Below are 230,686 nucleotides of genomic sequence, written 5' to 3'. Positions count from 1 at the left end.
GCGTGGCTATGCAAGCTTTGACTATGAGTTGTCTGAATACCGTCCATCTAAATTGGTTAAGATGGACATTCTCCTCAATGGGGATACTGTCGATGCCCTCAGCTTTATCGTCCACAAGGACTTTGCCTATGAACGTGGTAAGTTGATTGTTGAGAAGCTCAAGAAAATTATCCCTCGTCAACAGTTTGAAGTGCCCATCCAAGCAGCTATCGGTCATAAGATCGTGGCCCGTACGGATATCAAAGCCCTTCGTAAGAATGTTTTGGCCAAGTGTTATGGTGGGGACGTCTCACGGAAACGCAAGCTTCTTGAAAAACAAAAGGCTGGTAAGAAGCGGATGAAAGCGATCGGTTCGGTAGAAGTACCGCAGGAAGCCTTTTTATCTGTATTATCAATGGATGAAGAGTAATAGTTTTGCTATTTTCTTGATTCATTCTACAAAATGATGACTCATTTTTTTGAGGCGCTTTAACGATTCTACTTTAAAAATGCTAGTCTACTTTGTGAGATAGATCGCTCGATCTATCTTTTTTTACTCTCTCTGTGGTATAATGCTTTTATCAAACTAGAGATTAGAAAGTAGTTTATGACTCAAGAAATTGACCTTGAAAAATACCATCAGTTAGCTCTGCAAAAGCAAAAAGAGCACCGCAAGGTATTGGCAACTCTGAAGAAAAAGCCACCAAAAAATTTAGATAAAATCTCTCAAGAAATCCATGATGAAGTTTTCCAAGAAATCGATTGTACAGCTTGTGCCAACTGCTGTAAGACCCTAGGACCAGATTTTAAGGAAGCGGATATCACCCGCATCGCTAAGTATTTCAAAATGAAGCTTCCAGCCTTTGAGGCTGAATTTCTTCAAGTTGATGAAGATGGGGACAAGGTTTTCAAATCCATGCCTTGCCCCTTCCTTGGTGGCGATAATCTCTGCTCGATCTACGATGTTCGGCCAAAAGCTTGTCGGGAATTCCCACACACCGACCGCAAGAAGATATACCAGATCAACCATCTGACCATCAAGAACACCTTGACTTGCCCAGCAGCTTATTTATTCGTAGAAAAATTAAAGGATCGTTTGTAAATATGTATAGATTTTTACTCTTTGACCTAGACCACACCTTGTTAGATTTTGACACAGCGGAGGAAGTAGCCTTAACGCAATTTCTCAAGGACCAGGGGGTTCAGGATATTCAAGCCTTTAAGGATTATTACAAGCCTATGAATCAAGGTCTCTGGAAGAAGTTGGAACAAAAAGAGATCAGCAAGAAAGACTTGATTAACAGCCGGTTTGCGATCGCCTTTGCCCATTTTGGAAGACAAGTAGATGGTAAAGAAATGGCTTTGCGCTACCAGGATTATATTAGCCAACAGGGACAGAGCTTCTTAGGAGCAGAAGACATGCTGGAGGAGTTGGTAGAAAGGGGCTATCAACTCTATGGGGCTACCAACGGCGTTACTGCTATTCAGCAAGGGCGCTTAAAGAAATCTGCCATTACCCCATATTTCAAAGAAATCTTCATCTCTGAACAATTAGGAACTCAGAAACCAGAAGTGGCCTTTTATGAAACGATTGGCAACTTGATCCCAGAATTTACCAAGGAACAAGCTCTCATGATTGGGGATTCCTTGACGGCGGATATCGCTGGGGGTAATGCTGCAGGGATTGATACCGTCTGGTATAATCCGAATCATAAAGAGAATACCAGCCTAGCCGTGCCGACTTATGAAGTTTCTGACTATCAAGAGTTACTAGCTATCCTTAAGTAAAGATTTATTTCAAACTAGCTGTCAAGCTAGTTTTTTGGTATTATGGAGGAATGAATATATTAAAATCAATAAGGGTTAGGATCAAGAAATGGGTCGGCTACCTGGTTTGTGCATTTTTCACAGTGGTCGCTCTCTTGATTTGTTTTCTCTTTTATCTTACTAATCAAGAAGAAAAAGAAATCCAACAGCAAATTTTTGGCTTTTATCAGGAAGCGGGATTTAAAGGAGACCTAAGTTTTAAACCAGCAAAACTCCATGGGATGTCGACCAAATATGCCTATAGCTATCAAGAAAGGGTTGAGGGAAAGACGGTCCAGTTTGACTTTCCCGATGCGACTCATCTATCAAAAGAAGAAACTGGAAAAAACTATGATACGGCAGAAGAACTAGCTCAACGCTCCAAAAGTTGGCTAGTAGCTCCTTTTTTTGAGACTGCATTCGCTGAATCCCAAGGTTTTCAAAAACTGACTCAAGAAATAAAAGATCAGTTTCGTAAACAGAGCTTAGAGGTAAGCAAGGTTCGTCTCCAGTTACCAATTCAAAATCCAGACTTCGAAGCCCAACTGGAAAAAGACTTACAGGCTGCTGAAAAAGCTGGAGAAACAGTTCTTCGAGGGATTCTGACTTTGGATTATGCTAACTACCGTCAAATCAAGGGATTCTCCTTTACCATTACAGTGACCACGCTTCCCAAAGAGTTTTCAGGCACACACCTAGATGTATCCGGTCTTCCTTCTGGAAACTATGTGATTGAATCCGATGCTAACAAGGCTGCATCCTATAGCTTTAAGATCGATTAAAAAATTTTAACGAGTGTCAAGTTTTTTTCTTGACAGGTCTTTAAAATGTGTTATAATAGATCATGTGCTAAATAGCTTGTCTATTTCACCGAAAATTAAAATATAGAAAAGAGACTTATAAAAATGGCAGTTAAAATTCGTTTGACTCGTATGGGTTCTAAGAAAAAACCTTACTACCGTATCAACGTAGCAGATTCACGTTCACCACGTGATGGACGTTTCATCGAAACAGTTGGAACTTACAATCCACTTGTTGAAGAAAACCAAGTAACTTTGAAAGAAGATCGCGTTCTTGCATGGTTAGCTGAAGGAGCTCAACCTTCAGATACAGTTCGCAACATCCTTTCAAAAGAAGGTGTATTGAAGAAATTCCACGATTCTAAATTCTCAAAATAATCATAAAGTAGGTTGATGTATGGATACGATTGAAAATCTTATTATTGCAATTGTGAAACCCTTGATTTCACAACCGGATGCCTTAACCATCAAGATCGAAGATACTCCTGAATTCTTGGAGTACCACCTTGACCTTGATCCTAGCGATGTTGGTCGAGTGATCGGTCGGAAAGGTCGCACCATTTCTGCGATAAGAACGATTGTCTACTCTGTCCCAACTGAAGATAAAAAAGTAAGAATCGTTATTGACGAAAAATAAGAAAAGCGGGACAAGGTCTCGCTTTTTTTGCAAGGAGAAGGAATGAGAGATTTAACAGTTAGACAACTAGAGGAATACTTACTTGATCATTACCAACAATCTAGAACAGAAGAAGGACTTTTTATCAAACTAGTAGAAGAAGTTGGAGAAGTCGCTGAGGTTTTAAATGGACGTTCAGGTAGAAAAGAAGGTGTCCAAGATTCAAACGAGGAATTGGCAAAGGAGTTGGCAGATATCATTCACTACACAGTGGCAATTGCAGCTATCAACCATATCGACCTAACGAAGATCATTTTTGAAAAAGACAAGAAGGCAGCCATCAAGTATCAGCATGAACAAGATTTGGAAGGCTTTTTAGCAAAAAAGAGCATTTGAGAAAATCTCTTGAACGTGATAAAATAAAACCTAAGAATGTTAAGTGAATTGTTGTTTAGAAAGAGTTATTTTGATATGAAGCGATTTGAAGTAACTACAAAGATTGGTTGTCTCTCTGTTACTTATAAAAAGAGAAATAAAGTACTAGTTTGTTTAAATGGTGCTGGTTTGATACCAAGTTATGAAAATTTCCTACCAATACTTGAAAAACTTCCTTCCTCAATAGGTTACTTAACGATTGATTTTCCGAATACAGGTAGGAGTCCGATTCATAGTCAAACAGGATTTACTTTGGATAATCTTGTTGAAGCGGTATTCGAAATCCTGAAAGGGTTGGAAATTTCTGATTACATACTTTGTGTTCATAGTTTAAGTGGTGTTTTGGCTTTAAAGTTAATGAGTAAACCAATTAAGTGTCAAGCTTTGATAGCAATTGAACCAACAACAAAAAATATAATGTTTGCTGATTTTTCAAAAAATCCTTATCCAGAAATGGAAGAGCAAATGAGGATGATTGAAGAATGTGGTCCGGAAAATTATTTTAAGGGACTAACTCAAGCAACATTTGAACCTGAAACTGATAGACTGATTTGGGAATTGATGGAAGAAAAGGGCTTAGAATTGGAAAAGCAAGTTCCTGGATTTCAGATATCTGTAACTATTACCGCTGAAGATTTTGATAGTTTGTCCTTAGCAGATAATATTCCTGTTTTCGTATTTTGTCAGGCGTACAGAGAAAAAGAGTACAGAGATTCAGAATATTGTAATTCTAATACAAAACTCATTTTAGGTGGAAACCACCACTATCTACAGTGGTCAGAATCGGAAAAAATTGCAGCTCTTATTAGAGAACTGTAGAGATAAATTAATTAAAAGAGGAATGTAAAGAATAAAATGAATTATTTTAACGTTGGGAAAATTGTCAATACCCAAGGCTTGCAAGGAGAGATGCGGGTCCTGTCTGTGACAGACTTTGCGGAAGAGCGTTTTAAAAAAGGAGCTGAATTGGCCCTCTTTGATGAGAAGGATCAGTTCGTTCAAACAGTGACCATTGCTAGTCATCGCAAGCACAAGAACTTTGATATCATCAAGTTTAAGGATATGTACCATATCAATGCCATCGAAAAATTCAAGGGCTTTAGCCTCAAGGTTGCGGAAGAAGACTTGACGGATTTGGATGAGGGCGAGTTTTATTACCATGAGATCATCGGCCTTGATGTTTACGAAAATGACCAACTAATCGGCCAGATCAAGGAAATCCTGCAACCAGGTGCCAATGACGTCTGGGTGGTCAAACGTAAAGGCAAACGTGACCTTCTCTTGCCTTATATCCCACCAGTTGTGCTCAATATCGATATTCCGGGAAACCGGGTAGATGTGGATATCTTAGAAGGGTTAGACGATGAAGATTGATATTTTAACCCTCTTTCCAGAGATGTTTTCGCCTTTGGAGCACTCGATTGTCGGCAAAGCGCGTGAGAAAGGCCTATTAGAGATCAACTACCATAATTTCCGTGAAAATGCGGAGAAGGCGCGCCATGTGGACGATGAACCCTATGGTGGGGGGCAAGGTATGCTCTTACGTGCTCAGCCCATTTTCGATGCCTTTGATGCCATTGAGAAAAAGAATCCGCGCGTGATCTTACTGGACCCTGCTGGTCGGACTTTTAACCAAGCCTATGCAGAAGAGTTGGCTCAGGAAGAAGAATTGATCTTTATCTGCGGCCACTATGAGGGCTACGATGAGCGGATCAAGACCTTGGTGACAGATGAGATTTCTCTTGGCGATTATGTCCTGACGGGCGGTGAGCTAGCGGCCATGACCATGATTGATGCGACGGTGCGCTTGATTCCAGAGGTGATCGGAAAAGAGTCCAGTCACCAGGATGACAGTTTTTCGTCTGGGCTTCTAGAATATCCTCAATACACCCGGCCTTATGAATTCAGAGGGATGACGGTTCCCGATGTCCTCATGAGCGGTCACCATGAAAATATCCGTCAATGGCGTCTCTATCAGAGTTTGAAAAAGACTTTGGAGCGTCGCCCTGATCTGCTAGAAAACTATGAATTGACAGCAGAAGAAGAGAAGATGTTGGAACAAATTAAACAAGAAGACTAACAGCCTGTGCTGTTTTTCTTTTGCCCTAAAATTTTATTAAAAAATCTCTTTCAACCTACTAGTTATTAGTACCAAAATGTGGTATGCTAAGGGGAGATAAACTTCAAGAAAAAAGATCAGGTTTTGGGGGTGAGTTTCATTGGGAAAGAAGTTAGGAAAATCGGTTTTTACGACAGGAGTTGCGGCGACAACGGTACTGTCTGGAATGTTTCATCATAAGGCTAGTGCGGAAGAGGTCAAGCAAAATGAAAATGCTGAAACCAATAGCACTGAGGTAGTTGAGAAACCTATTACAGTCGATGAATTGAAGCAAATTACGGCTCAAAAAGGTCAAGTAGTCAAAGATGTCCACTACCAGGAGCAAAAAGTGATTGACGCTCAGATGGATGTCAGGGCAGCCGGTCAAGAGCTAGAAGAAAAGAAAGAAGAAGTGACGGAGGCGGAAAACCTCATCGCAACGACTTCAGATGCACAAGTTCAAAATGCAGAAAATGGGGTTAAGGTAGCCCAAGCTTATGTCACCATCGAAGAAAATAAGGTTCGAGAAGCAGAACTTGCACATGATCAAGTCTTAGAGGCCGTTCGTCAGCAGGAAAATCAAGTCACCGCTCAGGAATCTTTGGTCGATGTGGCAGAGAATGAGTTAAAGCAAGCCAAGATGCCGATTTCTAATGATGAGAACGTCCTGGCCCAGGCCTTGGTGGAGCAAAGTCAAGTCGAGCAAAGTATTCGAGAATCTCAATATTATCTGGCAACCTTGCAAGAGAGTCAGCAGAATGGGTCTGACACAGTGGCTCAAATTGAGAGTGACATCCAACTCGCCCAAACGCGACTCACAGATTTGAAGGCCGTCATTGCGACAAAAGAAGCGGAGTTGGCAGCCTTAGAGCAAGCAGCGGCTAATAGTCCAGTTCAATTGAGCCAAGCGACTTACGAAGGCTACTTGCAACACTTAGCAGACAATGGCAATGAAGCTGCAGCAAGTGCCTTAGCCCTCTATAAACGTGGGCGGGAAGAAGATGGCATTACAGTGGGAGACTCTGGTTCACTCCAAGCCAATTTGCGGGCTCTTGAAATCGCAGATGCTATCAATGCATATCGTCGCAACGCAGGTCTTGCTGAATTAGAGCTGGATCTCTATTCCCTCCCTGCTAGCCAAGTGCAGCTGGAATACTTTAAAAAGGCCAACTGGCATATGTTTAAGTATTTGCCAAACGAAAACATCGCTTATGGCTTCTCGCCTGCTGGTGCAGTTGACTTTTGGTACAATGAAAAAACGGCTTACCAAGAGGTAGCAGCTCAATACGGTCTGCCAACAGATGAAACACAGATTGATGCCAATGACATCTATATGAAGATCGGAGCTGAAGCCTTTGCTAAGGTTGGTCATTACCTGCAAATGATGGACAACAAAGCCACTGCTTTATCAGTCGCTTATGATCCGAGCAAGGCTATGTCAGAAGCGGCTTTCATACACAGCCCAGTCACCTCAGCTGTATCAACAAGTGCTCTTGCTTACCAGTTGCGCCAGGGAGCTGGTGCTACGACGACGAGAGCAGATGTCAAAGCTAAATCCGATGAAGTAGCCAATCTTAAATTGGACAAGGCCAATCTAGAATCCCAAATCATCATCTTGCAAGGGAAGTTAGAGGATACCCGCCATTCCAATTCGAATGTGGAAGTCGAAGTGGCCAATGTACAAAAGGCCATCCAAAATTACAAACTTCTTCTTCTTAGCAGGGACCATGCGGTCGAAAAAGCGAAAGCTACACTGGAAGTATCTCGAGGTCGGATTGAGTCGACCATTTATCCGAAAGAAGTCGCTCTTCAAAAAGCGCAAGACCTGTTAGCAGCTGCGCGTGAGAAATTGAATCTTTTGAAAGCAGAAGAAGCAGAAAAAGCGCAAATTGTTGAGGAAGCTCACGAGGGCTTAAAGGCAGCTCAAGAGCGTCTAGTTGCTGCGGAAAAACGTCTTTCTGACGTCCAAAATGCTCCAGACTTATTGGTGAAAGCCCAGTCTGTTTTGGCAGCTGCGGTGGCTAATCTTGAGCATAAAAAGGATAAATTAGAAGCAGAATTCAACACCCTTCAATCCTATCAAGGTATGGTTGAACACTTGAATTCTCAATATGAAGATTTGGCGTCACGTATGGATCCAGCTATTTTAGAAGCAGCAGATATGCCGATGGATATCCGATCAAGCAATCCAACAACCTTCTCAGATAGACCTGCAGTTCTTCCAACTCACACTAATAGTCCGCAAGTGCAAGCACCAAAAGCTAGTCCAGCTCCAAAACAAGAAGCCAAAGTAGAAGAAATCAAACCCAAAAAAGAAAACAGTCAAGCCGTAGCAGGATCGGATTCATCCAAATATGCAGCAGCAACAACAGGTGTAGTCGTTGGGCTACTTGCCGGATTGTTTGGTTTCAAGAAAAAGAAACAATCTTCAAATAATGATTAAGACATACTGAGAATAGAGTGGATGCTTAGACACTTTATTACTTAAAATCTTCAAAGAAAATTTATGAGGGTGGGAAAAGAACTCTTTTAACAAAATGAGTTTTTTCCGGCTCTTTTTTTGTATACTTTTGGAATGATTGAAAGAAAATGACAGAAAATGATAAAAAAGTGTTGACATTTTTTGGAGATAGAGTATAATAGTCTTTGTAATCGATTGCAAAAGGAGGAGAAATGCTTAAGTCTGAACGAAAACAATTCATCCTCGAGAAGGTATTGAAGGAAAAATTTGTTTCCTTAGAAACCCTTGTACAAGAGCTGGGGACGTCTGAATCAACTGTTCGACGTGACTTGGATGATCTAGAAGCTGAAAGCAAACTTCGCCGGGTTCACGGCGGTGCGGAAAGCCTGCATTTTCTTCAAGAGGAAGAAAGCAATAAAGAAAAATCTATCAAAAACATTCAAACCAAGTCAAAGATCGCTGTAAAAGCGGCGGAGTTGATTAAAGATCATGATGTGATCTTTATCGATGCCGGGACGACCAATGAACTTTTGGTACAAGAAATTGTCAATCCAACGGTAACTGTGGTGACCAACTCGATTCACCATGCGACCAAGTTGGTCGAGCGAAATGTTCCAACGGTCATCATCGGTGGGAAGGTAAAATCTTCTACAGATGCTAGTATCGGAGGGATTGCGCTCAATCAGATCGGTCAGTTGAATTTTGACAAGGCCTTTCTTGGAATGAATGGAATCGATGATGAATTTTACAGCACTCCGGACCTGGAAGAAGGATCTGTCAAGCGTGCGATTATCGAAAATGCAAAAAAAACCTATATCCTAGCGGATGATTCGAAAATTGGGGTGACATCCTTTGTCAAAGTGGCTCCTATCAAGCGAGCCATGATTATCACCAATCAATGTGAACCGCAACGATTAAAGGTTTTAAAAGAAAAAACGGAGGTTATAGAGGTTTGATTTATACAGTAACACTGAATCCAGCCATTGACTATATTGTCCGTCTCGATCATGTAGAGACAGGGGCGGTCAATCGGATGGCTTCGGAAGATAAATTTGCCGGTGGTAAGGGAATCAATGTCAGTCGTGTCTTGAAGCGACTCGATATCGAGAACACAGCCACTGGGTTTATCGGTGGTTTCACTGGACGCTTCATCGAAGAGGTTCTTACTAGCGAAGCCATTTCAACCAACTTTGTGACAGTGGACCAAGATACACGGATCAATGTCAAGATCAAGGCCGATGAGGAAACAGAAATCAATGGAAACGGCCCAGAAGTGACGGAAGCTCAGTTGCAAGAATTGCTTAGCATCCTATCCAGCTTAACAACCGATGATGTGGTGGTCTTTGCTGGCTCTGCCCCATCTTCACTTGGAAATGCTGTTTACAAAGAATTGATCGCAGCAACTCGTGCGACAGGTGCACAAGTCGTTTGCGACTTTGAAGGGCAAACTTTGATTGATTCCTTGGAATTCAATCCCCAATTGGTCAAACCAAACAACCACGAGTTGGGAGATATTTTTGGCGTGACCTTGACGGAATTGCCAGAAATCGAACGCTATGCCAAAGAAATTTTGGCCAAAGGAGCACAAAACGTCATTATTTCCATGGCGGGTGATGGTGCTCTCCTTGTCAGTCCAAGCGGCACTTACTTCGCAAAACCAATCAAAGGGCAAGTGAAGAATTCTGTTGGGGCTGGGGATTCCATGGTAGCAGGCTTCACAGGGAAGCTCGCAACGACGGGAGATGTTATCGAAGCCTTCAAATGGGGAGTGGCATGCGGAACAGCAACCACCTTCTCAGATGACTTGGCGACAGCTGATTATATAAAAGAAACTTATGAAAAAGTAGAGGTAGAAAAACTATGAAAATTCAAGACGTTTTAAATAAAAACGTGATGTTGTTTGACCTTCAAGCAACAGATAAAGAGGGCGTGATCAATGAGATGATTCAATCGCTCGTTGACAATGGTGTGGTGACAGATTTTGAAACTTTCAAAGCTGGGATCATGAACCGTGAGGCGCAAACATCTACTGGTTTGGGTGACGGAATTGCCATGCCACACAGTAAAAACGAAGCAGTCAAAGAAGCAACGGTTTTGTTTGCAAAATCAAACAAGGGTGTTGACTATGCTTCACTTGATGGCCAACCAACAGACTTGTTCTTCATGATCGCAGCTCCAGAAGGAGCAAACGACACTCACTTGGCAGCCCTTGCTGAATTGTCTAAGTACTTGATGAAACCAGGATTTGCGGACAAACTTCGCCAAGCAAGCACTCCTGATCAAGTGATCGCAGCCTTTGATGCATAAGAGCAAGAAGCTGCCGCTGAAGAAGCGAAAAAAGCAGAAGCAGTCAAAGAAGCAGCTTCATCTGACAAGCCTCTCATCGTTGCCGTTACAGCATGTACAACTGGTATCGCTCACACTTACATGGCAGAAGAAGCCCTCATCAAAAAAGGTGAAGAAATGGGTGTTACGGTCCGCGTTGAAACAAACGGGGCATCTGGTGTCGGCAACCGCTTGACAGCTGAAGAAATCGCCAAAGCTGAAGGGGTGATCATTGCGGCAGATAAGGCAGTTGAAACAGCTCGTTTCGATGGCAAAAAATTGATCTCTAAACCAGTTGCAGCTGGTATCCGTCAAACCGAAGAATTGATCCAAACCATCTTGGATGGCAAAGCAGATGTCTTCCACGCAGAAAATGCAGCAGAAGCTAGCGCTAGCCAAGAAAAATTGAGCTTGGGTGGAGCCTTCTACAAACACTTGATGAGTGGGGTTTCTCAAATGCTTCCATTCGTTATCGGTGGTGGTATCTTGATTGCCCTTGCCTTCTTGATCGACCAAATTCTTGGGGTGCCTCAAGATCAATTGTCTCAACTTGGTTCATATCATGAATTAGCAGCTCAATTTAAAACAATCGGTGGTGCAGCCTTTGGCTTCATGCTTCCTGTACTTGCAGGTTACATCGGATTCTCCATCGCTGAAAAACCTGGTTTTGTAGCAGGTTTCGTTGCTGGATCCATTGCTAGCTCAGGTTCAGCATTTGGTAACATCGCTTTTGGTGCTGCTAAAGGTGAATTACCAGCAGCCGTATCATCTGGTTTCCTTGGAGCTTTGGTAGGTGGTTTCCTTGCAGGTGGAGTCGTTCTCTTCCTTCGCAAAGCCCTTGCAGGTCTTCCACGCTCACTCGATGGTATCCGCTCGATCCTTCTCTTGCCTTTACTTGGTGTTGGTTTGACAGGATTCTTGATGTTCCTCATCAACATCCCAATGTCAGCGATCAATACCTCTTTGAACAACTTCTTGACTAGCTTGTCAGGTAGCTCGGCAGTTCTTCTTGGTCTTCTTGTTGGTGGTATGATGGCTGTCGATATGGGTGGGCCAGTCAACAAAGCAGCTTATGTATTTGGTACAAGTACGTTGACAGCTTCAGCCCTTACTAGTGGTGGTTCAACTGTTATGGCGGCCGTTATGGCAGCTGGTATGGTTCCTCCATTGGCAGTATTCGTGGCAACTGTCTTGTTCAAAGACAAATTTACTGAAGAAGAACGCAACTCAGGTTTGACAAACATTATCATGGGTCTTTCCTTCATCACAGAAGGTGCCATTCCATTCGGTGCAGCTGACCCGGCTCGTGCCATCCCAAGCTTCATCGCAGGTTCAGCATTGACAGGTGCCCTTGTTGGTCTTGCAGGATTGAAACTGATGGCTCCTCACGGAGGAATCTTCGTTATCGCCCTTACATCAAATCCGCTTCTTTACATCTTGTTTGTATTGATCGGTGCAGTCGTAAGTGGTATCTTGTTCGGATTGCTTCGCAAACCTAAAAACTAAATATGATTAAAAGGTTGGGAAAGCCCAACCTTTTTTACTGCGCAAAAACACCAACTAGTGATGAAGTTGCGAATCTCTATAGATTTCGATATGATAGTAGAAAGCAATTTTTATTGGAGGAATAATGAGAAAATGAAGAAAGTTCTCATTTTGGGAATAACAGTAATTGCCTTATCAGGACTAGCAATCATCAGTTCTCAATATCCAAACTTATTTTCTACTAATAGCCATACAACAAAGAAATCGGGTCGTAAGGAACAACAGTTAGAAGATGTAAAGAAGCACGGGAAAGAAATCGAAGATTTTGTAAAATCGTTAAGTCCTAAAGTTGAATCTGTCCAGATTGCTTGGGATGAAACGCAATGGGATGAGATAGGAAATGGTACGCCACAAGGAGGTGGCGAAATTGTTATGGTCTATGGAGGATTTAATCATATCCAAAATTCAAGTTGGAGTGTTTTGGTCTATTTAAAAGACGGTAGGAACGGTGATACAGATTCTGTTGAAGGAATTGGTAGCGGTAGTCCACTTCGTGTAGAAGGAAAACTTTTTGACGAGTAGACTCTAAAAGCTTTAACAATTTATTAGATTTATAATAGAGATGAATAAAATATGAAAAAGAAATTAATCATTGCTGGTTCGTTAGTTCTAGCCATTGTAGTTACAATTTTTAGTGTATCGACCTATCAACACCACCAGCAACAAGAAAAAGCCAAACAAGAACGTGAGAAATATGAAAAATACGACTACTATACTGGTAAATGGGAAATCGATTCTTATAAATTTTTGGAGGATGGTGAGGGTGTTGCAGTTCATTGGAAGTCACTGACTCCTGAAGAAGATAAGATATTTGCTAAGTACCATCCAGATGAAGAAGAAAATTTATTAGGAGCTCATGGAGCATCTAATAAGCGTTATATAGTTCGTACCTATTTCCACAATTCAACCTATAGATGGACACAAAAGTTACCTAAAGAGGACCCAGATGTATATTTTGCTCTATCTATTTATCGAATTAGAAATCAAAAGTTAGAAGGAAGTCAGGTAGATCTCTATAAGTTGGTGGAAGACTATAATTCGAATTATGTCCCAGAAAATACAGGTGGTATTGAAGAAATTAATGGTAAAGATTATTTACCGATAAAAGTATATAAATTAGATTCGAGGAATTCAGGGACTAGACAACTTTGGCTAAATCTCGAAACGAAGAAAATTGAGTGGGAGGATTCAAAAGAACAAAGAGAACCTGAAACACCTTCTGTTGATTTAGGCCAATTAAAAATTACTCTAAAAAAAACTACGGAAGTATTAAGAACCACTAACATATACGATGACTTATATCAGAATCAACTAACATTCTTCCCTAATAATTTAAAGGGAAGTGTTCTAGAAAAATCTGATCCAAAAGCTTACCAATTACTCCGTAAAAAGAATTCACAATTATATATTCTGCTTGATGCTAAATTGAATTATGATAGAGTCTATGGTAATGTTCAACAGTTTATTGATTTATATCAACTCTTTGTTCCAGCTAATACAAATCTTTATGAAGGTATTACAATTCCGGCAGAAATGAATAAAGATGGACAGGTCCATCAAATAAATACTAAAGAAGAGTTTGAAGCTTATTATGATGTGGAAAAGGACAATGAGCTAACCAAGCAACGTAGGGTGTTAGTGGAGCAAAACTAGTTATTTTCTTTTCTAACATAAATATCATCTAGTAATGAAGTTGCAATCTATTCTTATTTCGATACAATTATTATAACTTTTCCTTTTCAAGGAGGACGGATCGTGAAAAAAGGGAAACTGGTCATTCTTTTAGCTATTGCCTCTGTAATAGCAGGAGGTGTGATTATCGCTAGTCAAAAACAAGATATCTTTTCAAATGGTACTCAACAGAACAAACACCATAGTCCCAAAGAGAAGCAACTGGCTTATTTAAAGGATCACGAAAAGGATATGGCTGATTTTGTAAAATCTTTGAGTCCTAAAGTTGATAGTGTTCAGTTTAATTGGGATAGTATGGAAGTTGGTGAAATAGGAAACGGAACTCCTCAAGGTGGCGGGTATATGTTAACATTGGACGGTAGAATCAATAATAATAAGGATACTAAATTTACATTAGGGATTCCTCTAAAACGAGATTCTAATGAAGTTCCTGAGGAACTGGTTATTTATGAAATGCAACCCATAAGAATTTTAAGAGATGGTGGGTGGTTTTTATATGACTAATCGTCATTCAAAAGCCTTTATCTTGTTTTTTCGAGCATGAAAAAAGGATAATAAGCCAAACAAGCTAATAATTGATCAGAATTCGTTATCCTCTGTCTAAAGAATGGTCTGGCTTCCCCGGCTTTTTCTTCTTGTACCAACGAAAAAATCACCTCATTCGACATTGGTATCTTGCTCCGAATTATGATATAATAAGCCTATCGCATATTTTTAGGAGAATAAAAATGGATATTCAACGTGAAAAAGAATTTGTCAGCCAATACCACTATGACGCTCGTAATTTTGAGTGGGAAAAAGAAAATGGCATTCCCGAAACAAAAGTAGATGTAAACTTTCAATTAATCAATCGTGATCAACAACAAAACACAACGTCTTTGATTGTGATTTTGAGCTACATGATTGTATTTGACGGCTTTGTGATCAGTGGAACCATCACTCAAATTAACCACTTGTTTGGTCGTTATGTCAATGAACCAAGCGAATTCAGCAAAGACGAAGTGGAAGAATTGGCTCGTCCTTGCTTGGATATGCTCAACCGTTTGACTTATGAAGTTACAGAAATTGCCCTCGATTTACCGGGTATTAATTTGGAGTTTTAATCAATGAAATTAGCAGTGATTACGGATTCGTCTGCCTATTTACCGCAGCACCTTCTCCATCACGACGACTTATTTATTTTAGACATTCCGATCTATATCGATGGAGAATCCTATGTGGAAGGGAAGAATCTGACACACGACGAGTTCTACCAAAAGATGGCTGCGTCTAAGGAATTACCAAAGACTAGCCAACCGAGTGTGGCAGCGTTAGAAGAACTCTTATCTGGTTTGACAGCTAAAGGTTATACGCATGCTCTTGGTCTCTTCTTGTCATCAGGCATTTCTGGATTCTACCAAAATATCCAATATTTGAAGGACGAATTTGAAGGCTTGACCGTCGAATTTCCTGACTCAAAAATCACTAGCGCTCCATTAGGAATGATGGTAGAAGATTGCTTGAAATGGGCTGGTGAAGGTCGTTTGTTTGATGAGATTGTGGCCAATGTCCAACACCAGATTGATGGGACCACTGCCTATATTATGGTCGATGATTTGAATCACTTGGTCAAGGGGGGACGCCTGTCAAATGGCGCTGCCATCATTGGTAATCTCTTGAGTATCAAGCCGATCCTTCACTTTAATGACCAAGGTGTCATCGAAGTTTTTGAAAAAGTCCGTACGGAAAAGAAAGCCATGAAACGCTTGGTGGAAATCGTTGATGAAGGACTCACCGGAGGGCATTACCAAGTCTTTATCATCCATGCTAATGTACCTGAAAAATCCGAAGCGCTTCGTCAGATGTTGGTGGCTGAAGGGGTAGAGGGAGAAATTCCTTTTGCCACCTTTGGAGGCGTGATTGGGACGCACTTAGGTGACCATAGCTTAGCAGTTGGGTATATCCCTATCGTTTAAGGAGAATTCTATGTCAATTAAAGTCATTATCGCAGGTTTCAAGGGAAGAATGGGACAAGCAGCCTACCAGATGGTTTCTGAAGATCCTGAGCTAGAATTAGCTGGCTTGATCGATCCATTCACAGATGAGACTGACGTCGCAGGAGTCCCTGTCTTTAACCGCAAAGAAGATGTCGTGGGTCTTGAAGCAGATGTTTGGGTGGACTTTACCATGCCAAAAGTCGCTTATGAAAATACTCGCTTTGCAATTGAAAATGGCTTTGCGCTTGTTGTAGGGACAACTGGCTTTACACCTGAGCAGATTCAGGAATTGACAGACCTTTCGCGTGAAAAGGAATTGGGTGGCTTGATTGCTCCGAACTTTGCTATTGGAGCTGTGCTCTTGATGCAATTTGCAGCGCAAGCTGCCAAGTATTTCCCAAATGTGGAAATCATCGAATTGCACCATGATAAGAAGAAAGATGCACCTAGTGGAACAGCGATTAAGACAGCTGAGCTGATCTCTGAGAAGCGCGAGAAAATCCAGCAAGGTGCAGCAGACGAAGAAGAGTTGATGTCTGGAGCAAGAGGGGCAGATTTTGAAGGGATGCGCATCCATTCGGTTCGATTGCCTGGCCTAGTGGCTCACCAAGAGGTGATTTTTGGTAGCCAAGGCGAAGGCTTGACTCTCCGTCATGATTCCTATGATCGTGGTTCCTTCATGACAGGAGTAAATCTAGGGATTAAAGAAGTTATCAAGCGTCATGAGCTTGTATATGGTTTGGAACACTTACTATGAGATTAAAAAAGATGCCTTCTGAGTTTCAGGAGGCTTTACCAATATTAGAGAAGATTAAAGCAGCTGGGTTTGAGGCCTATTTTGTGGGAGGATCTGTCCGAGATGCTCTCTTGGATCGTCCGATTCACGATGTCGATATCGCTTCCTCCTCTTATCCAGAGGAAACAAAGGCGATTTTTGATCGAACAGTAGATATCGGTATCGAACACGGGACCGTCTTGGTTCTTGAAAATGGTCAAGAATATGAAATTACGACCTTCCGGACGGAGGATGTCTATGTTGATTATCGCCGACCAAGCTCCGTGTCTTTTGTCCGCTCACTAGAAGAAGACCTGAAGCGCCGCGATTTTACCGTCAATGCCTTTGCCTTAAATGAAAAAGGAGAGATTGTTGACCTCTTTCAGGGGTTAGAAGATTTAGAAAACAAGGTCCTTCGGGCCGTTGGACTTCCTCATGAACGGTTTAACGAAGATGCGCTCCGTATCATGCGAGGCTTTCGTTTTCAGGCCAGTCTTGGCTTTGAATTAGAAGCAGCAACCTTTGATGCTATGAAGGAGTGTGCTCCTTTGCTAGAGAAAATCTCTGTTGAGCGCACTTTCATTGAGTTTGATAAGCTCTTACTTTCTCCATATTGGAGACAAGGCTTGGAGGCCATGCTTTCAAGCAAAGCCTATCACTATCTACCAGAAATGAAGGATCGCAAAGAAGCACTTGAGCGTTTGTTTGACATAGAGCTTGAATTTACCTTTTCAACTTCTGAGCAAGCTTGGGCTGCTCTGGTTTTAGCACTAGACATCCAAGATATTCCAAAATTCTTTAAGAAATGGAAGACCTCAAGAGACTTTGCCAAGACGGTAGAGCAGATCGTGGAGATTCTTAAGCTTAGAGAAAAAGGAAGTCTAGACAAGCGTGCCTGCTACAAGTATGAGAAGCGTTTGTTGCTAGTGGCTGAAGAGCTTCGGGAAGTGTATGCCTTGAGTGTAGATTATCTGGCCATCGAGCGTGTCTATGATAGCTTGACCATTCATGATAAGCATGAGGTTGTGGTTAATGGCGGTATGTTGATCAAAGAATATGGCTTCCAACCTGGTCCAGCCTTAGGTGAGGTTTTGACAAAGATCGAATATGCCATTGTCGATGGGGAACTGGCCAATGAAAAAGAAGCCATCATTGCCTATATCCAGCAAGCAAAAAAGGAGGAAAAATGAGCGATTTTATTGTCGATAAATTAACCAAATCTGTCGGAGATAAGACCGTCTTTCGTGAGATTTCCTTTATCATTCATGACTTGGATCGGATCGGACTGATCGGGGTCAATGGAACCGGAAAAACTACTCTGTTAGATGTATTGTCAGGTCGCTCTGGCTTTGATGGAGATGTGAGTCCTTTTTCTGCCAAGAGTGATTATACGATTGGTTACTTGACGCAAGAGCCAGACTTTGATGATCAAAAGACTATTTTGGATACAGTATTGTCCAGTGATCTGCGTGAAATGCAGCTGATTCGCGACTATGAATTCTTGATGGCGGATTACCGAGAAGAGAACCAAGCACGTCTTGAAAAGGTGATGGCGGAGATGGATTCGCTCAATGCTTGGGAAATCGAGAGTCAGGTCAAGACAGTCCTTTCAAAGCTTGGGATTGAAGACTTGAATGCAAAAGTTGGGGATCTATCTGGAGGCTTGCGTCGACGGGTACAGCTGGCACAAGTTTTGCTGTCTCACCACGACCTGCTCTTGTTAGATGAGCCGACCAACCACCTAGATATTGATACCATCGAATGGCTGACCAATTTCTTGAAGAATTCTAAGAAAACCGTGCTCTTCATTACCCACGATCGCTATTTCTTGGATAATATTTCAACACGGATCTTTGAGTTGGATCGAGCTAGTTTGATTGAGTATCAAGGGAATTACCAGGATTATGTCCGCTTAAAGGCTGAGCAAGATGAGCGTGATGCAGCCCTTCTTCATAAGAAGCAGCAACTCTATAAGCAGGAGTTGACCTGGATGCGAAGACAACCCCAGGCGCGTGCGACCAAGCAACAGGCTCGAATCAATCGTTTCCATGATCTCAAACAAGACTTGTCTGGTCAAAGCAACCATACGGATTTAGAGATGAACTTTGAGACCAGCCGGATCGGAAAGAAAGTCATCGAGTTTAAAGATGTGAGTTTTGCTTTTGAAAACAAGACGATTTTACAGGACTTTAACCTCTTAGTCCAAAATAAGGACCGCATCGGGATCGTCGGGGATAATGGTGTCGGTAAATCGACCCTACTCAATCTGATCGCTGAGCGACTCCAGCCTCAGTCAGGGCAAGTGATTATTGGGGAAACTGTGCGGGTGGCTTATTTCTCTCAACAGATCGATGGTTTGGATGAGAGCAAGCGCGTGATTAATTTCTTACAAGAGGTTGCGGAGGAAGTCAAGACGACAGTCGGAACAACTTCGATCGCTGATCTCTTGGAGCAGTTTCTCTTCCCACGCTCTATGCATGGAACCTTGATCGAAAAACTCTCCGGTGGGGAGAAGAAGCGCCTCTTTCTTTTAAAACTCTTGATTGAAAAACCCAATGTGCTTCTCCTCGATGAGCCGACCAATGACTTGGATATCGCAACCTTGACGGTTTTAGAAAACTTCCTTCAAAACTTTGGTGGTCCAGTTATTACCGTTAGTCACGACCGTTATTTCCTAGATAAGGTCGCAAGCAAGATCCTGGCTTTTGAAAATGGAGGCATTCGTGAGTTTTTTGGCAATTATACGGATTATTTAGATGAAAAAGCCTTTGAAGCAGCCCAGGTAACGGCTAGTCAAAAGATTGAAAAAGAGAAACCTGTCAAGCCAAAAGAAGAGAAGAAGCGCATGAGCTACATGGAGAAGCAAGAGTGGGCAAGTATTGAGGCAGATATCGAAGCAATTGAAAATCGAATTGCAGAGATTGAAGTGGAGATGAATGAAAACGGCTCTGACTTTGGCAAGTTGTCAGCCCTTCAAAAAGAACTGGATCAGGAAAACGAGCGTCTACTTGAAAAGTATGATCGTTATGATTACCTAAGTGAACTTAGATGAATAAGGAGGCCCTATGAATCAATTGAATCGCATATCTCTTGGAATTTCAGCTACTATGTTTACCATTATTGGTATTGTCTTGTTTATCAATCCCATTGAGCACATCGGCTCTTTTAGCTGGTTGATCTCCTGTGGCTTCTTTTTAATCTCTTTTTCACGTTTTTCACGCTATTACCGATTGCGTCAGTCAGGTATTATCAAGCAGCAACAGCTCTTTCACAGTATGGTTGCCTTGGTGTTCGCAGTTTACTTGCTACTATATGGCTACAAGACCTTACCAATTGTCTTCCCAGTCACCTTAGGGATTTGGCTGATCTATCGCTCCGTTTTAAATTTCAGAAAAGCTAACTTCTATTCCAAGAAGATTGAAGAGCTTTCCAAGCGCTATATTTTCTTTGCCTTGGTGCAGCTCTTTATCGGCTTGTTCTTAATTGTCAGTCCATTATCAATCAGTGTCATTCTCCTGAATATTATTGGTTTGATTTTCCTGCTTCTAGGACTTCAATCCTTTAGCCTCTTACTAAAAAGTTAAGAAAAGTTACGTGCAAACCTTTGCATTTATCTAAAAGTCTGATATAATAGAACTGTAAGTGTTTACAAGTTTGAAAGGAGTTACAGATGTCTAAAAAAATTATTGGGATTGACCTTGGAGGAACTTCCATCAAGTTTGCCATTCTTACCTTGGATGGAGAAGTTCAAGAAAAATGGTCTATTAAAACAAATATCTTGGATGAAGGCAGCCATATCGTAGATGATATGATCGAATCAATCGCGCATCGTTTAAAGATGCTCGAGCTTGATGCTTCTGAGTTCCAAGGAATTGGAATGGGTTCACCTGGTGTCGTTGACCGTGAAAAAGGTACAGTTATCGGTGCCTACAACTTGAACTGGAAGACGCTTCAACCAGTTAAAGAAAAGATCGAAAGTGCCCTTCATATTCCATTCTTCATTGATAACGATGCCAACGTTGCTGCTTTGGGTGAACGTTGGAAAGGAGCTGGTGAAAACCAACCTGATGTTGTCTTCATGACACTTGGTACAGGTGTTGGCGGTGGTATCGTCGCTGAAGGTCGTCTCTTGCACGGTGTGCGTGGAGCTGCTGGGGAACTTGGTCACATCACGGTTGACTTTGATGATCCAATCCAATGTACCTGTGGTAAAAAAGGCTGTCTTGAAACGGTTGCATCAGCAACAGGGATCGTCAACCTCACACGTCGTTATGCAGACGAGTACGAAGGAGACTCTCAATTGAAAGTCTTGATCGACAATGGTGAAGAAGTGACAGCTAAAACGGTCTTTGATCTAGCAAAAGAGGGTGACGCTCTTGCTTTGATCGTTTATAAGAACTTCTCACGTTACCTTGGACTTGCTGCAGCCAATATTGGTTCAACCTTGAACCCATCTAAGATCGTTATCGGTGGTGGGGTATCTGCTGCTGGAGACTTCCTCTTGGATGGCGTGCGCAAGGTCTTTGAAGAAAACTCATTCCCACAAGTACGTGAATCTACTCAATTGGCGCTTGCTACTTTGGGAAATGACGCCGGTGTCATTGGTGCCGCATCTCTAGTATTACAATAAGATTAAAAGGAGATTTGCCTCTCCTTTTTTCTTTGTCCTGTGATATAATGTAGGCAATAGTAGATTAAAGGAGGAGATATGACAAAAGCAGATACGATTTTTAAAGAGTATATTCGGAAAATCATGGAAGAAGGTGTTTGGTCTGAACAGGCCCGACCTAAATACAAGGATGGTAGAACTGCCAACTCCAAATACATCACGGGTGCCTTTATGGAGTTTGATCTTGCAAAAGGCGAGTTTCCCATTACGACCCTTCGTCCTATCGCTATTAAATCAGCTATCAAAGAGATGCTCTGGATTTACCAAGACCAGTCCAATCGTTTAGATGTCTTAGAAGAAAAGTACAATGTCCATTATTGGAATGACTGGGAAGTAGGGGATAGTCGTACCATCGGTCAGCGCTATGGTGCGGTGGTCAAAAAGCATGACATTACCAATAAAATCCTCAAACAATTAGAAGCCAATCCCTGGAATCGCCGCAATATTATCTCGCTTTGGGATTATGATGCCTTTGAAGAGACAGAAGGTCTTCTGCCATGTGCTTTTCAAACCATGTTTGACGTGAGGCGCGTGGAAGGAGAAATCTATCTAGATGCGACCTTAACCCAACGTTCGAATGATATGTTGGTGGCCCACCATATCAACGCAATGCAGTATGTAGCGCTACAGATGATGATTGCCAAACACTTTGGCTGGAAGGTCGGAAAATTCTTTTACTTTATTAATAATCTTCATATTTATGATAATCAATTTGAACAGGCAGAAGAATTGCTCCGTCGCGAGCCTTCTGATTGTCAACCGCACCTGGTCTTGAATGTGCCAGATGGAACCAATTTCTTTGACATCAAACCAGAAGATTTTGAACTGGTCGATTACGATCCAGTGAAGCCACAATTGAAGTTCGATCTTGCCATTTAGTAATAAATCAAGGTTTTTTGATGCCTTGATCAATTGGTAAAATCCTTTTAGAATTAAAACAATTTTAGCTAAAAATTTTTACTCATTTTTGAGTCAAAATGTTTTGAAAATCGTTCGGTTTTTGTTAAAATAGATAAGGTTTGTAAAAACTAAACAATTTTAAAAAGAATGTTAATTTATAGATAAATATGGAGGTCCATTAGATGGGGAAAGACTTATTTAATGATCGTATTAGCAGATTCTCAATTCGTAAATTGAATGTGGGTGTTTGCTCAGTACTTTTGGGGACACTTGTCATGGTTGGTACAGCAGCAAGTGCAGCCGCAGAAGAAAAGACAGATACGACAAGTGAAAATGTAGCAACAGTTGCAACAGCGTCAGAAGCGTCCGCAACTTCAACAGCTACAGCAACTTCAGCAACATCAACAGCTGCAACGACATCTACTTATGATGCAAACGCAGCAATCACTGCACCAGAGACTTCAACTGCTGCAGCAACATCAACAGCACCTGCTTCAACTAGTGAAGCAAGTAGCACAAGCACAGCAGCTTCAGCAACATCAACTGCTACAGCTACATCAACCGCTGCAACACCAAAATTAGAAGCAACTACGCCAGAAAATAATGCTGCACCTGCTTCAACATCTGCAGATAAAAAAGAAGCACCAACTCTTTCAGCTGGACAAGGTGTAACAGCAAACAATACTGTAACAACGGAAGAGACAGCCCAAACTTCTGGTAAAAAACGTAATCGCCGTGCATTGGGTGATGCCAATGATCCAAACTTGATTGGGGATGATGTTGAAGATGCAACTTCAACTCCAAAAGTTGAAAAACCTGGCTTTACAACAGATCTTGATGCCAAATCTATGGCTAGCCAGATTACTTGGTTGGACTTTGGAGATGTAGCTAACTGGACAGGAACTACTACAGTATTAGTTCCTAAAAGTGAAGTTAAACCAACTGAGAACTTAGAAGAAAAATTGGCTCTTCAAGTTGGGTCTACCTATACCAAGGAAATCATGCCTGGTTATGTAGTTACTGTAAAAGTCAAATCCTTGAAACCTTTCCAAGCGACTGAAATCTATAAGAAACGGATGGAAAATCAAGGGGCTACAGAAGCTGAAAAAGCAACCTATGATCCAAATGCAAAAAATGGTTATGTAAGTGGAGTCACTTCAAATGCTGCTAAGCAAGCTTTTAACAATGGTGAAGAAGCCAAAATCGTCGCTGATGCCCAAAATAATTGGACTGAAATCAGATTTGAGAATATTGATACTAAAACCAAGAAGACTACCATAAGTTCAGCTTTGAATGGTGGAAATATTGGAGTTCAGTTTGAAATCTCTGCAACCTTCCGTGGCAAGACAGTTAAGCCAGCTATTGTTATGGCTGATGGGGAGTCTGCTAACCCAGGTGAATTAGTTATGTTTACTACCAATGGAGAAGGTTGGCAGCATATTGGAGAATGGAAAAAGTTTACCAGACCAAAAACTTCTGTAACTTATGAACCACAAGATACTGAAAATCTTTTTGGACCTAATCCTAAATTTAATAATACCAACTTAAACCAACTTCGTAGATCTACTGAAGTTGGACCAGAAAAGAAACCAGTAGCTTGGAAATACTTTGGAAATCCTGACAAAGTTACCGGTGGTTTAGGAACCGGTATCTTTGGACCAAACATTTCTGAAGGAAATAGAACGGTTCCAATCGTAATGACGCGCGGAGCATCTGAAGTGGGACTTTACATCGCTTCAGGTGGTAAACAGTCTGCTATGCTAGGATTCTTCCCACTTGATGAAGGGGATGCTCCTGAGTCATACGGTAAGGCAGTTCATACCATTGCAACTGTAGATGGCGTTACTGGAGCTAAAGTAAATCAACCGTATCTTGGTAACGTGAGTCCTGATATGGATGAGAATACGACTCTCGACTGGTTCGGTGATGATAAGGCAACTACGGCCGATGAAGGAATTAACCAATTGCTTCCGGATAACCTCAAAGGGACAACCAATGAGATGATCAAGATGGACCGTACACGCCCAGGAAACTACAAGCTGTCAGTTCAAGCCCATTTGGATGGAGCTTCAGAAGCACATATCTATGGCTGGGTAGACTTTAACCAAAATGGTAAATTCGATGAGGATGAACGCTCAAATCTCGCTACAATCACACAAGATGGCACTGTTGAGTTGACCTTTGCAAACAGCAAGACTTACGTCGACCCAAGCGTTAAAGAGTTAGGTGCTCGTGTTCGTATCGCTAAGAAAGCGAACGAGATTGAAAACCCAACGGGTATGGCTTTCTCAGGGGAAGTGGAAGACTTCAAGACTCAAATCACCCACCCACCAAAAGGGGAATTTAAGGAAACTTCTGGTCTTCAAGGGGCGAAGCAAACTGCAACTGTAACTTTTACAGCACGTGGAGAACACAAGTATGAGCTTAATTCTAGTGCCGTTATTGACGAAACGGTAGAACCATACATCGTTGATAGAGATGGCAACCGAGCAACTCTTGATGCGGATGGTTACTATGTCGTTCCAGGACAAGGTAAGTACAAGATTACTGCTAACGGTAAGGACGTAGACGTTGAATTTATCCCAGAAGATAACTTCCTTGGAACAGCTGATGGTATCTCAATTCGTCGTTCAGATAACAACGGTTACGATACTGGTTGGTCAACAAAATTCCCAGATCAAGAACCAAACATTAATGGTCAGTTGAATACCATGGATGGTCAATACGTTCCAACAGTCACTCCAATTGAAATCGAAGGAGTTGACAAAACTTCAACTGATGTTCAAGGTGCGACTCAAAAAGAAACTCCGACCTTTAACACAACTGCTACTAACGCAAATGGAGACAAGATTGCAATCACTCCAAGCGCAGACTATCCTGCTAAGTTGGTAGACCCAGCTACAGGTCTTACTACGGATGCGTCATCTGTAACAGTAGCTGGAGAAGGAACATACACCATTAATCCTTCAACTGGAGAAGTAACCTTCACTCCAGAACCAAGCTTTACTGGTACAGCTAAAGGTGTGGAAGTTACATTGTCAGCGCCAGTTGGACGTAATAAAGACGGTAAGGTTCAAAAGGAGTACGTTAAGACAGCTACAGCTAAGTACACACCAACTGTCACACCAATCACAGTGACTCCTACAGACAAGGTTTCTGAGGATATCCAAAACGTTCCACAAACTCAAACTCCTACATTTGAATTAAGCAACGACAAGACTGCGAAAATCACAAGCAAGAAATTGGTGGATCCAGCAACTGGTCAACCAACTGATGAAACAACAGTGACAGTAGCAGGTGAAGGTAGCTATACTATCGACCCAACGACTGGAGCAGTAACATTTACGCCAGAAAAAGACTTTGTTGGTACTGCAAAAGGAGTAACTGTTCAGGCAACTGCTACTATTACAAATGCTAATGGTAAGACTGCAACCATTACTTCAGATGCGACCTACACACCAACTGTTGTGCCAGCAGTTCCAACTGCAAACCCTGCAACTTCAAAAGATATCCAAGGTGCAACACAAACAGGGACACCAACTTTTGCAGGAACAACTGTTCAAGTAAATGGTGAAGATAAAGCTATTACCATTAAAGACAATAGCTACACATTGCTAGATAAAGATGGTAACGAAGTTTCAACGACACCAGCTTATGCGGCAGACGGTACAACCGTGATCGGTAACTTCACAATCGACCCAGCAACTGGTCAAGTAACTTTCACACCGACTGATAAATCATACACTGGTGCAGTCACACCAGCCAAGGTTCAAGCTGAAAGCTCAAACGGTATCAAGGTGGATACAACTTACACACCAGAAATCGTTCCAGTAACCCCAACTGCAAAATCAGTTGAAACAAAAGATATCCAAGGTGCTACTCAAACAGGTAAACCTGAATTCAAGGGTGGAACTGTAACGGTTGATGGCGTTGAGAAGACTGTTGAAATCAACGAAGATGTTCCAGCGACATTTGACGATGGATCAACAACTAAGACCGTTGAAGGTGTTGGTACTTACACAGTAGCAGCAGACGGTACTGTTACATTTGTACCAGAAAAATCATTTGTCGGAACTGCACCAGCTGTAACAGTGGTTCGTGAAGATAAGAACGGAACCAAAGCTTCTGCAACTTATACACCAACTGTGACTCCAGTAACTCCAACTGCAACACCAGTTGAAACTACAGATATCCAAGGTGCTACTCAAAAAGGTAAGCCTGAATTCAAGGGTGGAACTGTAACGGTTGATGGCGTTGAGAAAACAGTAGAAATCAATGAAGATGTTCCAGCAACATTTGATGATGGCTCAACTACCAAGACTGTCGACGGCGTTGGTACTTACACAGTAGCAGCAGACGGAACTGTAACCTTTGTCCCTGAGAAATCATTCACAGGTAAAGCACCAGCCGTAACCGTTGTTCGTGAAGATAAGAACGGAACCAAAGCTTCTGCAACCTACACACCAACTGTAACTCCTGTCACACCGACAGCGACACCAGCTGAAACAACTGATATCCAAGGTGCTACACAAACTGGTAAGCCTGTATTTACTGAAGGCGACAGCCGTGTGCCAATGAACGATGATGTTCCAGCAACATTTGATGATGGTTCAACAACTAAGAAAGTTGACGGAGTTGGTACATACACAGTAGCAGCAGACGGAACGGTAACCTTTGTACCTGAGAAATCATTTACTGGAACTGCTCCAGCGGTAACAGTTGTTCGTGAAGACATGAACGGAACAAAAGCTTCCGCGACTTACACACCAACTGTAACTCCAGTAACACCGACAGCTCAACCAGCTGAAACAACTGGTAAGCAAGGTCAAACTCAAACAGGTAAGCCTGAATTTACTGAAGGCAACAGCCGTGTGCCAATGAACGATGACGTTCCAGCAACCTTCGATGATGGCTCAACGACTAAGACAGTTGATGGCGTTGGTACTTACACAGTAGCAGCAGACGGTACTGTAACCTTTGTTCCTGAGAAATCATTCACAGGTAAAGCACCAGCCGTAACGGTTGTTCGTGAAGATAAGAACGGAACCAAAGCTTCTGCAACTTACACACCAACCGTAACTCCAGTAACTCCAACAGCAACACCAGCTGAATCTACTGGACCTCAAGGTTTGGTTCAAACTGGAACTGTAACCTTTACTGAAGGTGATGAAGTAGCTCCAATTAACAAGGATTCGATTACTCTTCTTGATGAAAATGGTCAACCAGCAGCTTCTGTAGTTGCTAAGTCACCAGAAGGTAAAGAAATTGGTACTTTCACAGTTGATAAAGACACAGGTGTTGTGACCTTCACACCAACGGATAAATCATACTCAGGTGATGTTGTCCCAGTTAAGGTTCAAGCAGCTGATACAAATGGAACTACAGTTGAAACAACTTATACACCGAAGATTACTCCGGTTGTTCCAACTTCTGAAGATGCTACATCGACAGATATCCAAGGTCAAACACAATCTGGTAAACCAACCTTCACAGAAGGTAATCCAAATGTTCCAATTGATGAAGATACTCCAGCTACCTTCGAAGATGGTTCAACCACTAAAACAGTAGATGGCGAAGGAACTTACACAGTTTCTCCAGATGGAACTGTAACCTTCGTACCAGAAAAATCATTCACTGGAACTGCTTCAGGCGTAACAGTAAAACGCGTGGATAAGAACGGTACTGAAATCACAGCGAAGTACACACCAACTGTGACACCAGTAACACCAACTGCAACACCAGCTGAATCAACAGATATCCAAGGTGCGACTCAAACTGGTAAACCTGAATTCACTGAAGGCGACAGCCGTGTGCCAATGAACGATGATGTTCCAGCAACATTTGATGATGGCTCAACGACTAAGACTGTAGACGGTGTTGGTACTTACACAGTAGCAGCAGATGGAACAGTAACCTTCGTACCAGAAAAATCATTCGTCGGAACTGCACCAGCTGTAACAGTGGTTCGTGAAGATAAGAACGGAACAAAAGCTTCTGCGACTTATACACCAACCGTAACACCAGTAACTCCAACTGCAGAAGATACAACATCTACTGACAAACAAGGTCAAACGCAAACAGGTACACCAACCTTCACACCAGGTAATCCAAATGTTCCAATGGATGATGATACACCTGCAACCTTTGAAGATGGATCAACAACCAAGACGATTCCAGGTGAAGGAACTTACACTGTTGCTCCAGACGGAACCGTAACATTTGTTCCAGAAAAATCATTCACTGGAGAAGGTACAGGCGTAACCGTTAAACGTGTCGATAAGAACGGTACACCAGTTACTGCTAAGTACACACCAACTGTGACTCCAGTAACTCCAACAGCAACACCAGCTGAATCTACTGGACCTCAAGGTGTGGTTCAAACTGGAACTGTGACCTTCACCGAAGGTGACCCAGTTGCACCAATCGATAAGGATACCATTACTCTTCTTGATGAAAATGGTCAGCCAGCAGAATCTGTAGTTGCTAAATCACCAGAAGGTAAAGAAATTGGTACTTTCACAGTTGATAAAGAAACAGGCCTTGTAACCTTCACACCAACTGATAAATCTTACTCAGGTGATGTGGTTCCAGTTAAGGTTCAAGGTAAAGATACAAATGGAACAGTTGCTGAAACAACTTACACACCGAAAATCACTCCAGTTGTCCCAACTGCTGAACCTGCAACATCGACAGATATCCAAGGTAAAACACAAACAGGTACACCAAGCTTCACACCTGGTAACCCTGCAATCCCAATGGATGATGATGTGCCAGCAACCTTTGAAGATGGTTCAACTACGAAGACCATTCCAGGAGAAGGAACTTACACAGTTGCTCCAGACGGAACAGTAACCTTCGTACCAGAAAAATCATTCACAGGAACAGGTACAGGCGTAACAGTGAAACGTGTTGATAAGAACGGTACTCCAGTTACTGCAACTTACACACCAACTGTAACACCAGTAACCCCAACTGCTGAGCCAGCAACTTCAACTGACAAGCAAGGTCAAACCCAAACAGGTAAACCAACCTTCACAGCAGGTCATGAAAATGTTCCTATGAACGACCAAGTTCCTGCAACCTTTGAAGATGGTTCAACTACCAAAGAAGTTCTTGGTGTTGGTATCTACACAGTAGCAGCTGATGGTACTGTAACCTTCACACCAGACCCACGCTTTGTTGGGGAAGCACCAGCAGTTACAGTGGTTCGTGAAGATATGAACGGAACAAAAGCTTCTGCAACTTACACACCAACTGTAACTCCAATTACTCCAACAGCAAAACCAGCTACATCAGAAGCTCCTCAAGGAATTGTTCAAACAGGCAAACCAACCTTCACTGAAGGGGATCCAATTGCTCCAATGAACCCTTCAACCTTGAAACTTTACGATGATTCTGGTAACCCTACTGATCAATTGAATGCCTTCTCACCTGCAGGAGATATCATCGGTATCTTCACAGTAGATAAAGAGAAAGGTGAAGTTATCTTCACTCCAACTAACAAAGCTTACTCAGGCGAAGTTCTTCCTGTAGGCGTTTCAATGGACGATGCAAATGGTACCACTGCACGTACAACTTACACACCTAAGATTACTCCAGTCGTACCAACAACAGAACCAGCTACATCAACTGATATTCAAGGTGCTACTCAAACAGGTAAACCAAGCTTCACAGAAGGAAATCCTGCAGTACCAATGGACAATGATGTACCTGCAACATTTGTTGATGGTTCAACTACTAAGGTTGTTCCAGGTGAAGGTACTTACACAGTTGCTCCAGATGGAACAGTAACCTTCGTACCAGAGAAATCATTTGTAGGAACTGCAACAGGTATCGTGGTGCAACGCCAAGATAAGAATGGTACAGTTGTGAAAGCTATGTACACACCAACAGTTACACCAGTAACACCAACCGCTACTCCAGCAGTATCTACTGATGTACAAGGTGCAACTCAAACAGGTAAACCAAGCTTCACAGAAGGTGACAGCCGTGTGCCAATGAATGATGAAGTTCCAGCAACATTTGATGATGGATCAACTACGAAGACAGTTGAAGGAGTTGGTACTTACACAGTGGCACCAGATGGAACAGTAACTTTCGTACCAGAGAAATCATTCGTAGGAACTGCACCAGCAGTGACAGTTGTCCGCGAAGATAAGAACGGAACAAAAGCATCTGCTACATACACACCAACTGTAACTCCTGTGACTCCAACAGCTGAACCTGCAACATCTACAGACATCCAAGGTCAAACCCAAACAGGTAAGCCAACCTTCACACCTGGTAACCCAAGTGTGCCAATGGATGATGATGTACCAGCAACCTTTGAAGATGGATCAACAACTAAAGTTATTCCAGGAGAAGGAACTTACACTGTTTCTCCAGATGGTACAGTAACCTTTGTTCCAGAAAAATCATTTACAGGAACTGGTACAGGCGTAACCGTGAAACGTGTTGATAAGAACGGTACACCAATTACCACTACTTACACACCAACTGTAACACCAGTTACACCAACTGCAGAACCAGCTACTTCAATTGGTAAGAAGGGTGCCACTCAAACAGGCAAACCAACCTTCACAGAAGGCGATAACCGTGTACCAATGAATGACGGAGTTCCAGCAACCTTTGAAGATGGTTCAACAACTAAGACTATTCCAGGAGTTGGTACTTACACAGTAGCACCAGACGGAACAGTAACCTTCAAACCAGAACCTGAATTTACTGGAACTGCACCAGCAGTAACAGTAGTTCGTGAAGATGTGAATGGAACAAAAGCTTCTGCAACTTACACACCAACTGTTCTTCCAATCACTAAATTTGTTGATAAAGAAGGTAAGGAAATCCCAGGATATCCTACAGTTGATGGAGAAGAACCAAAAGCTGAAATTCCAGGTTACCGCTTTGTGAAAACGAAGAAATTGCCTAATGGTGATACTGAACACGTCTATGAAAAAGTTACAACTTCATACGTAGACGAAAATGGGGATCCTATCCCAGGTAACCCTACAGAAGATGGGGAACAACCGAAGAAAGAAATCCCAGGTTATGACTTCGTGAAGACTGTTGTAGATAAAGATGGAAATACTCAACATATCTACAAGAAGACTGTGACACCAACTCCAACGCCGGATCCAACTCCGACACCAGAGCCACAACCACAGCCTACTCCACAGCCGCAACCTACACCACAACCACAGCCTACTCCACAACCAAAACCAGAAGAGCCAACGATTCCTATCGTTCCAGAAACGAAAGAAGAAGTGAAGTATATCGATCCACAAAATCCTACTGCACAACTTCCAAATACAGGAACAAAAGAATCTTCATCTGCTGGTCTTGCAATCTTTAGTGCTTTAGCAGGTCTCTCATTATTCGGATTTGCAAAACGCAAAAAAGAAGACTAAGCTAAATTGTGGCTAAGAAAAACCGCGAAATCCTCGCGGTTTTTTCTGTTTATATTTAAAAAATATCTTCTAAACAAGATAGTTGAAATCAGTCTTTTATAAGAAAATTTGATAAAATAGAAGTATCAGTGTAAAGGATGAGAGAATGAAAAAGATTATTGGTATCTGGGCTCAGACTGAAAATGGCATCATTGGAAAAGACCAAGTGATGCCATGGCATCTGCCAGCAGAGCTTCAGCATTTCAAAGAAACAACCATGGGGCAAGCGATTCTCATGGGAAGAGTGACCTTTGATGGAATGAAAAAGCGGGTTTTACCGGGGCGGACCAGCATTATCTTAACCCAAGATCAGGCTTATGATCCTGAAAATGACGCTGTTCTTGTTATGCACAGCAAAGAAGAAGTTTTAGACTGGTATCGAAACCAGGACAAGAATCTTTATATTATTGGGGGGAGTCAGATTTTAAGGCTATTTTCTGATCAGTTAGAAGAGTTGATCCAGACCATGATTCATGCAACTATTGATGGAGACGCACTGGCACCAAAATTTGAAGAGAGTCACTATGAAAGAGTCCGTCAAGTTCCCCATTTAAAAGATGAGAAAAATCCATACGATTTCACGGTCAACTATTACAAGAGAAAGGATTTAGACTAATGGAGCGAAGTGTCTTTGGTTTTTTTACAGCTGTCCTATGTGTCATCTGTTTGATTTGCGCCTTACAAACCTTTCGTAAAAAACGGTTTGGCCTCGCTATTTTATTCTTACTAAATGCTTTTACCAATCTTGTGAATTCCATTCACGCCTTTTACATGACCTTATTTTAAACTAAATAGAAACAGAAAATGACAGAAAGAGGAAATACATGCCAACGAATCAAAACAATGATATGATGGTTTATTGCTCATTTTGCGGAAAGAGTCAAGATGAAGTCCAAAAAATCATTGCAGGAAACAATGCGTTTATCTGTAATGAATGTGTAGAGTTAGCTCAAGAAATCATCCGGGAGGAGCTTGCTGAAGAAGTCCTTGCTGACCTTAGTGAAGTTCCAAAACCAATCGAATTGCTCAATATCTTGAACCACTATGTCATCGGTCAAGATCGTGCAAAACGTGCCCTTGCTGTAGCGGTATACAACCACTACAAACGCATTAACTTCCACGATACGCGCGAAGACGAGACAGATGTTGAATTGCAAAAATCAAACATCCTCATGATTGGACCTACTGGTTCAGGTAAGACTTTCTTGGCCCAAACCTTAGCACGTAGCTTGAATGTCCCATTTGCTATTGCTGATGCAACAGCCTTGACAGAAGCCGGTTATGTTGGTGAAGACGTTGAAAATATTCTCTTAAAACTTCTTCAAGCAGCTGACTTCAACATAGAGCGTGCAGAACGAGGCATCATCTACGTCGATGAAATTGATAAGATCGCTAAGAAAAGTGAAAATGTCTCTATCACACGTGACGTCTCTGGTGAAGGAGTGCAACAAGCTCTCTTGAAGATCATCGAAGGAACTGTCGCTAGTGTACCACCTCAAGGGGGACGCAAACACCCTCAACAAGAGATGATTCAAGTGGATACCAGGAACATCCTCTTTATCGTAGGTGGGGCTTTTGATGGGATCGAAGAAATTGTTAAGCAACGTCTCGGTGAAAAAGTCATCGGTTTCGGTAAGAATAACAAAGCCATCGATGAATCCAGCTCTTACATGCAAGAAATTGTTGCAGAAGATATTCAAAAATTCGGTATTATCCCAGAATTGATTGGTCGTCTTCCAGTCTTTGCAGCTCTTGAACAATTGACAGTTGAGGATCTTGTCCGTATCTTGAAAGAGCCACGCAATGCCTTGGTAAAACAATACCAAACCTTGCTTTCTTATGACAATGTTGAATTGGAATTCGATGATGAAGCCCTTCAAGAGATTGCGAATAAAGCTATCGAAAGAAAAACAGGAGCTCGTGGACTTCGTTCAATTATCGAAGAAACGATGATGGATGTCATGTTTGAAATTCCAAGTCAAGAAGATGTAAAACTTGTCCGAATCACAAAAGAAGCTGTTGACGGAACAGAAAAACCAGTTCTTGAAACAGCATAGAAAGATTTAATATGGAAATAAACACACATAATGCGGATATTCTCTTAAGCGCTGCGAATAAGAGTCATTATCCTCAAGATGAGATTCCAGAAGTTGCACTTGCCGGTCGCTCAAATGTCGGCAAGTCTTCTTTTATCAATACTCTCTTAAATCGAAAGAATCTTGCTAGAACCTCTGGTAAACCAGGTAAAACTCAGTTGTTAAACTTCTTCAATATCGATGATAAATTACGCTTAGTGGATGTACCTGGTTATGGCTATGCACGTGTCTCTAAAAAAGAGCGGGAGAAGTGGGGACGCATGATTGAAGAATACCTGACCAGCCGTGAAAATCTAAAAGCCGTTGTCAGTCTGGTTGATTTTCGTCATGAACCTTCTGTAGATGATATTCAGATGTATGAATTCTTAAAATACTATGAAATCCCTGTAATCTTGGTAGCAACCAAAGCAGATAAAATTCCACGCGGAAAATGGAACAAGCATGAATCTATTATCAAGAAAAAATTAGAGTTTGATCCATCTGATGACTTTATCATCTTTTCTTCTGTAACGAAGGAAGGTTTAGAGAAGTCTTGGGATGCTATCCTAGAAAACGCCTTTTACGAAATAAAATGAAATGACATGAAAATGTCATTTTTGTTTTGGATTTATCTCGCAATTGTAATACAAGTGTAATAAAAATATCTTGTTTTCTTTCTTTTATATGGTATAATTTCTATAAAGATAAAAGATGATAAAAATTTATTGGAGATAAATTGAATTATGAAAAGAAAAATACGGAATAAAACGAAAATATTTGGGGTACTTGTTTCAGTTCTAGCAGTTGGAACATTTGCAGCTGCTATGAGCGAGCATGTAACTTCCGTTGGAGCGAATGATGGTACTTACCAGGGTTATTCTGATCCTAACGAAGCCTTTATTTCACAAATTGGAGAGTCTGCTCGTCAGCTTGGACAAGAAAATGACCTTTATGCTTCTGTTATGATTGCGCAAGCCCTTTTAGAAAGTGGGGCAGGACAGTCTGGTCTTTCTTCATACCCACATTACAACCTTTTTGGTATTAAAGGTAGTTATGCAGGTCAATCCGCTGTTATGCAAACCTGGGAAGATGACGGCGCTGGAAATGCTTATACCATTAATGACGCCTTCCGTTCATATCCATCCTACTATGAATCTTTACAAGACTATGTAGCTGTTTTGAAACAAGGGCATTTTGCAGGAGCATGGAAAAGCAATACATCTAGTTATCAAGATGCAACAGCAGCTTTGACGGGTGTTTATGCCACAGATACAAGCTACTATGCAAAATTAAACAATATCATTGAAACCTATAATTTGACTCAATATGATTCTCCAAACGTTCAAGGTGGTATTACAGGTACAGTTTATAATCCTTATCGCCAACAGTTCACTTCTCAAGAAATCCTCAATTTGGATATCGCGTGGGCTAACCGTTTGTACTAATGTAAAAGAAAAGCAGGCAGGTGCCTGTTTTTTTATTTTTTTGGTTACATTGATTTAAATCGAATATTTTTTTGCTACTTTTTTCCTGAAAGCCTTTTCAGAATTTTTTATCTATGATATAATGAATTAGTTCACAAAACTAAAATTTTTAATCAAGGAGATTCAGATGGGAGAATCAAATTTTGTTCTTAAGGTAGAAGCAGCATGTCAGAAGAAGGAAGAACTGTACACAGCTTCTAAAGCTCGTTATGCAGTTCGCTCCATGTTTGCGGGTGCATTTCTGACAATGAGTACTGCAGTAGGGATTGTTGGGGCAGATCTTCTCAATACCTTTTTGCCAGGTTCTGGTCGTTTCTTGTTTCCATTTATTTTTGCTTGGGGATTGGTTTATTTACTTTTCTTAAATAGTGAGTTAACGACTTCCAATATGATGTACCTTACTGCTGGTGTTTATTTAAAGAAGATTAATTGGAAGAAAGCTTTAGAGATTCTACTTTATTGTACATTCTTTAACTTAGTCGGTGCTTTGTTTCTGGCTTTCCTATTTGGACAGACAAGTGCATTTGCAAACCTAAATCCAAAAGGGTTCCTTGGATCGGTTGTTGAGATGAAGCTTCAACGTTCGAATCAATTGGTTTTCTTCGAGGGAGTTATTGCAAACATCTTCGTTAACGTAGCGATTTTGTCCTACCTTTTCTTTAAAGAGGAAACAGCAAAAGTTCTTTTGGCTTTGTCAGCAATTTATATGTTTGTATTTCTTACAAATGAACACATTGCGGCAAACTTTGCTTCTTTCTCACTAGCTACTTTTAATTCCATATCTAAAGATTTGCCTCACTTAGAGTTCTTCAATGTTCTTCGTCATTATGCTGTTACCTTTGTTGGTAACTGGGTAGGAGGAGGAGTGATCATGGGCTTGGCCTATGCATGGCTCAATCGTACAAAGACTATCTATAAGGATTAAAAAAATTTAAAAAAGTTTGCAAAAATACTTGCATTCTTTTTTTTTATGTGATAAACTAATTAACGGTTTGAAAAAACTGCCTAAGACAGTAGGGGAGCTCGACTCATAAAAATCCTACCGAGGACAAAACGTATCAATGAAAAGAAGCGTATTGTACTTTCGTGTCTAGGTTTGGGCGCGTTTTTCTTTTGGAAAAATTCCCCAAGCAAAATAATTACGGAGGTGAACACACTAATGAGTGAAGCAATTATTGCTAAAAAAGCGGAACTAGTTGACGTAGTAGCCGAAAAGATGAAAGCTGCTGCATCAATCGTCGTTGTAGATTCTCGCGGTTTGACAGTTGAGCAAGATACAGTTCTCCGTCGCAACCTTCGCGAAAGCGAAGTTGAGTTTAAAGTTATTAAAAACTCAATCTTGCGTCGTGCAGCTGAAAAAGCTGGACTTGAAGATCTTGCATCTGTGTTTGTTGGACCATCTGCTGTAGCATTTTCTAACGAAGATGTTATTGCACCAGCGAAAATCTTGAACGATTTTTCTAAAACTGCTGACGCACTTGAAATCAAGGGTGGTGCAATCGAAGGCGCTGTCGCATCAAAAGAAGAGATCCTTGCTCTTGCAACTCTTCCAAACCGCGAAGGACTTCTTTCTATGCTCCTTTCTGTACTTCAAGCGCCAGTGCGCAACGTTGCTCTTGCAGTCAAAGCGGTTGCAGACAACAAAGAAGACGCAGCTTAATTCTAAGCTACGCAGCGTAGCCTAGCTACAAAAAACAAAAACATAAAATATAAAAACTTATTTGGAGGAAATAACAATGGCATTGAACATTGAAAACATTATTGCTGAAATTAAAGAAGCTTCAATCCTTGAATTGAACGACCTTGTAAAAGCTATCGAAGAAGAATTTGGTGTAACTGCAGCTGCTCCTGTAGCTGTTGCTGCAGCTGGTGCTGCTGACGCTGGTGCTGCTAAAGATTCATTCGATATCGAATTGACATCTGCAGGCGACAAGAAAGTCGGCGTTATCAAAGTTGTACGTGAAATCACAGGTCTTGGTCTTAAAGAAGCTAAAGAACTTGTTGATGGAGCACCTGGCGTTATCAAAGAAGGTGTTGCTACAGCTGAAGCTGAAGAAATCAAAGCTAAATTGGAAGAAGCTGGAGCTTCAGTTACTCTTAAATAATAGAGTAACGCAAATTGAATGCGAAAGCCTAGTATATTAAGGTTAAGAATTGCTTAAGGTGATTTAAATCTTAAAGAGGGGAGTTATTCCCCACCAAATCCCCGCCAAGTTAGATCTTGGCGGGGATTTTTTTCTACAACAAAATAGACTATATAATCCCTTTGTTAGTTTTACCTTATGCAGAAAGCATGGTGATGTTTTAAACTAAATCCAATCATCGCCTTCAACTGGTGCATATGCCCACCACACCCAAGCTAAACCAAGATCAGTAGCTTGAATAATACTATTTCGCATAGTAATTAAATTATGATAAAGTGCAAAATCAATGTATTCATTTAACTGATTTCTTTTATCAGCATAGCCTTCTTCAATTAATTTTGAGATTGATTCAGGTGAACTAACGTATTCTAAAAAGCTAGTGAAGTAGGTATCTGTTATTAATTTTTCACGAATTTCAAAATTTGAACCTTTGAATTCTCTTTGTAACTGATTTTTAATTGACATCTTTTTCTCCTTTAAATTTATACCATGTCTGTAAAATGTGTTAAAACTATTAGCCATACAACAACCCATATTTTAAGTATGCCATAAAAACGTCGAAAAACTGTTTTTTTCCGTTTTTTTTTCTTCATTTTTTAGTCGAAAATGAAATACTTTAAAGAATATAGTTGGTCACTGTAACGGATAGACGCCAGTGGGAAAGATGGAAGACCGAGACAGCCATCAAGGCTAAACGATTATATTTTGTAGGCAGGGCTGAATTTAAGGCTTTTTTATAGTTTGATCCACGAATTTTATAAGGTTCATCTCTTAGTTCATTAATGAAGTTTTTCTTTTGTTTTTCAAATTTCTTTAATGATTTATCCCTTAAATTTTGGTGACCAACCTCCCAACGTTCTATTAAAAAATTTTTTAAATTCACCTTGAAATTTGGATTATCTTGGAGTTTCTTCAAGTAGAAGTAATAACACTCTCTTGCATGTTGAGCTCGCATCCCATGTAGATTGATTAGATTATTCATTTCCACATCTGTAAAGATATAATCATCCTCTTGTTTATTTTTAAAAGTATCGAGGACTACTGGAACATCTTGAGGAAGAATAAGTTGAGGTTGAAATTTTCCTCCCTTCCCACGCTGAACTAAAACATAGTAATTTCCATTATTATCTTTTCGAATATCTTTTCCTTTTAATTTTTTTAATTCGGATCTACGAATCCCAACTGCCCTCTGAAAATTAACCAGCCGAGAGAAGCGAGAGTCTGTTTCTTGATGTTTACCTTGTGAGTTTTTTGATTTTACACGACCTCGGATAATTTTGTCACTTGAACGCTTGTCTTTTCTAATTCTATTCATATTGATATCAACTGCTTTGCAGATAGGTGCTAAATAAGTATGAATTGTAGCAACAGAGTATTGCTTTGGATCATCATTTAGATCTAGTTGATATAGTTGAATCGCTTCTTCAGTAATATCTGATTTTTTCCTAATGTTGTGTTCTTTAGCCCACTTTGTGAAGCGAGTAATTGCTCTTTTATAGCTTGTCCTCGTTCGATTGTTTGTGATATTTTTTGAAGCTGCAATAAATAAATCGTGCTTGAGGGAATTTCTTTTTCTTGGCATTATACATTCCTTTCTATCTAAAATAGTACATATTATTGTTAAACTGCCTCCCACCCTTTTTTTAAAAGCTGGGTATGCTTTTGATTCTTCCCATCGAGGCTAACTCTTGAAGTTTAATGTTTTCGATAGATTTTCAGTACTCACCGTGATCTATGTTTGGAAGGATCATAAAGATGTCATTGCTTGTTCGAGCTAATAAAACTTTTCTATTTTACTTTTTTTATTACATTATTTTTTTACTTTGCTAAACTAGTTATTTTTTTAGTTTTTACTTTTATTTTTACCTTTTTTATTTTACCTTAAACACGTTTTTCTTTACTTTTTTATCTACTAAATGGTTATTCTTTACTTCATGTTATTCAGTAGAGAATAACCATTTAGATTTTCTTTCTTTTTTTCTTAGTTTTTTCCTTTGCAATGACTAGCATATGAGAAATAAGTATGTTAACCGTGTCCGGTAACAAACTTTCTCCCATATGACTAATGGCTCTACTTATTCAATTCAATTTAATTTATAATAATAGTATGCCATATTTTTATAAAAATAAAGATAGAAGAAAAACATCGTTATTTTAGGAGTGGAAATGTTGTTTTTATTTTTACAAAAAAATGGCATAATAATAGTATAGATAAAAAAAGGCAGTGGTGAACTGTCTTTTTTTGTTCCTTAAAAAAAGGGGGTAGCAGATGCTCAAGAACAATCGTTTAATAATAATATTAAAGAGAGTAAGGCCACCGTGAAAATTCACGAATGAAAAATATTTTTTAATAATAATCGGAGGAAAACAAAATGAAAACGTATAAAAACCATGTGATTAATTTAACCCAACAATATCTTACAGAGTTAATTAATCACAATGAAGAAGTCAATATTAGAATGTTTTATTCAACATTTGAAGAGGATCAGTATATCTCAATCTTGAATGAGCAGGATCAAGAAGTGTCTTTCAATTTTGTAAATGATAGCATTGAAATTGAATTGATTGATCCATTGTGTGAGAAAATTTTGATTACATTTGATACTGTAGAACAGACAGCCAAAGTTCATCAAGTAATTAAATTTCTCTTAGATTTGTTTTTTAAATTCAATTGGCATGAATCAGTTGCAGCGTTATCAGTTGCAGATTTCTGGGAATTGATCAAGAATTACGAGAAAGATAACCTTGATATGACATTTGGTTACCCAAGAATCGTAGGCTCTAATAGCTAATAGCAATATTTTTATGCACAAAAAGAGTGGGAAAGGAATCGTTATTATACTTATCCTTTTCCACTCTTTTTATTTTGTCTCGTTAATAATTGTGTTAATAGCTGAAATGACTTTATTTTGTTTGTATTCTGGTAAAGATTTGATAGTGTCGATAAGCTGTGCTAAGTCAGTACTTTCTTCTTTAAGTGTTAAATCAAAAAAAGTTTGTAGATCAACATTTAAAGCTTCTATAATTTTTTCAAGCGTACTAATTTTTATATTGGGCTCTAAATTTTCTAACTTATACGCGTAATTGGTGCCAAGATCTGCTTTTTCTTCTAATTGCTCCTGAGTCATCCCTGACTGAATCCGCAAAATCCGTATTCTTTTGCTTATATACTTTTGTAATTCTGACATTGCTCACCTCGTAAGACTATTCTACAGTCTTAGAAGGTTAGATTCTAGTTCTTAAAAGGTTGGATACAACTTTACAAAGTTGCTAAAATATAGTATAATTCGGGTGTTTATAATTAAATAGTGATAATTTGCTCAATACTCTATCATAAAGGTGGGAATTATGAAAAAGAAAACGATCAAAGCAACTGTATCTGCTATATCAATAGCTACGGCTTTTGCGGGAATTTCTGTTGTACAAGCGGATGAAGTAACTGCAACTCAGCCAAATGAGTCAACATTAAGTGTTGAATCGAAAACTCCTTCGTCTACAAATATAAAACAAGTAGACGGAGTATTTGTCCATAATGGGGTTGCAACCGTAACGAAAACGCCAACTTCTGAAGTTGTAGAAGAAGCAAGAACAATCAAGGAAGAAACGAATCAATCGGTTTCAAATCAAGAAAGTGCATTAGTAAACGCTAAAGCTTCGGAAGCAACCGCTGCATCAAAAGTTTCCGAGGCAAATATTGACTTAAAGAATGCTGAGGCAAATAAAGAATCAGCTACGCCTGAAAAAATTGAAAAAACGAAGAATGAAATATCAGAAGTAAAAGCTGATATTGAGAAAAAGGAAACATCACAAAAAGATGCATCTGATAAAGTTCTAGAAGCTGAGAAAGAACGTAATCAGCAATCAGATGTTATTAAAAAAGATCAAGATAAAATTTCAGATCAAGAAAAGAAAATTTCGACAGCTGAGGAAGCAGTAGCAACTGCCCAAAAAAATCTTGATGGTACTGGAGCATCGGAAATCATTGCTGAAAGAGACAAAGCAAAAAGTGATGTAGCTGAAAAAGAATCAGCAGAAGAAGCAGCGAAAAAGGCTTTGGAAAATGCTATTAATGAAGACAAAAATAAAGCTGAAGAACTCAGTAAAGCTTCTGCTGATGAAAAAACGCAACTTAGTGCTAGTCAAGTATCTGCTAAACAATTAGCAGATGCTAAAAAGGTTGCAGAAGAAGCAGCAAATGCATTAGTGAAGGCTCAAAAAGAGAAAGAAACTGCCCAGAAAGTTTTAGATGGTACTGGCGTTGAAGAAATAGTAGCAGAACGTGATGCGGCTAAGAAAAATTTAGATGCTAAAGCAGCAACTGAAAATACAGCGAAACAAGAACTCGATCGTGCTAAAGAAGCGGATAATAAAAAAGCGACCGCACTAAAAAATGCAAAATCAGTTGAAGCGGATCAAATAAAGAAAAGTCAAGAAACTGCAGCAAACTTGTCATCTGCTGGAGAAAAACAAAAACAAGCACAAGAGAATCTAAAGAAAGCTCAAGAAAATAAGGTTTCAGCTCAAAGTAATCTTGATGCTTCTGAATCACAACTTTCCCAGACAATTGCAAATCGTGATAGCAAAGCAAATGATTTAGCAAATAAACAAAATAGTAAGATTCGTGCAGAAGCAGAGCTCAAAACAGCTAAAGAAAATGATGCTAAGAAAGCTTCAGAAATTTCAACTTTAACTACTCAGAAAAACCAAGAAGAGGCAAAAGTAAATGAAACTTCAAATGAGCTAGCGAGTGCTACATCAGCAGCTCAGAAAGCAAAAGAGAATAAAGAGAAGGCTGATCAAGCGGTTGAAACGCTCAATAAACAAATTGCAGTAATTAAAAATCTCACTATTCCTCAATTGCCTCAAGATGTCATTGATGCTTACAAGGCTTATCTTGCCGATAATTCAGATGCAAATAAAAATGCATTAAACGATGTTATTCAAAAATGGTTCACAGGTAGTAAGTATGATTTTGGTACTCCAGAGACGGTATATTCTCCTGAACACCAAAATATTGTTATCAAAGGTTGGCCAAATAAGGATATTGTTTTGCCTATCGATGACTCAGAAGTCGATTTGGATAATCTCACAGATAAACAGATTGAAGCTTTGAGTCAATATTATGTGCTTCTCGCAAACAATCTGCAAGACCAAGTCTGGGGAAGCCATGATTTTATAGTTACTAAAGAATCTGTTCAAGGGATTAAAAATATTGCAAAAGCTTACGCTGATGAAAATAAACCATATAGTTCAGGACACAGTGATTCAGCTCTGGCGAAAGACGGCCTTGAGTCAATTGCATGGGCTGGAGAAAATATGAGCTTCAACAACACTTTGCTCGGATATGGAGGGTACTATTCAGAAGCTAAAGAAACTCGTAAAGCTACAATGTCTCAATTATATCGTGAAGTGTATGATGCAGTGATTAGCTTTATTACAAACGATGTTCATGCTTACTTCGGTCACATGAAACTCATGATTGGTGAAAAAGCCCCTACAAAAACTTGTGCTGTCGGGGCCGCAAATAGCTTTACCGCCAATGGCGTTGGGCGCATGCACTTTATTAAATTTAAAGGTCAAGATGCTCATCTTGAATACGTTAAAGATGAACAAACTGGAGAATATCATTTTGTAAATGTTGATGATTACTATGATAAAGGAATTGCCAAACCTCTAGCTACTCCATTTGATACTTCAAGAATGGAAGATGAATTAACAGCTGCTAAAGCTAAGCAGACTGCAGCAAATACAGCAAATGATTCTGCACAGAATCGTTTGGAAAAGGCTAAATCAGAAAATGATTTAAGTACAAAAGCTCTCAAAGAAACGACAGCAAAATTAGATGCACTGAAAGCTACTCCTGACCAAACACCTGCAGCTACTAGTAAATTGGAAACCGCTACACAAAATTATAATGAAGCACAAACCCAATTTAATAAGGCTCAAGATGCACTTGATCAATTAAATGCTGATATTCAAAGCAAGCGCCAAGCTTTAGCAAATGCAAAAGATAATTTAGAGCAGGCTACAATAGCAGAAGTAAAAGCTAAATCTGATCTTGAAAAAGCAAAAGTAGAAAATCAAAATGCAAATCAAAATCTGAAACAAACTCAAAAACTAGTAGCAGAATTGATGTCAGTTCCTGATCAAACTCCAGGTGCAGAGAAGAAATACGACACTGCGAAACAACAAAAAGAAGAAGCTGAAACAAGATATATCAAAGCTCAAACAGCTCTGGATAACTTAAATGCTGACCTTCAAGTTAAGCAAAAAGCATTAGAAACTGCAAAAGAGGAGCTTGAAAAAGCAAAAGTAGCAGATAAGACAGCAAGAAACAATTTAGATGAAGTCACAAAAATTCATGAAAAACATTTGGCGGCATTAAATACTACTAGTCAAACGATTGCAAGATTAAACTCAATCTCAGAAAAGACACCTCTTGCACAAAAGAATCTAGATGAAGCTTCTCAACAATTGATTGCTGCCAAAACTCGTTATGCAAAAGCACAATCAGCAGTTGAAAATCTAAATGCAGACATTCAAACGAAACAAAAAGTTTTAGCAGATGCGCGTGCAGAATTGGATAAAGAACTTAAAGTTCTTTCAGATCTTAAAGCTGAAAAAGCCAAGGATGAAGCAGAACTCAGAAACCGTCAGAATAAGGTTGAAGAGTTAAAAGCTAAAGAAAGTCAAATTAAGGATGAAATTTCTAAATTTAAGACTAACTTAGTTGCTTTAGAAACACTTTTGGATCATCTTGAAAATGCTGATGCGTATTTGATGAAAGTAAAAGAAGCTTATGACAATGCAGTTGAAGAGCATCGTTTTGCACTTGAGAATGTAGAAAGAGAGGAAGCTAAACTTAAATCACTTCTACAAGATCAATTGGATGCAACTGCACAATATGAAGCTGTTAGAGAAGTATATTTAAATACTCGTACAAGACAAAACGAAGTCTTTAACGATAAAGTAGATCACAAGATGATTTCTCTGAATCCTGCGTTAGAAAAGAGTATACCAGAAAATACTTCTAACGAACGAGTATATAGCTATGCTGGAAATCAAGCTAAATATGCTGCAAATAGAGCCTTGCCTAATACAGGTTCAATTGAGAATTGGTTAGTGTTTGCAATGGGAATTGTTCTTTGTAGTTTTGGTATTTCAGTATCGCGGAAACAGCGTGATTAATAAAAGTTAGTTAAGTATTTCCTATTGTAGAGATGAATAAAAGTTTATTATTCAAAATTTGATTTTTACTAATGATGTTAGTGAAACTAGATATATGAAAAAAATAATAAATATCTTTAGATATTTATAGGAGGAAAAATAATGAAAAAAATTATTGCTTTAGTTATTTTAGTACTTGCGGTTGCAGCTGGGATATTCTTTTTCTTGAATCAAAATTCAGGACCAGAGAAGCAAATTATTGGTACTTGGTATGATAGTAAACACGATTCAACTATCGTTTTCAATAGCGATAAAACTCTAGAAGTAACAAATAATAAAGACGAATCTAGAGATGGAACTTGGAAAATCGCTGGGAAATACGTCAAATTAAAGGTTTCTAGTGCAGCGAGTGCTAAAGCTGAATTACCTGGAAAAGATGAAAAAGAAGTAAAATATTTAAAGATTCAATTTAATTCAATTGAAACTGTTAACAGTGATTTTCGTGTAGCAGACGGAACTTTTGAAAAACAGTAATATAATTGAGTATCTATCTTAAATATAGTTAAAAGATAAATAATAAAAGGATTTAGAATTAATGTTATTGTTAACATGGTTCTAAGTCTTTTTATTGTTTTTAATAAGCTTAATGGATCGAAAAATAGCAATAGTGTTAAAAGGGTAAATGTAGTAGTAAACAAAATCTTTCACTATTAAGTTTGTAAGTCATACTTGAATTTTGAAATTTTTAGTGGAAAATTAATAATAATAAGACAATTTCCTTCGTTTGACAAATGGAACTCAAACTATTTTTCATCAAATACCTTGATATACTTAACAAATAGTAGAAAAGGACTCAGTCCTGTAAAATACAGAACTAAATCCTTTGGATAGCCTATTTGCCTAACTTTTTTTGGTCAGTACAATCTGGTTGCTAGGGCTTTATTATGCTATATCTTACTAGGGATGATGATCTTTTTCAGGATAGCTCATAATATGTGTAAATATTTCTTTATATTTATATTTCAGATATTTTTCGTGTAGAATGAACAAAGCTACGTAAACAATCATAAAAACAATAGATAAATACAGCATATCAAATGTACTATGTCCAAAATAAGTTGCGGACTCATAAGATCCAATAGCTCCTAAGACCAACCAAGGAATATACTTGTAATACTTAGTTACCATAACACAGTCCCTCCTTTAATTAAACTAATGAGAATATCTAAAACTAAAAGTCATACCTGTACTTGTAGGATTATAATGATCTAAGATCATCAAAGTGCTAAATTCTCAAACCAACTTCTACCACCAATAAACGTGGAAGTTAATTTGTCAAAACAATGCTATTAAAAAATATAAGGGAAAACTTTTTTGTTAAATAAGGTTATCGTTACTATTAACCAAATATAGTTTTTAGCCAATCAACTATAAGTGGTCTAAGTAATGGGATTAAGAATAGACCTACAATGATACCTAAAATAAATATTAGAGACATTTTTTTGAAGCTTCTTTTGTTCATCTATGGACACATCCCTTCAATGAATGGAATCCCCACCATCGCCAACTATCTAACAAATTGAAAAGTGGGAGCAATGATATACAGAATAAATAGTGATTTTTTCACGTTTTCTACATCTTTCTTTAATATATATGATATACTAAACATATATCGAAATGTAAAAATGTCACATATATACACATAATTAGAGGTGGAACTGTTATGCGTTGGGATTACGGTACGATCTATAAAAAAATACGGAAATCAAAACATATTAGTCAAGAGGAAGTTTGCGCTGTAGTTTTACTAAATCTCTACGACTATAGATTAAAAATGTATACACTTCTATACAAATAGTAGAAAAGGACTCAGTCCTGTGCAATACAGAACTAAATCCTTTGGATAAATTATTAATCTAACTATTTGGGTGCACTTAACTTTCGGGATGTTTTGTCAGGAAATGAATATGTAACGTAATGAAAATCTGTGCTATTACCCTATTCTTCATTGACTAATTTTTAGGCTTACCACTTGATCAGCTTGTTTCCAAATGGTTGGATTATGTGTTGCAATAATGATCAGACGTTCCTTATTTTTTAATGTTAGGAGTAAGTCCATAATCTCCTGTGAGGTCTCAGGATCAAGAGCGGCAGTTAATTCATCTGCCAAAATTAGAGGAGGATCTTTTAAAATGATCTTTGCCAAGGCTACACGTTGTGCTTCTCCTCCAGAAAGCTCATATACTTTTTGATCTAGTTGAATATAAGATAGTCCTACTCTATCTAATACTTCTTCTTTAGTCTCTCTCTTTTTTTGTTTGTCTAATTTATGACCAATTAATCCCAAATCTAAATTTTCTGAAACAGTTTTATTATCGATTAGTCCAAAATTCTGGAAGAGATAACCGAGTTCATTTCTGAAATAGTTTGTTGGTTTAATCTTTCGTAAATCTTTTCCTTTATATTGAATACTTCCCTGATCATAAGGTTCTAGCTTGGCTACCATATTTAGTAAGGTTGTTTTGCCACAACCACTATTTCCGATAAGAGCATAGACTTTACCTGCATCAAAATTTAAGTTCAAATCACTAAATACCGTCCGGTCCCCAAAGGTTTTTGTTAGTTGATGGATTTTAATCATTTCTATGCTCCTTTCAATATAATACTAGCCATCCTATCTTCCTTACGAGAACGATGCATTAGTATTAAAATAGAATTCAAACCAAAGACGCAAGAGGTTAGAAAGACTACCCAAAGTTTATTTGTTAGCAAAAGACCAATAGCCCCTCCCAAAATGAAGATAACTATTTGCCAGATAAAAAATTTCTGGTGTAACTCAAAAAAATTTAATCCTGATATTTTCTTAATAAGAATAGTTTTACGAAATTCTTCAAAGTAGAGGATTGTCATTGTATTAAAGAGTAGAATTGAGGTAGCAATACCGAGAAAACCACCAGCAATGATTGTCAATATTTCAACTTGAATGTTGTGACTCATACCACGATAAACATAATAGGCAAGATCATACTGACTGATATATTTCTTTATTCCACCTTGTTCAACTAGTTTTTTAGTGGCATCCAAACCTTTAAAATACAGATAATCAGATGGATAAGTGAAGAAATCATTTCGATTTTTTCCAAAAGAGCTTGGTTTAAGGACAATAAGTATAGGATCACTTAGAAATTGTTGATATGAGATTGGTGTAGAATTATATACGAAACGCTTCTTATTGTTTGAAATATAGAAAATACGAGCTTTCATAGCCTGTTGAATTTTATTTCCCTTATCGTTTCGAATCGCTAGGAAATCTTCATAAATTTGACGCAATTTATCTTCTTGATCTTTTAATTTTTCAGGCAATAGTAGTCCAAATTCTCCTTCTCCAAGGCTATTAATGCTCTTCTTATCTTCTTCATTTAATTCTACATTCTGAATATCTAGATAATTAGGAGTCACATATAAGCTATTAGCATACGGATTGTAGTCATTTATCGACATTTTTCCCATTAAGGGATGTGAAGACAGACCTTTTAGATCGAATGATGCAAGTGGATGCTGAACAAGCATTCCTCCATTCTGAATGCCAGTTTCTATGAAGTTTTTCCATTGTTCTTCCAACATTTTTCTACTATCCTGATTTCTAGCCTCTGCCCCAAACTCCCTATTTGTTGAAAGCAATACCCAATCTTTTTGATTTGACCATGCTGTATCTCCAGCCTGATGCAATTGCCAAATAGTTGAATAGATACTTGTTCTATGAATGGTAAGTACTATTAAAAGAAAAGCAACCAATTGCCCCAAGTAAAGAATACCCATAATCTGTTTCAAAGGTAACTTTCCTTTGAGTAAAGAAACCAAATGTACCGCTTTAATACTTAAAACATAAAGAAAGCTAAAGAGTATAGAAAGGAACAAAAGTAACAAATTATAAGTTATGCTAGCTGAAAAAATAACTGGAACAGAAAATGGTGTGATATGGAGTAGACTTACACCACAGATTCCAAGAAAAACCCCTGTAATTATCCCTAAAAGTAAATCTCCACAATCACTAATAATTGAGTTTCCAAAAATCTGAGTTAGGTGCAATCCAGAAATATATCGAATCCCAACTGTTCGCATTTCCTTGGTTTTTTGAATAACCATTAAGGCTATAAAAGTTAGTAGAAAAATGACCAAAACGAGTAATTGACTACCATTTCCCATATACGTAAATAAGCTAAGAAGAATATTTGGATATGAAACAAATGTTTGTGTGAAACCCAATGATTGAAGTTCATGATTTAATCTATCTAGAGTGAGATTTCCAGATAAAATATAATAATTGGCCAATAAGCCACTATTGTAAAAATCTTCTTCACTAGCTTTAACAAGGCCATTTGGGATATGGCCAGATCCATATATTGCATAGGAAAAATGAACCTTACCTTTATCATCTATTTTTTCAATTTGTTCACCAATCACACTGTCTGTTTCATTTGCTAATTGATCTAAACTGTATTTTACCTGATCTTTTGATACCTCTTTGTTCTGGGAAAGAATAGCAATAGCTGGAAAACTATTGTGAATAACCACATATGAGGTTGAAAAACAAATCCAAAGTAGAAAACTTGTTATAAAGATATTTGAAAGGATGACAAAGAAGCGCTTCATACTTTACTCACTTTCTAAAATTTTCATGAATAGTAATATAATCTTTTCTATGAGCTATGAATTTTTTTTAAATCCGTAATTAAAATATACTGTTTCACCAAAATTTCTATTTATAAAAGCTCTTGAGGTCTGATGAGAAGGAGCGTAAGCATATGATGATTTACTATCTCTTGCACGAGTTACGCTTGACCAGTGATATTTGTAATCATGGTAATAATTTGAAAATGCACCCCAGTTATTTGGATCGTGAAAGCATTAATACAAAAAATAAATAGTGATTTTCTTTTGCATATCTGCACCTCCTTCTTCTATATATATGATATACTAAACACATAACGAAGTGTAAAAATGTAACATTTATACACATAATTAGAGGTGAAGTTGTTATGCGTTGGGATTACGGTACAATCTATAAAAAAATACGGAAATCAAAACATATTAGTCAAGAGGAAGTTTGCCAGGATTACACTTCAAGAGCGCACTTGTCGCGTATTGAATCGAACCAAGTAGTGCCTAGTTTTGAGTTGATGGAGCATCTTCTAAAGCAAGTTGGCCTAGATTTCGAAGAATTTCGATATATATGTCATTCTTACCACCATTCCGATAGGGAAGAAATTATCTTATTGGCAGAAGATAACAATGCCTACCAATCAAATGATAAATTATTGGAACTGAAGAATAAGAGTGTAGCTTATTTAAAAAAATATCCTAATGATATTCCTGTATCAAATATACTAAAGAGAGTAGAGGTCATTCTTTGTTTACGAGAATCTGGTCCAAATGAAAAGGTAAGAATAATGGCAACGGAAGCTTGGAACGAAATTAAAAATCAGGATGTCTGGTATCATAGTGACCTCAAATTAATTGTCGTTATTTTATTTACACTTCCACTAGAAACAGTGATTTCTATCTGTGATGAAGTGATAGATAGGCTCAATGATTACTTTGATTATACAGAGATTCTTCCCACCAAGTATAAATTACTCTCAAATTTAGCCAGTATTTTTCTATGGAATGGTTTGATGGAGAAATGTACGAGTATCAGTTATCTATTGTTAGATACGGCAAAAAAAAGTAAGCGATATGATTTTCTAGGAAATGCTAAAGTGACACTTGGAATTTGTTTAACGGATAAAAAGTTGGTCGATGAAGGATTACAGCTACTCGAATTAACGGATGAAAAAACACTGTTGGAAGCATGTCAGTCCGATGTGAATCGCTTTTTCAAGAAATGAGTTTCTAAATGGATTTAGTCATAAAACGGTTTGAAGATATAATCGACATATTGTTGTATCCATGCTCAATGGTTATTGGGTAAGGGATGGCAACCTACACATTATCCCGTTAGATCAGCTAGTTAAGCAATATTTGAAAAAATGATCATTTAATTTAACAAATAATAATTTTGAATTGCACCTCAAATGTTAGAGTTCATCTAATATTTGAGGTGTTTTTAATATGAAATACAATTATTTTCAATTATCAAATAAAGAGATTTCCGTTCATGAGACTTTGATAGCATAGTTTGAACCAATAAATACTGAGGAAAATATTTTGAGTTCATTTATCTAAGTATAAAATGTGTATATAAGAGACAATTTGACATTTGCTTTTTTATTTTGTGTATTATTATTCTAGAAAGAAAAAAATAGATTTCAATTTTAAAATCGTTCGTTATCTTTTTATTGTAGATAAATAGGTAATGAAGTAATGCTTAAGTCAGGAGGTATAGGCTGATGAAGAAAAAAGATCTTGTCAAACAAAAATTTTTAACTTTTATCATCCTTGGTATTATCATTCTCTTATCAGCCTGCACTCTTGTAGGACCACAAAAAAAATCTCCTTCCGGTAGTACCAATGTGTCTAGGAAAATAGGATTCGAGGAAAGAAAGGCAGAAGATCTATTAAAAAATTCTATTTCTATCCCTTATCCAGATGGGAAAATCTTTACACCTACCGCACTGTCAAATGATGGGATTGCTTATGGCGAGGCTGTTGACCAAGGACATGAAGATCAGAATTATCTTGCCAGTATGAATTTACATACCCAGGAATTTCAAAAGATAAAAGATGTTGAAAAGACATCCAATCTGACTCATGTAGCTGTTAGCTATGTAGATCATGATATTGTTGTTTTTGAAGAGTATGATCAACTCAATCAGACAGGGATCTACTATCTTTGGAAGATAAAAGACAAATCTTTAACGACACTGATCGATAGGAGACCTATTGGAACGGTTCCAGTTACTCAAGTAGCTCGATCCAACCAGAAACTCTTTATAAATTATGAAGTAGGCGATAGCCTATATCAAATTGAAGAATTTGACCTTGAAACAGGGACTCATCAGACGATTGAATCAGAAAATAGCGGTTTTCCGACTGTCTTTAAAGATCACTTGTATTATGTACAAATTGATAATATAGCTTTAACTACAAAAATTGTAGCCTACTCCTTAAATGATGGGCAGAAAAAAGTTATAGATCAAACAAAGGATGATCAACGCTATTATGTCGATTTATTGACGAACGGGCACAATCTTCTATACTTGGTTGCAAATAATAAAGATGCTTCGTTTACCTTCGAAAATAAAAACCATAAAAAGATATTTTCTACTTCACAGGCAGAAACCTCCATATATCGCAATATTTATCTCACATATATGGGAGAAAGAAGAAGTGAGGAGCGCGTTAAATCTCAATATTATTTGTGGGATTTGAGGCATCGGATTCATTATTTATATGATCATGGCCCCATTTTACTATCGGATAAAGGGATTCTATGGATTCAATTCAAAAAGAAAGATAGTGAGATTCCAAAAGGTGAAATCTATCGAAATGAAAACTCCGTAATGCGCTATCAAGAATGGTAGAAAGGAGAAAAATCATGAGAAAAGTTCATTTATTTCTTGTATTTTTAGCTTTGCTTGGTTTGTCTGGCTGTACAGCGACACAAAAAGAAAGCCAAACAAGTCCTTCCAGCTCTCGTAAGGTCACATCCTCTTCATCAACAACAGTTACTGTAAAAACAAAGGAGCGTACAGAACCTAATCCACCAATGCCAGCAGAAGTAGCAGAGCGATTAAAAATTAAGGAAGGCAATACGGAAGCCGGTGGTCAGGAAACTTTGCCATCTTCAACCAAGGAACAAGCTTCAATGCCAGAGAACACGCAACCTTCTCAATCGCTCAAGCAAGAATCTTCTAGCAAAGTGAATCAAGTGATCCGAAAACTATTGCCTATTCCTCTAAAACTTCAAGAAGAATGGTATTTCTGTGCTCCGGCGACAGTCCATATGATGCTGGCTAGTCGAGGGGTTAGCGTCTCTCAACATCAATTAGCTAAGGAAATGGGGACTTATAATCCCTATGGGACTCATAATCGAGATGCGATTCGCGTCTTGAATCAGAATCTATTTGGCTATCCAGAACCAAGTGGAAACCAAGCAGGTTATCGACTAGCTACTGTAACAGACGCTCGTCCAGATTCTGAAGATATCCGAATCTTTAAAGAACGCGTGCGCAAAGATATTGATGATGGCTATCCTCTCTATTACACCTTCAATGTGGCACAAATCTATCCTGGAAAAAGTGGGGAACATAATGTGATTGGAGTAGGCTATGAATTGACAGCAGATGGCAAGGACATCGCAGCAATCTATTATCTAGACCCCGATACACATGTACAGGATCCAACCTATGGAGGCTTGAAGAAACTGACACCAGAGGAGTTATTAGCAGCCATGGTTACATGCGGTGAGAAAAATTATGCTTGGTGAGAAAGTGAGTCGTGAAATGGATAGGAGGGATAACCTATGAAACGCTCTTATCTTTTTGGGATTTTATTTCTATTCTTCCTTTTGCTTTCTTGTTCTAAGGTCCAAACACCAATGTTTCAAGTTGATCCAGAATCGAATCTTTACTTGGTCACCTCAAAAAGTATTCAATCATATACTAAGAAAGAGAATAAGCTCGAGTTACATCGAGTAGAAAAAATTGATGTAGCAACGTATGTTAATCTCTGGTTTTCGTGTTTAAACAGTGGTGATAAGATGATCGTAACTGAAGGTGATGATTTTGCACCAATAGATCATCAAAATATCATTTCAATTGATTTTTCCAAAGGCGAGATAAGGAAAAATCATACTAAGAATTATGCAATGATGGGATCAGGTATCTCTTCTAATTACTTTTATACTGCTCAAACAGATGCAAACTCAGGAATATTAACAGTCTTTTCTCTTAATGGAAAGCAAGTTTTTCAGAAAAAATTTAACCAAATGACAGCAATTTCGAGTCAGATTGTTGCAAATAATTCTAACGTATATGCTGAGATTGCTTATCAAGATCCAAAACGAAATCGTCCAGAAGGCGTGTTGGATTCAGATTTAATAGTACTAAATGAAAAAGAGCATTGGAAAGAAAAAGATAGAATTCGATTAACTTCAGATGGTAAAAAGGTTGAAATGTTAGAAGGCTTGGCAATTGTCAAAGATAGGGCATTCGTAAGTATCTCTGCAATTCGTGATACAGATACTTTTGAGAAGGTGGCAGGAAACCAATTGTTGTCAATCAATTTGCACACTGGAGAAAGGAAATTATTTACCTTACCCAATCCTTATCCTAATATGCTTTATCCAAGTCCAGATAATCATTACCTTGTCGTCAAGCACGAGGTAGAAGGAAAGAATATTTTATCTGTTCTTGATTTACAAAATGAAACTATAAAAGCGATTGTGTTGGATGACAATTCAGGTGAAACACCAGAGGAAATAAATTCTTTTACAATTTCAAATGAAAATATGTTGTATCTAGCTACTGATCAACATTTATTACAATATAGTCTCAAGGATGCTAAGTTGATTGAGAAACAGAAATTAAAATTGGGAAAAGATGATTTTCCAATCGGATTAAGAATCGTAGAAAAAGACTTAGGGTCAAATTAATAATAAAGGCTCATTGTCAACTGTAGTGGCTTGATAAAAAGTTACAATCTGGAGATGACTAAATTGGTTCTCTCCTTTATATAAGAAGTAAGTTAGCATACGTTAGTCAGGATCCCTATGTATTTGAAGGGACACTGAGAGATAATTTAACTTTGGGAAATTCAATGATTGTAGATGAAGAAATCAATAGGATTTGTATCGAATTTGGTTTATTTGAACTTACATCAGAGGGAAATGGGCTAAGGCTATTTCTTCTAGAAAATGGATAGAACTTATCTGGTGGTCAAAAACAAAAAGTTGGATTAGCTAGAGCTATACTAAGTAATCCTGAAATTTTATTATTAGATGAGGCGACAAGTAGTTTTGATAAATAATCCGAGAAAAAAGTTTTTGAATATTTAAATTCAATTAAAAAAACATGATAATAATAAGTATTTTTCATGAAGATAGCTTCATGAAATTTGTAGATAGATTTATTGTTATGGATAAAGGAAGAATCATTTATGATGGATTTCCCTTAGATAAGTAAATAAATAGTATGTTTGAATATAAACGTTGTTAACTAGAAGGGAAGACAAAATGGCACTATTACAAATTATTGGTCTAAATAAATCGTATAACAAAAAGAAAGTAATTGAAGATTTGTCATTTGAGTTGCAGAGTGGCGAAATAATGGGCCTCATCGGACAAAATGGTTCTGGGAAAACTACAATATTCAAGACGATTTTAGGTTTAGTAAAAAAAGAATCTGGTGAAATTAAAATCAATGGGAAACTAATTGAAGGGAACTCAAAGGGCTATTTGAATACTATCGGTACGATTATTGAATACCCTACATTTTATGAATCTTTAACAGCTAGACAGAATTTAATGCTTATTTCCAGTCTTTATGATGAAGTAAACTTATCAAAAGAAGATTTTTTAAACTATCTGCATTTAGTAGGTTTAGACAATAGTGTGGATTGTAAAGTATCTAGTTTTTCATTAGGTATGAAACAACGTTTGGGGCTTGCTCAAGCCTTAATCCATCAGCCAACTATCTTATTATTAGATGAACCATTCAATGGGTTAGATCCCATAGGAATGAAAGAGTTTAGAGACTTGCTCATTGAATTGTCTAAAAAAGGAGTTGGGATTGTAATTTCGAGTCATTCATTGGAAGAATTAAGTAAGTTAGTAGATACAGTTACAATTATCAATCAAGGGAAAGTAATTTTCCAAGGGAAAAAGACAGAATTTTTATCACTTGGATCTATAAAGAACGTTTGGTTGTTGAAAACTGATAACATAGAACTTACAAAGTCTATCTTAAATAACTTAAACATTGTTTTTACTGAAAGAATAGAGCAACTTGAGTTATCTTTAGATATAGAATCAATGAAAGAGGTAAAGGAGAAATTACTCACAGAGTTATTACGTCAGGATATCTCCATCATAAATTTTTCTGAGAAACAAAATAATTTTGAAGATATTTTTATCAAAATGCAGAGAGATATGGAGGTTTGATATGCTTAAATTAATAAAGATTGAGTTGTTCAAATTATTTGCTGGGAAAAAGATTTTCTATGTTTTTGGAGGGTTTGTTTGTGTCATTTCTCTATTGATACTGTATCTAAGAATGGTTGCACCAGAATCTTCATTTGGAAATGTTTTTAAAACCTCCAGCGATACATTTTCGATATTTGCTTTGATAGTAGGAGTTATAGTAGCATTAGTACCGTTTTATCAAGAAATTCAGCAAAAAACAATTAAATCATTGTTAGTCACACCGGTTAAACGAGTAGAAATTTTATTTTCGAAATTGTTAGCATCTATTTTTGCCTCATTCTTAATTTTAGTTGTTTTATGTCTAACATCTTTTATAGCGACAACATTACTATTTGGATTTTTTAAAGTTGGAGCTTACTCTTCATCTACAGATAATATGCTTACTTTTACGGCCGGATTCATTCAAATTATTACAACGTTTTTTACAACTATTTTTTATAGTACTACAATTATTTGTTTATTTTTGATAACAAATTCTTTATCTAGTACCCTAGTTGGAGTTGTTTTGTTAAGAGGTTTAGGAGAACTGATTTCAAGAAGTTTATTAGACAAAAATAACTTATTATTATCTTTTAGCCCATTAGGAGTATTGAATATTTTAAACCCTGTTTCAAGGAATATTTCGATAATTAGCTACACCATTCAACTACTTTTAACTGTTATTTATTCAATAGTAATTTTTTACATTGACACTAAACTATTTGAAAACAAAGAATTCTAAATCTATAAAAAGTACAAAACAGTAACAATTCAAATGGTGTGAACTTTTTGGTGAAATCTAGCTCAATTCGTTTATTTTTAGGGTAAAATTCACACCATTCAAATGAAATTTATTCAAATTAGATGAAATTCTGTTTTCTGTAAATGTGGGAAAACATTGATTTCAAGCAGATATTGAAACTTATTCAAATAAAAGTGTTTCCAACCCTTTCTTGTGATGCAAATTTGTTGATTCTTGATGAGCCGACAAATTTCTTGGATTTAATGGCGTTAGAAGCTTTAGAAGAGTTTTTAAATAGTTATGAGGGTGCTTTTATACTTATATCACATGATGGTTACTTGTTAGAGAGAGTACACTCTAATAAAATTTTAGAAATAAGGGATATGCAGCTTAATATTATTGAGAACAAAAATTAAAAACTATTTAACTTAACAATTACATAAGCTCCGAAGACTTAATTTAAGATTCTTTAGGTCTTGATATCATTAGAAATCTTGATTTTAAAGGCTTTAGAGTTCAAAAAATTAACGATATTCAATAATATTACATTATATTGGACAGTAAATGGACAGTGACAGAGTGTTTGAAGGAGAGTAAAAGAGGCTTAAATGCCTCTTTTTTATATGTTTGTGGACTAGAAGTAGATAGAATATATAGATAATATGTAACAGTTACACAACTTATTTTACATTACCTGACTTTACGAATGATATAAAAAAGACCCTTAAAATAATTGATTTTAAAAAGATAGTTTTCGTTAGGTTAATTTATTTGCACGTCAAACACTATAAAAAGAGAGTGGGACAGAAATCGGTAATTCGTTAGAATTCGATTTCATCGTCCCACCTCCGCACAGTTGAGTAGGGCTGTAAAAGCTGATGAAATCAGCGTAGTAGAGCCCACTCAACCACTACGTATTGCTGACAATCCAAAGACAATTGAGAGGCTAGGACTTTTGTCCCAGCCTCTTTTTATAAGAGAGTGAAATTATCCAACTCCTATAACTATGATTCCTCCAAGTATTACTAAAGATAAGTAAAAAAATAATTTTTTATTCATAATAGCAACCTCTTTTCTTTTTCTCCTATGATATAATGTTATTCAAGATATTGTAATAAATTCCCTTATACACAATTTAAGAGGTACTTTAAATGAAATACGGAAAAATTTTTAAAAAATTTAGAGAATCAAGAGGACTGTCACTAAAAGATGTTTCTAAATGTGGAGTATCAAGTTCTCACCTGTCAAGGTTTGAGCATGAAGAAGCTGACTTAACTATTACAAAATTCATTTTAGCACTTGAAGCAATTAATATGCCAATTGAAGAATTTATATACGCAGCGCGCGATTTTCATAGAGATGACTTTAATGAATTGTTAGAGAAAATTCGTTTATTAGTAGCAAAGCGAGATATCGTTGGTATGGAAAATTTACTGATTAGTTTGTTGGAAAATAAAAAGAAGAAAGGCCCTTTTTATGAGCTAAATACGATTTTGGTTAAGATTCGTTTACAGGACTTATCAGGAAAGATCTATGTGACAGATCAAGATATTAGTTTTATCAGTGAGTACTTATTTTCTGTAGAATACTGGGGGTGTTATGAATTGTTGTTGTTTATGAATACATTAGATGTTTTAAATCATGAAACTATGATGGTTTTATCAAAAGAAATGTGCCATCGCTCTGAATTTTATAGAGATATTCCAAATAATCGTCGTTTACTATCGACCATGTTGTTAAATGCCTATATAACATGTATTGAACGAAACGAGCTAATAGATGCTCTTTATTTTGAAAAACAACTAAAATTTTGTAACTTCTCAGAAACTGAAATTTATGAAAAACTAGTGTTTCATTATGCGAAAAATTTGTACGATTTAAAGAAAACTCATAATCAATATGCTTTAATTGAGATGAGAAAATGTATCGCAACAATGAAATTAGTAAATAGTCAACAGTTAGCATGTACGTTTGAACATCATTTAGAACAAGTGTTGAACGATTTAGAATAAATTGTGTATAAGGGAATTTTTTATAGCGCTCCTAAAATGGTAATATGATATCTATATAAAACATAGGAGGTGAAAATAATGGAAGAACTACAAGTTATTAACCTTGAAGATCTTTTAGAGTTTGATCAAGGTTATGTTGTTAATAATAACTGTGGACCAAGTCATTCTTGTGGTGGCGGTCGATAGTTTCTTCCGAGGTGGGGAAAAATTTCCCCATCTCTGTTTTCATTAATGAGGATTGCTATGATTAAAAAAATTGATACTGATTTTGGTACATATTATTTTGATTCCATTTCTTTTACTTTGTCTTCTTCACCTGAATATAAAAATACGTCTAATACTTTGGATAATCTTGATGATGGAATCTTGAAGAAAGTTGTAATAAATATTTCAAATAGCTGTAATCTATCGTGTTCGTACTGTTATGCTGATGGTGGAAACTATGGCATGGACAATCGAGTAATGGATTTTGATACTGCTGATAAGATAATTCAGGAAATTGTAAGTAAGGGAATAAAACAAATTAATCGATTAATACTTTTTGGAGGAGAGCCTTTTTTAAATATTGAGTTGTTTGTATATTTTATTGAGAAATTATCTAAATTTTTAAATATATTAAAAGTTGAGACTGTTACTAATGGTACTGTTTTGAATCATCGAGTAAAGCATATGTTAAATAAATTTCATCCATTTTTAACAATTAGTTTAGATGGACCAGAGGTTGTTCATGATAGGTTAAGGGGAAAAGGAAGTCACAGAAAGACTCTGAGATTCATTAAGTATTTAAAAAGTATTGATTATGATAATTACGAAATTGCATCAACGTATACTCGTATTCATCAAAAAAATGGTATTAGTAGAGAAGCTATTTTCAAATATTTTACTGAGATGGATGTTCATTTTAATGTTAATGATGTCTTCAGTAAAAATAAAGTACTTATTGTTAAAGAAATGGAAAAAAGTTTATCGGAAAGAAAAACTTTTATAGATACATCTATTCAGAATGTAATTGATTGTAATGAGAAAGCATTTATTAGCCCAATCTTATACGATGTTTTAATATCTATGATTTACAAGAGTACAAACCATACTTTCTGCGATGATATTGATCCTTCCAATACAATTACTTTTGACGTAGATGGAAGTAAGAAGTTGTGCTTTAGATTCTGGGGGAGTCATAATAGTCCAAATGTTGAAACATTTAATAATAAGGATAATTTTTCTAAGTGTAAAGATTGCTGGTGTAGAGGTATGTGTATAGAATGTGTTGCCAATGTAATTGATGGTTATTCCACTGTCATTAACGAGAATGGAGAATTCATAGAATGCCACAAGCCAGAACTTATGGAATACTGCATACAACAAATTATATACCTTTCTAGAGATAAAGAGCGACTATCTAAGTTGGTAAATAATTTCAGGAGGTTTATACGTTATGCTTAGATCTTATGTAACCAAGAAGCACTTATTCTTCTATTTTGTGGCGATTATGATTACTTGGCTGGAGGCTATCATTACACCAGCTTTGATTCAGTATATTGTCTCTAGTTTTACCAATCACCAGTTGCATTTGCTATGGCAAGTCTTGGTTTGGGGGATTATTGGAAATTTGATTCTCTTGCTGGGTTTGGCGGGGAAACGTTATTACTATGCACGAGTACTGACAGACTTCAAGTTGGGTATTAAGAAGGATATCTTTCAGACTTTCTTATATAGTCGTCGGATTGCGGATGAGGAAGTTTTGTCAGACTTGGAAAATGATGTAAAACAGCTAGAAGATAATTATATTGAGTCGACTGTTATTATCATTTCTTCTTTGGGATTTACAACCGTCTCTATCTGTTATGCTCTTTGGACTAATTTTTATCTTGGCTTGCTCTTTATCGTTTTTTATTCGATACCTACTCTTTGTAGTGGAATTGGCTCTAAACGTTTGGATGAAATTACGAAGGAGAAGTCCCTAGCGAACCAAGTCTATGTCTCTCAAGCAACCAATATGATCGCAGGTGCTCGTTCCATACGGTATTATCGGGGACAAAGTTTGTTTTTCAAATTGTTTTCTAAAGATTTGCATAAGACTCTAAAGGAAGAAATCGCCTATGAGAAGCAACGGACAATAAATAGTCTCTTTATCAATGGAATTGATGCTTTTTGCTCGGTCGCGCCTATTGTCATTGGTGGTTTCATGACCTATTATAACTACCTATCTGCAGCCAGCTTTGTAGGGATTTACCTAGTATCGTATAATATTGGCTATCAATTTCAGGAGTTGTCTTATTTTATCAATACTAGAAAATCAGCTAAGTCTCTCTGTGATAAATATCAAAAATTGCTGGGAGTGGGCTTTGAAATGCCTTCTGTTCTCGAAGGTTCTGTCTTTCCTATCCAGTTAAAGCAAGTAAGTGTAGTGCGTGATGGTCAAGAAATTCTAGCCCCTTGTGACCTAACTATTGAGGAAGGCGAAAAGATTGCTATTATCGGAGAAAGTGGGTCTGGGAAAACCACCTTACTGAACCTAATTTATGGTGAAATTAAGCCCAGTCATGGTCGGATTCGCTACCATGGGCAAGAGCTAACCTCGGATGAACTTTATCAGGCAGGAGCCTACATTCTCCAGTCTAGTCATATCTTTGATGGTTTGAGCCTAGAGGAAAATATTGCTTTGGGACAAGAACTGGATTCCGTAAAGATGGATGAAATCCTGCGACAAACTGGTTTGAAAGCTCTTCAAAGCAAAACCCCTAGTAACCAGACTCTGTCGGGCGGTGAGAAGCAGCGGTTAGAAATTGCACGTGCTCTCTATCACAATCGCCAATTTATCCTAGCTGATGAAGTCAAAGCCAATCTGGACCTTAAAAATCAAGAGAAAATCAGTCAACTTCTCTTCTCGCTCCCTCAAACACTCGTAGAAGTGATTCATCACTATAGTGAAGAGGACTTGAAGCGCTATGATAAGGTGATAAAACTGGAGAAATAGGTGGAGGTATAGGTTTCAGAAAGGAGTGGCAAGTTCTCTCTTTTTTGTAGGTTGGATAATAAAAACTCTGTCTAAAAATATCAGTACAATAACATCAAACTAGGGATGTAGCTAGTGAAAGTCCTACAGTAAGGAGTTGAAATATGAAATTCCATGAATTTGGGGATAAGAATTTACCTCTTGAGCAAGTCTGGGCAGAGATTCGGAAGCGAGGGTTCAAGAACAAGATGTTTAAAACTCTCAATGAAGTCATTGATAAGTTGCAAGAAGTGATTAGGAGCTTGCATTGGACAGTACTATTGTTCATAGAAGTTGGATTAGTTTTTGATTTTAGGTGAGTATGAATAATTGAAAAATAAAAGTCATAATGTTATAATTTGTGATATAAAGATAAATATTACATAGAATAGAGGTGGCCATATGGGGAAACTATTGGCGAGCCGAATGCGTAGTCGGAGAAAAGAACTGAATTTGTCTCAGGTTGAATTGGCTGCTGGTATCTGTGAACAGGCCCAAATCAGTAAAATTGAGCGAGATGCAGACTATAGTCCTGGCTCAGACTTAATATATGCCCTTGCAAAAAAGCTAAATGTATCAATGGACTACTTTTTTGACGAGGATATCCATGTCGAATCGGAGTTTTTGACTCAATTTCGTGCTGTATCTAAGAAATTCTTAGACTTACGAGATTATGATTCACTAAAATATATCTATGAGTTAGAAGCTGCGAAGACAGTAAAACTCCCTCTCTCCGATCAGTTATACCTTCAGTGGATAGAGGCTATTGTGTTGTTTAACCATGACCTTAAACAGAATGAAGCGATCAAAAAATTAGAAGCTATTTTGTCAAAATATAGCGAATATGATTGGGAATATTTGAATATCTCAAATAGTTTATTACACTTTTACTTTCAGACGGATGAACTCTCAAAATTTGAAGAAGTCTATAATCGCATGACCAATCTTTTTAAGAGTGTTAAGGTTCGGACAATTGATGAACTTGAAATTCTGATTAAATGTCGGTATAACTTTTGTCGGTATCTATGGTTAAACCAGCAAACAGAGAGAGCGATAAGTGAGACTTTTGAAACGATTGGTATTTGTCTCAAAAATAATAGTTTCTACTGTTTAGCTAATCTTTACTGTTTACTTGGGAATGTTAGTGAAGGTTTTGCCCATAAAGATGCCGTTAAACAGTACTTTGTAACAGCGCAGCGTGCATACCTGCTAGAGGGAAATGATAAGATGGCTTTAGACCTTGAGCGTTTTATCAATGAAACATTCCCAGCATAATTGTTATAGACAACTCAGTCTTTACTGTGTTGTTTTTTATATGCATTTATTATAACATCTCTCATGAAACGAGTTATTTCTACGGTTAAAATAAACATATTCATAATAAAAAAATAAAATAAAAAAATCTTTATAAATACAATTGACAAATAATTTTCTGCGTGATAGAATACAATCAAGGAATATGAAAGGGGTTGCAAGATATGAAGAAAGCAACTAAAAAGTTTGTTGTCGCAGTTTTATTAGCGGGTTTATTAGTTATTGTTGGTAAACCATCGATAAATCCCGCTCCCGCCCCTTTAGGCTTTGATCCTGGAGAATTATATTCTGTAAAATTTTAAAATATGAATTGTAAAATTTTATGAATAAGCTGGTAGTATTACCAGTTCAAAGAAAGGATAGTTGCCAATGTACTAAGTTGTCATAAGTTACTAAAAAAGAGTTGTAATTGTTAGTTTTAGTCAAAAATGAAATGGAGACTATGTTATGAAGAAAAGAATTAAGAAGATTATTTCAACATCGTTACTTGCTCTTACCCTAGCTGGTGCAGGTGGTTCAATCGCTTCTGCCGCAACAGTTTATTATAAAGGTTCTGCCGTTTATTGGAACTATGGTCGTACAGTAGGACTTTGGAGTTACTCACACGTTCAATCTGGTGTGTATGAACACGCAGCAAGTGCTAACGGAGGTTTCTCAGGTTGGAAACGGCCAGGAATTGAAGCACGTGCATCTAGATATATTGGAAGTGGTACAGCACAATGTTACTGGAATTGTAGGTAAGCGCCTATGACATACAAAAACATGTTATTAGGTAAAATGAAGTACTTAATCCTGTTTTTGATTGCCATTCAGAGCGTACTACTTGCTCTGATGGCAATTTTTTTTACAGGTGTTCAGTATGAGGAGGCATGGCAAAGTTATAACCGTAATTCTAGGACAGTTACAGTTTATCTTCAAAGATTATCTGAAGAACAGTCGCAAAGTGTATACCAATACTTTTTGGAACAAAGTGACTTGTCTATTTGGACGAAACGTACTACAAATAGTAGTAGGGATGGTTCAATAAATAGAATATATTTAGATGTTCTTGGCAATCCTGAAGGTTTTTCAGATTTTACAAACGGTGGTAAAATAATTTTATCACGCCAACAAATTTCAGATTTATTATCCCATAGTGACAATAACTTGACTATTGGACTTGATAAGGGAACTGATAATATGCTCTATGAATTACCGAGCTTGTTATTTACAACCCCTGTTGTTATTAATCGGTTAGACCATATTTTTCAAGAAACAAATACAATAAACGGGATATATCATATCAATGGTCTTCAGGACAACCTCTCAAGAGAAACGTTTTTATCAAATCTCTCATCCATTACTGGGATTTCTGTTGAAGACTTGATTAGAGAGAGTTTTGGCAGTAATACTGTTGAGGGAATTGTGCCAATCGTTTTAGCTGCTAGTATTGCAGTAAATGCTATGGTTCTTCTTGTTCTTTTCCTAATATGTGTTTTACAATCCTTTAAACATTTTGGGACATTGATACTACTTGGATGGGATAGGAAGGAGTTGTGGTCTGCCCTCTTCAAGGATTCTCTTCTGTTTTCTATTTATATTGCACCTGTTTCCGCACTAGCAACTTGGTTTTTGTCAGGTTGGGCTAGTTTTGGATTATCATCATTTGTGTTAGTCTTTGCGGGTACAAGTCTTTCAATCTTGTTACTATTGCTAACATTAATTATTCCAAGTATTGTTGTTTATTTGGTTTCTCCATTAGCTGCAATTCATAAACGGTTACCAATGAAACCATTAATGGCAACCAGTTTGTTATTCTATACTTTAGTAGCTGGTTTATTAATAGCAGTTAGTCATTCCTTAGATGCGCCAATGAATCAGTTCATTGATAATGTCAAAGTAGCTAGGGAGTGGAAAAGTGTCGAAAATATGTATGTTATTTCGGATTTTGTAGAAGGGGATGATATAGGAACCTACTCTGGTAATACAAATTCATTAGAAAGCAGCATGTATCACTTTTACCAACGAATTTCAGAGATTCCAGGTGTTTATATTGCTCAGGGAGAATATCTCGGGCAAGAATACCTTGATACAATCTATGGTACGTATCAAAATGTTCCTAAAAAACCATTTTGGTATTTAACCTATTCTTATAATTACTTATCTGAACTAGGAGTTGAGTTAAGTAATGAAGAATTATCCGAAATACGTAATGGTGCCAGATTGTACCTTATTCCTGATACTCTAGGTTCAGCGGATGTTGAAACCATGAAGGCTTATTTACAAGAAGTTGTTCGAGTAAAACCAGGGGATATAGGGACTAAGTTTACAGAAAATCCAAGATTTTTATTTAGAACCTATCAGCCATCTAAGTCCATTTTTACTTGGTCAAGATCAATCGATCGAGGTGTAACTAGTGAAGAACCTGTTATTTTTGTAGCAGCTCCTGAAAACTTGTACTTCATGGAATCAGCAAACCTATCTGTGAGTGGATATGACGGAATTTTGAAAGTTCGTGATAAGGAAACAATGAATCAGGTAAAATCAATTTTAGAAAATGAGTTCCCTGATTTATCAGACAATGCACTGAAATTTACAACGGTTAAGAATTATATCAATGGACTTCAGAAAGATCTCGGCTATACTTTCTACCTATTTGGAAGTATCATTGCTATTATTGTCTTTACTATGATGGCTATCTTTTGGAGTTTTGTCTTGATTTATCGCTTGCTTTTCGAAGAAAAACTGTATGTACAATACTTCATGGGCTTTTCTCCTTGGAAGAGGTATAGCGGTGTTCTTTCTCTTGTCGTTGGTGTTTCTGCGATAGAACTACTTGTTTCTATCTTACTAGGTTCTAAGTTGGGAATAGTTTTAACACTAGTTACATTTGCTTTCCAATTATTACTTCTTTACTTCAATCTATTCCGTAAAGAAGTAGAAAGTCTCATACAATCGTTTAAGGGGTGATTTAATGTCTATGATTTCCGTACAAAATGTGTCAAAAAAATTTGGGTCACGTGAGATTTTAAAAGACTTAAGTTTTGATGTTGAGGAAAATGAATTTGTAGCTTTAGTAGGGCCATCTGGTTCTGGAAAATCTACGTTACTTAATATGATTGGCCTTTTGGATAATATTGATAGTGGTAAGATTTTAATCAACGGGAAGATCTTACCAAAAGTGAATTCGCGTTCTGCGGTTAACTATCGAAAGAATGTTATCAACTATCTATTTCAATCAAATGCACTCATCTCTACATCCAGTGTAAAAGATAATCTCATGCTTGCTATGAACTTTACTAATTTCTCTAAGGAAGAGAAGGAGAAAAAGATTAAAGAAACCTTGCGGTTTGTTGGTTTGGAAAATAGACTAGATAGCAAGGTCAATGAATTATCTGGAGGTGAGCAGCAGAGAATCGCCATCGTGAGAGCTATTCTAAAACCAGGTGATATCATCTTGGCAGATGAACCAACAGGTTCATTGGATCCTGATATGGCTCAAAAATCATTTGACTTAATTCGGTCGTTGAGAGATCAGTTTGGAAAAACAATTCTAATCGTCACACATAATTTAGACCATGCGAAACAATGTGATCGAATTGTCTCGTTGAAATCAGCTTTTGTAAATTAGTCTACTCACTTACAACTGAGATAATCATTTTAGTCTATAGAACAATGAAGGAAGTGGAAGTTTAAGGATGAAAAATTTTGAATACTATATGACACAACCGCCAAGTTTGTACAATCATCTAGAGTTATAAACTTATCTAGTGGTTGAAAATCATATTGATGACATCCTTTGTCTGCATATAATTTTCAACAATAAATTAGAAGATATGGTTGTTTTACATCCATTTCAAAAGAAAACTGTCCCTATCCCACATTGTTTTAAAGGCGAGACTGTGACAGTCTTAGATGACGATGAGGTTACGTGGCATTTGTTAGAATTTCAAGATTTTAGAACTTGTTTGACTCAGTGATTCAGCATGGAGTTCACTAAAATATAAGAAAAAGAATTTTATCAGGAAAAGTATTCTACTATATGTATAGTGGAAAATCGTAAAAAAGCAAAGACGAAGTAATTACCTCGTCTTTGCTTTTTTAGTATAATGAACACCTTCATGTCAATGAAGTCAATATCGGATGGCAGCCCTTTGGAGTAATCAAAAATGCCCAAATTAATTAAAACTTGCGCATCTTATTAATTTTACAAATTGGGTATTACTACTTTATGTCACCCTTTTTCAAATATATTATACAAAAAAATGAAAAGGTTTACAAGAAATTGACGGTTATAGGAATAATTCTCATCACTTTGAACATTAAAAAGGAGAGAACCGATTTAGTCCTCTCCAGATTGTAACTTTATATCAACCCACTACAGTTGACAATGAGCCAAGGATCAGTCGATATCATCTCTATGGGGCAAGCAAGGCAAGTACAGACACAACAGGGAATCCCTTTGTCTATAACGGCAAAGCCCGTGACGATACTGGACTTGACTATTCAGGATAGGGTTACCTCTATGAAGGTAGCCCTATTTTTTTGACTGTGAATGAATCGAAGCAATGGGATTACACAGAGTTAGAATTTCTTTTTGCTTTGACTGAGATACATGAGTATAGATTTGTGTGACTGAGATAGAACTATGTCCAAGAATTTGTTGAATGTATCGAATATCTACATCACTATCTAGAAGCATTGTTGCGAAACTATGTCTAAACATATGGGGGGTAATAGGTGTAGTTAAGTTATGTTGTTTAATAAGGGTATTTAGAATTAAACGTACACTTTGCTCTGACAATGGTTTGAAAGAATATTTTCCAGAGAATAGGTAGTTACTGGGTTGAAAACAGTAGTTATTTATATATGTTTCTAGTAAGCTAAATGTTATTTGATCTCCTAAAAATAGGATACGTTCTTTCTTACCTTTTCCCATAATATGGAGAGTCCTATTTGAAAGATTAATATTTTTAAGATGAATATGACAAAGTTCGGAAATCCTAATACCAGTTGAAAGCAATAGGGAAATGATTAGCAAATTTCTTTCAGCTTTTTGTTTTTGATATTTAGTTTTTGAATAGGTAATTTTCTGTTCTAGATGTAAAAAAATACTTTTCAAAATATCATAAGGAATCGTTTTAGGTAATATTTTTTCCGTTCTAAATTGATAACGTAATTGATTAAAAGGATTCTCATCAACTAAATTATGATATTTTAAGTAGCTGTAAAACACCTTCAAACTAGCAATTTTGCGACGTAATGTATTAGATTTAATATTGGATTTCGTCAAATGTTCAACATAGGTTTCCACACTGCTGTAATTTGAATTGTAAAATTGCAAAAGATCATTTTTGTAAGCTCGAATCGTATGTGAACTCAAGCGTCTATGGGTTTTGCAGTAGTCTAAGAAAGTAGAAATATGTTTATAATCCATGAATAACTCCTTTATCAATAATCATGCTATTATATACTTATTTGAATGCTTTGTATAGTGATAATAAATAGTTATCGCTAGGAGAAGGAGAATTTGCATATGAATGAAGTCTACGTAAATCGAAAAATTACTCCGGAAGACCTTCTAAATAATGTAGATAAGAGAATTATTTTACTCCAGTCTGATGATGAGAGCGGACTAAGTTACTTTTTAAAATATACAACCGAGTTTTTTAATAGCCAGGAATTAACAAGTTTTTATATTAGTGGTAGTGAAAATATTGCAAAACAAATTTTCAGACAGATTTTTAATGCTATCACTATTGAAGAAGTTGAGAAAAAAATATCAAAGTATCCTAAACGAGAAGTTATTTTGACGATACTCAAGACAATGGTATATCCACTTGATTGCATCCCTTTTATTCCCAATATAGGTTCTACAATTGTAAATATTATTGATTGTATTGATAGTACACTTAGCGTAGATGCGATACATTATGAAGACTATAAGCTCGAACGAGCTCTTATTGAATACCTAAATAAGATTAATCCAAGAGTTGCTCTTATCATAGAAGAATTAGATGAGAGAAATATTGATTTCCTAAAAATACTTATACAGCATAAAGTTGACTTAATAGTCGCGGTACCAAATAAAGACAAAAATGAAGTTATTAAGTTCCTTTCAAAATCTGAAATTACTAATCCATATACGTGGAAACAGAAATTTTTACGCCCAGATAATCAAGAAACATACCATTTTTTCGAGAGCTATCAAGCCGAATTAGATGAAAAGAGTTTGTCTAAAATATCAGCTTCAAATTTTAGCATACATGCTATTATGTCATGCATAAAGAAATATGATTTCGAGCGTGAATTGACTATCTTTGAACAAATCGTTTTAGGTTCTCTAACACAATTAAGGTGTCCCTTGTCATTAAAATTCTTAGATAAAGTTTATCGGACTTATCTCCAAAAAACATTAACTCTAAATGAAGAGAACTCTGACGTTTCGGAATTAATTCGTAAACTATCACAGGATGGATTTATAGAATATTTAGATTCAGGGAGGATAATTTTAGCTAATACCGGTTTTTCCTATACACAAAACAAAATTGAAGAAACATTGCTTATAAATACGCTTGTTGATGTAATCTCCGAAACAGAAGAGTTATCTGTAGAACTTTGTAAATATGGAATTAGTTATACCAATAAGCAATTATCAAAGAAAAAATATTTTCTATTAGGTCTCCTAAAACTTCAGAGAGATGAAATAGATACTGATTATTTGTTACAATTAGTTTCTTGTGAATTAGATAATTTAACTGAGCTCTTAACAATTGGTCGACTACTGTATAATCGTTTCTATTTCAATGAAGTTTTTCACCTACTTCAAAAATATCCGCAATATAGTAATGAAAGAAGTTATCTGCTACTACAAGCTTTAGTCAAAGAGCGATTGCGGTCGTCAGACCACCTTGACCTTTTACAACATCTATTAGAGACTTCAGTAGACAAAGATGAGCAATGCTTAGTATTGTCAAACTTATTCGTTGCTTATATTAACAGGAATAATTCCACTGGGTATCGAGAAATACTTAATGGAACAGGAAAATTTTTCTATAAAAACTTTGTCGGTTCTAAATATTATCCTTACTTATTACGAAATATTGCATTTTATCTTCCTTTTGAAGAGGGGATGATAGCCTATAAGAATATTTTAGAGATTTTCAAAGGAACAGACGATATTAATTATAATCGAACATTATCGAATTATATTTGCTTCTTAATGAAATTTAGTACAATAGAAAATGCTAGAGAAGAGTTGCAAAATTTAGAAACTGAAATACAGCAAATACTATTGCTAAAGGATAGTAGATATGAATATTTATATAATAACTTTTCCTTATATTTAATGAATTTTACAAATCAAAATCCTACACTATACTTCAATATGATATCAGAAGATGAAACTGGTTCGGAGACTCCCTTTATTTACTCTAGGATCAATCTAACACTCTACTTAGCTAAAGTTTCATCTTTAGAAGCAAATAAATTATTTTCTCAAGTTAAATCTCTGGTAGATAATTCTCCTGTTTATCAAACCAAGCGATTTTTTGAGATTAATCAACTTCTCTACTTCTATATGAACGATGTAGATATTTCTGAATATCTGGATACTCTAGATACAAGTCCATTTAGAAACGATGATCATTATGTTGAGGAGCTAGCCTTTCACTATTTACAAAAAATTGAGGATGGTCAAAAATATACTGATTCGGACTGGAAAAAATTATTTTGCCCAGGTTATCTTTTTTATAGATATTATGATGTAAAACTGTTGTTTCCTGAAAAATTATGCTATTAAATAAAGATAACCAGTTTACAACCAAATCAACTGTGGGGGTAAACTGGTATTTTTTTACTTTATTGGATGTTTTACTCGTTCTATACCAATTTGTAATAGAGTGAGAATAATATCTTCATAAGTCTCAAAACCACTGTTTAAGAAGCTTAGCACAGAGCCACTATGAATACCAAGGTTCATCATAGTATTTACTTCTAAAAAGTATGGTTTTCTATCTGTCCCTATAATAAAGTCTATTCTTCCATAGTCAGATGGTTGCATACTTTGGAAATATTTCATTGATAAAGTAAACAATTCCTTGTTTAATTCTTCATCCTTACTTATTTCTGTTTTCAGACCTGCTTCAGTTCTTCGTTTTTGACTTGTACTGATAATGTTTCCTTTTTTATCTGAAGTTGAAAAATGCGGAGTTCCTATAATAATTTCACCATTGACCCCCTTAATGAATGGAACACCATACAATCTTCCATCAATAAATTCTTCAACAATTATTTCAGTTTGCTTGAGATAAAATTCTTTCTCTTTTTCTTTAACTTCTTTCCATGTTTCACAATAGCATGATTCATCAATACCTTCTGAACCACTACCAAATCGTGGTTTTATGAAATAAGGGCCAGAAAATGGTGGATGTTCTACCAATGGAAACTCTATGTTACCAATTTGCCAATTTGCAGTATTTATTCCCAAATGCTCAGCCAGATTTTTTGATAAATTCTTGTCTTCTACCAAAGCTCTGACATTAGGTGCTGCTCCAATATATGGTATTTTTAAATATTCACACAATGATTGTACAAAAATCTCTGAATTTCTGAATCCAATCCTATTGTAAAATGACCATACCAAATCAATTTCTTCATAGTTTTTAATTAGATAGTCAACATTATTTGATGTGATTATCTTATGGCCTGTTTTGGATAATACTTCATAAATCTTATGATGGTAAGTTTCAGCATAGAAAACTTCCATATCATTCTGTGGTTCGATATAAAAATCATGATTAGGTGCAAATTGGGCTAAGAATAGAATTTTCATACAATGTTCTCCTAGCGATAACTATTTATTATCACTAGTATACCATAGATTCATATCTCCAATATGTTTTCGATTGTAGTTTTTTTACTTTTTTATATTCTTAAAGACTTTTTGAACAGCCTCATAGTACTTTTTCTTCAATAACTAAATATGTGGTATTCTATCCATTAGCAACAACGCACCAAAAATGGTGCGTTCATCTTTTTTGTGCTATAATAGAAATAAATAAAAGGAGGGCTCTCATGATCGGAGAAAATATTAAAGCGTTACGTAAAACACATGATCTAACCCAGCCTGAGTTCGCAAAGATTGTTGGTATCTCTCGAAATAGCTTGAGTCGTTATGAAAATGGAACAAGTTCAGTTTCGACAGAATTAATAGACCGTATCTGCCAGAAATTTAATGTTTCCTATATCGATATCGTAGGAGAGGAAAAGCTGCTCACACCAGTAGAAGATTATCAGTTAACTCTGAAAATTGAAGTGATTAAAGAACGAGGGGCGAATATCTTAGCACAACTTTATCGTTTTCAAGATGAACAAGGAATTGCATTTGATGATACTTCTAATCCTTGGGTTCTAATGAGCGATGATTTGTCTGATTTGCTGAACACGAGGATTTATCTTGTTGCAAGTTTTGAGGATATAGAGCGGTTTAATGGCTATTTGGATGGCATTGAACGTATGCTAGAACAAGCTACTCATCTGGTGGTGGCTTAATGAAACTAGAAGAATTTAGTCAAGGTGATTTTGAACGAGCCTCCAAACGACTCGTTCGTTCTTTAACTCGTGGTAAAACAACTTCGTCTCAGCCCAAGGCTATCTTGCTAGGTGGACAGAGTGGTGCTGGGAAAACAACGATTCATCGTGTGAAACAAAGGGAATTTCAAGGGAATCTCATTATCATTGATGGAGATAGTTATCGCTCTTTTCATCCGAACTACCTTGGCCTACAGGAAAAGTATGGAAAAGATAGTGTGGATTATACTAAAGTATTTGCGGGTCGGATGGTTGAATATCTCGTAGATGAATTGAGTAAACAAGGTTATCATTTGTTAATCGAGGGCACCTTGAGAACAACAGAAGTTCCTCGAAAAACGGCACAATTATTGACAACTAGAGGTTACCAAGTCTCACTAGCACTGATTGCGACCAAGCCTGAATTGTCCTATCTCAGCACTTTGATACGTTATGAAGAGCTCTATGCTATAAATCCTAGTCAAGCCAGAGCAACTCCTAAAGCACACCATGATGGAATTGTAGAACATTTGGTTGATAATTTACGGGAGTTGGAAAAGGATCAGCTTTTTAGACAAATTCAAATTTATCAAAGAGATCAATCGTGCGTTTATAATTCGCAAGTAGATCAAATTTCAGCAGCAGAAGTTTTACAAGAATGCCTCTTCGGAAAATGGAGTAAGGTAGAGGAGGAGATGTTGAAGATAGGGCAGGAACGGTTGAGGGAGTTAAGTATGAGAACTCCAAAATAGGAGAGAATTTTTATGTATTTAAAAAGTTTATCAATAAAAAATTATAGAAAATATGGCGAAGAGGTTCAGGTAATTAACTTCGCTCATAGCAAATGGCCAGAAATTCCAGGAGATGAAGATGAAACAGAGAAAATAAATATAACAGAAGAGTATATATCAAAAAGTTCGTCATTAATTGTAGGTAAAAATAATTCTGGTAAAAGTACAATTGTTAAATTATTGAATACACTACAAAATAGTAAATCAGGCAGCCGTAGTGTTTTTAAACATACCGATTTTAATTTAAAAATATTATCAGATTGGTATCATGAAAATATTGACAATAAATCTGAAGAAGAGATAAAAAGTATTGATAGATCTCATTTTCCTAAACTAGAGTTTCGGTTGATATTAGGAATTGATGATGGAAATGATTTGATTTCAAGTTTCGAAGATATATTAGTTGTAAGTGGTATAAAAACAGTAGAAACTCAAGAGAATCAAGAGATCGCTGAAGTGACTATCGATGTTAAGTATGAAGTTGCGGATGAAGTGGCTTTTTTAGAAGATCTGGTTAAAATTAAGACTAGCCATTTTAATGATAGTCAACAGTACGATGAACCATATAAAAAAGAACTTCAATATCGACAATTTTTAGCTTTATTTAGCAGTAATTACTTTGTATTAAATTTTTACCCTATAGGAAGAGAGGAGCCAGCTAAAGAGTTTTCTCTATCCTCATTGTTAAAGGTGGATACAATAGAAGCGAATACGGTTAAAAATGACAAGACACTTTCGCAAGCTTACAATAGAATAGTTTCAACTTATATAAAAAATAATGATATTGAAGAGATTAATAGTTTGGTTGGTGGTATTAATTATCAAGTAAAGGGGATGGTTGATGCCAATATAAAGGATATTCTTCAAAGTGCCGTGTCTAGTATTGAATCAACTAAGAATCTAAAGATGAATTTACATCCAGATGTAAATTTAGAGAAAATTTTTGCAAATAGCATTATTTATGAGTACCAAGAGGGAAATAACAACATACCTGAGAGCCAGTTTGGCATGGGGTATACAAATTTGATGGTAATTATCGCAAAAATTGTTGATTATATTGAGCTATACAGTGAGAAAGATATTAATGGTTCAGTAAATATTCTTTGTATTGAAGAACCAGAGTCATTTATGCATCCACAGATGCAAGAATTATTTATAAAAAATATTTCAAAAGCAATTGCGACATTACTAGGTAAAAAACAACAACTAGATACCTTTCAAATTATCATCACAACTCACTCAACCCATATTTTAAACAGTAAGATTCAATCAGGAAACACTCTAAATAATATTAGTTATCTAGGTCAAGCAGGTACAAATAATATTATAAAAAACATAAGTGATGACGCAATAGTATCTGGTAGAGATATTGACAAAAAAGCTTATGAATATATCAAGAAATACTTAAGGCTAGAGGTATCAGATGTTTTCTTTGCTGATGCAGTCATTCTAGTTGAGGGTGTTTCAGAAGAAAACTATTTAAGATATGAAATTGATAAACATCCAATATTGAAAAATCATCATATTAAAGTTTATAGAATTGATGGAGCTTATGCTCACCAGTTTATTAGTTTATTAGATTTGTTAGAAATCAAAACGGTTATTTTTACAGATTTGGATTTAAAAAGATCTGAAGATGAAAAGAAAGTTGATATAAAAGATAATGATGAACCTGATGTGATTCCACAAAACATATCAGATTTAGAAAAATTTGCAACTGCGGTAAGCTCTTTGAGTACGAACGGTACTCTGCAATATTTTATAAAAAAGGAGCTAAAAGATGAAGAAGCTAAATATGGTGAGATTAATAACAAGATAATCGAAAAGCTTAATAACAATGAAGAATTAATTATTGATTACAATAACATCACTCTGTTCTCTCAAGGTAAAATAAATGAGTACTATGCTACTAGCTTTGAGGAAGCAATTGTTTTAACGAATGCTAAAAACAGTGAAGGTAGCCATAAAAATAAACAATCACTTATTAAACTTCTACAATTTGTTCATCCAAAGAAGAAATATTTTAGAGATATTGATGAATCTTCAGAAATAGCAGATAAGTCTTATATGTATCAAGCTAAATTATCTGATGGGAAATCAAAGTTTTCTACTGGAATTGTATATTTATCTGTAACCGATGATGACTTTAACCTTAAACAACCTAAGTATATTGAATCAGGTTTGAAATTACTTTGTGATTATTTTGAGGAGTAAATAATGATATATACAATTAATCCAGAAAATAAACAATTAGAGTTAGATATTCAGCAAAAAATTAATGATTGTTTAGATAATTTTGAGAGCTTTTGTTTCGACGCTGGTGCTGGTGCAGGGAAAACCTATGCATTACAAAAATCAATTGAACATATTTTGAAGATGGAGGGAGAAAATTTAAAATTACGGAATCAAAAAATCTTATGTATCACATACACTAATGCCGCAAAAGATGAGATTCTTAGTCGGCTTGGTAAAAATTCTGCTATACTGGTCTCTACAATCCATGAATTTTTATGGGAATTTATTTCTATTCAGCAAGAGTTACTGACTATAGAACATAGGAATAAAATAATTGATGAACTTGATACTATTGATCATAAAATAAATGAAAATTCTCTTTCTAATAGTGTTAATCTGGTTGATTTCCAGAATATGATTAATGATGACAAATTTATGAAAATTTTCTACAATACACCTAGTAGTCCAGCAAAAGATTTCAAAGAGAAGATTATAGGCTATAATAAAAACTTTAAATCATATTTAAGTAATGTTAATAAGTTTAGCAGTTTAGTTAAGGATATTAATAAAAAGTATAAACTTGAAATATCATTAAAGAAAATTGAAGACAAAGAATCTAAAAAAATCATTTATAATCCAGTTCAAAACCGTGATAAACTTGAAAATTATGTCATTAGTCATGATACATTATTACTTTATTGTAAAAATATAATTACTAATCAAGATATATTAAAGAGATTATTTTCAGATAGATATCCATATATCTTAATTGATGAGTACCAAGATACAGATGAAAAAGTTGTTGCTATTATTGATAGTATAAGGGAATATTCAAATTCTAGGAAAAAGTTAGTAGTAGGTTTTTTTGGTGATTCCTTACAAAATATTTATGGTTCAGGTATAGGTGTCCTGCCAAATAAAGAAAAATATAAGAGTATTGAAAAAGTTTTTAATCGCCGTTCATCTAAGCAAATAGTAGAGTTAATTGAAAAAATTAGGAATGACGATTTTGGTCAGCAGTCCATATATACTGATTTTGATAATGGATCTTATAATTTTTATATCTCAGGTGATGATTTTAATATAGATACTTTTTTACAGGAAAATCACCTGATTAATAAAACGGCTTGTCTTCTTATGAAAAATGATGATATTTCCAAAGCAAGAGGATTTGATGAAATATTATCAGTGTTGAAAAAGTTCCCTCGATTTAGTGGTGCGAACTTTGATAATGTGTCTAATGAATTTTTGCAGAAAAATTTACAGCATATGGGATGGTTTTTGAGAGAGATTTTAACTTTCATAGACTTTATTCAAAGGGCAGGGGATGATAATTCAACTGTCAGGGAGATTGTCCAGTTCGCAATTCCGTATAAATCAACACTAACATTTGCAGAGATGAAACAATTTATCAATAGTTTGAGAGACCTTAATTTATCAACATTGAAAATTGATAAATGTATTGATGAAATTGCTAATATCCAGGAACCAATCTCAGGTAATGATATTCTAAAAAAAATATTCTTGATAGATGATACCACTGAGAACATTTTGTTGAATATAAAGAATCGCGCTTATGATTATTTTTACTATTCTCAAGATTCGGAGGAATCAGAAAGAGAAATGACAGTTGTTGATGAATTTTTTAATCTAGATATTTCTCAATTTATCAAGTGGTATAATTATATTTTTGATGATTTAAAAAATGAAGGAATTAGCTATTACACATTGCATGGTTCAAAGGGGCTAGAATTTGATAATGTAGTTGTTGTACTACAAGATAAATTTGCAAAAAAAGAAAATTATTGTAAGTATTTTTTTGAAAAATATAATACTTCAATTGATTCTGATCCACAATTTCAAGAAGTTCGCAATCTTTTATATGTTGCTTTTTCAAGAGCCAAGAAAAATCTTTATGTAATTTATAAAAATAATACTCCAGAAAATTTATTAGCGAATATAAAGGATATTTTTCAAGAAATTCACAATTTAAATTCATATTAGACATATATTTATGAAGTTTTACTCTTTCATTTTTTGTAATTAGAAAATTTATGTTGGACTATACTTGTAAAGTAATTCTAGTTGATTCCTAGATACCATTATATTATAAAACTGATTTTGAAAAAATATAAATACAAAATTTACAAAACAATAACAAAAATGGTGTGAACTTTTTGGTAAAATCTAGCTCAATTCGTGTATTTTTAGGGTAAAATTCACACCATTCAAATGAAATATATTCAAATTAGATGAAATTGTTCTTTCTGAAAACGTGGGAAAACATTGATTTTAAGCGGATATTGAAACTTATTCAAATAAAAGTGTTTCCAACCAGGTCTTAAGAAAGCTCGTAAAGCTTCACAATTCTCAAAACGTTAATAAATAAGCTAATACTAACTTATATAGACATTCAAGATGACTTTCTTGAATGTCATTTTTATTTTAATATACTTTAGTTAAATCTAAAATTGTGTTATTTTATATTTGATGTAGATTAGTTATTATATGTCAGTTCTATTTTCGGGACCTAAATATCCCAAAAGTGATTACTTAATATGTAAAAGTGAGTTATAATTTATATATCGAACTGAAAGGGAATTGCGATGTGGAAAAAGCAAATTGAAAATCCAACAATTATTAAGAGACAAAAGCATGATAAAATGAAAAATCTTAAGGAATATACTATTTCGTTAAAATTTTATATTTAGAAGGGTTTGGAGAAAGATGAAATTTATAAATGGGATGAAGGATTTATCACAAGCGATAGTAGACAAAACGGTTGATGTGAGTCAAAAAAGTTTTAAGTGGGTTAAAGATAATCGTGTAGAAATTATAGAATATGCAGCTATTACTATCTTAAAAAGTGTTGTTTAAGTTTTAAATGAAGATAGGAATAGGAAAGAAATATATGAGAATGAGTATGATTATAATGAGAGTTTTGAATCTAATATAAATGAGTCAAGCTATATAAGTACTATAAATGATGAGCAGGTTGTGTTGAAGGAACCACAAATTAAAAATAATAAAAATTATCCTCAAAACAGAAAATCTCCAGACTGTCATTTTTGCCATAGTAAAAATGGTAAAATCTTCGTTCGAGGAGGAACGGATGAACAAAAGCAGCAATTTAGAGAGATGCATCGATTTGTAGGACAATATGTTTGTACTGAATGTGGAAACGACTTTGATGAAGATGATATTGATTGGGAATTTAGCGATCCAGAAACTGGTTTCTATTATTGTAATTTCTGCAGTAATTCACTTGAGCAGGCTGGAATTGATGCAATGGATCCCGATGGTTTTGGATACGATGATTATGGAAATTGGGATTCTGACCGTTTAGGGTTATAACCTGTCTAAGGTTATTAGAAAAAATTAATAAAAATTTTTTTAATTTGCTCAAAAAAATTTTAATCCTATATGGAAGATCTTATAATGTGTATTAAAATCCTTAAAATATCACTATTTCCGCTATTTTAAAGGGCACTTTGTAAAGTGTCCTTTTTAAATTTTAGTAGAAAATTGAGCAATTTTTGGTAGAAAAAGCGACTTTTTTTGATTTTTCTTTTTTTTACTTTCATCAAAAAATGGCAGACTATTAGTATGGAAAGAAAAAAATTTATTGAGAGCAAGAGAGTTGTTAGCAAACAAGCCAAGCTAACAGCTCTTTTTTTGTGCCCTCAATAATCTTTTCAAATAAATAAAAAAAGAGGTTATATAATGCCTGTTGATAAAAACAAGAAAATCGAGAAGATTTTAAATACACCGACTTTGAATTTGCTACCTTCTGTTAATTTGAAAACAGATGACAAAGTAAGGGATCGAATCACTAATCGAACATCGATTCATTTAGGGCCTGGTACGATTCATATTGAAAATTTTGATGCTAACAAAGATTATTTCAAACTCCGAGTTTTGAAGATGTTAGATTTATTAATTTTGCTTGTAGGGAAGAAGAACCAATATAGACTAAGTGAAGAAGAGGCTGTTAATTGCTTGGTTGAATTTTCAATTAAACAGTATGCAGAACTGATGGGGAAAAATAATCTAAAAAGTACTTCAACGAAGAAAAATGTACGTCGTATCATTGAAGAGGCATTAAGTTTGCTAAACGATCTTTCTATTAGTACCGCAGAAAAGAGAAAATCGGAAATCAAAGAATTCAAAGATATGAAACTGATTGAGGAATTCAAATGCAAAAAAGGAGTTTATACAGTTCAATTGACTGAAAAATTCGTTAGATATTTAATTACTTCTTATGTGACAAATTTCCCTCTCAGACTTTTTAAAATTGATGAACGTAGTAAAAATGTTTATTCTATCGCAAAGAAACTAGTCTATCATCAAAGTCTCAATAATAATAGAAAGAAAAAAATTCATGAAGTCATATCAGTTGAAGCTCTGTTAAATGTATGTCCTAAAATTCCAGCAATAGAAGAAGTTAGATTGAAAAAAGGTGGTTGGCGTTCAAGAATTGAGGAGAGCTTAACTAATTCACTTGATAAACTAGCCGATGATAAAATCCTAGTTTGTTGGGAATACTGTAATCCAAATTGTGAACCTTTATCAAAAAAACAGATAAAGATGGATTCTTTTTTTGATTTTCAAAAATATAGGGTTCATTTTAAGGTTTCAGGGATTTAAATTCACTGATTTATTGATTTGCTTCGATTAAATCAGGATTTATGGATAGGGTATGTTGAATTAGAATTGGGGGTATGTTGAATTAGAATAGGGGGTATGTTGATTTTGTAAAAAAAATTTTCACCCTTGGTATAACTGATATTTTAGCATCTCTGATTTTCAATACTAATAATATTAATAAGCAGCATATGCCTTCAATTTTCGTATTGAAGGCAATGCTATAATTTTTCCTGTAAAGAAAAAAATCCGGATTTTATTTTTTTACAGGAAATGAAAAAAGGAGTACAAATATGTTTGAAGAAGAAAAATCTTATTTGAAAGCATTCATTGAACAAATCTCTGAACAAAGTCGTAAAGGTGGTAAGGGAGCATATATTTGCCCTCTTTGCCACAGTGGTGAAGGAAGAAACAGAACTGGTGCTTTTCACATTTACGATGAAATCCAGTGGAAATGTTTCTCTTGCGATAGAGGTGGAGATATCTTTGATCTTATCGGCTATGTAGAAGGACTTGTTAAATTTAAGGATCAATTGAAGCGTGTCAGAGAGTTGTTTAATCTATCAACTGAATGTGATGGATTCAATTACCAGAAGAGTGAATATTTGAATTCCAATGCTGTTTTTCCTTTAAAGGAAGAAGAGAAAAAAGATAATTATTCAAGCTTTTATAATGAGGCAACAAAGCATCTTTGTGAAACTGACTATTTTCTTAAACGAGGGTTGAGTTTTTCAACAGTCCAACGGTTTAAAGTTGGCTACGTAAAAAAATGGAAGCATCCCAAGGTGACTAATCCAAATGTCCCTGAAACACCAAGATTAATTATCCCTTTAAGCGGTAGTTGTTATTTTGCTCGTGATACAAGAGATATTGTACCCGAACCTCAATTGAACTATATTAAGCAGAAGGTGGGAGGGAGCGATATTTTTAATAAAAGCGAACTCTTCAAAAAATCTACGGATCCCATTTTTATTGTAGAAGGCGAAATAGATGCCATGAGCATAATTGAAGTTGGTGGAAAGGCAGTAGCACTTGGCAGTATTGGAAATATAAATAAATTAATTAATCTTGTTTCTGATCTTAAAATTGATCGTACATTCATTCTCTCATTGGACCAAGACGAAAAGGGGAGAGAGGCTGAACTAAAATTAGCAGAGCAATTTAGAAATAAGAAAATTAAATTTATTTCTTTCAAATTAACTATTGATGATGTAAAAGATCCTAACGATATGTTAGTGAAAAATAAAGGAGTATTTAACAAAATGGTAGAATATGCAATCAATCAAACAAAAAGTGAAAAAGAGCGGTATCTTGAATATTCAACAGCTAATCATCTTCCGAAGTTTTTTAATGATATTACGAATGGTTCAAATACTTCATGTGTTAAAACAAATTTTGAAGGTTTAGATGATCTATTGGAAGGTGGTCTTTACGAAGGCTTGTATTGTGTTGGTGCAATTTCCTCCCTTGGAAAGACAACATTTGTAACTCAGATTGCTGATCAAATTGCAGCACAGGGAACAGATGTTTTGATTTTTAGTATTGAAATGTCGAGATGGGAAATAATTAGTAAAAGTCTTAGTCGTCACACTGTTATCGAATCTATTGCCTCTAATAGTGATATCAGAAATGCAAAAACAGCACGAGGAATTACTGAGGGAAGTAGATATGCAGGTTACAGCACCCCAGAGATTGATTTGATTAAAAAAGCTGGAGAAAATTACTCTCAATACTGCAAAAATATTTACATTGTCGAAGGTACTGGACCTATTGGTGTGGAGCTAATTCGGAAAACTGTTGAAAATCATCTCAAATATACTGGAAAAGTACCTGTCGTTATTATTGATTACTTACAGATTCTATACCCGGTGAATGAACGATTAACTGAAAAACAAAACACAGATAGATCGGTAATAGAATTGAAAAGGATTAGCCGAGACTTTAAAACACCAGTAATTGCTATTTCTTCTTTTAATAGAGAAAACTACAAATCTGTTGTAAGTATGCAGTCTTTCAAGGAGAGCGGAGCAATCGAGTATTCTAGCGATGTTTTGATTGGACTACAACTTAAGGGGACTGGACCAGCAAATTTTGATGTTAATGAAGCTAAGTCGAGAAATCCTAGAGAAATTGAGCTAGTGGTTTTAAAAAATCGTAATGGAAGAACTGGCATTAAGATGGAATTTGACTATTATGCGATGTACAATTATTTTAAAGAAAAGTAGTATAAGGCTTTTGGTTAATGATCTAATTTGTTGAATTACTCTAAGCCTTATCAAAAGATGGAAATCTCTGTAATTAAGAATTAGAAGGAAGAGATAATGCAAACAATAAATCATACAGAATTAATGAAATTAGGTTTTCCTGAACATACGGCACGGGATATTATAAGACAAGCCAAGTTAATTGCTGTCCGACAATTTGAAGAATCTAGAGCTTTATCAAATAATATGGTAGAATTAAGTAAATCACCTTTTGACAATTCTCGTCTTAATTTAGCTCCTACTTATATTGTAGAAGAATTACTCGGTTTTAAGTTGCTTTCTGAAAGAAAGGAACAAAATGAGTAAAAAATATAAATGCGTAAGTCGAAATAAGAAAGGAAAAATTTACTATGAGGTTGAATTCAGTGTAGATCCATCTACGGGTGACCGAAAGAGGTTTAGGGTTAAATCTTATAAAGATCAATTCGGGATTGATTTTAAAACAGAAAAGCAAGCCTTTGACGAAGTCTGTAGGATAAGAACTGAATACAATGCTAAAATAGCTAGTGCTAGTACAAAAAGACCACAATTAGATATTCCATTTTCAAAATTTATGGAAGATGTCTATTTGCCTTATTATAAGAAAACTGTTCAGCCCGTAACCTATCAAACTGCTTATCCTCAGTATAAGACTTTTATTGAAGTTTTTGCTGACAAGAAATTGTCTGAAATCAATGTTCGGGAATGTGAAGATTTTAGATTATCTTTAATGGAAGACTACTCTCCAAACTACGCAAAAGGACTTTGGTGTAAACTGAAGAAGTGTTTAAATTATGCAGAACGCTTGGAATACATCGAGAATAATCCTTGTCGAAAGTTAGACAATCCTAAAGGAGAAAAATCGAAAACTGAATTTTGGACTGTGGAGGAACTTGATAAGGTATTAAAAACTTTTGATCAGACAGTTTATGAAGAGAGGCAGTTTTATACGGCTATCTGGCTTTATTTTATGACGGGGATGCGAGTCTCTGAGGGTCTTAGTTTAAAGTGGTCAGACATAGATCTTAAAAATAAGGTTATTCATATTCAGTCTACCCTTGAATATCAAGGGAATGGGAAATACGTTCGAAAAGAGCAGACAAAAACTAGGGCAGGCATGCGTTTCTTAGAAATAGATGACGAAACTGTTAAAGTGTTGCAAAATTGGAGAACTGTACAAGTGTATAATAGAGAAGATAATTTTGTATTAGCACGGTTTAACTCTCCCATGAACAAATCTACCTTAAATCGAATGTTAAAAAGGCATGCACTAGCGGCTAAGGTTCCGGTTATTACTGGGAAAGGTCTACGTCATAGTCATGATTCATTTATGATAAACGTTCTAAAAAAAGATGTTTTGTATGTCTCGGCTCGTTCAGGAAGAACGGACAAAGCTACAACTCTAAACACCTATTCTCATTTCTATGATAGACAAGTTGTCTCTGGTGGTGCTGAGATAACAGAGGTTTTAGGAGAGCTGGGATTAACTGCAAATCCCGCCACAATCCCGCCAAGTAAAGAAACCAAGTAAAAAATAGCTGTGTGAGAACAACTAAAGCAACGACGCTTCAGTTACTCTTAAATAATCGAGTTTCCAATCAAAATGAAAACCGAGGTTTAGGCCTCGATTTTTTTGTCGTTGAAAATAATGATGATAGAATGTGAATAGATTGCTTTTATAAAGCTAACATGTGTAGCTCTCTTTATTTTCTCTCAACCCTACTAAATAGTGCAGTTTTAATGATGTTACAATCATTTTACATTTACTTTATTCCCTTGAGATGTTTCTGATTTGTTGCTATAATGGCTATAAATCATATCATGAAGGAGAAGATGATGAAAAATTTTAAACGTCTTTTGTTAGCTGTTGTAGCTGTCTTTGCAGCCGTCCTTTTGGTAGCTTGTGGCGCTAAAAGCGATAATGGGACATATGTGTTTGAGCCTACTAAGGATGAAATCAAAGATATTATGCCAAGTGAATTTCAATCTTTGATAGGTGATAATTACTCATTCACTATTTCGATTACAATCAATGATAAGAAAGGTGAGATGAAAGTAGACACGAATGCAGGTGGTCAAAATGTTAATCAAGTGATTGAGTTGGAAGTAGACCAAAAAGCTAAAACACTTGTCTCAGAAAATGAGTATGGAAAAGCGGAAATTACTTATCAAGTTTCAGGAAATGTGTTAACGATTAAGGATGTGAAGAATTCTTTGATGGGTGACACAGACATGTTTAATAACTACATGAAAATTGCTAAGTTCAAAAAAGTTAAATAAGCAATCAGGGCGGGATTTAAATTCCGCCTTATTCTATTTCTTTGTTGATACAAGAAATATTACAAGAATATGACATTTATAAACTTTCATTGCGGTGGATTGGAAATGTTGCTATAATAGGGATATTCTAACTAGAAAGGAGAAGTTATGAAAAACTTTAAACGCATTCTTTTAGCTTTTGTTGCCGTTTTTGCAGCAGTTCTTTTAGTCGCTTGTAGTAGCAAGAGTGATAATGGGACTTATGTCTATAAACCTGCAAAATCTGAAGTGAAGGAAATTCTTGGAGAACAAGGGGTAACAGACTCATCTGTAGAAGCCTTGCTTGATCAAGTTAAATTAGAAGTTTCTGTTACTATCAAAGATAAAAAAGGTAGCATTAGCATCAAAGGTGAAGCTTTGGGGAATAAGATGGACCAATCTTATGAAGTAAAAGTAGACCAAAAAGCTAAAACATTCCAAGCTAAAACAGGTGAAGGTGAAAAGATTAAATATAAGGTTTCAGGCGACGTATTTACCTTTGATTTATCTGATCAAGATAGCTCAGATAGTGCAGCTACTTTAGAAATGTTCAAAAACGCTAAATTTAAACGCACTAAATAAAGCAAGTAAAGAGCAGGGAGAACCTGTTCTTTTCCTTTACTTTTGGGTAGGGTTTGGTATAATGAATGTGACTACAGATGGGATTGGGGCAGGATTAAATTTTGCTTAAAATTTATTCGGCCTCGCTCCCTCTTTTCTGTGTGCTTAGGGATATAATTTATGAAAAAGGAGAGTTGCCTATGCTTTATATTTGGTCTTACTTGAAAAAGTATCCCAAGTGGCTAGCCCTGAATTTATTTTCAGCGGTTCTTTTTGTCGTTGTCAATTTGGGATTGCCAACGATCCTAGCTCGGATGATTGACGAAGGAATTAATCCGCGTGATGTAGATCGGCTGTATTTCTGGGGTTGGATCATGTTTGTGATCATCTTGCTAGGGATCTTGGGACGGATTGTCTTGTCATATGCAGTAGGAAAGCTGACTACTACCATGGTACGGGACATGCGCAATGATCTCTATGCAAAACTACAGGAGTATTCCCATCGCGAGTATGAACAGATCGGGGTCTCATCCTTAGTCACTCGGATCACCTCGGATGCATTTGTCTTGATGCAATTTACCGATTCTATGTTGAAGATGGGGGTTATTACACCCTTGATGATGGCTTCAAGTATCCTCTTGATTCTGACAACCAGCCCTTCTCTAGCGTGGATTGTAGCCGTATCGGTTCCCTTCCTTGCGGTCGTTGTATGGTATGTGGCGGTGAATACACGTCCCCTTTCTGAGAAGCAACAAAAGACCTTGGACCGGCTGAATCAGTTTGCTCGGGAGAATTTAACTGGACTTCGAGTGATTCGTGCCTTTGCTCGGGAGGATTTCCAGGAAGATAAATTTGCGGCTGAAAATGACGTCTACGCAGAAAACTCAAATAAGCTCTTTAAATTAACCGGTTTAACAGAACCTCTATTTGTACAGATCATTATTGCTATGATTGTGGCGATTGTATGGTTTGCTTTGGATCCTCTTCATGATGGCAGTTTGAAAATTGGGGATCTGGTTGCTTTTATCGAGTATAGTTTCCACGCGCTTCTGTCCTTCCTTTTCCTAGCCAATCTCTTTACCATGTATCCTCGTACAGCGGTTTCTAGCCGTCGTCTCAAGGAAGTCATGGATATGCCCATTTCGATTGATCCCAATGAAAATGGTGTGACAGAAACAGCAACACATGGCTATTTGGAATTCGACAATGTGACCTTTGCCTATCCAGGTGAGACAGAGAGTCCGGTTCTGCACAATATTTCCTTTAAAGCGAAACCAGGTGAAACTATTGCCTTTATCGGTTCGACCGGTTCAGGGAAGTCTTCACTTGTGCAATTGATTCCGCGATTCTACGATGTCACTCTTGGTAAGATTTTGGTTGACGGTGTGGATGTACGTGATTACAATCTCAAGGCCCTTCGTCAAAAGATTGGCTTTATTCCACAAAAGGCTCTGCTCTTTACAGGGACCATCGCAGAAAATCTTCGCTACGGAAAAGAAGATGCATCTGTGCAAGAGTTGGAAAAAGCAGCTGATATCTCTCAAGCTAAAGAATTTATAGATAGTCGGGAGGATCGTTTCGACACGCATTTAGCAGAAGGCGGAAGTAACCTATCAGGAGGGCAAAAACAACGCTTGTCCATTGCCCGTGCTGTCGTTAAACATCCGGATGTCTTTATCTTTGATGATTCCTTCTCTGCTTTGGACTACAAGACGGATGCCACCTTGCGCAAGCGTTTGAAAGAAGTGACAGGAGATGCAACAGTCTTGATCGTTGCCCAACGCGTGGGCACCATCATGGATGCAGATCAAATTATTGTTTTGGATCAAGGTGAAATCGTGGGCCGAGGAAGACACGAAGAGTTGATGGAAAGCAATGAAATCTATCGCGAAATTGCTAATTCCCAGCTAAATAGTAGCCCATCCCTCACGGAAGAATAGAAAGGAGAAGCAAATGAAACAAGAACAAAATAGTTTCAGTCGACTATGGACCTATTTGAAAGCTTATCGATTTGAAGTTTGCTTGTCCATTTTTCTAAAAATCATTAGTGTTATCATGAGTGTCGTAGAACCTTTTGTTTTAGGGCTTGCCATTACAGAATTGACTCAAAATCTCTTGGAAATGGCTAATGGAGTACCTGGAGCTAGTCTGAATGCTACTTATATTGCGATCATTATGACGCTGTATTTGATTCGTGGAGTCTTTTACGAATTAGGTTCTTATTATTCCAACTATTTCATGACCAATGCTGTTCAAAAAACAATTCAGGATATGCGAAATGACTTATCTCATAAAATCAATCGGATTCCTGTGTCGTATTTTGACCGTCATCAGTTCGGGGACCTCCTGGGGCGTTTTACTAGCGACGTCGAAACAGTCTCCAATGCCCTGCAGCAATCCTTTTTGCAGATTGTTAATGCCGTCTTTACCCTGCTCTTTGTCATTGGTATGGTGCTCTATTTGAACCTTCAACTGGGCTTGGTGGTGATTCTATCAATTCCAATTACCTACTTGAGTGCCCGTTATATTATGAAGAAATCACAGCCTTACTTCAAGCAGCAAGCAGATGTTCTAGGAGCTATGAACGGTTTTGTCCAAGAGAATTTGACAGGCTTTAACGTCCTTAAGCTCTATGTACGAGAAGAATCTTCACAAGAAGAATTTCATGCGATTACCCAGCATTTGCAAAAGGTTGGATTCAAGGCTAATTTCATTTCAGGTTTGATGATGCCGGTCTTGAATGGAATATCCGATTTGACCTACTTGGTGGTCGCTTTGATGGGAGGTGTGCAAGTATTGGCTGGCCGCTTGACGGTCGGAAATATGCAGGCTTTCGTTCAATATGTCTGGCAGATCAATCAACCCATCCAAAATTTAACCCAGTTAGCTGGTCAGTTACAAAGTGCCAAATCTTCGCTGGATCGGATTTTCCAAGTCATGGATGAACCGGATGAAGAAGAGGTCACAGAGGCTCTTAGTGAAGATTTGACCGGTCAAGTGAGCTTTAAAAATGTGGATTTCCAATATGTAGCAGACAAACCTTTGATTCGTGATTTCAATTTAGAGGTCAAACCGGGTGAAATGGTGGCCATTGTTGGACCAACCGGTGCTGGAAAAACAACCCTCATTAATTTGCTGATGCGCTTTTACGATGTGACAGCGGGCTCCATCACAGTGGACGGTCATGACATTCGGCATATATCCCGTCAGGATTACCGCAAACAATTCGGGATGGTACTTCAAGATGCTTGGTTGTATGAAGGGACCATCAAGGAAAACCTTCGTTTTGGGAATCTGGAGGCCACGGATGAAGAAATTGTAGAAGCTGCCAAGGCAGCCAATGTTGATCACTTTATCCGGACCCTGCCTGGTGGTTACAACATGGAAATGAACCAGGAGTCTAGTAATATTTCTCTAGGACAAAAGCAACTCTTAACCATTGCGCGTGCGCTTCTTGCTGATCCAAAGATCTTGATTTTGGATGAAGCAACGTCTTCCGTTGATACGCGTTTAGAGCTCTTGATTCAAAAAGCCATGAAGAACTTAATGAAGGGACGGACCAGTTTTGTCATCGCCCATCGCTTGTCGACCATTCAAGAAGCGGATAAAATCCTTGTCCTCAAAGATGGCCAAATCATTGAGCAAGGGAATCACCAATCCTTGTTGGCAGACAAAGGGTTCTATTACGAATTGTATAACAGTCAGTTTTCCAACAATGAAAGCTAGGAATGACTGTTTGTTGAAGAGGTTCTGGGACAAAAGTCCTAGCCTCTTTTTGATGTTGGATTGTCGTGCAAGACGCAGTGGTTGAGTGGGCTCTACTACGCTGATTTCATCAACTTATACAGCCCTACTCAACTGTGCGGAGGTGGGACGACGAAATCGAATTCTAACAAATTACCGATTTCTGTCCCACTCTCTCTTTTCTACATTATGAAATAGTATGATTTCATTTTGTATGGTCCGCCATTGACAGTGAGGACGCTAATCTGTATACTAAGGGTATTCTAAAAAGGAGAGCCTCATGATCATTCGTCCCGTTCAGCTAGCTGATGCAGCGGCCATTCGAGCTATTTACCAACCTTATGTGACAGAGACTGCTATCACCTTTGAGGTCGATGTGCCAACTGTCCCAGAATTTGAAAGACGAATCACGAAAACGCTAGCTCAATACCCTTATTTAGCTGCAGAAGTCGGTGGAAAAGTTCTAGGTTATGCCTATGCCTCTAGCTATTATGCACGCGCTGCCTACGATTGGACCACTGAATTATCTATTTATGTAGCTAAAGAAGCGCGAGGACAAGGGCTTGGATCGGCCCTTTATGATGCCCTAGAAGAGGAGTTACAGGCACGAGGCTATTTACGCTTTTTGGCTTGTATTGCAGTCCCGAACGAGGCCAGCATTGCTATGCATGAAAAGCGGGGCTATATTCAAGTGGCGCATTTCCCAAGAATTGGCTATAAATTTGATCAATGGCATGATATTGTCTGGATGCAAAAAACCATCGATGGGCCTGTAAATACCCTGAAAGAAGTAGAAGAGAAAAGATAGGTGTTAGATACTCTTTATAGATGCAAGGTGCTAGCTTCTTGACAGCTTGTGGACGTTCATGGTAAACTAAGTTTATGCGATGAGTCGATTGGCTCTTAGGAGCCTTTTGCGCTGAGGAGGTCTACATTCAATTGTAACGCAGGAGCGGACCTTGAACAGTTGTGTGAACCGGCTGTTCTCATCGAAAGATGCCTCGAATCCCTAACCATTTGGTTGGGGATTTTTTGTTTTTCTAAGCTTATTTTTCCCCCACAGAAATATAGTTGCTTCCTGGATTTTTCAATGATATAATGAGGTATATGTGAGGCAGTTAGAAAGTTCATTGGTGCTTGAAAGGAGATGATTCGGATGGTTGAACAAAAGAATCCAACTAGCAAGTGGTCCCAGGAAAGATTCCAACGAATCAATGAGTTGGAAGGTTCAAAACAATTTCAGGATAAACTCCTATTAATGAAGGAGCAGATGACCAGTAATCTTCAGTGGAAGACGGCTACGATGGTAGGGATGCTTCTAGCGATGTTCTCCTTCGCCCTATTCAAGTTAAAGGCTATCATTCCGATCTTGTTAGGGATTGTTTTCTATTATTGGCCCCAATATATGAAAAGGAAGACCCTCTTTGGGGATAGAATTCGCACGAATGATGAGATTTATATCAATGAATTTCTTTGTCCAATTTTGAAGGAAGTCTTTCCAGAAGCGGACTTAACACGAACAGCGACCTACTCGATGGATGCCTTAAAAGTTTTTAGTCCACGTTCTTCGAAATTTCAACTCTTTAATCAGCTGCTTTTTCATGATGAAAAAAATCTAACGGTGACCAACCTGTATGCCTATCATATAGAGACCAGGATTGAGAGAGATTCTAATGGGCATATCGAAACTGTCGAAAAAGAAGTGGAGGATTTCGCTGGTCAGATCTTCTCTTTAAAATCTCCAATTTCATTTCCAGGACACTTGAGAGTTATACCGACTAAGAAATCTTTCTTTTTAAAAAGAGAAGTCAAAGGTGCCTATCCGGGTGCTGGACCTAATGAAGTTCAGATTGAAACAGAAGATATCCAAAACAATGAAAACTACAATATCTATTGTACAGATGAACTGGCTGCTCGAAAATTTCTAAAACCCAAGATCCTAGAATGGTTTGATCAGCAAATATCAAAAAATGCCATGTGTGTGTATTTCGTTCAAGATACACTCTATATATCCTTATATACGAGTCGCTATCTTTTCCCAACGCCAGGAAACAAAGAAGCAATCGAACGTCTTTCGATTGCTGAAGAGTATCAAAAACTTTGTAAGGAAATCGACCTCGTCGATGAATTAACCAATATATTTAAAGGAGAATAACTATGTCAGCTTTAATAATTGCCATTGTCGTTTTTGCTCTTGTAGTTGTTATGTGGTTTATCGGAGAAAGCAATCGCTTGAACCGTTATCAGGTCATGATTGAAGAAGCAAAGAGAACGGTGGATATCACTCTTGTCAAACGCTACGATACCATTTCTGAAATGTTGAAGGCGGCTAAGGCCTACGCCAAACATGAGGAAAAGGTCTTCACGGAATTGGTAGCCCTTCGTCAAGGTGCGTCCATCCAAGAATCCAACCAAGTCATTGCCAATCAAAACGATGTTTTGGCACAAATCCGAGCGGTAGGTGAGAATTATCCTGAGCTCTTGTCTTCAAACCAATTCTTGGCCTTGCAAAAAGAAATTGCTGACGAAAATGAAGATCTGGCAGCCTCTAAAAGGATTGTCAATAGCAATATTAGCCAAATCAACCAATCTATCGTAACTTTCCCAACTTCAGTCGTTGCTGGAATCAAAGGAATGCAACAGGTGCCATTTTTAATGGAGGATACACAAGGAAAGAAGGACTTGAGTGATTTGGATTATGAAATCCATTAAGCTTGGATAAATCATTGATTTTGTTCAGAAAAAAACCGATTTAAGATCGGTTTTTTTGTCTCTTCAAATACAAATAAGTCTTTTCATTTACTGGGAAAAATAGTATAATAGTTGAAATTCATAAATTTTTAGAAAATTTTGAAAGAGGATTTACTATGGGATACACAGTTGCTGTTGTCGGTGCTACAGGTGCCGTTGGTGCTCAAATGATCAAAATGTTGGAAGAATCGTCTCTTCCAATCGATAAGATTCGCTACCTTGCGTCTGCACGTTCTGCAGGGAAAGTTTTGTCATTCAAAGGTCAAGAAGTAACGATTGAAGAAACGACAGAAGATGCTTTTGAAGGAGTTGATATTGCTCTCTTCTCAGCGGGTGGATCTACTTCAGCTAAGTATGCACCCTATGCTGTTAAAGCAGGCGCAGTAGTAGTTGATAACACATCTTTCTTCCGCCAAAATCCGGATGTTCCTTTGGTTGTGCCTGAGGTAAATGCTCATGCTCTTGATGCTCACAACGGGATTATCGCCTGCCCTAACTGTTCAACGATTCAAATGATGGTAGCTTTAGAGCCAGTTCGTCAAAAATGGGGCTTGGACCGGATTATTGTATCCACTTACCAAGCTGTTTCAGGTGCAGGGATGGGAGCTATTCTTGAAACCAAACGCGAGTTGAAAGAAGTGTTGGATGATGGTGTAGATCCTCGTGATGTCAAGGCAGAGATCTTGCCATCAGGTGGCGATAAGAAACACTATCCAATTGCTTTTAACGCTCTTCCACAAATCGACGTCTTCACTGACAATGACTACACTTACGAAGAAATGAAGATGACCAATGAAACCAAGAAAATCATGGAAGATGATAGCATCGCCGTTTCTGCAACTTGTGTGCGTATCCCCGTCTTGTCAGCTCACTCAGAGTCTGTCTACATCGAGACCAAGGAAGTAGCTCCAATCGAAGAAGTGAAAGCGGCCATTGCTGCCTTTCCTGGTGCTGTCTTGGAAGATGATGTTGCTCATCAAGTATACCCACAAGCGATTAACGCTGTCGGTTCTCGCGATACCTTTGTTGGTCGTATCCGTAAAGACTTGGATGCTGAAAAAGGGATCCATATGTGGGTGGTTTCTGATAACCTTCTTAAAGGAGCTGCTTGGAACTCAGTTCAAATTGCAGAAACCCTTCATGAACGTGGACTCGTGCGCCCAACAGCTGAGTTGAAGTTTGAGTTGAAATAATTCTATAACTGAATAATATGTAATGGGGACAGCTATCAACTTTTGATGCTGTCCCTCTTCCCTATGATTGATTCGAGAAGGAGCATCAATGTCTTATCAAGATTTAAAAGATTGTAAAATGATTACCGCCTTTATCACCCCCTTTCATGAAGATGGTTCGATAAACTTCGAGGCCATTCCTCCACTCATCGAACATCTTTTGGCTCATCACACAGATGGGATTCTTTTAGCTGGTACCACAGCAGAAAGCCCTACTCTAACTCACGATGAAGAATTAGAACTTTTTGCTGCGGTGCAAAAGGTAGTCAATGGACGGGTGCCTTTGATTGCTGGTGTTGGGACCAATGAGACCCGAGATTCCATTGAGTTTGTAAAGGAAGTAGATCAGTTTGGTGGCTTTGCTGCTGGTTTGGCCATTGTTCCATACTACAACAAACCTTCTCAAGAAGGTATGTACCAGCATTTTAAGGCTATTGCGGACGCTTCTAACTTGCCAATTATTATCTATAACATTCCAGGGCGCGTGGTGGTCGAAATGACACCAGAAACCATGCTCCGCTTGGCCGAACATCCAAACATCATCGGGGTCAAAGAATGTACGACTCTTGCCAATATGGCTTATTTAATCGAGCACAAGCCAGATGAGTTTCTCATCTATACAGGGGAAGACGGGGATGCTTTCCACGCTATGAACCTTGGAGCAGACGGTGTGATTTCAGTAGCATCTCATACTAATGGGGATGAAATGCACGAAATGTTCCAAGCCATTGAGAATAATGATATTAAAAAGGCAGCGGCTATCCAGCGCCAATTTATCCCTAAAGTCAATGCTCTCTTCTCTTATCCAAGCCCAGCTCCTGTTAAAGCAGTCTTGAACTATATGGGCTTTGAAGCAGGTCCGACCCGTCTGCCATTGGTGCCAGCACCCGCTGAGGAAGCTAAGCGCATTATCAAAGTAGTAGTGGATGGGGATTACCATGCCAGCAAAGAGATCATTACGGGAGTTCTTCGTCCGGATTATTAAAAAAATGTCGTGAGGAATGTATGTCAGAGTTAGAGAAAACAGAGCTAGAAAAAACGGATTCAGAAAAATCAGAACTAGAAAAATTTAAAGAAGGTCATAGCCTTGAAAAGTTAGACGGTGTGATGATCTATGATAAACCGACGATAAAAACAGGTGAAAAAGCCGGCTGTATTGGTGCACTCTTACTTTTACTGGGATTTGGAACAGGGATCATACTGTTCCTAGCTCATTTAGTGTTTGACTTTGATTCCAAGTTACTCAATTTACTCTGGGAATCGATCGCTGCTTTAGGATTCGTTTTTAGTTTAGCAGGAGCTTTTCAAATCGGTCTTCTTACGGTTCACCGCTACTCACGAGAAGCCGATAAGAATAAACTTTTTGAAATCGATAGCGCCTACAATCTCTACAATGTTCTCTATAAACCCTCTAAAATAGTCCTCTTGCAATATGATAGTAAAGAAGATCAGCTGATTGCTGTCAATGCTGGTGGTGAACTACTAGTGGAACTCCTTAGAAAAGTAGAGATGGAGAAGTTATCTCTGAAGAAGATTTTGAAGACCTTCCGTTTGGATCATGTTGCCGAACATACTTGGAGATTGAGCTACAGCTATAAAAAAGAAGATGTGGTCATGGAGAAGAGTGATCGTTAAAAATCTGATATCGTCAGAGGATAAGGATTTCTTAAAAGAGCTTTGATTCTTAGCAAAAAAGTTATATAATAAAGTAGTAGGACTCCATTTCTTTGATACAAGAAATGGAGCATTCATGAAAAACGAATGGATAAAGGAGACTCTTATGGAAGTCATTAAACGTAGTGGAGAAGTGGTTGAATTCAACCCAGATAAGATTTACCAAGCTATTTTGAAAGCTGCGCAAGTTGTCTATGTTTTGACAGATGATTTGCGACAAAACTTAGCACAAGTGACTAAGAAAGTTGCTATGGATTTGGATGAAGCCCAAGTAGAACGCGCAACCATCAGTATGATCCAATCATTAGTGGAACAACGTTTGCTGGGAGCAGGTTATATTACCATTGCAGAACACTACATTTCTTATCGCTTGCAACGAGATTTGGAACGAAGTGGCTATGGTGACCATATTGCCGTGCATTTGCATTTTGAGCAAATTCGCTAGAATATAAAAATGAAGTTACCTAGATAGCTTCATTTTTTGTATTCTCGTTTAAGGCTGAGAATTCAAGAAAACATGGTATAATAGAGAAGATTGAACTGGAAAGGAATGGAGATTATGGCAACTATTCAATGGTTTCCTGGACACATGTCCAAAGCTAGAAGACAAGTACAAGAAAATTTAAAATTCGTGGATTTTGTGACGGTTCTGGTAGATGCTCGATTGCCCCTATCAAGCCAAAATCCCATGTTAACAAAAATTGTTGGTGACAAACCTAAATTAATGATTTTGAACAAGGTAGACCTGGCAGATCCTGTGGCAACAAAAGAATGGCAGGACTATTTTGAATCGCAAGGCATCAAAACCTTGGCGATCAACTCCAAAGAGCAGTCGACGGTTAAGAAGGTCACAGATGCTGCTAAGAGCTTGATGGCCGATAAAATTGCTCGTCAAAAGGAACGTGGGATTCAGATTGAAACCCTTCGGACCATGATTATTGGGATTCCAAATGCTGGGAAGTCCACTCTTATGAACCGCTTAGCAGGGAAAAAGATTGCAGTCGTTGGTAATAAACCAGGGGTGACCAAGGGACAACAATGGTTGAAAACCAATAAAGACCTTGAAATCTTGGATACTCCTGGGATTCTCTGGCCCAAATTTGAAGATGAAGAAGTGGCCTTAAAGCTCGCCTTAACAGGCGCTATCAAGGATCAGTTGCTTCCAATGGATGAAGTGACCATCTTTGGCCTTAACTATTTTAAAGAGCACTATCCAGCAGTTTTACAAGAGCGTTTTAAACAAATGGACCTGGAGCAAGAAGCTCCTGAAATTATTATGGAGATGACTCAGAAAATGGGATTTCGCGAGGATTACGACCGTTTTTACCAACTCTTTGTCAAAGATGTCCGCGATGGGAAATTGGGCCGGTATACGCTGGATCGTGTAGGGGAAATTGATGGCAACCATTAAGGAAATTAAAGAACAATTAACAAACATCCAGCAGTTAGATGACCCTTTATTGGCTGAATTGGAACAGGATAGCCGATCTGGTGTTGTCCAAGCGGTCGCAAAGCGAAAAAGAGAAATCCAAAAACGTTTAGATGAAGAAGAGCGCTTGGAAGGAATGCTGGCCTATGAAAAAGAATGCTATGCACGTGGAATTGAGCTTATTGCAGGAGTGGATGAAGTGGGACGTGGCCCATTAGCGGGACCAGTTGTTGCAGCTGCTGTGATTTTACCCAAAGGCTCTAAGATTCCAGGACTCAACGATAGTAAAAAGATTCCGAAATCCAAACACAAGGAAATCTATGAGGCTGTGCTCCAAGAAGCTATTGCGATCGGCATCGGCGTCAAGGACAATCAGGTGATTGACCAGGTCAATATCTATGAAGCTACGAAACTAGCCATGATGGAGGCTATTGGTCAGCTAGATCCTCAACCCCAGCATCTTTTGATTGATGCCATGAAGTTGGATCTTTCTATTCCTCAAACTAGTATCATCAAAGGAGATGCTAATTCCTTATCCATTGCTGCTGCTTCTATCGTAGCTAAGGTGACTCGGGATCAGATGATGGAGGACTTGGATCAGTTATATCCAGGCTATGATTTTGCACAGAACGCTGGCTATGGGACAGCTAACCACCTTGCTGGTCTGCACAAGCTGGGAGTGACGCCTATCCATCGGCGTTCTTTTGAACCGGTTAAATCGATGTGTGAGGACTAGGCTATGCTATTTACCATCGATATCGGAGGGACCTTTATAAAGTATGGTCTAATGGACGTGGACTATCACTTGGTTCATACAGACAAGATCCCGACGCCACCTACAATTGAGGAGTTTTGGCAAGGATTAGAAGGAATTGTTGATCTTGTTCGGGAACAAATCGACGGGATCGCCATTTCATGTCCTGGTGAAATCCAAAAGACACTTGGCTTTGTCTTTCGAGGTGGACTCATCCCTTATTTGCGCAACATTCCTTTGGCTAGTAAGCTGAAGCAAACCTTTGATTTACCAGTCACAGTGATAAATGATGGTGATGCGGCAGGTCTAGCAGAAGCAAGGCTTGGCAATCTAAAAGATTGTCCGTGCGGTGCAATCTTGGTCTTAGGGACAGGAGTTGGACTTGCTCTTCTTTCTAATGGTGATTTATTGAGAGGATGGCAACTGACAGAATACATTCGGTCTATTGATAAGACAGAAAGAACACTAGAAAATCGTCGTTTTCATCGAGAACTCTTCTTGCAAGGCATTTCTAATCTTTTGGAAAACACTGGTTCAGCTGTTCAATTTGTTGAGAAAGCTAGTCAACTATTGAACCTAGAAGAGGCAGACGGTATAGCTGTTTTCAAGGCTCTTGATCAAGGAGGCAAAGAGGAGCTGAAAACCTTGTTTCAGGCCTATTGCTATGATATTGCTATTCTGATTTTTAATCTTCAATCTTTGTTGCGACTTGAGAAGGTGACCATTGGAGGTGGCATTAGTAGCCAACCGCTACTGATCGATGAAATCAATCACCAATACCATGACCTGCTCTCTCAAAAAGGCCATAAACAATTTGAGGCTTTGCCCATTCAAGCAGCTCGCTTCCATAATGAAAGCAACTTGATTGGTGCCGCATCTTACTTTTATTCTTCTACACATCAAAAAAAGTTCTAGAAATAGAACTTTTTTTCTTTTCTTTTTCGAATAGATAATTAAGAGGAAGTGGAAGGTGACCATGGAGAAATTTGAAATTTTTAAATTAAAAGTAGCTGGCTTATCAAATGAGCAAGTCTTGAGAGTCTTGCATTACTGTAGAAATGATGAACCCTTACCAGGCTTAGAAGAGATAGCAAGGATAGCTGGCTCTCGCAGTATCATTCATTTTGTAGACAAATACCGGCAACTAGATGACGATCGATTACACAAAGACTTTGAACGATTCCCATCTTTATCCATTTTTGATCCTGAATACCCTGAGGAATTACTACAGATCTACAATCCTCCTGTACTCCTTTTTTACCAAGGGGATTTGGAGCTATTAACCAAACCGAAGATTGCAGTCGTTGGAGCTCGGGAGACCACGCGAGAAGGGGTGCGATCTGTAGAGAAAATTATTAAGGAACTTAGGAATGAACTGGTCATCGTCAGTGGACTAGCAAAAGGGATTGATGCGACAGCGCATTATGCCAGCATTCGCAATGGTGGAAAGACCATCGGAGTCATAGGAACAGGACTGGATGTTTTTTATCCGAAAAGCAATCAGAAATTACAGACCTACATGGGAGAACACCATCTTGTCTTGAGCGAGTATGGACCAGGACAGGCTCCTTTGAAGTTTCATTTTCCTGAGAGAAATCGCATCATTGCGGGACTCTGTCAAGCCGTGATTGTGGTAGAAGCAAGACTCCGTTCAGGAAGTTTAATTACCTGTGAGCGGGCCATGGAGGAAGGACGAGATGTTTTTGCTATTCCAGGAAATATTTTAGATGGAAAATCTGCAGGTTGCCATCACTTGATTCAAGAAGGTGCAAAGCTTGTCACATCAGGCCAGGACATCCTGGATGAATTGAAATGCGAATTGTGATTTTCCTATAGGAGAAGTTCCTAGTTGACATCTTTCTTAAAATGTATTAAACTCAATGAGATTTATACAATACAGAGGGATAAAACGTGGTAACAAAAAAGAAAAGCAGTACAACCAAGAAAAATTTGGTGATTGTGGAGTCTCCTGCCAAGGCGAAAACAATCGAGAAATACCTTGGTCGTAACTATAAAGTCATGGCCAGTGTTGGTCATATTCGGGACCTGAAAAAATCAACCATGTCGATTGACTTCGACAATAACTATGAACCGGAATACATCAATATTCGCGGTAAAGGCCCCTTGATCAATGATTTGAAAAAAGAAGCTAAAAAAGCCAAACAAGTCTTTCTCGCAAGTGACCCGGACCGAGAAGGAGAAGCTATTTCTTGGCATTTAGCGCATATTTTGAACTTAGATGCCAAAGAAAAGAACCGAGTAGTTTTTAATGAAATCACTAAGGATGCGGTCAAAAATGCTTTCAAAGAACCGCGCCAAATCGATACGGACCTGGTTGATGCCCAGCAAGCACGTCGGGTTTTGGACCGGATTGTAGGGTACTCGATCTCTCCTATTCTTTGGAAAAAGGTTAAAAAAGGTCTTTCTGCGGGGCGCGTGCAATCTGTTGCCCTCAAATTAATCATTGATCGTGAAAATGAAATTAATGATTTCAAGCCGGAAGAATACTGGACCATCGATGGCGTCTTCAAAAAAGGAACCAAGCAATTCCAGGCTAGTTTCTATGGGATTGATGGCAAGAAGATGAAGCTCAACACCAATGAAGAGGTGAAAGCTGTTCTTGAACGCTTAGATGGCAAAGATTTTACCGTTGAAAAGGTGGAAAAGAAAGAGCGTCGTCGAAATGCGCCACTTCCATATACAACTTCTTCCATGCAGATGGATGCTGCCAATAAGATCAACTTCCGTACGAGGAAGACCATGATGGTAGCGCAGCAGTTGTATGAAGGAATTAATATTGGTTCTGGTGTTCAAGGTTTGATTACATACATGCGTACAGACTCCACACGGATTAGCCCCGTTGCACAAAATGAAGCAGCCGGCTTTATCGTAGATCGCTTTGGAGAAAAGTATTCCAAGCATGGTAGTCGGGTCAAGAATGCTTCCGGTGCCCAAGATGCCCACGAAGCTATTCGTCCTTCTAGCGTCCACAATACGCCTGAGAAAATTGCCAAGTACCTGGACAAGGATCAGCTCAAGCTCTATACCTTGATCTGGAACCGTTTTGTCGCCAGCCAGATGACTGCAGCTGTCTTTGATACCATGAATGTTCGGTTAGGTCAAAATGGGGTCCAATATACAGCGAATGGGAGTCAGGTAAAGTTTGACGGTTATTTGGCGATTTATAATGATTCAGACAAAAACAAGATGCTGCCGGATATGGTAGAAGGTGATATGGTCAAGCAGGTCAATAGCAAGCCTGAGCAACACTTTACCCAACCACCGGCTCGTTATTCTGAAGCGACCTTGATTAAGACGCTGGAGGAAAATGGAGTAGGTCGTCCTTCAACCTATGCACCGACCATTGAGACCATTCAAAAACGCTATTATGTGAAGCTGGTAGCCAAACGCTTTGAACCAACGGAATTAGGGGAGATCGTTAATAAACTGATTGTTGAATTTTTCCCAGATATTGTCAATGTGACCTTCACAGCGGAGATGGAAGGGAAACTGGATGATGTCGAAGTTGGGAAAGAGCAGTGGCAAAAGGTCATCGATTCCTTCTACCAACCATTTAAAAAAGAAGTAGCCAAGGCTGAAGAAGAGATGGAAAAAATCCAAATCAAAGACGAACCAGCTGGTTTTGACTGTGAGGTTTGTGGAAGTCCAATGGTCATTAAATTAGGACGTTTTGGTAAGTTCTATGCTTGTAGCAACTTCCCAGATTGTCGTCATACCCAAGCGATTGTCAAAGAAATTGGGGTGGAATGTCCAGACTGTCACCAGGGACAGATCATCGAGCGTAAAACAAAACGGAACCGTATTTTCTATGGCTGTAATCGCTACCCAGACTGTGAATTCACTTCTTGGGACAAGCCAATCGGCCGTGACTGTCCAAAATGTGGTCACTACTTAGTTGAGAAAAAAGTTCGTGGTGGTGGGAAGCAAGTCGTATGTAGCAATGGGGACTACGAAGAAGAAAAAGTAAAGTAAGTTTTTAGAATGATTCGATGTCTGTTATAACGGAAATTTTTATAAATGTCTGTTATAATAGACATTTTTGTTTTTTTTCGTTATAATAGACACAAGGAGGTGGGCTTATGTATCTTGCTTTGATTGCAGATGTCATTGATTCCAAAATGGTTCAAGAACGTCTTGACCTGCAAAAACAGGTAGAAAAAACGCTTCAAAAGATGAACGAATTATTTGGAGATTACCTGGCATCCCGTTTTACTTTGACCTTGGGAGATGAGTTTCAGGCGCTTTTAGAAGTGAATGCTCCGGTTTTTCAAATCATCGATACCTTGCGTTCAGAACTAAACCCGACACAACTTCGTTTCGGCATTGGCCTCGGGGAGATTGTAACGGATATCGATCCCCTGCAAAGTATTGGAGCAGATGGTCCAGCCTATTGGAATGCTCGTGCAGCTATTAATCTGGTCCATCAGAAAAATGATTATGGTAACACCCAGATTTATTTTTTGAGTAGTAATGACAGCCAGGACTCAGTGGTGAACGCCCTCATCGCTTCTGGAGAGGCTATTCGTTCAAGTTGGAGAGACAGTCAGGAAGAAATCCTGCTTGATCTTTTAAAGAGATCTGTCTATAGCGAAACCTTTAGCCAGCAGGACTTGGCCCAATCACTGGCCATCAACCCAAGTGCTCTGTCCAAACGTTTAAAGAGTAGTAGTATTCGCGTTTATTTACGGGGACGAGTAGCAGCACTAGCTTGTATTCATAGCTTAGAGAAAGGAGAGGCCTATGAGCGGATTGTCTAGTATCGTAACGAATCCATACTTGATCCTCTTGTTGATTTGTCATTTGTTATCGGATTATTATTTTCAAAGTCAGAAGATGGCGGATCGCAAGGATCAGGAGAAGAAGGTTCTCGGCCTTCATATTCTGTATGTAGCTCTTCCTCTGTTTGTCGTTTCCCTCTGTCATATGGACCTATGGTGGATTTGCTTGATCATTTTGCTGACTCATGCGGGAATAGATTATGGTAAGCCCTGGCTTCAAAAAAAGTTAAAACTGAAAACTTCCTGGACCTTTGCGCTGGATCAAGTCTTGCATATCGGTATCATTACTTGTCTAGTCCTTTTAGGAGCGAAGAATGGTTCAACCTATCTGCCTATGGACAGTTTAAACCTGATTTTTTATGTTCTCCTAGTTGGGAAACCAAGCAATATTGCCTTTAAAATTCTCTTTGCCAAGTATCAACCAACCAGTAAGAAGAAAATGGATACTATCACTGGGGCTGGTTCTATGATTGGCTTTTTAGAGCGTTTGGTGATTGGGGCCTGTCTCGTCTATGGACAATTTGCTTCGATCGGCCTAGTCTTTACAGCTAAGTCCATCGCTCGCTACAATAAAATTTCAGAGGATCCAGCCTTTGCGGAGTATTATTTGATTGGGTCCTTATTCAGTATCCTCTCTGCCCTATTAGCAGCCTGGTTGTGTTTATAAGGAAAAAAATAACAGACTTAAGCCTAGACAGGAAGGATCAGCCTTCCTGTCTTTTTACTTAGCTTTTTGGTATAATAGACCGAGTATCAATTTAGAAAGATTTGTGGGTGTCTAACAGTCCAGTGGGGTGTTTTGATACCCAAAGAGGTATTAGTGTCATGTCTCAATCTTACATCAATGTTATCGGTGCAGGCCTTGCTGGCTCGGAAGCGGCTTATCAGATTGCCCAACAGGGAATTCCGGTCAAGCTCTATGAAATGCGTGGGGTCAAATCTACTCCGCAACACAAAACAGACAATTTTGCTGAGTTAGTCTGTTCCAACTCTCTTCGTGGGGATTCGTTAACCAATGCTGTCGGGCTCCTCAAAGAAGAAATGCGTCGCTTGGGTTCGGTCATTCTTGAAGCAGCAGAAGTGACTCGTGTACCTGCCGGTGGAGCACTTGCTGTGGACCGGGAAGGCTTTGCTAGCCGAGTGACGGAAAAGGTGTCCCAACACCCGCTCATTGAAGTCATTCGCGATGAAATTACAGAATTGCCGACAGATGCGATCACAGTGGTCGCAACAGGACCCCTAACTAGCGATGCCTTGGCGGAAAAGATCCACGCGCTCAATGGTGGAGATGGCTTCTATTTCTACGATGCAGCAGCTCCAATCATCGATGTCAATACCGTCGATATGAGTAAGGTTTATCTTAAGTCTCGCTATGACAAGGGAGAAGCAGCCTATCTCAACTGCCCCATGACCAAACAGGAATTTATGGATTTCCATGAGGCTTTGGTCCATGCAGAAGAAGCCCCGCTTAACTCTTTTGAAAAAGAAAAGTATTTCGAAGGTTGTATGCCAATTGAAGTCATGGCTAAACGAGGCATCAAAACCATGCTTTATGGTCCTATGAAACCAGTTGGACTTGAGTATCCGGATGACTACAAAGGGCCTCGTGATGGGGAGTTTAAGACGCCTTACGCAGTAGTCCAGCTTCGCCAAGACAATGCGGCAGGAAGTCTCTACAATATCGTCGGTTTCCAAACGCATCTCAAGTGGGGCGAACAAAAACGGGTCTTCCAAATGATTCCAGGTATAGAAAATGCGGAGTTTGTGAGATACGGAGTCATGCACCGCAATTCTTACATGGATTCTCCAAATCTGCTTGAACAAACCTACCGTTCGAAGAAACAAGCCAACCTCTTCTTTGCAGGTCAAATGACAGGGGTAGAAGGCTATGTCGAGTCGGCAGCTTCAGGGTTGGTGGCTGGGATTAATGCAGCTCGTCTCTTTAAAGGAGAAGAAGCACTTGTGTTCCCTGAAACAACTGCTATCGGAAGTTTAGCCCACTATATCACCCATGCTGACAGCAAACATTTCCAACCCATGAATGTCAACTTTGGAATTATAAAAGAGCTGGAAGGCCCACGCATTCGGGATAAAAAGGAACGTTATGAGAAAATTGCCGAACGTTCCTTGCAAGATTTGGCTAAGTTTATGGAAAAATAGTGTATGAAGTGAAAAAGTTTGGAGAAAATCCAGACTTTTTCTTCTAAAAATGGTATAATGGATAAAATTTAGAATATAGAGAGTTTTCTGACAATGAACAAATCCTATTTTTATTTAGATATGAAGACACACGAGTTGAAAGTGCCTTATACCGGAAAACTCCGTCGTGTGCGAGTCTTATTACCTAAGAATTATGAAACAGATACTGACAGACGCTACCCCGTAGTTTATTTCCACGATGGGCAAAATGTCTTCTATAGCAAGGAAGCCTATGTAGGTCACTCTTGGAAGGTCATTCCAGCCATTAAGCGGAATCCCGATATTAGTCGGATGATTGTTGTTGCGATTGATAATGATGGCTTACAGCGTATGAACGAATACTCTGCCTGGAAGTATAAGGAGTCCAATATTCCCGGAATGCAATTTGGTGGCAAGGGCGTTGAGTACGGAGAGTTCGTTATGGAAGTGGTCAAACCTTTCATTGATCAAGAATATCGAACGCTTGCTGATCGAGAACATACAGCCATGATTGGCTCGTCGCTTGGTGGAAATATTACCCAATTTTTGGGCTTGGAATACCAAGATCAAATCGGTTGTCTGGGAGTCTTCTCCTCTGCCAACTGGTTGCACCAAGAGGCTTTTGACCGTTATATCGAGCGTAAAAAATTATATGCAGATCAACGCATTTACATCTATGTGGGGACTGAAGAGGCGGATGATACAGATAAAACGCTGATGGCAGGGAATATCAAGCAAGCCTATATTGACTCATCTCTTCGTTACTATCATGATGTCATTCAACAAGGAGTAGCTTTAGAAAATATCGCCATTCGGATTCAATCTGGGGCTATCCACCATGAAGAAGCCTGGGCAGAGCATTTACCGGAATGTCTTCGTTTCTTAGCAGAGAAGTGGGACTAGAAGCTTTTAAATTTTTATCATAAAGAAAGAGGGAACCTATGAATATTGAACATCTAAGCCACTGGAGTGGCCAACTTAACCGCGAAATGTATTTAAACCGTTATGGACATGCAGGGATTCCTGTAGTGGTCTTCGCTTCATCAGGTGGAAGCCATAACGAATACTATGACTTTGGTATGATTGATGCCTGTGCTCAGTTTATCGAAGAAGGACGGGTTCAATTCTTCACCCTTTCAAGTGTGGACAGTGAAAGCTGGCTTTGTGATTGGAAAAACCCACACGACCGTGCAGAAATGCATCGTGCCTATGAACGCTACGTGATTGAAGAAGCCATTCCTTTTATTAAGCACAAAACGGGTTGGTTTGACCCAATGATGACAACCGGTTGCTCTATGGGAGCCTACCATGCCCTCAATTTCTTCTTGCAACATCCAGATGTTTTCAACAAAGTTGTAGCTTTGAGTGGTGTTTACGATGCTCGTTTCTTTGTTGGTGAGTTTGGTGGGGATGAAGCAATTTACCAAAACTCTCCATCTGATTACATTTGGCATCAAAATGATGGCTGGTTTATCGACCGTTACCGTCAGGCGGAAATTGTCGTTTGTACTGGTCTTGGAGCTTGGGAACAAGATGGTCTACCATCTTTCTACAAACTGAAAGAAGCCTTTGACCACAAAAATATCCCTGCTTGGTTTGCTGAATGGGGACACGATGTAGCCCATGATTGGGACTGGTGGCGCAAGCAAATGCCATATTTCTTAGGACAAATGTATCTATAAGTCAAAAAGGGAGGAGACTTCTATGAATTATCTTGTTATTTCACCTTATTATCCACAAAATTTCCAACAATTCACCATTGAACTAGCTAACAAAGGAATCACTGTCTTGGGGATTGGTCAAGAGCCGTACGAACAGTTAGATGAGCCTTTGCGCAAAAGTTTGACAGAGTATTTCCGTGTAGAAAATATGGAAGACTTAGATGAAGTGAAGCGTGCAACAGCCTTTCTGTTCTATAAACACGGCCCAATCGATCGCATCGAGTCTCATAATGAATACTGGTTGGAATTGGATGCGGCACTTCGTGAGCAATTTAATGTCTTTGGGGCCAAACCTAAAGATTTGAAGAAAACCAAGTTTAAATCAGAAATGAAAAAACTCTTCAAGAAAGCAGGAGTTCCTGTCGTTCCTGGTGCTGTGGTAAAAGCAGAAAAAGATATCGACAAGGCTGTGAAGAAGATTGGGTTGCCATTGATTGCCAAGCCTGATAATGGAGTAGGTGCAGCAGCGACCTTTAAACTTGAAACACCAGAAGATGTCGACCATTTTAAAGCTGAATGGGATGGACATACGGAGTACTTCTTTGAGAAATTCGTCACTTCTAGCGAGATTTGTACCTTCGATGGTCTGGTCGATCGCGATGGTAACATTGTCTTCTCAACTACTTTTGACTATGCCTATACGCCACTTGACTTAATGCTCTACAAAATGGACAATTCTTATTATGTTCTCAAAGAGATGGATCCAAAATTGCGTCAGTATGGGGAAGCGATTGTTAAAGCCTTTGGCATGAAGGAACGTTTCTTCCACATTGAGTTCTTCCGTGATGGGGATGACTATATTGCGATCGAGTACAATAATCGTCCAGCAGGTGGCTTTACGATCGATGTCTACAATTATGCTCATTCCATCGACTTGTACCGAGGCTACGCGGCCCTTGTAGCCGGAGAACCTTTCCCAACTTCTGAATTTGAGACTCTTTATTGCTTGGCGACTTCTCGCCGTGACAATGCAGCCTATGTCCTTTCAGAGGAAGAAGTGTTGGCCAAATACCAGCATCAATTCCGAGTGAAAAAAGACATGCCTGCAGCCTTTGCGGAACTTCAAGGGGACTACCTCTACATGTTAACAACGCCAAGTCGTGAAGAGTTAGAACAAATGATTCATGATTTTGGCCAACGCGCTGAATAAAATCTTACCGATAGGTGTTCTCCTATCGGTTTTTTATTGCAAAATTAGTAAGGGCAGTTCAATATTTAAGTTTGTGAATCTTTTATATAATAGTTCATAAAACCATTTCTATCAGTATGTTAGGCGCTTTAGTTTGTGAAGAGAAATGAGCATTTATTTTGACAGTGTTTTCATAGTGAGATAGAATAAAATAGTATGAATAAATGCTAAGAAAGGCGAAATAATGGCAACATTAGACAAAAGTCTCTTATTGGAAATGTTCCGTAAAATGGAAGAAATCCGTCGCATGGACTTAAAAATTGCACAGTTAGTAAAAAAAGGAAAAGTGCCAGGGATGACGCACTTTTCTGTTGGGGAAGAAGCGGCTAACGTTGGAGCGATGCTGGCTTTAAATGATGACGATTTGCTGACATCTAACCACCGTGGACATGGACAAGCCATCGCTAAAGGAATCGATTTGAATGGCATGATGGCTGAAATCCTTGGCAAGTATACTGGTACTTGTAAAGGGAAGGGAGGCTCTATGCATATCGCTGACCTTGATGCTGGTAACCTCGGTGCCAACGGGATCGTCGGTGGTGGTATGGGGATTGCCGTAGGTGCAGCCCTTACTCAACAAACGCATAAGACTGGTAAGATTGTTGTCTGCTTCTTTGGTGATGGGGCAACCAACGAAGGTGTCTTCCATGAAGCGGTCAATATGGCTTCGATCTGGAATCTTCCAGTTATTTTCTACTGTATCAATAATGGTTATGGAATCTCTGCTGACATTAAGAAAATGACCAATGTCCAGCATATCCATGAGCGTAGTGCTGCTTACGGCATTCCAGGAATGTTTATTCCTGATGGTAACAACGTCATTGATGTCTATGAAGGATTCCAAAAAGCTGTTGAACACGTTCGCTCTGGTAAAGGTCCTGTCTTGATTGAAAGTGTTACCTATCGTTGGCTTGGTCACTCTTCATCTGATCCTGGTAAATACCGCACCCGTGAAGAAGTCGAAGAGTGGAAGAAGAAAGATCCAATCGAAAATCTTCGCAAGTATCTCCTTGAAAATGAGATTGCGAGCGCAGAAGAATTGGATCAGATCCAAGAAGAAGTGAAAGAAGCAGTGGAAGCTTCAGTGAAATTTGCGGAAGAAAGCCCATTCCCTCCACTCGAATCAGCTTTCGAAGATATTTACGCAGACTAAGGGGGAGTAGAGAATTATGGAAACTAAATTAATGTCTTTCCGCGATACCATTATCCTTGCTATGTCTGAGGAAATGCGTCGCGACGAAAACGTATTGTTGATGGGGGAAGATGTCGGAGTTTTTGGTGGAGACTTCGGAACTTCCGTAGGGATGCTAGAGGAATTCGGTCCAGAACGTGTTCGTGACTGTCCAATTTCGGAGGCTGCTATCTCAGGTGCAGCAGCTGGTGCAGCCATGACCGGACTTCGTCCAATCGTTGATATGACCTTCATGGATTTCTCAGTGATTGCCATGGATGCTATCGTCAACCAAGCTGCGAAGACGCGCTACATGTTTGGTGGAAAAGGGCAAGTGCCGATGACCGTTCGCTGTGCTGCTGGTAACGGAGTTGGATCTGCAGCTCAACACTCCCAATCTTTGGAATCATGGTTCACCCATATTCCTGGTTTGAAAGTTGTTGCTCCAGGAACTCCAGCGGATATGAAAGGACTTCTCAAGTCTTCTATCCGTGATAACAACCCCGTTATCATTCTTGAATACAAATCAGAATTCAACCAAAAAGGGGAAGTGCCTGTTGATCCCGACTATACCATTCCACTTGGTGTCGGAGAAATCAAACGCGAAGGAACTGACGTCACTGTCGTAACCTACGGGAAAATGCTTCGTCGCGTGATGCAAGCTGCTGAAGAATTGGCAGAAGAAGGCATCTCAGTAGAAGTAGTAGATCCACGGACCTTGGTTCCACTCGATAAAGAGATCATCATTAACTCTGTCAAGAAAACAGGAAAAGTAGTCCTTGTCAATGATGCCCATAAAACAAGTGGCTATATCAGTGAAATTTCAGCTATCATTTCTGAATCAGAAGCATTTGATTATCTGGATGCACCCATCCGTCGTTGTGCGGGGGAAGATGTGCCAATGCCTTACGCACAAAACCTTGAAAATGCAATGATTCCAACAGTTGAAAGCATCAAAGATGCCATTCGGAAAACGTATAATAAAGAATAATACATAACATAAATTATGTAACAATTATTAAATTAGACGAGGAAACTTTGTATCTATCGATGCAAAGTTCTCTGCGTCCTTGATATCTTAGATTAGAGCACGGGCTAAAAGCTCGGAAAAAAGATAAATCTCCTTGACTTCATCGAAGTCTGCGTAGATTTCCTATTTTCGGTCGCTTTTAAACGCCCTTTGCATCATATAATTGAACTCGGGCTAAAGTCTGTGTGAAAAAGATAAACTTTCCTAGAAACTAAAGTTTCTTCGTCAAGTTTCCTATTTTCGCTTTGACTTTTAACGCCCTTAGTATCTTATAATTGAATCCGGACGGAGGCCTGTGAAAAAAAGATAGATTTCCTTGTGTTCATCGAACACATCGTCAATCTCCTATTTTTTCTTTGTCCTCTACGTCCTTGATATCTTAGTATAGAATAGGAGAGGTCATGGCTGATGATAAGCTAAGAGCGACTCCTGCGGCTAGAAAATTAGCGGATGATCTTGGGATCAACCTCTATGATGTTTCTGGTTCAGGCGCAAACGGTCGTGTCCACAAAGAAGACGTGGAAACATATAAAGACACAAATGTGGTTCGCATTTCACCACTTGCAAAACGAATTGCTTTAGAACACAATATTGCTTGGCAAGAGATTCAAGGAACTGGTCATCGTGGTAAGATCATGAAGAAGGACGTCCTTGCTTTCCTTCCTGAAAATATTGAGAATGAGACCATTAAGTCACCTGCTCAAATTGAGAAGGTAGAAGAGGCTCCTGATAATGTAACACCTTATGGTGAAATCGAGCGAATTCCGATGACACCAATGCGTAAGGTGATTGCTCAACGGATGGTGGAATCTTATTTGACAGCACCAACCTTTACATTGAACTATGACGTCGATATGTCTCAAATGTTGGCCCTTCGTAAGAAGGTATTGGATCCAATCATGGAAGCCACTGGCAAGAAAGTCACTGTTACGGATCTGCTTTCTCTAGCAGTGGTTAAGACCTTGATGAAACATCCATACATCAATGCGTCATTGACGGAAGATGGCAAAACCATCATCACTCACAACTATGTCAACTTGGCTATGGCGGTTGGGATGGACAATGGACTGATGACACCGGTTGTCTATAACGCAGAAAAGATGAGTTTATCAGAGTTGGTGGTAGCCTTCAAGGACGTTATCGGACGTACCTTGGACGGTAAATTAGCACCAAGCGAATTGCAAAATTCAACCTTTACTATCAGTAACTTGGGGATGTTTGGTGTTCAATCTTTTGGACCGATTATCAACCAACCAAACTCTGCCATTCTTGGGGTTAGCGCAACTGTTGAAAAACCAGTTGTAGTTAATGGCGAAATCGTCATTCGTCCAATCATGAGCTTGGGCTTGACCATTGACCACCGCGTTGTCGATGGTATGGCTGGTGCCAAATTCATGAAAGACTTGAAAGCCTTGATTGAAGACCCGATTTCAATGTTGGTCTAATCAACGAGAGAGAATAGAAACAAGAAAAAGAGGGAAATAAAATGGCCTTAGAAGTAATTATGCCAAAAGCCGGCGTAGATATGACCGAAGGACAAATCGTTCAGTGGAATAAAAAAGTCGGCGAATTTGTAAAAGAAGGAGAAATTCTCCTTGAAATCATGACAGATAAAGTCAGCATGGAATTGGAAGCTGAAGAAGATGGCTACTTGATTGCTATCTTAAAAGGGGACGGCGAGACTGTTCCTGTAACAGAAGTGATTGGTTACCTTGGTGAAGAAGGGGAGAACATCCCAACAGCTGGAGCAGCTACTCCAGAAGCAAGTCCAGCGCCAGCTGCAGCAAGTGCTTCAAATGATGACAATAAGAGCGATGATGCTTATGATATCGTTGTTATTGGTGGTGGACCTGCTGGTTATGTTTCTGCCATTAAAGCAGCTCAATTAGGTGGTAAGGTTGCTCTTGTTGAGAAATCTGAACTTGGTGGAACATGTTTGAACCGCGGATGTATCCCAACTAAGACTTACCTACATAATGCTGAAATCATTGAAAATATCGGTCATGCGGCAAACCGTGGGATCATCATTGACAATCCTAGCTTCACAGTGGATATGGACAAGGTTCTTGAAACTAAGAACAAGGTCGTAAATACTTTGGTTGGTGGTGTTGCAGGACTTCTTCGTAGCTACGGAGTTGATGTTCATAAGGGGATTGGTACCATTACGAAGGATAAGAATGTCTTGGTCAATGGTTCTGAATTACTTGAAACTAAGAAAATCATCCTTGCTGGCGGTTCAAAAGTCAGCAAGATTAACGTTCCTGGCATGGAATCGTCCCTTGTGATGACTAGTGATGACATCTTGGATATGAATGAAGTTCCAGAAAGCCTTGTGATCATTGGTGGTGGGGTTGTCGGTATCGAACTTGGTCAAGCCTTCATGACCTTTGGTTCTATGGTTACGGTCATCGAAATGATGGACCGGATCGTACCAGCCATGGATGCAGAAGTATCTAAGAACCTTCGTTTGATCCTTGAGCGCAAGGGTATGACGATCTTGACAGATACTAAACTGCAAGAAATCATTGAAGAAGATGGCAAACTCCGTATCAAGGTTGAAGGAAAAGACGATATCATTGCAAACAAAGCTCTTCTTTCAATCGGTCGTGTTCCAGATCTTGAAGGAATTGGAGAAGTTGAATTTGAATTAGACCGTGGTCGTATCAAGGTCAATGAATACATGGAAACGTCTGTTCCAGGTATCTATGCGCCAGGTGATATCAATGGTACGAAGATGTTGGCCCACGCTGCCTTCCGTATGGGTGAAGTTGCTGCTGAAAATGCCCTTAAAGGAAATCACCATGTTGCTAAATTGAACTTGACTCCTGCAGCTATTTACACACTTCCTGAAGTTGCGGCTGTTGGTTTGACAGAGGAACAAGCTCGTGAGAAATATGATGTCCAAATTGGTAAATTTAATTTTGCCGCAAACGGACGTGCCATTGCATCAGATGCGGCTCAAGGATTTGTTAAAGTCATTGCTGACAAGAAATATGGTGAAGTTCTTGGGGTTCACATCATTGGTCCAGCAGCTGCTGAATTGATCAACGAAGCTTCTACTATCATTGAGATGGAAATCACTGTAGAAGAAATGCTCAAGACCATCCATGGGCACCCAACCTTCTCAGAAGTGATGTACGAAGCTTTTGCGGATGTACTTGGAATGGCCATCCATTCACCTAAGAAAAAATAAAAATAGATAGACTAGACTGGAATTATTTTCCAGTCTCTATCGTATTAGGAGGTATCTTATGAAATACATTGTCAATCATTCAAACGACACTGCTTTTAATATTGCTTTAGAGGAATATGCTTTTAAACACCTTTTGGACGAGGATCAAATCTTCCTTCTTTGGATTAACAAACCATCTATCATTGTAGGTCGTCACCAAAATACCATCGAGGAAATTAACCGTGACTATGTTCGTGAAAATGGAATTGAAGTAGTCCGTCGAATCAGTGGTGGTGGAGCTGTTTACCATGATTTGAACAACCTAAACTATACAATCATTTCAAAAGAAGATGAAAACAAGGCCTTTGACTTCAAGAGCTTTTCAACTCCAGTGATCAACACCTTGGCTGAACTTGGTGTTAAAGCTGAATTTACAGGCCGTAACGACTTAGAAATCGACGGTAAGAAATTTTGTGGGAATGCCCAAGCCTACATCAATGGTCGGATCATGCACCATGGCTGCCTTCTCTTTGACGTTGATTTGTCATTCCTTGCCAATGCTCTCAAGGTATCTAAAGATAAGTTTGAGTCCAAAGGGGTTAAATCCGTCCGTGCTCGAGTAACTAATATTATCGATGAGCTGCCAGAAAAGATCTCTGTTGAAGAATTCCGTGACCTGCTTTTGGACTACATGAAAAAAGAATATCCTGAGATGACAGAATATGTCTTCTCAGATGAAGAATTGGCGGAGATCAACCGTATCAAGGAAACCAAGTTTGGTACCTGGGATTGGAACTATGGGAAGTCCCCTGAATACAATGTCCGTCGTGGCACTAAATTCCCTAGCGGTAAGGTGGAAATCTTCGCGAATGTTATTGAATCCAAAATCCAAGACATCAAGATTTATGGAGACTTCTTTGGTATCGAAGACGTAGCAGCAGTAGAAGATGTCCTTCGTGGTGTCAAATACGAACGCGAAGACGTTCTTAAAGCCCTACAAACCATTAACCTAGGCCGTTACTTCGCAGGAATCACTGCAGAAGAAATTGCCGAAGCAGTTGTTGAATAAAGTGAAAGATATCCATTTAACATGGATATCTTTTATCTTAAACTTGATATTCAAAAATAATGAGAGTAAAATATAGAGGAAATCTGAACAAAAAAGAGGATCATATTCGATGATGAAAATTCCAGTTGAAAATCTTGGTCTATTTGAACAGTTAGATCGTATAGTAGTGGCTTTTTTTAGCAAGCAACAATCTTCCAGTCCATATGATTTGAATATCAGTATTACACAAGAACACCTTGACCAGAAAAAGCAAGAGCTAGAACCATTAGGCTATCAAGCTGTCCAACTACCATTAGGAATGGCTTTAGATAATATCATCCAGCAACCTCATTATAAAAATTTAATCCTTGGTGGACTTGCTCCCGACGAAATTATCGTCAGCAAAGAAGAATTAATGCCTTTGAAAGATATTGTAGATAGTTTTTGTATTATGTACGCTGCAGCGAATAACAGACTGGAAAATAGTAGGGCTTATGAATTAATGAAAGATAAGACGGTTTATTTTATTGGTAAACTATTTACAGATATTCCAAAAGCCGGTGATGAAATTGCGTATTTAGGAATTGACCGAATAGCGAGCGATGGTACACCATATGAAGCAGTTAAATGCTTTCTAACGGAAGAGAGTGCAGAGAAGTTCAATGGTGAAAAAAGACCTGTCACTCCTGCAAACTTGGCCTATCTAAAATCATTCTGGGGAAAACCAGTCATTATTGAGCAACACCGTAATTATTGGATCGAATTTTTATAGAAAGAATAAAAGAGCGTAAGATTCGATAAAAAATCCTACGCTCTTTTTCTAACGCTAAAATATTACATAATTTATATTATGTATCTCATAAACTATCCAAGGCATTTTTCTGTTCGTCATTAACGATATGCGTATACAAGTCCGTTACCTGTGTGCTAGCGTGTCCTAGCTGATGACTGACTAAAACTTGGGATTTGGTTGCATCATAGAGACGAGTTGCTAATGTATGGCGTAGTTTGTGGGGAGTTACGCGGACTTTAAAGTCTTCTGAATACTTGGCCACCATCTTTTCAACACTAGAAGCATCAATCCGGTTTGGAACCCCTCGATACAAGGTTAAGAAGAGGGCTGTATCGGTCTTCTCTGTCTTATAACGTTTGTCTCGAATAGCGAGATATTGCTCTAAATAAGGCTTAGCAAAGGCAGCGACATTAACCGAGTCTCGTTTTCCACCTTTTCGAGTGACGTCAATCACCATCATCTTAAGATTGAGGTCTCGAAGATCAAGGTTAACTGCTTCGGAGAGACGAACACCAGAAGCGAGAAGGAGTGCAATGATGGCTAAATCACGCTCTTTATTCTTATTAAAGGAAGATAAGGCGCGATTTGAGAGTGTCTGAGGGTATTCCTGATCGATATAGTTGAGAAAACCTTCTGTCTCATCCCCTAAAAAGAGCTTTTGTTTGATATTTTCAGCTCGAGCAGCCAAGGTTTCTTTCTTTTTCTTGGTCGCAACCTTCTTCATGACATTACGGTAGAAATAAGGTTCCCCTTGCTCGTTTTCAACTTCCTCAGTCAAATACTTATAAAGGCTAGAAAGTGCCGAAAGGGTACGGTTAATGGTTGTTTGAGAAACCCCGTTTTTCGTCGTATTGGCATTGAGCAGAGGACGTTCACGCAAGTAAAGAATGAAGGATTCCATGTCTTTCTTGGTCATGTGCTCCAGAACGTCTAAGGGAATATTGGCCATGGTGTCAGCATCCGATATACCAGATTCCAAGACCCAGGTGAAAAATCGATCGTATTCCTTTAAGTATTCGTATAAGGTCGTAAAACTATATGGAACGGCTAGTTTTGATTGGTAATATTCTAAGACGTACCAAGGCATGACTTGTTTGAGTTTATCGATACGTTCTAATAAGATCTCGCGTTTCATGTTTTTCTCCAAATCTTTCTATACTAGTAGTATAGCATAGCCAGATATATTTTTCAAGAAAATTATAGTTTTTCGGAAAGATGTTATAGAGGATCTCATCTTTAACTGGAAAAAATTTTTCTCGAAATAATGTACTTTATTCCCGTGAAAACTAAATCTTTCGCATACTAAAATTCTGTACACTATCTACTTGAAAACTAAAAATACAATCTTTTAAAATAATGTACTTTATAAAAATCTATGATAAAAAACAAGTTCAAATTTGAACCTGTTTTTTAAATTTTCCTATAAGGAACAAAATGTTCTCTTTTTCGTCTACGCCCTTTACAAAATATGCATGGCTCGATAGATCGTTTTACATTTGCAATCTTATCTACAATAGCCATTCTATAACGATGCTCTGGATTATTCTTACAAATCCACCAAAATCTTAATTGCGTATTATTTGGGATTCTTTCTGGATCCCCTAGAATAAGATTGTTAAGATAGTCCCACTCGTTCATCAAATCTTCAAATGAGATATTATCTTGTCTTTCTTTTAATTCTGCACAAAATGGACACATTTCTTTAAGATCTTTTGTCTCGGAATTTAAATACTTATTTAATATAATGCTGAAGCGCTCATGAAATTCGAAGTTACATTCTTTGCAGCGCCATAAATAAAACCTTTTTTCAGTTAATAATGGAACAAAACTATCTATTGAGACTTTATTATTTGGTGCCCACAATTTTGCTAGTTCAGGGTACAAATAATCAAATGTATTATACCCATTCAGAGGCTTATCGTTGTTACAGAAAGGACAACACTGAGAAACTTCTCTTCGAATTGGGATAGAACATAAATATGTCCCATGACACTTTGAACAATCCCACCAATATTTTTTCGTTTCTATTGTTGTCTGAGATAAATGAATAGGAATTTTATTTTTATCGCTCCATTCTTTGATGAGTTTTGGTTCTTTAAGGAAAATATTATTTTTAAATACCTCAGTCCTCCAGTCACATTGATTGGGACATGTTTGAAAGTTTTGATTTTCTAAATCGGTTCGACTGATCATTTCGGCTGGGCTACATTGAAAGTTGATTTTACAACAAGGACAAACCCAACTAACTACATTATTTGACTTAAACCAATATTCGGAAAAATCCCTTTCATTACTGAGGTCCCAAAATTCCCTCAAATAGGGATGTGTTTCATTTAGTGTATTAAAATCCTGAAGTTTTTCTCTATTTGAACAAAATGGACAAGACCTATCTGTTTTTTCAAATAGTGAGCATGAATACTCTCCGTGACAATTCGTACATTCCCATAACACATGAACATTAGATAATACATCAACTTGATTAGGTGTATTATTGTTCCTTTTAGACCACTCCTTGAGCATGGAAGAATTTAAAAAAGATAGAGGAGAAACATCAAAATCTTTATCCAATAACTCTTCAAATGAAGAATGACACTCCAAACAGTAATGACCACTTCTTTTAATTCGGTTCAATAATCTATCAATAGATAATTCAAATTTGCAATGACACTTATCACATTCCCAATGGATAGGTACTGTTATATTGTAACTCAGCTTCAGTTCGTTAAATTTAAATTTGTTTAAATGTTCGCTATAGATTTTAGCTAAATTTGGATAAATTGATTTGTAATCGCAATGATAGGAAGTTTCATTGCAGCCAAAATGAAATAAATCCCCACTTGTTAGTTGAAATAACCTCTTATTTGTCGCAGAATCTTTCCAACTTAATTGACACGTCGGACATTTAAAATTGAATTTTCTTTTACTATTGAACGGCAAGGTAAGAAGTTTCTCATCTAATTCTTCATCTCGCTCAATGCTGTAGTTTATATAATTTCTGAAATCGGGATAAACCTGAAGGACGCTCTCATTTTCATCAATGGAACGTTCACCTAATCCACAATGGGGGCAACACCTAAGATATTCATAACTGTCAAGCTGCACATCAATGATTTTCGCTTCCCAATGGTGTTGACAATAAGGGCAAGACCAATAGGCATATTTTAAACTATTTGACGATAATTTTTTGGGGTCAAGAACATTTCGTTTTTGATCCCAGTACATGTAAATAGCTGGATTATCTTTAACTTTCTTGTTCATTTCTTTCCTCATTTATAATTAGTTTTGCTGTCTAGTAAGTTTTTAATAGAAACCACTTTAGTTGATTTTTGAGGATTTTCTTGTTCAATAAGACCACCAGAATGAAAATCTATTTCTGAATCAGCGGTGATGATATTGTCTGCTAGGAAATCCTCACTGATAACCTTTTGAGAATATTTTAACAATCCTTCTTCTTTTAAAAGCTCATTCGCAATTTCTGGATAGACACTTGTTTTGATTATTTGTAATAGTTTTTGATTCTCATCACTTAACTCATTTTCTCTTTGTAGCTTCTGTTTTAAATCTTCATTAGTTGACTGTAGTTCAGAATTTAAACTACGTAACTTATCTGCTTCTTGTTTATAGCTGGCCGCAATGTTTGCTATTTTCTTGTAGTATTGGCTAATTTCCACCAATGCTCTTTTCATAGCACCTGGAGCACGATTTTTTGCCATAAAATTGTCAGGATCTATGGTCTTATAAGTAATTACAGCTTCATAATTTTCATCTTGGTATTTAATTTCACTTTCTTTTAAAAAATCCCTGAATCTTTTATTACGTCTAATGGTTGTATCCGCAACATTTTGATAGCCATTATTCCTAACATAGTCACCAAACCGAGGGATTTTTACCAAGCTTAAATCACAGGAACACTGGGAAATTAAATACTGTTCAAACAAATGAATCAATTCATCATCAGAAATTGATTTCTTTCTAGCCATTAGACTTATTCTCCTCTAAAGATAGTTGTTTAGCATTTAAGTAATCTTGATAGGTATTGCTAACTGTTTTTAATTTCAACAAAGCTTCTCCAATATCTTCAATATGACCTTTCCCTTGCCTAACTTTTCTAATCGCTTCATCTACAACCATAGCTTTTTCATCAACTGACTTTTTAAATGTTTTATCCATTGAAAAATAATCTTTACCTGCTTTACGGTAAAAAGGGCAGCTCGTACAAGCACCTAGTTCTGCATGCTCACTAATAACTTTCAGACAATCTGAATAATCACCTTTCGCAAAGCGGGGTGAGTAACACCGTCCTTTATTTTCTAAAGTGATGTATTGTCCTTGTGCTGTATAAAATGGCTGTCTCTTACTTATGGTGTAATTCGTATTCTTACTCGTTAGTTTACGATACATTTGATAACTACGACATTCAATAAATTGGCTTAAATTTGAAAAATAGTGAGATGAAGTTGTCACATCTTCATGACCAGCTAAAAGCATAGCTGTAACAGGACTAGCCCCTTCTGCAATTAAATTGATCATTGCAATGTGTCTCGTATCCCCAATATGAATCAAATTAATCTCGTTTTCATCTAATCTAGCTGGAAAACTAAAATAATTAACTTGATAACCGTATTTTTGAGAAATAATCTCATTAAAAAAATACCTCAAAATAGTATTGAGATTAGTGTAAGTTAAAAATCGGTTATTAACACCTGTTCGACGACCCCAACGGTTATAATGAGGATCAGTCACAAATAATGTATCTAATTTAGTAGAATTATTATTTTCCGTAAGTTTGAGGTAAGTCTTTATTTCAGAAGCTAATGAATTAGTAATTTCATAAGTATTCAAAGTATAATCTTCAGAAATTTTATGTGCAACAAGTCGATCCCTTCCTTTGATTATATTTCTCCTTAATGTAAGAAAATATTTTCCATCTTTCTCGGTTAAACAGTTTCTTTGTATTAAAAGAAATTCTCTTGGCCTTAAAGGTAAAATTGCTGTAATCTGCCACCAGAGATACAATGGATAATAAAATAGACGTTCTTTCTTAGATAATGTTTGAGACCAATAATCATTTAAAATGTCATTAAAAGTAAAATAGGATTGAAATTGCGCTAATTGTCTTTGCTGTTTTGACCTCTGCTTTTTTTGAAGGTTGATAGTTAATTTATTATCTAATTGCTCCAATAGTTGATTTAGTTGACTATCATCTGAACAGGGAAGATTTGAGAAAAAGTCAATACATAAACCAGGAAATTTTACAGAAATATTTTCTAAATCTAAAAACGTATCTTTGGTTGTATTTTTAATAATTTGTTTAATATCCATTAGAAATAGCTGTAAAGTTTTTAAAACATGTTGTTTCATTGAGAAAACAATAAAACTTTTTAAGTAATTGATAAATTCCTTATAAGACAACTGAAAAAATGATTGATAAAATCTCCTATATTGAAATTCAGAAATGTTAAAAAACAGGCTAATATTGGCATATTCATTTGTAGTTTCCCATTTCTTATGATCAAAATCGTAACTTAGAATAATTCCTTTATCAAAATAGTCATCGAAAACTTCTTTTGCTCGCAGAACACAATCACGGTCAAAAGTTTCAAAATAATTTTCAATTTTAAAAAGTTTAGCTTGATTGTTCAATTTATTAACTCCTTTATTATTTCTTCGTAATCATGTAACACGTCATCTCCATATTGCTCGCATAAAGCTTGCAACATTTCAGTTAAACAAGGTTTTATTTGTTCTTCTAAAATACTCCGAATTTTACCTTTTTCTAAATCAGTTCGAACTCTAGAGTATTGTTTGTTCAAACGATTGAATTCTCCTACTAATAACAATAAAGTAGATTTCGTTTGTAATTCATAATGACAACCGATGCAATGTTGCCTATCGTCATATGGACAAATCTTTCCAAGCGCAGATAAAAGACACATGCTTTCACCTTGTTTTGAGAAGGCTTCACCGTTTCCTATACGATGACAAATAGTAAGAAGTTGATTAGGCTCTGCTTCTTCTTCTACCAAAATCTTTAATGCCTTTTGCGATTTCACTTCTGCCTGAATGCTTAAAGCCAATGTTTTTTCAATCTCATTTGGTGTCAAATCTAACTGTTTAATCATCTGAGTCTGTTGACTAGGACTTAATTCTTTATACTTTCCTCTAGTTACAATCGTCAGGATCATTGATGGAATCATAGATAAAACACCTCGTTCAAATAGTTCTCTCGCAACCATTTCTGGTTTAAGCTGGCTTAGTTGGGCATCTTTTAGGTACGTTGTTGTAGTTTGTGCAAATTCATCGAATGAACCTTTATGGCTACGGGCTAATGCGGCTAAAAAATAGCCTTTAATATTTAACTCAGATTTTTCTTGCAAAACATCATCTGCTAACATGGCAACAGTTTGAAGATAGGATTTATTTGCAGATCTAGAACTAAAATTCCTTTCAAGAAATAAGTCTCCAATTTCTTTCCCCATATATCGATTAATTCGTTTATATTCTTTTATTTGTCGAATTAAAGGTTCATCATTATTATCTTTATTCAACTGATAATGAGCTTCACAGATAGCCAACAACGTTCCAATCAATACCTGACAACTCTCAGGGACCTGAAATTTAATCTGACTAATATTTTTAGTTCGCTTTGTTTTGTTTGGAGTAATATTTAAATAAGTTAAACGAGTTGTAATACTTAAAAGAGTTCTTCTTGCCTCACTGCTACTCCAATTACCACTTCTAACTGATTTTAGAACTTCTTTCGGTGTTCTAGGAAGTTGTGGATGTCCAAGTTGTTCTAAATCTGTTCCACGTAGCGCACATATAAAATGAAGTGCTAGAAATAGCCAGGTATCTGCGTAGTCTTTTGAGATTGCTGCTTTATAAAGCATATCTTCTTTTCTAATGTAATTGTCATTAAAAAGAAAATACAGTAATTCTAAATATTCGTCTAACTCATAAGCGTTAGTCTCCTGTTCTAATGTGTATCGAGGTGTAAATTCATATCTTTTGTGATAGTTACATCTCATTTTATTCATTAACCACTTTAAAAAATCAATAAAAACTTCGCCTTTTTGCTTTTCAAGTGCATATACTGCTTCTTCAACCAACAATTCAATCTCATTATCATTACAGAGAAATAAATCTCTTTTAAGATAAAAAGCAAGAAAATCTTGAACATAAAACATGTTTTCCTTAGATAAGTTGCTATCTTCTGAGTATTGCTGAAAATATTTGTAAGTTAATGGGAATTTTTGTTTAAATATAGGCTGAATTCCTGCTAAACCAGTTGGTCCAAGAAGATAATTGGTTATTTTTTCTATTAATAATTGAGCATCTTTATCTGAGATAGAATAGTTATCCAAATCAATCTCAATATTAAACCAATTGTTATCAACTAAAAACTTACTAATTTTGCCTTTATACTGTATATCGTTTTTTCCGAGTTCACTTAACAGATTTTCGATCAAAGATTTAATTGAATAAGTCATACATTACCTTTCTAACTTATCACCAAAAAGTTCATTTGCTCGCCAATTCATATAGTCAAAAACACCATTATTAACTTGACCATATTGTTTTGCGATTTCTCCTTTGTTTTGTAGATAAACCCAAGCACTCTCAGGCGATTTATCACCTCTTGCTGACATAAGCTCACTTATTTCAGAAACCCCAGATAATACTAACTGTGTCGTGTACCAGTGTCTGAAAATATGTGGGGAAATATTATGCTCCTGCAAAAGCTGCCCAAAAAAGACAACCTCTGCATCATCAGATTTTAAGAAGATTGGGATCATTTCGTCGCGAATAATCTTACGAAATCGTTGATAGTATACATCGTATGATAATGCTTTTCCTCGTCTGTTAAGATTTAAAGGTCCATAATCCTTCTCATACTTCTTACCTTCCAGATAAGTCATATAGTCATTATAAGTGTCTAAAAAGACCTCCAGAAAGATATAAGGTACTGCTTGAAGTCTTTCCTTTTTAATCCGTCCAGTTGGCTTTAAATCGCTTCGGAGAGGTATTTCTTTTCGTAGATCGATCTCAATCTTAAATACTTGCCCATCACTTTGGTGAAACAAAATACCTGGCCCTAGAGGACTATCTTCACGTCTTACATTGCATGCTTCTGATGGTCTTAAGCCAACAAAGGCTCCCAAGGCCACAACCATGAGTAGATCTTTATGATAGTGTGCTATGTGAGAAAATAACATCTCAAAAGCACTATTTGGCATATCACGAAAAATAGCTTTCTCAGTGTTGCTATCATTTACGTATATTTCAAAATTTGGTTCTTTACGCTTTATAACCCGTCCTCTACTATTCGTAAAAGTTGTCGTAGAATACAATTCTTCTGCTTTTAACTTAGCCTTTCCCTCTCGCTCACTTAAATAAAGAGTTAAGAAGTCAAGAACTGCATTTACGCATTTTTCAACGGTGCTTTTCTTTCTTTTTTCTCTATCTCCTGGTAACTGAGATAATCCATAAAGCGTAAAAAATTCTCTAACCATTTCAAGTGTAAGTTGATCTATACTTTTAAGTCCAGAAGTACCAAATATAAAATTTAGAAACTTAACAACGTAAGAAAAGCGTTTATTCCCATCATCTGAAATAGACTTGATTCTTGAAGTAGATTTAACATAACGATGAAAATCAGTAAATTGTAAGTTGCCGTCATCGTGCTTCAGAACGATAAATTGCTTTGTCACGATGTTGTTATCACCTAAAACTAGTGAATGTTTATATACAACAAATCTCATGTTATCTCCTTGTTTAATATGACTGAAGGTTCTGACTGGGTTTTAGGATGTCAATACACAAAAAAACGATCAAATCAGTACCATTTTCCTTTGTGCTCTAAACTGCATAAAGGGAATATCGATGAGTACTTTCATTGATCGTTATTATTATTTGAATTAATTCAATAACAAAAGTAACTTCATCTAAGTAATAAGAGCAATTAATTAGCTCAGCAACAACGATAACCACAGCAACTCCTTCTAAACAATGAAAGGAATATCCGCCGTGGCTATCTATTTACTTTTTTTCTTTTACTTTTGTAAGTTACTTTTGTTATTTTTACTTTTTCTGTATTATATCATATTTTGATTAAATTGTCATCTGAGATAGTGATTTTAAAAAAACTGGAAATTTTTTTAATTGTATATTTTGACAATAAAAAACATTTTTATATCAATTTAATGATTTTAGAGCGTTTTTAGCTTATTTGATTTTAAAGTTGTCGTCTATTCCTCAGGATTACTTGAAGAACAGGAAAAATTCGACAACAAAGTAGTCGATCTATTCAGTTATAAAACCTATGAAGGTCTTTCTGCTGGAACTGGCCACTCCTACTTTGGAGATGTAGATTATACTCTTACTTATTCAACTGAGAATATCCCTCATGATTTCTCCTCATGTGCTGAGAGCTTTCTTCTATACTAATAGACGAAAGGGTGTGAAAATGATTTTTAAATGATACTGTGGAACGGAACAGTAGCCCTAGTATTGACTACTGTCGTTTCTATTCATATTGGCTATTCTAGGACTGAGATGAAAAAATCTATAAATGCTCAGAATAAAATTGAACCCGCAAATCTCCCCAAAACAATGGTGAGTCATGTACTTGTATTATTCCGAAAAAATACACCTCTGGTGCAGTGAGACAAATTGGTGTATCTTATAGTGGCTTCGTAGATGAAAGCTATACTCTACTATCACTCTTTGATGATGTAGAACAAATTGAAAAAGATAATAGACTTCAGACAGCTATTGATGTTGTCAGAGAACAGTTTGGTTTTTTAGCCATACAAAAAGGAACCGTCCTAACTGAAGGTTCCAGAAATATTGAACGCAGTAAACTTATCGGTGGTCATTCCGCGGGTGGATTGGAGGGATTAAAATGAAACAAGAAAAAAATACAGTACAATTTTCAGAAATCCGTAGCAAAGGATGTAATGATATTGAAATGCTTGAAAGATTTTTACATGGAATCGTTGAAACAGCAACTTCAAAACTTCGTCAGAGAAAACTCAAAACAACTGAAATATCGATACGACTAGTACATGCTAAATCTGAAAACCGATTACCATTGGAATTTACATTTAGCATTAAGCCAACAAGCTCATCTGTGATAATCTATACTGAGGTAATCAATCGCTTTAAAGAATGTTACACAGGTGGGGGAATTCAAGGTTTTACGATTCAATTTGATAAAAAAACCCTTGCCTCTGCATAGAAAGGATTTGATATGATTGACCGTTCATATTTACCATTTCAATCAGCAAGAGAGTACCAGGATACAAAGATGCAAAAATGGATGGGCTTTTTCCTATCTGAACATGCATCAGCACTCTCTGATGATACAAACAAAGTAACGTACATGTCTGACTTATCACTAGAGAAGAAATTATTACTCCTCAGTCAAGTATACGCCGGGCAGCTACGCACACGCATTCAAGTGATTGAAAAAAACAAGCGTGTTTCCTACACTGGAACAATACCAAGTCTGACCAAAGATTTCATTTTGATAAAAACTACAACAGGTCACATCAATTTGAAATTAAAAGACATTATTAGTATTGAACTTGTCGAGGAGGTGCTCTATGAATCAGCTTGAGTTTCAGCGTAATCACCTACAAATGGACTATTATAGCGAGAGCTACCAAGATTTTGAACGTGACTTCTACCGCTACTCTAACATGAATATTCCATTGACCTTCCTAACTGATGATATCCTAAAAACAATGGCGACTTCACGTAAGAATTACTTTGTCCTCAATAAGGAAAAGTCCAGAGATAACCGCGATCACTTCTTCATATTTGAAGTAAGTACCGTAGATGAGAATCCGCTAATCTATCATTATACATATAAGAAAACTACAATATATTTAGCAGAAAAATAGGAGCAGTTCAATTGACTGTTCCTATTTTTAATATTCATAAAATCTAAAGTCTTTATACTCTTTAACAATGGAGTCGCCAACCAGAACAGACTATACTGACCAGCGACTACCTTAAATTTAATGTTTCAGATTTATTTTCTTATCTCTAATTTCATAAACTACATCTGCTACATTTTCGAGTAATCGTTTATCGTGGGTGATAAACACGATAGTTCCGGTGTACTCCTTCATTAGTATTTCCAAAGCCTCTAAACTTGGTATGTCAAGGAAGTTACTGGGTTCATCCATTATTAGGATGTTATATCTACCCATGAGCATTTTAGCAAGCAACAATTTTATAATTTCTCCACCGCTTAAAACAGATAAACTTTTTCCAATATCGTTCTGTTTGAACCCCATAGATGCTAGCACTGAACGAATTTCTGATATATTGTAGTCACAATCCTTCTGCATAAACTCCATAACATTCTGATTACTGTTGTACTTGTAACCATTCTGTGCAAAGTAACCTATTTTTGCCTTAGGCGAAATAGAAATTCCTTCTTCATGGTTTAAGATCATTTGGATTAAAGTTGTTTTTCCGATTCCATTACCACCAGTTAACGCCACTTTTGCTCCTAACGGAATTTGAAAAGATGCATTTTCAAACAGAGCCTTATCCCCAAATACTTTATTAATTTCTGCACCGACTATAGGGTATGGATTATGGAGCTCCAATGCTTTACTTTGACTGAAACGAATTCTGCGAATGCCTTCCGGAGCTTCTACTTTTCCTAAGGCCGCAATCCTGTGCTCTAGGGTTTTAGCAGCATTATACATCTTTTTTTCCTTACTTCCTATTGATTTTTGATGAGCTAAACGCCCTCCGTCTTCAGTACTTTTTTTCTTTGAAGAACCTTTTGCCTTCTGTTCTATTTTACGAGCCTGTTTTCGCTTTTCCTCCGCAGCCCTTTCCAATCGGGCACGTTCCGCAATAAATTGTTCGTATTCTGCAGCTTGGCTCTTACGTTCTTCCTCTTTCTGACGAAGATAATCAGAATAGTTTCCCCAATACTCAGTGATTTTGCCATCTTTCAGTTCCCATATTTTATCTACTATTTCATCAAGAAAATAGCGGTCATGGCTAATAACTAACAGTGCACCTGTAAAATATTTTAGCTGTCCTATTAGAAAATCAATTCCTTCACGGTCTAAATGGCTCGTAGGTTCATCCGCTAAAATACCATGAACCTGTGCCGATAAGGCCTGTGCTATTTTAAGCCTTGTTTCTTCACCACCGCTCATAGTCTGTATATTTAATTGCTCAACACCTAGCTTGCCTACAAGTGCAAAATCTTTTTCCTCCTGCAGAGTTACTTCGTCCAACTGGGGAATATAGGCAAGTTCACCCAGACGATTCATTTTACATCCTGGGGGAGTTAATTCTCCTAAAAGTACCCTGAGTAAAGTGCTTTTTCCAGCACCATTTGCTCCTACTAAACCAATACGGTCATAATCATATACTTCTAATTCATTTATATCTAAAACATCGCGTCCTTTGAATTCCACACGAATGTCTTTTGCTTTTAATATTAATTCCATAACATTTCCTCCTGTCTATAATCGCATGCTTTCATTTGCTTGTATGCAGGGAAAACCCTGCGATTTTAGCAGGAAGAGTTACATGAAAATAAGATACATAAATATTCCTCCAATATTGTTTATTTTAAATCTAATTTTCTAACCTCAGTTATCATTTGGCAAACTATAGCAATGCCAATAATTAAAATACCTGATAGTAAAAACCAATGATTTACACCGATTTTATCAGCAAAGAATCCAGAAAGAATTAACCCAATTGGCATAGCAAGTGACATGATACTTCCGATCAAAGAAAATACACGTCCTAAATATTCAGGCTTAATTTTCTCCTGAAAAAGAGCTGTTTGCACACCGCTATAAAATGGCACCGAAAGCCCCATTATTGCACAGCAAACTACGAATATTACAAATCCATTTGGAGGAAGTATTCCCGAAACGGCTAAACTGGTCCCCATTATAAAAAATGAACTTGTTATTAGTAATACATGCTTTTCGAAGCCCCCTAATCTTCCTAATAATAAGCCTCCTGCTAGCATCCCAAATGCAAAGGAAATTTCCGTAATAGAAATATGCACAGGCGTTCCATTAAAGTGTTCCATGCTTATTAAAGGAAATAGTGCATTGATTGGCATATAAACAAAAGTATATAGTGTTCCTAAGAGTAATAAGGCAAACAATCCTTTGTTTTGTCTCAGAACCACAACTCCTTCTTTCATCTCCCTTATGAAATTTGGTTCTAAACTTTGCACTTGATTACCCAGCTTAGGTATACGTACAATTGCTACCGTAATAGATGCAATCACAGCACCCAATACGTCGATGGCAATAATAGCATTTAAATCCCAAACGGAGTATAAGAGTGCTGCAACTGCCGGACTAACAATATAGCTTATAGACTGCAAAGACTGACTATAGCCTGCGCATTTCGTTAGCTGTTCTTCTGGTACTAAAAGTGGTGTAACCGCATTGAGTGCTGGGGTATGAAAAGCTGTTCCAATGCTACGGATAAACAATACTATCATAATCATCCAGACAGGTAGCTCCATACAGAATGCAACAATAGCAAGCACTGCACCAGCTGCTGCGATAATTAAATCGGCACCAATCATTATCTTCTTCCTATCATGACGATCCACTAGCACACCAATGGCAGGTCCCAAAATCGCATAGGGTAAAAAACCTACTAATGAAGCCATAGACAAGACCATCGCAGATCCTGTTTTTTCTGTAAGGTAAAAAATAATCGCCATTTGCAGGATGGCACTAGTGATTAATGATACTGCTTGCCCTGCCCATATTGCATAAAATTTTCGTTTCCAATTGTTGTATTTTTCCATTTATATTATCTCCTGCATATTATTTTGCTTGAATTTCTATTTTGAATAGCATTCTAGGCAATAAAAAATGCAGGCCAAACCCCACAATGTGGCTTTTGGTCTGCATACATACAATTTGGAAACATTCATATTAAAGACATAGTTAAATAAAGGTATAGTTAAATAACCAATATCCTCACCGTAACTAATGAATGCTCAATATCGTATAAATAAGCACAACAAAAAAGCCTATCATCGGGTATAGATTCTGCTTTTTTTATTGCCAGCTTATCTTAAACGCATTGAGGCTGTCATAGTTTCGGTTCCTCCTACATCTTTGTTTATATCAATTTATAGTATAACACAACAAGATGATATGTTCAATATAAAAGTTATGGAATGAGACTCATACTTCCAATTCGATGCCAGATTTAAAGGATATGACGAAGTTTTCTTCATAGACTGTAACGCTCTGGATTATCTTCCTTAGTAGCAAGCGATTAGCTTTCACAAAATCTTCTGTTTGTAGTTTTAAAAATTCATCAGGATTTTCTAACTCAACCTCAAAATATTTCATTTTACATTCCCTCATTTCATTTATTGATAAATTGAGTTTGCAAAAAAGAGTGGACAATTTTTGTCTACTCTTAACCTTTAAAATAGTTTTTTTTAATCGATTTGAAGTTGCCTAAATTATTACTTATTCGGTAAAATGAAGTATTGCTTTCAACAGATTTCCTTCAACTACACTTCATTTGATTCAAACAAGGTGGGTACATTTCTATTCCCACAAACTCCTTGTCAATGGAAACAAACACGTACCCACAGGGTAAATGGAAATAGAAACTGATAATTTCTAGCTATCACTTCTACTCATTCCAAAAATTTTCTCACTCTGATACTTACCCACCATAAAGCAAAAAGCCTTGCAATCAAGGCTTTCATTATCCCTTTCGTTCAAAGGTTTCTAAGCTTTTACGAGCAGAGCGACACACTCAGCGGTTCGCTATCTCCGTTCTGTCTGCGTGCTAGCACTTGTCAATCACGGACAGCTATCGCATGGGCGGAAGTAAATGCTAATCTTCGTCGTTTTACTCCTTGACTAGCAAACTTACCGCCTCAACATGTGGTGCTAGCAAGCTTATATATTATAGAACGAAAAGGATAGAGTGTTTTATAAAATTATACTATAAAATGAAAGAGAATTACACACTCAACTCAAACAACTTATAAAACTCACCTCTCCTATCCATCAAATCACTGAAAGAACCATCTTCAACAATAACGCCATCTTTCATAAAGAGAATTCTATCGTATTTTTTCAAAATGTTCTCATTCAACTTGTGGGTTACTACAAGTGCAGTCAAATTTTGAATATCCAAGATTGAACTTTCAATTTCAGTAGTTACTTGATTATCCAAAGATGAAGTAGCCTCATCCAATAATAAGATTGGTGTTTTTCGAATCAAGGCACGCGCAATACTAACTCTTTGTTTTTGTCCGCCAGATAGATTTGAGCCATTCTCTCCACATAAAGTTTGTAGACCAGATTCATTTTCTAAAACATAACTTTCTAAACCCGACTGCTGTACAGCTTGCTTTATTTCCTCATCAGTGAAGGATTGATTAAGAGTAATATTTGCTCTTAAAGTATCATCAAAGATATAAACGTCTTGTTGAACAATTGTCATTAAGTTATAAAGGCTCTCTACTGAAATAGCTTGCAAATCTATATTATCAATGGAGATGTGCCCACTTGTTACATCGTAAAAACGCAGTAATAGATTGAGCAAAGTTGATTTCCCACTCCCTGACATTCCAACAATTGCAATTTTTTCTCCTTTTTGAATCTTCAAAGATAAATGGTTAAAAATTTTTTCTTTAGTATTAGGGTAAGAAAAGTCTATATTTGAAAAAGAAATAACATCATCGAAATATTCTTTTGTTTCACCAGTCTGAAGCTCAGTTACATCTTTTACCTCAAATGCATCTAGTGTTGCCTGACCTTCACGAAATTTACTTATTCCCATTCCAACTTCATTCAGTGGCATTACTACAAAATTGACCAGTTGAACAATAGCTGTTACACTCCCAATTGTGGTAGAGCTATTAAATACGAGATACATCCCTCCACCAAAGGCTACCAAAAAAACAATCATCCCTGAAAGCTGTGAAATAACATTAGCTAAAACGTCAAATTTCCCTTTTATAAAATTTATTTCATCAAATTTTTCACTTTCATGACTATAATCCTCACAGATAGCCTCTTTCACATTAAAACTTTTAATAACAAGAAATCCTGCTAAAATATCTTTAACCTTAGCTAAATACTTCTGATCGGCAACCATAGCTCTATTTTGTAAAGAGGCTGATTTTTGTCCAATAAATCCTGAAATCATCATCGGAATGATGCTAGCAATGATAACTAATAAGGTCAAAAACCAATTACCTATAAACATAGTTAGAAGTGAAAAAATCATTAAGGAAAGGTTTTTTGAAATATTAAAATACTGGTATAGATAATCTTGCTCAATTTTCTTCATATTTTCGGTTAATACGGAAATAAATTTCCCTGATTTTTCTTTAGAAAAGTCTCTATAATCCCTATCTAAAATAGATTGGAACACCTTGTTTTTGTATCTTGACATGATTTGCCTAACAAGTTTATTTCTCAATCGAAGAGATATAAAGTTGAGTGCTGCATAGATGAAAATAACAGTAGCTCCTACTAGTACCGCTTGAGTTAAGGCTTCTTTATTTTGGGACATGCCACTATCAATAATACCTTTAATAGAATAAGCAAAAGCAATATTAGTTAAAGGGACCAGTATATTAAATATCATGAAAGCATAAAAAGCCTTCTGATGGTTCTTTATCAATTGTTTCATCCTTAATCTACCTCATAATTCTTAATTTCATTTAGAAAATGTGACATAAAATATTCTTCTAAGTCAATATTCTCTCTCCTAATCTCTTTCATAGAAACCTGTTCTACAATTTCTCCATTTTTGATAAAGCCAATTTTATCTGCTATCTGTGAAATTTCCGATAATATATGACTCGATATTAGAATAGTAATTCCATGCTCCTTAGAAAGCGACAACAAAAGATTTCGAATTTCTTGAATCCCTATTGGATCTAAACCATTGATTGGCTCATCTAAAATTAACAATTTAGGTTTTGTTAGAAAGGCACGAGCTAAACCAAGCCTTTGCCTCATTCCTAACGAAAAATCTTTTACTTTTTTAGTCGTATTTTTTAAGCCGACCATTCTTAAGGCTTTTTTTATATCTGATTCAATAATATTTTTCCCCATATATTGAGCGTGAATTTCCAAAATTTCTTTTGCAGTGCAATTATCATAAAAAATTGGTGATTCAATAATACTTCCAATCTGACTTAGGATTTCTTCTCTGTGTTCTTGTAGATTTTTCCCAAAAATTTCAATACTACCTGATGTAATTGTTGATAAGGTTAACATACATTTCATTAACGTTGTTTTTCCAGCACCGTTCGGTCCTAAAAAACCATAGATTTCTCCTTCAGCAATTTGAAGGTTGATACCACTTAAAATTTCTTCTTTATCAATTGTTTTAAAAACTTCTTTTATTTCAACAATATTTCTCATTTCTATCTCTCTTTCTATATCCAGCTTTAAATGAAAGAATTTTTCTCCTGGAGCATAAATACCAACTTATACAGCCTCTTTTTTTATAGAAATCATCAAGGAATTATCACATTCCTTCAATTAAATTCAGCTATGCTACTTGATACTATTATCTTGTCTTGAAATATTATAAATTGAAAATGAAGTAATCATTAAACTTATGAAACTTGCAAATATCAAAAAGAATAAGTTATCAGCAATATTATTAGATAAACTTCCTGGACTGGCATTCGAAAGTAATGCTGCTAAACCAAGTCCTGTAAGCATTGTTATAGCTGTTGAATGCTTAATCATACCTAAAACAAATGGTAATAACCCTATTAGTACTGTTCCAAACGTAATTCCAGCTAAGTTAATTAATTGATTAGCTACAGGGATACAACTAGATTCAGTTACAACAGCCATGAATCTAATGAATATTTGAATAACTAAATGTGCAGAAAAATGGGCAATAAATGATATTAGGATGACTAAAAGAATTTTTCCCCATAGTAACTTTATTTTAGAAATAGGGTAAGAAAACAACTGAAAAATTGTTCTTCGTTTAAATTCATCAATGATAATCGTAGATAATAAATAAGATTCGAAAATCAAAAATGCTGCTTTTGTAAATAAAGATGAAAACAATGAAGCTACAATTGCCCAGCCTTCCCATTTACCAGTAACTCTAATAACATTAGAATCCTGACCAGCGAATTCTCCTAGTTTATTGTCAGTACCTAAACCCATAATAATGATTGCTGTAATGCCTAACACTATAAAAATAGTACACAACCAGGCTAAAAATAATTTAGGTTTAGAAATTTTATTTAATTCAATTTTAATAAGCGATAACATAGATTCTTTCCTCCAAAGTGTAAATAAAGAGTAAACTATTCAAACTAATCTCAACAAATATTTAAAAATTAGCTTATTTTTCAGACAATTACACCATACATACTATCGGTATGGCTACACTGAAAAATAAACATACCTACGGTATGTATAGTGGATTTTTAATAACACACTTTAAGTGTGTTATTTTTAAATTATAAATTATGTAATATAGTTTATTCAATTGATAATACATAAATAGAAATTAGTATTAACAAGAATGTCATGCGACTACTTATTTACTATTTTTTTAAGTGATCAAATAAGTTGAAAATCACCTCCATCATTTCATCAGAAATTAACTGTACCCCTAGACCTTCAAAAGTAAGTTTAATGAAATTCATTTTGCGCTTTAATTCTACTAATGAAAAAACGGAAATTTGAAAACCAATCCAAATATTTAGAGTTAAAACAATTAAATCTGCTAGCTCTTCTGGATATTCTGTTTTAATAGACCCATCTTCAACTCCTTCGTAAACTTTTTCTCTAATTTCGGGTAAAAAATCAGAAAATAGACCTAGATACTGCTCTCCTAACAAACGTGGACTTCTAAGCATGATTGAGGCAGAGTAAACGAGCCTTTGGTGTTCAAAATTAGAGAAAGAGTCCATCAAAGAATTTTGTATCTTTTCTAACCCAGTATTTCCTCTCCAATTATAATTTAAAATTTCTTGATTATTTTCGCTAATGATTGTTTGCAGTATATCGTATTTAGACTCAAAATGATGATAGATAACACCTTTTGTTAATCCACCTAACCCATCTATGATATCTTGTATTGACGTATTATCAAATCCTTTTTCTAAAAATAAATTTTTAGAGACCTCTAGTATTTTTTGTCTAGTTTCATGTGAGTTTCTATTTCTTGCCATTCCAGTCCCTTTCTATCATACCAATGGTATGTAATTCTATTGTAGTGGAAGTAACTAATAATGTCAAGTTCTTTATTGGAATATGAAAAACCTTTATAATAAAGGCTTTTCATTATTACTTCGCTACAAGGTTTCTAAGCTTTTACCAGCAAAGATACACACTCAACATGGGTTTTAGAGGACTAAATGGAGTCTGAATTGCCTGATAGAGATGTAGTATTGATTAAGCCATCAACAAAAAATGTACAAAACAAAAATAAAGTACACTACTTAATGAGTGCACTTTATTCTTCTAATTCAGTTTTATCAATGGTTTAGCTCTAGTTAAATCAATTGTACATAAACTTTTAGTTTTTTTTTGGAACAAAAATATCCTAAAGTCTACCCTATCAAAGTGAAAACTGGAAATTTATTAAACCTGAATTTTAGTGAGAATATACTTTACTAAAATCATATAGTTAAAGTCTGACAAGGAATTTGCCAGACTTTTTGTCATCAGTGTTCTTTAATATAATTCATCCCTGATTGATTCAACAAACTCCGTGTAAAAGCGCTGAATGGATTGCTTAACATAATCAGATTGGCGGTCATCAGTCCCATCTAACAATCTCTGATAGCTATCCAAAGATTCTACATCCTTGAGTTGACTTCAAAGGTGTGCCTAATACACCGGCTTCTCAAAGTCACTAAGAAATCCTTTTAGCGATTCTTTTTGCATTCCTTGGTAAATATTTTTATCTAACCGAATACCAAGAGTGTTTAACTCAGTTGATAGGTTGTCGTAAAGTTCTTGTAAGTCCATAATGTACTCTTTGTAAATAAATTTCATGCGGGAATAGAGATATCCATTTGGACATTTGGGAGAATATCTCTGAAATTATTGCTGTCTGTTAATTAAATACTTGCAATATTTTATAGTTTTGGTATAATATAGTTAACTCATCGACCAAGTTGTTGAAGGAGATTGCGATTACGTCCCTAATCATAGGGACGTTTTCTGTTTTTCTCAGTTAGTTTTATATTTATCGTATTCTTTCAGTTTCTTTCGAAGTACATTATCATAGTGTATGTAAAATGCTGTTATCAATAAATAGTAACTAGGTCTTTCTTCAAGTACAATAAAATAGCGATCTACTGGATCTAATAAAAATATTCTATTAGATTTTTTATACGGTCGTTCATATATTAAGAAACAATCTTGTTTGCAAATCTTGTTATGATCCGTTTCTATTGCAGGTCTTAACCAACATAATCTTTCGCTCCTTCTTAAATCAGGTTCTCGTTCTTCTGAATCTATATCAAAATTTTTACAGGTAAGATGAAAATAACTATCTTCTTTACCTTCAAAATACGGATACGACTTTAACTCGACAAATTTCCCTCTAAAAGTTATCTTGAAGTTGAACAATTGCTCTAAAAATACATTCTCATATAAAAAATCATCATAAAGAGCATAGTCACCATTAAATTGATCAAGTGTTATCTTCGGAGGAAGGATAGGACAAAAATCTGTTACGTTACTGCTCATCACTTAACTCCATTTTAAAAATATTGAATTTTATTGCGTTATACTTTGTATTCGTTGTTAACTCATGCTTAGCTCTATTAGAGATTAAATTACTTAGCCTGATTCTAGCTAAACTACTTTCAAAGCTCCTATTTTTATAAGCTACTGCCCCTATCAATAGGTCAGCTAATTGCATTATTGAGTTTTCATGAGAGCGAATTTGTTGAATATTTTTGATATGTTTGGGTGACTGCTTCCAGTTTTCAAGAATATTCTTTAACTTGTTAACTTTTAAAATACTATTTGTGTCTTTTATATCTATAAAAACGTTAACATCATCCTCAAAGAGAAATTTTCTTACTAAATAAAAGTACTGCTTATAGTAAAAATCATCGTGGGTTTGATTATATTTCTTATGGTTTAATTTATTTTTGTCTATTATAACTACTCTAAAATTAAGATGCTCATTATCAAAAAAATAATTTACAAGATCTTCATAAAAGGTAATTTTAGAATTTGAAACTTTCCTCCACTTTATTTCAGAACGTGAAGAAATACCGTGTTTTCTTTTTATTTCTTTTATCTCCTTATAGACAATATTCCTTACATAGTCTGGACAAGAAATCCCTCCTATTAACATTACACTCTCACCATCATTTTCCAAATGACAAGACTCATCACAATATAAGTTGAGCATCTTAATAACTCCTAATTTTTGTAGTAATAATTCTATTATACCACGAACCCCCAGTAAAACTAAGACTTACAAAGGATTATTCTTCAAGAATTAGTATGTATTTTTAAGAACAATAATCTAAAATAGATTGGAGAACAGACATCTTACTTCGGTGTCTGTTTTTCTATACCTAAAAATGTACTTTTGCTCTTCATCAACTTCACCAAACTTTCTTCTAAAATATACATTAAAAAATCTCCTAATGGACTACAATATAGATACCACGATGAACGTTATTCTAGCTTTTTCAATTTTACATAATAAAATAAAGTACATTTTTCAAATAGTCTACATTACTCCTTAAACTCAGTTGTATCAAGGGTTTATCCACTGTCTCGGGAAAAGTACAAAATTTTTTAGTTTTAACATGTAGTAATTTTCAATGAAAACTTTATGTATACAAATAAAAAAAACAATATATTGTGTTTTGCTGAGTCTTTAATAAAAATAATTTTAATTTTTTGTACTTTTTTATTCTATCAAATATCTATCTTAGACTTAAATTTTTTTCATTATTCCATAATTTGGGTTCATCAGGAAAAATATAGTCATGTGTTTTAAAATATTGCTCTCTTACCACATCAATCCACTTATTTAGCATTTTTGCAGCTATTATAGAATCACCAGATGGATATACCATCAAAAGCAACCCCGTAAGTTGCGCTATTGTTATAGCAGAGTGTTCACCAGGTATTGTTAGTCCATAATCAGTATGCCCTACACTTATTTTCTCTTCCCCGTCCATTAGACCTAATCGATTAAATGTGCCTTGTGATGATGCATGTGTGACTTCATTAGAGATTCGATATGGTTGTTGCCATAATTCTGATGGGAAATTGGATTTTTTTCTGATATCGTCAAAACTTATATATCTCTTTTTAGGACTAAATTCACCACAAGCTCTTGCCCATTCATAACGATCTTCTGTATTATGTGATGAAATATAAGCTTCAGCAACTTCCTCTCCATATTCTGAAATAAACGACGCAATAATATTTAATTCGTAAAGTGAACGCCATCTAGAATACGCACCATCAGCAAATCCATTTTTCATTAAAGTGATTATCTCTAAAAATTGTTGTAGACCTCTTCCGTGTATGTATTTTAAGGCTGTGTATTTATGAATAGATTTTTCTCTCTCCTTGTTATCAATTTTATTTACATAATCAGAATAATCTTTTACAGATTCAAGAACCATCATATACATGGTCTCAGATGTAGCAAACGCATTAGACCACTTTTGCTCTATTCTTGCAATTATTTCTGTTTCCTCTCCTCTAAACAGTAACGTATTCTCATGCATTATCATCTTAGCATCTCTTACCATTTGATTTGAAGTGTCATTAATCATTTCTAGATATAATCCTGAAAAATCAGCCTTTTCATATTTTTCATAAAATTTATCAATTTCAGATTGATTTTTTAATTCTTTTACATGTTCTACGAGAATTTCTTTTAGTGTATCTTTAAAAAACTGTCCAAATTTATCGGCCATTATAGCTCCTACCTTTTTAATAGTTTATACATAGTATTTATTGCAATAATCTTCTAGTCTAAAAGAAAATAAATTAGAAAATCTTGTATTTTACGTTTAGAAATAGCGCATCATCTATCATTAATTATACCATCAACAAAATAAAAATCTATATCTTGTGTTAAGTAGGAACATAAATAAGTTTTAAAAAAATGTACAATTGAACCACCACTTCTTCTGCACTTATTAGAGTAAAAAATGTACAAAATAATCCCTTAAATCAGATGATGTTATGAACTAGAAAACATACAAAATACCACTCCAGAATAATGTACAAAATAAAAATAAAGTACACTTTTTAAAGAATGTACTTTATGCTTCTAATTCAGTTGTATCAATGGTTTAGCTCTAGTTAAGTCAATTGTACATAAACTTTTAGTTTTTATAGGACTGTTTTAGTTTTCTTTCTATACTGTATACTTTTTTAACAAAACAATCAGCAAATCTCACGGATCTACTGATTGTTTTTCTTCTGGATCTTATTTTACTACATATTGAAATGGAATCTTGCTACCACAGAGCCAATTATAGATTCGATCATTGACATGAACGTTCATAGCTTCGTGTGCATATTCTAGCATGATTAAATGCTCTTTTGGACCTTCTAATCGATTATAAATGGCAAACTGTGTCTCAAGATAACAAACATTATCATCTAGCCCGGTAATCATGTGAACCTGTCCTTTAATGCGGTGGGCAAAATTTTTTACATCAATATAGGCTAATGTCTCCATGATTTGGTCTTCTGTTTCATGGAATGGATCATGGAATTTGAAATAACGGAAAAGCTCGTCATAGGCCTCGCTGGTGTTCCCAATCTCTAATACACGTCTTAAATCCGATAAGAATGGATAAATGGCTACCGTTCGTTGGATTCGGGGATTCAATTCGGCAGCAACCAGGGCCAAGGCACCACCTTGAGAGGCTCCATAGCTAGCGAGTTTGCTGTCGTCAACTTGAGGAAAGCTAGCTACAATTTCAATTAACTGGTAAAGATCTAAGTAGACATCCTTATAAAATAGCTCATCTGGACCTTCCACAGCTCCGCGGATAATCTGTCCTTTTACAGTATTTCCAAGTGGTGATCGATCTCCGTCTGTTGAATAACCTGATTGACCTCTTACGTCCATAGACACAACTCCATAGCCAGCTACTGTATAAGCCAGCATGTCTGTCCAATCCCAACAACGGCCCATATAACCATGAAAATGAAAAATAACTGGAACCTTTTGATCTGTTTTTGGAAAAACAATTCGCGCATAAACAAGACCATCTCGTGTCCCTTTAAAGGTTAATTCATAACAAACAACATTTGGAATGCTGAAATCTCGTTCTTCAAGCTTGTATTTAGGCAGTTCAGTAATCTTTGCTAAGGCTTGATTCCAAAAGGTATCAAAGTCTGCGGGAACCTCATCCCGTCCCTTGTAATCTTTCATTGTTTCTAATAATTTGGGATTTTTCATAAAATCCTCCTTAAGTATGTGTAATGCTACCAAAAATGTACTATATTTACTTAAGGATTGCAAGAGATAAACAAAAATTACATAACCGAAATTATGTAATTTGCTTATAGATTCAAAAATAGACTTAATTGTTTCACTAGATCTGGATTAGTGGGTAAAGCCGAATGATGAGCCTTGCGTCCTTTTAAATTTACTTCTGTATAGGCTTGTTTCTCAAAAATCGATTGTGCTGCTTGAGCACTAGAAAGAGGGACGATCCCGTCTGATTTCCCAGCAAAGCTACCAACAAAGTTAAGGATCTCTACTTCTTTTCCTAGGCGGTGCTTCCATGTCTGAAAATCGTCATACATCTCTTGATTGAATCGGTAAGGACTCCCAATAATAGCGAGCTTCCTTACGGTCAGTTTTTTCTTTTCTAAAAAGCCACTTTCCAATAAACCAGTCAAAACTAGACCACCATTGGAGTGCCCGACTGCCTTGAAGTCTGTAAAATAATAGTGATCAAGAAGATAGGTAAGAGCGATCTTAAGGGATTCGATTTGGTGCTTGATATTGCTGTAACCGTCTCGATTGTTCTCAAAGCCGATCACAATCATTGGATTCGGCTCTTTTGTATTCAGTCTTCCCTCCATCTCTATAGAATCATCTTTATTGACTTTTATTTTTAAGAGACTCTGTTTTTTTCTGGAAAAGCGATGGAGCATGCGGATGGTTCCGTTGAATCGCTGGATGCTAGCAGAACTCCCAGGTACAAAGATAATCGGTCTGATCGGTGGTTTCTTCGACCCTTTTGGGAATTCAAAGGGCTTGCTGTGCGAAGAAAAGAGTCTTCCAAAGAAACGAATGAGTTGTTGAAATAGTTTTTTTAACATGTTTCCTCTAGTAGTAGTTTCTAAAAGAACCCAGAACAGTGTGTTCCAGGCCCTTATTAGAAAGAATTATTTCCGTTTTTTCTTATTTTTGCGCATTTGTTTGGCCATCTTGTTCATCGCCCGTTTCATCATGAATTCGCCGGCTTTTCCTTTGAGACCACCACCGAACATTTGGCTCATATCAGGCATTCCAGCGCCTCCGCCAAGAGCTGATAAGTCAGGCATCCCCCCTTGTCCCATCATGCCTTCGAGGGCAGACATATCAGGCATGCCACCAGGCATATTCTTCGGCATATTATTTGGATTAAGCCCCATTTGTTTCATCATCTTGTTCATATCGCCAGAGAGGACACCTTGCATCATCTGTTTGGCTTGGTTAAAGTCCTTGATGAATTTGTTCACCTCGACAAAGCTGTTTCCTGAACCAGCAGCAATCCGACGACGACGGCTAGGGTTCAACAAATCTGGATTTTCGCGTTCAGCTGGGGTCATGGATGATACAATGGCGCGTTTCCGAGCAATTTCTCGTTCATCGACCTTAAGGTTTTTCATGGCTGGATTGTTGGCCATTCCTGGAAGCATCTTGAGCAGATCTTCCATTGGTCCCATGTTTTGAACTTGGTCTAACTGGTCGATAAAGTCATTGAAGTCAAAGGTATTTTCCCGCATCTTTTCAGCGAGTTCAATGGAGCGTTTCTCATCGTATTCTTGAGAAGCCTTCTCGATCAGCGTCAGCATATCCCCCATACCGAGGATCCGACCAGACATACGATCTGGGTGGAAGGTTTCAATATCGGTGATTTTTTCACCAGTACCAGTGAACTTGATTGGCTTCCCAGTAATCTGACGGACAGAAAGGGCCGCACCACCACGGGTATCCCCATCGATCTTGGTCAAGATGACCCCGGTCACTTCGAGTTGTTCGTTAAACTCACGCGCCACATTGGCTGCTTCTTGACCGATCATGGCATCCACAACCAAGAGGATTTCATTTGGCTCAGCAAGGGCTTTGACATCGCGCAACTCACCCATGAGTTTTTCATCGATTTGCAAACGACCAGCAGTATCGATCAAGACATAGTCATTGTGGTTGACTCTTGCCTGTTCCAAACCTTGACGAACGATCTCTACTGCAGGGACTTCTGTTCCCAATGAGAAGACAGGAACATTAATCTGTTGACCAAGCGTCTTCAACTGGTCGATGGCAGCTGGACGATAGATATCAGCCGCAATCATCAAAGGACGTGCATTTTCTTCCTTGACCAATTTGTTAGCCAATTTCCCAGCAAAGGTTGTTTTACCAGCCCCTTGAAGACCGACCATCATGATAATGGTTGGGATCTTTGGAGATTTGATAATGTCTGCTGTCTCAGAACCCAAAATGGCTGTCAATTCTTCATCGACAATCTTCACGATTTGTTGGGCAGGGTTCAGGGTTTCAATGACTTCATGCCCTACGGCCCGCTCGCGGACACGTTTGATAAAGTCTTTTACAACAGGAAGGGCAACGTCGGCCTCTAAGAGGGCTAGACGAATTTCTTTGGTTGCCTCTTGGACATCCGCTTCAGAGATTTTCCCTTTCTTACGAAGATTTTTAAAGACGTTCTGTAAACGTTCGGTTAAACTTTCAAATGCCATACTACTTCTCCTATTACAGGTATTTTAATCTTGTTTATTCTCGGTTATCAATGCTAGATAAGACAGCGATCTGCTCTTGCAGATAAGCATCATCAGGATACTTGTCTGAGATCTGGTCGAAAATCTGGCTGCGTACAATGTAGTCCGAGTACATGTGCAACTTCATCTCATAATCCTCTAGAATCTTCTCCGTCCGCTTGATATTATCATAAACAGCTTGACGACTGACACCGAACTCTTCCGCAATCTCAGCCAAGCTGTAGTCATCTGCATAATAGAGCTCGATATAGTTCATCTGCTTGTCTGTCAAGAGCGCTGCGTAAAACTCAAAGAGCGCATTCATTCGGTTGGTTTTCTCAATTTCCATACCTTTCATTATATCAAAAAAGCCCGCTAAAGACTAGCGGGACTTCATGCTTTTTGAGCTTGAAATAAGAGGATCTATCATTAGAGTTTTAGTGCTAACATATTGACTGTCATCCCTGCCGCAGTTCCCATCAAGAAGATGGTATCTCCCTCCTTCACATAGCCATGATCAAGCGCATAGGCTAAACCGAAAGGCACGGCTACCGAAACCATATTGCCATAATCGCTGACAATATTGAGATACTTGTCTTTTCCAACTCCCAATTTGTCCATGACGAGTGGCAAGGCCCGGCTAGCTTGATGGGGAATAATATAATCTACAGCATCTTTAGAAATGCCTGATTTCTCTTGGAATTCTTGGAACATTTCTGGAATAACACGAGCAGAAAGTAAGAGAATTTTCTTCCCTTTCATGTCAAACATGAAATCAGTCTTGGTTGATTCAGAGTACAATTTCGGATGATAAGCTGTCAAACTACCCCGAATTTCAGTATCATGTGCTCCCTCAGACCAGGTACGTTGCATGCTAGCAATGATTCCTTTGTCTTGGCTTGTTGCTTCAAAAATAAAGGCAGCTGCTCCATCGCTAAATAATTCAAAACTCTCTTTTTGTTTAGGATTAAGGCCAAGACTCCCTACTTCACTGGATACAATGAGAACCCGTTGGTATTCACCACCTTCAATCAGATAGGAAATGGTGCTTAAGGCTGATACAAAACTAGTACAGGTGGTATTAATATCCATGGCTGGAATCGTCAGTCCCTTGGCAACGCGCTCATGGATCAAAGCAGCCGTACAAGGAATAGGCTGAACGCCAACCGCACTAGCCGAAACCAGGCAGTCGATATCTATCATTTCAAGCCCTGCATGTTTTAAAGCAGCTTTAATTGCACGCGCTGCTAGATCAATCTGTGTTTCTTCTCCTTCTTTCACGCGGTAACGAGTCTGGTCTTTGAAGTTCACTGTATGAGCTGGAAGCGCTGTTCCATAGCCTTTGATTTGTAGATGTCTTTTTACTGTAGTCATAGGATTCTCCTTTTATTGAAGTCGTTGAACACGTTTTAATTTACGTGTTGGGTCCCATTGGTAATCGATAAATTGAATACTTGGGAGGATGAATTGTTTTTGTTGAGCCAAGAGTTCAAATTGGGCAAAGATTGCTTTCTCAATAAAGTCGGAACGATGACTCAAGGCGATGGTAATAGATCCATCTGTCAGCTGAGTCACTTGATAGTCCTGAATATTTTCAACGAATAAAATGCACCGGCGAATAAAATCTGGATAGATGATTTGGCTGTTTCCATCAACTTTTTTGAAATAGAAGATATCGTCCGATCGTCCTTCGATTTTCGCGATTTGTGTAAAAACGGATCCACAAGGACAGGGAGACTTTTCTTCTACTAAAATATCATTGAGTCGGTAGCGATAGATGGGTTGACTCGTTCGTTTAAAATCAGTAATAATCGGATAAAAGCGGCTATCATCCAGATACTCTTTTTCGACATACAAAATATCTTCGTTGAGGTGAAGATTACCTTCTGAACAAGTACAAGCTAAAAACCCTTCTGTCGCTTGGTAGACCTGATCGACCTTTTCTAGTTGAAAGGCTCTGGCGATTGACTGAGCATCTCTATCCTCTAGGATCTCTGCGACAGAGACAACCTTGACAGGGTGAAGAGCAAGTTGCTGATTAGTGACATAGTTAGCTAACTCAATCAAGGTGGAAGCTGGCGCCACTACAATGGTTGGCTGATAGTTTTTGAGACGCTCTAAATGCTCCTTACTATCCTTGAAGATATCAAAATACTCTAATCGAATAAGGGACGAATTAATGGTTTGATAGAGTTCGTTATCAGCACGTAAGAAAAAAGCAATGCGATGACCAAACAGGTTTCCTTTTGGCAACATCTTAGCTAAGATTGCTGCAGCCCACATACTTCTTTCTTTTTCTGTGGTGACAAAGACCCCTCGGTGACCGGAGGTTCCAGAGGACAAGCCTACTGCTACTTCTCCATTCATTTCGGTAAAATCTCGTGTTTGTTCCCCACGTATGGCCATCTCTAATGCCTGATCTCGATCCACGCCCAGGGTATTAAGTTCATTGAAATGCGTCATCATGAAATTCTTATCCATAGTCCCAAATGATTCAGGAGAATGGGTTTGAAAATAGGGAGAGTGAGAAGTGATAAAAGCATGGTAACGAGACAATTGCTTTTTTTGGTACTTTTCTAAGGTTTCCTTTGAACGGAATCGATGGCACCATCTCGTTTCAATAAAGGTTTTCAGAAAGACTGTTTTTTTCATTTAAAATCCTTTCAATCCGTTCTTGCGGGTCGTGGCTGACCACAACTTGAATGCCCTCTTGTAATAATTTCTCTAGCAAATCCGCTCCCTGGAGATAGGCCTTCTTATTGTCCTGTACAAAGGAAGGAATGAGACGCATTTTTCGTGTGTAAGGCAAGAGATCCACTCCCCAGCATAGATCTGCACCTATATAGAGTTTTAGCTCATCCATATACAGACACCCCTGCCCTCTTGCATGCCCATCGATAGATGATACGAGAATACTCCCATCACCAAATAGGTCCGCAGTCGGGCGGTAAGGGAAAGCAGGATGCCTTTGATCTGCTTTGAGACAAGTCACACGATCTTTGAAATCAGCTGGAAGAAACTCTTTAAAAATCAGATCTTTGAATTTCGGCTTCTGGTACACTTCATAGACTTCCTGAGTGACAAAGAAATGAGCATTTGGAAAAAGTGCTGCTCCGCCGAGATGATCAGGGTGCAAATGCGAAAGAAACACATAGGAAATGGCTGCTGGATCAATTCCACGCTCTTGCAATAAGTAGTCAATCTGGTCTTCCTTTTTCATCTGCATAGGCGTTGCTAGACGGTACCAGAAATACCGTGCTTTTTTCTTGATCTCATAATGATAGCCAGTATCGTACAAAATATATCCTTTTTCACGATGATGAATCAAAAAGACACCTGCTGGAAACTGCAATTTTTCGTTTTGAATCCCTTTAAATAAGAGTCCAGAATGACTGCTACAAAAACCTGCTGGAAAATAATCAATGTGCTCGATCATGTTGGACATACTTGTCAATCCCTTCTTCAATGGTCATTTTTGGATAGTAGCCAAGTTCTGTTTGGGCCTTTTGAATATCGAGAGTTTGGCTATAGCGAAGGAGATAAAAAGTGTAGCGAGTCAAGGGGGGTTCAGCTTTCAGATGAAATAATCGATACACCCCTTCAAGGCTAAAAGCTACACCTGCTACTAGTCCTGCTGGAATGTTCCGATAGCGGATAGGTTCTCCTAACCCTTTTAGTGTTGTTTCAATCAAATACTTAAAGGTCTTTGGTTCTCCATTAGTAATATTATAAACCTGCCCGTGTGCTTCTTTTGCTTCCAAAGCCAAACGAATGGCTAGAGCGACATTTTCCACACAGGTCATATCCATGAGCTGTTCTCCCCCTCGAATCAACGGAATCCCAATTTTTCGACTGAGACGTAAAACCCGAGGTAAGATGCTGGTATCTCCCACACCAAATAATCCTCTTGGACGTAAGATGATACTTGGCACATCTGGATAGTCAGAAAATAGTTTTTCAGAAGCTAGCTTACTACGGATGTAATTATTGAGGTGGTTTTCTTTTGGAGCATCACTTTCTTTAATGTCTAATTGGTCTTTTCCAGCTGCATAAATACTGGGAGAAGACACATAAACCAAGTGTTTTACCGCAAATTCGCGACACAAGTGAAGGACATTTTGGGTGCCGACTACATTTGCCTGATAGAAAGCTTTCCAAGGTCCCCAAGCAGTGGATAGGGCCCCTGCATGAACAACAGCATCAATTTCCTGAAAAGCTTGTCTTAGTTCCTCTATTGAGCTCAAATCCCCTTTTACAAATTTGACTCGCTCACTTTCCAGAGCCTTCCCAACTTTTTCGTTTCGGCCAAAGGCTACAATGGAATAGTCGTGATCCAATAACTCCTCAATCACATATTTTCCAAGGAAGCCAGTCGCGCCTGTTACAAGAATTTTCATAGTTTCCCATCCGTTCCACGTCTTAATAATCGTTGAATTTCAAACTCTAAGGTATCCAACGGTTTGTAGGTTTTTGATAGTTTGTTTAGTCTCGCCAACTCTTCCCAAGATTCTTTTTCTAAAAGGGCGTTAAAACCTGCTTGAATTTCTTCGGTGCGATTTCGATGAGCTTGAAAAGCAATCCCTGCTTCTACTCCTCGGATGGCATAGTCAAATTGGTCATAATCATGTGGCAAGATCAAGGCTGGTTTCTTAAATTCGATGCACTGATAAAAGATTCCAGCCCCTCCATGGTGAATCACATAGTCCATTTGTGGTATGTATTCTTTGTAAGGGAGATAAGTTACGAGAGTCACATTTGAAGCCACTTCTTCTTCAGAAAATTCTTTTGCTCCATCTCCTAGGGTGACAAAGAAGTGGCATTCTGGATGCTCTTTGGCTAACTGCTTGGTTTGCTGGAGCAAATTTTCTTTTGCCCACGGCAACTGAGTCCCACAAGTCACGAGAACCTTCTTTTTGTCTTCATAAGGGCTGAGATCCAAAGGATAATCTTCTGATTTTTCAAGAGAAGTCCCCAAAGGACCAAGCCAAGCATATTGATGAGGGAAATGTGTTTTCAACTCCAGCTCCATCATCCCAATTCCAAAGATCGCATAAGGAGAATAGATCGTCTCCACTCCATTTTGATTGTATACCTTAAAATTGTAGCGTTTTAAGCGATTACGTAGGAGGAATGCTCCACAGTATTTCGCCACGCGCGTGAGTTTTCGACAGAATCGCTGGATTCTCTCTTCCTTTTTGGAACGAGCAAGGCCCATTCCTCCAAAGAAACAAGGAGGTCCATAAGGAGTTTCGATTGCAAATTGGGTTGCCATGGTGGTAATCCAAGGGATTTCCAACTGTTCTGCCACAAAGCCAGCTGATAGAGTGATAAAATCAGCAATGACAATATCTGGACGATTGACACGCCACTCCTCTAACAATTGATCCGATACATGATTAATCAAATCGAGACTCTTGGACAATTGACGATAAGCTGAAAATAGATTGTGTTTTTTATCGTTATTAGCCGCACGTTCAAACTCTTCTACTTTGTCCTCTAGAATCGGAACGACCGTGAAGCCGAGACTTTCTGTGACCGCTTTTTTCTGAGGACCTGTGAAAACCCGGATTTCCATGCTTGGATCATCCAATAAGGGTTTGACGAGATTTAAAGTTGGGTACAGATGCCCACTCAAGGGAACAGCTACCACATCAATTTTAATTTTTTTCATTTTTTCCTGCCTTATATCTTTTTTTAGATCTAAAACTAGCTTCTATCTATTAATTCGTAAAAAAAATCAAAAATTGAAGAAAAAATAAAATTTTTTTAAATTTTTTTTAAATCTTTTATTTTGACCATACTATCACTATTTAGAAAGAACGAGTTCTCACTAAAAAAGCTCCCAAATGCCCGGAGAATCTGCGTCGGACATTTGAAGAGTTTTCTATTTCTGTTCATTGTTCGCTTAATTGTTTTCCAAATAAAATTCGAAACGTTCGCCGACATACTGACTTTTTACATACTCAAAAGCCGTCCCATCTTCAAAATAGGAAACCTGTGTCAGACCTAAAATAGCCTGCCCTTTTGAAATCTGTAAGTAGTTCGCAATCTTATCTTTGGCCAATCGCGCATAGATGGTCTGGTGCGACTTTCCAATCTTATAACCATGACGCTCCAAAGTTTGGAAGAAATGGCTAGTAACCTCTTCGCGATTGAAATTCTTTATAAATTTCTCTGGAATAGAGGCCACTTCATAAACAACAGGGATCCCATCCGCATACCGGACCCGCTCCATCCGAATGATGGTGTCTGTCTTATCGATGCCTAATTTATCCACTTCTTGGAGGCTAGGAATGGTTTTACGATAAGAAATCACTTGACTAGAAGGTTCCTTACCTTGCGATTTCATAATCTCAGTAAAACTGGTTGTGCCTCGCATTTTTTCTTGGACGCGCGTGCTAGTGATAAAGGTACCACTTCCTACCCGTCTTTCAAGTACTCCTTCTTCGACCAGAAGGGTAATGGCCTGACGAAGAGTCATCCGACTCACCTGGAATTTTTCAGCTAGATCACGTTCACTGGGAAGCCGTTCTCCAATTTTCCATATTTTTTGATCAATCTCAGATTTAATCTGATCATGAATTTGAATGTAAGCTGGAATCATAACATTGCTCTTTCTCTGTGTTACCTCTATTGTAGCGTAAAATTCCTAATTCTTCAATCAGAGATTGGTAAAGACAAGGCATTTGTGTTAGAATAGAGGAAAGTAAATTTCTATAAGAAGGGGATAAGATGACAAACCTATCAACTGATTTGCATGATGTTGAAAAGATCATCGTGCTTGACTACGGTAGCCAGTACAATCAGCTTATTTCACGTCGAATTCGTGAAATTGGTGTCTTCTCAGAGTTGAAGAGCCATAAGATTTCTGCTGATGAAGTTCGTGCAATTAATCCAGTTGGGATCGTTCTTTCAGGCGGACCAAACTCTGTATACGAGGAAGGGTCTTTTGATATCGATCCTGAAATTTTCGAACTTGGTATTCCAATCCTTGGAATCTGTTACGGGATGCAATTGTTGACCCATAAATTGGGCGGGAAGGTTGTTCCAGCAGGTGATGCTGGTAACCGCGAATATGGTCAATCTGAACTTAGCTTGACAGAAACTTCTGCTCTTTTTGCGGACACACCAGACAAACAATTGGTCTTGATGAGCCACGGAGATGCTGTTACAGAAATTCCTGCTGACTTTATCCGTACTGGTACTTCTGCTGACTGTCCATTTGCATCGATTGAAAATCCTGATAAAAAAATCTACGGAATCCAATTCCACCCTGAGGTTCGTCACTCTGTTCACGGCTATGATATCCTTCGTAACTTTGCATTGAATATCTGTGGTGCAAAAGGTGACTGGACTATGGATAACTTCATCGAGATGCAAATCAAACAAATCCGCGAAAAAGTTGGAGACAAACGTGTACTCCTCGGACTTTCTGGAGGTGTTGACTCTTCTGTAGTTGGTGTTCTTCTCCAAAAAGCCATCGGCGATCAATTGATTTGTATCTTTGTAGACCACGGTCTTCTTCGTAAAGGGGAAGCTGACCAAGTCATGGATATGCTTGGTGGTAAGTTTGGTTTGAACATTGTCAAAGCGGACGCTGCCAAACGTTTCTTGGATAAATTAGCTGGTGTGTCTGATCCAGAACAAAAACGCAAGATCATTGGGAACGAGTTTGTCTATGTCTTTGACGACGAAGCAAGCAAACTTAAAGATGTGAAATTCCTTGCTCAAGGAACTCTTTATACTGACGTGATTGAGTCTGGTACGGATACTGCTCAAACCATCAAATCTCACCACAACGTGGGTGGTCTTCCAGAAGATATGCAGTTTGAACTGATCGAGCCGCTCAACACTCTTTACAAGGATGAAGTTCGTGCTCTTGGAACTGAACTTGGTATGCCAGACCACATCGTATGGCGCCAACCATTCCCAGGTCCAGGACTTGCCATCCGTGTCATGGGAGAAATCACTGAAGAAAAACTTGAAACTGTTCGTGAATCAGACGCTATCCTCCGTGAAGAAATCGCCAAAGCTGGTCTTGACCGCGATATCTGGCAATACTTCACTGTTAACACAGGCGTTCGTTCTGTAGGTGTTATGGGTGACGGCCGTACTTACGACTATACCATTGCCATCCGTGCTATCACTTCTATCGATGGAATGACCGCTGACTTTGCGAAGATTCCATGGGAAGTTCTCCAAAAAATCTCAGTCCGTATCGTAAACGAAGTTGACCACGTTAACCGTATTGTCTACGATATCACAAGTAAACCACCTGCAACTGTTGAGTGGGAATGATTTATAAACATGATTTGAAGTGAAATGGTTGTTTTAACAGTACTTTAGGTTATTATAAAAGGTTAAAAATCAATCAAAATTGATTGGTTCCCCACCAAAATCCCCACCAGAAATTAATCTGATGGGGATTTTTAGTATATTATAGTTTCTTCTACTATAAGAGATTTATTCTTTTATGTATACACAACTTTCCTAATATTACCCAAATTAATAATCATCAACCCAAGTCTGACCATCCTTAAGTATAAATCCATTCTCTTCTGCAGTTCGAATTTTTTCTGGAGATGCACTTTGTCCCTTAGGCAAATTTCGAATATGTTTACTACGATGAATATCGCGATGTTCTTCTAAATTTGTATCAGATAATACATCATTTTCAATATCATTTGATTTATTATCTAAAATTTCAGATTCATAATTTAGTTCATCATAGTCACTATCAAATTCATCGCTCGTATTAGCAGTTGAAGATGAAGATGCTTGCAATACTTCTCCAATTGTAACTGCTGCAATAATTATTTCCTCCGGATGCTCAGCTATCCATTTCAAAACACTTTTACCAGCTTTTTTAGTCAAGTCTAATCCCATACCGATTCTGAGTTTTACTCTATCTATAAACTTAGGCGATGTTAATTGCTTAACACTACTGGATTTTTGATAACTATTCTGAATTTCATCTTTGAGTTTATTTTCACTATGAACATTAACTTTACTACTATCATCAATAACTTCTTTAGAAGTCAGAATTTCCCTAGTTTCAGTTGAAAATACTTCCCATGAATTTGTTGACTGATTACTAAATTCTCTACTATAGAGTTTCGATTTTATCTCATTTACATTAACATCTTTAATTGTTTGTGATATTTCCATGCTAGGAAGAGTGTCAAATGCTACAAACTTCAGATAGTCAGCAATCACACGATTAATATCATTCCCGTTCCAAGATGAAGTTACTGGACGTTTATTTGGATATAGTTGATATAATTCTTCAAGTTCAGCATGTTGTCTCTTTGTTAGCTGATTTAGTCCATTCTCTGTAGTAAGTATACCATCAATATCAACCATGGGAATTTCGTATCTATTATTAACAATTTTCTTCCACTGGTTAAATACATAGCTACTACCGCCACTTTTTACATCGGGTCCAGGAATTGCCTTAAAGCCATTACCAGTATTAATAATATGAAGTAAGTCCGCTTTTGATGATGGATCGGGATTTGTAATTGTCATCATAACTGCACCTTTATTCTTGAGTGCATTGTACTCAGCACAGACTAACCACTCAGAAATGATGCCCCTGAATAAACTTAAATCATTTTTTCCATTTCTCTCTCTGAGTAACGACAAACCTTTTGAGAGACTTTGAGGAGTTCTGATCAGATTATCAATAGTCTCATCAGAATAATTCTTAGTTGCATATTGTTTTATAGCAATCTTTATACAATCAATATATATATCTGGTATCGTATACTCTGAAGATAAAAGCTTAATTAATTTATCACGTTTGTTGGTAGTTAATTCCATAATTTTCCCTAGTATTCAATATATATCTTATTCGATAATGAAAAGTTTTGCTTCACACTTCTATTTAATGGGTGTATTGGCTGCCCCCACTTTGTTAATGGTGCAAAAGAATATACTCGAATATCATTTTCCTTAAAAGCTGATAGAAGTAACTTTTTACCTCGTTGTAGAGATGGGTGCCCCAGATTTCCCCAAGCACCCCAAACCTCATTAATACCATGTTCAAGTAAAAAATTAATTATCAACTTAACATTTTCTGTTGCGAGTTCCAAATTAAACTCATCTAACTCAGAGGCATTAGTTGCTCTTTCTGGATAGATATTTGCCACAATCCAGCCATCACATTCTAACTTCTGACTAGCACCAATAATTCGATTAATCGTCCTATCGCTATACTCTTCATTAGCAGCCGAAGGATTCATACAAATGGCAACCAGAGGTCTTTTTCCTAATCTACCCAATAAGAATCTATGATACTTATTATAATACTGTGGAATACATAAATTGGGCGCCTCACCAACAGGATAACTTGGTCTGACTTTTGTAACTTTTTGATTCATAAATATCACCTCATGTTATGCTACAAATGCGCTTACATATAATGCCAAAAAAGGAAGGCACAATAATCGTGATCTTTTTTATGGAGATTATGTAAAAGCAAAAATCATTTAGGAGTGACGATAGTATATATACCTAAAATAGAGATACACTATTTTAGTGAATCTTGGGTCTTTCTCGAGTAAATATAGTTGCTAAGGTATTAGCATAAAGTTCAGGCGTGAAATCTTGATTTTGAACCTTCTCCAGTAATTGTACAAAATATTCCTTCTCAGTACCCTTTGTAGTAGAAATCAGATCTAACAAAAATCTATTTAATTCACCAGCTGAGTTTTCTGTGCTGTAGGATTCATAAAATTTTTGATAAAATTTATCGTATTCCTCGTTTTTTTTGAGTAAGTTCACTTCCTCTTGCTTATCTAACAGTTGTTGATAAGAGACATTAAGATCAAGCCAATCTTTTTCAAACTGTTCAAGTAATTTGTCTGAGACTTTTTTTCTATTATAATATAGTTTTATCAAAGGGATAATATCAATCCATATCTGATCAATAAAAACTTTTACAATCTTGTCTTTAAGGATAAGTAAAGGTTTATCATCACATGTATGAACACGATATCCATCTGTCTGTAATTTATCTATCATGTCTTCAATATGAGTTTCTGATGTATTGACTATATATTGTTTCAGCCATTGTGGCATATTAGGATCTTGGATATGCCAAGATGCGCTCAAATATTTACAATCATTTCTTCTAGTTTCATCTTTTTCTAGACGACCTGGTACTCGTGTGCTAGAAATGGTATATTTTTCAACGATATCTCCTTTTTGATAATATTCATTGTGAAAGCGTTCGTATTTATTGGGTCTATGAATTTTTGTTCTATAAATTAATTCCATTACTATTCCTTTATTATTTAAAAGCTTGGTTGGAAATCATTACGCATACCATTGGATATAAAGTAATAATAACAATTTATTAAATTATTATTATCGAGGAATGCATTTTTGAATAGTATTAAATACTAAAGCAGTAAATAACCTTATTCTCATATCGTTTTCAACTGAGCTAAATATTTTTATCATTTATCTAAATTTTCTTCTTAAAACTGTTAAACGATTAATTCTGAAAGTTCCATGTACCAAAAATCAAAAGATTCATTAATATATAACAATACGTTGAATAATTTAAGAAATTCCTTCTTTGAAATTTCACTCTCCCAACGACCGTGACTAATCATGTGTCTATTGACACTATTAGATTTAAAACAGGGTGTAAATTTAAAAAAGTTCTCTAACCAATTCATTAACCCTGTATCGTAAAGACTATTGCTGATAAGAGCATCTTGAATCTTTTGATCTAAATCTTTCACTGCACTACTTCCAACTTTAATATTGCTTCTTTTATTGCTTTCGAATGTTTGAGCACTTGTCCTCTCATTAAATCTGTTGATAGCACCATCAATAGCAATTGTTGCTAGCGTATATGCTGAATAATAATTTTCACTTTGGTACGAAGCAAGTAATGATTTTATTAACGGTTGTGAATACCAGTTTGAATTTTCTATGTCAGATACTTTTTCTACATTTTCAAGATAATCTTCCAACTGTTCATACCATTCTTTTTCTAAGCTTTCTAAATTATCTGGAATTAAGTCATACAGTAAATCCTTATTCTGAAAATAAATTACCCAACCTTCGCTTGCAAAAAATAATATGTTTTCATTAATCTTTTCAAACTCTTCTTCTGAATAATAAGGCTGATGTAATTTAATAGATTCGCTTAATTTTGAAAGCATATCAAGATATGACTTTTCAAAGTTTGCGACAATATTATTGGCAGCCTCTTGCACCGCTTTGAAGCAATCAATCTGTTTTGCATGTATTTCTGCATATACTTTTGTAATATCTTCTATTTCACCGTTTTTTACTGCCTCAATATATTTTAACGTTGGAGAATTTAATATTACATGTCTAACTGCTTTAACAGTTGATAATTGTGTAGCTGCTAAGCCAGCTTCTATTCGTGCAAGATCACCTAAAGACATTATTGGAATTGATAGTCTAGCAAAATTACCAATTGTCATTTTGAGTCCATTTTCACTAATAGGGATCTGTTTATTTGACTCTTTTTTCATACAATCATCCAAATATAGTAAATAGATATTTTAGTCGCTTTACCTTATTTATATCCTTCATACTTATAATCTTATAGTTATTATATCATTAATTAATGATATTTTTGAGGTAAATATCACTAGTTTTTCATTATAAAGTAAAATAAAAGACAGAGTAAAGTTATTGAAATCCGGAGTAGACGTTTAGTTTCTAACTTTTAGATCTCAATACAATACTTGCCTTTTTATTGAACTACTTATCATGAACAAAGTGCAAATTATCAAAATAATTTTATAGTCAGTTGAATAAGAACCTATATTATCCCAAAAATAAACTATTCTTGATTCATTACTAAATTTTCAATACTTTTGGAATTTCCAACTAGTACTGCAATTTCATTATTTATATAATTTATCAGTTTTTTAAAAGTCACCTGCTTTACAATCTTTTTATAGTCATATATGTCCAATGACTCATTATTTTCATATTTGTTCCACTTATTTCGTCTTTTGAGAGATGTTGTTAAAAGATCATTATCTTTTAGCGTGAAAAGTAATTGACTATCTTTCAAATCTTCACAAATTTTAATTAGCTCCTTATTAGTTTTTCCTATATTCTTTTTAATATTTAATTTATGGCGATATTGTGTTCCTTGAATTTGGATATCAAAACTAAGATATTCATTTATCTCATAATTGTAACCGAAATAAAATTCTCCACGAATCCTACCAAAATAGCTGGTACCAACTTTATTTTTATACTTAATTTTGTTTGACATTTTTTCATAACGAATTTTATCTACCAAATCAACTAATCCAATATCTTTTAAACGTTCTCTCACAGATGTGTCTAAATAATACTTTTCTAATTCCATATCTAGTTCGGTTGCTTTTAATAGTTCAGATACAGCTGAAATATATCTTACATAATCCTTAAGAAATTCCTTAAAGAGTATATCATCAGTCTTTTTTGTTATTTCTAAGTAATATTGACTTAGTTCATCATAGTTTTTCCAGCACCATTTCTCTGGTAAGATACCTTTTTCAGGCTCTGTTAGAGATAGAAGGATATAGTACATATTACTCTCATCAGTTGTGTATTTTTCCAATTGATTTCGGTTAGGCAATGATTTGAATTTATTTTCTATAATTACTGTTATAGTTTGATTTTCGTTTGAAAGTTTAATAGTTAAGTCTTTGTGTTTACTCTCCCTTTCAACATAAATGATATGATATGTTTTATAATTTTCAATTACTCCTTCCAGTAACGAAAATGGTTCACCTTTATACTTTTCAAGTACTCTTGCAAGTAAATTGCTATGGTATAGTTCCATATTGCTCAATGATAGTTTATGATTTAATGTATTGTTAATTGTATTTATAAGAGATTCCATAATATTTTTCCTCACACTTTATTATATCAGCAAATATTAAGAAAAGATATTCTAAAACAATTCAAATAAAAATTTAACAATTAGTACTTATACTATAGCTCTTAAAACTAAAGAATACAGTTATACCAGAATAATTAGCTATAAAGAGATAAAATTCCAGTTAAACAGGTTGATTTTAAGATTTAATATGACCGATTAGTTTATTTTTTCTACCAAATAGTTTTGACATGACATTTTATTTTCATATTGTAATAAAATTTAATCATGAATAATTTAAAAAAAGAAAATATTGAGAAATGCATTTGGCATATACAACGACATTATGATAAGCTTCTAAATTCTGAAGACGATGAATTTAGAGAATACGAAATTTTTCATATACAAGCTAGCATTGAATGTTTAATTCGTGTTTTAAACAATGAAAAGCCCTATCCAAATTTAGATAGGGATGAAGTATTTTAAATATGTCCAAACTGATCTAACTGTTGAGACTTTATAATTTATTACTCAACAATCGTATAATCACCACTATTTAACAAGTTTAAAACCTTTTTAACAAATGGAACTGAAAGTAAGTCTTCAATTTTTCTACCATAAGTTTTAAAATTCTCATCGATTTCAACTATACTAAGGCCTAAGTTGTTTGCTTCTGCTTCACTGGTTGGTTTATGAAAGCTAAATCCACCGATCTCATAATATAAGAAATAAAGATTATTTTCAATCTGATAATCAAAAAAGTGAATTTTTGTACATCGTTCGTAGTCAAAGTAATTACTTTTCCAAATGATATCATCTTCTTTTTCAACTAAGATTTTTTGATAATCTTCTTCATAACTGTAAACACGTTTCGTATTTTTCACAAATTGTTTATGAATAACAGTTGGAGCAAATGGCTTTAATAATTCCTCTTTCATCCCGTAGTACTCAAGCTTCTTTGCTATCGCATTGTCAATGTTATCTTGTAAATGCGGATGGTACGGTGATTTTCTATATTCTCTAACTTTATCACGATAATTTTTTGCTCGTTTATTAACGGAATAAATACATTCAGCAATCATTTCAGTAGTTAGTTGCTTCTTTTTCAACAAATCAGAATATAATTTGGGAGTTTTCATATTTTTTAAGCTTTCTAAAATTTAAGTAAACATTAACTAGATTCACATTTGTTCAGTTATATTCGTATTAAAAAATACTTCCTTAATTTATAACGTTATTATACCATATTTATTTTTATTTTATGCTACTAAATATTAATTAAATCTGCTGTTCTTTCTGTAAATATAAAAATAAAGCCTCACAAGAAAGCTTCCATTATGAAGTTTCTTGCGGGGCTTCTTTTTTTACAAAGTTTCCTCTCTATATTATAAATCTAATCACAAAGATCCATAAGAAGTATAGACTAACGTTTAATATTACTTCTTTTAATAATTATCAAGAGAAAAATTAAAACAACAGAAAGCATTACAATAATGAAGAAAGGAAATTCTATTTTATTTCCATTCGTTTTTATGTTATTAATAGTTTCTTTTCCAGCTGCTTTATTTTCACTTTCTTTGCTACTTTTCGGTTTTATTGAATCATTTTTTTCACTATCACTATCTTTCTTAATGTCTTTATCATTATCGTTTTTACTACTTTGACTAGAACCTAGCATTCCAGTCTGAGATCCTATTGCTTCTTGATAGTATTGATTCATTTCATCTTGGCTAAAATTTCCTTTAAGGAAACTACCGTCTTTTCTTTGAAAATCAACTAATCCATAATATGCTGATAAAAATTTTTCATCCCCCTCCATAACAACAAAGCAAGGTATTTCTTCCTTTGAGGGATTTTTGGTGACCCTTTTTACCATATAAGTAGCTTTTTGTTTTGTCGTGGCTCTAGGACTTAAATTTTCAATATATGTTCTTATTCTATACTCACCCACTGGAACACTTGTTTCTTGCATCCAATTATTTTCAGGATTAATATTTAATGTTTTAACAACTTCTTCGGTATCTGCTTTTACTACAAGAACGACTACTTCTAACTTATAACCTTCTTGGGCAATCCCTTGTACAACAAGAGGTCCTGTTTCTTCTGCGTACACATTAGATATCTGAAATGAAAAAAATAATCCTAAAATCGTTATTACTATCTTCAATAATTTTTTCATAATATTAATCCTTATTTATTCCGAATTCTTCATATTTTGAATCAAGATATCGATTTCTTTTATCTCGGTTATTAACTCTGAAAACGGATCATCTATAGTATTTTTTTTACTTTCATAATAAGCATTCCCTAATGTCAAAATTAATTTTTCACGTTTTTTATTCTCTTTATACAGTTGAGTATTTGTTTGAATTGATTGAGTTAATTCCTTTGTTTTCTTTCCAGCTTTAGAACTAACTTCAAAAAATTTTTCTGAGATATCAGATAAAAAGGATTTTTGAAGATTATTACTGTTAATTTTTGAGCCACAGGAAACACAGTATTCACTTGTTTTGAAGTTTTTGGTACCACATTTAGCACAAAAGTTATATTCTTCCCTGACCTCACTAATGTGTGGTGGAACATATTCTTCCCTGACCTCACTATTGTGTGGTGGAACATATTCTTCACCGTGACTATTATTGTTTGGTGATACATAATCTCCATCAGGGGTAATATTTTCTGAAGTTTCTATTTTTACTTCAACTTCTTCATTCATCTTTTCATCAGGTTCTTCGATACTATTAACGATATCTTCTGAAATAGGAGTCGTTTCAGCATTTATATTTTCAACTTCAAACTCATTATTTTTCTTTGCAGTAAAAAATTCTACTGGACTTGGTTTGCGTTTAAATTTTTCTTCAAATTGAGATAGCCATTCTTCTTTATTCATAATCTCACACCCCTGTATATCTTACATGATAATTATTTTGTAAAATACTAATACGTTTATCTTTAGACGGATATCCTAACTCGCAATATCCTTTAGCCAAAGATCCATCTTCCTCAGATACAGTATCGATATAATAACAATGAATTTCCCCAAATCCAATCGCAGCCATATACTGGTCTGAAAGATATGCGTCACGTTTTACAATTGATTTTACAAACATGTAAAAGAAACTAATTAATGCAACTATTAATATTATCGAACCATAAAACAGGATAGCTCCTTCTTTTGTTTCAGAACTACCTGACCAAAATGAGTTTCTGCTGTCTCCATAATTTTTTTTAAAGCCTCCAAATAGTGTTGTTATTAATAAGATTAGTAAGACAATAATTAAAATGATATTTGAACCAACTACCACAGGTAAAAGATTTGGAGCCATATTATGGATTCGATGGAGCTCAAACATAATTTTTGGTTCTAAAAAATATGGATTTTCCAGTAAGCTATCAGTAACGATAATTTTGTTCATACCTATTGCGTAGGCAGCAGGAACATCATTATGAATCATGCGGATTTCAATATTATCTGGTAAGTTTAAACCTTTTTGACGCGCCTTTTGAATAATCTCATTGACAGGTTGTTGAACTTTTTCTTGATAATCACTTCTATCTATCCTCTTCGCTCCAACAATCCAACAAACTAAGGATTGACCGGCATTTGATAATAAAAATTCTGTAAATAATAAAGCTATTAGTCCAACAATTCCCTCACCATAGTATGTTTCCAAAAATATTGCAATCGTGAAATATATTATAATCCCCCATCTTTGTGTATCAAAACAATATTTTAAATAGTTAAGAACATTGAATCTTTTTATGATAGAGTGAATTATATTTTGATCTTTCTGTTCTAAATATTTCCCACAACCACTATATTGCTTAGTATTTCCCAAATTCTTTGCACCACATGAGTTACAAAATTTAAAATTTTGATCATTTTGTATTTCCGCAACATTTTGTGAAACGTATTCGTTCAATTCTACTTGTGGCTGAACCTGAGGCCTAGCATTGCTTTCACTGTCCTTAACTTTAGAAATGGCCGATAAATCTGATACTATTATTTCTCCTGATTGAATACCAGCTTGAATCTCTTCTTCTGTTGGTACACGGTCGTTAATCTCTTTAAATATTTCAATCCATTGCTCTTTATCCATCATATACTCCTATGTTCATTATTAAAGTAAAAGGCTGAGGGAGATCACCTTAAAAGGTTCTATTTCCTCCAGCCTATAAATCTATTTATAGATTACTCTTAATTTTACTCACCTTTTTTACGCAATTTTATTCCAGATAGTCCCATAAGCATCGCTCCTAGGCCAAGTAATACTAATCCACTTTGAGAACCAGTATTTGGTAACGAACGTTGAGGGTTATATCCGGTTACTGAACCTCGATAGTTATTGTGATCAGATTGAGAAGCAACCTTATTTTTAAGATCAAAAATTTTATGATCTTCATTTTTGATTCCAATTGATTTAGTTTCACTTGATAACTTAGCATATTGCGTCAGTTGTTTGTGAGCGTTTTGGTAAGCAAGCTCTACAGCTTCATATTGTGCAGTTGCATCCAATTGATCTTGTAGAAGTGTTTTAAGTTTAGCTTCCTCTCTTGCTACATTATCAAGTGCTAAACGATGCTCTTCAACTGCATTGTCATATGCATCTTTTGCTTTCTTCAAATATGCATCAGCATTTTCAAGACAATCCAAAAGTGTTTCTAAAGTGACTAACTTAGTCTTTAATTTAGAAATTTCATCCTTAATTTGATTTTCTTTAGGTTTTAACTCTTCAACTTTATTCTGACGGTTTCTGAGTTCTGCTTCGTCCCTGGCTTTTTCAGCTTTCAGATCTGAAAGAACTTTAAGTTCTTTATCCAATTCTGCACGCGCATCTGCTAAAACTTTTTGTTTTGTTTGAATATCTGCATTTAGATTTTCAACTGCTGATTGTGCTTTTGCATAACGAGTCTTGGCAGCAACCAATTGTTGAGAAGCCTCATCTAAATTCTTTTGTGCAAGAGGTGTCTTATCTGAGATTGAGTTTAATCTAGCAATCGTTTGACGTGTAGCATTTAAGGCTGCCAAATGTTTTTCATGAATTTTAGTTACTTCATCTAAATTGTTTCTTGCAGTCTTATCTGTTGCTTTTGCTTTCTCAAGCTCCTCTTTTGCAGTTTCTAATGCTTTTTGCTTAACTTGAAGGTCTGCATTTAAATTATCAAGAGCTGTTTGAGCTTTGATATATCTTGTTTCAGCTTCTTCTTTTAGTTGTTTTGCATTGTCGTATTTCTTCTGTGCATCTGGAGTTTGATCAGGAACTGACATTAATTCTGCTACTAGTTTTTGAGTTTGTTTCAGATTTTGATTTGCATTTTGATTTTCTACTTTTGCTTTTTCAAGATCAGATTTAGCTTTTACTTCTGCTGTTGTGGCCTGGTCTAAATTATCTTTTGCATTTGCTAAAGCTTGACGCTTGCTTTGAATATCAGCATTTAATTGATCGAGTACTTCTTGAGCCTTATTAAATTGGATTTGTGCTTCATTATAATTTTGTGTAGCGATTTCCAATTTAGTAGTAGCTGCAGGTGTTTGGTCAGGAGTAGCTTTCCAAGCATCTAATTTTGCTGTCAATTCTTTGAGAGCTTTTGTACTTGAATCATTTTCTGATTTAGCTTTTTCCAAACGATTCTGTGCAGAATTATTTGCTGTATTTGCTGCAGTCTGTTTAGCTTTAGCAGCTGTTAATTCATCTTCCATTTTTGAAGTATCAAATGGAGTAGCTAAAGGTTTAGCAATTCCTTTATCATAGTAGTCATCAACGCTTACTGAATGATATTCTCCAGTTTGTTCATCTTTAACATATTCAAGATGAGCATCCTGACCTCTAAATTCAATAAAGTGCATACGGCCAACACCACTAGCGGTAAAGCTGTTTGCAGCGCCTACAGCACGAGTTTTTGTAGGAGCTTTTTCCCCAATCATGAGCTTCATGTGACCAAAGTAAGCATGAACATCATTTGTGATGAAGCTAATAACAGAATCATATACTTCACGATATAATTGGGACATTGTGGCTTTGCGGGTTTCTTTTGCTTTTGAATAATAAGCACCAAATCCAAGCAAAGTATTATTAAAGTTCAGGTTTTCGCCAGCCCATGCAATTGAATCTAATCCATCCTGCTTCAAGGCTGTCACACTATGACTAGTGCTATATGGTTTATTTTCATCAGCATAAGCTTTTGCAATGTTTTTGACACCCTGAACTGATTCTTCAGTGACGATATAATGATGGCTACCCCAAACTTGGTCTTGTAGATTGTTTGAAATTAGTGCATAGTATTGGCTTAAAGCTTCAATTTGTTTATTGGTTAGGTTATCCAAATCAACTTCTGAATCGTCAATAGGTAAAACAATATCCTTGTTAGACCAACCCTTGATAACAACATTTTGGTGTTCAGGAGAATATTCCGTTTCTGCAGTACCAAAATCATATTTACTACCTGCGAACCATTTTTGAATAACGTCGTTTAAGGCATTTTTATTTGCGTCTGAGTCATCAGCAAGATAAGCCTTGTAGGCATCAATGACATCCTGAGGCAATTGAGGAATAGTGAGATTTTTAATTGCTGATATTTGTTTATTGAGCGTTTCAACCGCTTGATCAGCCTTCTCTTTATTCTCTTTTGCTTCCTGAGCTGCTGATGTTGCACTCGCTAGCTCATTTGAAGTTTCATTTACTTTAGCCTCTTCTTGGTTTTTCTTAGTAGTTAAAGCTGAAATTTCCGAAGCTTTCTTAGCATCATTTTCTTTAGCTGTTTTGAGATCTTCTTCCGCACTAATCTTACTATTTTGTTTATTTGCTAAATCATTTGCTTTGCTATCACGATTTGCGATTGTTTGGGCAAGTTGTGATTCAGAAGCATCAAGATTACTTTGTGCTGAAACCTTATTTTCTTGAGCTTTCTTTAGATTCTCTTGTGCTTGTTTTTGTTTTTCTTCAGCAGATGACAAGTTTGCTGCCGTTTCTTGACTTTTCTTTATTTGATCCGCTTCAACAGACTTTGCATTTTTTAGTGCAGTAGCTTTTTTATCATCCGTTTCTTTAGCACGATCAAGTTTTTGTTTCGCTGTATTTTCAGTTGCTGCTTTAGCATCTAAATTTTCCTTAGCAGTATCACGTTCTGCTACAATTTCCTCAACGCCAGTACCGTCTAAAACCTTCTGAGCAGTTTCTTTCTCTTTTTGAGCCTTCACTAATGCATTTGCTGCTTCTTCTGCAACCTTTTTAGCATCTGCTAATTGTTTAGCAGAAACTTGACTAGCACCAAGTTGCGTTTTTTCATCAGCAGAAGCTTTACTGAGTTCTTCGGCTTTATTTTTGTCTTCGTTAATGGCATTTTCCAAAGCCTTTTTCGCTGCTGATTCTGCTGATTCTTTTTCAGCAACATCACTTTTTGCTTTGTCTCTTTCAGCAATGATTTCCGATGCTCCAGTGCCATCAAGATTTTTTTGTGCAGTTGCTACTGCTTCCTCAGCTGTCGAAACTTTCTTTTCTTGCTCTGAAATTTTATCTTGATCTTTTTTAATAACCGCTGATTGCTGGTTACGTTCTTTCTCAGCTTCTAGAACTTTTTCAGATGCATCTTTTTGTGATGTTTCCTTTTTCTCAATGTCAGCTTTTACTTCTGATATTTCATTCTTGGTTTTTTCAATTTTTTCAGGCGTAGCTGATTCTTTATTTGCTTCAGCATTCTTTAAGTCAACATTTGCCTCGGAAACTTTTGATGCAGCGGTTGCTTCCGAAGCCTTAGCGTTTACTAATGCACTATCTTGATTTGAAACCGATTGATCCGCTTCTTCCTTGATCGCTCTTGCTTCTTCTACAACTTCAGAAGTTGGCGTTTTCGTTACGGTTGCAATTCCATTATGGACAAATACCCCGTCTACTTGTTTTATATTTGTAGACGAAGGAGACGTCGATTCAACACTTAATGTTGACTCATTTGGCTGAGTTGCAGTTACTTCATCCGCTTGTACAATAGAAATTCCCGCAAAAGCTGTAGCTATTGAAACAGCGGAGACAGTTGCTTTGATCGTTTTCTTTTTCATAATTCCCACCTTTATGATAGAGTATTGAGCAAATTATCACTATATAATATAATTATAAACACCCGAATTATACTATATTTTAGCAACTTTGTAAAGTTGTAACCAACCTTTTGAGAACTAGAACCTAACCTTATAAGGCTGTAAAATAGTCTTAAGAGGTGAGCAATGTCAGATTTACAAAAGTATATAAGCAAACGAATACGGATTCTGCGGATTCAGTCAGGGATGACTCAGGAACAATTAGAAGAAAAAGCAGATCTTGGTACCAATTATGCCTATAAGCTGGAAAATTTAGAGCCCAATATAAAAATTAGTACGCTTGAGAAAATTATAGAAGCTTTAAATGTTGATCTACAAACTTTTTTTGATTTAACACTTAAAGAAGAAAGTACTGACTTAGCACAGCTTATCGACACTATCAAATCTTTACCAGAGTACAAACAAAATAAAGTCATTTCAGCTATTAACACAATTATTAACGAGACAAAATAAAAAGAGTGGAAAAGGATAAGTATAATAACGATTCCTTTTACACTCTTTTTGTGCATAAAAATATTGCTATTAGCTATTGGAGCCTACGATTCTTGGGTAACCAAATGTCATATCGAGGTTATCTTCCTCGTAATTCTTGATCAATTCCCAGAAATCTACAACTGATAACTCTGCAACTGATTCATGCCAATTGAATCTAAAAAACAAATCTAAGAGAAATTTAATTACTTGATGAACTTTGGCTGTCTGTTCTACAGTATCAAATGTAATCAAAATTTTCTCACACAATGGATCAATCAATTCAATTTCAATGCTATCATTTACAAAATTGAAAGACACTTCTTGATCCTGCTCATTCAAGATTGAGATATACTGATCCTCTTCAAATGTTGAATAAATCATTCTAATATTGACTTCTTCATTGTGATTAATTAACTCTGTAAGATATTGTTGAGTTAAAGAAATCACATGGTTTTTATACGTTTTCATTTTGTTTTCCTCCAAATATTTTTTTAAAATAAGATTTTTCATTCGTGAATTTTCACGGTGGCCTTACTCTCTTTAATATTATTATTAAACGATTGTTCTTGAGCATCTGCTACCTCCTTTATCGAAAAACAAAAAAAGACAGTTCACCACTGCCTTTCTTTGTTTTTTATCTATACTATTATTATGCCATTTTTCTATAAAAATAAAGATAGATTTTTCAAAAAAGGTACTGACTCCAAAAGTTTAATTTTTACCACCTAGTTTGTGAGGGACGGGATCATTCCTTTCAATCAACTTATATTTCGTTGAATTGATTTCAATTAATTGTTATACAAGAATTTTAAAAAATTTTGGCTTCGCTAAAATCATTTTTGTCAATATTATTAACTAAATCTATACTAAACTGAAATATAATTTCAGAAATAAGTGATAGAATGTCAGCATTGACATCAGGAATTAAAAATGTAGAGTCAACATGTTGACCGTGTAAAAGTTTATTCCTTCTATATTGAGCATAAACAGCAATCAGTTGTAGATAATTAATTTTGCAAGACTCATTCTTTTTTTTATACCTTTTATTAAAATTATCTAAAACAGAATTATAATTATCAGTAACTAGATAATAACTTTCCAGTACTCTCTTAATTAACTCTAGAACATTTATGTTAGTATATTTAAAATCTTGATCACAAATTCTACCATTCAACTGATGCTTTTCGACATTTTCACTTATAAGCCATACAATAATTAGTTTGTATAATTCATCAGTGTTATTTACAAAAAAAGCTTCTGATAAAGAAATTGAATTTGTTAAACTTGACTCAATATTTTTCAATCGCAGCAAAGATACTATGGCAACTTTGTCGACCGTATTGTCATCCCCTTTTTGTCTTAGTTTATTGTGAAAGGTGTAGTAAAAAGTATACATGGTATTAAAAGAACGATACGCATTGTAAAAATCTTTATTTTCAGTATATAATACTTGCGAATGAAGAACTCTATAAATTACATCAGAAACTTCCTTATTACTAATCATCTTAAACAAATATTCAATATTTTCATCAATCACAAAACTATCTGGAAGTGGTGTCCCAAATTCTTGAACAAACGGAATAGCAATTTCACCTTTGATATCATCACTAATTACTATTGATTTAATTTCTATTGGCTGTTTATAAAAATTATAGACATAAAATAGTGATGATACAATACATCTTTTAAAGTTGCTTTTTTTTGTTTTCCAACAATTATTTAAATCAATTGATTTGGTCCGTTTACACTCGATTGAAATTTTATTTCTTTCGAATTTCACATCATCAGCATATATTTGCTCTTTTGTCTCACCATTTTCTTTATAAACTCGCTTGTAATATTCAAATTTAATATTTTTATTAAGTTCTTTATCATTAACATTTTTTACATTGTATTCAATAACTATGCTTAATTTCATAATATTTCTTCTTTCATAAAATAAGTGATTTGGTTAATCGATTTTTATTTAAACTTCATCTTCACTTCCTGCATCCAACTTGGAAGGACTTTGTTTAGCTCCATATTAAGTTTGAGTTTACTTCCAGAAAATCCACTGGTTGCCTTAGTCGCATCAAGTGTTTTTACGATATCTTCCCTGAAAGGAATTTCATCTGGTTTTTTCAAGTCATAAGCTTTCAGCGATTTAGTAAGTAATAGACTATCTAATCCCCACTCTGTCGCAAATTCTTCGACAAGTTTCAGTTGTCTATTTTCCTGCCATGCATTAAAGGCTGTGTAAACATCCGTATCTGCGGATAAATGTTCTGATTTTAATTCTTCATCAAGAAAGGTTTTAAGAGACTTGGCTAATTCATTCTCCCCTAATTTACTGAGCTCTTGAATCTCTTCAAATATCAAATTCCAGTTATTATCATTGATAACCAATACACCATTCTTATTCGATGTTTTTTTATCAATCAATGTAAAGATGCTCTGCGCATCAATAACTTGCGTTCCTTGAAGTTTTGAGCGCCCTACAATATTGTCAATGTCCGGACCTGTTGAACCACTTTGTCCTTTTTCTTTAGGAAATAAATTTTTATAAGCTCCTAGATACACTAATAATGTATGTTCAGTCATCCCGAATGCTTTATCATCCCAAGAATACTCATAATATTGTTTTATTTTCCCTAAATGGATTGCCGCTTCTTTGAATGCTTTTTTGAAGAGATTTTTTCTTTCAGCATCATTTTGAATAGTTCCCCAATTTTCAGGATCTTCTAACTCTTTTTTTAGACAGGCGAACTTATCAGCTAATTCTATTACCGCATCAGAATACTTTTTGACTAGCACTCTACTATTTTTTCCACCACTTCCATATAAACGAAGGGCTTCATTCACTCGAGATTCTGTTATTCTCGGATATTTGAAATTGATAATCGTGCCGAACTCTTTAGAGAAACCAAATATACGGTTAGTACGAGAATAGGCTTGAATCAAGTTTTGAAGTTCTAATCTTCTATCTACGTAAAGTGTATTTAGACGTTTCGCGTCGTATCCAGTTAGTAATTGGTCTGCAACGATTAAGATATCGATGTTCTTAGGATTTCGACCTCTACCTCCACGCTTAGCACGAGCAGTGATATCTTCAAAATAAGCTTTTTCACCACGAATTTTATCGCCAACTAGGAACTTAATGCCAGTGATTTTAGCATAATCTTCAAACATTTCCTCTATAACCCCATTAACGACATTATCAGTATCATTTTCATTACCAAAACTAAACGTCATAACGACATTAGGTTTAGAATCACCTTCCTGGAATCTTTCTGCTATTTGCTTTTTAAATTCGTGATAATAATTGATAACACGGTCTTTATATGCAACCGTTAGAATCGAATTAAATTCTCCCTGTTGAGATTGCGAATCCCATCCCGAAAGGATTTCTTCTACAACTCTTGGTATATGATACTTATCCTGATAAAATAATAGTCCCTCTGTAACAGCGCTCTTTTCTACTTCCAATTCCGTCCATTGTCGTACTTGCCGTTCAACATCTCTTTGTAGCTCATTAGGATTTCTTTCGACTAAAATATCAATCAGTTGTTCGCGGAGGTCCTCATAACTTTTAAACTCACCCGTATTGATATAGTCGACATGAAAGCCTAAGACATTCCCATCTGCTATCGCTTCATCAATTGTATATTGGTGCAATAGTGGGCCAAACAGTTTTTCAGTTGTATTAATGACCTCACTACGTTCATTAATCTTGCCCTTAACCTTATTTTCATCAAACAAAGGGGTTCCGGTAAAACCAAAGAACAAACTATTTTTAAAGAAATAATCTTTAATCTGTCCCATCATGTCGCCCATTGTTGTCCGATGAGCTTCATCGATAATAAATACAATTTTCTTATCAGATAAACTATAATCTTGAGCATCAAGAAGATCTCTTACTAAGTTACTCAATTTAAAAGTGGTAGTAACTACAATTCCACTCTTTGCAGCCATAATTTGTTTTCTCAACTGATAAGTGCTACTAGTATCATCAACCTCTACAGATTCATAAACAGAATAAGCTTTAAAGGCTTTTGACGTTTGCTCATCTAAGTCTCGTCTATCAAGTAAGAATACTACTTTATCAAAGTCTGTTCTAGTAGCTAAAAACTGAGCAGTTTTAAAGCTGGTAATTGTTTTTCCTGAACCTGTAGTATGCCATACAAACCCACCATGTGGTGTTTTGCCCGGATTGTCCCAACCAAAGACTGCTTTCTCAATAGCTTGTAATGCATAAACCTGATACGGACGCATTAACATATGGCGTCTGTTCTCTTTGTTATCAGGATCTTCATCAATAATCAAATAGTCTCCCACCATTTGGTGAGCCATCGGTACCATAAGAAAATGCTTAATTACTTCCCTATAATCCGTTAGGACACGTTGACCCAAGTTTTCACCGTTTTCTTTATCTTTTTGTGTCACCGACCAATGAAAGACGAATGCATCATTAAAATCATTAATGGATTTTGGAGTTGCGAAATAACGAGTTTCAATTTCTGTCGTTACTACCATCATTTGAGAAAAAGCCATGAAGTTATTGGTATACTCTCCTTTTTTATAGTAGCGTATGAATTGGCCGAAAGCCTCGTCTAAATCCTTATCGCTTCGCTTTTGCTCAATATTAATCAAAGGAAGGCCATTTATCAACAGGACAATATCAAAACGGCTTCCGTTAGGTGTTGATACTTCACGAGCAACTTGATAACTTGAGTCCCCACCACTTACTTGAGCTTTTTTCAAAATAGTTAGAGTAATTTGTTTTCTAGTAATATTGGGATGTGCATCACGATAAATACCAGCAATCTTCCCAGTTGATCCTTCAATAGATAAGATCTTAGCAGCTTCATAGCTGTTGGAGATTTGATTGACTTTGGACATAACTTGCTCAAACTCACTATCCGTTAATGCAACTCCTTCTAGGACATCAGCATTAATACGATTGAGTTCACTTCTCCAGTTATCAATCAAATCTTGAACAGTCACTTTATGAATATTACCATTCAGTTTATCTGGAGCTTGCCATCTGAACTTGGTTAATTCTTTGACAAATTCATCCTGAAAATGTCTCTCAGAGGCGTCTTTGTTGATACGACCCATAGGGTTTCCTTTCTAGAATGACTTCCTATATCCTTAGACAAAGAGTTCATTTAAGTATGCTTTTTTCAAATCTTTTAGTTTATTGAGTTTTTGTTGTTGGAGGGAAATTTGTTTCTCAACTTTCATCAAGAATGCTCCAATCATTCTCTGTTCTGAAATTTCAGGGGCAGTCAAAGGTAAATTCATCATAATTTCAGCATTTAACTTTGCACGTCCTCCACCAACTAGATAAGGTTCCATCTGTATTTGTTTAATAGCGAATAATAAAAATTTATTATCTATCAAATTATTTTTCCCTTGTATAACGTGAGCGTGATTATTCACCCAAACTTTCCCATTTACGTATTGAACAGGATAATCATTCAAGTCATTTGCTCCATCTTCAGCCAGTAAAACAAATTCTCCATCGTGTGTAAAACCCTCAACATAATCTTGAATTCCATTGGCCCCGTAGTAAGGAATATTACCTGCTATACGATCTTTAGAGGCAACTGGAATACGTAGATTATCAAATTTCTCTACAACTTCTCCCAACTTCTTCTCTTCCCATTCCCCTTCAAAACCAGGGAAACGCCGTTTTGGTACTCGTTCTCCTTCTGCTGGGAAGAGTTCAGCAAGATAAGCTTTTTTAAGATTTTTCAGTTTGTCAAGTTTATGCTGATAGAGGGTGATAAGAAAATCGATAGAATAAAAGAACTTTCCAATACAATCCTGTTCAAATTCGGAAGGAATTTTGAAATCCATTTTCGAGAACATTGCACCAGTTATCTGATTAATGGTAGCGCCCATATTTTTCTCTATCTCTTTTTCAAATTTAGGCGTATCTAATAATGCGTTTACAAATGAAGAATGATCAGAATGCATACCTGACATAAACGCTCCAATAACTGTATTTGGCATTTCTTCTTTAACCATAGCATGTTTACCAATTAAAGAACGAGATCCATTTCTTACAACAACAATAATATCACCTAATCTAACGTTTTCAGATGTTACTTTATCTGGTACAACATAAACATTATCGGCATTTATTATTTCTCCATTTTGAATATTTGATGATCGTAAAACTAAAGTTCCAGTCTTATGTACGTCATTAGGAGAGTAGGTTAAACCGTTATACAATTCTATAAAATCAGTTAATCTTTTCTCTTCCCACTCACCCTCTAATTCAACCCCTTTAAATCGTCTCTTCGGCACATGTTTATTATTTGTCATTATAACACCACCAATTCACTCATCATTGCTTCTAGTTCTTTCTCTAGTATAGCAATCTCACCATCTAGACTATCCAAAGTTTCAGAATAACGTTTATTGAGTTCTTCTAGGACTGCAATCTCAGCTTTGAGAGGTGATTTAACTAGTTCCTCAACTTTTTCAATCACAGAACCAAACCATTTTTTGTAAAGGAGTTGATCTACTTCTTCATCTGTCAATTGTAGGATTCGTTCTGCAATTAGTCCTTTCAATTCAAGTTCTTTAGATTTAATTTCTTTATTAACTGCTGACTTTTCTTTAGTTAAGTCATCTACTTTCTTGAGAAGTTCATACTCAAGAGATCCTTTTGCAGCTTCCTTCAAGCTGGCTTTTACTAGTTTGTTCTCAAAGCTGTCTTGCGCTTCACCTTCTTCGTTCTTTTTAAGAGAATCAAAGAGAGCATTGTATTTATCGCTATCTTCTATTTTTGCATCTTCGACTAACTCACTCAACTCGCCATCAATTTCAGAAATACGTGACTTAAGTGTATCAATGGTAGCCAACTCTTCACTATAAAGTTCACTAGCAATTAGTTCATTAGGAATAATAACCCCATTCCAGCCATCCTGAACTTTTTCCTTGTTCTTACCTTTCGTTACCATATTGGGTTCACGAGTACGACCAGCTTCATAGAAACCTAATTGATCGATAAACTCTATATCATGACCTAGGTATTTAGTCCAAATCTCTGCAATAATTTGATATCCATCATAGATATCCAACCGTGGAAATTCTGATAATCGAGTTTTTATCGCACTCAACATCGCCTCTTTTAATTGACGAGGTGTCAAATCAAGATTTAATTGGTGCAATTTCACCCAGTATTCGTCTAAATACTCTTGGATAGAAGTTACTACTCGGACTGTTTCTTCTTTTACTGTTTTACTGTTTAGAACAGCTTCTGAAAACTCCTCAATTGGCTGAATTAATTCAAAATAGCCTAGGCGTTTTTCAGAAATTTCTTTCTCAAGTATTTCTGGTACTGCTTGATGAAGTGCAGACAAACTCTTGATGTTAGCTTCAGGAATACCACCGTATAAATGTGCATCTACATCATGAGGGACTTCTTCATCAATCGTAGTTACGTATCGAGGGATATTCATGTTGAACTCATTTTGAATCAACTCTTGACGGCTAGCCAAATGGCTATATCCTTTTTCTTCGATACGATTTTGATAAACATCTACGATTTTAGCGATGTCTTTTTCTTGGAGAGCATTTTGTTTCCCGACTTTGATAAAGTTACGAGAAGCATCAATGAAAAGAACAGGTTCATTTAATTCACGGTTCTTCTTTAGGATAATGATACAAACTGGGATGCCTGTATTCGTAAAGAGATTACTTGGCAAACCAATAACTGCATCAATTTGGTTTTTCTCTAATAAACGTTTCCGGATTTCACCTTCTGCAGAACCACGGAAAAGCACTCCGTGTGGTAAAACAATGGCCATAGTTCCTGTAGTAGACAAGTGATATAGCCCATGAAGGAGGAAGGCAAAATCTCCTTTTGAATCTGGAGGAAGGACACCTGCGATTTCAAAACGTGGGTCACTTGGTTTCAGTCCAGCACGATTCCAATTCTTTATAGAGTATGGAGGGTTCATAACGACTGCATCAAACTGTACCCCTTCGTTTGGACGTTCCGGATCTTCTGGCCAATCTTGCCCCAGCGTATCCCCATTTTTGATGCTCATTTTCTCTGGACGAACTCCATGAAGTAAGAGATTCATACGAGTCAAGTTGTAAGTCGCTGTATTCTTTTCTTGTCCGTAGTAATTGAGACTTTTCTGTTTTTCTTCTGATAAGTGTTTTTTAACCGTTAATAAAAGAGAACCTGAACCTACTGTCGGGTCATAAATAGAAGTAATATTCTCGTTTATAGCAACGATTTGAGCCATGACTTCACTTACTTGGTGTGGCGTGTAGAATTCCCCAGCCTTCTTACCAGATTCCATGGCAAACTGGCCAATGAGATATTCATAAGCATCACCCAGTACATCACCATTTTGTAGGGCTACCATATCCAAATCTTCAAACAATCGGATTAATGCTTGAATATTTTTATTACGCTCATTTAAATTACTTCCTAGAGCTGTATCAGTTAAATCAAGCGTTGAACTTGAAAAAAGACCTTTGAAATCATCTGAATCATTAGTAACAGCAATGCTACGTTCGAATTGGTTAAGGCTATCAGTTACTTTCTGGACTTCAAAATTCCCGGCATTCATGTCTTGGACCCATGTTTGATAAAGATGTTCAGGACGAACAAAATATCCCAAGATGTCCTGAATCATTTTTTCAAGTTCAGTCCCATATTCTTGATGAGCATTTTTATATTCTTCAAACCAATCATCTTCTTTTGAAATACCAGCGGTTGTCGCAAATGTTTTCAGAGTCTGGTCACTCAAAAATTTATAAAACATAAGGCCCAACATGTAGTCTTTATACCGACTAGCATCCATGGACCCACGTAATTCATTTGCACCATTCCATAAACGTGCTTTAATTTCTTCTGATGTAATCATTTAACTCCCCTTTTTACGTCATTCAAATAATTATAAACTGTTAAAATAACTATTAGCTGAAACCGCAATCATTGGCTTTATAATAGGCCAAATTTAAAATATATTATCTTTAAAATTATATCATAAAATAAGGAATTATGTCTGATATGGTCGTTATGTTTTATTGTATAAACTTAACTTTGATGTACAAAAAAAGTAAACAATAGTCCACTTTTTAATAATTAACTTTAAAATCGATAAGATAATTTGCGATAGAATGATTCTACTACTACACACTTATCTTATCTACATTCTCATGGGATAATTTTTATTCTGCTGAAGTAATTATTAATCTCAAATTACTATAGTTAGTAAATCACAACTTCTTTACTTCTTTAAAATTAGTAAAACTTATTGATAATTTCATTAAAATTATGTTGAGCTTTTTTGTGACAATGTTTTAGCAACTCGACACGATGTTCATTTTCTACAGATAAAAGCATAGAAATCAATCTCTCATATCCAATATCAGTTTTAAGTGTAATTAAAGATGTGATTACATTAGAAAATTCTGCAGGAGTAAGATCTCTTAAATATAGCGCGACGTATTTTCCTCCAGTTGAAAACAATGAAACATAGACAATACTATTTTCTTTTTGTCTAAACGTCATTCCCCCTTCAGATTCCTTAATTTCAAAATCATACACCGTTTTTTTCGGGATACAAATAAATGAGTTTTCAAACTTCCTCCGATAATGAAAAAAAGTCTTACAAAGAATAATAAAATATAATTCGAACATACTAGTTACCTCCAAAATTTTTTTAAATTTATGTTCATCAAATAGTATGCCATTTTTTTCAAATCATAAAAATAAAAGATTATAAAAAACGAAAGAGGTATTCTTTTACTTTTAGAATTTTTTGTACTTATACCTCTCTCTCATTCTCCATTTTTTGTAATTTTGATTTTTCAGTGTGTTTAGCGTTGACAGAAACGTATGTGAAAGTCACGCTAAACACACAGTCCCAAATAAAACCGTATAACACAAAAGAGAAAGAAAATTTGTTTTTTATAATGATCAATTTATGGCATACTATAGATATCTAAAGATTGATTAAGTAGAGACGTAACTAATTAGCTACGTTTTTTTTAATATTTAAAAGGAGGTAGCTATCGTGTAAACAGCAGGTTTAAGCTGAGTTAAGAAAGAACCAATTTTTGTATTTCACTAACTAAAAAAAATGTATAGATAATAAAAGTAATGTCAATAGCAGTAAAAAAATGTATAGATAATAAAAGTAATGTCAATAGCAGTAAAAAAATTTTTGATCATAACAAAGTAAAGTATAAGAGTATAAGAGTATAAGAACGAAAGTAAATAACAAAAGTCAAAAAAATCAAATACAAAAAAACTAGCTTATCTCAGTCGCTAAATTTAAAGCATTTAAACCTGAAAAAGAGTAAAAAGAAAAAAACAACAGATTTTTATCTGTAAGGTGGAACTCTACATCTTATTTGAATTGAGTCAACTTGTCATGTTGTAAAATGGCTTGGTTAACTTCTTAGCCATCAATTAAGAAGCGCCCTTAGCAAAGGGAAGATACTAATCAGTGAATACAAGCTTTATGTCACTGCACTACTTCAACTTGAATTAAAAGACCTTAAGATTCTTGTTAAGATTTTCTTTAAACGTACATTATCTTCTATAGAAAGGAAAGAACTATGTCAAAGAAGAAACGAAGTCGTTCTGAACGACGAAAAGCTAGAGAGAAAGCCGAGAAAGAACAAATGGATTCTCTAACTACTTTCGAAGGCCGTAAACAATTCGTCCAATCAAAAGGTTTAACTAATCTAGTCACGCGCTTCAAGAAGGGTAAAGGTATCAAGCGAAATGAATCCAAAAAAACAGGAGAGGATATTCATTTAATTCATACCGATCGAACGCTCCATAACTATGCTGGTTCCTGGAGCAGATTCGCTTACTTTGTTGCTGCAACAGCTACTGCCGAAGAGTTAGAAGCTCTTGAAAAATCTAAGAATGTAGATGGATGGATTGACTTAGTAAATCAATACTTAGAACATTGTAAAAAAACTGGGCTTTCTGCACCAACCCAGTCAACCTATAAAGCAGCATTGGCAAAAGTTTTAGGCGTGTCTTCTACTGCTTTTATTGCTACAGATATTCGATATCGAGCTAACAAAAGGAATAATCGCTTAAAATCTAATGACGACAGAATGTCTGAAGAAACGAATAATCGTTGGTTTTCAATCGTATCTGCCACTGGGCTACGAAAAAATGAATTAAAGGCAATTACAGGTGATTCTCTACACCAACGTGAAGATGGTCGATACTATCTTAAAATCATTGGTAAAAAGCATAAAACAAAAGGAGCTAGAGATCGTTGGGTTCCGATTATCACACGAGACAAAGAAGAATTAGAGAGGCTTGTTGAGGAGTTTAAGCTAGCTGGTAAAAAGCGTGTGTTTCAAGTTCCAACTGCTTTAAAGCCACATAAATATCGAGCAGAATATGCAAAACGACTTTATCTTCTTGTCGCAAGAGATCTCAAAGATATCAAGAATAAAAAAGAAAAAATTTTTCTAAGAGGAGAATTAAGGGGAGTCGTCCTGGATCGAAAGGCCTGCTTAATTGTATCTCGTGCTCTCGGACATAATAGACCAGAAGAGTTTCAAAAATCATATGCATATAAATTGATTGCACAAGCAAGTTAATTAACTGTTTCTGACGTATAGAATGAAATAGATAGTATTATGTAGAAAAAAGTCAAATTAAGCTTATTTGATGTTTTTTTCGAAAAAACATAAGCCAGGAATCAAAATGAGAGCTTTTTTTTCTTTTTTTTCAAGAAATTTTGCGTTTTTATGGCATACTTTATACGAATGGATTGATTTATTCAAAAAAATCAAAAAGAAAGGGGGCTTTCAAAAGTCGTATGCATATAAATTGATTGAATAGGCAAGTTGATTAACTGTTTCTTACGTATAAGTATTATGTAGAAAAAAGCCAAATTAAGCTTATTTGATGTCTTTTTCGAAAAAAACAAAAGTCAGGAATCCAAAAATGAGATTTTTTTCTCCCATTTTTCAATTAATTTTGAGTTTTTATTGCATACTTTATACGAATAGATTGATTTATTCAAAAAAATCAAAAAAGTGTCTTTCAAAAGAAAGACGGAAAGGAAAACAAATGCTTAATACAAAGAAATCTAAGAAAAGATTTTTATCTGAAGGTGAATTAGAGCTGCAAAAGCTGAGGGAAAAAGAAAAATTACAACGGATGCTAAATAACGAAAATGTAATTCGATCGTGTTTTTCCGAGATCCCTTGTTTTTGGGGATTTGACAATTGTGTCGTATCAATTACTGATCCTACAATAATAATTGATGACGAAGCACTTGTTAAGCTATTTTATCGTGAAACTGCATCGTTAGAATTTAATCCTAATAATTCTTTAAATAAAATTACCATTCAATCTGAAGATATTGGGAAAGTAATTATTAGTTTAAAAGAACTGGGATATGTGAAAAAATATGCTGTCATCCAACTTAACAGTCCCAATATTAATTTTGAGACCACTAATATTGAAGGTATTAGGGGTAGATTAGAAAATGTGCTAAAGAAGTTGAAAGATGATTATAATATTGAAATTATTTATGATTTGAATAATGTTATCTTTAAAAAAATTGAATTAGCTTTTACAGTTGCTTTCGATCAACTACCATCTCTCCAAACGCGACAATTATTATTCAAATCACTTGCAAGAGGTAGACAAGCTGATTTAAAAAAACATCGAACCAGTAGAAATAAAAATGATTTTTCAATTTTAACCGCAACAATTTGTAATGCCGAAAAACATACATTTTATAATAAGATTGAAAAAGCAAAAAAGAAAAAGAAAATTCGTAAGAATAATTCAACACTAGATGGTCTGGAAGTATTCAGGTACGAAATTGAACTAGCTGATCGTTGGATAGCTAAAAAATTAGGTTCCCACTACTTATCGGATTTAAACGAAAATAAAATTATTCAGTATCTTGAATCTGTAATTTCATTAGCTATCGTTGAATACATCAAAGCTATAGAAGAATCAGTTTTTTGGTGTAACAAAAAGTTAAAAAAAATTTATAAGGAATGTAAGCGAAACGAGTACTTAACTGAGTTTTTAACTTACATTATTGATGAATTATCAGAAACAACATTATCAAAATTGATTGATGAAGAAGTTATTTCATTTCTACCCTTAAAATTTTTAAAGTCAAATAGAGCTTCAACTAAAAGAAGAATTCTTACTAGACTCCAAAAACACGAATTAAAAACTGGAGAAAACCACACATTTGGGAAAATGACAAGTTGGCATGTTCGAAAAATCTTAACAATCATGTACCAGGCAATTCAAGATGCAAAAGTTAATAGCTTAGGTACCTATAAAATCTCAACTTCAGTTGAATGTAAGAAGATTTCATTAGAATGCTACTCTTTAGAAGAACGAAATGCCATTTTTGAGTCAACAATTCGCTCAAATACCAGAAGTGATGATCGAGATAAATTACTAAATAAAATTTTAAATAGGTTTATCGAAGAAACAAAAGAAACTAATAATTTTAATACAGATTGTTAAGTTGAATGATCAAAAACGTTGATTTTATTGATACATATGTAAATATGTACATCAGCTAATATTCAAAAAGTTAAAGGATAATGATATGAAAATCACTTTTAGTAAAAATAAAAAAGAGCTTGTTTCTAAACTTTGGACGGTGAAAGAAACAAACTCGGAATATTTAAGCAATAATACGTATTACTTACTACTATTATCGCAATAAATTATAGAAATTTCAAGAGGTTTATTGATTATGAAACAAACCGTTAACAAAGAAGATTTAATTACAATGGGCTACAATACCTATACTGCTATTTCAATTATTAGACAAGCTAAACAAATTATGGTACAAAAGGGGTATGCCTTTTATAATAATAGACGTTTAGGGCACGTCCCAATCAGTGCTGTTGAAGAAATTCTGGGTGTTTCACTTCACGAGGGGGAATAATGCCACAATATCAACAGAAAACAAAATTTCCTGGAGTATATTCTGATAAAGACGGAAAATATTTTCTTCAAACTGAATTTGGTCGAGATAGAGTTACTGGGAAACGTGTACGAAAGAAATCTAGGGTAGATCAGCATGGAAACCCATTTAAATCGGCCGCAGATGCTTATAAAGAATTAATTCGGCTGAAACATGAATATCATCAGTCCCAAGGTTATTCTAACTACCGAATGAAATATCGGCAATTTATGGAAGAACATTATATTCCATATTACAGAACAACAGTTGAGCACAGCACATTTTCAGTTCGAGAGAAAAATCTTTTGCAGCTTTGTGATCGTTTTGGTGACACTACACTTCGTTCGATAACACTCGAACAAGTCCAGATGTTTCGTACATGGTTACTGACTAGTCAAGATGAGGGTGGTGCCGGATATTCACAAGGATATGCTAGCCTCATCTTTGGCATGTTTAGGAAATCATTGGACTATGCTTTGCAAATGGGATATGTGGAAAAAAACATTTCTAAGCAATCTAATGCAATTCCTAAAGGAAAAAGTAATGTCCCATATTGGACTAAGAGCGAATTTGAAGCTGTTATTTCGAAAATTTACATTGAAGATGTATATGAACATTTAAACTTCGTGATGATTTGGGTATATTTCATGACTGGCGTACGTGTAAATGAAGGTTGTGCCCTTCAATGGAATGATGTTGACTTTGATAAGCAACGCCTACGAGTTCATCATATGCTTATTGTTAAAAACAAAAAAGAATGGACTCGCAATTCTTATTCGAAAAGTAAAGACGGAAAAAGGATGATTTGTTTAGATAAAGATACTATTGATGTGTTAAAAAAATGGCGTGAAGCTCAAAAAAAGATTGGACTAGGACACGAGAACGATTTTATCTTTTCATACGATGGCTTACCTATGTTGAAATCTACAATCTCAAGGATTATTAAAAGGTACGCCAAGATTGCTCACGTAAAGCCTATCCAAGCGAAAGGTCTTAGGCACAGCCACGCCTCATTACTAATTAATGAATTAAATGTTTCTGTACTTATTCTATCAAAACGTTTAGGACACTCTTCTCCTGAAATCACCTTGAAACACTACTCACATCTATGGGATGGCGCTGATGAAGTTATCACTAATGAAATGGTAGGAATTATTAATGTTTCTTTTCCATCTTCTAGCTTAGTACATTTCAACGGGAACCAATCAATTTCAAAATAACATTCCCACCAAAAACCCCACCAAAGAATTACTAACTCCTCAAAAAGCCTATTATATAGCTATTCCTGAGGAGTCTGCAACCGTTGAGTGGGAATAAAAAAAAGGTCCGGGGGACCTTTTTTTCACGAGCTTTAAAACAATAGAGCGAGTTAAAGGTCCGGGGGACCTTGATTCACGAGCTTTAAATAAGAATTTAGCAGTTCTAAAAATGGGAAATCACACACAAAAAGCACTCTGATGTCTTGTCAGGAGTGCTTTCCTATTTCTACTTATCCAACCAAACTACTAAAGAATTTGACAATCATATCCCAGATAGCTCCGAAGAATCCGGCAATGGCATTCCACACATTTGTAAAGAAATTACCACTGTCTTTTAAAATAGAATCTGTATCAAAATTGATGTTGATATTGTTAAAGGTATCGCCCGCCTTGTCTACGATACTATTTTTCAAATCCGTTAATGTCTTGGTAAAACTTTTACTACTGATAACACTACTCTTTGAAAGATTCACTGCGAAATTGACAATCAAATTAATCTGGTCGCCTGTCACAGTCGTATCTAACTTGTAGTTTTTCAGGGTTTCTTCGACGATTTTCCGGATATCATCCTTACTCAAATCCTGATTGTTCTGTTTGGCATTGGCTACTGCTGTTTTAATGTCAGTCAATGCGACGTTTAACTTATCTGCATCGAAGTTTTTCTTGCCAGCATTCTCTTCATTGATCCCAGCCAAGGTCGTTAATTCTTCTTGAGCCAGATCTTTGCTTTCTTGAGAAACCTTGGCACCATTTTTTTCCAATGAGTAATAAATACCAGCCAAAGCACTTTCCCCAGTTACCTGAATGGGTGAAGCTACAGTAATTTGAGCATGCTCTAATCCAAGTGTAACAGCCGCATTCCGATACATATCTGCAGTAACCTTGGTGATGTTTTGAGGTGTCACGATATTCACTTCTAGTGGCTTATTTTTGCCTAACTTTTGAATTTTAACGGAGGAATAGAGTTCTAGACTATCATCGTTCGCAACGTTCATAATCGAAGAGTAAACCTCTGGTGTCATGGTCTTCCACTCTTCTTTGTCTTTTGAACTATCGTAGTTCAGCAAATTCAAGGTTTGCTCAATTTGCATTTGGTCTAGAGAATAACCCAAAACATAGTCTGGTTTGACATAAGTTTCATCAATGACTTTCTGGACATTGCTATCTGCAGAAACATGTGGAATTCCACTAAAGAGGGCAACTGTCGACGCTACAAATAAAGCAATTTTTCTTAATTTCATTTCTCTCTTCTTTCTATCTCATATCCACGCTGAGTATATTTTATTGACTATTTCACCTGACTAGAGATGAAAAAAAGAAGTCAATAAAAAAGTTATTCACTTCAATGTTTATTATATCGTTTCTTTCTTAAAAGAAGCTTACATTTCTTTTAAGAATGCATGACATTTTTATTTTCCCCAAAGAAACTGGAACAACAACTTATCTACTATTGGATTTTCATGAAGTTGGCTGTGCTGAGCACCTTTGCCATCAATCTTTTCTTCACGGTAGCTTTTTGCGCGCTCTACTACTAGGTAGCGAAGGGCTTTCGAAGAAACATTGAGAACCGATCCATCCGTCTCTCCACCGATATCACCATAGATATTCAGCACATCGATTTGATTTTCAGGATAGACTTCCCGAAGAGCTAAAAGATGCTGGTACTGCTCATTCATTGCGGAGGGTTTACCAGTTTGCGTATCTAGAGTCAACCCCTGGGGTAAATTCATCCCTTCGAGTCCAGCAACATGGTTTGCAATAGCGACCTGCTTGATAATTTTTGGTAAATTCTCATCATTTCCATGTTCCAGAAGATAATATAAGACGGACATATTTCCCATAGAATGAGCGACGACGTTCATCTCTTTAAAATGGTAGGTATCTTGAAGCTTTTTGACTACCTGATAGGCATAATTGCTGATGACTTTTGGATCGGGCGTGCGATTGTTTTGGTATTCCACTTTGATAATTGGATTAACTGCACCTTTTGGAATGGTCCCTGTCAGCCTTACCTGCCCATCTTCAGCCACGTTTGCAGTGATAACGGTTTGTGTCACCCCTGCTTTTTTTGCCGCATCTGTCATGTGTTTTTCTGCATTGGCACTCGATCCATAACCATGAAAAAATAAGGTAGGACGACTACTTTGTATGTAATTCGTGTGGTCCAGCTGCGTTTTTTGTTGATACTTCCCCCAAAAAGCGATACATAGGAGAATCAACCCCAAAAGCAGCCCGTAGAATGATTTTTTGTTCAATAGGAACTCCTCAAAATAATTTAAAACTAACTAGTATTTTATCATAGCTATTCAATGATTTCAAAATATTGAGAATGAAAGAGCCAAAATACACAAAAAGATTTATAGATTATAAGAGAGGCTGGGACAAAAGTCCTAGCCTCTTAATTGTTTTTGGATTGTCGAGCAAGACGCAGTGGTTGAGTGGGCTCTACTACGCTGATTTCATCAGCTGTTATAGCCCTACTCAACTGTGCGGAGGTGGGACGACGAAATCGAATTCTAACGAATTACCGATTTCTGTCCCACTCTCTCTGAATTGATTGATTAAAACCATGAAAATAGCTTCATAATTGTCATATTGGTCTGTACTAAACGAGAATAATAAATGTTCCCCCCATTAATGTAGAGTTCCATCCCGTTTAAAAGAGAGATAGGGTGGAGGTAAAGATAAGTTTCTCCGGTTACATTGCCAAGACTCGGAGCTACCACATCCCGCGAATAAGCGCGTGCCAACTCTAGCGAGTTGGTGCCACCGTTTTTTGCGACATAATCAATGTAGTCTTTTCCGAAATTATAGGCTTGAACGGCTGTCCAGCTATCAACCCCTTTTTTCTTGGCTTCTTTTAATTCGTCTGAGAGGGTCTGAATGCCTTGCCGAATACTGGCTTTATTATCGCTAATGGTATTGGTCTCACCACTGGCACTCTCACTGGCCTGCATGACATCGTCCTCTCGTCCTTTGGTTTCGGTGTAGATCATAGCCAGAATCAGATTCTCGTTTGCTGTTGTATCTTCCTCGGCAAGGACTTCTCTCACCAGAGTGCGGTACTGCATGACTTGTTTAACATCATGGCGGATCTGAATCGCTTTGTAGCCACCAAATATCAGTAAGATGAAAAAGAAGATCTTCACTATGCGTTTAATCATTATTTACTCTGTATATCCTCAATATTCTTGATCAGGATGGAATAGGTCCCGTTTTCATTTAAAATAAATTCAACAGATTCTGCGTCTTCATAGACGCTATTCGGAACAATTAGTTCGATTCCATTTGACAATGACAATTTTTGATTTTCAAACTTTTTCAACTGGCGGGTTGAATCAATTTCTTCAAAAGTTACAGGTTCAGGGATCGCTTCTTTGACTTGGTCAATAAAACTGAGACGAGCCGTCAAGTTGTCATCAAAGAGATCATCCGCTAATTTCTCTGGAGAGAGTTTATTTTCTTCCTCAATATGGTTGAATATAGCTGATTTAACTTTTGATTGAAATTGGAAATCATCGGTGTTAAAGCTCTCCGCAATTCGTTGGGCCGTTTTTTCTAGGGCTTTGATCGATTTTTTAGGAGAAATCTTGGGTTTTGCCTGCAAGAGATTCTCAGAAAAATAGTTCAAGAACGTCCCATTGTACTTGATTCGTTTTTCAATCAGGTGGTACTTACGGCTTTGAAGATTGATAACCAAGGCTTCATCGGCACCTGTTCCAAAACCAGGTAGATTATTTTGCGTCAGTTTGATGGGGTTATCGACTTCTCCCCCTAGATGGGTCAAAGTCTCCCGTAAAGTGATCCGCAAGAAGGCAAAGTGGTCCACACCTTCTTTTGAAAAATCAACAAAAATCAAATCATTGGTCTTTTGATTTTCAGAGATGATAAATTCTTCCTTCCAGCGATTCGCTACTGCAACTGAAGTGTCTAGTAAATCATCCGAAATTAGCTCAAGAAAAGGGTTATCCTCTTCGAAAATACCGGTCTTGGCCTCATCGGAATAGACCCGCTCAATCTTTTTGCGCAAGTATTCCTCAATTTTAGGTGTGATATTGAGGAATTTGTCCGCCAAATAAAGGTCGGTATCATCTGGGCTAAATTGATGAATGATAGCCTTTTTTACGTAAATGTCCATAAGAAGGTTTAGTCCTCGTAAAGTGGGAAGGCATCCGTCAAGGCTTTGACTTGGCCACGAACTTCTTCTAATACAGCTGGGTTATCTGCGTTTTTCAAGGTTTTGATCATCAGTTCAGCAACAGTACGGCTCTCCTCTACTCCAAAACCACGAGCGGTGATGGCTGCTGCCCCAATTCGAATTCCACTGGTCTTGAATGGTGACAAGGTTTCATAAGGAATAGAGTTCTTGTTGAGGGTAATGTTGACCTCGTCCAGTAAGTTTTGCGCTACTTTACCATTTTCAACGACTTTCGTTACATCGACAAGGAAAAGGTGGTTCTCAGTTCCGCCTGAAATGACACGGAAATCTGGATCTTTCAAGAAGACATCAGCCATAGCCTGGCTGTTTTTAATCACGTTAGCTGCATAGTCTTTAAAAGCAGGGTCAAGAGCTTCTTTGAAAGCAACGGCTTTGGCTGCAACGACATGCTCCAATGGTCCACCTTGGATACCAGGGAAGATGGCTGAATTGATCTTCTTGGCCAATTCTTCATCATTGGTCAAGATCAAACCTCCACGAGGTCCGCGAAGGGTCTTGTGTGTGGTCGTGGTCGTGATATGGGCATAAGGAACTGGGCTTGGATGAAGACCTGCCGCCACCAAGCCAGCGATATGGGCCATATCGACCATGAGTTTAGCTCCTACTGCATCTGCAATCTCACGGAATTTAGAGAAATCAATGATGTGAGAGTAGGCTGAGGCACCAGCAACGATGAGTTTGGGCTTGACTTCTTGGGCTTGTTTTAAGATAGCGTTAAAATCTAAGAGCTCTGTTTCAGGATCTACGCTATAAGATACAAAGTTATAAGTTTGCCCTGAGAAGCTTACAGAAGCTCCGTGAGTCAAATGCCCACCTGCAGCCAGATCCATTCCCATAACAGTGTCTCCAGGCTCAATCAAAGCCATATAGGCAGCACAATTGGCCTGACTACCTGAGTGGGGTTGAACATTGGCAAACTTAGCCCCAAAAATTTCCTTAGCGCGTTCGATGGCCAGGCTTTCGACGATGTCTACGACATCAGTCCCGCCGTAGTAACGGCGACCTGGATAACCTTCTGCATATTTATTGGTCAGAATAGACCCTTGCGCTGCCATAACCGCCTTAGAGACGACATTTTCAGAAGCAATCAACTCGATATTGTTTTGTTGGCGTTCCTCTTCTTTGGAAATAGCATTCCATAAATCTGCATCATAGGCTTTGTAATCTTCTTTATCAAAAATCATAGGTCTACTCCTTATTAAATAATTTTTTATATACATTATGACAGAGGAAGGTCATCTTCCTCAAAAGAAAGCTCGGGCACTTGTGCAAGCAAGTCAGCTTTCGTAATAGAACCTTGTCGTAAAATCCTTGCTTTGGCCCCAGAGATATCTAGGATAGTTGAATCTTGGCCAGTAAGGAATGCATCGTCCTCAAAGCCAGGAATTACCTGATCAAATTCTTTTACAATAGCTTCATACTTTGTCCCGCTAGCATGTCCAGATAGATTTGCAGAAGGACCAACTAAAGGACCATATTTACGAATTAATTCCAAGGTCTTTGGATGGGCTGGCATCCGAAAACCAACTGTATCCATCCCTGAATGAATCCAGTCAGGCACCTTTTCATTTGCTTGAAGAATAATAGTTAAAGGCCCAGGTAAAAATGAATCAATCAGTTTTGTTAAATAGCTAGGTTGATTTTTCGAATAAATTCGAACATCTTCTTCGTCAGCTACATTCAAGTTCAGGGCTTTCTCTCTAGGTCTACGTTTTAATTCGTAAATATAATCAACTGCCTCTTGATCCAAAGCTTTAGCGAAAATACCATAGACTGTTTCAGTTGGCAGAATAACCGCACGTCCTGCTTCTAATTCGTTCTCAATGTGATCCATTGTCTACTACTACCATTCTATCTTGTCCAAATTGGTCTTTCAAAACTCGAACTTGTTTGTCGGGAAATGCCTCTTGAAAAAGCTCTTTTATCTTGCTTCCTTGCTTATAGCCAATTTCTAGATAGATCTTTCCTTCTGGTGTTAAAACACTTGGTGCTTGCCGGGCAATCTTTTCGTAGATAGCATATCCATCACGGTCCGCAAAGAGAGCTAAATGGGGTTCAGAGGCTAATACATTAGTTCCTACTTCTTCTACATCATCCCGAGAGATATAGGGTGGATTGGAAACAATCAAGTCGTAAGGACCTTTTAGATCATTCAGTACATCTGAAGATTTAAAGGAAAGGACTGCTTCTAACTGCTGGGCATTTTCTTGAGCAAGCTCCAAAGCCTCTTCTGACACATCACTAGCTTGAACCTGCCAGGTAGGTCTAGCGAGGGCTAAGCTAATGGCAATGGCACCACTTCCTGTTCCAATATCCAGAACTCGTAGGGTTTCCCCATCGTTTTCCTCCAGTATGAGATCCACCAACTCCTCTGTTTCAGGTCGTGGAATCAGCACGCGCTCATCAACTGTAAAAACATGGCCACAAAATTCTGTGCTGCCAATAATATACTGGGCAGGGACGTGATGTTTTAGCTGCTCAAAGATGGATTCGAGCAAGGCCTGGTCCTCTGCTTCCACCTCTTTTTGCAGGGCAAGGACAAAGTCTGTAAAGGTCCAGTTTTTTAAAGCACGATATGCGAAGGAGAGGCTTTCTGCTTCCTCTCCGACGGATATTAATGCTTCTTCATACTGGGCTAATAATGGTCCCAACAACATTATTTATTCAACTCTTCTAATTTTTGTGTTTGATCATACAAGACCAAAGCATCGACCACTTCGTCCAGTTTACCAGATAAGATAGTATCCAGTTTTTGAAGGGTCAAGCCAATCCGGTGATCGGTTACACGGTTTTGAGGGAAGTTGTAAGTCCGGATCCGCTCTGAACGGTCACCAGTACCGATAGTTGACTTCCGCTCAGCATCTTGCTCGTCTTGGGCAATCTGAGCAAAGTGGTCAGCCACACGCGCACGGATGATCTTCATGGCTTTTTCACGGTTCTTCTGTTGCGTCCGTTCTTCTTGCATCTCTACCTTGATATTGGTCGGCAAGTGGACGATACGAACGGCTGTTGCGACCTTGTTGACATTTTGTCCACCCGCACCAGATGCGTGGTAGATGTCAATCCGAAGGTCTTTTGGATCAATGTCATACTCGACTTCTTCGATTTCTGGCATGACCAGAACGGTTGCTGTAGAGGTATGGACACGACCTTGGCTTTCCGTCACAGGAACGCGTTGTACCCGGTGGGCACCAGATTCATACTTGAGTTTCGAGTAGACCGATTGACCAGAAACCATGGCTACGACTTCTTTGATCCCGCCAACGCCATTGTAAGAGGCTTCCATGACCTCAAAGCGCCAACCTTGGCTTTCCGCATATTTTTGATACATCTGCAAGAGGTCGCCAGCAAACAACTGGGCTTCGTCTCCTCCTGCTGCCCCACGGATTTCCAAGATAATGTTCTTGTCATCGTTTGGATCTTTTGGAAGAAGTAAGATCTTCAGTTTTTCTTCGTACTCTTCTTTTTCAGCCTTGGCATCTTTCAGCTCTTGCTTGGCCATTTCTTCCAAATCTGCATCGCCACCTGCTTCCTTGATCATTTCTTCAGCATCGACGATGTTTTGGAGTACTTGTTTGTATTCCCGATAAGCTGTCACCGTATCACGAGTGGATGCCTCTTCTTTTGAAAGCTCCATAAAGCGTTTGGTATCAGAGACCACATCTGGGTCACTCAACAATTCTCCTAACTCTTCGTATCGGTCTTCTACAGCTTGTAGTTGATCATAGATATTCATGTTTGCTCCTTAATTCTTGGTTGTTAGATCATAGATTGCTACAATTTCGTCTTCTATGACTTGGCCAGTTTCTTTAAATCCATAATGGAGATAACAAGATCTCGCATGTTTATTTTCTGGTTCATATGATAACCAAAGACTTGTTGCTTTTCCAGCTGGCTCTGTTCGAACAAAGTCAATGACTGCATCCATAGTCGGTTTAAAATAGCCTAAACCTTGAAATCGTTTATCGATCATAAAACGAAATAACAAGTAGTTCCCCTTACTGATCCCAATTTTCCGGTCATAGGCAATCATAACAAAACCAACTAATACTTCCTTATCATAAACTGCTAAGGGAGCTATAAAATCACCATTTTTATCATATACATAGGCTTCAGCTAAACTAATGGAATTGGATGCAATAAAATTCCTTTGGTTTGGATGAACTTCTAGATTTAAAACGTCAAAATAATTTTCTATTGTAATATATTTTAAACAAATAGACATTTTTATCCTCTCTAAAACGTTCTAGATGCTTTCAGTTGGTATGTCTGGATTAAAATAATGCTTGCGGCAAACCGAGATATAGGTCTCGTGTCCACCAATCTGGATCTGCTCTCCGTCGTAGACAGGTTTGCCCGCTTGCGTGCGCAAGACCATGGTCGCCTTGCGGGAACAGTATTGGCAGATGGTTTTGATCTCCTCGATCTTGTCTGCTAACAAGAGGAGGTGTTTGGAACCTTCAAAGAGTTCATTTCGGAAATCATTTTTGAGGCCAAAAGCCATCACCGGCACATCCAGTTCATCTACAACCCTAGCCAAGTCATAGACATGGTGGCGTTTTAAAAACTGAGCTTCATCGATTAAGACACAGTAGGGTTTTTCTTCTAGCCTTTGGATATAACCGAAGATATCCGTCTCATCTTCGATGGCCATGGCTTCTCGTTTCATACCGATCCGGCTAGAAACTACTCCAACTCCATCTCGTGTATCGATTGCCGATGTCATGATGACGACGCTCTTGCCTTGCTCTTCATAATTATGGGCCACCTTCAAGATCTCAATGGTTTTCCCTGAGTTCATGGTCCCATATTTATAATATAATTGTGCCATTTTCCTTCTGTTCTCTCTAAAATGTGTTTCATTATCATTTTACCATAATTTTGCTGACCTTTGTATCCCAAAATGTGATAAAATAGTCCTATAAAAAATTTAGGAGGTGGCCCTATGCCATTTGTACGAATTGATCTATTTGAAGGACGCACTTTGGAACAAAAGAAAGCCCTCGCTAAAGAAGTAACCGAGGCTGTTGTCCGTAATACTGGCGCTCCTCAATCTGCTGTTCACGTTATCATCAACGATATGCCTGAAGGAACCTACTTCCCTCAAGGTGAAATGCGTACCAAATAAACAAAACAACCAGAAGCATATTCTGGTTGTTTTTGTTTTTAGGAAATTTGATATTTCTTTTGAATCTGCCAAAGTCGCATCTGGTAACAAAACCCACTAACGACAATACTAGAAATCAAGCCAATCCAGTAAGCATACGGACCTAGGTTAGTGACATGGTCTAAAAAGATCCCCAAGGGAATAGAGACACACCAGTAACTAAAGACTCCAAGTAGGAAAGGGACAGTTGTATCCTTGTAGCCTCGAAGAATCCCTTGAATCGGTGCTGCGACCGTATCTGCTATTTGGAACAGTAGGCTATAGGTCATAAAGATGGCTGTCTGATGAATAAATTCTGAGTCAGTTCCATAGAGTCCTGCCACTTGATAGCGATACAGATAGAGGAAAGTAAGGGTAAAGAAGGCAAATCCAAAGGCTGTCCAGCGTCCGATCCGACAATATTGGCGAACGACATCAGGACGACCAGCCCCAATCTCAAAGGATACAATAATAGCCATGGTATTAGAAATGCTTGCTGGGAAAGCGTACATAAGGGTTGAAAAGTTCATGGCTGACTGGTGACTGGCGATGGTCATAGATGGGAATTTAGCCATGAGTAACCCTACTACAGAGAAGATAATCACTTCAGCAAACACAATCCCTCCAATTGGTAAGCCCAATCGAATGGTCTCTTTCATCTCTTTGAGATTGAGAGGTTGAATCTTCCAAAGTTGGTAGATAGCTACTTTAGGGTGTTTGAAAAGGATCAAAAAGGCAATAATGAGCAAGACCCAGTAGGCCAAGGATGTCCCTAGTCCCGCTCCTGCTCCTCCTAGCTCAGGTAGACCAAAAGATCCATAGATCAACATGTAGTTAAAACTAGCGTTTAAAGGCAATAAGAGAAGCATGAGGTACATGGACAAGCGAGTGAGGCCCAAGGTATCCAGCAAGGAACGGACCACGCTAAAGAGTAAAAGAGGCAAAATCCCTAGAGACAGAAAGGCTAAATAATGGGTTGCAATCCCAGCTACGACACTTTCTAAACCGATTTTTCTTAAGACGACTGGTGCGATAACTAGTACAAAAACGATCAATAGGACAGCCATCATGAAGGATAGATAAACGAATTGATAAAAATCAGAAGCGATTCGTTTTTTATTCCCCTGCCCTAAATGATGACCGATAATTGGTGTTAAAGCTGATACAATCCCTGTTAAGAAGGTGAAAAAGGGATTCCATAGACTAGTGGCAGTTGAGACTCCAGCTAAGTCCAAGGTATTGTATTGTCCCGTCATGGCTGTATCAACAAAGCTGGCTGAATAATTAGCCAATTGGTAGATTAAAATCGGCAAAAATAGACTGACAAACAAGCGCAAACGCTCTTTAAAGTGATGGGTTAGATACATGGTTCTGACTTTCTTCTAATCAAGTTGAATTTTTTCTCCTTCCACTCTACTATATGTTTCCTTAAAAGTCAAAAAAACCAAAGATCCAAGGATCTCCGGTTCATCTGTAATTAGTTTTTATGGCGGTTTAAAATAGCGTTGAGTACGATTGCCAAGACACTTGCGACGACAATCCCGTTAGCAAAGAACATTTTAAATTCACTTGGTAAGCCATTAAAAAGAGTGCTGTTGTTCAATCCTACCCCTGCTGCAATTGATACAGCAGCGATGAGAAAATTGTGCTCATTGTGTTCAAAATCAACACGCGCAAGGATCTGCATCCCTTGAATAGATACAAAACCAAACATGACTAACATCGCTCCACCAAGTACTGGGCTTGGGATGATTTGTGCTAAAGCTCCAAACTTAGGAAGGAGACCGAGTAGAACAAGGAAACCAGCCGCATAATAGATTGGAAGACGAGTCTTGATACCAGACAATTTCACTAAACCAACGTTTTGTGAGAATCCAGTGTAAGGGAAGGTGTTGAAGATACCACCAAGGAGAACGGCCAACCCTTCAGCGCGGTAGCCATTGCGAAGGCGCGTGCTAGTAATTGGATCTTTGGTAATATCAGAAAGAGCAAGATAGACACCAGTTGACTCGACCATGGAAACCGTCGCGATAATACACATCATCAAGATTGAGGTGATCTCAAACTTAGGGGCTCCAAAGAAGAAAGGTGTTGGAACATGAAGGATAGGGGCTTGTTCCACAGGTGTATAGTCTACCAACCCCATAGAAGCTGCCATAGCAGTCCCTGCAATCAAGCCAATCAAAATCGAGATGGATTTGATAAAGCCAGTTGTATAGATGTTGACCACAAGAATGATAAGAATGGTGATCACGGCCAAGAGCAAACTTTGCACCGTTGGTTTGTCAGCATTATTGCCCATGTTACCAATGGCTACCGGAATCAAGGTCAATCCAATGGTCGTAATGACAGATCCCGTCACAATGGATGGGAAGAGGTTGGCGATTTTCGAGAAGAATCCTGAGACCAGAACCACGTAAATCCCTGAAACAATCAGGGCACCAAACATGGCCCCACTACCATGGCTAGCCCCGATCATGCTGAGAGGTGCCACAGACTGGAAGGCAACCCCAAGGACCACTGGAAGACCAATCCCAAAGTGTTTATTGAGTTGGACTTGCAGGAAGGTCGCCACCCCACACATAAAGATATCTGTAGAGATGAGGTAGGTTAGCTGATGAGCATTGTAGCCCAAAGCTCCCGCGATCATGATCGGCACCAAAATAGAACCGGAATACATGGCCAATAAGTGCTGCAAGCCTAGAACAGCGGCTTGTGAATGGCTTTCTTGTTTTTGCATTAGATGTCTGCCTCCTTAAATACAACCTGACCATTTTCAAAACGGTCCAAACGTGCGAGGGATACAACTGGATATCCCAACTCTTCTAATAATCCCCGTCCATCTTGGAAGGATTTTTCAATGACGATTCCAACGGCTTCCACTTGAGCACCAGCTTGTTCGATGATCTGAATCAAGCCCTTAGCTGCTTGGCCATTTGCTAGGAAATCATCAATTATCAAAACCTTATCCGCTGGATCTAAGAATTTACCAGCAATTGAAACCGTACTGGTGACTTGCTTGGTGAAGGAATAAACCTCAGCTGTCAAAATCCCCTCATTCATGGTGATGTTTTTCGCTTTCTTCGCAAAAATCATAGGGACATCCAGTGCTTCTGCTACATAAAGGGCTGGCGCGATCCCAGATGCTTCAATGGTGACGACTTTGGTAATACCCGCATCTTTGAACCGGTCCGCAAAGGTCTGGCCAATTTCTTTCATGAGTTTGAAATCCACTTGGTGGGTCAAAAAGGAGTCCACCTTGAGGATATTCTCACCTAAAACGTTGCCATCTTTTAAGATGCGTTCTTCAAGTAATTTCATACTTCCTCCTACTTTCTATAAAATCCGTTACTTCTTCACAAAACACAAAAAGGCCTGCAAAGCAAGCCTTGAATATCCTCTAACAAAGGATTTATCTCGACTTACTTATTGTTAGGTGTTCCGGCACCTTGTAGAAACATCACGCCCATTCGTGAAATAAATAAGTAATTCAATTAGTGTGCATCGCCATTCCAGATGGAATTCTTAACGATCACATAGTCAACATGTTTCAAATCTGCTAATGTTCGGCCTCCAGCATAAGAGATCGAACTTTGCAAATCTTGTTCCATTTCTGTCAAGGTATCTTGCAAATGACCCTTAGCAGGTAATAAAATCTTCTTGCCTTCGACGTTTTTATAAGCACCTTTTTGGTACTCTGAAGCAGATCCATAGTACTCTTTAAAAGACTCTCCATCGATTTCGACTGTTTTACCAGGACTTTCGATATGACCTGCAAAGAGAGAACCGATCATGACCATAGACGCCCCGAAACGAATCGATTTGGCAATATCACCATGGGTCCGAATCCCACCATCCGCAATAATTGGTTTTCGCGCTGCTTTTGAGCACCAGCGAAGGGCAGCCAATTGCCAACCACCTGTACCAAACCCAGTCTTAACTTTGGTGATACAAACCTTACCAGGGCCGATCCCGACCTTAGTTGCATCAGCTCCCGCATTTTCTAATTCACGAACAGCCTCAGGTGTTCCAACATTTCCAGCAATGACAAAGGTATCTGGTAATTCTTTCTTGATGTGTTGAATCATCCGAATGACACTATCCGCATGACCGTGTGCGATATCAATGGTAATGTACTCAGGTGCATCTGCCTTCAATTGGCTCACAAAGTCGTATTCGTATTCCTTAACACCGACCGAAATAGAAGCGATCAAGCCTTGCTCGTGCATGCGTTTGACAAAAGGAATCCGACCTGCTTCATCAAAGCGGTGCATGATGTAGAAGTATCCACCACGCGCCAACTGCTCTGCTACATTCTCATCCAAAATCGTCTGCATATTAGCTGGAACAACTGGTAGCTTGAAGGTATGTTTCCCGAATTGAACAGTTGTGTCTGCTTCAGTCCGGCTATTGATGATACATTTGTTGGGAATCAACTGGATATCTTCATAGTCGAAAATAGGAAATTCATTTAACATAGATTGAAAAATCTCTTTTCTAAAAATTGACCTACCTATGCGCGCAAGCGCATCGCTACGTCTCTTGACGTTTCCTTGATAAATTATATCAAAGATACGGACTTAATGCAATGGGAATGATTTTATAGGAAACAACGTTCGGAAATTACAAGATAAAACCTGTTTCAAAAAGAGAAACAGGTTTTATTTATGAACATTTTGGAGCCAATTGTTGACTTCTCTAGCTACAATTTCTGGTGCCTCTGTATACAGTTCGTGCCCCAAGCCTTCTAGCAAGACTTGCTGGATATTAGGATCTAGTTGATTCAGAGCTGCTTTCCTCCATTCAGGTTCTTCTTGGTATCGAGGGCCAATAAAGAGGACAGACTGGTCCGAAAGTGGAATCTGGTAAGTCTTGATCTGACGCCGTAGACGCAATAAGGCCAAGACCTTTTCTAGATCCAGATTTAATTCATATTGTTCACTTGTTGGATTCCAGCGATAGCTAGCCTCTACTGCTTTTCGCGCTATAGGAGTAGGATCTGCTCCATCACCGAATTCTGCTAACACGGCTTCTTCCAATGTCGAAAAGACTTGCTGCTGCATGAAGGACGATGTACCATCTAGTTCTTCCTCCAAAGACAGGATCTTTTCCATATCCAGATAGCCCCCATCCAAGAGAATCAGAGCCTGGATTTGAGGAAACTCTGCAGCCAGATAACGAGCCAAATCTCCACCCAAGGAGTGCCCCAATAAACAGATCTCTTCATCTTGTACAATCTGACCTTGAAACCAAGCATGAAGATCTTTTTCTGTCTGAATCATTTCCCTGTAGGGATCTAGAAAGGTCACAGGAAAGCCAAGTTCATCGATAAGTGGCTCCAGATGGTAGCAATTGCCACCAAGGCCACCAATAAAATAAAACTTCATTTTTTCTTACCTTTTTTAATTTTATTATTAGTTACTTCATTGGTTAGCGCCAGTCTTTTCAATCCAATATTGTTGCTCTTTGGGGATCAAATGATCAAAACTTCCTGAAAAAATTTTCCATCCGTTTGGCACATATCTCTCGTAGTTTTTCATCCCTAGATGGTTTGAATAAAATTCTTCTTTATCAAAATCGATGAAAAGATCCGGGAGCAAGGCTTTTTCTTCCAGAATAATCTCTGAATTTAAGTCCTCACACTCCATTGAGCGTTTAATCACTGCAATCAATTCTTCAACTGTCACCTTCAGCCAGTCATCTTTATACATTTCTAAATAAGTTCCAAGATTGCTTTTTGTAACCACATGAAGATTCTGTTGAATCTCAGGTAAATAGGAAAAATCAAGATCCCAACCTGCTTCCTTGTAGGATTGAATATATTTATCGATATCCATTGTCCACATATCATTGGAACAAATATACCAGTTAAAGTGATGGTTCGCAATAACTCCAACAATATTTATTTCTGGCTTGTTTATTAATTGATCTTTATCCACTAGTACTTATCCTATATCTATTCTTCAATTGTAATTAATCTTCACCGTATACATCGGTGCCACTAGTCAACCAGAATTTTTCTGCTTCCGGAATCTTATCCCAAAATGATTTATAATGGCCTTTCCATGGTTCTGAAACATATTCTTCAAATGATACGTATTCTGCGTACTGCGAGTATAGTTCCAACTCATCCATATCAATAAACAAGGAAGGTTTAAAATCATAAACCGCGTTCAATCTATCTTCCTGATACGATTTAGCAAATGCTTCTCCTAACTCATTTCGCTCGCATTTGTATGCTTCCATATCTTTTAAGAAATATGGCAATGTTTCATGGGTCAGTTTCGAAGAACGTTTTCGCTCATCATACAGAGTGTCAAGTGAATAGCGTGCTACCTCATAATCAATATACCAGAATTCTAAATCCGAAACATACCAAGTATATTTATTTTCATGTTTAAAAAGAACAACAATATTTTCACCATACTTAGGTTCGATCATAATTTATTTCCTCTCTTTTTTTAATTTAATGACTCATACATCACGAGATTTATTCTTCCGTCTCACCTTCCGCAACCAGATCATATGGAAAATATGGAAGTCCTTCTAATTGTTTATAATCTAAGCCTTTCAATTTGCAAAGCGCGCCAGATTCAAAGGACCAGTAGCCTACATGATTTTTTACATTTTTCTTATGTAAATCATACCAAGCAGCATCCCTACTCCCTTGGTACCATTTCTTAACCAAATATTCTTTTAACAATTTTAGGGCCTGTTCAGAATTCTCTTCTTCAATGATTTTCTGAGTATATCCATAAGGTTTAGGAAAATTATAGTTGATCCGAATCGTCCACTCTGGATAACGAGCTTGAATCAGATAATCAATCAAATAATCTTCTGGATCATCTATTTTGACCAAGTCTACTAACTGATTAAAAGTCTCTTCATCAATGTTTAAAAGAATACCAATAGAAAGCGCCCAGAGCATTTGTTCGTAGCCCCATTCCTTACACCAAATTGGTATTAAAGACGATACAAAGGAAATATATTCCTCTTTAAATGCTGACAAAGAGGCTCCACTAGAATAAGTTGCTAATAAAATATCTCTCTGATAGGACAAAATAGTAGCTAAAGTTGAATTATAAACTTCGATCGTTGGCTTTTTATAGTTTTCTATTCCATCATCTAAATCACTTTGAAGTTTTCGTAATTTTTCTTGAAAATACAGTAAGGCTTCTCGATTTGAAATTAAGCCATCTTTATAATTCTCCTCAGTATTTAAAGTATCTCGTAAACCCATTTTGTGTCTCCTTTAAAAATGATTTGTTAAGTCAATCTGAGATCTCAAGCGATTTTGTTCTACTTCAAAGTCATATCTCGTTTTGATAAATCAACACCCCACTTCTTTGCTCTCTCAAAATCTGCCTCAGTCGGTTCTAATTTTTCATCGATAATATGGCCAGCCTCATCGTACTCGATATAAGTAACTCTCGCCCCTAAAACATAATATGCGTGTGATTTTAATGCGCCATTTTCATAGTATTTCTTTTGAATTCCATCAGCCGCACCGCAATCTTGAGGATTGATGCTTTCAATTTTTCCATTAGGATAAAACCATACACTCATTCCATGACGGAAGCCATCTTTAATATAACCATAATACTCTAATTTACCATCTGGGTATGAATCATAAGCTAAACCTGTATATGGAACTTCTTCTCCAGATTCATTCTCAGAAACAATCTGTTCGCAATACCATCCACCCCAATCAAGCTCTTCTTCAAAACAAACACCATCACGAAGAACTTCTTCTTTTGTTAAAATTTTATCTTCTGTCATTTTCTAACCTTAAAGTTCATTTTGTTGCGTTCCTTCCGCAACCAAATCATATGGAAAATATGGAAGTCCTTCTAACTGTTTGTAATCTAAGCCCTTAATCTTTCAAAGAGCGCCTGATTCAAAGGACCAGTAACCATAATAATTATCAATATTCTCTTTATGCAAGTCATACCAACCAGTATCTCTATGTCCAGGATACCATTTTTTAGTCAAGTATTCTTTAAGGAGAGCCTCAGCCTTTTTAGAATTTTCTTCCTCGATAATCTTTCGAGTAAAGCCATAGGGTCTTGGGAAATTATAGTTTATCCGAATCTTCCACTCTGGATGACGAGACTGGATGAAGTAATCGATCAAATAGTCCTCTGGATCATCCTTTTTGACTAAGCCTACTAACTTATCAAAAGTCGTTTCATCAATCTCTAACAGAATGCCAATGGAAAGAGCCTAGAGCATTGCATCATATCCTGAATTACTATACCAAATAGGGAGAAGGCTATCGACATATTTAAAGTACTCTTCTTTGAATCTCTCAATAGAATATCCTGCAGTGTAGATGGCTAACATATTCTCCTTCTGATAAATAGAAATATCAAGTTGTACTGATTTGATAATTTCTTCAACCGGTCGTTTGTATGAATTTTCCCCTTGTTTAAATTTTGTTAATTCTTGAGTCCATTCACCAATAGTTATTTCACTAAATTTAATGAGTTCATTAATTTTTTCTTCTATAAAAATAGAATCTCTTTTCATCATTTATATCCTTTTGGTATATGGAACTTTTTTTCGCGTTGTGTGACCAAAAAAATTTAAAAATATATTCTGTATTAATCACTACTGAATAATTATTTTACAGTCCCTTGTATATTACTCAGTCAGGCCACGCAAATAAACTGTCGTTCTACTCCCTACTATCATACCGAAATACAGTTTGAAGTTCAAGTTAGTCACTAGCTAGGGGAAATAGATACACAAAAAGAGACCACAAGGGTCTCTTAGAATGTAAATAAACTATTATAAAGTAGAATAAGGTGATAAAATATCGAAACTTTCCGCTGTGGGAAAAGTGCCTGAAACAATAACGTTTCAGGCACTCGGAATTATTGAGACCTTAGGCTCAATAATTAGTCATGGAACTTCGAAGAAGTTCGCTGACGTCCGTACTCACCTAAGGAAAGTTTTTGATACGACTTGTCTTCAATCTCAGACCGTTGAGCTCTCTCCTGCTATTTGCTTTCTTCTAAATAAACAGGACACAAAAAAATCCACTCACTTGAGGTGAAATGGATTGTTTCTTTATTAACGGTTCAACAAGAAATTGAACAATTTTTCGACAATTTTTACGACCAACCAGCATAAGAATCCGATATAGGTAAAATAGAAAATGAGTGACAAAATCGTAATAATCATGGTTTCCTCCTTCGTCGATTGCAAGTCCTTGTCTTATTATACCTTTTTATGCAATCGAACTCAATAGAATTTTGAAAATTGTCTGATTATTCTTTTTCTTTCTTGTCTTCTTTTGCGTCTTGATCAGCTTCTTCACTGCCTTTATTGACAGCTGTCTTAAATTCAGCAAACATTTTGCCGATAGACTGGCCCAACTCAGGCAGGCGTTTTGGTCCAAAAATCAAGAGGGCACCCAGGATAATGATGATCAAACCTGGTGCTCCAATATCACGTAAAATTCCCATTAGTTTCTCCTTTTTCTCGAATAGATGACTTTACTGATGGCGACACTCACTTCAAATAAGAGGATCAAAGGGAACGTCATGGCCAAGTCACTGATAAAGTCTGCAGGAGTTAGCACGACGGCTAAGACCAGCAGGACAAAGTAAGCGTAACGACGGTAGGTGATTAAAAACTGTGGTGTCAAGAGCCCGATTGAGGTCAGAAAAGCGACTAAAACTGGTAACTCGAACAAAACTCCTAAAGGCAGGGTGGTGTGCCATAAGAAGGTTAAATAATTTTGCGCCGTCAATTGGGTATCAAACAGTCCTTCTCCCAAGCGCATCAAGACCTCTAAAATCGCAGGGCTGACAAAGAAATAACCAAATACGAGCCCCAGCACAAAGAACATAAAGCTAGCTGGGATGTAGGCAAAGACTGCACGCGCCTCCTTCTCCCTTAAAGCCGGTCTCACAAATTGCCAAATCTGGTAGACAATAAAGGGCAAGGTCAGGCTAAAAGCTGAGAGATTGGCCAGCGATACATAGATCCAGAGGATATCATTTGGCCCCAGTACCAGCAGTTTTTGATGGAGGCTAGTGGTCAAGATCTGGTAGAGTTCTCCAGCAAAAACAAAGGCTACGATGAAGACGATAATGTAACACAAGACCACTGCGATCAATCGTTTTCGAAATTCGACCAAGTGCTCGACAATGGTCATTTCATCTGCTCTACTCTTTGCCATGTTGTCTCACCGTGATAAGGGCAATCAGGGCCACAAAGAGTAGTTGAGGAAGAAGAACTTCCCAGCTTGGATAGATCCCCGCCCAATCAATGGTAGGAAGTCCATTGACCAAATGACTAGGTAGGATATTGGTCAACTGTAGGGCGTGGATGCTGACACCGAGCATCTTGAAGGCCAAGGCGTAAATCAACCACGTCAGAATGAAAAAGATTCGATGAGGTTGGATCGCTTGACTGGCCTTGGTCATGGCCACTGCAATGATAATGAGAACGGCTATGGCAAGCCCGATTCCTAGTATGAAATGAGCGGTTGTAATTCGTGGAATGATTCCAACATAGAAGAGAATGGTCTCAGCCCCTTCACGAAAGACTGCTAAGAAACTGAGGGCAAACATAGAGACAAAACTTCCTGTAGCCGTTACCGTCTTCATCTGACGATCCATAAAGGCATTCCACTGTTTGACAGAGGACTTGCTGTGGAGCCAAATTCCAATGAGGATCATCATGACTACAGCGAATATCCCAACGCCCCCTTCAATGATTTCCCGGTTAGACCCCGAAGTAACGGCTGGAAAAGCTACTTGCAGAACAAGAGCGATCGCTGCACTGGCAAGAACACCAGCAAGAGCTCCACCGTAGACCCATTTGAGTCCTTTCCTCATCTTAGCGGCCTTAAGGGTCGTCACAAGGGCCATGACGATCAGAAGCGCTTCTACTCCTTCACGAAGAAGAATCAACATAGCATCAAAAGCGTTGTAAGAAGCTGTCGTATCAATCGCAGACAGGTCCCTGATCAAGGCTTGTAATTTCTCTTGATAGGTCTTTTCTTTCCCCTTAACCATAATGACTGGGGATTCACTCTCTACGCGCGTGTAGAGACTTGGATTGGTCGTGCTGACATCCCCCTCAATGGTTGGCCAGATGGTGATGAACTGCTTCATAGTTGCTGCAGCAGATTTATCGTCGCCGGATTGGAATTGGTTTTGCGCCTTCTCCAAAAGCTTGATCCCATCTTTCAGTGTCAAATCCGTACTAGCACTGCTAATCGCTTCTCCTTTTACAAAGGCATCAATCCCATTTTTGAGGTCATCATAGGAGGACTGGATGCTGGTGAAGTCAGTAGGCTCTGTTTCAATGCTACTACGTAAGAGCGAAATGGCCGTCTCGATTTTGCCATAGTAGGCTGTGCTATGATCCCTTACCACTGCTTCGTTTCGTGTCCAGGTATTATTGAGATCTGCATAGGTTTGACGGGTTTTATCCAGATCCTTAGCTGTAATGGCATCTTGTAAGTTCTTAAAATAAGGAGCGAGGCGACTAACGAGTTTGTCTTTTTCCGCCTCTAAATCGATCGGATTTTGCTCTTTTTCAAAAGCTAGCAAGGCTGATGAGATCTTAGTGAGATCCTCTTTGGTTACCTCCCCTTTTATAGCTAGAGCTTGGCTAACTTTTTTTCCTGCCTTGGAATCATGGTGGTCCTTGGTTTTAAAATCAGCCTGAATCTCAGCGATCAATTCCTTGGCCTTATCCTGGTTTTTATTTTCTACAGCGGTTGTTGCATCTGTGATCTTGATAAAGAGATCGCTATAAGATTCCGCAGCCACTGGATGAGTCCAGAACAAGGCAAGAATGCCGAACAAGATCAAGAGTTTATTCAAAGAGTGCTTGACCAAGGTAGCCTCCTTTCTCTACGCCTGCAAAGCAAGCAAAGAGTCCACTTCCAATATGGGTGATGTACTCGTTCATTTTATCCACTGCACCTAGATTGGTTTGGATTTTAACAAAACTGTTTGGATCTTTTTGAAAGGCGATAAAAATCAAGCCTGCATCAAATTGCCCAGTCTGTTCATTGATGCCATCCGAATAGGAATAGGAACGCCGTAAAATCGGACGATCCACTTCTTTGGCCAAACGGACATGTGAATCTACTGGTAGTTTAGATAAATCTACTTCATCAAATTCGTTGGTTTTCCCAAATGGAGCACCGGACTCCTTGTAGCGACCAAAGGTGTTTTCTTGCTCCTGCAAATTGGTCCGGTCCCAAGTTTCCAAGTGCATTTGGACTAGGCGAAGAGCCATATAGGAACCACCCTTCATCCAGTCCTTACTGTCAGTCCAGACGACCTTATCAAAGTCCTTCTCCGTCGTGACATTTGCTGTTCCATCTTTAAAGCCAAAGAGGTTACGCGGCGTTTCTTTTCTGTCACCAATCGCTGCAAAACCGGACTTGCTCCACTTCATGGTGATGGTATTGCGACCTTTGCGGATGAGATTTCGCACCGCATGAAAGGCTACTTGCTCATCGTCGGCACAGGCCTGAATGACGATATCGCCACCTGTGTACTTGTCCTGCAACTGCTCCTTTGGAAATGGAGGCAAATCACGAAAGAGCTTGGGACGTTTGGACTCCAAACCTAATTTCTTGAGAAAGCTAGCAGAGACACCAAACGTCAGACTCAAGCGATAGGGGTTCAGACCTACTGTTTCACCTGTATCCGTTGGCGGCAAGAGGGCATTGGCGCCATCTTTTTTAACCAACTGCCCTTCGACTAATTTACTACTATAGTCGGTCCAGTCTTTAAAAAGCTGGATGACTTCTTTTTTGTCCGTCGTGTGAAGATCCAGAACCACCAAGTAGCAAGCCTTCTGCATGGCCGTCGTAATCCCGGCTTGGTGCTTGCCATAAAAGGAGATATCTTCATCCCCATCATAAGCTTTTTTACTAGATCTGTCTTGATTAGCGAAAAAAGCAGATGCACCAGAGAGGCCTAGCGCTAGACCGGCCCCTCCAATACCTGCTTTTTTAAGAAATTCACGACGGTCCATTTTTTTATCTAAAAATTTTTCGTCAGCCATTTTTCTTATTTCCCATCTAAAATCACACCCATTTGAGACAAAGGTTCACCAAGTTTGGTCACAGCTTCAGCCAATTCCTTGGTATCTTCCTTGGTCAAATCTGTGTAAGACTTATAATTTGTTTCATCAGTCATGTGTTTGTCCAATAAATCATTGACATTTTTGAATTCTGCTTCCAAGTTTTTAACCAACTTGGCATCTTTTTTCTCAATCAAAGGTTTAAAGAGAGAGAAAATCTTTTCAGCTCCTTCAATATTGGCACGGAAGTCGTAGAGATCTGTATGAGAGAAGACTTCTTCTTCACCCGTGATCTTTTGCGTTGCCACTTCATTTAGCAGATCAACAGCCCCAGTTAGCATCACATCAGGAGTCACATCAACGGTTGCGATCTTAGCTTTCAACTCCTTGATATCGTTCACCAGTTGGTCTGCATATTTTTCAGTGCCATCTGTGGTATTGTTTTCCCAAAGGATGCGCTCAATCCGGTGGAAGCCAGACCAGCCTTCTTCTGATTTATTTTCATCCACATAGTCCACCAAACGGTAGTCAATCTTCACATCAGACTCCCCAAAGGTTTCAGCAATCGGTTCTGAGCGTTCATAGGCCATGCGGATCAAGGGGTATTGTTTTTTAGCTTCTTCCAAATTCCCAGCTTTTAGGGTATCTCGGAAACCTTCTGTATCCTTGAGCAATTGGTCGATTTGCATTTCAACAAAGTCTTTGTATTCAGCTGTCGCATTGTCCAGGGTCTTCTGGTCAGCCTTTGACAACTGCACCGTTGAGCTGGTATGTGTCTTTTGACTCGACTGTTTGCTAGTAGAATTTGCACACCCTGCTAAAAGAGCAACACTCAATAAGAGTAGACTATATTTTTTCATGAAAGACTTCTCCTCATTTGTTCTTGCCCTTATTTTACCAGATATTTTCTCATTTTTCAATAATTGTCTGAAAATTTAATAATAGAAAAACTTTTTTAGAGAATCGGTCTTTTACAAAAGAATATCCTTGACCCGTCCGATTTCGGATTCTTTCACTACCACAAAGATGCTATCCCCTAGATACAAGCGGGTTGCACCATTGACCGTATAGCTCTTACCGCTTCGCATTTGCGTGGTGATCAAAATATCTTGGGGGAGTTCGAGTTCATGAACTTGTTTTCCTGCAATCTTTTCGGATACAGGAATCTCAATTAAGGTCAGTTCTCCTTCTTCTTCTTGCGCCTTATCTGGCAAGAGTTGCTCCAGCATGGCTTCATAGACTGGCGCACCATGGAAGAGATCCATAATCATATAAGCTACCAAGGTAACCATCCCTAGTGGCATTAAACTTCGAATATCGCCTACCATCTCTGTCACTAAGATCATCGCTGTTAAAGGAGCTTTCGAAATAGCCCCAAAATACCCACTCATTCCTAAAATAATGAAGAGAGGAAGTTGATTTTGAGAGATAAAGCCAATGTTTTGAAGGAAAGTTCCAACTATGGCCCCTAACAGCGATCCTAATGCTAGTATAGGCAGGAAGATCCCACCAGGTAGACCACTACCATAGCTCAACATACTCCAGATAAAACGGATCATAAAATAGAGAAGGATCGATAGAACTGGATACGGTACTCGAGCTAAATCCAAAACCAATTGGTTCCCGCCACCAAGAATTTGTGGAAGGAAATAGCCGATTGGAATAATCGAGACAAAGGCAAATAAGGAAGAGTAATGAGAAGGAACATGAAAAATCTTCTCAAGTAAACGATACAATCGACCGATATTCAGCACCACTACTTCATATACATAGCCTGCTGCTCCCAAAAAGACCCCAAGAAAAAGATAAATCCAATACTGGGAGAGAGGAAGAGGAGGAATATTTTGTGGCATATGGAGAACTGGCGTTTGACCAAAGATATTGAGTGAAATGAAGTTAGCAGTCAAACTAGCCGCAAGGGTTGAAATCCAAAAAAAACGTGAAAAATGATGGTAGACCTCTTCGACTACAAATAAGAGCCCCGCTATCGGTGCATTAAAGGCTGCAGCAAGACCTGCAGCGGCACCACTCGCAATCAATGAGCGCTCCTCTACTGGGCTGACCTTCAAATGATGAGCGATACCTTTTCCTCCCATAGCCCCTAATTGAATACTAGGACCTTCACGACCAAGCATCAGGCCACTACCGATAGCTAAAATCCCTAGGATGTACTTCTTCCATAAGGTATCCCACCAACTTACGGCCAAGAGGCCCTTAAGTTCTGCTTCTACTTGCGGTATTCCGGATCCCTTGATATCCCAATTGGAGCGAATCAGGCGACCTGCTAGAAGTACGATCAAGACATACACACCAAGCATTGCTAAAAAATAGAGAGGATGACGAGGCATTTCCGTGTAAACCCCTTGAACAAAATGAAAAGTATGTTCGATCAAGAAGCGAAAACTTGAGACAATGCATCCTACCACAATCCCAACCAGAACACCTCTGACAATATGTGCCACAATCGAACTAGAGGCAAAATGAAATTCCTTTTTTAAATCTTCTTCTTTTTCAGACATTCCCTAACTCCTTCACATTCTAATCTTCTTTATTATACCTCATTTCACCGTCTCTGAATACATGGAAAAGCAGAAAAAAACAAAACTAGCACCGCTAGCTTTGTTTAGAATGTAGACAAACCATTTCATAAAGTAAAATAAGTTAAGAAATTCTACAAAAAAATATAAATATGTTCTATTTATGGAACGAATAAAGAAAAATCAAAACTTTCCGCTGTGAGAAAAGTGCCTAAAACAATAAAGTTTCAGGCACTCGGAATTATTGAGACCTTAGGCTCAATAATTAGTCATAGAACTTCTACGAAGTTCGCTGACGTCCGTACTCACCTAAGGAAAGTTTTAATATAACTTTAGCTATTATTCAGCAGTTAAAGCTGCCATTGTGATGTAGTTGTATGGTTTGTTGAAGTGTGGCAAGAAGAACAAGTCTGTCAAAGCCAACTTATCAATTGTCACGTGTTCTTGAATCGCAAGTGAGAACATATGAATTCCCATTGAGATTGCACTATCACGTGATACCATTTGAGCACCAAGGATTTGACGGTTGTCTTTATTGTAGACAATCTTGATTCCAACTTCATGGTTATCGTGTTTGATAAATTCTGGTTTTTGAAGGTCGTTGAATCCTGTTTCACCAGCGTTGAAACCAGCAGCTTTTGCTTTTTCAAGTGTCAAACCAGTTGAAACCATGTGAAGGCCGTAGATAGAGATACCGTTAGAACCTTGAACACCGATTCCTTCCAATTCGTGACCAGTTGCGTTGTAAGCACCCACAATACCAGAACGAACAGCGTTAGATGCAAGAGCGATGTAACTCATTTCATCACGCGCATTGTCGTAGATTGTCGCACAGTCACCAACAGCGTATACACCTGGAAGTGAAGTTTCTTGCTTCTTATCAACAAGGAAGGCACCATTGCGGAAGAGTTCGATCTTACCATCAGCAAGAGCTGTGTTAGGGCGGAAACCAACTGCCAAGATCACCATATCTACATCGAAAGTTTCTTTGTCAGTCACAAGGCGTTCCACTTTACCATTTCCTTCAACCGCTTGAACAGTTTGTCCAAGAGCCAAACGAATATTGTTGTCTTCCAAGTTCTTCGCCATGATGTCTGTAAAGTCTTTGTCGTAGTAACCGTTCAAGACAGTATCCACGATATCAACCAAGACAACGTCTTTGCCAAGACGCTCGAAAGCTTCAGCTAATTCAACACCGATGTACCCACCACCAACTACGGCAATGCGGTTCAAGTGTTTGCTGTTGTCTTTCAATTTTTCAATAACTTCTTCAGCATTTTGGTACAATTTTACAAATTGAAGGTTTTCAAGAGTCGCCTTGAACTCACGGTTACCAGGAACAATTTCAACTCCTTTGATTGGAGGAATGATTGGTGTAGAACCAGTCGCAAAGATCAATTTTTCGTATGATTCTTTGTGTTCTTTACCATCAACTTCTGCTGTCACAACTTTTTTGTCATAATCGATTGAAAGAACAGGTGAGTTCATATACACTTTTGCACCTTTTGCTTCCAATTTTTCTTTGTCAGAGTAGAAAAGACCTTCAGGACCATCGATTTGTTCACCGATCCAAAGCGCCATTCCGCAACCAAGGAATGAAATGTTAGAGTTTTGGTCGAAAACTACAATTTCATTTTCATATCCAAAATTATCTAACATAGTGTTGATACATGCTGTTCCGGCATGGTTTGCCCCTACAACAACGATTTTACTCATAGAAAAAATCCTACCTTTAATTTAATTTACCTCTTGAGTATATCACAAAAATGGTATCGTTTACAATGATTTTGCTTAAATTTGTGATTTTTTTTTCAATTTCACAAGAAATATAGATTTCACATACTGTAAAAAAAGTCAAATAATATGCTTAAAACGATTGTGAAAACGATCTCTTTTTGATATACTATAAGTAAGTGAAAATAGGAAAGGATATATTTTCAGTGGACCTAAGCAGTCAATCTGAACGCTTGATGGGAACAACGATTACTGTTTCGATCCTGCATCCACAAGCAGATAACCTTCTCGCTCGATGTTTTGAGCTTCTCCGTTCTTATGAACACCGCTTCAGTGCCAATGATGCAAGCTCTGAACTCATGGAGGTCAATCATCAAGCGGGTATTTCAGCCGTTCAAGTCCATCCAGATCTTTTTGAACTCATCTCTTTAGGTACTCGGCACAGTCAGGCACCAAATAGCCATTTAAATATTGCGATTGGTCCTCTTGTTCAGACCTGGCGAATTGGATTTGCTGATGCTAGGCGACCTGACCAGAAAGAAATTGACCAAGCCTTGTTGAAGATCAACCCTCAACAAATCCAACTAGATCATGAAAACCATGCTGTCTATCTAACACATCCTGGTATGAAAGTTGATCTAGGGGCTTTGGCAAAGGGTTACAGTGCTGACCTCATTGCTTCATTTCTAAAAAGTCAAGGAATCTCGGATGCTTTGATCGACCTGGGAGGCAATATTCTGACAGTCGGTCAGAATCCAATTCGAAAACAGCCCTGGCGAATCGGGATTCAAAATCCTGTTGAACCAAGAGGTCACCACTTACTCTCTCTTTCAATCGAGAACAAGTCTGTCGTAACCTCAGGGATTTACGAGCGTCATTTAGAGGTTGATGGCCAGTCTTTTCACCATATATTCGATAGCAAGACAGGCTATCCTGTTGAGACAGACTTGGCCAGCATTACCATCATATCTGATCAATCCGTAGATGGAGAGATTTGGACTACTCGACTATTTGGAGAAACCCCGTCTTCTATTCTCAATATTGTTGAATCGCTCCCTGGTATCGATACCTTATTGGTTTCGCAATCAGGCAAGATCGCCTTTACAAGTGGGCTTCAGTCCTATATATAACGCTACATCAGAAAGGAAAATTTTTATGACAAAACTAATTGCGATTGTGGGGACCAACTCCAAACGTTCTACAAACCGTCAACTACTTCAATACATGCAAAAACATTTCGCTAATAAGGCGGATATTGAATTGGTCGAAATCAAAGACATCCCAGTTTTTGACAAACCGGCTGACAAGAAAGTACCAGAAGCTATCTTAGAAATTGTTGCCAAAATCGAGCAAGCTGATGGTGTCATCATCGGTACCCCTGAATACGATCACTCTATTCCAGCTGTTCTGATGAGCGCTTTAGCTTGGCTCTCTTACGGGGTCTTTCCTTTATTGAACAAACCAGTTATGATCACGGGTGCTTCCTACGGTACTTTAGGATCTTCACGTGCCCAATTGCAACTTCGTCAAATCTTAAACGCTCCAGAAATTAAAGCAAATGTTTTACCAGATGAATTCTTACTTTCACATTCATTGCAAGCCTTCGACCAATATGGAGATCTGGTAGATTTAGAAGTCATTCAACAATTGGATGCTATCTTCGATGACTTCCGTATTTTTGTCAAGATTACAGACAAATTACGGAATGCTCATGAGTTAATTCGCAAATCTGCTGAAAAATTTAACTGGGAAAACTTGTAGAATAGGAGACGATAAGAATGAAATTTGTTGGAATTTTAGGCTCAAACTATGATCAATCATATAACCGTAAACTCTTGGAATTCATGCAACGCCAATTTAAGCTTAAATTTGAATTGGAAATTCTTGAAATTGATGAAGTTCCAATGTTTAACCAAGACGAAAAATGGGACGAAAGCTTCCAATTACGTCTTTTGTACAATAAAATCACTCGTGCAGATGGTGTAATTATTGCAACTCCAGAGCACAACCATACCATTTCAGCTGCTCTCAAATCAGTCCTCGAATGGCTTTCCTTTGAAGTACACCCTTTTGAAAATAAACCAGTCATGGTCGTTGGGGCTTCCTATTATGATCAAGGAACTTCACGAGCTCAGGTTCACCTCCGCAAGATCCTTGACGCTCCGGGTGTCAATGCCTATACCCTTCCAGGAAATGAATTCCTTCTCGGAAAAGCCAAAGAAGCTTTTGACGAAAATGGGAATATCAAAAATGAAGGAACCGTTAAATTCCTTGAAACTTGCTTAGATAATTTTATCAAATACGTTGAGGTTGTGTCCAAATTGAAAAAACCAAAGCCAATTGAACCTGAAGACTTGGATTGTAATCATCCAATTTCTACTACTGTCACTGAGGTCGATCCGGATGATCCAGATTGGGTTGAAAAGGTTGCAGAAATCACAGGAGCTGTTTCTGGTGATACCTATGTGAAACTAGACCATGGTATCCTAACTGTTAATCAAATTGATATGTTCTTGAAAGCTATGCCTTTTGAGTTAACCTACGCAGATGATAACAACCAATTCCTCTACTACAACAATGCCCATCAAGATCCAGATAGTATGTTTGCCAAACGGGTACCACCTCAATCAGGTAGCCGTATGTCAACGGTTCATGGATCTCTTCCACCAGCACGTATGAAAAATGTAGAATGGGTGATTGGGACCCTTCGTAATGGAAACCAAGACTATGTCCGTACTATTGTTCCAGGGTCACCTGAAGGGGTGATCAACACCCACAACTACCAAGCTATGTACTATGAAGATGGTTCTTACGCTGGTATTAATGAAATTGTCTTTAACTTTAAACCATGGTTGGACTGGTACCTTCAAACAACTGGTCAACGTCTTGTAGGCGGTAGTGGGCCAATTGCTCCTGCTGGCGGTCATGGGGATGCAGATGCAACTTCAGGTGCCTCTGATGCTGGGGGCCACGGCGACGGAGGCCACGGTGATACAGATGCTACATCTGGTGCAAGTAACTAAAAAACTACAAAAAAATGAAGCTTGATGCTTCATTTTTTTATTTTAACTCACTGATTATCTTCTTGGCATCTTCGTTTGAAATCGCCCCTAGCTGCACATGACCAATCTTCCCTTGGCTATCAATGAAGACTTCTGTAGGAATGGAACGTACTTGATAATTCATAAAAGCAGATCCATCTGGATTGTACAAAACAGGAACCGATTGATAGTCTTGTTGGGCAAACCATTTGACGAACTCTTCTTCTGTTTTTTCACCTTGCATCCCTGGTGCCATAACAGTGAGAATCTCAAAGTCCCTATCCTTTTCTTCGACCAGTTTATTCAGTTCAGGCATACTTTGCCGGCAAGGGCCACACCAGGTTGCCCAGAATTTCAAATATACCTTCTTCCCTCTGTAGTCTGAAAGTTTAACCGTATTCCCCTTCATATCCTTTAGCTCAAAGTCACTAGCTTCTTTTCCTACTAAGGGATGTTTACTTGAGGTTGTGTTGGTCATGGTTTGATTGCTCATATTGTTCATACCACTCTCACTTGATTGCTCCATCGAACAAGCAGATAGTAAAGCGATTGAGAGGATTGAAAAACACGTATATTTGATAAATTTCATAGGTATAATACCTCCATTTGATTTATGAAAAGATTGAAGACAAGCTATTTAATTGTCCCAAGAGTAATAGAATCCCCATAAGAATAATGATGGCTCCACCGATTTTCTTCAGCAACAAGAGATGGGGTTTGAGACGATTGAAATAAGGTAATACAAGGCCTGATGCCAGTGCTAAGAGCAAGAATGGGATGGCCATCCCTAATGTATAGATAAAGAGATAGAGAGCACCCACGAGGGCATCTTGTCCATTGGATGCTGCTAAGGCAAGAACAGAGCCAAGAACAGGCCCAATGCAAGGCGTCCAACCAAAACTAAAGCCAAGACCAAGAAGAAAGGCTGAAAACAACTCATTCTTCTGTCTGTTGGCTCCAAAATCTACTGATTTTTGCTTCTCAAGGAAATGAAAATGAAAGACTTCCATCTGATGAAGACCAAGGATAATGATCAGCGCTCCCATCACGTAGCGGAACCAGTTGGTATACATAACCTGCCCCAATAAGCCAGCTCCGAAACCTATGATAAGGAAAATAACAGAAATACCTGCGATAAAACACAAGGTCTTAACGATGCCATGCCAGCGTATCTTTTTCCCAAAAATCTGAACGGATTTTTCCTGATCACTTCCTAGCAAAACGCCGATGTAGACCGGGAGCAAAGGGAAGACACAAGGAGAGAAAAAGGAGAGAATCCCTGCCAGAAAGACAGTGAAAGAGAAAACGATTTGATTCATAAAATGCTCCGTATATTGATATGTTAGAAATAGTATAACATGACATTCCTTAAATTAAAAATTTCTGCTACGCTTTGATTATTAAAAAATCAGTTAGAAACTAGTTTCAAAACCAAACAAAAACTCCAAAGAACATAACTTTGGAGTTCAATTGACTACCTATTCCTCTTCTGCACTTTGTTTATTGGGCAAGAAAAGCGATAGGACAATACCAACTACTGCTGGTAGTAACCATGGGAGGGATTGGGCAGCAAACGGCAAGTGCTTAATGATGTTTGCTAGTCCTGCAAGTTTAAAGGTGCTTGCAAGAACATCTGCAATCGCTACCAAGCTAACTAAGAAAATAGTCAGTTGCATTCCTGGTTTTGAAAGATCGATAAATTTGTTAACAATCACAATCAACACAATGGTAATGGTGATTGGGTAAAGAATCATTAAGACAGGTAATGAATAGGCAATAATGGCGCTCAAGCCAAGGTTGGCAATCGCAAAACCAATCAAAGTAAAGATTGTCGCATAGACCTTGTAAGAGATTTTAGGGAAAGTGTTATGGAAGAATTCCCCTGTTGACACGATCAAACCGGCTGTTGTTGTGAAACAAGTCACCGTCACCATACCTGCGAGGAATATTTGAGCAGCTGGGCCAAAGACAGTCTTGGTCGCTTCTGAAAGGACATAGACCCCTTTATTGGCATCAGATGCCATCACTTTTGCTGGAATTGGGAAATGATTTCCAAGATAGCCCAAGCCAATGTATAAAATACTAAAGCCAATGGCTACGACGATCCCAACGATCCAGATGGTTTTAATGTATTCTTTCTTGCTGGTGAAACCAAGTTGATTGAGGGTGGTTACCGCAATCACACTAAAGGCCACTGAAGCAAGGGCATCCAAGGTATTATAGCCTTCAAGGAAACCTTGACCAAAGGCAGATGCTTGGTAGGCTGCTGTTGCCACTTGTGGCGCTTGTCCGCTGTACTTAAGAGCACCGAGGACAACCAGTACAACGATCAAGATCGCAAAGATCGGGGTCAAAATCCGACCAATACTATCTAGGATCTTGGATGGATAGAGGGCAATCAAATAGGCTAAACAGAAATAAACCAAGGTGAAAATGAAGAGACTGCCACCAGATTGTCCTAACAAGGGGGCAATCCCAACTTCGTAGGAAACAGTAGCCGTTCTTGGAATGGCAAAGAAGGGGCCAATAGAGAGGTACAAGGCTACCAGATAAACGATAGCAAACCAAGGAGCGATTTTACGTGAAATCTCGTGGACATATCCCTTGGGATTGAGTGTACCGACAATCAAGGTGATGATGGCAATCCCCACTCCTGATAAGACAAATCCAGCAATAGCTGGCCAAAAATGGCTACCCGACTGGGCACCTAGCGCAGGTGGAAAGATCAAATTCCCTGCACCGAAGAAAATACCAAATAACAGCAAACCTGTTAAGGAACCTTTTCGTAACATATGTTCTCCTTTTTATGTTGAATCTTTTCTAGTATAACAGCTTTCTGTCACCACGGCAATTCTTTTTACCTGATTTATTGCATTTAGGAACAACTTATGAATCAAGGTATATTATTAGAAAAAGAAGATGCTACCATAGAATTATATATACTTCTTCATCCATCAACTAAAAAGGAGCTTCTCTGCCAAGAAACAGAGAGGCTCTTTTTGTATCTAATCTTCACTAAACCGTCGGTATTGGATGCGGAAATCAAAATAATTCTCTGCTTGCAGTTTATGGAAGATATCACGGTAGGCCTCCTCATCGAAGCCCTCTCCTCGATAGAGAATCTCAAAACTAAGGTCGTCGTATTCAAGAAAAGCATTGGCTGTTCTAAAGCCATTTCGTATATAGAAATCCATCCGTGCCTGACGTTGCTCTAGATTATCACATTCTTCATCCAGTCGCTCAACCTCTAGGAGCATGGTCCGTTGGTAAAACTCGACTAATTTTTCAATGATTTCTTGGCCATACCCATGACTCCGTAAGTGAGGCATGATGGCAAAGAAGCTGACGTAAAAAGCTTTCTGATTATAGATAGAGAAAGCAAAACCAACAAATTCTTCTTCGTTATAAAAAGCAAAGAAATTGGCATCGTCATTATCTGTATAGCGTAAGTATTCTGATAAAGGAATCCGTTCCTCTTCAGGGAAAGCCTCGATATTCAACCGCTCGACTTTATCCAAATCTGGAAATGTTTCAGTAATTAATTGGCTGGTTAAGCTCATAAAGCCTCCGTTTCTTCCCTGATTATACCAAAAAATGTAAGGGCATTCAACCAAAGACGCTTGTCGCTGTTTTGTGAAGTTGGTATAATGGCACTATGAAAAGAATTCAACGTGTCAATCTCACTGATGATCCTATTTTACCAGCTCTTTTGAGTTTTGCCTTCCCTATTCTCTTATCCAATATCTTCCAACAAGTCTACAATATATCGGATGTTATGATTGTAGGTCGTTTTTTAGGTCAAAGATCACTAGCTGCTGTTGGAGCGACCTCTGCCATTTTTGATTTAATCGTCGGATTTTCTGTCGGTGTTAGCAATGGGATGGGCATCATTATTGCGAGAAATTACGGAGCAAAAAACGAAGACCAATTGAGAAAATCTGTTGCAGCAACTGCTATGATTGGTGGAGTATTAAGTCTCCTTGTTATGCTTATCGGTGCTGTCGGACTCTATCCTCTCCTTCAGTTTTTAGGGACACCTTCTGTTATTTTAGCTCAGTCCTATCTCTATATCTCCACCATTGTGAATGGTGTGGCTGTAACCTTTGCCTATAATCTTTGTGCCGGACTTCTTAGAGCAGTTGGTGATAGCTTGGCCTCTCTCTACTTCTTGATTATCGCCGCCATCCTCAACATCCTTCTGGACCTTCTTTTTATTACCCAGCTCCATCTTGGAGTCCAGTCCGCTGGAATTGCGACTATTATTGCTCAAAGTTTCTCCGCACTTCTTTGTTTCTTTTATATCCGCAAAAAGGTCCCTTTTCTTCTACCAAGTCGAAAAGATTTTGTCTGGGATCAAAGGCTGTATCAGGATTTGATTAGCCAAGGACTGACCATGGGCCTCATGTCTTCGATTGTCTCTATTGGAACCGTCATCTTGCAATCAGCTATCAACAAGCTTGGAATGACCATCATTAGTGCTCAAATCTCAGCTCGCCGGATCATGTCCTTTGCCCTTCTGCCAATGGCCGCTATTTCTACAAGTATGACGACCTTTACCTCGCAAAACTTTGGTGCTAAACAATTCCGACGCATTCAAAAAGGCGTTAAACAAGCTTGTCTCCTCTCTCTTATTTGGTCCATTTTTGTTGCAGTTTTCCTCTTCTTTACAAGCCCCTTCTTTACAAGCCTCATATCTGGATCTAGCGATCCTAAATTAATCGCAAATGCCAGTCTTTATCTGCAGATCAGCTCTTTCTTCTATCCAGTTTTAGGCTGTCTCTTAATTTTAGGAAACACCCTTCAAGGTATTGGCCACAAATTGCCCCCCTTGATCTCTAGCGTTATTGAGTTGACTGGAAAAATTCTCTTTGTGCTCTTGATTATCCCTCATACAGGCTATATAGGAGTCATCCTTTGTGAGCCCTTGATTTGGATTCCAATGACCCTTCAACTGTGGTTTACCTACCAGAAAGCCAGACAAAAGCTTCTTGCACCATAAAACGTTACTAGTAAACAGCAAAACAACTTCTGCTCCATTGAACAGAAGTTGTTTTTTTAAGACGTCTATTAGAACAAGCCGATGGCTGTTCCATCAGTAGCCACATCCATATTCAATGCAGCCGGTCGTTTTGGTAAACCAGGCATGGTCATGACATCCCCAGTCAAAGCGACGATAAAGCCGGCTCCCAATTTTGGTACTACTTCACGGATAGTGATTTCAAAGTTTTCAGGAGCTCCCAAGGCATTTGGATTGTCTGAGAAGCTGTATTGGGTTTTGGCCATACAGATCGGCAACTTGTCCCAACCATTTTTAACAATTTGATCAATTTGTGTCTTGGCTTTCTTCTCAAAGTTCACCTTAGTCCCGCGGTAAATCTCCGTCACAATCTTTTCAATTTTTTCTTCTACAGAAAGGTTGTTATCATACAAGCGTGTGTATTGAGCTGGAGTGGTTTCGATGGTCTGAACCAGAGTTTCAGCAAGGTCAACCCCACCGTCAGCACCATTCGCCCATACGCTCGCAAGCTCAACTGGTACTTGAATTTCAGCACACAATTCTTTCAAAGCAGCAACTTCTGCTTCTGTATCGGTGATGAATTCATTGATAGCTACTACTGCAGGAATACCAAACTTACGGATGTTTTCAACGTGGCGTTTCAAGTTTGCAAAACCAGCACGAACAGCGTCAACATTTTCTTGTGCAAGAGCATCTTTGCTAACTCCTCCATTCATCTTAAGAGCACGAAGGGTTGCAACAATGACGACAGCATCTGGTGAGGTTGGCAAGTTTGGAGTTTTAATATCGAGGAATTTTTCAGCACCAAGGTCAGCACCAAATCCTGCTTCTGTAATCGTATAGTCAGCTAGGTGAAGAGCTGTTGTCGTCGCCAATACAGAGTTACATCCATGAGCAATATTAGCAAAAGGACCTCCGTGGACAAAGGCAGGCGTTCCATAGATGGTTTGAACCAAGTTTGGCTTGATCGCATCTTTTAGGATCAAGGCAAGCGCTCCTTCCACTTCTAAGTTGCGGACATAAACTGGGCTTCGATCATAGCGGTAACCGATGACAATATTAGCCAAACGGCGTTTTAAGTCTTCAATATCTGTCGCCAGGCAAAGGATAGCCATAATTTCAGAAGCAACGGTGATATCGAACCCATCTTCACGCGGAATCCCATTGAGCGGTCCACCAAGACCGACCGATACGTGACGCAAAGCACGGTCATTCAAGTCCACTACCCGTTTCCAGATAATCCGGCGTTGGTCAATACCTAACTCATTTCCTTGATGCAAATGATTGTCGATTAAAGCTGAAAGTGCATTATTTGCCGTTGTAATCGCATGCATGTCACCCGTGAAATGAAGGTTGATGTCTTCCATGGGTAGAACTTGGGCATAACCACCTCCAGCAGCCCCACCCTTAATTCCCATAACTGGACCTAAAGAAGGTTCGCGAATGGCAATCATGGTTTTTTTACCAATTTTGTTCAAAGCATCTGCTAGACCAATGGTGATGGTTGACTTCCCTTCTCCAGCAGGTGTCGGGTTGATGGCAGTGACTAAAATGAGCTTTCCAACCGGATTTTTCTCAACTTCTCGAATCTTATCAAAGCTCAATTTTGCTTTGTATTTTCCATACAATTCAAGATCATCGTCTTCCAAACCAATTTTCTTCACAACATCCACAATCGGTTGAAGTTCAATGCTTTGAGCAATTTCGATATCTGTTTTCATAAGGGACTCCTTTATATTTGATAGACCTATTATACCTAAAATTCGCGAAAATAAAATTGTTTTTCCATATTTGGAATGAAACGTTCGTTATTTATGTAAATTTTATATCTTTCCATAGCTATTTTTTAGATCTTCAGAACTTTACTTACGTATCTTTTTTGTGTAAAATAAGCATATGCATATTTTAATTACATCTGGTGGGACTAGCGAAGCCATCGACAGCGTACGTTCGATCACCAATCATTCCACTGGGAGTCTGGGCAAAATCATAGCAGAAACTGCTCTTACAAAGGGCCATCAGGTAACTTTGATCACAACCCCTACTGCCCTCAAACCTCAACCTCACCCGCAGCTAAAACTTCTAGTCATCAATAATGTCGAGGAGCTTCACACACACATGCAAAAGGAAGTTCCACATCATCAAGTCTTGATCCATGCCATGGCTGTTTCAGACTACACACCGGTTTATATGACTGGACTTGAAGCTGTTGAAAAAGCTCCAGATCTTCATAGATTTTTACAACAAAAGAATCAGGAAACCAAGATTTCTTCAAAAGAAGAGTATCAAGTGCTCTTTCTAAAGAAAAATCCAAAGATTATTTCACTTGTCAAAGAATGGAATCCCTCTATTCAACTGATTGGCTTTAAACTCTTAGTTGCTGTTCCTTCTGAAGAATTGATTCAGGTAGCACTTGAAAGTTTAGTGAAAAATCATGCCAACATGATTGTTGCCAATGATCTTACTACGATACAAGATGGTCATCATCAAGCCTATCTAGTGACAGATGATCGCGTCCTAGAAGCCTCGACCAAAACTGAAATCGCAGAAACCATTCTAAGATTTATAGAGTAAGAAGGAATATATGACACAGATTACATTAGCCGTTACTGGGAGTATTTCCGCCTATAAAGCAGCTGATATTACCAGTCAACTAACCAAATTAGGACTGGAAGTCAAGGTTCTTATGACTCCTGCAGCTAGAAAATTTATTACTCCCCTAACTCTTCAGGTTCTTTCAAAAAATCCAGTCGGTTTAGATGTCATGATTGAAGAGGATCCACAGCGGATTGAGCACATCGACATTGGGAAAGAAACGGACATCTTTCTTGTAGCACCGGCTAGTGCCAATACCATTGCCAAACTTGCCATGGGGCTAGCAGATAATATGGTGACAAGCACAGCTCTAGCCTTACCTCAAGGAACAAAAAAATTACTAGCCCCCGCTATGAATACAAAAATGCTGGAACACCCAGCTACCCAACGAAATATAAAACTCTTACAAGACTACGGCTATCAGATTATTCAACCTCGCCATGCTACTCTCGCTTGTGGCGATCAAGGGTCTGGAGCTCTAGCGACTGTAGAATCTATTGTAAAAGCCGTTAAGGAGCATTGTTTATGAGAAAATCATCTTCTATTTCACGAATTGCCATCTTCTTTGCAGTCATGATTACCATTCATTTTGTGACATCCTTCATTCTGCAATTTGTTCCATCAGGAATTCAACCAACCTTGGTTCATATCCCTGTCGTGATCGCATCTATCATTTATGGACCTCGTACAGGTGCTATTCTAGGACTACTCATGGGACTCTTTAGCCTCACCATGAATACACTGGTTTTAACCCCAGCAAGTTATCTCTTTAGTCCTTTTGTCCCTCACGGAAATCTCTACTCCCTTCTCATCGCTTTAGTACCTCGTATTCTCATCGGGGTAACACCTTATTTTGTCTATCGATGGTTCCACAATCGTACAGGACTTATGGTAGCGGGGATGATCGGTTCTATGACCAATACTGTATTCGTTTTAAGCGGGATCTACTTCTTCTTTGGGAACAGTTTTGGAGGGGGAATTCAAAATTTCCTTGGCTTGATTGTGTCTACTAACTCACTCATCGAAGTCATTGCGACAGTACTCATTACTAGTGCAGTCGTCCCATCCCTTGAAAAATTAAAATAGAAAATTAGGTCGAGACAGATTTGTCTGGACCTTTTTTCTATCCAAAATTCCCTCTTTATTTTTGAAAAGATTTACAATTATCGCTAGAATTTTCTGAAAAAATTTGCTATAATGAAAGCGATTAAATATATAGCAAAAAGGAGACGCTTGCATGACTTATCAAGAAAACTACCAAAAATGGCTCGACTTTGCTGAATTACCAGCTTACCTTCGTGAAGAGTTGGTCGCAATGGACGAAAAAACCAAAGAAGATGCCTTCTATACTAACCTTGAATTCGGTACAGCAGGTATGCGTGGTTTGATCGGTGCTGGTACTAACCGTATTAACATTTATGTGGTTCGCCAAGCAACTGAAGGTTTAGCCCAATTGATTGACTCAAAAGGGGAGGAAGCTAAAAAACGCGGTGTTGCTATCGCTTATGACAGCCGTCACTTCTCTCCTGAGTTCGCTTTTGAATCCGCTCAAGTTTTGGCAGCTCACGGTATTAAATCTTATGTATTTGAGAGCCTTCGTCCAACACCTGAATTGTCATTCGCAGTACGTCATCTCCACACATTTGCTGGGATCATGGTAACTGCTAGCCACAACCCAGCTCCATTTAACGGATACAAAGTTTATGGCGAAGACGGTGGACAAATGCCACCTGCAGATGCGGATGCATTGACAGATTACATCCGTGCGATCGAAAATCCATTCACTGTTCAATTGGCTGATCTTGAAGAAAGCAAAGCTAACGGCTTGATTGAAGTTATCGGTGAAAACGTCGACGCTGAATATTTGAAAGAAGTGAAAGGCGTTAACATCAACCAAAACTTGATCAATGAATACGGTCGCGACATGAAGATTGTCTACACGCCACTTCATGGTACTGGTGAAATGTTGGCACGCCGTGCCCTTGCTCAAGCTGGATTTGAAGCAGTTCAAGTTGTTGAAGCTCAAGCGGTTCCTGATGCTGACTTCTCAACTGTTAAATCTCCTAACCCAGAAAGCCAAGCTGCTTTTGCTCTTGCTGAAGAACTTGGCCGCGAAGTGGATGCCGACGTTTTGGTTGCAACAGACCCAGACGCTGACCGTCTTGGTGTCGAAATCCGCCAACCAGATGGTTCTTACCTCAACCTCTCCGGTAACCAAATTGGAGCAATCATTGCTAAATATATTCTTGAAGCCCACAAAACAGCAGGCACACTTCCTGCTAATGCTGCCCTTTGTAAATCAATTGTATCAACTGAATTGGTGACTAAGATTGCAGAAAGCTACGGCGCAACCATGTTTAACGTCTTGACTGGTTTCAAATTTATCGGTGAAAAAATCCATGAATTTGAAACTCAACACAACCACACATACATGCTCGGTTTTGAAGAAAGCTTCGGTTACCTCATCAAACCATTTGTACGTGATAAAGACGCTATCCAAGCCGTATTGATCGTTGCTGAAATCGCAGCTTACTACCGCTCACGTGGTATGACTTTGGCAGATGGTATCGAAGAAATCTACAAACAATATGGTTACTTCGCAGAAAAGACCATCTCTGTTACCCTTTCAGGTGTGGATGGAGCTGCTGAAATCAAGAAAATCATGGATAAATTCCGTGGTAACGCTCCTAAACAATTCAACAACACTGACATTGCTAAGACAGAAGACTTCTTAGAACAAACAGCTACTACTGCTGACGGCGTTGAAAAATTGACAACTCCTCCAAGTAATGTTTTGAAATACTTCTTGGCTGATGATTCATGGTTTGCCGTGCGTCCTTCTGGAACAGAACCAAAAATCAAATTCTACATCGCTACTGTTGGTGAATCTGAAGCAGATGCTAAAGAAAAAATTGCTAATATCGAAGCAGAAATCAATGCCTTTGTAAAATGAGCAAGATAAAAGATGAGATCAAGCAATCTCATCTTTTTTTCGTATCAAAATAAAGCATTTTTTCCTCCTTTATGGCATACTAGATTTATAAGAAAGCGAGGTAATCTCATGGAACAATTTTTAGAAGATATTAAAGATCTTGAAGTAACCACTGTTGCGCGTGCGCAAGAAGCTATCGACACAAAAGAAACAGCGACCTTCTTTATTGGACGCAAGACTTGTCCTTACTGCCGGAAGTTCGCTGCTAAACTAGCAACGGTCGTAGCTGAAACAAAAGCTCATATCTACTTTATTAATAGTGAAGAACCAAGTCAACTTGATGCTTTGCAAGTCTTCCGTTCTACCTATGGTATTCCAACTGTCCCAGGTTTCCTTCATACAGAAGACGGAAAAGTCAGTGTGCGTTGTGACTCTTCCATGTCAGAAGAAGAAATCAAAGCCTTTGCTCATTTATAAGAAAAAATAGCTAGAGATGATTCTCTAGCTATTTTTCGTTTTCAATAAAAATTGTCAAAATCTTTTAATCAAACTATTTTAATAAATCTTCTTTTCTTTTAAGAAAAATATTGGAAATTCATGCTCCTCTAGCCTATCATCAAGATTAAAATGTTTTGTATACCATTTTCTATATCTTTTAAAAAGTAATTCTAATATAGCGATTAGCACAAATAACAGGATGAAGATGATACAAAAATAGATTTTATTTTCGTTATTGAACTCTGTTATATTAAAATGTATTATAAAATAAAAATATATAAAGGTACAGATGGGTAATAAATTTAAATAAAGCAAATAACTGAGTAAGAATAGAAATTGGTGCTTCTTTGATCTTTTCATGTAATGCATTTTATATGATCTTGTTATTTTATTAAATAAAGGAAATCTCCCTCTGCCAAATCTATTATATTTTGGTGAGGCGTGGTAACCACACCAGTGAAGGATTTTAAAATTTAACTCACGAATCAGGAAAAATAAATTGTAACAAATAAAGCAACAAATTAAGATAGAACTGATTTTTGTATGATTAGAATACAATACGCGAATATAAGCAAAATATGCAAAAGCCAAAAAATAATTGAAACAAGCTAATATAAAATAGAGAATACAAGCAAATATACTACGAGTTCCTATAAAATTTTTATCTGAATAATCTGGTCTATACTCCATATAAGTTACATAATCCTATTCTTTCTTCATAAACTTATGCTCTAAATTGAGATGAACCTTTATTTATTAAAGGCTTCCCAAATCTTTTGCTGGGGTTTGGCAAAAGGATAGGCCGAAAATTCTTCTGGTAGCAACCAAACAGTCGATTCACTGGTTGATTGCTCTCCTTCTTTTACCAAGCCGTATCGAAGTTGAACCTGCCACTTGCGATGCGAAAAGACATGCTGAACGATAGGATAAGACCTATCCTGCCAATCAATGACCAAATCATAGTCTTGCTCAAAGGAGAGAATTTCTGGGTTGTCTACTTTATGACCCTGCCCATCCAGTAGTGACAATTGGCCTAGGTTCTCAGATAGGCTATCCACTTCGATCAAAGGGAAATGCCAAAAACCTGACAAGAGCCCTTCTCGCTCATTTTTCTCCAGTAAATAGCGCCCTTGGCTATCCTTGATAATAAAGGCTGTTAGATAGACAGGTACCGGTTTCTTCTTAGGAGCCTTAATGGGATAACGATCCATGGTTCCATGTTGATAAGCCGCGCTAAACTCTTTTACAGGACTCTCTTCCGGCCGTGGATTGATTGGAGATTCAATATCTGAGCCCAAATCCATCAAAGCCTGGTTGAAGTCACCAGGACGGTCTGGATCAATCAAAAACTCCATCATGGCTTGAAAAATCTTGCGATTGGTCGGGACTCCAATATCGTAGTCCACCTCAAACAAGCGGGCTAGAACACGCATGACATTACCATCCACTGCTGGCTCTGGCAAGCCAAAAGCAATACTCGCAATGGCACCAGCTGTATAAGGCCCAATTCCCTTCAGTTTAGATATTATCTCATAACTTGATGGAAACACACCCCCATGGTCCTCCATGATTTGCTGTGCAGCTTTCTGCATGTTGCGGACCCGTGAGTAATAGCCCAAGCCTTCCCAAGCTTTTAAGAGTTTTTCTTCAGGAGCTTGAGCCAAATCAGCGACCGTCGGAAACCAGTCTAAAAAACGCTCATAATAAGGAATTACTGTATCCACTCGTGTCTGTTGGAGCATAATCTCTGAGATCCATATTTTATAAGGATCCTGCGTCCTTCTCCAAGGAAGATCTCGTTTATTGGCATCATACCAGGCTAATAACTTTTCTCGGAAAGAGGCAATTTTTTCCTCTTCCCACATATTAATCCCATAGTCTTTTAAATCCATCATATTCCTAGTATACCACAGAATCGTATTGAGGAAAGGAATTCTGATTTGCACATAAAAAAACTCAGGAAATTCCTGAGTCAAATAGGTTTTACTGTTCCACTGCTTGAGCCGCTGTGATCAAAGTCAACTTGTAAACATCATCTGCATTACAGCCACGAGAGAGGTCATTCACTGGTTTGTTCAACCCTTGCAAGACTGGACCAACCGCCGCAAAGCCACCAAGACGCTCTGCCATCTTGTAACCGATGTTACCTGCTTCGATACCAGGGAAGATAAAGACATTGGCTTGTCCTGCTACCTTGCTTCCTGGAGCCTTCAAAGCTGCAGTTTCCGGTACAAAGGCTGCATCAAATTGCAATTCTCCATCAATTTCTAAGTCAGGACGAAGCTCATGAGCAATTTTGGTCGCTGCAACTACCTTATCAACACTCTCACCAAAACCAGAACCTTTTGTAGAATAGCTTAACATAGCGATTTTTGGATCAATCCCAAACATCTTGGCTGTGATAGCAGAGTTGATGGCAATTTCAGCCAAGCCTTCAGCATCTGGATTGATGTTAATCGCACAGTCTCCAAACAAGTAGCGTTCAGATCCACGAACCATGAGGAAGGCACCAGATGTCCGACTAACGTTTGGACGTGTTTTAATGATTTGAAGAGCCGGACGAACGGTTGCAGCTGTTGAGTGGATGGCTCCAGAGACCATACCGTCGACAATTCCCATATGAACCAACATAACCCCAAAGTAGTTAACGTCATCTTTCAAGATTTGACGGGCTTCTTCTTCTGTCATTTTCCCATTACGTCGCTCAACTAAGGAAGCTACCATCTCTTCAAAATCGGAATACGTTTGAGGATTGATGACTTCATATCCTTCTAAAATTCCTTCAATTTCAAGATAAATACCAATCTTGTCAGGATTCCCAAGCAATACAGGTGTTACGTCTGTTTCTTTGACAATGCGTTTTGCTGCTTGCAGAATACGAGGCTCTTCACCTTCTGGGAATACAATACGAGCATTTTTACCAATAAGATTGGCTTTGAGATTTTCAAAAACTTCCATGAGTTTCTCCTTCTAATAATTAATGACTCTTTTTGAGCTGCTCTAATACAGCTTGAAAATCGGGAGGCAGGGGACTTTCTATGACCAACTCCTCCCCTAAAAATGGATGATAATAAGATAAACGGTGACAATGGAGAGCCTGACGCTCGATGCCATCTTCTAAACTCCCACCATAAAGATCATCCCCTAACAGTGGAAAACCAATATGGGAAAAATGAACCCGAATTTGATGGGTCCGACCTGTGTGCAACTGGATATCTACCAGATGAATCTTGCCAAAAGATTGAACGACTTGGTAGCTAGTATGGGCATATTTACCACCCTTAGCGACCTTTCGAGTAATAATCGAATCTTCATCACGCGCAACGGGGGCAATAATCTCTCCAACTGGATCTAACTGGCCATCTCCCTTAATCAAGGCATAGTAGCGTTTCTGAATGGTCTTGGCCTGTAATTGCTTATCTAAACGAGCATGAGCATAACCGTGTTTGGCAAAGAGCATAACGCCACTCGTATCCTTATCCAAGCGCGTAACAATATGTACCTGCTGATTCTCATATCCCTGTTTTACATAATAGCCCTTCACAATGTTTGCTAAGGTATTGGAATGAATCGCACTTGGAATCGAGGCGATGCCAAAGGGTTTGTTTAAGACCAAAAAATGATCATCTTCAAACAAAATATCCAAAGGACGATCCAGGGGTTTTAAAGTTTCAAAACTTTCTTCTGCTGGAATATCAATGATCAAGTGATCGCCAATATCTAACAAATAAACAGCGTTTTCTGGCCGACCATTGACAAGGATCTGGCCACCACGAAACTTGATCTTGGCTAAGAGCCCCTTAGAAACCTCGTGCTTTTTCAAGAAAGTCTTGACCTTGACATGCTCATCGACAATGAATTCAAATCTCATTCCCGATCATCTCCGATAAAGGCATCCTTGACCCGATTCCAGAAGCTGGTATGACTAGAACTAGCCACAAAATTGATCTTATGGTTGTCAATCTGGTACTCCACCTTTGCTATATTTCGATAGGAATAAGTTGAATTGTCAACAGAGATAATGTGGAAGCCAGGTCTCGTCGGTGTAATCTCAATCTTATCCTTTTTAGGGACAATAACCGAAGAACCCAAAGTCCGATAGACACGATTGTTGAGACTGGCAATCTCTGCAATCTGCAATGCCTCAATGGTTGGGTGAAGAACGGCTCCTCCCAAGGATTTATTATAAGCCGTACTTCCTGTGGGAGTCGAAACGGTAATTCCGTCTCCTCTGAAGCGCTCAAAATCCACTCCATTAATCGTGAGATCAGCAACCATGGTCCGGTCGCTTCTCTTAATCGTTGCTTCGTTCAAGGCTCTCATGGTACGGGTTTCACCATTGTCGAACGTTAACTTGACATTCAAAATAGGGTAGGAAACTTTAGCCCCGGTATCATACTTTAAATTCTCAACTAGCTTATCGATCTCACTATCCAAGTAATCCGTATAGAATCCTAAGTGTCCAGTATGGACGCCAATAAAGCGAACCCGATCCAACTGGTGTTCATACTTGTGAAAAGCCGATAGCAACATCCCATCTCCACCAATGGAAATCACAATATCCGGATGCTTTTCCGTCAAAATAAAATTATTTTTCCGAAGTTTGTAGCGCAATTGCTGAAAAACCTCTTCGCTTTGACGCTTGCGATTGCGAATAATGGATACTTTTTTACCTGTAGTCTTCATCTGTGTCATCACTATTTCCAACGCCATCATTTAACTTACGATGAAGTGGATCAAACAGGGCTTGAGCCTCCTGAATCGCATCCCGAATCGCTCCCATCTCTTCATCCAAGAGATAGGCCAGGTTTGCAGTCGTCTCTAAGCGTTTTTTGATCTCGTCTGGAAAGTCTCCTTTATATTTATAATTGAGCGAGTGTTCAATCGTTGCCCAAAAATTCATGGACAAGGTCCGAATTTGAATCTCTGCTAAGATTGTCTCATTACCATCAATGGTATCGACCGGATACTCTACCACAACGTGGTAACTCCGGTAACCACTTGATTTCTTGTGGCGAATGTAATCTCTCTCTTGGACCACGCGCATGTCCTGCCGTTGTCTCAAAACTTCTAGAATCTCTTCGACATCGTCTACGAACTGGACCATGATGCGAAGACCTGCAATATCCTGCATATCCTGCGCCAGATTTTCTTCAGAGATATTTCTTCGGATCATCTTTTCTCGGATGCTCTCGATCGGTTTGACACGGCCAGTGACAAACTCAATTGGAGAATGCTTTTGTTGCTTACGATATTGTTTACGAATCCCACGCAGTTTGATTTTTAATTCCCCAACTGCTTGGATATAAGGGTCTAAGAAGTTTTCCCAATCAATTGCCATCCTACCACCTTGTAATCTGAACCATTTTTGTATACAATAAACACATCTCTTATTATATCATGAATCGCTTTCGAAAAAAAGCAAAGGACTATAAAATGAATCATTTAGAAATTGAATACAAAACCTTGCTAGACAAGGACGAATACCAATCCCTCCTTCCACTTTTTACAGATACAGAATTGGTTGTCCAAACCAACCACTATATCGACACACCAGACCAGCTCATCCGCCAAGAAAAAATGGCCTTACGGGTTCGTACCTTCACCAATCAGGCGGAATTGACTCTCAAAGTCCCAGAAACAGTTGGCCATTTTGAATACAATCAAAATCTAAGTCAAGAAGAAACCAAAGCCATCCTTCAGAATAAAGAGTTTCCTGATGGAGAAATCAAAAACCTCTTGGACTCAAAAGGAATCCCAGTTGAACAACTTGTTGTCTGGGGAAGCCTGACAACAGAACGATTCGAAAAAGAAACAGCTGCAGGCTTGGTGGCACTCGACCACAGTCTATATCTAGACACTGAAGACTATGAGTTGGAAATTGAGGTGGAAACTGCTGAACAGGAAGAAAATTTTCATCAGTTCATTTCAGACCATGGAATCGTCTACAAGGCTGCAAAAAATAAAATCGCTAGATTAGCGGAAAGATTGTAAAATAGCTGAAATTATCGCAAATTTTTGCTAAAATAGTGCTAAGATTAAAAATCTAAATGAGGTTAGAATCACATGTCAGATAAAAAAAATATGAAACTCTTCTCTCTCAATTCAAACCCAGAGATTGCGCAAAAAATAGCGGATCATGCTGGGGTTCCACTTGGGAAAATTTCATCCCGTCAGTTCTCAGATGGGGAAATCCAAGTCAATATTGAAGAGAGTGTTCGTGGATATGATATTTATATCATCCAATCAACCAGTTTCCCTGTCAACAATCACTTGATGGAACTGTTAATCATGGTCGATGCTTGCCAGCGGGCTAGTGCGAATACTGTCAATGTGGTCATGCCTTATTTTGGTTATGCTCGTCAAGACCGAACTGCTGCTCCTCGCGAACCAATTACAGCTAAACTCGTTGCAAACATGTTGGTCAAAGCTGGGGTAGATCGCGTCGTAACACTAGATCTCCATGCAGTGCAAGTTCAAGGTTTCTTTGATATTGCCGTGGATAACCTCTTCACCATTCCACTCTTTGCAGAGCACTACATTAACAAAGGCCTGACAGGTCCAGATGTCGTAGTCGTGAGTCCTAAAAACTCTGGAGTTAAACGTGCTCGTAGTTTGGCTGAATATCTTGATGCTCCAATCGCGATTATTGATTATGAACAAGATGATGCTAATCGTGATTATGGCTATATCATCGGAGATGTCAAAGATAAAAAAGCCATCTTGATTGACGATATCCTCAATACTGGGAAAACTTTCTCAGAAGCTGCGAAAATCGTTGAACGCGAAGGCGCTACTGAGATTTATGCTGTTTCAAGTCATGGCTTGTTTGTAAAAGGCGCTGTTGAACTACTAGACCAAGCTCCAATCAAGGAAATCTTGGTAACGGATTCTGTTGCTCCAAATGGACCAACTCCTAAAAACATTAACTATCTGACAGCTAGCGAACTAATCGCTGAAGCTATTGTTCGCATTCAAGAAAGAAAACCTGTTAGTCCTCTATTTGCCTACCATAAGAAATAAGGTCTGAATGTGATATATTTTGATAATGCCGCAACAACCCCCCTGCTTCCAGAAGTTATCTCCAAGATGACGGAAACGATGGCTTCCACATTTGGAAATCCATCCAGTCTTCATACTCATGGACGAATGGCTAGTAAGCTCCTCCGAGAGTCTCGTGAGCAAATTGCTCAGTCTCTCCATACCCTTCCAAATCGTATTTTCTTTACTTCTGGGGGATCAGAAAGCAATAATACTGTTATTAAAGGCTATTGCTTGAAACACCAGGCAGATGGTAAACACATCATTACGACCGCTTTGGAACACCATGCAGTTTTAGAACCAATTGAATACCTTGTGGCTTGTTTCGGATTTGAAGTCACGATCGTTCAACCAAGAGAAGGGCGTATTCAAGCAAGTGATATCAAAGCAGCACTTAGACCAGATACCATTCTCGTCTCTACCATGTTTGCCAATAACGAAACTGGGGATCTCTTGCCAATTAAGGAAATTGGAGAACTGTTAGAAAATCATCCAGCTGCCTTTCATGTCGATGCTGTCCAAGCAATCGGAAAGCTTCCTGTCTATCCTGAAGAGTTTGGAATCGATTTTCTCAGTGCTTCTGCTCATAAATTCCATGGTCCCAAGGGAGTTGGCTTTCTTTATGCGGCTATCCCTGATTTTGACAATCTCATCCATGGTGGGGATCAGGAAAGCAAGATGAGAGCTAGTACCGAAAATCTTATTTCCATTGCTGGAATGGCGACAGCTCTCCAAGAAGCTACCCTTCATCAAGAAGAAAATTTCCACCAGGTTCAAAAACTAGGTCAGGAATTGCTCAATGGGTTAGCTGATTACAACTACTACTTAAACGCGAGCGATCATCATCTTCCCTTCGTATGGAACCTTGGTTTTCCAGGTGTGCAAAATGATGTCTTACTGATGAGACTGGATTTAGCTGGTATTTCCGTATCCACTGGTTCTGCTTGTACCGCCGGTACCGTACAACCCAGCCATGTTCTTGAGGCCCTTTACGGAAAAGAGAGTGCACGCTTAAAAGAATCCCTTCGAATAAGTTTTTCAGAACTCAATACTTCAGAGGAGGTTCAAGACTTCCTCGCAAAACTAAAAGAAATTTTATCATAGGAGAATTATATGGCCTTTGAAACAAGTGTCTCATTGAAAGACTGCAAATATACCTATAGTCTACATCCCAACGTTAAGAAATATACCCTTCGTGACAATACCTTTGCAATCACAAAAGTTGGTAATTACGAGTTAAACCGTTTGCTTGAAGCTGTTCCGAACAGTGGCGAAGGTTTCTTGTTGAAAATCATCTTCAACAAAGATCTAACTGGATTTAAAATCAATATTACAGACAAGTCTGGACTTCGTCTGGTTAATATCTTTAAAAATCCAGAGAATGATATCATTCAACAAAAATTCTATTTCTTAATGGATAGTCTCGTAGAGAGAGAAATTTTTAACAAAACTGAGGCCTAATATGGTAACCCTAACTTATATCGACGCCTATCAGGTGGAACGGACCACTACCTACCCCAACCTTGCAGCCTGTATTCTGGCTTTTTCAGGCTGTGTGACCTTGCCAGACAATTATAAGATCGTATCGATTACATACAAGGGAGATTCTCTCCCCTATACTGGACGTGTCGATGGACTTTACGCTTTTTTGAAAAAGATAGAACAAGCTGAAAACTAAACTTATGGTGATGGACCTTTCCCATCCTCATAAGCTTTTTCTTTCCATAAAAATATTTTTGAAAAATCATTGTAGATAGTTGATTTTTTCACAATCTTTCTATACAATAAGAGGGAAAGGTTGTGATATTGTGAAACATGATAAAAATACTCCAATTCCGCGTGCAACAGCAAGACGCTTATCGCTCTACTACCGGATTTTTAAACGGTTTAATTCTGAAAAAATTGAGCGCGCCAATTCCAAACAAATTGCTGATGCGATAGGGATTGACTCTGCTACCGTTCGCCGAGATTTTTCCTATTTCGGGGAATTGGGAAGACGGGGATTTGGTTACGACGTAAAAAAACTAATGAACTTCTTTGCAGATCTTTTGAATGACAATGCGATTACCAATGTTGCTATCATTGGGATCGGAAATATGGGGAGTGCCCTCCTCAACTATCGTTTCCATGAGCGCAATAAAATGAAAATTGTCATGGCATTTGATTTAGATGATCATGAATTGATTAATACTAAGAGTAAAGATGGTATTCCTATTTTTGGTATTTCAACCATTAAAGAAAAACTCAAACAAGAAGGGATTAAAACAGCTATCCTAACGGTTCCAAGTGTCAAGGCTCAAGAAGTTGCAAACCTCTTGGTAGAAGCTGGTATCAAAGGCATTCTAAGCTTTTCACCAGTACATTTGACAGTTCCTAAAGACGTCGTCGTTCAATATGTCGACCTTACTAGTGAATTACAGACACTTCTTTATTTCATGCGTAAAAATGAAGAATAAAGATCAGCATTAAAACAATAACAACTAAAGGGTTGGAACAGCTAGTTCCAACCCTTTTTAAACTAAATAATCCGTCTCTTCTCGATAACTATAATAGTCATCTTCGGATACAATTAAGTGATCCAATAAGGTTAAGCCCATCAACTCACAGGCCTCTAGAACGCGATGCGTTACTTCATCATCATTCTTGCTGGGAAATACAGCACCAGACGGATGGTTATGCGCTAAGATAATGGAGGTTGCCATGTGTTTCAGTGCATAATGTAGGATTTCTCGTGGTTCTGCAATACTCCGATTTACCGTTCCAATAAAAATGGTCTGTTGATGAATAATTTCATTCTGTGTATTCAGATAGAGGGCAACCAGGTGCTCCTGCTTCTTATGGCCGATTTCCTGTTGAATTTTATGGGCCAGTTTTTGACTGCTCATGATTTGTTCAGAACTCATTAATTCATCTTTATGAATCCTCCGACCAAACTCAAAAACAGCCTGAAGTTCGATGGCCTTAACACGACCAATTCCAGAGATTTCTTGGAGTTCTTCCAAAGTCAATTGCCCCAATTCCTTTAAACTAGTGATTGATCTTAAAAGACCTTGTGCAATCTCGTAAACACTCTGTTGTTTATTGCCAGTCCGTAAGAGAATAGATAGCAATTCCTGATGACTCAACTTCTCCACACCTTCAGAAATCAAACGTTCTCTGGGAAGTAAAGATGGTTCAATAAATGAAATGTCGTACATAATTTCCTCCTCACCTATTAATTCGTAATAAAATGAGAAAATGACGACTTTTCATTATTTACAAGCGATTTCTTGTTTCAAATTGTCTAACACTAAGACTTCATCCTTATTGAAACGAATCTGGTAACCCGTTTGAACTTGTTCTAACTCCTTCAAAAATTGTTGAATTTCACATCGAATCAAGTACTCCTGACTCTGAGGAATCGCCTCTAGTGCTTGGTAGACTTGCTCTACTTCGTAGATGCCTTTCGTAATTAATCCGTTTCGCGGAAAATCATTTACTAAGAGATTGTAGAAATGATGCAAGAGATGATAAATTCGCTCTTTCGTCACTATTCTACCTCCTTATCATACTCTTTCTAATCCTATTATATACTGTAAATCCCTCTATATTATGACAACTTCCTTACATTATATTACCAATCTCTTACAATTTTACAAGAATGCTTCTTCCTTCACAAAGTTCTAGCCATATACATAAAGCCCAGGCATCACTGCCTTGGGCTTTATTTTTTTATAGTTGCATTTGATTATAGGACTTGCTAAATGAATCCAGGATCTCTTTTGGAGCTTTGTCGTAGTCAACAGAAGTTTCCAAATTTCCTTTTACAATCGTACGATAAGTTGCTGCCGCATCCTCACAGGTCACCAGTGTAATTTCATTAACACCTTCACGGTCTTGAATGACATCGACACGGTCTGGTGTCACTGTCTCCACAGAGGAAATCACATAGGTATAGATTTTTTCTTTATCTGTGATGTAGATCTTCATACCAGCTTTGGCTTTCTCTAACGGTGAAAACAACATGGCATTTGCTCCAGTTAAGCCAAATACGTGGTGACTAGCGAGAGAGTAATTCCCTTGTCCCATGACTTGAGTTTCCTTCATGGTACCCGCTCCATAATATAGCGCGACATTTTCCAGTCCTTTAAAAATTGGAAGGTTCATATTCAATTCAGGAATCGAAATCCCCCCGATTACAGGAAGCTGTTGAGCCTGCCATTGGGCATTGATAACAGCTTCCGTTGAGAGCGACTGAACATCTTGGAAATCAAAGCTCGTCTTCACTTCTTTATTCTTATCAATGGTCTTTTTGTCAACCTTGCTAACCTGGTATTGGTTGGTATGCCATACCATGATCATATTTCGGATCGGAGCATTGAAAATCAAGAGAAGTGAGAGAATAATCAAGAGTGTTGCAACGATATTGATAAGAGTATTACGTAAACTCTTTTTCTTTTTTCTTTTGCGTGACATGCTGTCCCCTTATCTATTCGTTTTCTTCCACTACTTCTTCATCCTTTTCATCAGCTTGCACCGTTGTGAAGGTCACAATTTTAGCATCCTGATCAAGTCGCATCACTTTCACTCCCTGAGTGGAACGACCTGTCTGAGAAATGTTAGCTACACCTGTCCGGATCATGACCCCAGTATCAGTAATGATCATCAGGTCTTCATCCCCT

The 230,686-nt window shown here is 37.5% G+C and carries 206 protein-coding genes, 6 pseudogenes, 1 riboswitch and 1 other annotated feature (2 of these 214 only partly in view); of the genes and pseudogenes, 119 read left to right on the top strand and 93 right to left on the bottom strand.

Annotated features, from left to right (window positions below; genetic code table 11):
* The 33 genes and pseudogenes from lepA to rplL form a co-directional block, all read left to right on the top strand.
* Positions 1 to 409: the 3' end of a translation elongation factor 4 gene (lepA, locus tag QM830_RS03780; protein ID WP_009731117.1), read on the top strand. Its footprint begins 1,418 nt before the window's first position; the window shows 409 of its 1,827 coding nt (coding positions 1,419-1,827); the start codon falls outside the window, past its left edge; it ends in the stop codon at positions 407 to 409.
* A gap of 177 nt (positions 410 to 586) precedes the next feature.
* Complete coding sequence (locus QM830_RS03775; RefSeq protein ID WP_414325671.1) at positions 587 to 1,081, top strand: YkgJ family cysteine cluster protein; 495 nt, start codon at positions 587 to 589, stop codon at positions 1,079 to 1,081.
* A gap of 2 nt (positions 1,082 to 1,083) precedes the next feature.
* Positions 1,084 to 1,767, top strand: a complete 684-nt coding sequence (locus QM830_RS03770; protein WP_414325670.1) for a YjjG family noncanonical pyrimidine nucleotidase — start codon at positions 1,084 to 1,086, stop codon at positions 1,765 to 1,767.
* A gap of 50 nt (positions 1,768 to 1,817) precedes the next feature.
* The gene (locus tag QM830_RS03765; protein ID WP_414325669.1) at positions 1,818 to 2,567 is read left to right on the top strand and encodes a hypothetical protein; all 750 of its coding nucleotides are present in this window, start codon (positions 1,818 to 1,820) and stop codon (positions 2,565 to 2,567) included.
* A gap of 123 nt (positions 2,568 to 2,690) precedes the next feature.
* On the top strand, positions 2,691 to 2,963 hold the full coding sequence (gene rpsP, locus QM830_RS03760; RefSeq protein ID WP_414325668.1) for a 30S ribosomal protein S16: 273 nt from the start codon (positions 2,691 to 2,693) through the stop codon (positions 2,961 to 2,963).
* 19 nt (positions 2,964 to 2,982) lie between these two features.
* A complete protein-coding gene (gene kphA / locus QM830_RS03755) occupies positions 2,983 to 3,222 on the top strand; it encodes an RNA-binding protein KphA (RefSeq protein ID WP_003001620.1) in 240 nt (79 codons plus the stop codon).
* 42 nt (positions 3,223 to 3,264) lie between these two features.
* Positions 3,265 to 3,597, top strand: a complete 333-nt coding sequence (locus QM830_RS03750) for a MazG nucleotide pyrophosphohydrolase domain-containing protein (protein WP_414325667.1) — start codon at positions 3,265 to 3,267, stop codon at positions 3,595 to 3,597.
* 75 nt (positions 3,598 to 3,672) lie between these two features.
* Complete coding sequence (locus tag QM830_RS03745; RefSeq protein ID WP_414325666.1) at positions 3,673 to 4,455, top strand: alpha/beta fold hydrolase; 783 nt, start codon at positions 3,673 to 3,675, stop codon at positions 4,453 to 4,455.
* 36 nt (positions 4,456 to 4,491) lie between these two features.
* Positions 4,492 to 5,010 carry a ribosome maturation factor RimM gene (rimM, locus tag QM830_RS03740; protein ID WP_023023341.1) on the top strand — a complete coding sequence of 173 codons (519 nt, stop codon included), beginning with the start codon at positions 4,492 to 4,494 and terminating at the stop codon, positions 5,008 to 5,010.
* Positions 5,000 to 5,716, top strand: a complete 717-nt coding sequence (gene trmD, locus QM830_RS03735) for a tRNA (guanosine(37)-N1)-methyltransferase TrmD (protein WP_414325665.1) — start codon at positions 5,000 to 5,002, stop codon at positions 5,714 to 5,716. Before rimM ends, trmD begins: the two co-directional genes overlap by 11 nt.
* A 139-nt stretch (positions 5,717 to 5,855) precedes the next feature.
* Positions 5,856 to 8,177 (top strand): CAP domain-containing protein, encoded by a 2,322-nt coding sequence (locus tag QM830_RS03730; RefSeq protein WP_414325664.1) that lies wholly within the window; start codon positions 5,856 to 5,858, stop codon positions 8,175 to 8,177.
* Between the two features lie 230 nt (positions 8,178 to 8,407).
* Positions 8,408 to 9,151 (top strand): DeoR/GlpR family DNA-binding transcription regulator, encoded by a 744-nt coding sequence (locus QM830_RS03725; RefSeq protein WP_414325663.1) that lies wholly within the window; start codon positions 8,408 to 8,410, stop codon positions 9,149 to 9,151.
* Entirely contained in the window at positions 9,148 to 10,059 is a 912-nt protein-coding gene (pfkB, locus tag QM830_RS03720; protein ID WP_414325662.1) for a 1-phosphofructokinase, read from the top strand. Before QM830_RS03725 ends, pfkB begins: the two co-directional genes overlap by 4 nt.
* Positions 10,056 to 12,026 (top strand): annotated as a pseudogene (locus tag QM830_RS03715) (fructose-specific PTS transporter subunit EIIC). Before pfkB ends, QM830_RS03715 begins: the two are co-directional and overlap by 4 nt.
* Positions 12,027 to 12,158: 132 nt before the next feature.
* Positions 12,159 to 12,587 carry a hypothetical protein gene (locus QM830_RS03710; protein ID WP_414325661.1) on the top strand — a complete coding sequence of 143 codons (429 nt, stop codon included), beginning with the start codon at positions 12,159 to 12,161 and terminating at the stop codon, positions 12,585 to 12,587.
* 51 nt (positions 12,588 to 12,638) lie between these two features.
* Complete coding sequence (locus tag QM830_RS03705; protein WP_414325660.1) at positions 12,639 to 13,718, top strand: hypothetical protein; 1,080 nt, start codon at positions 12,639 to 12,641, stop codon at positions 13,716 to 13,718.
* A 162-nt stretch (positions 13,719 to 13,880) separates the two neighbouring features.
* Entirely contained in the window at positions 13,881 to 14,261 is a 381-nt protein-coding gene (locus QM830_RS03700) for a hypothetical protein (protein WP_414325783.1), read from the top strand.
* Positions 14,262 to 14,485: 224 nt separating this feature from the next.
* A complete protein-coding gene (locus QM830_RS03695) occupies positions 14,486 to 14,860 on the top strand; it encodes a DUF1149 family protein (protein ID WP_009731099.1) in 375 nt (124 codons plus the stop codon).
* A gap of 3 nt (positions 14,861 to 14,863) precedes the next feature.
* Complete coding sequence (locus QM830_RS03690; protein ID WP_414325659.1) at positions 14,864 to 15,712, top strand: DegV family protein; 849 nt, start codon at positions 14,864 to 14,866, stop codon at positions 15,710 to 15,712.
* A gap of 10 nt (positions 15,713 to 15,722) precedes the next feature.
* Positions 15,723 to 16,490 (top strand): 4-hydroxy-tetrahydrodipicolinate reductase, encoded by a 768-nt coding sequence (gene dapB, locus QM830_RS03685; RefSeq protein ID WP_009731097.1) that lies wholly within the window; start codon positions 15,723 to 15,725, stop codon positions 16,488 to 16,490.
* Complete coding sequence (locus QM830_RS03680; RefSeq protein ID WP_414325658.1) at positions 16,487 to 17,698, top strand: CCA tRNA nucleotidyltransferase; 1,212 nt, start codon at positions 16,487 to 16,489, stop codon at positions 17,696 to 17,698. The genes dapB and QM830_RS03680 overlap by 4 nt, the downstream gene beginning before the upstream one ends.
* Positions 17,695 to 19,560: an ABC-F family ATP-binding cassette domain-containing protein gene (locus tag QM830_RS03675; protein ID WP_414325657.1), complete on the top strand. Its 1,866-nt coding sequence runs from the start codon at positions 17,695 to 17,697 to the stop codon at positions 19,558 to 19,560. Before QM830_RS03680 ends, QM830_RS03675 begins: the two co-directional genes overlap by 4 nt.
* 13 nt (positions 19,561 to 19,573) lie before the next feature.
* The gene (locus QM830_RS03670) at positions 19,574 to 20,092 is read left to right on the top strand and encodes a hypothetical protein (RefSeq protein ID WP_023918208.1); all 519 of its coding nucleotides are present in this window, start codon (positions 19,574 to 19,576) and stop codon (positions 20,090 to 20,092) included.
* Positions 20,093 to 20,178: 86 nt separating this feature from the next.
* Complete coding sequence (locus QM830_RS03665) at positions 20,179 to 21,138, top strand: ROK family glucokinase (protein ID WP_021153285.1); 960 nt, start codon at positions 20,179 to 20,181, stop codon at positions 21,136 to 21,138.
* Positions 21,139 to 21,216: 78 nt separating this feature from the next.
* Complete coding sequence (locus QM830_RS03660; RefSeq protein ID WP_414325656.1) at positions 21,217 to 22,056, top strand: thymidylate synthase; 840 nt, start codon at positions 21,217 to 21,219, stop codon at positions 22,054 to 22,056.
* Positions 22,057 to 22,259: 203 nt separating this feature from the next.
* Complete coding sequence (locus tag QM830_RS03655; protein ID WP_414325655.1) at positions 22,260 to 31,484, top strand: CshA/CshB family fibrillar adhesin-related protein; 9,225 nt, start codon at positions 22,260 to 22,262, stop codon at positions 31,482 to 31,484.
* 145 nt (positions 31,485 to 31,629) lie between these two features.
* Positions 31,630 to 32,139: a dihydrofolate reductase gene (locus QM830_RS03650; protein WP_414325654.1), complete on the top strand. Its 510-nt coding sequence runs from the start codon at positions 31,630 to 31,632 to the stop codon at positions 32,137 to 32,139.
* A 208-nt stretch (positions 32,140 to 32,347) separates the two neighbouring features.
* The gene (gene clpX / locus QM830_RS03645) at positions 32,348 to 33,580 is read left to right on the top strand and encodes an ATP-dependent Clp protease ATP-binding subunit ClpX (RefSeq protein WP_414325653.1); all 1,233 of its coding nucleotides are present in this window, start codon (positions 32,348 to 32,350) and stop codon (positions 33,578 to 33,580) included.
* A gap of 11 nt (positions 33,581 to 33,591) precedes the next feature.
* On the top strand, positions 33,592 to 34,194 hold the full coding sequence (gene yihA, locus QM830_RS03640; protein WP_414325652.1) for a ribosome biogenesis GTP-binding protein YihA/YsxC: 603 nt from the start codon (positions 33,592 to 33,594) through the stop codon (positions 34,192 to 34,194).
* A 147-nt stretch (positions 34,195 to 34,341) separates the two neighbouring features.
* Complete coding sequence (locus tag QM830_RS03635; RefSeq protein ID WP_414325651.1) at positions 34,342 to 35,043, top strand: glucosaminidase domain-containing protein; 702 nt, start codon at positions 34,342 to 34,344, stop codon at positions 35,041 to 35,043.
* Between the two features lie 166 nt (positions 35,044 to 35,209).
* Entirely contained in the window at positions 35,210 to 36,007 is a 798-nt protein-coding gene (locus QM830_RS03630) for a formate/nitrite transporter family protein (protein ID WP_414325650.1), read from the top strand.
* A 61-nt stretch (positions 36,008 to 36,068) separates the two neighbouring features.
* Positions 36,069 to 36,203, top strand: a sequence feature (ribosomal protein L10 leader region).
* Between the two features lie 38 nt (positions 36,204 to 36,241).
* A complete protein-coding gene (gene rplJ / locus QM830_RS03625; protein ID WP_009731084.1) occupies positions 36,242 to 36,742 on the top strand; it encodes a 50S ribosomal protein L10 in 501 nt (166 codons plus the stop codon).
* A 76-nt stretch (positions 36,743 to 36,818) separates the two neighbouring features.
* Positions 36,819 to 37,187: a 50S ribosomal protein L7/L12 gene (rplL, locus tag QM830_RS03620; RefSeq protein WP_003016256.1), complete on the top strand. Its 369-nt coding sequence runs from the start codon at positions 36,819 to 36,821 to the stop codon at positions 37,185 to 37,187.
* Between the two features lie 204 nt (positions 37,188 to 37,391).
* Here rplL and QM830_RS03615 read toward each other — a convergent pair whose 3' ends face one another.
* A complete protein-coding gene (locus QM830_RS03615) occupies positions 37,392 to 37,691 on the bottom strand; it encodes a hypothetical protein (protein ID WP_049493001.1) in 300 nt (99 codons plus the stop codon).
* A 151-nt stretch (positions 37,692 to 37,842) separates the two neighbouring features.
* Positions 37,843 to 38,808, bottom strand: coding sequence for a phage integrase N-terminal SAM-like domain-containing protein (locus QM830_RS03610; protein WP_003004844.1), 966 nt, complete (start codon positions 38,806 to 38,808; stop codon positions 37,843 to 37,845).
* A gap of 790 nt (positions 38,809 to 39,598) precedes the next feature.
* Between QM830_RS03610 and QM830_RS03605 the strand changes: the two genes are divergently transcribed.
* The gene (locus tag QM830_RS03605; protein ID WP_414325649.1) at positions 39,599 to 40,018 is read left to right on the top strand and encodes a hypothetical protein; all 420 of its coding nucleotides are present in this window, start codon (positions 39,599 to 39,601) and stop codon (positions 40,016 to 40,018) included.
* Positions 40,019 to 40,087: 69 nt separating this feature from the next.
* Here the strand turns inward: QM830_RS03605 and QM830_RS03600 are convergent, their stop codons facing one another.
* Complete coding sequence (locus QM830_RS03600; protein ID WP_003013607.1) at positions 40,088 to 40,414, bottom strand: helix-turn-helix domain-containing protein; 327 nt, start codon at positions 40,412 to 40,414, stop codon at positions 40,088 to 40,090.
* Positions 40,415 to 40,574: 160 nt separating this feature from the next.
* Between QM830_RS03600 and QM830_RS03595 the strand changes: the two genes are divergently transcribed.
* Together QM830_RS03595 and QM830_RS03590 are read left to right on the top strand one after the other, a co-directional pair.
* On the top strand, positions 40,575 to 44,414 hold the full coding sequence (locus QM830_RS03595) for an SEC10/PgrA surface exclusion domain-containing protein (RefSeq protein ID WP_414256926.1): 3,840 nt from the start codon (positions 40,575 to 40,577) through the stop codon (positions 44,412 to 44,414).
* 141 nt (positions 44,415 to 44,555) lie between these two features.
* Positions 44,556 to 44,927 (top strand): hypothetical protein, encoded by a 372-nt coding sequence (locus QM830_RS03590; RefSeq protein ID WP_414256925.1) that lies wholly within the window; start codon positions 44,556 to 44,558, stop codon positions 44,925 to 44,927.
* A 423-nt stretch (positions 44,928 to 45,350) separates the two neighbouring features.
* Here the strand turns inward: QM830_RS03590 and QM830_RS03585 are convergent, their stop codons facing one another.
* The 4 genes and pseudogenes from QM830_RS03585 to QM830_RS03570 form a co-directional block, all read right to left on the bottom strand.
* Positions 45,351 to 45,581 (bottom strand): hypothetical protein, encoded by a 231-nt coding sequence (locus QM830_RS03585; RefSeq protein ID WP_003013674.1) that lies wholly within the window; start codon positions 45,579 to 45,581, stop codon positions 45,351 to 45,353.
* An 817-nt stretch (positions 45,582 to 46,398) separates the two neighbouring features.
* The gene (locus QM830_RS03580; RefSeq protein WP_003003180.1) at positions 46,399 to 47,034 is read right to left on the bottom strand and encodes an ABC transporter ATP-binding protein; all 636 of its coding nucleotides are present in this window, start codon (positions 47,032 to 47,034) and stop codon (positions 46,399 to 46,401) included.
* A 2-nt stretch (positions 47,035 to 47,036) separates the two neighbouring features.
* Complete coding sequence (locus QM830_RS03575) at positions 47,037 to 49,046, bottom strand: DUF1430 domain-containing protein (protein WP_414325648.1); 2,010 nt, start codon at positions 49,044 to 49,046, stop codon at positions 47,037 to 47,039.
* A gap of 54 nt (positions 49,047 to 49,100) precedes the next feature.
* A pseudogene (locus QM830_RS03570) lies at positions 49,101 to 49,262 on the bottom strand (lactococcin 972 family bacteriocin); the annotation flags it as partial.
* A gap of 170 nt (positions 49,263 to 49,432) precedes the next feature.
* Between QM830_RS03570 and QM830_RS03565 the strand changes: the two are divergent.
* From QM830_RS03565 to QM830_RS03485, 17 genes and pseudogenes are all read left to right on the top strand, one after another.
* Positions 49,433 to 50,281, top strand: coding sequence for a helix-turn-helix domain-containing protein (locus QM830_RS03565; RefSeq protein WP_414325647.1), 849 nt, complete (start codon positions 49,433 to 49,435; stop codon positions 50,279 to 50,281).
* Between the two features lie 501 nt (positions 50,282 to 50,782).
* The gene (locus QM830_RS03560) at positions 50,783 to 51,916 is read left to right on the top strand and encodes a hypothetical protein (protein ID WP_049492979.1); all 1,134 of its coding nucleotides are present in this window, start codon (positions 50,783 to 50,785) and stop codon (positions 51,914 to 51,916) included.
* A gap of 14 nt (positions 51,917 to 51,930) precedes the next feature.
* Positions 51,931 to 52,821 (top strand): C39 family peptidase, encoded by an 891-nt coding sequence (locus tag QM830_RS03555; RefSeq protein ID WP_049492976.1) that lies wholly within the window; start codon positions 51,931 to 51,933, stop codon positions 52,819 to 52,821.
* 36 nt (positions 52,822 to 52,857) lie between these two features.
* On the top strand, positions 52,858 to 53,988 hold the full coding sequence (locus QM830_RS03550) for a hypothetical protein (RefSeq protein WP_049492971.1): 1,131 nt from the start codon (positions 52,858 to 52,860) through the stop codon (positions 53,986 to 53,988).
* 311 nt (positions 53,989 to 54,299) lie between these two features.
* Positions 54,300 to 54,362: pseudogene (locus QM830_RS03545) on the top strand (hypothetical protein); the annotation flags it as partial.
* Between the two features lie 205 nt (positions 54,363 to 54,567).
* On the top strand, positions 54,568 to 55,494 hold the full coding sequence (locus QM830_RS03540) for an ABC transporter ATP-binding protein (protein ID WP_049492966.1): 927 nt from the start codon (positions 54,568 to 54,570) through the stop codon (positions 55,492 to 55,494).
* 1 nt (position 55,495) lies between these two features.
* Entirely contained in the window at positions 55,496 to 56,257 is a 762-nt protein-coding gene (locus QM830_RS03535; protein ID WP_049492963.1) for an ABC transporter permease, read from the top strand.
* 215 nt (positions 56,258 to 56,472) lie between these two features.
* Positions 56,473 to 56,569 (top strand): annotated as a pseudogene (locus tag QM830_RS03530) (ABC transporter ATP-binding protein); the annotation flags it as partial.
* 839 nt (positions 56,570 to 57,408) lie between these two features.
* On the top strand, positions 57,409 to 58,269 hold the full coding sequence (locus QM830_RS03525; RefSeq protein WP_023919397.1) for an Rgg/GadR/MutR family transcriptional regulator: 861 nt from the start codon (positions 57,409 to 57,411) through the stop codon (positions 58,267 to 58,269).
* 243 nt (positions 58,270 to 58,512) lie between these two features.
* A complete protein-coding gene (locus QM830_RS03520) occupies positions 58,513 to 59,712 on the top strand; it encodes a radical SAM protein (RefSeq protein WP_414325646.1) in 1,200 nt (399 codons plus the stop codon).
* The gene (locus QM830_RS03515; RefSeq protein WP_023919391.1) at positions 59,705 to 61,246 is read left to right on the top strand and encodes an ATP-binding cassette domain-containing protein; all 1,542 of its coding nucleotides are present in this window, start codon (positions 59,705 to 59,707) and stop codon (positions 61,244 to 61,246) included. The genes QM830_RS03520 and QM830_RS03515 overlap by 8 nt, the downstream gene beginning before the upstream one ends.
* Positions 61,247 to 61,422: 176 nt before the next feature.
* Positions 61,423 to 61,574: pseudogene (locus tag QM830_RS03510) on the top strand (IS630 family transposase); the annotation flags it as partial.
* A 92-nt stretch (positions 61,575 to 61,666) separates the two neighbouring features.
* Positions 61,667 to 62,539: a helix-turn-helix domain-containing protein gene (locus tag QM830_RS03505; protein WP_023919388.1), complete on the top strand. Its 873-nt coding sequence runs from the start codon at positions 61,667 to 61,669 to the stop codon at positions 62,537 to 62,539.
* Positions 62,540 to 62,742: 203 nt separating this feature from the next.
* Positions 62,743 to 62,880 (top strand): hypothetical protein, encoded by a 138-nt coding sequence (locus QM830_RS03500; RefSeq protein WP_155167719.1) that lies wholly within the window; start codon positions 62,743 to 62,745, stop codon positions 62,878 to 62,880.
* A 145-nt stretch (positions 62,881 to 63,025) separates the two neighbouring features.
* Complete coding sequence (locus tag QM830_RS03495; protein ID WP_023919386.1) at positions 63,026 to 63,319, top strand: hypothetical protein; 294 nt, start codon at positions 63,026 to 63,028, stop codon at positions 63,317 to 63,319.
* 6 nt (positions 63,320 to 63,325) lie between these two features.
* A complete protein-coding gene (locus tag QM830_RS03490; RefSeq protein ID WP_023919384.1) occupies positions 63,326 to 65,527 on the top strand; it encodes an ABC transporter permease in 2,202 nt (733 codons plus the stop codon).
* 4 nt (positions 65,528 to 65,531) lie between these two features.
* On the top strand, positions 65,532 to 66,188 hold the full coding sequence (locus QM830_RS03485; protein WP_049492958.1) for an ABC transporter ATP-binding protein: 657 nt from the start codon (positions 65,532 to 65,534) through the stop codon (positions 66,186 to 66,188).
* A gap of 906 nt (positions 66,189 to 67,094) precedes the next feature.
* On the opposite strand, the gene QM830_RS03480 is transcribed toward QM830_RS03485, so the two are convergent.
* A complete protein-coding gene (locus tag QM830_RS03480) occupies positions 67,095 to 67,994 on the bottom strand; it encodes a tyrosine-type recombinase/integrase (RefSeq protein ID WP_049492955.1) in 900 nt (299 codons plus the stop codon).
* A gap of 99 nt (positions 67,995 to 68,093) precedes the next feature.
* Between QM830_RS03480 and QM830_RS03475 the strand changes: the two genes are divergently transcribed.
* Entirely contained in the window at positions 68,094 to 70,358 is a 2,265-nt protein-coding gene (locus QM830_RS03475) for a hypothetical protein (protein ID WP_049492952.1), read from the top strand.
* A 54-nt stretch (positions 70,359 to 70,412) separates the two neighbouring features.
* Here the strand turns inward: QM830_RS03475 and QM830_RS03470 are convergent, their stop codons facing one another.
* Positions 70,413 to 71,390, bottom strand: a complete 978-nt coding sequence (locus tag QM830_RS03470) for an ATP-grasp domain-containing protein (protein WP_021154572.1) — start codon at positions 71,388 to 71,390, stop codon at positions 70,413 to 70,415.
* Between the two features lie 242 nt (positions 71,391 to 71,632).
* On the opposite strand from QM830_RS03470, the gene pezA reads away from it, so the two are divergent.
* From pezA to QM830_RS03280, 38 genes are all read left to right on the top strand, one after another.
* Complete coding sequence (gene pezA, locus QM830_RS03465; protein WP_049492949.1) at positions 71,633 to 72,109, top strand: type II toxin-antitoxin system antitoxin PezA; 477 nt, start codon at positions 71,633 to 71,635, stop codon at positions 72,107 to 72,109.
* Positions 72,109 to 72,879, top strand: coding sequence for a type II toxin-antitoxin system toxin PezT (gene pezT, locus QM830_RS03460; protein ID WP_049492945.1), 771 nt, complete (start codon positions 72,109 to 72,111; stop codon positions 72,877 to 72,879). The genes pezA and pezT overlap by 1 nt, the downstream gene beginning before the upstream one ends.
* A 12-nt stretch (positions 72,880 to 72,891) precedes the next feature.
* The gene (locus QM830_RS03455; RefSeq protein WP_049492941.1) at positions 72,892 to 75,132 is read left to right on the top strand and encodes an AAA family ATPase; all 2,241 of its coding nucleotides are present in this window, start codon (positions 72,892 to 72,894) and stop codon (positions 75,130 to 75,132) included.
* A gap of 3 nt (positions 75,133 to 75,135) precedes the next feature.
* A complete protein-coding gene (locus tag QM830_RS03450) occupies positions 75,136 to 77,157 on the top strand; it encodes a UvrD-helicase domain-containing protein (protein WP_049492937.1) in 2,022 nt (673 codons plus the stop codon).
* A 723-nt stretch (positions 77,158 to 77,880) separates the two neighbouring features.
* Complete coding sequence (locus QM830_RS03445) at positions 77,881 to 78,030, top strand: hypothetical protein (protein WP_161800830.1); 150 nt, start codon at positions 77,881 to 77,883, stop codon at positions 78,028 to 78,030.
* 123 nt (positions 78,031 to 78,153) lie between these two features.
* Entirely contained in the window at positions 78,154 to 78,507 is a 354-nt protein-coding gene (locus QM830_RS03440) for a hypothetical protein (RefSeq protein ID WP_239682714.1), read from the top strand.
* Between the two features lie 369 nt (positions 78,508 to 78,876).
* A complete protein-coding gene (locus QM830_RS03435; RefSeq protein WP_049492934.1) occupies positions 78,877 to 79,800 on the top strand; it encodes a hypothetical protein in 924 nt (307 codons plus the stop codon).
* A 290-nt stretch (positions 79,801 to 80,090) separates the two neighbouring features.
* On the top strand, positions 80,091 to 82,022 hold the full coding sequence (locus QM830_RS03430; protein WP_414325645.1) for a DnaB-like helicase C-terminal domain-containing protein: 1,932 nt from the start codon (positions 80,091 to 80,093) through the stop codon (positions 82,020 to 82,022).
* Positions 82,023 to 82,118: 96 nt separating this feature from the next.
* Positions 82,119 to 82,367, top strand: coding sequence for a DUF3173 family protein (locus QM830_RS03425; RefSeq protein ID WP_049492926.1), 249 nt, complete (start codon positions 82,119 to 82,121; stop codon positions 82,365 to 82,367).
* Entirely contained in the window at positions 82,360 to 83,571 is a 1,212-nt protein-coding gene (locus QM830_RS03420; protein ID WP_070665728.1) for a tyrosine-type recombinase/integrase, read from the top strand. The genes QM830_RS03425 and QM830_RS03420 overlap by 8 nt, the downstream gene beginning before the upstream one ends.
* Positions 83,572 to 83,876: 305 nt before the next feature.
* Positions 83,877 to 84,320 (top strand): hypothetical protein, encoded by a 444-nt coding sequence (locus tag QM830_RS03415; protein WP_009731083.1) that lies wholly within the window; start codon positions 83,877 to 83,879, stop codon positions 84,318 to 84,320.
* Positions 84,321 to 84,467: 147 nt separating this feature from the next.
* Positions 84,468 to 84,920 (top strand): hypothetical protein, encoded by a 453-nt coding sequence (locus QM830_RS03410; protein ID WP_009731082.1) that lies wholly within the window; start codon positions 84,468 to 84,470, stop codon positions 84,918 to 84,920.
* Between the two features lie 179 nt (positions 84,921 to 85,099).
* Positions 85,100 to 86,839: an ABC transporter ATP-binding protein gene (locus QM830_RS03405; protein ID WP_414325644.1), complete on the top strand. Its 1,740-nt coding sequence runs from the start codon at positions 85,100 to 85,102 to the stop codon at positions 86,837 to 86,839.
* Between the two features lie 13 nt (positions 86,840 to 86,852).
* Positions 86,853 to 88,625 carry an ABC transporter ATP-binding protein gene (locus QM830_RS03400; protein WP_414325643.1) on the top strand — a complete coding sequence of 591 codons (1,773 nt, stop codon included), beginning with the start codon at positions 86,853 to 86,855 and terminating at the stop codon, positions 88,623 to 88,625.
* 298 nt (positions 88,626 to 88,923) lie between these two features.
* Positions 88,924 to 89,451: an N-acetyltransferase family protein gene (locus QM830_RS03395; protein ID WP_414325642.1), complete on the top strand. Its 528-nt coding sequence runs from the start codon at positions 88,924 to 88,926 to the stop codon at positions 89,449 to 89,451.
* 348 nt (positions 89,452 to 89,799) lie between these two features.
* Positions 89,800 to 90,798, top strand: a complete 999-nt coding sequence (locus tag QM830_RS03390; protein ID WP_414325641.1) for a DUF3137 domain-containing protein — start codon at positions 89,800 to 89,802, stop codon at positions 90,796 to 90,798.
* Between the two features lie 2 nt (positions 90,799 to 90,800).
* A complete protein-coding gene (locus tag QM830_RS03385) occupies positions 90,801 to 91,355 on the top strand; it encodes a LemA family protein (protein ID WP_414325640.1) in 555 nt (184 codons plus the stop codon).
* Between the two features lie 155 nt (positions 91,356 to 91,510).
* On the top strand, positions 91,511 to 92,587 hold the full coding sequence (locus tag QM830_RS03380) for an aspartate-semialdehyde dehydrogenase (protein ID WP_414325639.1): 1,077 nt from the start codon (positions 91,511 to 91,513) through the stop codon (positions 92,585 to 92,587).
* Positions 92,588 to 92,675: 88 nt separating this feature from the next.
* Entirely contained in the window at positions 92,676 to 93,611 is a 936-nt protein-coding gene (gene dapA / locus QM830_RS03375) for a 4-hydroxy-tetrahydrodipicolinate synthase (RefSeq protein WP_414325638.1), read from the top strand.
* A gap of 20 nt (positions 93,612 to 93,631) precedes the next feature.
* Entirely contained in the window at positions 93,632 to 94,261 is a 630-nt protein-coding gene (locus QM830_RS03370) for a hypothetical protein (protein ID WP_414325637.1), read from the top strand.
* A gap of 145 nt (positions 94,262 to 94,406) precedes the next feature.
* Entirely contained in the window at positions 94,407 to 94,745 is a 339-nt protein-coding gene (locus QM830_RS03365) for an ATP cone domain-containing protein (protein ID WP_003001449.1), read from the top strand.
* Between the two features lie 114 nt (positions 94,746 to 94,859).
* Positions 94,860 to 95,711 carry a ribosome biogenesis GTPase YlqF gene (gene ylqF, locus QM830_RS03360; protein ID WP_414325636.1) on the top strand — a complete coding sequence of 284 codons (852 nt, stop codon included), beginning with the start codon at positions 94,860 to 94,862 and terminating at the stop codon, positions 95,709 to 95,711.
* On the top strand, positions 95,698 to 96,465 hold the full coding sequence (locus tag QM830_RS03355; protein WP_414325635.1) for a ribonuclease HII: 768 nt from the start codon (positions 95,698 to 95,700) through the stop codon (positions 96,463 to 96,465). Before ylqF ends, QM830_RS03355 begins: the two co-directional genes overlap by 14 nt.
* A gap of 3 nt (positions 96,466 to 96,468) precedes the next feature.
* Positions 96,469 to 97,398, top strand: coding sequence for an ROK family protein (locus tag QM830_RS03350; RefSeq protein WP_414325634.1), 930 nt, complete (start codon positions 96,469 to 96,471; stop codon positions 97,396 to 97,398).
* A gap of 61 nt (positions 97,399 to 97,459) precedes the next feature.
* Positions 97,460 to 98,308, top strand: coding sequence for a DNA-processing protein DprA (gene dprA / locus QM830_RS03345; RefSeq protein ID WP_414325633.1), 849 nt, complete (start codon positions 97,460 to 97,462; stop codon positions 98,306 to 98,308).
* 86 nt (positions 98,309 to 98,394) lie between these two features.
* Positions 98,395 to 100,476, top strand: a complete 2,082-nt coding sequence (gene topA, locus QM830_RS03340) for a type I DNA topoisomerase (RefSeq protein WP_414325632.1) — start codon at positions 98,395 to 98,397, stop codon at positions 100,474 to 100,476.
* A 107-nt stretch (positions 100,477 to 100,583) separates the two neighbouring features.
* The gene (locus QM830_RS03335) at positions 100,584 to 101,261 is read left to right on the top strand and encodes a SatD family protein (protein ID WP_414325631.1); all 678 of its coding nucleotides are present in this window, start codon (positions 100,584 to 100,586) and stop codon (positions 101,259 to 101,261) included.
* The gene (locus tag QM830_RS03330; protein WP_414325630.1) at positions 101,245 to 101,949 is read left to right on the top strand and encodes a DUF3307 domain-containing protein; all 705 of its coding nucleotides are present in this window, start codon (positions 101,245 to 101,247) and stop codon (positions 101,947 to 101,949) included. The genes QM830_RS03335 and QM830_RS03330 overlap by 17 nt, the downstream gene beginning before the upstream one ends.
* Positions 101,950 to 102,107: 158 nt before the next feature.
* On the top strand, positions 102,108 to 103,442 hold the full coding sequence (gene trmFO / locus QM830_RS03325; protein WP_414325629.1) for a methylenetetrahydrofolate--tRNA-(uracil(54)-C(5))-methyltransferase (FADH(2)-oxidizing) TrmFO: 1,335 nt from the start codon (positions 102,108 to 102,110) through the stop codon (positions 103,440 to 103,442).
* Between the two features lie 93 nt (positions 103,443 to 103,535).
* Positions 103,536 to 104,363 (top strand): alpha/beta hydrolase, encoded by an 828-nt coding sequence (locus tag QM830_RS03320; RefSeq protein WP_414325628.1) that lies wholly within the window; start codon positions 103,536 to 103,538, stop codon positions 104,361 to 104,363.
* A 38-nt stretch (positions 104,364 to 104,401) separates the two neighbouring features.
* Entirely contained in the window at positions 104,402 to 105,142 is a 741-nt protein-coding gene (locus tag QM830_RS03315; RefSeq protein WP_414325627.1) for an esterase family protein, read from the top strand.
* 22 nt (positions 105,143 to 105,164) lie between these two features.
* The gene (locus QM830_RS03310) at positions 105,165 to 106,331 is read left to right on the top strand and encodes an ATP-grasp domain-containing protein (RefSeq protein WP_414325626.1); all 1,167 of its coding nucleotides are present in this window, start codon (positions 105,165 to 105,167) and stop codon (positions 106,329 to 106,331) included.
* A gap of 223 nt (positions 106,332 to 106,554) precedes the next feature.
* Positions 106,555 to 107,523, top strand: coding sequence for a thiamine pyrophosphate-dependent dehydrogenase E1 component subunit alpha (locus QM830_RS03305; protein WP_414325625.1), 969 nt, complete (start codon positions 106,555 to 106,557; stop codon positions 107,521 to 107,523).
* Between the two features lie 16 nt (positions 107,524 to 107,539).
* Positions 107,540 to 108,532, top strand: a complete 993-nt coding sequence (locus QM830_RS03300; protein ID WP_414325624.1) for an alpha-ketoacid dehydrogenase subunit beta — start codon at positions 107,540 to 107,542, stop codon at positions 108,530 to 108,532.
* A 440-nt stretch (positions 108,533 to 108,972) separates the two neighbouring features.
* Positions 108,973 to 110,016 (top strand): dihydrolipoamide acetyltransferase, encoded by a 1,044-nt coding sequence (locus tag QM830_RS03295; RefSeq protein ID WP_414325623.1) that lies wholly within the window; start codon positions 108,973 to 108,975, stop codon positions 110,014 to 110,016.
* 41 nt (positions 110,017 to 110,057) lie between these two features.
* Positions 110,058 to 111,764, top strand: coding sequence for a dihydrolipoyl dehydrogenase (lpdA, locus tag QM830_RS03290; protein WP_414325622.1), 1,707 nt, complete (start codon positions 110,058 to 110,060; stop codon positions 111,762 to 111,764).
* Between the two features lie 58 nt (positions 111,765 to 111,822).
* Complete coding sequence (locus QM830_RS03285; protein ID WP_414325621.1) at positions 111,823 to 112,812, top strand: lipoate--protein ligase; 990 nt, start codon at positions 111,823 to 111,825, stop codon at positions 112,810 to 112,812.
* 109 nt (positions 112,813 to 112,921) lie between these two features.
* A complete protein-coding gene (locus QM830_RS03280; protein ID WP_414325620.1) occupies positions 112,922 to 113,563 on the top strand; it encodes a hypothetical protein in 642 nt (213 codons plus the stop codon).
* An 85-nt stretch (positions 113,564 to 113,648) separates the two neighbouring features.
* Here QM830_RS03280 and xerS read toward each other — a convergent pair whose 3' ends face one another.
* From xerS to QM830_RS03250, 6 genes are all read right to left on the bottom strand, one after another.
* The gene (gene xerS / locus QM830_RS03275) at positions 113,649 to 114,719 is read right to left on the bottom strand and encodes a tyrosine recombinase XerS (RefSeq protein WP_070465915.1); all 1,071 of its coding nucleotides are present in this window, start codon (positions 114,717 to 114,719) and stop codon (positions 113,649 to 113,651) included.
* A 275-nt stretch (positions 114,720 to 114,994) separates the two neighbouring features.
* A complete protein-coding gene (locus tag QM830_RS03270) occupies positions 114,995 to 116,842 on the bottom strand; it encodes a zinc-ribbon domain-containing protein (protein ID WP_006152013.1) in 1,848 nt (615 codons plus the stop codon).
* Positions 116,843 to 116,850: 8 nt separating this feature from the next.
* Positions 116,851 to 117,564: a hypothetical protein gene (locus tag QM830_RS03265; protein ID WP_006151858.1), complete on the bottom strand. Its 714-nt coding sequence runs from the start codon at positions 117,562 to 117,564 to the stop codon at positions 116,851 to 116,853.
* Entirely contained in the window at positions 117,557 to 119,227 is a 1,671-nt protein-coding gene (locus QM830_RS03260) for a hypothetical protein (protein ID WP_006151537.1), read from the bottom strand. Before QM830_RS03260 ends, QM830_RS03265 begins: the two co-directional genes overlap by 8 nt.
* Entirely contained in the window at positions 119,224 to 121,074 is a 1,851-nt protein-coding gene (locus tag QM830_RS03255) for a hypothetical protein (RefSeq protein WP_025197155.1), read from the bottom strand. Before QM830_RS03255 ends, QM830_RS03260 begins: the two co-directional genes overlap by 4 nt.
* Positions 121,075 to 121,077: 3 nt before the next feature.
* Positions 121,078 to 122,346 (bottom strand): site-specific integrase, encoded by a 1,269-nt coding sequence (locus QM830_RS03250; RefSeq protein WP_006151645.1) that lies wholly within the window; start codon positions 122,344 to 122,346, stop codon positions 121,078 to 121,080.
* A 900-nt stretch (positions 122,347 to 123,246) separates the two neighbouring features.
* Here QM830_RS03250 and QM830_RS03245 point away from each other — a divergent pair.
* From QM830_RS03245 to QM830_RS03230, 4 genes are read left to right on the top strand one after another with little or no spacing between them, the layout of a single operon-like run.
* Complete coding sequence (locus QM830_RS03245) at positions 123,247 to 123,492, top strand: hypothetical protein (protein WP_001813542.1); 246 nt, start codon at positions 123,247 to 123,249, stop codon at positions 123,490 to 123,492.
* Positions 123,489 to 123,824: an imsC-like protein gene (locus QM830_RS03240; protein ID WP_414263450.1), complete on the top strand. Its 336-nt coding sequence runs from the start codon at positions 123,489 to 123,491 to the stop codon at positions 123,822 to 123,824. The genes QM830_RS03245 and QM830_RS03240 overlap by 4 nt, the downstream gene beginning before the upstream one ends.
* Before the next feature lie 12 nt (positions 123,825 to 123,836).
* Positions 123,837 to 124,205 (top strand): hypothetical protein, encoded by a 369-nt coding sequence (locus QM830_RS03235; RefSeq protein ID WP_000567222.1) that lies wholly within the window; start codon positions 123,837 to 123,839, stop codon positions 124,203 to 124,205.
* Positions 124,192 to 124,491 carry a DUF5960 family protein gene (locus QM830_RS03230; RefSeq protein ID WP_001072467.1) on the top strand — a complete coding sequence of 100 codons (300 nt, stop codon included), beginning with the start codon at positions 124,192 to 124,194 and terminating at the stop codon, positions 124,489 to 124,491. The genes QM830_RS03235 and QM830_RS03230 overlap by 14 nt, the downstream gene beginning before the upstream one ends.
* A gap of 117 nt (positions 124,492 to 124,608) precedes the next feature.
* Here QM830_RS03230 and msr(D) read toward each other — a convergent pair whose 3' ends face one another.
* The 21 genes from msr(D) to QM830_RS03125 form a co-directional block, all read right to left on the bottom strand.
* Positions 124,609 to 126,072 carry an ABC-F type ribosomal protection protein Msr(D) gene (msr(D), locus tag QM830_RS03225; RefSeq protein WP_414263451.1) on the bottom strand — a complete coding sequence of 488 codons (1,464 nt, stop codon included), beginning with the start codon at positions 126,070 to 126,072 and terminating at the stop codon, positions 124,609 to 124,611.
* A 119-nt stretch (positions 126,073 to 126,191) separates the two neighbouring features.
* Positions 126,192 to 127,409 (bottom strand): macrolide efflux MFS transporter Mef(A), encoded by a 1,218-nt coding sequence (gene mef(A), locus QM830_RS03220; RefSeq protein ID WP_000417519.1) that lies wholly within the window; start codon positions 127,407 to 127,409, stop codon positions 126,192 to 126,194.
* 385 nt (positions 127,410 to 127,794) lie between these two features.
* Positions 127,795 to 127,965 (bottom strand): hypothetical protein, encoded by a 171-nt coding sequence (locus QM830_RS03215; protein ID WP_000873143.1) that lies wholly within the window; start codon positions 127,963 to 127,965, stop codon positions 127,795 to 127,797.
* A gap of 628 nt (positions 127,966 to 128,593) precedes the next feature.
* A complete protein-coding gene (locus QM830_RS03210) occupies positions 128,594 to 130,276 on the bottom strand; it encodes an ABC transporter ATP-binding protein (protein WP_414263452.1) in 1,683 nt (560 codons plus the stop codon).
* Positions 130,277 to 130,278: 2 nt separating this feature from the next.
* Positions 130,279 to 131,016: an ABC transporter ATP-binding protein gene (locus tag QM830_RS03205; RefSeq protein ID WP_001244586.1), complete on the bottom strand. Its 738-nt coding sequence runs from the start codon at positions 131,014 to 131,016 to the stop codon at positions 130,279 to 130,281.
* Between the two features lie 135 nt (positions 131,017 to 131,151).
* A complete protein-coding gene (locus tag QM830_RS03200; protein ID WP_414263453.1) occupies positions 131,152 to 131,892 on the bottom strand; it encodes a hypothetical protein in 741 nt (246 codons plus the stop codon).
* A 278-nt stretch (positions 131,893 to 132,170) separates the two neighbouring features.
* A complete protein-coding gene (locus tag QM830_RS03195; RefSeq protein WP_000113543.1) occupies positions 132,171 to 132,800 on the bottom strand; it encodes a TetR/AcrR family transcriptional regulator in 630 nt (209 codons plus the stop codon).
* Between the two features lie 661 nt (positions 132,801 to 133,461).
* Positions 133,462 to 133,602 (bottom strand): hypothetical protein, encoded by a 141-nt coding sequence (locus tag QM830_RS03190; RefSeq protein WP_006151551.1) that lies wholly within the window; start codon positions 133,600 to 133,602, stop codon positions 133,462 to 133,464.
* A 204-nt stretch (positions 133,603 to 133,806) separates the two neighbouring features.
* Complete coding sequence (locus QM830_RS03185) at positions 133,807 to 134,328, bottom strand: hypothetical protein (RefSeq protein WP_000097857.1); 522 nt, start codon at positions 134,326 to 134,328, stop codon at positions 133,807 to 133,809.
* Entirely contained in the window at positions 134,318 to 135,004 is a 687-nt protein-coding gene (locus QM830_RS03180; RefSeq protein WP_000933618.1) for a DUF3800 domain-containing protein, read from the bottom strand. Before QM830_RS03180 ends, QM830_RS03185 begins: the two co-directional genes overlap by 11 nt.
* Before the next feature lie 526 nt (positions 135,005 to 135,530).
* Positions 135,531 to 136,538 (bottom strand): DUF5677 domain-containing protein, encoded by a 1,008-nt coding sequence (locus QM830_RS03175; protein WP_000763879.1) that lies wholly within the window; start codon positions 136,536 to 136,538, stop codon positions 135,531 to 135,533.
* A 518-nt stretch (positions 136,539 to 137,056) separates the two neighbouring features.
* A complete protein-coding gene (locus QM830_RS03170) occupies positions 137,057 to 138,040 on the bottom strand; it encodes an acetylxylan esterase (RefSeq protein WP_414325613.1) in 984 nt (327 codons plus the stop codon).
* Positions 138,041 to 138,144: 104 nt separating this feature from the next.
* A complete protein-coding gene (locus QM830_RS03165; RefSeq protein WP_414325611.1) occupies positions 138,145 to 138,912 on the bottom strand; it encodes an alpha/beta hydrolase in 768 nt (255 codons plus the stop codon).
* A gap of 66 nt (positions 138,913 to 138,978) precedes the next feature.
* Complete coding sequence (gene ffh, locus QM830_RS03160) at positions 138,979 to 140,550, bottom strand: signal recognition particle protein (RefSeq protein ID WP_414325609.1); 1,572 nt, start codon at positions 140,548 to 140,550, stop codon at positions 138,979 to 138,981.
* Positions 140,551 to 140,584: 34 nt separating this feature from the next.
* The gene (locus QM830_RS03155; protein ID WP_037613861.1) at positions 140,585 to 140,917 is read right to left on the bottom strand and encodes a putative DNA-binding protein; all 333 of its coding nucleotides are present in this window, start codon (positions 140,915 to 140,917) and stop codon (positions 140,585 to 140,587) included.
* A gap of 80 nt (positions 140,918 to 140,997) precedes the next feature.
* A complete protein-coding gene (locus QM830_RS03150) occupies positions 140,998 to 141,942 on the bottom strand; it encodes a 3-oxoacyl-[acyl-carrier-protein] synthase III C-terminal domain-containing protein (protein WP_414325607.1) in 945 nt (314 codons plus the stop codon).
* A 12-nt stretch (positions 141,943 to 141,954) separates the two neighbouring features.
* Positions 141,955 to 143,220: a F390 synthetase-related protein gene (locus QM830_RS03145; RefSeq protein ID WP_414325606.1), complete on the bottom strand. Its 1,266-nt coding sequence runs from the start codon at positions 143,218 to 143,220 to the stop codon at positions 141,955 to 141,957.
* The gene (locus QM830_RS03140) at positions 143,186 to 144,013 is read right to left on the bottom strand and encodes an MBL fold metallo-hydrolase (RefSeq protein WP_414325604.1); all 828 of its coding nucleotides are present in this window, start codon (positions 144,011 to 144,013) and stop codon (positions 143,186 to 143,188) included. Before QM830_RS03140 ends, QM830_RS03145 begins: the two co-directional genes overlap by 35 nt.
* On the bottom strand, positions 143,988 to 144,965 hold the full coding sequence (locus QM830_RS03135; protein ID WP_414325602.1) for an NAD-dependent epimerase/dehydratase family protein: 978 nt from the start codon (positions 144,963 to 144,965) through the stop codon (positions 143,988 to 143,990). Before QM830_RS03135 ends, QM830_RS03140 begins: the two co-directional genes overlap by 26 nt.
* Entirely contained in the window at positions 144,962 to 146,239 is a 1,278-nt protein-coding gene (locus QM830_RS03130) for a glycosyltransferase (protein WP_414325600.1), read from the bottom strand. The genes QM830_RS03135 and QM830_RS03130 overlap by 4 nt, the downstream gene beginning before the upstream one ends.
* 234 nt (positions 146,240 to 146,473) lie before the next feature.
* Positions 146,474 to 147,172, bottom strand: a complete 699-nt coding sequence (locus QM830_RS03125; protein ID WP_371494980.1) for a GntR family transcriptional regulator — start codon at positions 147,170 to 147,172, stop codon at positions 146,474 to 146,476.
* A 128-nt stretch (positions 147,173 to 147,300) separates the two neighbouring features.
* On the opposite strand from QM830_RS03125, the gene guaA reads away from it, so the two are divergent.
* Positions 147,301 to 148,866 (top strand): glutamine-hydrolyzing GMP synthase, encoded by a 1,566-nt coding sequence (gene guaA / locus QM830_RS03120; protein ID WP_414325598.1) that lies wholly within the window; start codon positions 147,301 to 147,303, stop codon positions 148,864 to 148,866.
* A 207-nt stretch (positions 148,867 to 149,073) separates the two neighbouring features.
* On the opposite strand, the gene QM830_RS03115 is transcribed toward guaA, so the two are convergent.
* From QM830_RS03115 to QM830_RS03095, 5 genes are all read right to left on the bottom strand, one after another.
* The gene (locus QM830_RS03115; RefSeq protein WP_414260186.1) at positions 149,074 to 150,390 is read right to left on the bottom strand and encodes a hypothetical protein; all 1,317 of its coding nucleotides are present in this window, start codon (positions 150,388 to 150,390) and stop codon (positions 149,074 to 149,076) included.
* 8 nt (positions 150,391 to 150,398) lie between these two features.
* Entirely contained in the window at positions 150,399 to 150,950 is a 552-nt protein-coding gene (locus QM830_RS03110; protein ID WP_414260188.1) for a DUF1643 domain-containing protein, read from the bottom strand.
* Between the two features lie 154 nt (positions 150,951 to 151,104).
* On the bottom strand, positions 151,105 to 151,848 hold the full coding sequence (locus QM830_RS03105; protein ID WP_414260189.1) for a hypothetical protein: 744 nt from the start codon (positions 151,846 to 151,848) through the stop codon (positions 151,105 to 151,107).
* A 212-nt stretch (positions 151,849 to 152,060) separates the two neighbouring features.
* Complete coding sequence (locus QM830_RS03100; protein ID WP_414260190.1) at positions 152,061 to 153,086, bottom strand: hypothetical protein; 1,026 nt, start codon at positions 153,084 to 153,086, stop codon at positions 152,061 to 152,063.
* 314 nt (positions 153,087 to 153,400) lie between these two features.
* Complete coding sequence (locus QM830_RS03095; RefSeq protein ID WP_414260191.1) at positions 153,401 to 154,459, bottom strand: PD-(D/E)XK nuclease family protein; 1,059 nt, start codon at positions 154,457 to 154,459, stop codon at positions 153,401 to 153,403.
* Between the two features lie 264 nt (positions 154,460 to 154,723).
* Between QM830_RS03095 and QM830_RS03090 the strand changes: the two genes are divergently transcribed.
* Positions 154,724 to 154,921 carry a hypothetical protein gene (locus QM830_RS03090; protein WP_414260192.1) on the top strand — a complete coding sequence of 66 codons (198 nt, stop codon included), beginning with the start codon at positions 154,724 to 154,726 and terminating at the stop codon, positions 154,919 to 154,921.
* 41 nt (positions 154,922 to 154,962) lie between these two features.
* On the opposite strand, the gene QM830_RS03085 is transcribed toward QM830_RS03090, so the two are convergent.
* From QM830_RS03085 to QM830_RS03065, 5 genes are all read right to left on the bottom strand, one after another.
* Positions 154,963 to 155,574 carry a hypothetical protein gene (locus QM830_RS03085; RefSeq protein WP_414260194.1) on the bottom strand — a complete coding sequence of 204 codons (612 nt, stop codon included), beginning with the start codon at positions 155,572 to 155,574 and terminating at the stop codon, positions 154,963 to 154,965.
* Positions 155,575 to 155,858: 284 nt separating this feature from the next.
* A complete protein-coding gene (locus QM830_RS03080; protein WP_414260196.1) occupies positions 155,859 to 156,614 on the bottom strand; it encodes a hypothetical protein in 756 nt (251 codons plus the stop codon).
* Between the two features lie 15 nt (positions 156,615 to 156,629).
* A complete protein-coding gene (locus QM830_RS03075) occupies positions 156,630 to 157,325 on the bottom strand; it encodes a hypothetical protein (protein ID WP_414260197.1) in 696 nt (231 codons plus the stop codon).
* Between the two features lie 4 nt (positions 157,326 to 157,329).
* On the bottom strand, positions 157,330 to 158,535 hold the full coding sequence (locus QM830_RS03070; RefSeq protein WP_414260198.1) for a hypothetical protein: 1,206 nt from the start codon (positions 158,533 to 158,535) through the stop codon (positions 157,330 to 157,332).
* Positions 158,536 to 158,639: 104 nt separating this feature from the next.
* Positions 158,640 to 162,488 (bottom strand): SEC10/PgrA surface exclusion domain-containing protein, encoded by a 3,849-nt coding sequence (locus QM830_RS03065; RefSeq protein WP_414260199.1) that lies wholly within the window; start codon positions 162,486 to 162,488, stop codon positions 158,640 to 158,642.
* Between the two features lie 165 nt (positions 162,489 to 162,653).
* Between QM830_RS03065 and QM830_RS03060 the strand changes: the two genes are divergently transcribed.
* On the top strand, positions 162,654 to 162,980 hold the full coding sequence (locus QM830_RS03060) for a helix-turn-helix domain-containing protein (protein ID WP_414260200.1): 327 nt from the start codon (positions 162,654 to 162,656) through the stop codon (positions 162,978 to 162,980).
* Between the two features lie 69 nt (positions 162,981 to 163,049).
* On the opposite strand, the gene QM830_RS03055 is transcribed toward QM830_RS03060, so the two are convergent.
* The 6 genes from QM830_RS03055 to QM830_RS03030 all read right to left on the bottom strand — a co-directional run bounded on the left by QM830_RS03055 (position 163,050) and on the right by QM830_RS03030 (position 172,656).
* Positions 163,050 to 163,469, bottom strand: coding sequence for a hypothetical protein (locus QM830_RS03055; protein ID WP_414260201.1), 420 nt, complete (start codon positions 163,467 to 163,469; stop codon positions 163,050 to 163,052).
* Positions 163,470 to 163,809: 340 nt separating this feature from the next.
* On the bottom strand, positions 163,810 to 164,919 hold the full coding sequence (locus QM830_RS03050) for a hypothetical protein (protein ID WP_414260202.1): 1,110 nt from the start codon (positions 164,917 to 164,919) through the stop codon (positions 163,810 to 163,812).
* 44 nt (positions 164,920 to 164,963) lie between these two features.
* Positions 164,964 to 168,098, bottom strand: a complete 3,135-nt coding sequence (locus tag QM830_RS03045) for a type I restriction endonuclease subunit R, EcoR124 family (protein ID WP_414260204.1) — start codon at positions 168,096 to 168,098, stop codon at positions 164,964 to 164,966.
* Between the two features lie 33 nt (positions 168,099 to 168,131).
* Positions 168,132 to 169,313: a restriction endonuclease subunit S gene (locus QM830_RS03040; RefSeq protein WP_414260205.1), complete on the bottom strand. Its 1,182-nt coding sequence runs from the start codon at positions 169,311 to 169,313 to the stop codon at positions 168,132 to 168,134.
* Entirely contained in the window at positions 169,313 to 171,877 is a 2,565-nt protein-coding gene (locus QM830_RS03035) for a type I restriction-modification system subunit M (protein ID WP_414260206.1), read from the bottom strand. The genes QM830_RS03040 and QM830_RS03035 overlap by 1 nt, the downstream gene beginning before the upstream one ends.
* A 380-nt stretch (positions 171,878 to 172,257) precedes the next feature.
* Positions 172,258 to 172,656, bottom strand: a complete 399-nt coding sequence (locus tag QM830_RS03030) for a hypothetical protein (RefSeq protein WP_414260207.1) — start codon at positions 172,654 to 172,656, stop codon at positions 172,258 to 172,260.
* A gap of 923 nt (positions 172,657 to 173,579) precedes the next feature.
* On the opposite strand from QM830_RS03030, the gene QM830_RS03025 reads away from it, so the two are divergent.
* The 4 genes from QM830_RS03025 to QM830_RS03010 all read left to right on the top strand — a co-directional run bounded on the left by QM830_RS03025 (position 173,580) and on the right by QM830_RS03010 (position 178,164).
* Entirely contained in the window at positions 173,580 to 174,590 is a 1,011-nt protein-coding gene (locus QM830_RS03025) for a site-specific integrase (RefSeq protein ID WP_414260209.1), read from the top strand.
* A gap of 475 nt (positions 174,591 to 175,065) precedes the next feature.
* On the top strand, positions 175,066 to 176,496 hold the full coding sequence (locus QM830_RS03020; protein ID WP_414260210.1) for a hypothetical protein: 1,431 nt from the start codon (positions 175,066 to 175,068) through the stop codon (positions 176,494 to 176,496).
* A gap of 235 nt (positions 176,497 to 176,731) precedes the next feature.
* On the top strand, positions 176,732 to 176,926 hold the full coding sequence (locus QM830_RS03015) for a DUF3173 domain-containing protein (protein ID WP_414260211.1): 195 nt from the start codon (positions 176,732 to 176,734) through the stop codon (positions 176,924 to 176,926).
* Positions 176,926 to 178,164 (top strand): tyrosine-type recombinase/integrase, encoded by a 1,239-nt coding sequence (locus tag QM830_RS03010; protein WP_414260213.1) that lies wholly within the window; start codon positions 176,926 to 176,928, stop codon positions 178,162 to 178,164. Before QM830_RS03015 ends, QM830_RS03010 begins: the two co-directional genes overlap by 1 nt.
* A gap of 269 nt (positions 178,165 to 178,433) precedes the next feature.
* On the opposite strand, the gene QM830_RS03005 is transcribed toward QM830_RS03010, so the two are convergent.
* The 10 genes from QM830_RS03005 to QM830_RS02960 form a co-directional block, all read right to left on the bottom strand.
* Positions 178,434 to 179,444, bottom strand: a complete 1,011-nt coding sequence (locus tag QM830_RS03005; RefSeq protein WP_009731027.1) for a DUF1002 domain-containing protein — start codon at positions 179,442 to 179,444, stop codon at positions 178,434 to 178,436.
* A 168-nt stretch (positions 179,445 to 179,612) separates the two neighbouring features.
* Entirely contained in the window at positions 179,613 to 180,407 is a 795-nt protein-coding gene (locus QM830_RS03000; RefSeq protein WP_414325782.1) for an alpha/beta hydrolase, read from the bottom strand.
* Positions 180,408 to 180,764: 357 nt separating this feature from the next.
* Positions 180,765 to 181,367, bottom strand: coding sequence for a lysozyme family protein (locus QM830_RS02995; RefSeq protein ID WP_414325592.1), 603 nt, complete (start codon positions 181,365 to 181,367; stop codon positions 180,765 to 180,767).
* Entirely contained in the window at positions 181,367 to 182,341 is a 975-nt protein-coding gene (locus tag QM830_RS02990) for a nucleoid-associated protein (protein ID WP_414325590.1), read from the bottom strand. The genes QM830_RS02995 and QM830_RS02990 overlap by 1 nt, the downstream gene beginning before the upstream one ends.
* Positions 182,342 to 182,349: 8 nt before the next feature.
* Positions 182,350 to 183,606, bottom strand: a complete 1,257-nt coding sequence (gene glyA, locus QM830_RS02985) for a serine hydroxymethyltransferase (protein ID WP_009731023.1) — start codon at positions 183,604 to 183,606, stop codon at positions 182,350 to 182,352.
* A gap of 35 nt (positions 183,607 to 183,641) precedes the next feature.
* Positions 183,642 to 184,256 carry an L-threonylcarbamoyladenylate synthase gene (locus tag QM830_RS02980; RefSeq protein WP_414325588.1) on the bottom strand — a complete coding sequence of 205 codons (615 nt, stop codon included), beginning with the start codon at positions 184,254 to 184,256 and terminating at the stop codon, positions 183,642 to 183,644.
* Entirely contained in the window at positions 184,243 to 185,079 is an 837-nt protein-coding gene (gene prmC / locus QM830_RS02975) for a peptide chain release factor N(5)-glutamine methyltransferase (RefSeq protein WP_414325586.1), read from the bottom strand. The genes QM830_RS02980 and prmC overlap by 14 nt, the downstream gene beginning before the upstream one ends.
* Positions 185,079 to 186,158, bottom strand: a complete 1,080-nt coding sequence (gene prfA / locus QM830_RS02970; RefSeq protein ID WP_003007273.1) for a peptide chain release factor 1 — start codon at positions 186,156 to 186,158, stop codon at positions 185,079 to 185,081. Before prfA ends, prmC begins: the two co-directional genes overlap by 1 nt.
* A gap of 9 nt (positions 186,159 to 186,167) precedes the next feature.
* On the bottom strand, positions 186,168 to 186,647 hold the full coding sequence (locus QM830_RS02965; RefSeq protein WP_009731019.1) for a GNAT family N-acetyltransferase: 480 nt from the start codon (positions 186,645 to 186,647) through the stop codon (positions 186,168 to 186,170).
* Positions 186,648 to 186,668: 21 nt separating this feature from the next.
* Positions 186,669 to 187,253 carry a thymidine kinase gene (locus QM830_RS02960; protein ID WP_414325585.1) on the bottom strand — a complete coding sequence of 195 codons (585 nt, stop codon included), beginning with the start codon at positions 187,251 to 187,253 and terminating at the stop codon, positions 186,669 to 186,671.
* A 114-nt stretch (positions 187,254 to 187,367) separates the two neighbouring features.
* Between QM830_RS02960 and QM830_RS02955 the strand changes: the two genes are divergently transcribed.
* Entirely contained in the window at positions 187,368 to 187,550 is a 183-nt protein-coding gene (locus tag QM830_RS02955) for a 4-oxalocrotonate tautomerase (protein WP_001117401.1), read from the top strand.
* 38 nt (positions 187,551 to 187,588) lie between these two features.
* Here QM830_RS02955 and QM830_RS02950 read toward each other — a convergent pair whose 3' ends face one another.
* The 17 genes and pseudogenes from QM830_RS02950 to nox form a co-directional block, all read right to left on the bottom strand.
* A complete protein-coding gene (locus QM830_RS02950) occupies positions 187,589 to 188,935 on the bottom strand; it encodes an MATE family efflux transporter (protein WP_414325579.1) in 1,347 nt (448 codons plus the stop codon).
* Positions 188,936 to 189,045: 110 nt separating this feature from the next.
* Positions 189,046 to 190,308, bottom strand: a complete 1,263-nt coding sequence (locus tag QM830_RS02945; protein WP_009731016.1) for a nucleobase:cation symporter-2 family protein — start codon at positions 190,306 to 190,308, stop codon at positions 189,046 to 189,048.
* Complete coding sequence (locus QM830_RS02940; RefSeq protein WP_049497932.1) at positions 190,308 to 190,889, bottom strand: xanthine phosphoribosyltransferase; 582 nt, start codon at positions 190,887 to 190,889, stop codon at positions 190,308 to 190,310. The genes QM830_RS02945 and QM830_RS02940 overlap by 1 nt, the downstream gene beginning before the upstream one ends.
* 88 nt (positions 190,890 to 190,977) lie before the next feature.
* Positions 190,978 to 191,073: riboswitch (purine riboswitch) on the bottom strand.
* The gene (gene guaC, locus QM830_RS02935; protein ID WP_414325577.1) at positions 191,063 to 192,046 is read right to left on the bottom strand and encodes a GMP reductase; all 984 of its coding nucleotides are present in this window, start codon (positions 192,044 to 192,046) and stop codon (positions 191,063 to 191,065) included. (Overlaps the previous riboswitch by 11 nt.)
* A 183-nt stretch (positions 192,047 to 192,229) precedes the next feature.
* A complete protein-coding gene (locus QM830_RS02930) occupies positions 192,230 to 192,955 on the bottom strand; it encodes an alpha/beta fold hydrolase (RefSeq protein WP_414325575.1) in 726 nt (241 codons plus the stop codon).
* Between the two features lie 36 nt (positions 192,956 to 192,991).
* Positions 192,992 to 193,507, bottom strand: coding sequence for a hypothetical protein (locus QM830_RS02925; RefSeq protein ID WP_414325573.1), 516 nt, complete (start codon positions 193,505 to 193,507; stop codon positions 192,992 to 192,994).
* A 34-nt stretch (positions 193,508 to 193,541) separates the two neighbouring features.
* The gene (locus tag QM830_RS02920; protein ID WP_414325571.1) at positions 193,542 to 194,009 is read right to left on the bottom strand and encodes a hypothetical protein; all 468 of its coding nucleotides are present in this window, start codon (positions 194,007 to 194,009) and stop codon (positions 193,542 to 193,544) included.
* Positions 194,010 to 194,058: 49 nt separating this feature from the next.
* Positions 194,059 to 194,808 (bottom strand): PoNe immunity protein domain-containing protein, encoded by a 750-nt coding sequence (locus tag QM830_RS02915; RefSeq protein WP_414325569.1) that lies wholly within the window; start codon positions 194,806 to 194,808, stop codon positions 194,059 to 194,061.
* 59 nt (positions 194,809 to 194,867) lie between these two features.
* Positions 194,868 to 195,347: a toxin-antitoxin system YwqK family antitoxin gene (locus QM830_RS02910; RefSeq protein WP_414325568.1), complete on the bottom strand. Its 480-nt coding sequence runs from the start codon at positions 195,345 to 195,347 to the stop codon at positions 194,868 to 194,870.
* A 9-nt stretch (positions 195,348 to 195,356) separates the two neighbouring features.
* A pseudogene (locus QM830_RS02905) lies at positions 195,357 to 196,097 on the bottom strand (PoNe immunity protein domain-containing protein).
* 743 nt (positions 196,098 to 196,840) lie between these two features.
* Positions 196,841 to 197,038, bottom strand: coding sequence for a twin-arginine translocase TatA/TatE family subunit (locus tag QM830_RS02900; protein WP_009731003.1), 198 nt, complete (start codon positions 197,036 to 197,038; stop codon positions 196,841 to 196,843).
* Positions 197,038 to 197,757 carry a twin-arginine translocase subunit TatC gene (gene tatC, locus QM830_RS02895; protein WP_414325567.1) on the bottom strand — a complete coding sequence of 240 codons (720 nt, stop codon included), beginning with the start codon at positions 197,755 to 197,757 and terminating at the stop codon, positions 197,038 to 197,040. Before tatC ends, QM830_RS02900 begins: the two co-directional genes overlap by 1 nt.
* On the bottom strand, positions 197,744 to 199,429 hold the full coding sequence (locus QM830_RS02890; RefSeq protein ID WP_414325565.1) for an FTR1 family iron permease: 1,686 nt from the start codon (positions 199,427 to 199,429) through the stop codon (positions 197,744 to 197,746). Before QM830_RS02890 ends, tatC begins: the two co-directional genes overlap by 14 nt.
* The gene (gene efeB / locus QM830_RS02885; protein ID WP_414325563.1) at positions 199,407 to 200,612 is read right to left on the bottom strand and encodes an iron uptake transporter deferrochelatase/peroxidase subunit; all 1,206 of its coding nucleotides are present in this window, start codon (positions 200,610 to 200,612) and stop codon (positions 199,407 to 199,409) included. Before efeB ends, QM830_RS02890 begins: the two co-directional genes overlap by 23 nt.
* A 5-nt stretch (positions 200,613 to 200,617) precedes the next feature.
* Entirely contained in the window at positions 200,618 to 201,490 is an 873-nt protein-coding gene (gene efeO, locus QM830_RS02880; protein WP_414325562.1) for an iron uptake system protein EfeO, read from the bottom strand.
* 111 nt (positions 201,491 to 201,601) lie between these two features.
* Positions 201,602 to 203,149 (bottom strand): ClC family H(+)/Cl(-) exchange transporter, encoded by a 1,548-nt coding sequence (locus tag QM830_RS02875; protein ID WP_414325560.1) that lies wholly within the window; start codon positions 203,147 to 203,149, stop codon positions 201,602 to 201,604.
* Between the two features lie 357 nt (positions 203,150 to 203,506).
* Entirely contained in the window at positions 203,507 to 204,883 is a 1,377-nt protein-coding gene (gene nox, locus QM830_RS02870) for a H2O-forming NADH oxidase (RefSeq protein ID WP_009730997.1), read from the bottom strand.
* Positions 204,884 to 205,107: 224 nt separating this feature from the next.
* On the opposite strand from nox, the gene QM830_RS02865 reads away from it, so the two are divergent.
* Genes QM830_RS02865 through QM830_RS02855 form a run of 3 tightly spaced genes read left to right on the top strand, consistent with a single transcriptional unit; the run spans position 205,108 to position 207,924 of the window.
* The gene (locus tag QM830_RS02865; protein ID WP_414325558.1) at positions 205,108 to 206,031 is read left to right on the top strand and encodes an FAD:protein FMN transferase; all 924 of its coding nucleotides are present in this window, start codon (positions 205,108 to 205,110) and stop codon (positions 206,029 to 206,031) included.
* Between the two features lie 25 nt (positions 206,032 to 206,056).
* Complete coding sequence (locus QM830_RS02860) at positions 206,057 to 206,662, top strand: NADPH-dependent FMN reductase (RefSeq protein WP_009730995.1); 606 nt, start codon at positions 206,057 to 206,059, stop codon at positions 206,660 to 206,662.
* A gap of 17 nt (positions 206,663 to 206,679) precedes the next feature.
* Positions 206,680 to 207,924 (top strand): NAD(P)H-dependent oxidoreductase, encoded by a 1,245-nt coding sequence (locus QM830_RS02855; protein WP_414325555.1) that lies wholly within the window; start codon positions 206,680 to 206,682, stop codon positions 207,922 to 207,924.
* 37 nt (positions 207,925 to 207,961) lie between these two features.
* Here the strand turns inward: QM830_RS02855 and QM830_RS02850 are convergent, their stop codons facing one another.
* The 4 genes from QM830_RS02850 to QM830_RS02835 all read right to left on the bottom strand — a co-directional run bounded on the left by QM830_RS02850 (position 207,962) and on the right by QM830_RS02835 (position 211,502).
* The gene (locus tag QM830_RS02850) at positions 207,962 to 208,531 is read right to left on the bottom strand and encodes a TlpA family protein disulfide reductase (RefSeq protein ID WP_414325553.1); all 570 of its coding nucleotides are present in this window, start codon (positions 208,529 to 208,531) and stop codon (positions 207,962 to 207,964) included.
* A gap of 22 nt (positions 208,532 to 208,553) precedes the next feature.
* Entirely contained in the window at positions 208,554 to 209,261 is a 708-nt protein-coding gene (ccdA2, locus tag QM830_RS02845) for a thiol-disulfide oxidoreductase-associated membrane protein CcdA2 (RefSeq protein ID WP_414325552.1), read from the bottom strand.
* Between the two features lie 159 nt (positions 209,262 to 209,420).
* Positions 209,421 to 210,734 (bottom strand): branched-chain amino acid transport system II carrier protein, encoded by a 1,314-nt coding sequence (gene brnQ, locus QM830_RS02840; protein ID WP_414325550.1) that lies wholly within the window; start codon positions 210,732 to 210,734, stop codon positions 209,421 to 209,423.
* 213 nt (positions 210,735 to 210,947) lie between these two features.
* Positions 210,948 to 211,502, bottom strand: coding sequence for a GNAT family N-acetyltransferase (locus tag QM830_RS02835; protein ID WP_009730990.1), 555 nt, complete (start codon positions 211,500 to 211,502; stop codon positions 210,948 to 210,950).
* A 95-nt stretch (positions 211,503 to 211,597) separates the two neighbouring features.
* On the opposite strand from QM830_RS02835, the gene QM830_RS02830 reads away from it, so the two are divergent.
* Positions 211,598 to 212,941, top strand: coding sequence for an MATE family efflux transporter (locus QM830_RS02830; RefSeq protein ID WP_009730989.1), 1,344 nt, complete (start codon positions 211,598 to 211,600; stop codon positions 212,939 to 212,941).
* A gap of 68 nt (positions 212,942 to 213,009) precedes the next feature.
* Here the strand turns inward: QM830_RS02830 and QM830_RS02825 are convergent, their stop codons facing one another.
* Positions 213,010 to 214,680: a formate--tetrahydrofolate ligase gene (locus QM830_RS02825; RefSeq protein ID WP_009730988.1), complete on the bottom strand. Its 1,671-nt coding sequence runs from the start codon at positions 214,678 to 214,680 to the stop codon at positions 213,010 to 213,012.
* A gap of 175 nt (positions 214,681 to 214,855) precedes the next feature.
* Between QM830_RS02825 and QM830_RS02820 the strand changes: the two genes are divergently transcribed.
* From QM830_RS02820 to QM830_RS02800, 5 genes are all read left to right on the top strand, one after another.
* Positions 214,856 to 215,533 (top strand): phosphopantothenate--cysteine ligase, encoded by a 678-nt coding sequence (locus QM830_RS02820; RefSeq protein ID WP_414325548.1) that lies wholly within the window; start codon positions 214,856 to 214,858, stop codon positions 215,531 to 215,533.
* 10 nt (positions 215,534 to 215,543) lie between these two features.
* Positions 215,544 to 216,083, top strand: coding sequence for a phosphopantothenoylcysteine decarboxylase (coaC, locus tag QM830_RS02815; protein WP_414325547.1), 540 nt, complete (start codon positions 215,544 to 215,546; stop codon positions 216,081 to 216,083).
* Positions 216,080 to 216,640 (top strand): ECF transporter S component, encoded by a 561-nt coding sequence (locus QM830_RS02810; RefSeq protein ID WP_009730985.1) that lies wholly within the window; start codon positions 216,080 to 216,082, stop codon positions 216,638 to 216,640. Before coaC ends, QM830_RS02810 begins: the two co-directional genes overlap by 4 nt.
* A gap of 151 nt (positions 216,641 to 216,791) precedes the next feature.
* Positions 216,792 to 218,507, top strand: a complete 1,716-nt coding sequence (locus QM830_RS02805; protein WP_414325545.1) for a phospho-sugar mutase — start codon at positions 216,792 to 216,794, stop codon at positions 218,505 to 218,507.
* Between the two features lie 108 nt (positions 218,508 to 218,615).
* Positions 218,616 to 218,963, top strand: coding sequence for a thioredoxin (locus QM830_RS02800; RefSeq protein WP_414325543.1), 348 nt, complete (start codon positions 218,616 to 218,618; stop codon positions 218,961 to 218,963).
* A 770-nt stretch (positions 218,964 to 219,733) separates the two neighbouring features.
* Here the strand turns inward: QM830_RS02800 and mutY are convergent.
* The 5 genes from mutY to QM830_RS02775 all read right to left on the bottom strand — a co-directional run bounded on the left by mutY (position 219,734) and on the right by QM830_RS02775 (position 224,325).
* Positions 219,734 to 220,879 carry an A/G-specific adenine glycosylase gene (mutY, locus tag QM830_RS02795; protein ID WP_414325541.1) on the bottom strand — a complete coding sequence of 382 codons (1,146 nt, stop codon included), beginning with the start codon at positions 220,877 to 220,879 and terminating at the stop codon, positions 219,734 to 219,736.
* 88 nt (positions 220,880 to 220,967) lie between these two features.
* Positions 220,968 to 221,942 carry a phosphate acetyltransferase gene (gene pta, locus QM830_RS02790; RefSeq protein ID WP_414325539.1) on the bottom strand — a complete coding sequence of 325 codons (975 nt, stop codon included), beginning with the start codon at positions 221,940 to 221,942 and terminating at the stop codon, positions 220,968 to 220,970.
* Positions 221,943 to 221,961: 19 nt separating this feature from the next.
* Positions 221,962 to 222,855 carry an RluA family pseudouridine synthase gene (locus QM830_RS02785; protein WP_414325537.1) on the bottom strand — a complete coding sequence of 298 codons (894 nt, stop codon included), beginning with the start codon at positions 222,853 to 222,855 and terminating at the stop codon, positions 221,962 to 221,964.
* The gene (locus tag QM830_RS02780) at positions 222,852 to 223,670 is read right to left on the bottom strand and encodes an NAD kinase (RefSeq protein WP_332251624.1); all 819 of its coding nucleotides are present in this window, start codon (positions 223,668 to 223,670) and stop codon (positions 222,852 to 222,854) included. Before QM830_RS02780 ends, QM830_RS02785 begins: the two co-directional genes overlap by 4 nt.
* Entirely contained in the window at positions 223,654 to 224,325 is a 672-nt protein-coding gene (locus tag QM830_RS02775) for a GTP pyrophosphokinase family protein (RefSeq protein ID WP_023918039.1), read from the bottom strand. The genes QM830_RS02780 and QM830_RS02775 overlap by 17 nt, the downstream gene beginning before the upstream one ends.
* A gap of 95 nt (positions 224,326 to 224,420) precedes the next feature.
* Here QM830_RS02775 and QM830_RS02770 point away from each other — a divergent pair, with 95 nt between their 5' ends.
* From QM830_RS02770 to QM830_RS02745, 6 genes are all read left to right on the top strand, one after another.
* Entirely contained in the window at positions 224,421 to 224,978 is a 558-nt protein-coding gene (locus QM830_RS02770) for a CYTH domain-containing protein (protein WP_414325535.1), read from the top strand.
* 72 nt (positions 224,979 to 225,050) lie between these two features.
* The gene (locus tag QM830_RS02765) at positions 225,051 to 226,007 is read left to right on the top strand and encodes a ribose-phosphate diphosphokinase (RefSeq protein WP_003007186.1); all 957 of its coding nucleotides are present in this window, start codon (positions 225,051 to 225,053) and stop codon (positions 226,005 to 226,007) included.
* 9 nt (positions 226,008 to 226,016) lie between these two features.
* Positions 226,017 to 227,129, top strand: a complete 1,113-nt coding sequence (locus QM830_RS02760) for a cysteine desulfurase family protein (RefSeq protein WP_414325533.1) — start codon at positions 226,017 to 226,019, stop codon at positions 227,127 to 227,129.
* A 9-nt stretch (positions 227,130 to 227,138) separates the two neighbouring features.
* The gene (locus QM830_RS02755; protein WP_414325531.1) at positions 227,139 to 227,486 is read left to right on the top strand and encodes a DUF1831 domain-containing protein; all 348 of its coding nucleotides are present in this window, start codon (positions 227,139 to 227,141) and stop codon (positions 227,484 to 227,486) included.
* Position 227,487: 1 nt separating this feature from the next.
* Positions 227,488 to 227,703, top strand: a complete 216-nt coding sequence (locus tag QM830_RS02750) for a DUF4649 family protein (RefSeq protein ID WP_414325530.1) — start codon at positions 227,488 to 227,490, stop codon at positions 227,701 to 227,703.
* A 130-nt stretch (positions 227,704 to 227,833) separates the two neighbouring features.
* A complete protein-coding gene (locus QM830_RS02745; RefSeq protein WP_009730972.1) occupies positions 227,834 to 228,481 on the top strand; it encodes a redox-sensing transcriptional repressor Rex in 648 nt (215 codons plus the stop codon).
* A 57-nt stretch (positions 228,482 to 228,538) separates the two neighbouring features.
* Here QM830_RS02745 and radC read toward each other — a convergent pair whose 3' ends face one another.
* The 4 genes from radC to gyrA all read right to left on the bottom strand — a co-directional run.
* Positions 228,539 to 229,222 carry a RadC family protein gene (radC, locus tag QM830_RS02740; protein WP_414325528.1) on the bottom strand — a complete coding sequence of 228 codons (684 nt, stop codon included), beginning with the start codon at positions 229,220 to 229,222 and terminating at the stop codon, positions 228,539 to 228,541.
* 54 nt (positions 229,223 to 229,276) lie between these two features.
* A complete protein-coding gene (locus QM830_RS02735) occupies positions 229,277 to 229,555 on the bottom strand; it encodes a hypothetical protein (RefSeq protein ID WP_009730970.1) in 279 nt (92 codons plus the stop codon).
* Between the two features lie 181 nt (positions 229,556 to 229,736).
* On the bottom strand, positions 229,737 to 230,480 hold the full coding sequence (locus QM830_RS02730; RefSeq protein WP_414325526.1) for a class A sortase: 744 nt from the start codon (positions 230,478 to 230,480) through the stop codon (positions 229,737 to 229,739).
* Positions 230,481 to 230,493: 13 nt separating this feature from the next.
* Positions 230,494 to 230,686, bottom strand: the final stretch of a protein-coding gene (gene gyrA / locus QM830_RS02725; protein WP_414325524.1) for a DNA gyrase subunit A. It continues 2,264 nt past the right edge of the window; only the last 193 of its 2,457 coding nucleotides appear in the window; its start codon lies off the right edge, out of view; it ends in the stop codon at positions 230,494 to 230,496.

The organism is Streptococcus sp. OMI750 (assembly GCF_047463895.1).
In the GTDB taxonomy this organism is placed as follows: domain Bacteria; phylum Bacillota; class Bacilli; order Lactobacillales; family Streptococcaceae; genus Streptococcus.
The sequence above is the reverse complement of the archived record's forward strand: the minus strand, read 5'-3'. Positions and strand labels throughout refer to the sequence as shown.

Bases quoted from the DNA above. Each gene is read 5' to 3' on its own strand.
- QM830_RS02990 (WP_414325590.1), bottom strand. From the start codon at position 182,341: ATGGACATTTACGTAAAAAAGGCTATCATTCATCAATTTAGCCCAGAT.
- QM830_RS03370 (WP_414325637.1), top strand. From the start codon at position 93,632: ATGTCAGAGTTAGAGAAAACAGAGCTAGAAAAAACGGATTCAGAAAAA.
- QM830_RS03230 (WP_001072467.1), top strand. From the start codon at position 124,192: ATGAATCAGCTTGAGTTTCAGCGTAATCACCTACAAATGGACTATTAT.
- ffh (WP_414325609.1), bottom strand. From the start codon at position 140,550: ATGGCATTTGAAAGTTTAACCGAACGTTTACAGAACGTCTTTAAAAAT.
- QM830_RS03390 (WP_414325641.1), top strand. From the start codon at position 89,800: ATGGTTGAACAAAAGAATCCAACTAGCAAGTGGTCCCAGGAAAGATTC.
- QM830_RS02810 (WP_009730985.1), top strand. From the start codon at position 216,080: ATGAGAAAATCATCTTCTATTTCACGAATTGCCATCTTCTTTGCAGTC.
- QM830_RS02930 (WP_414325575.1), bottom strand. From the start codon at position 192,955: ATGAAGTTTTATTTTATTGGTGGCCTTGGTGGCAATTGCTACCATCTG.
- QM830_RS03075 (WP_414260197.1), bottom strand. From the start codon at position 157,325: ATGAATAAAGAAGAATGGCTATCTCAATTTGAAGAAAAATTTAAACGC.
- QM830_RS03595 (WP_414256926.1), top strand. From the start codon at position 40,575: ATGAAAAAGAAAACGATCAAAGCAACTGTATCTGCTATATCAATAGCT.
- guaC (WP_414325577.1), bottom strand. From the start codon at position 192,046: ATGTTAAATGAATTTCCTATTTTCGACTATGAAGATATCCAGTTGATT.
- QM830_RS03475 (WP_049492952.1), top strand. From the start codon at position 68,094: ATGAATGAAGTCTACGTAAATCGAAAAATTACTCCGGAAGACCTTCTA.
- QM830_RS03515 (WP_023919391.1), top strand. From the start codon at position 59,705: ATGCTTAGATCTTATGTAACCAAGAAGCACTTATTCTTCTATTTTGTG.
- tatC (WP_414325567.1), bottom strand. From the start codon at position 197,757: ATGGCAAAGAGTAGAGCAGATGAAATGACCATTGTCGAGCACTTGGTC.
- QM830_RS03695 (WP_009731099.1), top strand. From the start codon at position 14,486: ATGGATATTCAACGTGAAAAAGAATTTGTCAGCCAATACCACTATGAC.
- QM830_RS03300 (WP_414325624.1), top strand. From the start codon at position 107,540: ATGGAAACTAAATTAATGTCTTTCCGCGATACCATTATCCTTGCTATG.
- QM830_RS03610 (WP_003004844.1), bottom strand. From the start codon at position 38,808: ATGCCAAGAAAAAGAAATTCCCTCAAGCACGATTTATTTATTGCAGCT.
- QM830_RS03400 (WP_414325643.1), top strand. From the start codon at position 86,853: ATGAAACAAGAACAAAATAGTTTCAGTCGACTATGGACCTATTTGAAA.
- QM830_RS03535 (WP_049492963.1), top strand. From the start codon at position 55,496: ATGCTTAAATTAATAAAGATTGAGTTGTTCAAATTATTTGCTGGGAAA.
- QM830_RS03185 (WP_000097857.1), bottom strand. From the start codon at position 134,328: ATGAGCAGTAACGTAACAGATTTTTGTCCTATCCTTCCTCCGAAGATA.
- QM830_RS03485 (WP_049492958.1), top strand. From the start codon at position 65,532: ATGTCTATGATTTCCGTACAAAATGTGTCAAAAAAATTTGGGTCACGT.
- QM830_RS03605 (WP_414325649.1), top strand. From the start codon at position 39,599: ATGAAAACGTATAAAAACCATGTGATTAATTTAACCCAACAATATCTT.
- QM830_RS03430 (WP_414325645.1), top strand. From the start codon at position 80,091: ATGTTTGAAGAAGAAAAATCTTATTTGAAAGCATTCATTGAACAAATC.
- QM830_RS03055 (WP_414260201.1), bottom strand. From the start codon at position 163,469: ATGAAAACGTATAAAAACCATGTGATTTCTTTAACTCAACAATATCTT.
- QM830_RS03140 (WP_414325604.1), bottom strand. From the start codon at position 144,013: ATGTCCAACATGATCGAGCACATTGATTATTTTCCAGCAGGTTTTTGT.
- trmD (WP_414325665.1), top strand. From the start codon at position 5,000: ATGAAGATTGATATTTTAACCCTCTTTCCAGAGATGTTTTCGCCTTTG.
- QM830_RS03135 (WP_414325602.1), bottom strand. From the start codon at position 144,965: ATGAAAATTCTTGTAACAGGCGCGACTGGCTTCCTTGGAAAATATGTG.
- QM830_RS03100 (WP_414260190.1), bottom strand. From the start codon at position 153,086: ATGAAAAAAGAGTCAAATAAACAGATCCCTATTAGTGAAAATGGACTC.
- QM830_RS03335 (WP_414325631.1), top strand. From the start codon at position 100,584: ATGTATCTTGCTTTGATTGCAGATGTCATTGATTCCAAAATGGTTCAA.
- QM830_RS03145 (WP_414325606.1), bottom strand. From the start codon at position 143,220: ATGAAAAAAACAGTCTTTCTGAAAACCTTTATTGAAACGAGATGGTGC.
- QM830_RS02835 (WP_009730990.1), bottom strand. From the start codon at position 211,502: ATGAGCTTAACCAGCCAATTAATTACTGAAACATTTCCAGATTTGGAT.
- QM830_RS02940 (WP_049497932.1), bottom strand. From the start codon at position 190,889: ATGAAATTACTTGAAGAACGCATCTTAAAAGATGGCAACGTTTTAGGT.
- QM830_RS02955 (WP_001117401.1), top strand. From the start codon at position 187,368: ATGCCATTTGTACGAATTGATCTATTTGAAGGACGCACTTTGGAACAA.
- mutY (WP_414325541.1), bottom strand. From the start codon at position 220,879: ATGATGGATTTAAAAGACTATGGGATTAATATGTGGGAAGAGGAAAAA.
- QM830_RS03365 (WP_003001449.1), top strand. From the start codon at position 94,407: ATGGAAGTCATTAAACGTAGTGGAGAAGTGGTTGAATTCAACCCAGAT.
- xerS (WP_070465915.1), bottom strand. From the start codon at position 114,719: ATGAAACGCGAGATCTTATTAGAACGTATCGATAAACTCAAACAAGTC.
- QM830_RS03665 (WP_021153285.1), top strand. From the start codon at position 20,179: ATGTCTAAAAAAATTATTGGGATTGACCTTGGAGGAACTTCCATCAAG.
- QM830_RS03155 (WP_037613861.1), bottom strand. From the start codon at position 140,917: ATGGAAATTGAGAAAACCAACCGAATGAATGCGCTCTTTGAGTTTTAC.
- QM830_RS03450 (WP_049492937.1), top strand. From the start codon at position 75,136: ATGATATATACAATTAATCCAGAAAATAAACAATTAGAGTTAGATATT.
- QM830_RS02855 (WP_414325555.1), top strand. From the start codon at position 206,680: ATGAAATTTGTTGGAATTTTAGGCTCAAACTATGATCAATCATATAAC.
- QM830_RS03035 (WP_414260206.1), bottom strand. From the start codon at position 171,877: ATGATTACATCAGAAGAAATTAAAGCACGTTTATGGAATGGTGCAAAT.
- guaA (WP_414325598.1), top strand. From the start codon at position 147,301: ATGACAAACCTATCAACTGATTTGCATGATGTTGAAAAGATCATCGTG.
- QM830_RS02860 (WP_009730995.1), top strand. From the start codon at position 206,057: ATGACAAAACTAATTGCGATTGTGGGGACCAACTCCAAACGTTCTACA.
- QM830_RS03010 (WP_414260213.1), top strand. From the start codon at position 176,926: ATGCCACAATATCAACAGAAAACAAAATTTCCTGGAGTATATTCTGAT.
- QM830_RS02920 (WP_414325571.1), bottom strand. From the start codon at position 194,009: ATGATCGAACCTAAGTATGGTGAAAATATTGTTGTTCTTTTTAAACAT.
- QM830_RS02980 (WP_414325588.1), bottom strand. From the start codon at position 184,256: ATGGATCACATTGAGAACGAATTAGAAGCAGGACGTGCGGTTATTCTG.
- QM830_RS03125 (WP_371494980.1), bottom strand. From the start codon at position 147,172: ATGATTCCAGCTTACATTCAAATTCATGATCAGATTAAATCTGAGATT.
- QM830_RS03200 (WP_414263453.1), bottom strand. From the start codon at position 131,892: ATGTTATCGCTTATTAAAATTGAATTAAATAAAATTTCTAAACCTAAA.
- coaC (WP_414325547.1), top strand. From the start codon at position 215,544: ATGACACAGATTACATTAGCCGTTACTGGGAGTATTTCCGCCTATAAA.
- QM830_RS02910 (WP_414325568.1), bottom strand. From the start codon at position 195,347: ATGACAGAAGATAAAATTTTAACAAAAGAAGAAGTTCTTCGTGATGGT.
- QM830_RS03030 (WP_414260207.1), bottom strand. From the start codon at position 172,656: ATGTTCGAATTATATTTTATTATTCTTTGTAAGACTTTTTTTCATTAT.
- QM830_RS03455 (WP_049492941.1), top strand. From the start codon at position 72,892: ATGTATTTAAAAAGTTTATCAATAAAAAATTATAGAAAATATGGCGAA.
- QM830_RS03210 (WP_414263452.1), bottom strand. From the start codon at position 130,276: ATGAAACAATTGATAAAGAACCATCAGAAGGCTTTTTATGCTTTCATG.
- QM830_RS03410 (WP_009731082.1), top strand. From the start codon at position 84,468: ATGAAAAACTTTAAACGCATTCTTTTAGCTTTTGTTGCCGTTTTTGCA.
- QM830_RS03175 (WP_000763879.1), bottom strand. From the start codon at position 136,538: ATGGCCGATAAATTTGGACAGTTTTTTAAAGATACACTAAAAGAAATT.
- QM830_RS03565 (WP_414325647.1), top strand. From the start codon at position 49,433: ATGCGTTGGGATTACGGTACAATCTATAAAAAAATACGGAAATCAAAA.
- QM830_RS03420 (WP_070665728.1), top strand. From the start codon at position 82,360: ATGAGTAAAAAATATAAATGCGTAAGTCGAAATAAGAAAGGAAAAATT.
- prmC (WP_414325586.1), bottom strand. From the start codon at position 185,079: ATGTTGTTGGGACCATTATTAGCCCAGTATGAAGAAGCATTAATATCC.
- QM830_RS02750 (WP_414325530.1), top strand. From the start codon at position 227,488: ATGGTAACCCTAACTTATATCGACGCCTATCAGGTGGAACGGACCACT.
- QM830_RS03690 (WP_414325659.1), top strand. From the start codon at position 14,864: ATGAAATTAGCAGTGATTACGGATTCGTCTGCCTATTTACCGCAGCAC.
- QM830_RS03060 (WP_414260200.1), top strand. From the start codon at position 162,654: ATGTCAGATTTACAAAAGTATATAAGCAAACGAATACGGATTCTGCGG.
- QM830_RS03540 (WP_049492966.1), top strand. From the start codon at position 54,568: ATGGCACTATTACAAATTATTGGTCTAAATAAATCGTATAACAAAAAG.
- QM830_RS02765 (WP_003007186.1), top strand. From the start codon at position 225,051: ATGTCAGATAAAAAAAATATGAAACTCTTCTCTCTCAATTCAAACCCA.
- QM830_RS03600 (WP_003013607.1), bottom strand. From the start codon at position 40,414: ATGTCAGAATTACAAAAGTATATAAGCAAAAGAATACGGATTTTGCGG.
- QM830_RS02830 (WP_009730989.1), top strand. From the start codon at position 211,598: ATGAAAAGAATTCAACGTGTCAATCTCACTGATGATCCTATTTTACCA.
- QM830_RS03170 (WP_414325613.1), bottom strand. From the start codon at position 138,040: ATGAAAAATCCCAAATTATTAGAAACAATGAAAGATTACAAGGGACGG.
- QM830_RS02785 (WP_414325537.1), bottom strand. From the start codon at position 222,855: ATGAGATTTGAATTCATTGTCGATGAGCATGTCAAGGTCAAGACTTTC.
- dprA (WP_414325633.1), top strand. From the start codon at position 97,460: ATGGAGAAATTTGAAATTTTTAAATTAAAAGTAGCTGGCTTATCAAAT.
- QM830_RS03270 (WP_006152013.1), bottom strand. From the start codon at position 116,842: ATGAACAAGAAAGTTAAAGATAATCCAGCTATTTACATGTACTGGGAT.
- QM830_RS03040 (WP_414260205.1), bottom strand. From the start codon at position 169,313: ATGACAAATAATAAACATGTGCCGAAGAGACGATTTAAAGGGGTTGAA.
- QM830_RS03705 (WP_414325660.1), top strand. From the start codon at position 12,639: ATGAAAAAGAAATTAATCATTGCTGGTTCGTTAGTTCTAGCCATTGTA.
- QM830_RS03505 (WP_023919388.1), top strand. From the start codon at position 61,667: ATGGGGAAACTATTGGCGAGCCGAATGCGTAGTCGGAGAAAAGAACTG.
- QM830_RS03265 (WP_006151858.1), bottom strand. From the start codon at position 117,564: ATGGCTAGAAAGAAATCAATTTCTGATGATGAATTGATTCATTTGTTT.
- QM830_RS03250 (WP_006151645.1), bottom strand. From the start codon at position 122,346: ATGAGATTTGTTGTATATAAACATTCACTAGTTTTAGGTGATAACAAC.
- QM830_RS03525 (WP_023919397.1), top strand. From the start codon at position 57,409: ATGAAATACGGAAAAATTTTTAAAAAATTTAGAGAATCAAGAGGACTG.
- QM830_RS03310 (WP_414325626.1), top strand. From the start codon at position 105,165: ATGAATTATCTTGTTATTTCACCTTATTATCCACAAAATTTCCAACAA.
- QM830_RS03105 (WP_414260189.1), bottom strand. From the start codon at position 151,848: ATGGAATTAATTTATAGAACAAAAATTCATAGACCCAATAAATACGAA.
- QM830_RS03415 (WP_009731083.1), top strand. From the start codon at position 83,877: ATGAAAAATTTTAAACGTCTTTTGTTAGCTGTTGTAGCTGTCTTTGCA.
- QM830_RS03555 (WP_049492976.1), top strand. From the start codon at position 51,931: ATGAGAAAAGTTCATTTATTTCTTGTATTTTTAGCTTTGCTTGGTTTG.
- QM830_RS02915 (WP_414325569.1), bottom strand. From the start codon at position 194,808: ATGGGTTTACGAGATACTTTAAATACTGAGGAGAATTATAAAGATGGC.
- QM830_RS02805 (WP_414325545.1), top strand. From the start codon at position 216,792: ATGACTTATCAAGAAAACTACCAAAAATGGCTCGACTTTGCTGAATTA.
- ylqF (WP_414325636.1), top strand. From the start codon at position 94,860: ATGGCAACTATTCAATGGTTTCCTGGACACATGTCCAAAGCTAGAAGA.
- QM830_RS02780 (WP_332251624.1), bottom strand. From the start codon at position 223,670: ATGAAGACTACAGGTAAAAAAGTATCCATTATTCGCAATCGCAAGCGT.
- QM830_RS03630 (WP_414325650.1), top strand. From the start codon at position 35,210: ATGGGAGAATCAAATTTTGTTCTTAAGGTAGAAGCAGCATGTCAGAAG.
- QM830_RS03295 (WP_414325623.1), top strand. From the start codon at position 108,973: ATGGCTGATGATAAGCTAAGAGCGACTCCTGCGGCTAGAAAATTAGCG.
- QM830_RS02950 (WP_414325579.1), bottom strand. From the start codon at position 188,935: ATGTATCTAACCCATCACTTTAAAGAGCGTTTGCGCTTGTTTGTCAGT.
- QM830_RS03750 (WP_414325667.1), top strand. From the start codon at position 3,265: ATGAGAGATTTAACAGTTAGACAACTAGAGGAATACTTACTTGATCAT.
- QM830_RS03490 (WP_023919384.1), top strand. From the start codon at position 63,326: ATGACATACAAAAACATGTTATTAGGTAAAATGAAGTACTTAATCCTG.
- QM830_RS03090 (WP_414260192.1), top strand. From the start codon at position 154,724: ATGAATAATTTAAAAAAAGAAAATATTGAGAAATGCATTTGGCATATA.
- rpsP (WP_414325668.1), top strand. From the start codon at position 2,691: ATGGCAGTTAAAATTCGTTTGACTCGTATGGGTTCTAAGAAAAAACCT.
- QM830_RS02900 (WP_009731003.1), bottom strand. From the start codon at position 197,038: ATGGGAATTTTACGTGATATTGGAGCACCAGGTTTGATCATCATTATC.
- QM830_RS03315 (WP_414325627.1), top strand. From the start codon at position 104,402: ATGAATATTGAACATCTAAGCCACTGGAGTGGCCAACTTAACCGCGAA.
- QM830_RS03005 (WP_009731027.1), bottom strand. From the start codon at position 179,444: ATGAAATTAAGAAAAATTGCTTTATTTGTAGCGTCGACAGTTGCCCTC.
- QM830_RS03165 (WP_414325611.1), bottom strand. From the start codon at position 138,912: ATGTTAAAAAAACTATTTCAACAACTCATTCGTTTCTTTGGAAGACTC.
- QM830_RS03330 (WP_414325630.1), top strand. From the start codon at position 101,245: ATGAGCGGATTGTCTAGTATCGTAACGAATCCATACTTGATCCTCTTG.
- QM830_RS03470 (WP_021154572.1), bottom strand. From the start codon at position 71,390: ATGAAAATTCTATTCTTAGCCCAATTTGCACCTAATCATGATTTTTAT.
- brnQ (WP_414325550.1), bottom strand. From the start codon at position 210,734: ATGTTACGAAAAGGTTCCTTAACAGGTTTGCTGTTATTTGGTATTTTC.
- dapA (WP_414325638.1), top strand. From the start codon at position 92,676: ATGTCTTATCAAGATTTAAAAGATTGTAAAATGATTACCGCCTTTATC.
- QM830_RS03205 (WP_001244586.1), bottom strand. From the start codon at position 131,016: ATGAGAAATATTGTTGAAATAAAAGAAGTTTTTAAAACAATTGATAAA.
- QM830_RS03065 (WP_414260199.1), bottom strand. From the start codon at position 162,488: ATGAAAAAGAAAACGATCAAAGCAACTGTCTCCGCTGTTTCAATAGCT.
- QM830_RS02875 (WP_414325560.1), bottom strand. From the start codon at position 203,149: ATGTCTGAAAAAGAAGAAGATTTAAAAAAGGAATTTCATTTTGCCTCT.
- pta (WP_414325539.1), bottom strand. From the start codon at position 221,942: ATGGAAGTTTTTGAAAATCTCAAAGCCAATCTTATTGGTAAAAATGCT.
- dapB (WP_009731097.1), top strand. From the start codon at position 15,723: ATGTCAATTAAAGTCATTATCGCAGGTTTCAAGGGAAGAATGGGACAA.
- efeB (WP_414325563.1), bottom strand. From the start codon at position 200,612: ATGGCTGACGAAAAATTTTTAGATAAAAAAATGGACCGTCGTGAATTT.
- QM830_RS02825 (WP_009730988.1), bottom strand. From the start codon at position 214,680: ATGAAAACAGATATCGAAATTGCTCAAAGCATTGAACTTCAACCGATT.
- QM830_RS03575 (WP_414325648.1), bottom strand. From the start codon at position 49,046: ATGAAGCGCTTCTTTGTCATCCTTTCAAATATCTTTATAACAAGTTTT.
- QM830_RS03660 (WP_414325656.1), top strand. From the start codon at position 21,217: ATGACAAAAGCAGATACGATTTTTAAAGAGTATATTCGGAAAATCATG.
- yihA (WP_414325652.1), top strand. From the start codon at position 33,592: ATGGAAATAAACACACATAATGCGGATATTCTCTTAAGCGCTGCGAAT.
- QM830_RS03255 (WP_025197155.1), bottom strand. From the start codon at position 121,074: ATGACTTATTCAATTAAATCTTTGATCGAAAATCTGTTAAGTGAACTC.
- QM830_RS03770 (WP_414325670.1), top strand. From the start codon at position 1,084: ATGTATAGATTTTTACTCTTTGACCTAGACCACACCTTGTTAGATTTT.
- QM830_RS03380 (WP_414325639.1), top strand. From the start codon at position 91,511: ATGGGATACACAGTTGCTGTTGTCGGTGCTACAGGTGCCGTTGGTGCT.
- efeO (WP_414325562.1), bottom strand. From the start codon at position 201,490: ATGAAAAAATATAGTCTACTCTTATTGAGTGTTGCTCTTTTAGCAGGG.
- QM830_RS03195 (WP_000113543.1), bottom strand. From the start codon at position 132,800: ATGGCAAGAAATAGAAACTCACATGAAACTAGACAAAAAATACTAGAG.
- QM830_RS03180 (WP_000933618.1), bottom strand. From the start codon at position 135,004: ATGCTCAACTTATATTGTGATGAGTCTTGTCATTTGGAAAATGATGGT.
- QM830_RS03015 (WP_414260211.1), top strand. From the start codon at position 176,732: ATGAAACAAACCGTTAACAAAGAAGATTTAATTACAATGGGCTACAAT.
- QM830_RS03025 (WP_414260209.1), top strand. From the start codon at position 173,580: ATGTCAAAGAAGAAACGAAGTCGTTCTGAACGACGAAAAGCTAGAGAG.
- radC (WP_414325528.1), bottom strand. From the start codon at position 229,222: ATGTACGACATTTCATTTATTGAACCATCTTTACTTCCCAGAGAACGT.
- QM830_RS03495 (WP_023919386.1), top strand. From the start codon at position 63,026: ATGAAGAAAAGAATTAAGAAGATTATTTCAACATCGTTACTTGCTCTT.
- QM830_RS03590 (WP_414256925.1), top strand. From the start codon at position 44,556: ATGAAAAAAATTATTGCTTTAGTTATTTTAGTACTTGCGGTTGCAGCT.
- QM830_RS03710 (WP_414325661.1), top strand. From the start codon at position 12,159: ATGAAGAAAGTTCTCATTTTGGGAATAACAGTAATTGCCTTATCAGGA.
- QM830_RS03215 (WP_000873143.1), bottom strand. From the start codon at position 127,965: ATGAAATATTTTGAGGTTGAGTTAGAAAATCCTGATGAATTTTTAAAA.
- QM830_RS03405 (WP_414325644.1), top strand. From the start codon at position 85,100: ATGCTTTATATTTGGTCTTACTTGAAAAAGTATCCCAAGTGGCTAGCC.
- QM830_RS03020 (WP_414260210.1), top strand. From the start codon at position 175,066: ATGCTTAATACAAAGAAATCTAAGAAAAGATTTTTATCTGAAGGTGAA.
- QM830_RS02755 (WP_414325531.1), top strand. From the start codon at position 227,139: ATGGCCTTTGAAACAAGTGTCTCATTGAAAGACTGCAAATATACCTAT.
- QM830_RS03190 (WP_006151551.1), bottom strand. From the start codon at position 133,602: ATGGACTTACAAGAACTTTACGACAACCTATCAACTGAGTTAAACACT.
- QM830_RS03480 (WP_049492955.1), bottom strand. From the start codon at position 67,994: ATGGATTATAAACATATTTCTACTTTCTTAGACTACTGCAAAACCCAT.
- QM830_RS03445 (WP_161800830.1), top strand. From the start codon at position 77,881: ATGAAATTTATAAATGGGATGAAGGATTTATCACAAGCGATAGTAGAC.
- QM830_RS03235 (WP_000567222.1), top strand. From the start codon at position 123,837: ATGATTGACCGTTCATATTTACCATTTCAATCAGCAAGAGAGTACCAG.
- QM830_RS03240 (WP_414263450.1), top strand. From the start codon at position 123,489: ATGAAACAAGAAAAAAATACAGTACAATTTTCAGAAATCCGTAGCAAA.
- QM830_RS03110 (WP_414260188.1), bottom strand. From the start codon at position 150,950: ATGAATCAAAAAGTTACAAAAGTCAGACCAAGTTATCCTGTTGGTGAG.
- pezA (WP_049492949.1), top strand. From the start codon at position 71,633: ATGATCGGAGAAAATATTAAAGCGTTACGTAAAACACATGATCTAACC.
- QM830_RS03425 (WP_049492926.1), top strand. From the start codon at position 82,119: ATGCAAACAATAAATCATACAGAATTAATGAAATTAGGTTTTCCTGAA.
- QM830_RS02945 (WP_009731016.1), bottom strand. From the start codon at position 190,308: ATGCAAAAACAAGAAAGCCATTCACAAGCCGCTGTTCTAGGCTTGCAG.
- QM830_RS03080 (WP_414260196.1), bottom strand. From the start codon at position 156,614: ATGAAAAAATTATTGAAGATAGTAATAACGATTTTAGGATTATTTTTT.
- QM830_RS03580 (WP_003003180.1), bottom strand. From the start codon at position 47,034: ATGATTAAAATCCATCAACTAACAAAAACCTTTGGGGACCGGACGGTA.
- QM830_RS03500 (WP_155167719.1), top strand. From the start codon at position 62,743: ATGAAGAAAGCAACTAAAAAGTTTGTTGTCGCAGTTTTATTAGCGGGT.
- QM830_RS03150 (WP_414325607.1), bottom strand. From the start codon at position 141,942: ATGACTACAGTAAAAAGACATCTACAAATCAAAGGCTATGGAACAGCG.
- lpdA (WP_414325622.1), top strand. From the start codon at position 110,058: ATGGCCTTAGAAGTAATTATGCCAAAAGCCGGCGTAGATATGACCGAA.
- ccdA2 (WP_414325552.1), bottom strand. From the start codon at position 209,261: ATGAATCAAATCGTTTTCTCTTTCACTGTCTTTCTGGCAGGGATTCTC.
- QM830_RS02730 (WP_414325526.1), bottom strand. From the start codon at position 230,480: ATGTCACGCAAAAGAAAAAAGAAAAAGAGTTTACGTAATACTCTTATC.
- QM830_RS02850 (WP_414325553.1), bottom strand. From the start codon at position 208,531: ATGAAATTTATCAAATATACGTGTTTTTCAATCCTCTCAATCGCTTTA.
- pezT (WP_049492945.1), top strand. From the start codon at position 72,109: ATGAAACTAGAAGAATTTAGTCAAGGTGATTTTGAACGAGCCTCCAAA.
- QM830_RS03385 (WP_414325640.1), top strand. From the start codon at position 90,801: ATGTCAGCTTTAATAATTGCCATTGTCGTTTTTGCTCTTGTAGTTGTT.
- glyA (WP_009731023.1), bottom strand. From the start codon at position 183,606: ATGATTTTTGATAAAGAAGATTACAAAGCCTATGATGCAGATTTATGG.
- QM830_RS02775 (WP_023918039.1), bottom strand. From the start codon at position 224,325: ATGGCAATTGATTGGGAAAACTTCTTAGACCCTTATATCCAAGCAGTT.
- QM830_RS03395 (WP_414325642.1), top strand. From the start codon at position 88,924: ATGATCATTCGTCCCGTTCAGCTAGCTGATGCAGCGGCCATTCGAGCT.
- rimM (WP_023023341.1), top strand. From the start codon at position 4,492: ATGAATTATTTTAACGTTGGGAAAATTGTCAATACCCAAGGCTTGCAA.
- QM830_RS03725 (WP_414325663.1), top strand. From the start codon at position 8,408: ATGCTTAAGTCTGAACGAAAACAATTCATCCTCGAGAAGGTATTGAAG.
- prfA (WP_003007273.1), bottom strand. From the start codon at position 186,158: ATGAATATCTATGATCAACTACAAGCTGTAGAAGACCGATACGAAGAG.
- QM830_RS03050 (WP_414260202.1), bottom strand. From the start codon at position 164,919: ATGAAATTAAGCATAGTTATTGAATACAATGTAAAAAATGTTAATGAT.
- QM830_RS03115 (WP_414260186.1), bottom strand. From the start codon at position 150,390: ATGGAATTAACTACCAACAAACGTGATAAATTAATTAAGCTTTTATCT.
- QM830_RS03280 (WP_414325620.1), top strand. From the start codon at position 112,922: ATGATGAAAATTCCAGTTGAAAATCTTGGTCTATTTGAACAGTTAGAT.
- QM830_RS03285 (WP_414325621.1), top strand. From the start codon at position 111,823: ATGAAATACATTGTCAATCATTCAAACGACACTGCTTTTAATATTGCT.
- QM830_RS03550 (WP_049492971.1), top strand. From the start codon at position 52,858: ATGAAACGCTCTTATCTTTTTGGGATTTTATTTCTATTCTTCCTTTTG.
- QM830_RS02800 (WP_414325543.1), top strand. From the start codon at position 218,616: ATGGAACAATTTTTAGAAGATATTAAAGATCTTGAAGTAACCACTGTT.
- QM830_RS03070 (WP_414260198.1), bottom strand. From the start codon at position 158,535: ATGGATAAAGAGCAATGGATTGAAATATTTAAAGAGATTAACGACCGT.
- QM830_RS03655 (WP_414325655.1), top strand. From the start codon at position 22,260: ATGGGGAAAGACTTATTTAATGATCGTATTAGCAGATTCTCAATTCGT.
- QM830_RS03560 (WP_049492979.1), top strand. From the start codon at position 50,783: ATGAAGAAAAAAGATCTTGTCAAACAAAAATTTTTAACTTTTATCATC.
- QM830_RS03765 (WP_414325669.1), top strand. From the start codon at position 1,818: ATGAATATATTAAAATCAATAAGGGTTAGGATCAAGAAATGGGTCGGC.
- rplL (WP_003016256.1), top strand. From the start codon at position 36,819: ATGGCATTGAACATTGAAAACATTATTGCTGAAATTAAAGAAGCTTCA.
- QM830_RS02965 (WP_009731019.1), bottom strand. From the start codon at position 186,647: ATGTCTATTTGTTTAAAATATATTACAATAGAAAATTATTTTGACGTT.
- QM830_RS03085 (WP_414260194.1), bottom strand. From the start codon at position 155,574: ATGAAAACTCCCAAATTATATTCTGATTTGTTGAAAAAGAAGCAACTA.
- rplJ (WP_009731084.1), top strand. From the start codon at position 36,242: ATGAGTGAAGCAATTATTGCTAAAAAAGCGGAACTAGTTGACGTAGTA.
- nox (WP_009730997.1), bottom strand. From the start codon at position 204,883: ATGAGTAAAATCGTTGTTGTAGGGGCAAACCATGCCGGAACAGCATGT.
- QM830_RS03650 (WP_414325654.1), top strand. From the start codon at position 31,630: ATGAAAAAGATTATTGGTATCTGGGCTCAGACTGAAAATGGCATCATT.
- QM830_RS03520 (WP_414325646.1), top strand. From the start codon at position 58,513: ATGATTAAAAAAATTGATACTGATTTTGGTACATATTATTTTGATTCC.
- QM830_RS03320 (WP_414325628.1), top strand. From the start codon at position 103,536: ATGAACAAATCCTATTTTTATTTAGATATGAAGACACACGAGTTGAAA.
- kphA (WP_003001620.1), top strand. From the start codon at position 2,983: ATGGATACGATTGAAAATCTTATTATTGCAATTGTGAAACCCTTGATT.
- QM830_RS03675 (WP_414325657.1), top strand. From the start codon at position 17,695: ATGAGCGATTTTATTGTCGATAAATTAACCAAATCTGTCGGAGATAAG.
- QM830_RS03435 (WP_049492934.1), top strand. From the start codon at position 78,877: ATGCCTGTTGATAAAAACAAGAAAATCGAGAAGATTTTAAATACACCG.
- QM830_RS02770 (WP_414325535.1), top strand. From the start codon at position 224,421: ATGAATCATTTAGAAATTGAATACAAAACCTTGCTAGACAAGGACGAA.
- QM830_RS03670 (WP_023918208.1), top strand. From the start codon at position 19,574: ATGAATCAATTGAATCGCATATCTCTTGGAATTTCAGCTACTATGTTT.
- QM830_RS03680 (WP_414325658.1), top strand. From the start codon at position 16,487: ATGAGATTAAAAAAGATGCCTTCTGAGTTTCAGGAGGCTTTACCAATA.
- QM830_RS02995 (WP_414325592.1), bottom strand. From the start codon at position 181,367: ATGATTAAACGCATAGTGAAGATCTTCTTTTTCATCTTACTGATATTT.
- QM830_RS03095 (WP_414260191.1), bottom strand. From the start codon at position 154,459: ATGGAATCTCTTATAAATACAATTAACAATACATTAAATCATAAACTA.
- QM830_RS02960 (WP_414325585.1), bottom strand. From the start codon at position 187,253: ATGGCACAATTATATTATAAATATGGGACCATGAACTCAGGGAAAACC.
- QM830_RS03355 (WP_414325635.1), top strand. From the start codon at position 95,698: ATGGCAACCATTAAGGAAATTAAAGAACAATTAACAAACATCCAGCAG.
- QM830_RS03305 (WP_414325625.1), top strand. From the start codon at position 106,555: ATGGCAACATTAGACAAAAGTCTCTTATTGGAAATGTTCCGTAAAATG.
- QM830_RS03745 (WP_414325666.1), top strand. From the start codon at position 3,673: ATGAAGCGATTTGAAGTAACTACAAAGATTGGTTGTCTCTCTGTTACT.
- QM830_RS02820 (WP_414325548.1), top strand. From the start codon at position 214,856: ATGCATATTTTAATTACATCTGGTGGGACTAGCGAAGCCATCGACAGC.
- QM830_RS03130 (WP_414325600.1), bottom strand. From the start codon at position 146,239: ATGAAAAAAATTAAAATTGATGTGGTAGCTGTTCCCTTGAGTGGGCAT.
- trmFO (WP_414325629.1), top strand. From the start codon at position 102,108: ATGTCTCAATCTTACATCAATGTTATCGGTGCAGGCCTTGCTGGCTCG.
- clpX (WP_414325653.1), top strand. From the start codon at position 32,348: ATGCCAACGAATCAAAACAATGATATGATGGTTTATTGCTCATTTTGC.
- QM830_RS03635 (WP_414325651.1), top strand. From the start codon at position 34,342: ATGAAAAGAAAAATACGGAATAAAACGAAAATATTTGGGGTACTTGTT.
- QM830_RS03585 (WP_003013674.1), bottom strand. From the start codon at position 45,581: ATGGTAACTAAGTATTACAAGTATATTCCTTGGTTGGTCTTAGGAGCT.
- QM830_RS03045 (WP_414260204.1), bottom strand. From the start codon at position 168,098: ATGGGTCGTATCAACAAAGACGCCTCTGAGAGACATTTTCAGGATGAA.
- QM830_RS03350 (WP_414325634.1), top strand. From the start codon at position 96,469: ATGCTATTTACCATCGATATCGGAGGGACCTTTATAAAGTATGGTCTA.
- QM830_RS03615 (WP_049493001.1), bottom strand. From the start codon at position 37,691: ATGTCAATTAAAAATCAGTTACAAAGAGAATTCAAAGGTTCAAATTTT.
- QM830_RS03775 (WP_414325671.1), top strand. From the start codon at position 587: ATGACTCAAGAAATTGACCTTGAAAAATACCATCAGTTAGCTCTGCAA.